This window comes from Streptomyces sp. NPDC089799 (assembly GCF_040684755.1).
Lineage (GTDB): Bacteria > Actinomycetota > Actinomycetes > Streptomycetales > Streptomycetaceae > Streptomyces.
This window is the reverse complement of the sequence record NZ_JBFBGR010000002.1, coordinates 113,680-339,181: the sequence shown is the minus strand read 5'-3', so window position 1 is coordinate 339,181 and position 225,502 is coordinate 113,680. Positions and strand designations below refer to the sequence as shown.

Here is a 225,502-nt window from a genome sequence, read left to right as displayed (position 1 = left end):
CGGCCGGAGTTGTCGCGGGTGAAGTGGCGGGCTCCGGCGCCTTCGGAGATCGAGGCGAGGAGGCCTGCCCGGTCGTAGGTCCGGGTCTCGCTCGTGGCCGGGGTGGTGGGCAGGGTGGTGGTGAGGAGGTTGCCCGCCTGGTCGTACGTGTAGTTGGTGTTCCTGTTGTTCTGTGTCTGGCGGGTCATCCGGCCGTCGGCGTCGTACGTGTACGACGTCGCCTTGCCGTCCGGGTAGGTGCGGCTGCTGATCGAGCCGTCGGGCCGGTAGGTGTACTTGAACGGGTTGCCCGAGTCGGGCACCCAGATCTTCACGGGCCTGCCGGCCGGGTCGTATTCGATGCCCTTGAAGCCGGTGCCGTCGGTGACCGATGCGAGGCGCCCGGCGTCGTCGTAGGTGTAGGAGACCTCGGGGGTGTCGTCGGAGTAGCTGGTCGAGGTCAGCAGGCCACGTGCGTCATGGGCGCTGGTGAGGGTCTGCCCCCGGGCGTTGACGATCTTGGTCTGGTTGCCGTCGGGGTCGTACGCGTAGGTGACGGTGCGGTCGAGCGGGTCGGTGACCTTGGTGCGGCGTCCGGCCTTGTCGTACTCGTACGTCGTGACGCGGTCGTTGGCGTCGGTGCGTGAGATGACGTTGCCGGCGGTGTCGAAGGACGCTTTGGTCACGCCTCCGTCGGGGGAGGTCGTCTGGATCAGACGGTTCAGGTCGTCGTAGGCGTAGCTGGTCTGCTTGCCGTTCGGGTCCGTGCTCGTGATCAGGTTGTCGAGCGCGTCATACGACTTGGTGATCTTCTTGCCGAACGGGTCGATCTCGGCGCTGACACGGCCAGCATCGTCGTACTCCGTGCGCCAGGTGAAGTCCTCCGGGGTGGCTCCGGCCACGTTGCCGCGGGGCTCGGTACGGGAGGTCTGGCGTCCCGCGGCGTCATAGGCGTAGGTGGTCTTGAAGCCGAGGGGCGAGGTCTCGGAGAGCCTGTTTCCGTCGGCGTCGTAGGTGTAGGAAAGGGTGTTGCCGTTGGGGTCCTTGACCGATGTCAGCCGGTTCACGGCGTCAAAGGTGAACGAGGTCGACTTCCCCAACCCGTCGGTGGTCCCGACGACGTTCCCGGTCTTGTCGTAGGTCGTCTTGGTGACGTTCCCGAGCGGATCGGTGACCGAGACCGGGCGTGAGCCCGTGTCGTAGTCCGTCTTCGTCGTCCGGCCTGCGGGATCGGTGACCGTGGTCTGGTTCCCGGCCTTGTCGTAGCCGTACGTCCAGGTGTACTCGGCCGGATCCGCGCCTTCCGCGTTACCGCGCGGGGTCGTCATCGAGACCATCCGGCCGGCCACGTCGTGCGTGTACGTGGTCTTCGCGCCCGCGGGATCGGTACGGGCCACGACGCGGCCCATGTTGTCGTAGCCGGTGGTGGTCTTCGCGCCGCCGGGGGCTGTCGTGGAGGTCAGACGGTTCGCGCTGTCGTAGGTGAAGGTGGTCACGCGGCCGGCGGCGTCCGTGGACTTCGTGAGGTTCCCGGCGCTGTCGTAGGTGTTGGTGACCGTCTTGCCGTTGGGGGCCCTGACCGACGTCAGACGGTCTTTCCCGTCGTAGGTGTAGGTCGTCGTGAAATCGGCGGGGTTGGCGCCGGCCACGTTGCCGCGCGGCTCGGTGACCGTCAGCGGCTTGCCCGAGGCGTTGTAGGTGAAGGTGCTCTTGCCACCCAGCGGCGTGGTGACCGAAAGCCGGTTGCCGGCACCGTCATAGGTGTACGAGGTGGTCCTGCCCAGCGGCGTCGTCTCGGACTGCAACTCGCCGGCCGCCGTGTAACTGAAGGTCGAGGTGTTCCCGAGCCCGTCCTTGGCCGAGATCACACGCCCTTTGTCGTCATAGCCGTACGTCGGCGGCTTGCTGCCACCGGTGTATTCGAGGGTGGCGATGCCTGTTCTGGACCAATGGACCTTCGTGGTTCCGGATGCATCGGTTATTTCCTCCAGCGGCCTGCTCATCCACCACTTGTATGACGTGACGTTGCCTGCGTCATCGGTGACGCGGGTGACATCGGAATTCGTGTTGTACGTGTATTCGGTCCGGTTGCCGAAGGGGTCGTACTGGAAGATGAGGTGGTTGCTGTTGTAGATGTCGGTCCACACACCTCCGTCCGGCATGGTGGTGTCGGTCTCACCGCCGTTGTAGGCGAAGGACGTGACAGCACCGGTCGGGCCGGTCTGACCGGTTACCCGGCCCTGACCGTCGTACGTGTTGCGGATCTGCTCCTGACCGCTGCCGTCCTTCACCGAGTTCAGGCGCGACGAAGCGTCATACCCGTAGGAGACCGTGCTGCCGCCACTGGTCACCGAGGTCAGGAGACCGTCCGTATAGGCGTAATCCACCTTGCTGCCGTCATACCGCTCGATCTGAGTGAGCCGGTCCCCGGTGTACCTCAGCGTGGCGATCCTGCCGGTGAGAACACCGCCTTGAGGCCAGCCGGACCAGCCTTCGATCGACGAGACACGGCCGTCAGGCCAGTAGGTGTACGTCTCCCCGTTGCCTGATGCCACGTCCAAGTTGTGGGTAAGACGGCCCGACAGGTCGTAGAACAGACGTCTCTTGTCGAACGGCGTAGTGATGTAGTACCCGATTTCGGTGGGGTAGGGGTAGTAGTTGTACAAGTAGGACATGACCGAGCGACTCGTGGTCGGCGCCATGCAACACGATCCTCCCCCGGTGAGATAGTAGGGGTAGGTGTGGATGGAACCCGTAGGTGAGGTGTAGGTCGCTTGCCTGGCCACCCTGTCGTGCTGGAACTTGCTCTCCCACGGGAGGCTCCAGCCCCGCCCCAAGGAGCCGACGGCCGAGGATCCGCTTGCTCCCTTGTGGGATGCGTAGTGGCGGGCCGCAGTCCAACCGCCGCCGGCTGTGGCCTGGGACAGGTCACCGGAACTGAGTGAGAACGCTCCCGTTGCGGTGTTCACCGTGCCGTTCCGCACCGTCTGGGGCTGCGTGAAGCCGGTCAGGGAGCAGTCCGTCAGACAACCGTCGGTCTCGGTATCGGGGATCGGCCGGGCGAACGCGAGGGGCAGCGTCGCTTTTCCGGTCCGGTCACCCGGCTCGGGGTTGGAGTCGTCCAGCACTTCCCCGATGGCCGTGACGGTGAAGCCAGTCACCCAGTAGCCATTACCTGCATACGAATTGGGGCACAGCTCCGGGGTGATCGTCACTTGTGTGCTGGCGTACGGAACCGGGGTGGTCTTGTTGCCCCAGTAGTACGTGCGGGAGGGTGCCGTGACGATCTGACCCTTGTCGATCGTGGTGTCCTTGCCGCACGAAATCTTCCAGGTCACCTTGACCTGATGCGGCGCATCCACGTACTTGCCGCCGACGTACTTCGATTCGGAATTGAACATTCCAGTGGACAGGGTGACGGTTTCCCCCATGAACACCTGTCCGGTGAAGAATTGACTGGCCCCAATCCACGACCGACCAATGCCCCGCAGGGAACCTTCGGGACCCAGAACGCGGAAGTCGTCCGGTTCTGCCTTCACGATCGGAGCAGTCGCCGCCGCAACGGCGCCGGTGCTTGCCTGCGCCTGCTTCGCGGTCTTGGGCGCGGGCGCGCTTGCGACCGGCTTGTGCTCGCTCTTCCCCGCAGTGCCGCCCACATCACGCCGTGCGGCCTTGGACTTGTCCTCCCGTACCTGCTTCCGGCGCTCGGCGAGCGACATCGGCTTCTGCGCAGGTGCGGGTTCTGGAGCACCCTTGGCACGCGCCGAACCCGAACCGGAAGAGGGCTTTTTGCCCTGCGGAAGCGAAAGGGCCGGCGTCGCGCCCGACAGCAACAGCGCCCACGCCGTCAGTAAGCCCAACAACAATCTCGTCCGTCTGTGGAACCGTTGTGGCGTCATTACACCTCTCCAGAGAAGCGACAGAGAACGTGATTGAGGGGCGCTTCAGGCTAGAGAGGCGTCTGATACCAGTGGTGCCCGTGGGGTGCGGTGCGTCTGATTCCGGGCGGGAGAAAGTCCGAAATCGCTGTTGCGTCCCAAAGGGCGAGATGAACCCGATCGCTCGGCAGGAATTACCCTTACTCGTGCATGCATCACGTACGAGCAGCGGAGCCGCGTGAGGTTGCTTCGGTTTGCCGGACATCCGAGATCCGGGCTCGCGCCCGGAGCGGCCGCCACCCCCGGCGGCGGCCGCTGACCGCGGGAACGGGGGCCGGGCTCAGACCGGCTCCGCCGCTGTCGGGGTGTCGTCGAGGAAGCCGCCGGACTGGTGCTGCCACAGCTTGGCGTAGGCGCCTTCGGAGGCCAGCAGTTCCTGGTGCGTGCCCTGTTCGACGATCCGGCCGCGGTCGAGCACCACGAGCCGGTCCATGCCGGCGACCGTGCTCAGCCGGTGCGCCACCACGAGCGCCGTACGTCCCTCCATGAGCCGCCACAGCGCCTCCTGGACGAGGAGCTCGCTCTCCGAGTCCAGGGCGCTGGTCGCCTCGTCGAGCAGCAGGATCGGCGCGTCGCGCAAGATGGCGCGGGCGAGGGCCACCCGCTGGCGCTGGCCGCCGGACAGCTTCACCCCGCGCTCCCCCACCATCGTGTCGAAGCCGTCCGGGAGGGCGTCGGCGAACTCCGTGACGTGCGCCGCCTCGGCGGCCCGGCGGACCTCGGCGTCGGTGGCGTCCGGACGGGCGAACGCGATGTTCTCCCGCAGCGTGCGGTGGAACATCGCCGGGTCCTGCGGCACGTAGGCGATCTGGCTGCGCAGGTCGGCCTGCGACAGCCGGCTGATGTCCTGGCCGCCGATCAGGATGCGGCCGGCCTCCACGTCGGTCATCCGCAGCAGCAGCCGGGTCAGCGTGGTCTTCCCCCCGCCGGACCTGCCGACCAGGCCCAGCTTCGAACCGCTGGGCACGTGCAGGTCGAGCCCCTCGAAGAGCGGCCTCCCCCCGCCGTGGGTGAAGTCCACCCGCTCGAAGCGCACATCGGCGGCCCGGGGCCGCAGCGGTTCGGGGCGCTCGGGGTCGAGCACGGTGGCCGGGGTCAGCAGCAGTTCGGTGAACTGGGCGGCCTCCGTCATCGAGCTCTCCAGACGGCGGTAGATCTGGTTGAACTCGAACATGATCCGGGTCGCGCTCGCGTAGTAGGTGAAGGCGACGATGACCGCCTCCACACCGTGCTCCCCCGCCCCGAGGGAGAGCGCCACGACCAGCCCGAGGACGTTGGTGAGCACCGACATCGGCGCGACCACCGTGTCGATGCGCAGGTTGCCGTAGTCCCAGGAGCGCAGCGTCAGCCGGCGTGACTCCGCGACCCGGGACCGGTGTTCGGCCGCCTCGCGCTCCTCGGCGGCGAACGCGCGCACCGTGTCCATGTTCATCAGGCTGTCGGCGACATGTCCGGAGACCCGGGCGATGGCCTCCTCGCGCCGGGCGACGAGCCGCTGGCGGCGCCGGATCAGCGGGGCCACGCACAGCGCCGTCAGTACGATCATCAGCAGCAACCCGGCCACCAGCAGCGGCTCGTACTGCCACAGGACCACCGAGGCGAACAGCAGCGGCACGAAGCTGCCCATGACCGAGAAGGTGAGCGTGTCGACGACCTCCTCGAAGCGGGAGGCGAAGCTCAGGACGCGCTTGGTGAGGGAGCCGGCGAAGTTGTCGTGGAAGAACGCGGCGTCCTTGGCGAAGAGTTCGTCCATGCCGATGACGTAGAGCTGTTCGATGCCGCGCGCGTCGAGGCGGTTGAGGCAGTGCAGCCCGAGGCGCCACAGCGTCTCGCCGAGCAGCAGGACGCCCGCGAAGGAGAGGACGTAGGGGAGCATCGCGTCGATGCCGGTGCCGGCACCCCCGGCGATGCGGCCGACGAGCTTGGCGACGATCAGCGGAGTGATGTAGTTGATGGCGATGTTGCCCAGCGCCGGGAGCAGCATCGCGGGCACGGTCAGCCGGCGCAGCCTGGCCAACTCCCGTCCGTAGTAGCGGAGTGCGAGGAGCACCGGACCCCGGCCCGGCGAACCTTTGCTCGAATCAGGCGAATCCATTCCAACCCTGCCTTGTCGGACCACCAGGGACAAGATTCGCAGTGTCCCGTGACGGCCCGCGGGGCGTCCACGCGTTTTTTCGCCGTACGGAGGACGGTCAGGCGCCCTGCCCGTCCGGCCCGTCCGGCCCGTCCGGCCCGTCCAGCGTGGCCGGGGTCGGACCGTCGGGGCGGACGGTGATGCTGTACACCGCCCCGGCCGGGGTGGAGAGGAAGCGCGGGGCGCGGCCGGGCAGGAGGTGTTCGAGCAGGACGGCCGTCTCCCGGAGGGCGAACTGCAGGCCCAGGCAGGCCCGGGGGCCGACGCCGAAGGGGAAGTAGCTCCCCGGGCGGTCCGGGCGCCGGCCCGGGGTGGTGAAGCGGTCCGGGTCGAACCGTTCGGGGTCCTCCCACAGCCCGGGGTCCCGGTGGGTGAGGTAGGGGCAGACCAGGACGTCGGTCCCGGCCTCGATCGCGTATCCGGCGAGGACGTCGTCCTGCGCCGCGCAGCGCGGCAGGATCCAGGCCGAGGGGTAGAGGCGCAGCGTTTCGTGGACGAGCGCCCGGACGGCCTGCCGCCGTTCGGGGGAGCCCTCGGGGCCGGCGGCCAGGGCCCGCTCACGCGCCTGCGGGTGCCGGTCCAGCAGGAGGTGGAGCCAGGTCAGGGTGGTGGCGGTGGTCTCGTGGCCGGCGACCAGCAGGGTGACCAGCTCGTCGCGGATCAGCCGGTCCGTGTACTCGGGCCGGGTGCCGGACGCGTCGAGGAGGACGTGCAGCAGCCCGGGCCCGTCGGGACCGGCCCCGCCGTCGCGGGCGGCGGCGATGACCCGGTGCGCGACGGCGTCGATCCTGGCCAGGTCGGCCGCGACGGCCCCCTGCGCGGCACCGGCGTCGGCGGGCAGGCTGGGCAGGGCGGCCACCACAGCCGGTACGGCGGCCAGTTCGCCCTCCGTCGCGGGGTCGAGGGGGTGTCCCGTCAGGGCCCGCCAGATGGTGTCCAGGGCGAAGCGCCGCATCTCCTCGCCCACGTCGAACCCCTCGCCGGTGCGGGCGTACGCGGCCCAGCGCGCGGCGGCGGTCCGGGCGGCCCCGTCGATGCGCTGCTCGTAGCGCTGCATCCCGCGGCCGGTGAACTGGGACTGCAGCAGCCGCCGTTGGCGCTGCCACGCGTCGCCCGTCGCGGCCAGCAGTCCGTCGCCGATCAGCAGCCGGGCGCGGTGCGAACGCTTGACGTAGCGGTCGGGGCGGAGGGCCAGGACGTGCTGCACGGCCTCGGGGGCGGTGACCAGCACGGTCGGCAGTGGGCCGCCGAGCCCGAACGCCGCCATGCCGCCCAGGCGTTGCCGCGCCAGGGTGAAGAGGTCGACGGGTTCGCCTCCCTGGGCCCGCCACTGGTCGACGAGGGCGGGATCCAGCTCGGGGACCGGGCGGCCCGCCGGGGACGGGTCCGGGAGGGAGCCGGCGGCGGGACGGGCGTGGGTGGCCACGGATCTGCTCCTGTTCGGCTGGGGTGGGGCTGTTCGGCTCGGGTACGGCTCAGGCTCGGGTACGGCTCTTCGGCTCGGGTACGGCTCTTCGGCAGGCGCGGGCACGCGTCCGGGCATCACGCACTGTAGGGGAGCGGGCGCGCGGGGCGACAGTGCGCCCTCCGGGGCTGTGCCGACCCTGCGGGCTTCCTTAAGGGACCTTGAAGAACGCCTCGTTGGGCCCTTTTTCACTGGTCAGCGTCCTAGGCTCGGTTTCCGAGATCCCCCCTCCCCCGCCCTTGTGAGGTGTCACCGGCATGAGCCGCAGCCGTACTCCCGAAACGCCGTCCCGCACCGAGGTCCGCCGGAAGAAGGCGGTGCGCACGCGCATCGTGCTGTCCGTCACGGCGGCGGCCGCGGCGGTGGCGGTCGGGGTCGCGGTGGCCGACTCCGACGGCGACGGCCACGACCGGCGCGCCGAAGCCTCGACCGGAGCGAAGTCCGCCGGTGCGGGCGCCGGTGACCCGACCGGGACCGCGGCCCCCGCCCCGTCCGACCCGCTGCTCACCGCCGACGCCTCGGCCTCGGCGAGCGCGCTCCCGTCGGGCACGCCCGGTGCCGGCGCCGCCGCCACCGGGTCCGCCGCTCCGGCGAAGCCGACCGCGGCGAAGACCACCGGCACCCCGGCCAAGCCGGCGGCCCCGACGTCGAAGCCGACCCGCAAGGCCACCCCGACCAAGGGCAGCGGATCCGGCGGAACCGGCGGCGGTTCCGGGTCCGGCGGCGGCACGGTCAACACCAGCGCCGAGTCCGCGGTCCTCGCCCTGGTCAACAAGGAACGGGCGAAGGCCGGGTGCGGCGCCCTGACCTCGAACGCCAAGCTGAGCAACGCCGCCCGCTCCTACAGCGACACCATGGCCCGCGTCGGCGTCATGTCCCACACCGGCCCCGACGGATCGACCATGACCAGCCGCGTGGAGGCCGCCGGCTACAAGTGGTCCACCCTGGGCGAGAACATAGCCCGCGGCCAGGCCGACGCGGACGCGGTGATGAAGGCGTGGATGAACAGCCCCGGCCACCGGGCCAACATCCTCAACTGCTCCTTCAAGGAGATCGGCATAGGCGTGCACAAGGGCGACGGCGGCCCGTGGTGGACGCAGGACTTCGGCGCCTCGCGGTGAACCGCGGCCGCTGAGGCATACGGACCAAACCGGTAACACCCCCCACAGGAGACGTCCTCCGTGCCCGCATGCGGGCACGGAGGACGTCGGCGTTCCCGTGCGCCCACGGCACTTCGGGATGCTCCGGACGGTTCGGGCGCTGCGGGCTGTTCGGATGCTCCGGACGGTTCGGGCGCTGCGGGCTGTTCGGATGCTCCGGACGGTTCGGACGCTCGGGGGAGCCGGTCACGGGCCGGCCCGCGCGTCGGCCACTATATGGCGGTGCCCCGACTTCCGCGTTACCTGCTCATATGGCTGTCGTGCACGGCCGCCAGCGTCACGGCCGTGCTCGCCACGGTCCAGTTCGTCGTCGGCACGACCCGGCACACGCCCCCGGTCGCCCGGTCCGCACCGACGGTCATCGAGACGCCGCCGGCCTGGCAGGCGGGGAGTCCGGCACCGGGTTCCCCGTCCCCGAGCGCGTCCGCCTCCGCCTCCACGAGCGCCTCCCCGTCGGCGACGCAGCGCCCGTCGCCCACGGCCACCACCCCCACGCCTTCCAAGACCTCCACGGGCACCCCGCGGACCACACCGCCGAAGAGCACCGTCGACTGCAAGGAGGGCGGGGCGGGCCTGCACACCGTCCCCTCCCAGGGCGGAAAGGCCACGGTCCGCTACGGCAGCCGGGGCGTGTGCCTGATCTCCGCGATCCCCAGCCGGGGCTTCAAGGCCACCACCTCGCAGACCTCGGACACCACCCTCACGGTCACGTTCACCGCCTCGGACCACAAGTCGGTCATCACGGCGACGGTCGACTCGGGCGCGCGGGCCAGCGTCCGCGAGTCCTCCTTCTGACGCAGCGACTGCGCGGGCCGTTCCCGACGATCCGTCGCGCTCGTCCCGTCCGGTCCGTTCTGCCGCGTTCACCGGGCTGTGTGCGCTCATGGACGGAGTTCCGGCGAAGCGGAAGGTGAGCTCTTCCTTAGGGCTTCCTCAAGATCACCCCGATCCGGTTCCGGCGGCCCCGAGCGGTCCTATGCTCACGTCATCCGAACGGCCGCCGGCGCCGGGGCGTGACTCCCCGGCGAACGGCCGGGCCTCCGGCTTCCGCCGGGCGGGCGCGTTCCGCCGCCCCGCCGTCCCTCAGTCCTCACCGTCCCTTGGGGTGCCTTCGCCATGACTTCCCGCATGCTCCGACCCGTCCGCACCGACCGCCGTACGACCCCCGCCCGCCCGGCCGCACCCCTGGCGAGGCGGCTGCCGCTGGTGGCAGCGGCCGTGGTCGCGGCGGGGCTCACCGCCGCCTGCGGGCCCACCTCCTCGCAGTCCGCCGGGTCGGCGGCCGCGTCCGTGGCCGGCCGGTCCTCGGAGGCGTCCCCCTCCTCCACGGAGTCCACGGCGACGGAGTCCCCCGCCCAAGACCCCTCCGCCTCCGCCCCCGCCTCGCCGTCCGCGTCGGCATCCGCCTCGGCCCCCGCCTCCTCCGCGGCCTCCGCACCCGGCTCCGCCACGAGCCCCGCGCGCGGCACGTCCGGATCCGCCGCTCCCGCCCGTACGGCCGCCAAGCCGGCCCGTACGTCCACCGCGCCCAAGCCGCCCGCCAAGGTCCCCGGTCCGGGCTACCCGACGGCCGACGCGGGCAAGGCGATCGACGCGGCGCTGCGCGCGGCCAAGGCCGACGGACGCGCGGTGCTGCTCGACTTCGGCGCGAACTGGTGCGGCAACTGCAAGGCCGCGGACAAGGTGTTCGCCCAGGCGAAGACCTCGGAGGTCCTCGGGTCCTCCTACCACCTGGTCAAGATCGACATCGGTGGCAACAGCTCCGCCAACTCCGCGCTGCTGCGCAAGTACAGCCCCGGGGGCGGCACGTACAAGATGCCCGTCCTGGTCGTGGTCTCGCCGTCCGGCAGCGTGCGTACGGACACCCACGTCACCGGCAACCCGTCCCTGACCGCCGACGGCCTCAACTCCTTCCTGCGCAAGTGGGCGTCGTGAGCGTGCCGGCGCGGGGGCGCCGGCTGTCCGTCCTGCTGGCCGGGGCCGGCCTGGTGGTGGCGGCGGCCGGCTGCGTCCTCGCCGCCGGCGGTACGGGCACCGGCGCCGCCGGACCGGCGGGCGGAGGGATGGGCGCAGGGACGGGCGCCGTCACGGCCGCGGCCCGGGCGGCCGTACTGGACCCCGCCGCCCGGCGGGAGGCCCCCGAGCTGGCCGGCGAGGACCTCGACGGGCAGCCGGTCAGCCTGGCCGGCTTCCGCGGGAACGTGGTCGTCCTCAACCTGTGGGGCTCCTGGTGCGGCCCCTGCCGGGCGGAAGCCGACGGCCTGGAGCGGCTGAACCGGCAGACCCGCGCCGAGGGGGTCCGGTTCCTGGGGATCAACACCAGGGACCGGGACCGGGCGGCCGCCCGCTCCTTCGTGCGCACGCACGGCCTGGGCTTCCCCAGCCTCCACGACCCCGCGGGCGAACTCCTGCTCCGCTTCCCGCCCGAGCTGCTCAACCCGCAGGCGATCCCCTCGACGCTGGTGATCGACCGCCGGGGACGCGTCGCCGTCGCCATCGGCGGCGCCGTCACCGAGGACCAGCTGCGCCCCCTGCTCACCCGCGTGGTGGAGGAGGCGCCGGCATCATGACACCGGTCACGCACCTCGCCGCGGACACCTCCTCCCTGATCACCGGCACGATCGTGATCGCGGCCCCCGTGGCGTTCGCCGCGGGTCTGGTGTCCTTCCTCTCCCCCTGTGTACTGCCCCTCGTGCCGGGCTACCTCAGCTACGTGACCAGCCTGTCGGTCGCCGACCTGGCGGACGCCCGCGGCGGGCGGCGCAGCCGAATGGCGGCCGGGGCACTGCTGTTCGTCCTGGGCTTCACCGCGGTCCTGGTGTCCGGGGGCGCCCTGTTCGGCTACTTCGGCCGCACGCTCCTGGCCCACCAGGAGGCGGTCAACCAGGTGCTCGGGGTCCTCACCGTGCTCATGGGTCTGTCCTTCATGGGCTTCCTGCCGGGCTTCACCCAGCGGGAGTTCCGCAGCCACCGGCGCCCCGCGCTCGGACTGGCCGGAGCCCCTCTGCTGGGCGCGGTGTTCGCGGTCGGCTGGACCCCGTGCATCGGCCCGACGCTGGCCGCCGTCCAGGCCCTCGCGTGGACCGAGGCGAGCGCGGCCCGCGGCGCCCTGCTGATGGCCGCCTACTGCCTGGGGCTGGGCCTGCCGTTCGTCCTGGCCGCACTGGCCTTCCGCCAAGCCCTGGACGCCTTCGGCCTGGTCAAGCGCCACTACCCGTGGGTGCTGCGGATCGGCGGGGGCCTGCTCGTGGTGGTCGGCGTCCTGCTGGCCACGGGCGTGTGGAACGACCTGGTGTACCGCCTGCAGTTGTGGAGCGCGGGCTTCGACACGGTGCTGTAGCAGCGCCGTTCGGGCCACCCTCCACCACGTTCCACCACCTCCAGCCCCTCCTCGCCCTCCCTCCCCCGTTTCCCTCCCCGCTTCCCTCCCCCGCTTCCCTCCCCTCCGCCTGGATCCCGGACCGGCCCGGTCCCCGCACACCCGAGGCACCCATGAACGCTTCCACCTCCCCGCGGCACCTCCGGAAGGCACGCGCCGCGGCCGCCCTCCTCTCCCTGGCCGCCCTCTCCGCGTGCGGCGAGCAGACCGTCGGCGGCGCCGACACGTCCGCGCCCACGGCCTCCACGGCCTCCACGGCCTCCACGACAGCCACGGCGCCCGGGGCGGCCGCGGCACCCGGTGCGGCGGCCACGACCCGCTTCACCGAGAACGGGGTCACCGTCACGGTGTCGCTGTCCGGCTGGAAGGCGTCGAAGGGAACCCTCACCGCGGTCTTCACCCCCGAGGAGAAGGGGTTCCACCTCTACAGCACCGACCTGCCCCCCACCGGCGTCGAGGGTGTGGGCCGGCCGACCGTGATGGCGGTCACCGGCGCCCTCACCGCGGAGGGCAGGCTCGCCGCCTCCGCCCCGGTGCAGAAGATCCGCGTGCCGGGTGTCGGGGCGCCCGTCCCCGTCTACCCGGACGGGCCGGTCACCGCCACGCTGCCGGTCCGCGCGGACCGGAACGGAGACGCCACGGTGCTGTTCGGCTACGCCAGCTGCAGTTCGCAGGAGGGCTGCACCATTCCGGTCGCCGACCGTCCCGTGCACCTGCACGTGACAAACGACGGCCCGGCGTTCACCACCCACTAGGCGGTCCACTGCGGACCGGGACCCTCCCGTACGGATGCTCCCGCACGAACCTCCCCCGCGGACGGTCCCGGTCTCCGCTCCGCCCTGCCGAGCGAGGGGACGGCAGGGTGGAGCGGCACCCCCCTGGGACGGAACAGGACGTTCCGGAACCTCCGCCACCTGTCCGTGGAACACCGCCGCCGAGCCCCTAAGGTGTCCACATGCCGAGCGTCCTGGTCGTGGAAGACGACCCCAGCATCCGCCAGTCACTCATCGAGGTCCTGACGGAACACGGGTACGCCGTGCGCAGCGCGGCCGACGGTTTCGGCGGGCTGCGCGAGGTCACCCAGGCGCCCGTCGACGCGGTGGTCCTGGACCTGGGGCTGCCCGATCTGGACGGAGGCGACGCACTGCGGATGATCCGGGGCATATCCTCCGTTCCCGTGCTGGTCTCCACCGCCCGGGACGACGAGACGGAGATCATCAAGATCCTCAACGCGGGCGCCGACGACTACCTGGTCAAGCCCTTCTCCGGGGGCCAGCTCATCGCCCGGCTGTCCGCCGTCCTGCGCCGCACCGGCCACGTTCCCGCCGCCGGAACCCCGGCGGGCGCCCCCGGTGTGCAGGGTTCGGCGGCGGCACCTGCGGCCGAGCCGCTGCGCCCGGTCGCCGTGGGCGAACTCGCGGTGGACCCCGGGGCCCGGACCGCGTACCTGGCCGGCCGTGAACTCCGCCTCACCCGACGGGAGTTCGACCTGCTGGCCTTCCTCGCCCGGCACGCCGGCCAGGTGGTCTCCAAACGCCTTCTGCTGACCGAGGTCTGGCGCGAGCCGTACGTGGACGACCAGACCGTCGACGTGCACCTGTCCTCGCTGCGCCGCAAACTCGGCGAACGCGCGGCGGCCCCGCGCTATCTGCTGACCGTCCGTGGTGTGGGCATCAAGCTGGTGGCACCGCGTTGAGACGCTCCCTGGCCGGAGTGGCGCTCGCCGTGACCTCCATGGTCGCGCTCTCCTTCCTCATACCGCTGGCCGCGCTGGTGCTGTCGCTGGTCAAGGAGCAGGGCGTCACCGCGGCCGAGCAGCAGGCCGCCGCCCTGGCGCCCGTACTCACCCTGACCACGGACCCGGCCGCCCTCCAGGAGTCCGCGGCGAGCCTGGACTCGGCCGAGCACCTGGTGGTCCATCTGCCGGACTCCGGCCCCCTCGGCAGCTCCAAGGCCCCGCCGGCCCTGCTCGAACGGGCGCAGCAGGGCCGGGAGTCCATCTCACGGGAGATCCCGGACGGCTGGATCTGCCTGCAGCCGGTGGTGCTCCCCGGCGACCGGGTCGCCGTCATCGAGAACTTCGTCCCGGAGGCGGAACTGACCCGCGGCGTCCGGGAGTCCTGGGCGGTGATGACCTTCCTCGCCGTGGGCCTGGTCTGCGGTTCCGTGCTGGTCGCCGACCGGCTCGGAGCCAAGGTGGTCAGGTCCTCCAAGCGGCTGGCGCAGGCCTCGCACGCACTCGGCCGCGGGGATCTGGACACGCGCGTGGACCCCATGGGGCCGCGGGAACTGCGGGACGCCGGTCTGGCCTTCAACGCGATGGCCCAGCGGATGACCGAACTGCTGGCCGTCGAGCGGGAACTGGTCGCCGACCTGTCCCACCGGCTGCGCACCCCGCTGACCGCCCTGCACCTGGCCTCCGAACGCATGGCCGGTACGCCGGAGTCGGCGCGGGTGGAGGCGGCCGTCGGCGAACTGGAGACGGAACTCCAGGCCATCATCGCCGCGGCGCGCACCCCGCTGGCCGTGGGCCCGATGGGCCAGGGCCTGCTGGGCCCGGAGTCGTCCGGCGGCCGGCCGGCCGGCGGTACGGCGGCGGAGCCGGGGCCGCGCTGCGAGGCGGCGGAGGTCGTCCGCCGCCGCACCGCCTTCTGGTCGGTGCTGGCCGAGCAGCAGAACCGGTCCTGCTGTCTGGACCTCACCCAGGAGCCCACGGCCGTCGGCCTCTCCGACGACGACGTCGCCGCCGTGGTCGACGCCCTCATCGGCAACGTCTTCCGGCACACCGCCTCCGGGACCCCGTTCGGCGTCCGCGTCGTGCGCACCGCGCAGGCGGTGGAACTGGTCGTGGAGGACGGCGGACCGGGCATCCCCGATCCGGACCGTGCCCTGTCCCGGGGCAGCAGCACCGGCTCCACCGGGCTCGGGCTGGACATCGCGCACCGGGCGGCGAACGCCACGGGCGGCTCGGTGCACATCACCCGCGGGCCGCTGGGCGGCGCGCACATCACCGTGACGTTCGCCCTGGCCGCTCCGGCCCTGTCCGGACGCCGCCCGCGCATCTCCCGCCGCCGTACGGCCCGGACGCGCAAGGCGCAGCCGGGGCCGTAGGTCCGTACGGCCCCGGGCCACAGGCCGTACGGCCCCGGCTCCCGCGCCCGCGCCCGCACCCGCACCGCTCAGTCGGCGTCGACGAGGACGCCCGGGTTGAGGATCCCCTTGGGGTCGAGCGCCCCCTTCGCCGCGCGCAGGGCGAGGGCGAAGGGGTCGGGGCGCTGGCGGTCGTACTCGCGACGGTGGTCCCGGCCGACGGCGTGGTGGTGGGTGATGGTGGCGCGGTGCCGGTGCAGGACCTCGCTCGCGACGGCCTTCAGGTCGTCCCAGACGGCGACCTCGTCGCCGGGACGGCCGGCGGCTAGCACCGTGAAGTACGGGGCGGCCCCGTCGGGGTAGACGTGGGTGAGGCGGCAGTTGACGGTGGCGGGGTAGCCCGTCGCCTTGAGCGCCTGCGCGCCCACCTCGGTGCGCACGTCCTCGATCAGGGCGGGGATCCGGTCCCAGGTGGCGGCGGTCTCGAAGGTCTCCGCGATGGCACCCATCCTGGCGAGGCCGTCGCGGAGGTAGGGCATCCGCAGGAAGGCCGAACGCCACGCGGACACGGCGGCGTCCGCCGGGGCCACGTCCGCGCCGTCCGCGCCGGCGGTGCCGTCGCGCCGGCCGCCGTACCCCAGGGCCAGGCCCACGGCCCGTTCGAGCCGGTCGCCGACCGGCGCGTCCGCCGACTCGAACCCCAGCACGAGCACGGCGGACCCGTCCTGCGCCGCCCCGGCGAGCCCGGCCTCCCCGGCGTCCAGCAGACGGCAGTTGGCCGGTGCCAGGTCGGACTGCGCGACGGCCCGGACCGTGCGCAGCGCGTCGTCGAAGCCGGTGAAGGCCACCGCGGCCGACGCCTTGTGGACGGGCCGTTCCCGGAGGCGGACCCACGCTTCGGTGATGACGCCGAGCGCCCCTTCGGAGCCGAGGAACAACCGGTCCGGCGAGGGGCCCGCGCCGGAGGCAGGCAGGCGCCAGGAGTCGCCGGTGCCGGCCGGGGTGACGACGCGCAGGGACTCGACGAAGTCGTCGATGTGGGTGTGGCCGGTCGCGTAGTGGCCGCCGGCCCGGGTCGCGAGCCAGCCGCCCAGCGAGGAGAACTCGAAGCTCTGCGGGAAGTGGCGCAGGGTGAGGCCGTGGGGCCGCAACTGGTCCTCCAGGGCCGGACCCAGCGTCCCGGCCTGGATGCGGGCGGCCCGGCTCCCGGTGTCGACCTCCAGGACCCGGTCCATGGCGCTCAGGTCGAGGGAGAGGACGGCGCGGTGGGCGTCGCCCCGGTACTCGACGCCGCCGGTGACGGAGGACCCTCCGCCGTAGGGGACGACGGCGACCCGCCGGTCACCGGCCCAGTCCAGCAGGTCGGCCACCTCGCGGTCGTCCGTCGGGCGGGCGACGAGGTCGGGGATCCGTCCGGGCCGCCCGCGCAGGGCGCGCATCACGTCGCGGTACGCCTTCCCCATCGCGTGGGCGGCGCGGTCGGCGGGGTCGTCGGTGACCAGGTGCGCCAGGCTCGCCGGGGGCTCCGCGGCGGGGCCGCCGATGTGCAGGTCACGGACGTGCGGGACGGGGAGCGGGCGGGCGAGGGTGCCGGGCAGCAGGGCGCCCATCGCGGCGCATTCACCGTCGTCGGGGTGCTCGTCGGCCCAGCCCCACCCCCACCAGGAGCGGGTGCGGGACATCGGCTGCGGAGTGGTGCCGGTCATGGTGCGCTCCGTAGGTCGCAGTAATTTACCCAGGGGTAAATTACTTACGGATAATATCCCTCCATGGCAACCCCCCAACCGAAGACGGGCCCGACCGGTACGGCCGGCACGGCCCCGACCACCGGCACGACCCCGACCACCGGGACGACCGGCAAGGCCGGCACCAAGGGCGTCCCCCGGGAGCAGCGCCGCCGGCAGATCCTTGCCGCCGCCACGGAGGAGTTCGGCACCCACGGCTACGCGGGCGCCTCGCTCGCCTCGATCGCCGCCCGCGTCGGCGTCACCAAGACGCTGCTGCACCAGTACTTCGGCACCAAGGAGGACCTGTACGTCGCCTGCCTGGTCCCCGTCGGCGACCGCCTGCTGGGCGCGATCCGGGAGGCGATGGGCCGGGACGGGACCACTCCGGACACCCCGCTCCGGGTGCTGCACGGCATCTTCACGGCGCTGGAGGGGCAGCGGGAGGCGTGGTTCGTCCTCTACGACACCACCCTGCCGCCCGGCGGCGCGGCGGCCGCGCGCGCCGCCGGCTACCGGTCGGCCGTGGACCGGCTCGCCGCGGACGGCACGGCCGACCTGCTGCGTGCCACCGGGTCCACCGACCCGCTGGACGCCGACGCCCTGACGTACGTCTGGCGCGACCTCGTCGCCACGCTGGTCCGCTGGTGGGTCAAGCACCCCGAGCAGTCGCCGGCGGCGATGACGGAGCGCTGCGCCCGCCTCTTCGCGGCGGCCGCAGCCCTCACCCCTGGGCACCCGTCCTGACCGGGCACCCGTCCTGGCCCGGCGGCTCGTCCTGGCCCGGCCGCTCATCCCCGCTCGGGCCCTTCGGCCCGGCCCGGCCGTTCCGCGACCCGGCACCGGCCGGTCACCGCGTGGCCGGGCCCCCCGTCCGTACGCTCCACCGGCCGTCGGCCCGGGACAGCACCAGGGGATGGTCGAAGCAGGCACCGACCCGGTCGCCGGTCAGGACCTCCTCGGCACGGCCGGCGGCGAGGCTGCGTCCCCCGCGCAGCAGCATGGCGTGCGTCGTCCCGGCCGGCAGCTCCTCCAGGTGGTGGGTGACCAGCACCGAGGCGAGCCCGGGGAAGCCGCGCCGCAGTGCGTCCAGCCGGTCGAGCAGCTGTTCCCGCCCGGACACGTCCAGCCCCGTCGCCGGCTCGTCCAGCAGCAGCAGCCGGGGGCTGGGCATCAGCGCCCGGGCGATCAGCACCCGGGTCCGCTGCCCCTGGGAGAGCACCGGCCAGCGGGCCTCGCGGCGGTCGCCGACTCCGAGCAGGCTCATGAGCTCCTCCGCCCTGGCGGACTCCTCGGAGGTGGGTGACCAGCGCGGCACCCGCTCGACGGAGTTGGTCAGTCCGGTCAGCACCACGTCCCGCACCGTCAGGGCCGAGCGCAGGGGGTGCCGGGGGTCGACGTGTCCGACCCGGGCGCGCAGCGAGCGCATGTCCACCCGGCCCAGCTCGTGGCCGAGGACCTCGACCGTGCCGCGCGTGGGGTGCGCGAGTGCGCCGAGGAGTGCGAGCAGGGTGCTCTTGCCCGCACCGTTGGGACCGAGCAGGGCCCAGTGCTCGCCGGACCGCACGGTCAGGGACACCTCTTCGAGGATCGGTTTGCCGTCCCGGACGAAGTCCACGCCGTCGACGCGGAGTACGGGGCTCCCGGACACGGGGGCCGGGGGCGGTCCGGTACGGGGGTCGGCTGCCCGGGCCACGGCGGCCTCGGGCTCGGCGGCCCGGGGCTCGGCGGCCCGGGGTTCGGCGGCCCGGGGTACGGCCGTCCGCTGCGCCGCGGTCCCGGCACCGTCCGCCGGGGACACGGCGTCCTCCCCGCCGCTCAGCCCCCGGTTGACGGCGGCGAGTACGGCGTGGACCGAGGCGGTCAGTACGGAGGTGTCCCTTCCCGCGCCCCAGCAGGTGGTGCCGTCGACCCGGCACTCGGCGTAGGCGACGGCGGGGCTGCCGGGACCGGCGGCGGTGGCGTGTTCGGAGTAGTCGAGGATGTCGACGGTGATGCCGGCCACGGCGAGCGCGTGGACGAAGGCGGACAGCGGCCCGTTCCCGGTGCCCACCAGCCGCTGCTCTCGCTCCTCGCCCTTCTCGCCCTTCTCGCCCTTCCCACCCACCAGCGTGCAGGTGAACTCGTGCACGCCCGCCGCGGTCCGGCGGGTCTCCCAGGGCCCGAGGACGACCGGCCCGTCCTGCGCGGGCGCGACGTACGTACGGTGGAACAGCTCCCACAGCTCCTCGTGGCGGAGCTCCCGCCCCTCGGCGTCGGTGACCCGCTGCACCGTGCGGGAGAAGTCCGGGCGCATCGGCTTGGGGAGGTCCAGTCCGTGGTGCCGTCGCAGCAGGTGCGCGATGCCCCCCTTGCCCGACTGCGAGTTGATGCGGATGACCCCTTCGTAGGTGCGGCCGATGTCACCCGGGTCGATGGGCAGGTACGGCACGTCCCAGGGCGCGCGTCCGGCGGGTACGCCCGACTCCCGGGCGCGTTCGGCGTGCCGGTCCATGCCCTTGGAGATGGCGTCCTGGTGGGTGCCGGAGAAGGCGGTGTGGACGAGTTCGCCGCCGTAGGGGTGGCGGGGGTGCACGGGGAGCCGGGTGCAGTCCTCCACCACCTCGCGGACGGCGTCGATGTCGGAGAAGTCGACCATGGGGTCGACGCCCTGCGCGTAGAGGTTGAGCGCCAGGGTGACCAGGTCGACGTTGCCGGTGCGTTCGCCGTTGCCGAACAGGCAGCCCTCCACCCGCTGAGCGCCGGCCAGGACCGCCAGTTCGGCGCAGGCGACGCCGGTGCCGCGGTCGTTGTGCGGGTGCACGGACAGGATGACGGCGTCGCGGCGGGCCAGGTGCCGGTCCATGTACTCGATCTGGTCGGCGTACACGTTCGGCGTCGCGACCTCCACGGTCGCCGGCAGGTTGTGCACGACGGGACGGTCGGGGCTCGCCTCCCACAGGTCCGTCAGGCCGTTGCACACCTCCAGGACGAAGTCCGGCTCGGTGAGGTTGAAGACCTCGGGGGAGAACTCGAACCGGATGTCCGCTCCCGGCCGCTCCTCCGCCCGCCGCATCAGGTACGTCGCGGCCTCGCGGATCAGCGCGTGCACCTCGTCCCGGGTGCGGCCGAGGACGACGTCGCGCCAGGTGGGGGCGGTGGCCGTGTAGAGGTGGACGAGCGTGCGGGGCAGGCCCTCGACGGAGGCGAGGGTCCGGTCGACGAGGTCGTGCCGGGCCGCGGTGAACACCGAGACCGTCACGTCCTCGGGCACCGCGCCGGTCTCCGCGAGATGGCGTACGAAGTCGAAGTCGGTCCGGCTGGCGGAGGGGTAGCCGACTTCGATCTCCTTGAAGCCCATGGCGCACAGCAGGTCGAACATCCGGCGCTTGCGCGTGATGTCCATGGGCTCGGCCAGGGCCTGGTTCCCGTCGCGCAGGTCGACCGGCACCCACAGGGGGGCCTGCGTGAGCCGCCGGGACGGCCAGGTCCGGTCCTGCAGGGGCAGCGGCACGCGCTCGTGGACGGGCCGGTAGCGGTCGTGGGGCATCGCGCTCGGCCGCTGCGGGTTCCAGGGCGGTGCACCGGCCGGGACGGCACCCGAGGGCGTGCGCAGGGTGGGAAATTCGGTGGGGCGCGGGGATGGCATGACGGGCGGACTTCCTTCGGTGAACGGTCGGTTGACCGGCATGCCCGGGCCCCGCTGCGGGGTGCCGGTCAGGTCAGGCCCCGCAGCGGCAGCCGAGGAGGAGACCGCGCAGCATCATGATCGCTACACTAATCACACCTCAGCTCCTCAGACAACCTGATTGGTGAAAGCCATGGCTCTCGGCGCCCTCCGTCCCAGTCCCCTCGTGGAGCAGGCCGCGCAGCACCTGCGGGACCAGATCACGGGAGGCCACTGGCCGGTCGGCACCAGGCTCCCCGCCGAGACCTCGCTGGCGAAGACGCTCGGCGTCGGCCGCTCCACCGTGCGGGAAGCCCTGCGCGCGCTGGCGGGGGCCGGACTGGTGCAGTCCCGGCAGGGCGCGGGCGTGTTCGTCATCGCCACGACGCCGGCCGAGGACTGGCCCGCCCGGCTGCGCCGGGCCGCCATCACCGACGTCTACGAGGTCCGCGTGCTCATCGAGGTGGAGGCGGCGCAACTGGCCGCACGGCGCCGCACGGACGAGGACCTCGCGGTGATCGGCGCGGCCCTGGACCGCCGGGGCGAGGCCGCGGCCGGCGACACCGCAGGCTTCGTCGACGCGGACATCGCCCTGCACGCGGCCGTGGTGGCGGCGGCGCACAACCCCGTCCTGACGGACCTGTTCACCGAGTTCGCGCCCACCCTGCGCGAGGCGCTGATCGATCTGGTCGACCTCCTGGACCTGCGCTCCGGCGCCCCGGACCACGGCGCCGCCGGCCATGCGGCCCTGGTGGACGCCATCGCCACCGCGGATGCCGGAACGGCGGGCGAGGTCCTGCGGGACGAGCTGCTCGGGACGCTGGCCCAGCTCCGGAGCGTGTGACCGGGCCGGACCGGCATCGGCACCCGCACTGGTACCGGCACCCGCACCGTACCGAGACGGCCGGACAGGGGTCACCCGGGCCGCGGTGTCACGCCCGTTCGGGCTCCGGTACCGGCTCCGGCGCGGGCCGGGATCCGCCCCGCTGGGCGGGCAGGTGCACGTCCTGCACCGTCGCGTCCGCCGCCGCTTCCCGCTCCCACCGCACGGTGGTGCGTACGTAGGCCACGATGACCGAGCCGGTCACCGACACGAGCAGGGGCCCGGCCACCCACGGGTGAGCGGCCGACTCCCCCGCCAGGTAGCGGTAGGCGAGCAGGAGCGCGGCGAAGACCGCGGCGCCGTAACCGGCCGTCCGGACGCCCTCCCGGTACCGGCCGCCGGCCTGTGCGCGCAGCGCCGTCTCGATGGTGAGCGTGAAGACCACGCCGGCCAGGATGTCCGCGCCGTAGTGGTAGCCGAACCCCAGCGTCGCGCCGAGCGTGGCGATCAGCCAGAAGGTGCCCGCCCACCGCAGCAGCCTCGGCCCCTTGCGGGAATGGATGAAGATCGCGGTGGCCCAGGCGGTGTGCAGGCTGGGCATGCAGTTGCGCGGGGTCTTGCCGTCGAAGAGCATCGCCTGCGGCGTGCCGACCGGCGGGGGTGTGTCCGGCCAGAGGTGGGCCACCGCCCACTGTCCGCCGTCGGCGCCATAGGCGAAGATCGGTCCGACCACCGGGAAGAGCATGTAGATGCCGGGGCCGAGGAGGCCGATCACCAGAAAGGTGCGCACCAGGTGGTGGCGCGGGAAGCGGCGCTCGGCCGCCACGTTGCGCAGCTGGTACAGCGCGACGACGACCGCCATCACGGGAAGCTGGATGTAGACCCACTCCAGGACGTGGAAGCCGACCGTGCCGGTGGCTTCGACGATCCGGCCGGCCACCCAGGAAGGGTCGCCCAGCGCCCGGTCGACGGCCGCCACGTACGGGTCGAGCACCGTCGGGCGGGTCCTCGACGTGAGCATCAGCCAGGTGTAACCGGTCTTGCGGCCGGCCACCAGCAGCAGCGCCAGCCCGACGCCCTTCAGCAGCAGGAGGCGCTCCCGGCCGGTACGGCGGGTGAGGGCGATGACGGCGCAGCCGAGGGTCACCCACAGTGCGCCGCTGCCGAACATCGACTCGGCCCCGGCCGCGTGCCGCATCCCCCAGAAGACCAGGTCGATGGCGATCGCCGCGGCGGCCGCGACGAACCGCTGCCGCCAGGTGAGCACCACCATCAGCAGCGCCAGCCCGGCGTACAGCACGGTGCCGGACTGCGGGGCGAAGATCACCTCCCGCGTCTGGATGGTGATCGGGCCGGGCACGCCGTAGCGGTGCGCGGCGATCTCCAGCGCGACGAGGAATCCGAGGCCCACCGCACCCGCGGCCGACCAGAGCGCGACCCGAGGCCGGCACGGCGGTGCGGGGGATTCGGGGCCGCCGCTTGTTCGCGAAGAAGCTCGCGATATCCCAGATATCACTGTGTCAGCCGATGTTCATGTGTCCACGGGTCGCTGTTGGCCCGAACATGTTATCGGAGCGGTCGCGCACCCTCGGGTGTCCGGCGTGCCCGCCCGTCCGGCACCCCCGGCCCAACGGCGTGCCGGGCACACCGCGTGGGGCACGGAGCGGCGGAAGCGGCGTTCCGCACCCGTGGGATGATCAACGTCGTCCACGCGGTGTGGGCGGAAGGACGCGGGGGGCTGGCCAGGGTGTGGAACCGGCTGCGGTATTGGTTCGACGCCACGATGGACCGCGGGGTGTCCGCCCTGATGGCCTGGCTCGCGCTCGCGTCGGTCCTCCTGGTGACGGTGGTCACCACGCTGGTGGTCCTGCTCACCGAGGAGGACACCGAGGCCAACGGCGGCTGGCCGGGCGTGGCCTGGATGAGCCTGCTGCGCACGCTGGACCCCGGCACGATGGGCGGCGACACCGGCGGCCCGGTGTTCCTCGGCCTGATGCTCGCCGTGACCCTGGGCGGGATCTTCATCGTCAGTGCGCTGATCGGTGTGCTGACGACGGGGCTCAACGTACGGCTGGAGAGGCTGCGCAAGGGCCGCTCGCGCATCATCGAGCAGGGTCACACCATCCTGCTGGGCTGGTCCGAGCAGGTGTTCACGGTGGTGGCGGAGCTGGTCGAGGCCAACCAGAGCGAGCGCAGGTCCTGCGTGGTCGTCCTCGCCGACCGGGACAAGGTCGACATGGAGGACCAGATCCGCACGCGGGTGCCCGACACCGGCGCCACGCGGGTCATCTGCCGGTCGGGCAACCCGCTCAAGCGCGAGGACCTGGAGCTGGTCAGCCCGGACACGGCGAAGTCCGTCATGGTGCTGCCGCCGGCCGGCGACGACCGCGACACCAACGTCATCAAGACCCTGCTCCTGCTGAACAACCGGGCCTGGAGCGGCGACCGGCCGCACATCGTCGCCGCCGTGCAGGAATCGGACAACCTCGCGGTCGCCCGCCTCGCGGCCGGCGAGAGCGCCCTGGTGATCGACGCCGACGACTTCGCCGTCCGCCTGGTGGTGCAGTCCCACCGGCAGACCGGGCTGTCCACCGTCTGCGACGAACTCCTCAGCTTCTTCGGCAACGAGATCTACCTGCGGCCCGAACCCGCACTCGCCGGCACCACCTACGGCGACGCCCTGAGCCGGTACGAACTGGGCGCCCCCATCGGCATCCGCGGACCGGACGGGACCACCCTGGTGAACCCGCCGATGGACACCGTGATCGGCGACCGGGACAGCATGATCGTCATCGCTGAGGACGATCTCCTGATCAGGCTCACCGACGAACCGGCCCCGGTCCACGACACCGCCGTGGTCTCCTCGCCCCCACGGCCGGCGACGCCCGACCGGACGCTGATGATCGGCTGGAACTCCCGCGCACAGAAGATCATCCAGCTGCTGGACCAGCTCGTGCGGCCGGGTTCGGTGATCGACATCGCCGCGCCCGAACGTCCGGCCATGGCCCTGGAGACCCGGCGCGACCACCTGACCGTCGGCTACAAGCCCTGCCATCCGACCGTCCGGCGCTCCCTGGAAGCCCTCGACCTCGGCGGCTACCAGCACATCATCGTCCTCTCGGACGAGAGCGTGGACGCCGGACTCGCCGACGACCGGACCCTGGTCACCCTGCTCCACCTGCGCGACATCGAGGAGCGCCTGGGCGACCCGTACTCGATCGTCACGGAGATGAACGACGACAGCAACCGCGAGGTCGCCCAGGTCACCAAGGCCGACGACTTCATCGTCAGCACCAAGCTCATCTGCCTGCTGCTCACCCAGCTCGCCGAGAACGGCGCCCTGCACTCCGTCCTGGCCGACCTGTTCGACCCGGCGGGGTCGGAGATCTACCTCAAGCCCGCCGGCGACTACCTGCGCCCGGGCGCCGAGGCGAACTTCGCCACGGTCGTCGAGGCCGCCCGCCTGCGCAACGAGACGGCGATCGGCTACCGCATCGCCGGCCGGAACGACCGCGCCCCGCGCTACGGCGTCCACCTCAACCCGTCCAGGACGGCCCCGCTGGCGCTGTGCGAGGGCGACCACATCGTCGTACTGGCCGAGAGCTGACCGGGGGGATCAGCCGAGGGCGCGGTCGAGGTTGAAGGCGGCGCTGATCAGCGAGAGGTGGGTGAACGCCTGGGGGAAGTTGCCGAGTTGTTCGCCGCTCCGGCCGATCTCCTCGGCGTAGAGGCCGACATGGTTGGCGTAGGTCAGCATCTTCTCGAAGGCCAGCCGGGCTTCCTCCAGGCGTCCGGCCCGGGTGAGCGCCTCGACGTACCAGAAGGAGCAGATCGAGAACGTGCCCTCGGAGCCCCGCAGGCCGTCGGGGCTGGCCTCCGGGTCGTACCGGTAGACCAGCGAGTCGGAGACCAGCTCCTCCGTGAGCGCGTCCAGGGTGGAGAGCCACTTGGGGTCGGTGGGCGAGATGAACTTGGCCATCGGCATCATCAGCACGGACGCGTCGAGCACGTCGTCCCCCAGGCCCTGGACGAAGGCGCCGCGGTCGGCCGACCAGCCCTCCCGCATGATCTGCCGGTAGATCGCGTCGCGGCTCTGCTGCCAGCGGAGGAGATCGGCCGGCAGGCCGCGCCGGTTGGCCATGCGGACGGCCCGTTCGATCGCCACCCAGCACATCAGCCGCGAGTAGACGAAGTTCCTGCGGCCGCCCCGGGTCTCCCAGACGCCCTCGTCGGGCTGGTCCCAGTGGTCGCAGAGCCAGTCCACCACGGCACCGACCTCGTCCCAGTGGGCGCTGCTGATGGGCTTCCCCCACTTGTCGTACAGGTAGACGGAGTCGATCATGGCGCCGTAGATGTCCAGTTGGAGCTGACCGGTGGCGGCGTTCCCCACCCGCACCGGCGCCGATCCCAGGTGGCCCTCCAGGTGGAGCAGCTCGGATTCGGGCAGGTCGGTGCGGCCGTCGATGCCGTACATGATCTGCAGGGGTCCGGTGGGTCCGGCGCTCGGCTCGATGCACCGCTCGGACAGGAAGCCCATGAACGCCTCGGCCTCCGAGGTGAAGCCCAGGCGGAGCATGGCGTAGACGCAGAAGGCGGCATCGCGGACCCACACGTAGCGGTAGTCCCAGTTGCGCTCGCCACCGACCCGCTCGGGCAGGCTCGTCGTGGGCGCGGCGACGATCGCACCCGTGGGCACGTAGGTGAGCAGCTTCAGGGTCAGCGCGGAACGGTTCACCATCTCCCGCCAGCGGCCGCGGTAGCGGGAGCGGCTCACCCAGTTGCGCCAGAACCGGACCGTCGCCTCGAACTGCTCCTCGGCCTCGGCGCGCGGACATGCCTGCGGGCGGAGGTCATCGGTGATCCGGTCGAGGGCGAACACCGCGGACTCGCCTTCGAGGAGTTTGAAGTGCGACGAAACGTCCGTACCGTCGGCTTCCAGCGGTGCGGTGGAGGACAGCGCCAGCATCAGGGACGGGGATTCGAAGACGGCCTCGTGGGCCTGCGCGCGTACGGTGTGCGGTTCGGCGCCGTAGCCGAAGCGGGGCGCGACCCGGGTCCGGAACGGCAGGGTGCCGCGGACGCAGATCACCCGCCGGATCAGCCGGTGCCGGGACTCCTCGCGGGACTCGTCGACGACCGGCATGAAGTCCTGGATCTCCGCCACCCCGTCGGCCGCGTAGAACCGCGTGATCAGCACGTTGGTGTCGGGGAAGTAGAACTGCCGGGTCCGCGTCGGCACGTCGGCGGCCAGCTCCCACGACCCGCCCCGCTCGGCGTCGAGGATCGACGCGAACACGCTCGGCGCGTCGAAGCGCGGGCAGCAGTACCAGTCGATCGTGCCGTCGGTCCCGACGAGCGCGGCGGTACGGAGATCCCCGATCAGACCGTGCTCGGAAATCGGCAGATAGCGTGAGCCGTCCACTCCCCCGGGTCCGATGCCGATGCCGATGCCGAAGTCCATGCCGGCCTCCCTACCGTTTGGCCACGGGCAGGTGCGGGACTCGAAGAGACCTGGTCCTCCATGGTAGATCGCCCGCGGGTTCGTGCGCGGTGGACGGGGACGACCGATACGAACGTTCGTTCGCATCCGGGCTGCACACCGCGCTCCGCCCTCATCCGCGCCGGCTTCGACGCCGCCCGCGCCCTGGGCGACCGCACCGTCACCGTCCTCGGGCACCCGACGTACTACCCGCGGTTCGGCTTCGAACGCGCCGACGCCCACGGGGTGACCTGCACCCTCAGCGCCGGCCCCGACGAGGGCAAGATGGTCGTCTCCCTCGACGGCAGCCCGATCCCGTCCGGTGACATGGCCTTCGGCAAGCCCATGGCCGACGCCATCAGCGCCTACCGGCCCGAATAGCCGCAACCGCGCCGCCCGGATCCTACAACCCGGGCGGCGCACCGGCGCCTGCGAGAAGCGGACCGGCTCCGGTACGGCGTCGCCGCTCCCGGACGCTCCACGCGCGCCCTGCCCGGAACCGCTCTGCGGCTGGTCTGCTGGAGCCGTGTCCCAGCATGAGCGCCGCCACCGTGCGCAGGGCGGACCGCACGAGGGTGACGGCCGGTCGGGCTTCCGGTTTCCCGACCTCGCGATGCCCTACCAGGCTTCCTGCAGCCGGTTCATCGACGACGTGCGGCTCGGCTCGCTGCTTCAGGCTCAGCAGTACGCGATCGCCACCGACGAGGTCGACGTACGCCGCCTCCGCAGGGCCGACTACGGACTGCTGTGCTCGATGTTCTTCAGCGAGGCACCGCTGGAGGTTCTGGCCCTGGCCACGGACTGGCTGACGTGGACCTTCGTCCTCGACGACATGGTCAGCGACCGTCACCAAGGCGATCCGTCAGCGCTCACGGAGGTGTCCGGGCTGGTCACAGGGTTGACCGGCGTGATCGACGACACCGGGTGCGCTCGGGCGGACCGGCCCATGGAGCAGGCCCTGGCCGACCTGCTGCGCCGGGCCTCGGAGGGTGCCGATGCCCGGTGGCTGGACAGGTTCGCCGGTGACGTGCGCGCGTTCGTCGAGGGGTACGCGTGGGAGGCCGAGAACCTGGCGCTGCAGCGGATCCCGGACCTCGTCGACCACATCCAGACCCGCCGTCAGGTCAGCGGGGCGGTCCTCACACTGGATCTGGTGGAGCTGTCGCTCGGATTCTCGATCCCCGACGCCCTGTACGCGATGCGGCCGGTGCGGGTGCTGATGGAGTCGACAGCCGATCAGATCATGCACGTCAACGACGTCTTCTCCCTGCAGAAGGAGATCGCCCACCTGGACTGGCACAACAACGTCCACATCGTGACCAGCACGCTCGGCCTCGGCCTCCAGGACGCCGTCGATGCCGTCAGCCGGTTGGCGGCCTCGCAGATCGCCCTCCACGAGCACGTGAAGGCCGTCGAGCTGCCCCGGGCGCTGGACCGGTTCGCCGCCGACGCCCGACTGCGCCAGGACATGGCGCGGTGGACCCTCCAGCTGGAGCGGAGCATGGCCGGCAGCCTGCTCTGGCACCGGGAGACACACCGCTACCACGATGTCGATCTGTGGCGTCCGGCGTGAAGCCCATCCGCACGCGGATCCCACCCGGAGGGCGGGAACGGCCGGTGGAACCGGCCCGTCACATGGGCGTCATCGAGCTCTGCAGGCCCGGCAGCAGCCAGTCCTGGAAGGGCGCCAGCACGGCCAGCGCCAGGAAGACGGCGCCGGCCACCCGGGCCAGCTGCGCCCCCCGGTACCAGAGCTTCTCCAGGAAGATCAGCACCGCCACCCCGGCCATCGCCGCGACGTTCATGACACCCAGCGGGACCAGCACGACCATCAGCGCCCAGCAGCAGCCGACGCAGTACGCGCCGTGGTGCAGCCCCACCCGCAGGTCGCGCATCCGCGGCCGGTACGAGGCGTACCGCATCAGCTGCGCCATGGGGCTGCGGCAGTGCCGCAGGCAGATGTCCTTGAGCGGGCCCAGCTGGTACAGCCCGGCCAGCGCGAAGGCGGCCGCCCCGATCCACTTCCCGATGTCCGGGTCCCGCTCGACCAGGGCACCGGTGAGCGCCAGCCCGCCGTACGCGAGGAGGCCGAACGCCGTCCACGCCGCCAGGTAGCCGAAGACGAACGCGGTGGTACGCAGCGCCCGTACGGCACCGCCGGACTGGCGGGCGATCCCCCTGGCCCAGGTCACCGCGACGGGGGCGACGGAGGGCAGCATCATCGCCGCCATCATCGCCGACCACAGCACCAGGAACAGCGGCAGCGCCATCCCCATCGTGCCGGGCCCGACCCCCATGCCCCGGGCCTGGCCCACGGTGAGCACCCAGGCCAGGGCCGCGATCACGACGATCAGCGCCCAGGCAGCGGCGAGCTCCCGGACCGGCAGCAGCACTCCCGTCCGCAAGGGACGGTCCTTCGTGACCGGCGACCGGTGAACCGTACGCATGAGGCACTCCCATCGGACCCTTCCAGCACAGCACGGATCCCGGGGACGGCAACCCCCTCGGCACTGGCCACCCCGGCAGCCCGGGCGCACGATGGAGGTGAGGAAAGGAATCCACCCGTTCCGGCCGCCGGGAACGGCCGCACGAACGCGGATCCGGGTCCGGTCCGGCCCCTCGGCTCCCCTCCCGCGACCCGCGCACACGGCTGTGTGAGGAGTGAGAGCGATGACGCAGGCGGCAGAGACCGTGCCGGATTGGCGCCTGGCGGGCGACTGGTTCGACGTCTGCAAGTGCAGCATTCCGTGCCCGTGCTCGTTCGGCCAGTTGCCGACCACCGGCGACTGCGAGGGCATCCTGGTGTGGCACATCCGCGAGGGCACCTACGGTGACGTCCGGCTGGACGGCCTGAACATGGTGATGCTCGGCTCCTTCGTCGGCAACATCTGGGCGGAGCACTCGGACTCGTACGCCGCGTTCCTCTTCGACGAGCGGGCCGACGACGGACAGCGCCAAGCCCTGCAGATGATCTTCAGCGGGCAGGCCGGCAGCTGGCCCGCGCAACTGGTGACCATGGGCGCCTTCGAGGTCCGCGGCATGGACTTCGCCCCCATCGAGGTGGAGATCGCCGACGACCTGGCCACCTGGCGGGCGAGCGTCCCCGGGCTGCTGGAGGCCCGCGCCGAGGCACTGACCGGCCCGACCACCCCGGAGGGCGCCCGCGTCCAGTCGACCAACCTCCCCGGCTGCGAGACCGGCCCCGGCCAGCTGGCCACCTGGGGCCGCGCCACGACCGACCGGGCCGACGCCTTCGGCTTCACCTGGAACCGCACCGGCAAGTCCAGCAAGACCATCACCTTCGACTGGTCCGGTCCCGCCTGAACGGACGGGCGGCGATCGGCAGCCGCCTCCTCAGGGCCCGACACGTGAGGGGCCGTCGGCCAAGGCAGCGAGGGCGAATGGCCGAAAGCAGTGCTGCGCGCGTTCGGGGTGGCCTGAAAGGGTTCTCGACGTCGACCCGAAGGAGAGTCTTGGCCGTTGGTGTTCCAACCAGCATCGGAAATGCCGGTTCTGCTCAGTTCTGGGGGATCGACCACTGAGGGAGGCCATCTTGACGGTGTTACGTTCGGTCATGCCTCGGGACGAGGCAGATGACCGCACCGCCTGCCGCGCCCACCCGCGCAAGGCCGACCGTCCGCAGGCCGGTCGCCAGTCGCGGTGGCAGCACGAAGGGGAGAACGCGCGGTGACGGTACGCGACCGGATGGACGAGGGCCTGCGGGCGCTGCGGCTGGTTGAGGCCGAGCGGATGGCGCGCTCCGTGTTCACCCATGCCGAGCAGAGCGGTGTGATTGCCGCGGGCTGGTACGAGTCCGAGGTGGACGCCGCGGTCCGGCGGATCGCCACCCGGGTGGCGGGCCCGCTCCTGACCGGGCCGGGGCGGCTGGTCCGGTCCGGCCCGCACACGCTGCTGCCGCCCGGCCAGGAGGTGCCGGACCGGTTGCTCGGGGTGGACGACGTCGTGGTGGTGGACCTGAGCCCGCTGCTGACCGGTCACGAGACGGGCTTCGCCCAGACGGTGGTCGTGGGTGAAGACCCCGGAAGGCACCGGCTCGTCGAGGACCTGCGTGGGGTGTTCGACGACGTCCGGGAGGTGTTCCGGCGTCACGACGACCTCACGGGCAGGCAGGTGCACGCCGAGGTCCACGCACTGTCCCACAAGGCCGGCTGGTGCCTGGGCTCGTGGCACGCGGGCCGGATGGCGGGCACCTCGTTCACGGATCCGCCCGAGGCGGCGTGGGAGGAAGAGCTCATCGCCTTCGACAACGGCAAGCCCCTGCGCCGCAGGGACCTCTGGGGGTTCTCCGCCCACTGGGTGCTGGAGATCCACCTCGTCGACGAGTCCCGCGGCTACGGCGGCGTACTCAAGCAGCTCCTCGACCTCGGCTGAGCCCGGGGGGAGGTCAGTTCGGTCTCATTCGCCAACCACATGGCCGCAGCCTCTCGGCGGATTCGAGCGGGGGCCGAAGACCCCCGCCCTCCCGAGACCGGCAAGCCCTCTGACCTGCCTGTTCAACCCTGATCACGCCCATCGTGCACACGCCGCGCACGACCGTCCCGCGTGTGCAGATGCGGCGACACCCGTGATTGAGTGGCAGCAAATCCACAATCGCCATGCGCTTCCACACGGCATGTGCGTGGACGCCACAATCCGACGCGGGGAAGATTTTTCGCCATGGACGCCCAGCTCACCACGCACCGACGCCGGGCCATCGCCGGCCTGATCGGCGCGGTCCTCCTCGCCCCGGCCCTCGCCGCCTGCGGAGGCAGCGAGACCGGCACCTCCTCTGCCACGGCGACCGCGTCCGGGACGGCCGGCGTGCCGCCGGCGAACCTGACCGTGCTCGCCGCCGCCTCCCTCACCGACGTCTTCAAGACCGCGGGCGCCGCGTACGAGAAGGACCACCCCGGGACGAAGGTGACCTTCTCCTTCGCCGGATCGCAGGAACTCGCCGCCCAGGTCCGCCAGGGCGCCCCGGCCGACGCGCTGGTGACGGCGGACACCAAGACGATGGACGGCCTCAAGGGCGAGACGAACGCTCCGGTGGTGATCGCGAAGAACCGGCTCGTGATCGCCACCGCCCCCGGCAACCCCCAAAAGATCGATTCTCTCGAGGACCTGGCCGACCCGAAGCTGAAGGTCGTGCTCGCGGCCCCGGAGGTGCCGGTGGGGCGGTACAGCCAGGAAGCCCTGGACAAGGCGGGCGTCACCGTCAAACCCGTCTCGCAGGAGCCGAACGTACGGGCCGTGCTGTCCAAGGTCGAGCTGGGCGAGGCCGATGCGGGGATGGTCTACAAGACCGACACCACGGCTGCCGGGGACAAGGTGGCCGCGGTCCAGATCCCCGACGACCAGAACGTCATCGCCTCCTACCCCGCCGCCACGCTCAAGGACAGCCCCAGCCCGGCCGCCGCAGCCGGCTTCGTCACCTGGCTGTCCTCTCCCCAGGCTCAGCAGATGCTCCGGCAGGCAGGCTTCGAGAAGCCCTGACGAAGACCGGAGGATGATGACCCGCCACCGCACCGCCCGGGCCCGCCCGCCCCTCGCCCTCGCCGTGCCCGCGCTGCTCGGCGTGGCGTTCCTGATGATCCCGTTGATCGGGATCCTGGTCCGCACCCAGTGGAGCGAGCTCGGCACCCACCTGACCACCCCCGGCTCCGTCGAGGCCCTCAAGCTCTCCCTGATCGTCTCGTGCTGGGCGCTGGGGATCTCGCTCGTGCTGGGGGTGCCGCTGGCGTGGCTGCTGGCACGGGTCGAGTTCCGCGGCAAGGCCCTCGTACGGTCGCTGGTCCTGCTGCCGATGGTGCTGCCGCCGACCGTCGGCGGTGTCGCGCTGCTGCTGGGTTTCGGCAGGCGCGGGCTGCTGGGGCCCTTCCTGGACGACGTCTTCGGGATCACGCTGCCGTTCCACACGTCGGGGGCGGTGGTGGCGGCGACGTTCGTGGCGATGCCGTTCCTCGTCATCAGCCTCGAAGGAGCCCTCGGCGGACTCCGCCCCGGCTACGAGGAGACCGCCGCTTCGCTGGGGGCCTCCCCGCTGCGCGTGTTCTTCACGGTGACCGTGCCCATGGTCGCGCCCGGCCTGATCGCGGGCGCGGCCCTCACCTGGGCGCGGGCCCTGGGCGAGTTCGGGGCGACGATCACCTTCGCCGGAAACCTGCCCGGGGTGACGCAGACCCTGCCGCTCCAGGTGTACCTGCTGCTGCAGGACTCCCCCGAGGCGGCCACCTCTCTGTCGTTGCTACTGCTGGTCATCGCCATGTGCGTGCTGATCGCGCTGCGCGGGCGGTGGACCTCCGGCAACGCCGTACGGGAGGACCACCACGCCGTGCAGACCGACGACCCCGTCGCCGAAGCCCCCGAACCCGAGACCGGCGGCCTGGTGCCCGCCGGCGGCCGATGGTCACTGCACGCCGACATCACCGGCTTCAACCAGCTCACCCTCGACGCCGAACCGGGCACGACGATCGCCGTGGTCGGGGAGAACGGGGCCGGCAAGACCACCCTCCTACGGGCCCTGCTCGGCCTGACCCCCCGCGCCCACGCCGGACTCCGCCTCGGCGACGACGACGTCACCGCCCTTCCCCCGCACCGGCGGGGGGTGGCCTGGGTCCCGCAGGACGGCGCGCTCTTCCCCCACCTGACCGCGCTCGCCAACACCGCCTACGGACTGCGCGCCCAGCGCATCGACCGCGAACAGGCGCGGGCGCGGGCGCGGGTGTGGCTCGACCGGCTCGGCGTCGGACACCTGGCCGAACGCAAGCCCGCGCAACTGTCCGGCGGGCAGGCGCAGCGGGTCGCGCTGGCCCGGGCGCTGGCCGCCGAACCACGCCTCCTGCTCCTGGACGAGCCGCTGGCCGCGCTCGACCAGACCACCCGGGCACGCGTACGGCACGCGCTGCGCACCCACCTGGCCTCCTTCGGCGGGGTCTGCCTGATCGTCACCCACGATCCCGTCGAAGCCGTCTCCCTGGCCGACCGCGTCCTCGTCCTCGCCTACGGACGCGCCCTCCAGGACGCGCCCCCGGCGGAAGTAGCGCGCAATCCCCGCTCCCCCTGGGTCGCCCGGATGCTCGGCCGCAATGCCTGGCCCGGCACCACCACCACCGACGGCCTCAAACTCGCCGCGGGCGGGACCGTGACCGTCGCCGACCCGGTGCCCGAGGGCTCCCAGGCCCTTGCCATCGTCGCCCCCGAAGCGGTCTCCCTCCACCGGGCACGGCCGACGGGCAGCCCCCGCAACGTCTGGCCCGGCACCGTCCGCGAGATCACCGCCTCCGGCAGCCGCCTCCGCATCCTCATCACCTCCACCGACGTCGCCGACGTCGTCGCGGAGATCACCCCTCAGGCGGCCGCGGAACTCTTCCTCGCCGAGGGCACCGAGGTGTGGTGCAGCGTCAAAGCCACCGAGATCACGCTCGTCACCGTCTGAACCCGGCCCGGCTCGGCCCGACCCGGCCCGAGCCCATCGCTCAAGGACGCTGCCGGGTTCAGCCGCGGCCATGGCGCATCTCCCTCTCGTAGGGGCCCTCCCGCAGGCAGGAGGGAGATACGCCATAAGCGGCCATGCGCGGCGGAAGGGCATCCGTACCGCGCATGACCGCTTCGGCTGTTGCTACTTCGGCGACGGCTTGACCGGCTCGCTGATCGGTGCGCCGTCCAAGTCGGTCCTGAAGTCGCGGTGGACCGGCTTCTTGTCCTTCGGCTTGGGGAGGTCCGGGCATGCGATGCCGTCGCCGTCCCGGTCGAGTTCGTTCGGGTCGAGCGCGTCCGCCCGCAGCACGGCTTGCGCGTCGGCCTGCGCCTTGAACGCGTTGCAGTCGACCACGTGCCCCTTGTTCACATAGGGAGCGACGTCGAACTTGCGCTCTGGGGCTTCGTTGCCGGCGCACGCGGTCAGCATGATCGCCGCGATCACCCCGACCGCCCCGATGGAGATACGACGCGCCGTGCGTAGCCGGTGATCCCGACCAGTGTGGATACTGCGTGACTGCTTTGGCATGGTTCTAAGCCGATCCTGTCCGGAACACCTCGACCCTGTTGTTCTTCAAATTCACCGCGTACACCTTCGCCGTGCTGTTGTTCACGGCCAGCGAGACGAACTCGCTGGGCGTGCCGAGCGGAGCTTGCGTCAGCAGCGTGGTGCCGTCGGCCACCCCGAGGCCGCCAGGCGAGCCAGGGATGTTTTCCTCGGCTTCAATCCTTCGTTGCGCGACGAAGACCCTGTTGAAGCTGTTCAGCAATACGACCTTGTGGGCCTGGTTCCCTGTGCTCGCCGACGACAATGAGCAGACTGGTGCCTGCCGCGTGACCTTCGCCTCGCGGATTTGGCTGATACGGCCCGCGGAAAGGCCGCATTGCTCGTTACCTGAAGTGGCGGTAAAGAGGTAAACCGATCCTGCCGCAGCGCTGTAGACCGCGGAGGTGGGAGCGGAACTCACTCCCACCGCGTCGTCGATCGCCCTTGAAGTACCGTCGCTGGGATTGATGACGATCGTTGTCCCGATCTGGTCCGGTGTCGGCCTCACCGGGTCCTGAGTGCACTTCTTGGCAAGCAGGTAGACGAGGCTGCGGTTCGGATCGACGGCGGTGCTGCCACGAGCGGACCCGACCATGAGGTGCCCGTAGCCGCTGCTGGCGCTGCAGCCTGATTTCGTCGGGAAGTCCGCAACCAGCCTGACCTGGTGGGTCTGCGACGAGATGGCGAAGAGGCCGATGTTGGGGCTCGCGCCGCTGCCGGGGCCCAGCTTGGTGAAGTACACCTCGTGGCGCTTGGCGTCAAACGAGAAGTCCATACCGGCGGATGCGCCCACGACTCGTCCGCCGGCGGGCAGCGGGATCGTCGTCGCCTTCGAGTCGCCGGCCGCGATGTAGGCGACATCCGAGGCTCCGCCCCCGATGTAGACGTCGCCGTTCTCAGGCGAGACAGCGAGGCCGCTGACCTTCGTGTTGAAGTTTTCGACGCGGGTGACTTGATTGCCGTTGGCCGTGTCGATGATCGCAACGCCGCCCGTACCACCGACGTACACCTGCCCCGTGCCGGGGTTGACCGCGATCCGGTCCGGGACCGACACAGCGCTGGAGACGTTGATCGGAGTACCGATCACTTTGTCGGTCTTGCCGTCGATCACGGTCACGCTGTTGGTGCCCATGGAAGCGACGTACACCCGATTCGCCTTCTCATCGACCACTACGTCGGTCGCACCCGCGACCTGGATCGCGTCCGCCGCGCTCTCCGACGGTGAAGTGTCATACAGCGTGTACGACGAATTCGGGCCCCGACCGCACTTGTTCTCCTCGCCGACCGCCACCATGTTGTGTTCCGGTTCGCCGGCCAGGAACCCGTGTTTGATCAGCTCCTCGATCGTTCCGTAGTGTCCGTACTTCGCACAGAAGGACTCTTCCGCTGTCCGCAGGGTAGCCGCGTCTGCGGCGACCGCCTCCTTGCGGCCCTTGTCGCCAATGCCCTTGACGGAGAACACCACGATGGCGGAGAGGACGCCCAGGATCACGATGACCACGAGCAACTCGATGAGCGTGAAGCCGTCCTGGCGTCTGACGTGCAAGGGGAACAGGCGAGGGTGCGGTGTCATGGCAGTCGGAGCTTCCTTCGATCGATGGTTCACGTCCAGCCCGAGCGCACGCGCGAGCCGTTGCCGCGTCACAGCGTTCCCCGCCGCACGGGCTTGACGTCCTTGGGCCCTCGCAGATCCGGGCATGCGACGCCCTTCCCATCGGCGTCAAGGTGATTCGGGTCGGCTGGCGCGAAGCGCAGGACGGCCTGCGCGTCCGCTTGGCTGGCGAAGTCCGCGCAGTCGTAGGCGTCATTGCCGTAGCGCACGAAGTAGCGCGCATCGAAGGCTCGATCCGGCTGCGGGCAGAGCGCGCTGCGGGTGTTGCCGGGAGTGCACTTGAACTGCTGTGCGATCTGGGGGACCGGTTTGGTGTCGCGCGGTTCCGGCAATCCGCGACACGCGACGCCGCCTCCGTCATCAAGGTGATTCGGATCGCTGGGATTGGCCCGCAGCACTGCCTGGGCATCAGCCTGACTGGCGAAGACCCTGCACTCGAAGGCATCGCCGTGAGTGGCGTATTCCTTGGCTTCGAACGCCTTGTTGTTCGGGCAGAGCGCAGAGCGCGGGGTTCCCGGCGTGCACCACTCGCGTTCCGGCCGCTTGGCTTGGGTGGCCGTATCCGACCCGCCGCGCACGAACACCACAACGCCCAGTGCCACCGCAACCAGCACGAGCACCAACACACCCCGCCTGATCGCGCGCGAGCCCGACAGGCTGCTCAACACTGCCATATCACGCCTCTGCCCATCGTGCCGCCAGCCCCTTCTCTGCTTCTCGCAGCGGGCCGACGACACTCGCCCACCAGGCCCGTTGCAGTCTGGATACATGCATTACATCCACAGGACGCAAGGTTGTCAACGATTGACTACTGGGTTCCCAGTGAGCACCATCTAGGCGTGTGCGGCGCAGTCACGCCGGGAGCCTGGCAGATGCCCAGGAGTTTCCGGCATTTGCCTGATCCCACCAGCGGGGTGCCCGTCCGGCAGCCGCCGCCGATCAGATTGACTAGGAGTAGCAGATGCAAATGAAGTCCAGCCGCGCACAGAGCGGTTCGCACTCCGGCCGCACCGCGATGCGCCGGGTACGGAACGTGTTCGCGGTGGGTGCCCTCGCCACGGCGCTGATCACCGCCACGGCGCCGACAGCGTTCGCGACGACGGATTCGCAGGTCGGTGTCGCGAACAACATGTATCCCGCCCTGAAGGACATGAAGGGCACGATCGCGTCGAGCGGGGGTTTCACGGCGTTCACGGCGAACGCCGCATCGCAGATCGGCGGGTACTGGAACAAGCCGGCGATCGACACATCGACGATGCGAGGGATCACGTCGGGTAGCCTGCGTCAGCAGCTGAAGAGCGCCGGCCCGTACACCACGTGCAATCCCTCTTCGTCGAACAACTGCGTCGACGGGCCGTTGCACATCGACGCGTTCCTGTCGGCGGACGAATCCAACGTGAACGCGGTCATCCCGACCGTGGATGGCGGCACGTGCACGGCGAGCGGAAGCGTCGAATGCAACGGCGATGTCGCAAGCAAGCACCTGGTTGCAGTCGGGCGGCTGGCGATCTACAGCTGTAACGGCAGCTGGGCGGGCTCGACCAAGGGCGACGACCCGTCCAACGCCGGAAGCCCGCCGCTGGCCCTCGGCGCGGACGCCAACGGCAGCGGCAACGGCAAGGCGCAGTCGCCTCGCTGTGACGCGTCTCCGATCTCCGGCGGCGCACCCACGACGATCTCGGGTGTGGTGACCTGGCTCGGGACGAGCGGGAACCGGATCGCGGTCGCCGACCCGGCTTCCGCGCCGTTCGGTGCGGCGTCCAAGCAGGCGCTGGTCCAGAACGGGTTCACGTGGACCGACAGCGGCCCAGGCCAGAACGTGTTCCGGGGAAGCGCGTGCGACAGCGCCGGCACGGCATGCAAGGTCCGCCTGGAATCGGGCATCAGCCAGGTGCGTGGCGCGGTGACGGCGAACGCCGGCGGTAACACCCAGCTGGGTCTCGTCGCGAAGTCGAACGTCATGAACGTGAGCTGGACGTCGAGCTCGCTGAACGGCACCACGACCAATGACCCCAACACGTGGACCGATGTCAATCCGAGCGCGTACTCCGGCTACGGTGACATCGAGCAGTACGGCGTCGCCCTGACCGGCGGCAACCCCGGCGCAGCGGCTGCCTGGAGCGACCTGTTCAACAACGACTGGGACGTCAACAACAACATCCAGTCGACCCTCTCCGCCTACGGCTACTAGGCGCTGCTGAGGACGGGACAACGGGCCGTCGGCCAGGCACGAACATCGTCCGCTGGCGGTCCCGGCTCCGGGAGCCTCGTCGGCGGTCCGACTGCCCATCGACGGCAGCACCGCCGGAACACCCGTCCCAGCAAGCTGCATGACGCGCATCGCGCACGCCGCCCAAGTTGTCAATGGCTGACTAGTGGAGTCGATCACCGGCGTCATCCCGCCATGGCATCCCACCGGATCAGCAACGGTCGCGACCGTATTCGGCCAGTCGGCGGCCGTCATGCCGAAGCGCGTCACCCATTCCTATTCATCAGGCCCTGAGGAGGGGCCTCACCCATGAACAGATCAGCTCGTAGGCACCTGACGCCGGATGGCCGCGCAGGCACGGTCACGCGGATGCGGTCACACCGAATTCCTGCGGTCGTCTTCGCGGTTGCCACCGTCATGGTGGCCACCGCACCGGCCGTGGCTACCGGTGTCAACACGACCGGTTTCGCTGCCGCGGTGAACCTCGACGACAACGGCCGCGGCAGCTCCGCCGTCGCGATCGGCGATCTCAACAACGACGGAAAGCCGGACCTCGTGACGGCGATCCGCACCGAGGGCCTCGGTGTGTTCCTCGGCTCGGGCGGCGGCAGCTTCGGCACCGTGACGAAGTACGCGGCGCCGGAGACCATGACGAACCGCTTCATCGTCTCGGCAGTGATCCAGGACATCAACGGCGACGGCAACAAGGACGTCATCAGCCAGGACGCGCGCGGCAACACCGCTCTGGTCTGGCTCGGCGACGGCTCCGGCGCTCTCGGCACCGGTGCGGCGGTGGAAATCAACCCGACGCCCGGGTGCGACACCACGGGCGACAACCCGTGTGTCGCGCGCTTCCCGGTCGGCGTCGCCGTGGGCGACTTCGACGAGGACGGCAAGCCCGACCTCGCCACGTCCAACGCGAACACGAACAATGTCGCGGTGGTCATCGGCAACGGCGACGGCACCTTCAGTGCGGCGACCCGCTTCGGGCTGAACGGCGGCACCGGCCCGCAGGGCATCGGCGCCTCCGATCTCAACGGCGACGGTCACCTGGATCTCGTCACGTCCAACAATTCGAGCGGCACGCTCTCCGTGCTGCTGGGCGACGGAGACGGCGGCTTCGGCACGGCTTCGAGCGTTTCGGCCGGCATGACGTTTCCGACCAAGCTCAAGCTCGCCGACGTGAACGAGGACGGCAAGCAGGACGCCGTCATCGTGGCGCCCGGCACGCCGGGGCGCATCGCCGTCCTCCTCGGCGACGGCGCGGGCGGCTTCGGCACCGCGAACCTCCTGTCCGCGGGGTCGAACCTCACCTCCGCGTCGGTGTCCGACATGAACGGCGACGGCCACGTCGACCTGGTCGTCACCAGCGCCGGCTCGCACCAGATCTTCGTGCTCGAAGGCGACGGCGCGGGTGCGTTCGGCAGCCCGCTCGCATACGGGCTGAACGGCGGCTTCAACCCGCAGTCCGCCGCGGTGGCCGACCTCGACGGCGACGGGCGTCCCGATGTCGTCACGGCCAACGCCAACAGCTCGGCGACCTTCGTCAACGACGCGTCGGTGCTGCTCAACGCGACGAACCGGACGCCCACGGCCGCGAACGACTCGTACAACCACGTCGGGGCGGACACCCCGCTCGTCGTCGGCGCTCCCGGTGTCCTCGGCAACGACACGGATCCTGACGGCTCCACACTGACGGCGTCGCTCGTGACCGGGCCGGCGCACGGCACCCTGACGCTCAACGCCAACGGCTCGTTCAGCTACCAGCCCGGCAGCGGCTACGTCGGAAGCGACAGCTTCACGTACAAGGCGACGGACGGCACGGTCGACTCGAACATCGCGACGGTGACCATCAACGTCTCGGCCGGCTGCAACGGTCTCGCCGCCACGATCACCGGCAACGGGATCGTGAACGGCACCAGCGGCTCCGACGTGATCGTCACCGGCAGCGGCAACGACGCCGTCAGCGGCAACGGTGGCAACGACACCATCTGCACCTTCGGCGGCAGCGACGCCGTGTCGGGCGGCAGCGGCAACGACTACATCGACGGCGGTGACGGCAACGACGCCGTCAGCGGTGGCGACGGCACCGACGTCATCAAGGGCGGGGCCGGCAACGACGGGCTCTCCGGTGGCAACGGTGGCGACACCGTGGTCGGTGGCGCCGACAGCGACACCCTCGCCGGTGGTAGCGGCGCGGACCTCTGCGCCGGCGACAACAACGGCGGTCCGACTCTCGCGGGCACGGACTCGATCGCGAACGGCGGCTCCTGCGAGACCGTCGTCGAGGTGCCGTAGGCAACGAGCCGCTTCCTGCGGCTGCCCATGACACTCTGACGTAGAAGACGGGCCCGGCGATTGCGAAGATGCGATCGCCGGGCCCGTCTCGTTGGCGCACGCGTGGGCACGCGCGTGACGTCAGCCGGCCTTGGCGGCCGGCCGCATCGAGTCGGCTGCGGCATCGGCGTCAACGGCGTCGAGGAACCGGCCCGCGGCGCGTACGTGTTCCAGCCGCCAGGCGTAGATCGCGCGCGTCAGGTGGTCACCCGTGTGCTCCTTGGCACGCAGCGACTCCTCGATCTCGTCGATGACGACCCGCTGGCGCTCGACCAGGCGCGCCGGGCTGTCGTCGCGACGCTGGAGCAGCAGAAGCTTGCACGTGAGCTCGGCGCGGACGTCGAACAGCTGGGACACGGGTTCGCTGAGCCATCGGCTGACCGTCGCCTTGGCCGAGCGGGTGGCGCCGTAGATCATGCGCTGCGGTCCGCGATTGCCTTCCTCGGCGCCGACCGGCGTGATCAGTCCGCGCTCGACCAGCCGCGTGATCGACCGGTAGACCATGGGGCGCGAGACGTACCAGAACTCACCGATTTCCGCGCCCTCCGCGGTGAGGGCTGCGATGGCGAAGCCGTGGCTGGGTCGTTCGGCAATGAGCGCGAGCACGATCCACTCGGCCAGCGGCAGGTCAGGTTGCTTCATGCTAGCCAGGTTAAGGATCGTCGGTGTTGTTTGCGATCTCTGCCAAGGCCAGAGCCGAAAAGGCCGAAACAGGCCAGATCTTCCCGGCAGCCGGCCCGCGGCCGACGTCCGGCCCGGGCGGTCAAGACCGGTCGCGGACCGTGGTGAGCGGAGCACTCGTCGCGTACGGGTCACTCACGGTCTCGTACCAGTGGATGACAGGAGCGCCGATCAGGAGGGCGGCAATGGCGCCGGCGGCAAGAAACACGCCGAAGGGGAGGCGGGTCTGGCGGGTCGCTCGCCCCGCCGCCATGAGCGCGAGGCCCAGGACCAGCCCGGCTGCGCTGCCGGCCAGCAGCGCGAAGACGAGGTACGACGGACCGAACCAGCCCAGCCCGGTGCCGAGCAGGCCGGCCAGGCGTACGTCGCCGAATCCGAGCCAGGCCGGGCGGACCCAGAACAGGGCGAAGAAGACGGCGAACCCGCCGACTCCGCAGACCGCGGTCACGCCCAGCCGGTGCCACTGTCCGGTGGCCGCCGCGGCGGCGAGCAGACAGGCGGCGGTGAGCCCCAGAGTCGGGTAGATGAGCCGCTTGGGGAGCAGGAAGTGTTCGGCGTCGCAGGCGGCCAGGGCCAGCAGCCCCGCGGTGAAGACCAGTACGGCCGGCAGGACTTCCGACCGGCCGAAGCGCAGTGCCATGGCGACGAACAGGAGCGCGGTGAGCCCTTCGATGAGCGGATAGCGCGCGGGTATGGGAACCCGGCAGGCGCGGCAGCGCCGGCCCAGCAGGAGCCAGGACACGACGGGGATGTTGTCGCGGGCCGCGATCGGCGTGGCGCATCCCGGACAGGCGGAGCGTGGCCGTACGACCGAGAGGCCGGCCGGCACCCGGGAGACGGCGACGTTGAGGAACGACCCCACCGCGAGCCCCAGCAGACCGATGATCAAGACAAGTGTGGGTGGCATGCGCGCAATGGTGCCGTACGGACCGTAACAGTCGCTACCGGCTCAAAACTATGGATCCGGCGATGCCGCAAGGCCGCCGAACGCCGCTCGCCAGGCGGCGTTCCCGATGCCACCTGGCGAACTGGACCGGTCTCGACCGTCGGCCGACGGTCGTCCGGTGAGGACTGCCCCGTATCAGGCAGTGCAGGGGGCCACCGGGTCGACGGTGTACTGCGCGTCCGGAGTGAGAGTGACCTTGTGCAAGGTGGGAACCGTGGACAGGAACCCTTCCTCGTGCAGTTTGTCCACGGTGTCGTACTTCTTGAAACGAGAGAAGTACGCCTCCTCCGCGGTCTCAATCGTGGCCTTGTCCATCTTGCAGGCCGAGTCCTGGCCCTTGTCGTTGATGCCGCGGACGGAGAAGACGACGATGGCGGACAGGATGCCGAGGATCACGATGACCACGAGGAGCTCGATCAACGTGAAGCCGGCTTCCGTGGTCTCGCGCTGTGCGCGCATTCGCCCGCGCATCTTGCCTTGCAGGTAAGTGAACATTTCTCTCCATCTACGCGACCGCTGCCAAATCAGGTGATAGTGACAGCGTGATTAATCAGCCGCAGACTACCGAGCAGGAGTGGGGCTCACAAGGGGCGGCGCAAGGGAAAACGGCCGATCAAGGTGGCAGATGCCAGTCTTGTGGCGTGCTGTAGCATGCAGCTGATTACTCAGCGGCTGACAGTTCTGCGGACGTGTTCCGGGACGAATGATCGGCCACTGTTCTGGATGCGCGATAGGGGTGGGTTCCTTGGCGAATCGCCGGCTTTTCCGGGGCCGCTCGGCGGCGACAGACCCTGCGGGCGAGGACGGCACCCAGCCCGGCGGAGCGCGGGGCGCGGCACCTTCTCCCGTCCCGGCAGGCGAACCGGTCCGCGACGCGGAGTCCGACACCGCCCACTCGTCCCCCGCAGCGCACCAGGGCCCCCGCATCGGCGAACTCCTCGTACAGCGCGGGCACCTCACCCCCGCCCAGGTGGACGAAGCGCTCCTGCAGCAGTCGGCGTCCGGCAAGCGGCTCGGCGCCCTGCTGCTCGAACTCGGCATGGTCGACGAGCGGTCGCTGATCGAGGCCCTGGCGGTCCAGTTCGACGTCCCGGTCGTCGACCTGCGCCAGAGCGCACCCCATCCGGAGGCGGCCGCCCGCGTGCCGGAGGCGCTGGCCCGCTCGCTGGGCGTCGTCGCGGTGCGGCGGGACGAGGGCACGCTGCTGGTCGCGGCGGGCGACCCGACCGACCCGCGCGTCCTCGACGAGGTCACCCGGGCCGTCGCGCCGGACCGGGTGCAGCTGGCGATCGCGGCTCCCGCGGACATCCGGCGCTCGATCGGCACCGCCTACCGGGCGTTGACCGGCGTCAGCAGCCTGGTCGAGGCCTTCGCGGCGACCGAGACCGGCCGCACCGCCACCGCCGGGGCCAGGGTGGTGAGCGAGGACGCGCCGGTCGTGCACCTGGTCAACCTCATGCTGACCCAGGGCCTGCGCGACCGGGCCTCGGACATCCACATCGAACCGCACGGCGACCGGGTCCGGGTCCGGTACCGCATCGACGGCGCGCTGCACGACGTGCTGAGCCTGCCGGAGAACATGGGCCCGTCCGTGGTCAGCCGGATCAAGATCATGGCCAACATGAACATCGTCGACAAGCGGCGCCCGCAAGACGGGCAGATCGCCACCGAGATCGACGGCAGGTCGGTCGACATCCGGGTCGCGACCACCCCCACCATCTGGGGCGAGAAGGCGGTGCTGCGACTGCTCGACAGCAACCGCAGCCTGCTGCGGCTGGCCGAGCTCGGCATGCCCACCGCGACGTACGAGCGGTTCTCGTCCCTGTTGCGCTCCCCCTACGGCATGGTCGCCTGCGGCGGACCGACCGGCAGCGGCAAGACGACCACCCTGTACGCCACGCTCGGTGAGCTGAACCAGAGCGAGCGCAACATCACCACCATCGAGGACCCGGTGGAGTACGTGGTCCCGTCGGTCAACCAGATCCAGATCAACGAACAGGCGGGCGTCACGTTCGCGACCGGGCTGCGCTCGATCCTCCGGCAGGACCCCGACGTGATCCTGATCGGCGAGATCCGGGACGGCGAGACGGCGCGGATCGCGGTCGAGTCCGCTCTCACCGGCCACTTCGTACTGTCGTCCATCCACGCCGCCGACGCCTGCTCCGCGCTGCACCGGTTCACCGACATGGGCATCGAGCCGTTCCTGATCACCTCCACGGTCTCCGGGGTGGTCAGCCAGCGACTGGTGCGACGGATCTGCGACCAGTGCCGCGAGCCCTACAAGCCGGGCGTGGACGAACTGGCCTTCTTCGCGAAGGCCGGCGGGTCGACCGACATCGAGTTCTGGCAGGGCCGGGGCTGCAGCTTCTGCTCCCGGACCGGCTACCAGGAGCGCATCGGCGTCTTCGAACTGCTCGTGATGAGCGACACGGTCAAGCGACTGCTCGTCGAGAAGGCGCCGATCGGCACCCTGCGCAAGACCGCCCGCGAGGAGCACATGGAAAGCCTCCTGGACGGAGGCGTCCGTCTGGTGGAGGAGGGGACGACGACCATCGCCGAGATCATGTCCAGCGTGTACGTGGTCTAGCCGGACGCCCCCGACACCGAGACGCGAACCTCTGACACCGAAGACCAGGAGTGCACCGGCATGGCCACCTTCAAGTACGTCGCGGTCGGCCCGGACGGGAAACAGACCACCGGCGTGCTCACGGGCTCCAGTGTCGACGGCGTGACCGACAGCCTGACCCGGCAGGGCTACGACGTGCAGTCGGTCAAGGCCGCGGGCCGCAACCTGCTGCAGCTCGAACTCACCGCGGAAAAGGTGGACCTGGTCGAGCTGAGCAACTTCTCCCGCCAGATGGCCGCCTTCATCAAGGCCGGAGTGCCCATCCTGGACGCCCTGGAGATCATCCGCGCCGAGACCAAGGACAAGAAGCTCGGCAAGGTGCTCGTCGACGTCATGGACTCGCTGCGATTCGGCGAGAGCTTCGCCGGCGCGATGGCCGTCCACACCAAGGCGCTCCCGCCGTTCTACATCTCCGTCCTCCGCTCGGCGGAGGCCACCGGTGAACTCGACGTGGTGATGGCCCAGTTGGGCCGCTACATCGAGCGCGACGTCGAGAGTCGGCGCACCGTCCGCTCCTCCCTGACCTATCCCAGCCTGGTGATGGTCCTGGCCGTCGCCGTCGTCCTCGTCCTCGTCATCTTCGTCCTGCCCCGGTTCAAGGTGTTCTTCGAGTCCTTCAACGCGGAACTGCCGTTGCCGACCCGGATCCTGCTGGGCTTCACCGACTTCGTCACGGCCTGGTACCCGGTCATCCTCGGCGTGCTCGCCGCGCTCGTCGTGGCCGTGGTCGCCGGTCTGCGGACCGAGCGGGGACGGCTGCTGCGCGACCGCTTCCTGCTGGTGATGCCGGTGGTCGGCGACGTGGTCCGCTACATGGTCATCGAACGGTTCTGCCGCATCCTGACCTCGATGATCAAGGCAGGAGTGCCCATTCCGGAAGCGCTCACCCTGGCCGGCGCCGGCGCCGACAACCTGGTGTACGAACGGGCCATCGGGAAGGCCCGGGTGGAGATGCTCGAAGGCGGCGGCATCTCCGGGCCGATCGCCCGCACCAAGCTGTTCCCCGGGGCGGTCACCCAGATGATGCGCGTGGGGGAAGAGACCGGAACCCTCGACGACCAGCTCGAGAACGTCTCGGAGTTCTACGAGAAGGAACTCCAGCACAAACTCAAGCGGCTGACCAGCCTGTTCGAGCCGGCCATCGTGATCGTGGTCGGGGTCGTCGTGGGGTTCGTGGCCGTCGCCCTCCTCTCCGCGATCTACGGCGTCTACAACCAGGTCGAGGTCCAGTGACCGGCCCGGCCCGCCGCCCGGTACACCGCCCTCGGCGCCGCCGCGGCGAAGAGGGCGAGACCTTGATCGAGGTCCTCGTCGCCGTGGTGCTCATCGGCGTCGCCTTCGTGGCCGTTCTCGGAGGCATGGGCACCGCGATCATCAGCTCGGTCACCCAGCAGAAGGTGACCAGCGCCGACTCGGTCATCCGCAGCACCGCCGAGAAGGTCGTCAGCGAGCCGTACGTGTCCTGCGCCAGTGGCTACGAGACCGCCGCTCCGCCGGCCGGTTACACCGTGACCCTCAAGATCGAGTACTGGGACGGGGTGGGCGCGTTCGGCCCGACCTGCCCGACGGCCGACACCGGAGTGCAGAAGGTGACGCTCACCGTGCGCTCGACCGGCCCACGGCCCGTCAAGGACGCGACCCTAGAGGTGATCAAGCGGGAGTCGATGCTGTCATGACGACACAACGGCCCACCGGGCGCTCGGAGTCGGGGTTCACCCTGACCGAGCTGCTGGTCACGATCGTCATCGTGGGCATCATCGCGGTACTGCTGCCCCAGGCGATCGTCCTCGGACTGCGGTTCATGACGGACACCGAGAAGCGGGTGTCCACCACCAGCGCGGTGGGCACGCTCAACCGCTACTTCTACGGCGACGTGAACAGTGCGGACAGAGTAACGACCGACCCCGCGTGCGGCGTTGCCGCAGTGATCGTCCACCTGAGCCGGCCCGGCACCGACGTCGTCTACGCCTACGACCAGCCGACCGGCGCCCTGAACCGGGTGCAGTGCACCGACCGGGGCGTCGTCACCACGTTGCTGGGCCGGTTCGACCCCACCACAACGCCCCATCCCGTAACCCTGAGCTGCGGTGCCGAGACTCCGTGCACCTCGCCCACGGAGGTAACGCTGACCGTGCAGAGCGACCCCGCCGCGCCCCCGACGGCCCTCACCGCCATCCGACGATCGAGCGCGTCATGACCGGCCGCCCGACGAATCCGCGCCGCCTGCCCTCGCTCCCCCGGACTCCGCTCCCCCGGACTCCGCGCCGCCGGCGCGACGACGAACAGGGCGCGACACTGATCCTCGCGCTGGCCTTCGTCGTCGTCTTCACCCTGGTCACCGTGTCGGTCCTGTCCTTCGCCGGCACGGGACTGAAGGCCGCAAGCGTGTACGTCGACCAGGGCAAGCAGGCCTACAGCGCGGACGGTGCGACGCAGCTCGCGATCAAGAACTTCTCGCAGGGCAACCCCTGCGCCGACTACACCGCCCCGCCGATCAACAGCCGGCAGATGATCGTCCACTGCGACCCCCTCAACTCGTCACCCGCGACCACGCGCGCGACCCAGCCGCAGGACGCGCTGCTGAGTCTGGGCCAGGCGGCGGAGGACGGCATCAACGTGTCCACGCGCGGCCTGCGCGTGCAGGGCAGCGTGTTCTCGCACTCGAACATCACCGCCGGCGCCGGCACCTCGATGGTGGTGTCGGGCGATGTGTCCGCCGTCGGCAACTGCTCCGGTGCCGTGTCACAGACCAAGCTGCCGCCGACCCAGGCTCCGTACGCCCACGACTGCGCCAGCGACACCCCGTCGGCCCCCGCCGACAAGGTCGTGGGCGCCGACCCGGACCACGCCCCGCCCGCCACGGCCGTCCCGGTCCGGCGGACGGTGCCCGCCTGCCCCGCCGCCGGTTCCTGGCTGGTGCGGCTGCAGCCCGGCTACTACGACGACGCCCCCGCCCTCACCCGCCTCACCGGCGGCGACTGCCCGGGCGTCGTCGTATGGCTGCAGCCGGGTGTCCACTACTTCGACTTCACCTTCACCGGCGGCACCGCGGTATGGACGGTCTCCGACCCCACGGTCAGTGTGGTCGGCGGCACCCAGGCGGGCTGGGACCCCGGCGCCCCCACCCGCCCGGCCGTCCCCAACCCGGGCGGCTGCGACAGGACGCGGCCCGAAGGCGTCCAGGTCATGATGGGCGGCGGCAGCCGGTTCCAGGTCGACCGGGGACACGTCGAACTGTGCGCGCCGGTCACCCCGGGCGCGCAGCAGGTGGCGGTGTACGGCGTCCAGCCGCCCAAGCCGTCACACACGCTGAAGCCGACGGCGGTGGTCACGAACACCGGCTTCACCAACCCGGTCCATGCCCTGACCAGTGGCGAAAGGGCGGCCCTGCCCGGGTGTCCGCAGCCGACGGGCACCGCGGACTGCACCGCCGACGCCGTCCTCGACCCGGCGAAGCGCCAGTCGGTCTCGATGCAGCTGTCCGGCTTCACCCCGCAGGTGCCGCCCGGCTCGGTCATCACCGCCGCGACGCTGCACGTCAGGCACGAGGACGACGGCGACCTCACCGCCCCCGGCGCGGTGAAGGTCACCACCGCCGTCGGCGGAGACACCTGCCGCACCGACGACCTGCCCCGGCACCCGGCGCTCGCCACGGATCCCGCGATCGACCTGCTGGGTGCGTGCGGGCTCACCGACCCGGCCCGGTTCACCGGCCTGACGGTGACCTACGCCGCCGCCCTGGACACCGGCGGCACCACCGCCACGGAACGCCTGGACGGCATCTGGCTGGAGGTCGCCTACCGCACGCCGACCACGTTCAAGCCGACCGCCGTGACCGCATCGACCGGTTTCACCGCCGCGGGCACCGGTCCCGACAACGCCCTGGAGATAGGCGAACAGCCGGCGCCGTCGGTGGCCGGCGCCGATCTGACCACGGTGGCCCCGTCCGCGTCGATCACCGTGGCCGGGTTCGGCCGGCCGCCGCTGCCGCCGGGGTCGACGATCCGCTCCGCCGTGCTGCGGGTGGCCCATCAGGAGACCGGCGACGCGGCGGCGCCCCGAATAGACGTCACCCCCGGGGGCGGCGCCGGCAGTTGTACCGACCTGCCGCTCACCGCCCGGGCCGGGCTGGGCGACGACCGCGTCGACCTGAAGGCGTGCGGCATCACCGACCCCGCCCAGCTGACCGGTCTGACCGCGACGTACGCCGCCGGGCTGAAGGAGGGCGGCACCGCGGGCGCCTCTTCCCTGGACGGCGTATGGCTCGAGGTCGTCCACGACCCGCCGGCGCCCCGGCCGGCGACGAGCGCGAAGTCGACGACGTTCACCGCCGCGGCCGACGCCCGGGCGATCGACGGCGCCGACACGGCCCGCGCCGCCCTCGACCCGGCCGAGCCGGCCGCCGCCATCGAACTCGGCGGTTACGACACCCCTGCGGTGGTGCCCGGCTCTGTGTTGGACGGGGCCCTGCTGCACGTCGCGCACCGCGACGATCCCGGGGCGGCCGGAGGACCGCCACCGGCGGTCTCGGTCACCCTGTCCGGGCCCGGCGTACCCCGCTCCTGCACCACCCCGCAGAAGCTCACCGCGCGCCCGGGCGCCCTGGCCACCGACACCCTGGACCTGGTCGCCGTCTGCGGGCTGACCGATCCCGCCCAGCTGACGGGCCTGGTCGTGACCTACAGCGCCGCCCTCGGCGCCGGCAGCACCGCGGCCACCGACCAGCTCGACGGCGTCACCCTGGAACTGGCCCACCGGCCCCCGATCGCGGTACGGCCCACCCAGGCGACCAGCACCGCGACGCCCACCACCGCGGCGTTCCTCGACCCCGGAAACGCGCAGACGATCGACACCACGGCCTCGACCGCGACGCTCTCCGCGGCGACCCCGTCGGCGTCGGTCCGGCTCGGCGGGTTCGCGATGCTGCCCCTGCCCGCGGGTTCGGTGATCGACAAGGTCGTGCTGCGCGTGGCGCACCAGGACGACGACACCACCCCGGCGCCGGCCCCGCCGACCGGGCCACCCGCGGCGACGGAGCCGCCCTCGCCGACGGAGCCTCCGGCAACGGCACCGGCAGCACCGGCAGCACCGGCAGCACCTGCGGCAGCGCCCACGACCACCCTGACCGTTTCCGGTACCGGTACGGCCTGCGACGCGAACCACGCCCTGACCGCCCGTGAAGGGGCACTCGGTGTGGACGTGGTCGACCTCGGCGCCTGCGGGGTCACGAAGGAAGACCAGTTGTCCGAGCTCGCCGTCGACTATGCGGCGAAGTTGGGCACGGGCAGCACCGGCGCCACCGACCGGCTCGACGGCGTCCAGCTCGACATCGTGTTCCGGGCCCCGTCCATCAGGGCCCTGTCCGGCTGCCTCACCGCGGGCAACCGGTGCCCGGTCCTGAAGTCGACCGACGACGCCGACAAGGCCACCGAGCACAGCCGTCTGGTGATCAACGGCACCGTCTACGCGCCGACCGCCGCCGTCGACCTGTCGATGAGCCGGGTCAGCTCGCAGGTCGTCACCCGCGGCATCATCGCCCGGACCATCGCCCTCGGCATCAGCCCGGCCGCCGGATACCTCCGGCCGGTGATCGGAATCCCGCCGGAGCCGGTGCTGTTCACGACCTATCCGGCCGTGATCGCGAAACCGGCGTCGGTCACCGCGGTCAACGGGTTCACGACCCCGGCTCCCGGCGCACCCGTCGACGTCACGGACGCCACCGTCCCCGGCGGTGGCCAGGCGTCCCTCACGCTCGGCGGCTACGACCGGCCGGCGCCGGCCGGGACCGGACCGCTCGACCACGTCGTCCTGCAGGTGGCGCACCACGAGGAAGGCGACGTGAAGTCGGTGAAGATGGCGGTGGACTTCCCCGGCAGCACCTGCACCGGCGCCGACGGCTCACTGGACGTGCCGGTCCGCATCGGCTCCGGCGGCCCGGTGACCGACCAGGTCGACCTGGCACCGTGCGGCCTGACCCAAGCCTCCCGGCTCGCCGGGCTGACCCTGACCTACACCGTCGTCGCCGGGAGCGGCGGCGCGACCGAGCACCTCGGCGGCACCCGGATCGACCTGCTGTCCGGCCCGCTCGTCAAGGCCGCCGTGTCCTTCGACGGCCACGCGAGCACCGTCAAGCAGTGGACGGTCCTGCCATGAGCAAGCACACCCCCTTGGAGACCACCATGCCCGGGCCCAGCGCCGCGATCATCGACCACCTGCTCGACGAGCTGTGGCAGCGGGGCGGCAGCGACCTGCTGCTCACCTCCGGATCGGCGCCGTTCCTCCGCGTCGACGGAGCCCTGCGTCCGGTCGAGGGGGCCGCGCTCACCGAGCCGGAGGTCGACCGCCTGGTGACCGGGGTGCTCGGCACGGAACTCACCGAACGGTTCCGCCGGGAGAAGCAGGTCGACTTCGCGTTCACCTGGGGGGAGAAGGCCAGGCTGCGCGGCAACGCGTTCGTGCAGCGCGGCGCGTCGGCGCTGGCGCTGCGGATCATCCCGTTCAGCGTGCCGTCGTCCGAGCAGCTGGGGCTCCCCCCGGTCGTCACCGGATGGGCGGGCATGCCGCGCGGGTTCGTCCTGGTCACCGGACCGACCGGGTCGGGGAAGTCGACGAGCCTGGCCGCACTCGTCGACCACGTCAACACGCACCGGCCGGTGCACATCCTCACCATCGAGGACCCGATCGAGTACCTGCACCACCACAAGCGCGCGGCGGTCAACCAGCGCGAGGTCGGAACCGACACCGAGTCGTTCCCCGCCGCGCTGCGCGCGGCCCTGCGCGAGGATCCCGACGTCCTGCTGCTCGGCGAGATGCGCGACCCGGAGAGCATCTCCGCGGCCCTGACCATCGCCGAGACCGGGCACCTGGTGTTCGCCACCCTGCACACCAACGACACGTCGCAGACGCTGGACCGCATCGTCGACGTGTTCCCGGCCGAGCAACAGCCGCAGGTCCGGCTGCAACTGGCACACACCCTGGTCGGCATCCTCAACCAGACGCTCATCCCCCGGACCGGCGGGGGCCGGGTGGCCGCCTTCGAGGTGCTGGTGGGCACGTCGGCGATCCGCAACCTGATCCGCGAGGGCAAGACCCGCCAGATCCGCAACATGATCGCGACCGGCCACCGCGACGGCATGCAGACCCTCGAAGCCGGCATCAACGCCCTCGTCAAGGCAGGCGTCATCACCCACGAGGAGGCCGTCCGGCACACGGCCTACCCGGAGGACATCCAGCGCCCCCACACCCCACCCGCCCACACCTGACCGTCCCCTGGGTGAAGCGGACCGGGGCCTGGAAACGGGCCTTGCGGGCGGCGCGGCGGAAGACGGTCAGGACGGCCGGACCGGCCAGGCAGATGCAGACGAGGTTGGTGACGGCACGGCCGGTGTCCCAGCCGAGGGAGGTCGCCAGGTCGAAGGCGAGGTAGCGCTGGAACTGCTCGGTGAAGGGCAGGCCTGGCAGGTACGCGATGGAGCTGTCGGGGTCGAGGGAGAAGGGCCAGAAGGAGAGGTTGAGGAGGAACCCGAAGAGGTACCCGGAGAGCGAGCCGTAGGCGGCGAGCATGAGGACCTCCCGGCGGCCGGTGGCCTTGGGCAGGAGGCCCGCGAGCATGCCCACGAAGGCGCAGCCGAACATCTGGTACGGCATCCAGGGCCCGACCCCGCCGGTGATCAGCGCGGAGGCGAAGAGCGAGGTACAGCCCAGGGTGAAGCCGAAGCCCGGGCCGAAGACACGGCCGGCGAGGACGAGGACGAAGAAGACGGTCTCGATGCCCGCGGTGCCGGCGCCCAGGGGGCGGATGGCGGCGTTGACGGCGGACAGCACGCCGAGCATGGCGAGGGCCTTGGAGTTGATGCCGCCCTCGGCGATCTCCGAGATCACCACGCAGAGGACGATCACCAGCAGCACGCCGAAGATCAGCGGCGGGGCGTAGTTCGAGCCGAACTTTCCGGGGGCGACGAGGAACGGCCAGAAGAAGGCCACGATTCCGAGGAAGGCGGCCAGGGCGATCACCAGGGCGGCCCGCGGACCGATGCGGATGGCGGGGCTGAGCGCGGTCATGGGGCCGTGTCCGTTCCGTCGTTGTCGCCGATGGCTTCGACCGCCTGGCCGACGGTGAGGTACGGGAGCGGTGCGAGGATCTTCGCGGTCTGCGGGGCGAAGACCGGCGAGGCGACGATGACTTCGGTGGTCGGGCCGTCGGCCACGATGTCCCCTTCGGCCATGACCACGACGCGGTCGGCGGCTCGGGCGACGAATTCGACGTCGTGGGTGGAGATGACGACGGCCCGGCCTCCGGCGGCCAGGTCGTCGACGATCCGGATCAGCTGCTCCTTGGCCCGGTAGTCCAGTCCTCGGGTCGGCTCGTCGAGGAGCAGGACATCCGGTGCCGCGGCCAGTTGGACGGCGAGGACCAGGGCGAGTTTCTGTCCTTCGGAGAGGTCGCGCGGATGACTGGTGTCGGGTATGCCGGGCGACAGGCGGTCCAGGAGCGGGCGGGCCGGGGCTCCGTTCGCGGTCACTCCCGACTCGGCGTCCGCCTGTTCGAGTTCCTGCTTCACCGTCTCCAGGTACAGCAGGTCGGTGGGCGTTTGTGGTACCAGACCCACGAGCTTGCGCGCCTCGGCGGCGGGAAGCTTGCGAGGATCGGCGGACTTTCCCGGGCCCGACGGTATGCCCACCGAGCCCGCGGTGCGGGGGCCCGACCCCTGGAGGGCCCACAGCAGGGAGGACTTGCCGGAGCCGTTGCGGCCCATGAGCGCGGTCACCTCACCGCCGTGCAGGGTCAGGTCCACTTGGCGGACGGCCGGTACGCCGTGGTAGCTCACGGTCACGCCGCGGGCGGTCAGGAGGGTGGACCGGTCCGACGCGGTCGGGGGGCGGGCCGGCCCGGGGACCGTGCCGGCCAGGCGGGTGCGTACGGGCGCGGCGGCGCGGCGGGCGTCGCGGATCGACAGGGGCAGCGGGTCCCAGCCCGCGGCACGGCCGAGCTCCACGATCGGCGGCGCGATGGACGTCGTACGGAAGACCTCCGCGGGCGGGCCCGAGACGACCCGGCCGTCGCCGGGGAGGTGGATGACGCGGTCGGCGTACTGGACGACGCGCTCCAGGCGGTGTTCGGCGAGGAGGACGGTGACGCCGAGGTCGTGGACGAGGCGGGTGACGGCGGCCAGGACCTCCTCGGCGGCGGTCGGGTCGAGGGCGGAGGTGGGTTCGTCCAGGACGAGGATCCGGGGGTGGGCGGTGAGGACGGAACCGATGGCGACGCGCTGCTGCTGCCCGCCGGAGAGTTCGTGGAGGGCGCGGTGGCGCAGGTCGGCCAGGCCGAGGAGGTCGAGGGTTTCCTCGACGCGTTTGCGCATGGTAGCGGGCGGCACCGCCAACTGCTCCATGGTGTAGGCGAGTTCCTCCTCGACGGTGTCGGTGACGAAGCCGTCGAGGGGGTCCTGGCCGACGACGCCCACGACGTCGGCGAGTTCGCGGGGCGGGTGGTCGGCGGTGTTGCGGCCGTCGACGAAGACGCGGCCGTACAGGGTGCCGCCGGTGAAGTGCGGGACGAGGCCGTTGACGGCGCCGAGGAGGGTGGACTTGCCGACGCCGGTGTGGCCGACGACGAGGCAGAGTTCGCCTTCCTCGACGGTCAGGTCCACGTCCCTGATCACGGGTTCGGCGGTGTCGTCGTACCGGACGGAGACCTGGTCGAAGGTGATCACGTGGCTGCCTCGGTGCGCGGTGCGGGGACGGGGGGTGGGGGTGGGGGTGGGGGTGGGGGTGGGGCTGTGGCTGGTGGGCCGGATGTCGGGGGTGGCGCCAGGAAACCGGCGGCGCCCGCGAGGAGGATGGCGGCGGCGGGGACGAGCGGGAGCGTGGGCCAGCTCAGGGGGTGGATCGACGGGTTCAGTTCGGCCGGGTCGAACCCGGCGTTGCCGAAGAGCAGAACGGCGGAGAGGACGCCGCAGCCGGCGACCGCCCACTCGGGGAAGAGCCAGGGGTCGGGCCGGTAGGTGGTGCGGGTGATGCGCCGGCCGCCGAGGCGCAGTCCGGCCACGCAGAGCAGCGCCCCGACGGCCATGGCGGGCAGACCGAGGAGCTTCGGTGCGGTGGCGTCCAGGAGGCCGTACGCGCCGGCGCACATCCCGCACATGCCCAGCAGCATCAGCACGCCGGTGATCCGGCGGGAGCGGCGGGTGGCGGTGCCGGCCCGGCCGTAGCCGCGCGAGTCCATGGCGGCGGCCAGCCGCAGGGACCGTTCGAGGGCGTCTTCCAGGACGGGGACGACGATCCCGCGCAGCGCCCGCAGCCCCTTGGTGCGGCCGGCCCGCAGCCGCCGTGCCCGGTGGACGCGCTGGACGCTCTGGACGAGCTGGGGGGCGACACTGATCGACACGGTGACGGCGACGCCGAGTTCGTACAGGGCGCCGGGCAGGACGCGCAGGGCCCGTTTGGGATTGGCCAGGGTGTTGGCGGCGCCGATGCAGCACAGCATGCAGGCCAGGCGCAGGCCGTCGGTCGCGGCGGAGAGCAGCGCCTCCAGCGACACCGGGCCGCCGAGCTGGATGCCGGCGTACCAGTCGGGGGTGGGGATGTGCGGGAGGGAGAAGAGGAAGTGGTCGTGCGGGGTGATGCCGGTGGCGAAGACCGCCCGGAAGGCGACGCGGATCATGACGACGGTCAGCGCCAGGTAGAGGTAGTACTTGAAGCCTCTGGCCCAGGGGGCTTCGGTGCGGCGCACGGTGATGACGTAGCCGAGGACGGCCAGGACCAGGAACAGCAGGAGCGGGTTGTTGGTACGGCTTACGGCGGTGGCCAGGGCGACGGCCCAGATCCACCAGGCCACCGGGTGCAGGGTGCGGGGCAGACGGCGGCCGACCGGGTCCGGCGCGGGACCGGACACGGGCGGCGTGGCCGCGGCCGACGGGATCGTGCGTGCCATGCGGGCTACTCGGTACGGCGGCGGCGCTTGGCCGCGTAGGCGGCTGCCCCGCCGATCAGCAGGACCAGGGCGCCGGTGGCGACGGCGGGCAGGTACGAGCCGGCGTCGTGGCCGGCGTCCGCGGCGGGGGCCGCGTCGACGACCTCGGGGCCGTTGCCCGGCGCTGCCGCAGCGGCGGCGCCGGACGGAGGGGAGGAGGCGGAGGTGTCGGCGGACGGGGTGGCCGAAGCGCTGGGGCTGGGGCTGGGGCTGGGGCTGGAGCCGGAGCCGGGGGCCGAGATCGACGGCGACGGGGCCGTCGTGGGCTGCCCGGGCGCCGGAGCCGGCTGTTCGGGCTTCGGCCCGGTGTTGGTGCCGGGCGGGACCGGCGTGGCGGTCCGGGTGTCCTTGGGCTGGGGCTCGCTGCCGCCGGTGGGCCTGGTGTTGTGGGCGCGCAGCTGGTCGGGGGTGACGGTGGGCTTGCCCTCCGTGCCCTCGATGTTCGTGCCGCCGAAGATCCACAGGTCCACGCTGCCCGGCTTGGGCTTGTGGAGCATGGCGCCGAGCCGGCTGTAGGTCCAGGAGTTCTGCCCGGGATCGGCGTGCCAGTACGACCAGTACGCCGAGGCCGGCGGAGTGAGGACGCAGTCGTCCTGCGCCGGGGTCGGGTACTGCCTGCCGCCTTGGTGGCCGCTGTAGCCGATGCGGCAGATGAAGGCGGGGCCGTCGTGGCCGGTGCCGGTGGTGGCCCACCCGCCCTGGTTGAGGAGCTCGTGGCCGGTGGTGGGCGTCGTACCGCAGGAACGGTAGACGGGCCCGCCCCAGTGGCTGAAGTCGACCGCGAGGACCACGCCCGCCGAGGTGGTGCACCGGCCCATGGGCTGCGGTGCTGCTGCGGCCTGCGAGGTGGCGGCTGTCAACGAGGCCATGGCCAATCCGACGGCCGCCGCGAGGTTGCCGACGACGCGTGCGAGGCGGCCGGTCACCGGTGAACCCCCTTGGCCGTGCGGCGGGTACGGGCAGCGCGTACGAAGCCGTAGCCGAGGAGCGTGAGGAGTACGGCCGCCCCGGCGATGCCGATCACCTGCGTACCGGTGTGGGCGAGCCCCCCGCCCCCTCCGCCACTGCCGCCGGATCCGCCGCCGTTCTCACCGGGGGTGACGATCCTCGGGGTGGTGGGCGTGCCGGAGGGCTGGGCCGACCCGGTGGGAGTGGGCTGTGGGGTGGTGCCGTCGAGGCTGCGGGTGAGGGTGCCGAAGGAGATGCCGGTGGCGCCTCCGACGGCCTGGGTGGAGGCGCGCAGGTCGGAGCCGGGCTGGGCGTCCTTGGCGATGTCGAAGCCGCCGTCGCCGTTCTGCTGGGAGGTGAGGAAGGCCAGGGCCTTGGTGATCTGCGCCTTGTACGTGGTGCTGTCGAGGGAGAGGCCCTGGACGGCCAGTGCGGCGGAGTTGACCGAGTTGCCGGAGGCTCCGGGGAAGCCGCCGTCGGGCTTCTGCTGGGCCGCGAGCCAGGCGAGGGCCTTGTCGACGGCCGCCTGGGACTGCTGGTCGGGCAGGAGGTCGAGGGCCATCGCGGCGATGGCGGTGGAGTCCACCTCCTCACCGCTCGGCTCGCCGACGAGGCTGACCCAGGCACCCGACGGCTTCTGGAAGCTCTTGAGGTACGCGACGGGCTCGGCCGCGGCGGCGGTCTCCCCCGCCCTGATCTGGGCAATGACGCCCAGGGACTGGGAGAAGACGGAGGTGGCGTTCGTGTAGGCACCCTTGTCGGCGCAGGAGCGGTCGGGCGCCGGGGACTTGGCCGGGCAGACGGCCTTGGCGAGCGCGGCGATCAGGTCCTGGCCGCCGAAGGTGCGGGGGTCGCGGCCGACGGCCTCTGCCAGCAGTGCCGCCTTGCCGAGGGAGCCGCCGCCCGCGTACTTGGTGCCGATGTTGGTCCACGAGGCGAGGGTGCGGCCGGTGCCGTCCTTGCCGCCGTGGTCGAGGAAGTCGACGATGCCGCGCAGGGCCGCGTTGTCGGCGCCGGTGGCGGCCAGGGCGTACGCGCCGTCGATGGTCAGGCCGAAGTCGGCGAAGCCGGTGCCGGCGGTGCTCTCGTAGTAGTGGCCCTGGAGGAGCCGTGTCCGGTCGGTGAGGTAGGCCGAACCCTTCCTGAGGTCCGGGCCGCCCTCCGGACGGGGCGTCGGCCCGGTGGTCGGCCCGGTGGTGGGACCGGTGGTGGGACCGGTCGGGGAGGGCGAGGGCTGGGGCTTCCCGGTGGTCAGGGTGACCAGGTCGCTCTTGGCCCCGGCGATGACGGCGGGGACGGTGGCGAACAGCAGCGGGTCGGCGCCTCCGGCCTCGAAGGCGAAGGCACCGCTGGGCAGTTGCTGCTTGGACAGCCAGGAGACGGCCGCGTCCGCCCGGCCGGTCTCGCCCAGGTGGCGCAGGGCCTGGGCGGCGAAGCCGGTGGCGTAGGCGCTGCCCACCGTGCCGTACGCGGCGGCGGGCAGGCCACCGTCCGCGAGCTGGGCCTTCTTCAGGAAGTCGCGGGCCTTGGTCACCTCCGCCTCGTGGGCGCCGGCCCGCTGGAGGGCGAGGGCGGCGAGGCCGGTGGCTCCGGGCTCGCTGTCGCAGCCGTCGCCGCGGCGGATGAGCACGCTGGTGAAGCCGCCGTCCTGGCACTGCATGTCGGTGAGGCGGGCCACGGCGTCGGCGGGCGGGCGGAGGTCGCCGCCGAGCAGGGCGATCACGGCCAGGGCCTGTCCCTCGGCCTGACCCGAGGTGGTGGGGAAGTCGCCCTTGACGGTGCAGCCGGGTACGGGCGCGGGGGCGTCCGATCCGCTGGTGCAGACGTACTTGGCGAGGTCGCCGAGCAGGTCGTGGCCGCCGACGGTGCGGGGGTTGCCGCCCGTGGCCTCGGCCACGAGGGCGAGCCGGGCCGCGGCCGCCGCCTCCGGTGCCCGGTCCCTGCCGGACGGGTAGGCGTACGCGTCGGTGTGCTCGGGCCGGGCCAGGAAGGCGGCTGCCTTCGCGGCTGCCGGGCTCTTCGGGTCGGCGGCGGCCAGGGCGAGGGCGGTCTCGGCGGTCAGGGTGTGGTTGGGGGTTTCGGAGCCTTCGTCGACGACGCGTTCGCCGTCGTCGAGCCGTCCGGTGAGCCAGCGGGTGGCCGCGGGGACGTCGACCGCGCCGGGCGGGAGGACGGGCCCGCCCGTGTCGGTGGGCTTGGGCGAGGGTCCGCCGCCGGCGCGGACGTCGTCCGGGGAGAAGGTCGGCTTGCCGGTGCTGCCGCCGACGTCCGTGCCGCCGAAGACCCAGGCGTCGACGTCACCGGGCTCGGGGGTACGAGCCATGGCGCCAAGCGGGCTGTAGGTCCAGGCCGTCTGGCCGGGAGAAGCGGTCCAGTAGGACCAGTAGGCGGATGCCTGCGGGGTGAGCCGGCAGGGCTCCTTGTCCGGCGTCGGGTACTGCGTACCGGAGTCGAATGAGCCGTAGCCGATCCGGCAGATGAAGGCGGGGCCGTCGTGGACCGTGCCGGTGGTGGTGAACCCGGCTTCGTGGAGCAGGTCGTAGCCGGTCGTCGGCGTCGTGTCGCAGCCGCGCTCGACCTTGCCGCCGAACGGGCCGAAGTCGACGGCCACGATCGCGCCGACCGTGGCCGTGCATTCCTTCACCGGATCGGCCGTCGCCGTCGTGGACGGTGCGAGGAAGGCGACGGTCACACCGCAGACGAGCAGCACCGCCGCCGTCATGGACAGCAGCCGCTGTCCGGCGGTCGTTGGCCGGCCTGCCTGCTGTTCGGTTTCCACCCGCGGCCCCCTCGTCGGTGCCGGGCGGACGGGGTACGTGGCGAGACGCCCCGTGCGCGACGTCCGCAGGGGCGTTGACGACCACGCCGTAGTCCGCGACGGCGCTCTTCGTTCCATGACACGGCCACAGGCAATCCGGCTCGCCCGGGACGGTGCCGGGCCTACGGTTGCGGGTCAGCGCCGGAATTCGACCGGCTTCCCCTGGGGCTGAGTACTTGTCAGCCGTCATGGAACACGGCGGCGAGTAGGCCGTCAAGGTGGGATGCGTCTCATCCGGCCGCCGGGGCGGGGCACTTGCCGTCACGCTGGCGGACCCTTGATCACTGGGGTAGCGTCCTGGGCGCCACACGGGGGAATCCGGTGAGAATCCGGGGCTGACGCGCAGCGGTGTGGCACGGCGGACGCCGTGCCGAGCCCGAATGCCCGTGCGGTGACGAAGCATCAGGAAGCCGTACCACGCGTCCCGGACGGCGGCCCCTTCCCCAGGTCGTGCCGCGGTCCGCGCACGGTCCCCTGGCGAGGTCGGCCGGCGTCCGCCGATCTCAGGAGCAGGTCATGAACCGTTCCCTCACCTCCCGCCGCCTCGCGCTCGCGGCGCCGGCCGCACTGGGCGCGTTCGCCCTCACCGTCCTGCCCGCCGCGGCCACGTCGACGCCCGCCCAGATCGCCACGTCGAAGACGAACGGTGTGGCGTACCTCAAGTCCCTTCAGGCCGCTGACGGTTCCTATGCCGGTTCCGGACTGTCCAACGAGTGGGCCTTGAGCGCTTTCGCCGCGGCGGGTACCGCAGTCGTGGACGTCGCCCCGGGCGGGGACACCACGAAGAACGCACGGACCGTCTACCGGAACCTGCTGTCCACGTCCGGCTGGCCCTCGGCCTCCCCGGTCGTCACCGACTACGAGCGCGGCACCCTGAACGCGTACGCGGCCGGCATCGATCCGGCCCGGGTCTCCGCCTCCCGCAACCTGATCGCGAACACCTACTCCTACTGGCAGACCGCCGAGCCCGGCTACTTCGGCCCCTCGGCCAACTTCAACGGCACCGTCTTCGCCGCCCTCGCCCTCGGCGGCGCCAAGACCCAGTCCGGTGGCCCCCGCATACCGCAGGCCCTCACCGACGCACTCACCGCCCGTATCCGAGCCAACCAGCACAACGACGGCGGCTGGCAGTACGGCAAGGCCGAGGGCAACCCGACCGCCCTGGCCGCCCCCGGCGACATCGACATGACCGGCGCCGCGATGGCCGCCCTGTGCACCTCCGGCGTCCCGAACACCGACACCGACGTCGTCCAGGCGAAGAACTTCCTCAAGAGCAAGCTCGTCACCACCTCGGGCGCCTTCAACTCGATGTACGGCGTCAACACCAGCTCCAACGGCTGGGCCGTCGCCGGGCTCAACGCCTGCGGCATCAACCCCCAGACCGGCGATTTCCTCACCACCGCCGGCAAAACCCCGATCGACTTCCTCATCGCCAACCAGTACAACCCCGGCGGCGGCTTCAAGTACAAGCCGGCCGACACCGGCCCCACTGCCTACGCCTCGATCGACTCGCTGCGCGCGGTCGCCGGCGGCGGCTTCACCTCCGCCCCGCCCGCCCCGGTCACCCCGGGCGCACCGAAGTGGGCGGCCCAGTCGACGTTCACCTCGGGCACGGCCACCAAGCTGGCCCTCACCGTCGACGACGGTGCCGGCAGCCTGAAGGTCTGCTCGGTCTCCTTCACCCCGACCGGCACGACCACCACCCTCGGCGACGTCCTGAACGCGGCGGCCACGGCGGCCACACCGGGCGGCTGTGTCACCGGCGTGACGCCGTCCTCCGGCACCGGCACCGTCACCGCCGTCAACGGCAAGGCCAACAGCGGCTCGAACACCTGGAAGGTGAGCGTGGACGGCTCCGCCTTCGCAGGCGCCGCCCGCGGCAAGGTGATCAACGTGGGCGACACCATCGCGCTGCGCTGGGGTCTCTGAGGCGTGTGACGGGCGGGGGTGCGCATCGCGCCCCCGCCCGCAGTACACCGGATCGGATCGGATCAGAAGGACGTCCAGACGAACGACACCTGGTCGCCCGCGTTCAGCTTGAACTGGCAGCCGCCCACCGGGGTGGGCGTGCCGTTGACGGATATGTTCCAGTAGGCCGAGCCGCCGCCGCTGACACCCTTGATGGTGTCGACGGAGAAGTCGTCGAACGAGGCGTACCAGGTGCCGTCCCAGGCGAAGTAGTTCAGCCGGGCGGCGTCGTCCAGGGCGGCGGTCGGGGTGGGGACCTTGCTCGGGTTGGCGCCGCCGTTGGTGCCGTCGCACTTGTGGGTGCCGCCGGTGCCGGTGGTCACGTCGTGGCCCTTGGTGGTGATCTTCCCCTTGAACAGCTGCCCGTCGGGGCCCTGCACGGTGAGGTTGACCTTGACCGGGGCATTGGTGTTGACCGGCTTGGCGTGGGCGACGGCCGGGACGGCGGTGAGGCCGGTGAGGGCGAGTCCCAGGGCGGCCGTGGTGACGGCGGCGCGGCGGGCGGGGCTCAGGCGCATGGGGTGGCCTTTCTGACCGGTCCGGTCGGCCGATGCGGCTCCCGCGACCGGCGCGACCCACCGGCGGCAGGCGTACGAGCGACGCGCTGACGTGGTGTTCCGGCGGTACCGGGCTTCGCTCTGCAGACCGTGACAGTGGAAGCGGATGCTGCCGCGCGGCGGGCATCCCGACTCGCGGCGCAGGTCAGCGCACCGCACACGGTTGCAGGTCAGCGCCGGATTCCCACCGGCTTCCCCCGATCGCACAGCCATTCGGTTGTGGCCGGCCGCAGCCGGGCAGTGGCATCGTACGGTGCGCCCCCTCCGCGGCCAAGTGCCTTACGCGGCAGGGGAGCTGTGCGACTCGGCCGCACCAAGGCGGATGGTGACCGAGATGCGCGCAAACCCCGACGCGCTCCCGGTCGGCATCGCCGACGCAGAGCCGCATTTCCGACTCGCGCCCCAACGGCCGGAATTTCCGGCGGTGCGTACTAGGATCCGCCGCTAGCATCACTCGACCGACCGCTGCTCACCCAATCGATTGGAAGCCCGATGATCGGCGTGCTCGTGACTTTCACACAGACCGACAAGTTCGATCGTTCAACCCTGGCAAAGATTGCCGACGAACTCCGCGGACCGTTCGAAGGCATGGCCGGCCTGCGCCTCAAGAGCTTCATGCTCGACGAAGACGGCGTTCGGGCGAGGAACTTCTACGTGTGGGATGACGAGGAGAAAGCCCGCTCTTTCTTCACGGAGGAGATCACCGAAAAGGTGACAGGAATCTATGGCGTCCCGCCCACAATCGAATTCCTCGACATCGTGGGTCTCGTCGACAACTCCGGCACCTGAGCCTCAAGGCGGCTGCACAAATCTTCGGGACCATCCGGGCATGCCGGGAAAGGGGCGCGGCGGACACCACTCCGCCGCGCCCCCTTCCACCACACGCCGCCGGGACCCTCGGCCCGGCCGCGGCACCGGGCCCTCAGCAGTCCCGGTCGTAGGTGGGGAACCCCCGGCCCGTCTTGCGGCCCGGCAGCCGATGAAGTCGAGGGCCCGCCGTGAGGATCTCGTCGTGGCGGTCGCCGGGTGCCGCAAGGAGCCGGACCCGGTGCGTGGTTGCGGTGGTGGTCATGCGGTGTCCTGACGAGGGGACAGGGGGTGGGGCGTCCTAGTGGAACTGCTCTTCCTCGGTGGAGCCGGTGAGGGCGGTGGTGGAGGAGGCGGGGTTGACTGCGGTGGAGACCAGGTCGAAGTAGCCGGTGCCGACCTCGCGCTGGTGCTTGACGGCGGTGAACCCGTGCCGCTGGGCGGCGAACTCGCGTTCCTGGAGGTCGACGTAGGCAGTCATGCCGTGTTCGGCGTAGCCGCGGGCGAGGTCGAACATGCCGTGGTTGAGGGAGTGGAAGCCGGCCAGCGTGATGAACTGGAACTTGTACCCCATGGCACCCAGCTCCTTCTGGAACGTGGCGATCCGGTCGTCGTCCAGGGCCGCCTTCCAGTTGAAGGACGGCGAGCAGTTGTAGGCGAGCATCTGATCCGGGTACTGCGCGTGGATCGCCTCGGCGAACTCGCGGGCCTGGGAGAGGTCCGGGGTGCCGGTCTCGACCCAGATGAGATCGGCGTACGGGGCGTAGGCGAGGCCGCGGGCGATGACGGGTGCCATGCCGTTCCGGACGCGGTGGAACCCCTCTGCGGTCCGCTCGCCGGTGACGAACTGCGCGTCGCGCTCGTCGACGTCGCTGGTCAGCAGGTTCGCGGCGAGGGCGTCGGTACGGGCGATGATCAGGGTGGGGGTGTCCGCGATGTCGGCGGCGAGGCGGGCCGCGTTCAGGGTGCGGATGTGCTGGGAGGTGGGGACGAGGACCTTGCCGCCGAGGTGGCCACACTTCTTCTCGGAGGCGAGCTGGTCCTCGTAGTGGATACCGGCTGCTCCCGCCGCGATCATCGCCTTCGTCAGCTCGAAGGCGTTCAGCGGACCGCCGAAGCCGGCCTCGGCGTCCGCGACGATCGGCGCGAGCCAGTCCGTCGGGTCCGAGCCGCCCTCGGCCGTGGCGATCTGATCGGCGCGCAGCAGGGCGTTGTTGATCCGGCGCACCACCTGCGGCACCGAGTTGACCGGGTACAGGGACTGGTCGGGGTAGGTGTGTCCGGCCTGGTTGGCGTCGGCGGCGACCTGCCAGCCGGACAGGTAGATCGCCTGGAGGCCGGCGCGGACCTGCTGGACGGCCTGGCCGCCGGTCAGCGCGCCCAGGGCGTGGACGTAGTCGAGGTCGTGGAGCTGCCGCCACAACCGCTCGGCGCCGCGACGGGCGAGGGTGTGCTCCTCACGGACGCTGCCGGAGAGCCGGACGACATCCTCGGCGGTGTGGGTGCGCTCGACACCCGCCCATCGCGGGTCGTCGGCCCACCGCTGCTTGAGCCGCCCGGCCGCCGCCTTCGTCGTGTGGGTGTCTGCCATGACCGTCACCGTCTCCATGGGTTCGCGTGGTCTGCCAACCTCCCGACGCTTGCGACAGGATGCTGGCACTGCGTGCCTTGATCTAAGGTTGCGGGCCGCCGGCCCCACCTGGGGTGGAGCTGAGCAATGCTGCAGGTCAGCCTCGCTGGACTAGCCGGATTCCCAACGTCAGGGCGCGAGTCGGTCCCAGCCTGTCTGCCTGGCCGTCAGGGACCGGCGGGCCGCACAACAGACTTTGACAGCGGCACGCAGTGCCAGCAATGAGGTACGTCTGCCAACTTCTGCGAATCTTCTGCGGCGTATTTGCCAAGCTTGCGAAGGGTTCACAGCGACAGGACCATGCGTAATCTGAGGCCGGATGGGGCCCAAGGAGGCCCAAGGAGGCCGAAGGAGGCCGAAGGAGGCCGAAGGAGGCCCGGTGGGCAAGACGTACGCAGGTGCACGGCTGCGGCGGCTGCGCGAGGAGCGCCGGATGAGCCAGGCCGAACTGGCCCGCGTCCTGGCCATCTCCCCCAGCTACCTGAATCAGATGGAGCACGACTCCCGGCCCCTCACCGTGCCGGTCCTGCTGCGGCTGACCGAGGCGTTCGGCGTGGACCCCGGCTTCTTCTCGGAACGTGACACCAGCCGTCTTGTCGCGGACCTGCGCGAGGCTCTGGCGAACGAGGTCGCCGAGGCCCGGGTCTCTCCCTCGGACCTGGCCGAGCTCGCCACCCGGATGCCTGCGGTGGCCTCCGTCCTGCTGGACCTGGGCCGGCGCAGCCAACTCCTGGCGGAGCGGCTGGCGGACACCGCGGACGGCAGGGACGGGGGCACGGCCGCGCCCCGTTCACCGCACGAGGAGATCCGCGAGTTCTTCCACCGGCGCCAGAACTACCTCCACGACACCGACCTCGCCGCCGAAACCCTCGCCCGGGACCTCGGCGTCCGCCCGGGAGAGGTCGTCCGGGTGCTGTCGAACCGTCTCACCGGGCACCACGGGATCCGGCTCGCCCCGGACTCCGACCGGCTGCACCACTACGACGAAGGGACACGGGTCCTGCACCTGTCCGGCCGGCTCCGCCCCGGCCAGCAGGCGTTCCGCATGGCCACCCAGCTCGCCCTGCTCGAGTACGGCGACGAGCTGGACCGGCTCGCCACCGAGGACTTCCAGGCCGGCTCCCCCGCGCACGGCCTGGCCCGCATCGGCATCGCCAACTACTTCGCCGCCGCGCTGATCCTCCCGTACGGCGCCTTCCACACGGCGGCCGAGGAGTTCCGCTACGACATCGAACGCCTCACCGACCACTTCGGCCTCGGCTACGAGACCGTCTGCCACCGCCTGAGCACCCTGCAACGCCCCAGGCTGCGCGGGGTCCCGTTCTCCTTCGTCCGGGTCGACCGGGCCGGGAACATGTCGAAGCGGCAGTCCGCCACCGGGTTCCACTTCTCCCGCGCGGGCGGCACCTGCCCGCTGTGGAACGTCTACGAGGCCTTCGCCGCGCCGAGCCGGATCCATGTCCAGGTCGCCGCCATGCCCGACGGGCAGCGGTACCTGTGGACAGCGCGCGCCGTCACCCGTCACCGCGGCGGCTGGGGCGAACCCGGCAAGACCTTCGCCATCGGGCTCGGCTGCGAGCTCCGGCACGCGCACCGGCTCGTCTACTCCGACGGCCTCGACCTCGACAACACCTCCGCCGCCACCCCCATCGGCATGGGGTGCCGGCTCTGCGAACGCCTCGACTGCCCCCAGCGCGCCGTCCCGCCCCTGGGCCGGGCCCTGACCGTCGACGAGAACAGCAGCACGTTCATCCCCTACCCCGTGGCTCGGGGCCGCGACTGAGGATCCGGCTCAGCCCAGCCGCCGGGCCTCCGCCTCGGTCACCGGGTCTCCCGCCCGCACTCCGTGGAGCACGTGGGCGAGCACCTCGGCGCCGCGGACCACGCGGGGACCCGGTCGGTTGAAGTACGCCGGGCCGTCCAGCACCCACACCTCACCGGCCCTCACGGCGGGCAGCTCCTGCCAGCCCGGCAGGGCAGTGAGCAGGTCGATCTCCGCCATGGTCCGTTCGGGCGGGAACCCGCAGGGCAGGACGAGCACCACGTCCGGGCGGGCCTCACGGACCGCCTCCCAGGTCATCGGCCTGGTGTGCTCGCCGGGCTCGGCCAGCAGCGGTTCCCCGCCGGCCGCGCCGATCTGTTCCGGTACCCAGTGGCCGGCCGGCCACAGCGGGTCGAGCCACTCGATGGCGACGACCCGGGGCCTGGCCCTGCCCCGGGTGAGCCGGCGGACCTCGTCGAGCCGGCCGCGCAGTTCGGTGCGCCGCTGCTCGGCCCGCCCCCGCACCCCGAGCAGGTCCCCTACGGTGACCAGGCAGTCGAGCACGTCGTCGAGGGTCTTGGGCTCCAGGCTGAGGACCCGGGGACCGGTGTCCATGACGCGCACCGCGCGGGAGACGCCTTCGTAGGACACCGCGCAGACGTCGCACAGGTCCTGGGTGAGCAGGACGTCCGGTGCGAGCGCGGCGAGCGCCTCCGTGTCCAGGGTGTAGAGCGAGGAGCCGGAGTGGGCGGCCCCGCCGACCGCCTCGGAGATCTCCCGGCTGCTGAGGTCGTCCGCGGCGAATTCGGCGCGGGTCACGACGGGCACGGAGGCGACGGCGGCGGGCGGCCAGTCGCATTCGTGGGTGCGTCCGACCAGGTCGGCGGCCAGTCCGAGGTCCGCCACGATGTCCGTGGCCGCCGGAAGCAGGGAGACGATGCGCATGCTCCGACTGTAGGCGCGCGGCCGAAGGCTCCGGACCTGCCGAGGACGTCCACCGCGACATCGCTCGGGGAGTGCGCCCGCCGGACCCGGATCGCATCCTGCGGATGGATCGTCATGCCCGATCGTCATGTCCGATCGTCATGCCCGTGGGCGTGACAGCAGGACGACTCCCGGTCAGCCGCACGGCCTGAAGCGAGCGAAGGGCGGACCGTCGTGGATGGTCATCCGGTGACGGGGATCCCGAGTTCGTCGAGCAGTGCGCGGACCCGCCGCTCGATCCGGTCGCGGATGGGCCGGACGGCGGCGACGCCCTGTCCGGCGGGGTCTTCGAGGGTCCAGTCGAGGTAGCGCTTGCCGGGGAAGTACGGGCAGGCATCGCCGCAGCCCATGGTGATCACCACGTCGGACGCCTGGACGGCCTCCACGGTCAGCACCTTCGGTGTCTCGGCGGAGATGTCGATGCCGACCTCCGCCATGGCCTCGACCACGGCCGGGTTGACGGCGTCGGCCGGGGCGGAACCGGCGGAGCGGACCTCGACGCGGCCCCGGCCGAGGTGGGTGAGGAAGGCGGCGCCCATCTGTGAGCGGCCTGCGTTGTGGACGCAGACGAACAGCACGGACGGGCGGGAGGCGGACGGGTTCACAGCAGGAGACTCCAGTGGCTCCCCGCTCACGCCTCCACCTCCTCGGCGGCCTGCGGTGCCTTCAAGACAGCGGCGAGGCGTTCCAGGGCTGCGGGCAGCACCCAGTAGTAGACCCAGGTGCCACGGCGTTCGCAGTCGACCAGCCCGGCCTGCCGCAGCAGCTTGAGGTGATGGGAGATCGTCGGCTGGGACAGCTCGAAGGCCGGCGTCAGCTCGCACACGCAGACCTCGCCCCCGTCCCGGGAGGCGATCATCGACAGGAGCCGCAGCCGGACCGGGTCACCCAGGGCCTTGAACACCTTCGCCAGGTCGGCGGCCTGGTCCTCGTCCAGCGGGGCGGCAGCGAGCCGGCCGCAGCAGGCTTGGGCCTCCTGACCGAGGACCACGAGCTCTTGTTTCGGCATGTCTCTATATTGACGCCCTTCGATCCAAGACGCAATGTTGAATCGAAGAACATCGAAGCAGCCTGTTCCTGCCCTCGCCGGGCAGGGCATTTTGCCCGTTGGGAGCCATCGTCATGAGCGGGCAATCCACCGACCTGCGCGAAACCGTCCGCCGCCGCTACGCCGCGGCAGCCCGCCAGGTCACCGAGGGCGGCACCGCCTGCTGCGGGCCGGAGGCCATCGAGATCGACGAGAACTTCGGCTCCACCCTCTACGCCGCCGGTGAGTGCGAGGCACTGCCCGCCGAGGCCGTCGCAGCCTCCCTCGGCTACGGCAACCCCACCGCCGTCGCGGACCTGCGCGAAGGCGAGCGGGTCCTGGACCTGGGCTCGGGCGGCGGCATCGACGTCCTCCTCTCTGCCCGCCGCGCGAGACCTTCCGCGTCCTCAAGCCCGGCGGCCGCCTCGGCATCTCCGACGTCGTCGCCGACGACACCCTCACCCCCGAGCAACGGGCCGGGCGCGGGGACCACGTCGGCTGCATCGCCGGCGCCCTCTCCTTCGCCGAGTACCGCCACGGGCTGGAGGCCGCCGGGTTCGCGAACGTCGAGATCACCCCGACGCACGCCGTCGCCGACGGCATGCACTCCGCCATCGTCCGCGCCACCAAGCCCACCACTGCGCCCTCCCCGGCCGAAGAGGCCGCCGGGCCCCGAACACCAACGGCGCCGGAGCGCCCTCTTCCAGCCCCTGGATTCCGTACGCCGTCAACGCCGCCGGGGGCGAGTGGCGTTGGTGGCCACGCTCCACCCATGCGCGCGAGCGGGAGGCCGGCTGACGGACAACGAGCGGCGCGTCATCGCAGCAGAACTCCGCTGCCCACCCCCTCCCGAGGCAACGCCGGGGCGGCGAAAACACTGGCGCGCGGAGCCTGCGGAACCGGGTAACGTCTTTGTCATGTTCTTCCAGACCACCGATGACGAGTGAGAGCGTGACGGGCCCCCGCTGACGTCCCTCCACGTCGCCGCGCCCGTCCCCCACCGATGAATCCGTAGATCACTTCACATCACCACCGGGAGAACCCGTGACCGACAGCAAGAACATCAACAACCCCGTGGGCCAGGGCGGCGGCCAGCGCAAGAGGCAGTCCCGCGCCGAACGGCAGAACAACGGTCCGCACCGCAACCTCGACCGCCAGGGCGCCGCCGACAGGAAGGCGGAGCTGGTGCGCAAGATGCGCGAGAAGACGGCCGCAGCCGAGGCCGCCGGCCAGGCGAGCGACGGCACCGCACAGAACTGACGCACCGCCGCAGAGCGGCACCCCACGGAGCAGGGCCCGGACCACGGCGCAGGGTCCGGGCCCTGCCTCCGTACCAGGGCTCCCCCACCGCACCGGGCGACGCGGCACATGAGCCGCAGGGCCACCACTGCTCACGACCACCGCGAAATGGCCCCGGACGCACGAAAGGCCGCCCTCCCACGGATGAGAGAACGGCCTCCGACCTGCGTTTCCGCATGGTCGGGACGACAGGATTTGAACCTGCGACCCCTTGACCCCCAGTCAAGTGCGCTACCAAGCTGCGCCACGTCCCGATGCTCCTGTCACCCGGTGTGATCCCCGGGTGGCGGTGCAGGAAGAACATTACCCCACGCCGAAGGGTGCTCACGCACCGGTCACCGGCGCGCGAGGATGGGGGTGTGAGCGACAGGGACAGGGACGGTGCCGGGCGGGCGCGGAACGCGCGGCCGCGGGACGGGCTGGGGCGGCCGTTGCCCTACGGGGAGACCGGGGTCGAGCGGCAGCCCGAGGGGGTGGTGCGGGGTCCGGAGGAGACCGTGCGGGAGGCGCAGCGGCTGCTGGACGCCGGGATGCCGTTCCACGCGCACGAGGTGTTCGAGGACGCCTGGAAGACCGGGCCGGCGGAGGAGGCCGGGCTGTGGCGGGCGCTGGCGCAGCTGGCGGTCGGGCTGACGCACGCCGCGCGCGGGAACGCCGTGGGCGGGGCCCGGCTGCTGCGCCGCGGTGCCGCAGGGCTCGGAGGCGGCGGGGTGGCGTACGGGATGGACCTGGGCGCCCTGGTCCGGTGGGCCGACGGGCTGGCCCACCGGGTGGAGCGCGGGGAGCGGATCGACGCCGCGCGGGAGGCGCCGCGGCTGACCGGCGGATAGGGGCCGGTCGGGCCTCTGGGGCCTGTCCGGCGGATGCACCGCAGCGGACGCCGCGACCTACCGGTCCCGATCCGCCGGACAGGTCCTAGCCAACCGGCTGGAGGAGGTCCCAGCGGTTGCCGTAGAGGTCCTCGAAGACCACGACCGAGCCGTACGCCTCGTGCCTCGGCTCCTCCAGGAAGCGGACGCCCTCGGCCGCCATGCGGGCGTGGTCGCGGGCGAAGTCGTCGGTGTGGAGGAAGAAGCCGACCCGGCCTCCGGTCTGGTCGCCGACGCGGGCGCGCTGGGCGTCGTTCTTGGCGCGGGCCAGCAGCAGGGCGGACTCCTTGGCGCCGGGCGGCCGGACCACCACCCAGCGGGAGCCGTCGGGACGTGCGGTGTCCTCGGCGAGCTCGAAGCCGAGCGCACGGGTGTAGAAGTCGATGGCCTCGTCGTAGTCGGCGACGACGAGGGCGGTCAGGGCGATGTGGGAGGGCATCCGCTCATTGTGCCGGGCCGTCGGGGCGGTCCAGGCGGCCGGAGTCGTCGAGGAGTACGACGTCCAGGGTGCGCGGGCCGTGGACGCCCTCGACCCGGTCCAGCTCGATGTCGCTGGTGGCCGAGGGGCCGGAGATCCAGGTCAGCGGGCGGGTGGGGTCGAGGAGCGGCAGCGCCTGCGGGACGGAGTCGACCACCTGGCCGGGGGCCCGCACCACGCAGATGTGGTGGTCGGGGACCAGGGTGATGCGACGGCGGCCCTGGTCCGGGCCGGCGTCCAGGACGATGGTGCCGGTCTCGGCGATGGCCAGGGCACAGCCCGTCACCACACTGTCCACCGCGTCGAGTTCGGCGGTGGTCTGCCCCGCCCGGTCCGCCACCTGCGTCACCCCTGCCGTGGCGAGCCAGTGCGCGGGGAGCGCGGGCGGCACCAGGACGGTGCGCGCCTCGCGTTCGGCAAGGAGGCGCATCAGGAGCGGCGCGACGCCGTTCCCGTCGGTGCGGTGGACGCGGGCGCGGTACTCGGCCAGGTTGGCGGCCAGGAGGTCCACCCGCTGCTCGGGGGTGCGGTCCGCGTGGGTGGTCAGGTAGTCCCGCCGGACGGCCGCCGCGAGCGTGTCCGCCGGGTCTTCCGGGGCACCGACCGCCCGCCGGATGCGGGCGAGGATCTGGTCCCTGCTGCTCACTTCGGCGTGTTCCCTTCTTTCGCCCGTTCGCGTGCCGCCCACCAGTCCCGGAACGACTGCGCCGGGGGCACCGGCAGCTCCCGGGTGTCGGTCCAGGCCCGGCCCGAGCGGCCGGGCAGCCGGTGCGGGCGGAATCGGCGGGTGCGGGCGAGCACGCGCTCGGCGGCACGCAGCGCGCCCGGGTGGTCCAGGAGCAGCCGGGCCCCGCGCATCGCGGCGCGTTCCGCCGCGTGCCCCTTGGCCGGGCGGAGCCGGACCCGTACGCCCTGCCGGGTCACCGGGCCGCCCTGCGCGACCCGCTCGCGCAGGTGCACCAGGACCTCGGGGATGTCGATGGCCACCGGGCAGACCTCGTAGCAGGCGCCGCACAGGGTGGAGGCGTACGGCAGGGAGGCGTCGATCTCGGAGGCGGTGCCGCGCAGCTGGGGACTGAGGATGGCGCCGATCGGGCCGGGGTAGACCGAGCCGTAGGCGTGGCCGCCGGCCCGTTCGTAGACCGGGCAGACGTTGAGGCAGGCGGAGCAGCGGATGCAGCGCAGGGCCTGCCGGCCCACCTCGTCGGCGAGGGTGTCGGTGCGGCCGTTGTCGAGCAGGACCAGGTGGAAGGCGGACGGGCCGTCGCCGTCGGCCCCCTTCGACGGGCCCAGCCCGGTCCACATGGTGGTGTACGGGTTCATCCGTTCGGCCGTGGAGGAGCGCGGCAGGGTCTGGAGGAAGATCTCCAGGTCGCGGAAGGTGGGGACCACCTTCTCGATGCCGACGACGGAGATGAGCGTCTCGGGCAGGGTCAGGCACATGCGGCCGTTGCCCTCCGATTCCAGGACCACCATGGTGCCGGTCTCGGCGACCATGAAGTTGGCCCCGGAGACGCCCACCTTGGCCCGGAGGAACTTCTCCCGCAGGTGCAGCCGGGCCGCCTCGGCGAGCGCCGCCGGGGTGTCGTCCATCCCCTCCGGTGCGGGCCGTCCCCACTCCCCCATCTCGCGGGCGAAGATGTCGCGGATCTCGCCGCGGTTGCGGTGGATGGCCGGGACCAGGATGTGCGAGGGCCGGTCGTGGCCGAGCTGCACGATGAGCTCGGCGAGGTCGGTCTCGTACGCGGCGATGCCGGCGGCTTCCAGGGCCTCGTTGAGACCGGTCTCCTGGGTGGCCATCGACTTGACCTTGACGACCTCGCGTTCGCCGGTGGCGCGGACCAGTTCGGTGACGATCCGGTTGGCCTCGTCGGCGTCGGCGGCCCAGTGGACGGTGCCGCCGGCCGCCGTGACCGCTTCCTCCAGCTGGAGCAGGTAGTGGTCGAGCCGGCGGAGGGTGTGGTCCTTGACGGCCCGTCCGGCTTCGCGCAGCCGGTCCCAGTCGGCGAGTTCGGCGACGGCGCGGGCCCGCTTGTCGCGGATGGTGTGGGTGGCGTGCCGCAGGTTGGCGCGCAGGGTGTCGTCGTGTACGGCCTCCCGCGCGGCGGCGGGGAAGGCGGGCATGCCGACGAACGTGTGCGTGCCCGCACGCGTACCTGTTCCCGTACCGGTTCCTGTTCCCGTTCCCGTGCCCATGCCTGTTCCCGACCCCGACCCCGACCCCGACCCCGACCCCGTTCCGGTCCCGTTCACAGCAGCGGCTCCGCTTCGGTGGCGGCCAGGATCTCGGCGAGGTGCAGGGTGCGCAGCGGGGAACCGGCCCGGCGCAGGGTGCCGCCGAGGTGGGCCAGGCAGGAGTTGTCCGCGCCGCACAGGACGGACGCGCCGGTGGCGGTGGCGTGGCGCAGCTTGTCGGCGGCCATCGCGGCGGACACGTCCGGGTTCTTCACGGCGAAGGTGCCGCCGAATCCGCAGCACTCCTCGGCGGCGGGGAGTTCGACCAGCTCCAGCCCCTTCACCGCGGCCAGCAGCCGTCGCGGCCGGTCGCCGAGGCCCAGTCCGCGCAGTCCGTGGCAGGAGGGGTGGTAGGTGACGGTGTGCGGGAAGTACGCGCCCACGTCGGTCACTCCGAGGACGTCGACCAGGAACTCGGTGAGCTCGTACACGCGCGGGGCGAGGTCCGCGGCGAGGGCGGCCAGGGCCCCGCCCCGCCCCTCCGCGGCGGCCTTCGCGCCGATCCGCGGATAGTGCTCGCGGATCATCGCCGCGCAGGAGCCGGACGGGGTGACCACGTGGCTGTACTCGGCGAAGGCGGCGGCGGTACGGCGCAGGAGCGGCTCGGTCTCGTACCGGTAGCCGGTGTTGTACTGGGGCTGGCCGCAGCAGCTCTGGGCCGCCGGGAAGTCGGCCTCCACCCCCAGCCGCTCCAGCAGCCGGACCACGGCGATGCCGGTGCCCGGGTACAGCGCGTCGTTGACGCAGGTGACGAACAGGGCGACGCGCATGACGGGCAGAATAGCCGGGTGAAGAAGTTCTCAGTGATCGGTATAGGCGCGGGCGACCCGGACCACCTCACCCTGCAGGCGGTCAAGGCGATCGGCGCGGCGGACGCCTTCCTCATCCTGGAGAAGGGCGAGGAGAAGGCGGACCTGACCGGGCTGCGGCGCGCGATGCTCGACGAGCACGCCCGCCCCGGCCACAGGCTGGTGGAGGGCCGCGACCCGGACCGCGACCGCACCCCGGCCGACTACGCGCCCACGGTCGACGGCTGGCGCAGCGCACGGGCGGGGATCTTCGAGCGGTTCATCGCGGAGGACCTCGCCGACGGCGAGACCGGAGCGTTCCTGGTGTGGGGTGACCCGTCCCTGTACGACTCCACGCTGGCGATCCTGGAGGAGGTCACCGAGCACGGGCGGGTGGAGTTCGCCTACGAGGTGGTGCCGGGCGTCAGCAGCATCTCGGCGCTGCTGGCCAGGCACCGCACGAACCTGAACCGGGTGGGCCGCCCGGTCCAGATCACCACCGGCCGGCGGCTGGCCGAGGGCTGGCCGGCCGACGCGGACGACGTGGTGGTGATGCTGGACGCGCGGCACGCGTTCACCCGGTACCTGGACCAGGACCTGTACATCTACTGGGGTGCGTACGTCGGCACCCCGGACGAGATCCTGGTGCAGGGGAAGCTGGCCGAGGTGTCCGGGCGGATCGAGGAGCTGCGGACCGAGGCGCGGACCCGCAAGGGCTGGATCATGGACACCTACCTGCTGCGGCGGGGCTGATCCCCGGGCTCGGCAGGTCCCCGGGCGCGGCTGATCCCGGGCCGGGCCGCCGGACCCGGCTCCGGGCCCGGCTCGGGCGCGGCTCCGGCCCCGCCCGGTTGGGCCCGGCTCCGGCTCAGGCCCGGCTCAGGTAGGCCGGCAGCACCGCCGCCAGGCGTTCGTACTCCTCGGGGCGGTTGTAGATCTGGCCGCAGACCCGGATGCCGCCGCCGCCCGGCCAGGGCCAGATCAGCGTCCGGATGCGGTGCCGGGCCGCGATGTCCTCGCGGAGCGCGGCGGCCTCGTCCCGGGTCTCGGCGATGCCGGGCGGCAGCCGGAGGGCGCGCATGGCCAGGCCCTCGGAGTACGGGAGCGGCCGCAGGCCGGGGAGTTCGGCGAGGACCTCCGCCCCGTACGCGGCGAGGGCGCTGTTGTGGGAGCGCACCTTGGCCGCGTCGAGCCGGTCGAGCAGGTCGAGGCCCTCGGGGGCGGCCAGCCAGCTGGTGTAGTCGACGGTGGCCCGGTATTCGACCGACCGGGGGAAGCCGTGGTGGTCCTCCCAGGAGGGCACCAGCGCGCGGACCCGGGCACGGTGGTCCGGGGCGACGGCGAGTACGGCGCTCCCGGGCGGGGCGTAACCCCATTTGTGGAGGTTGCCGAACCAGAAGTCGGGTCGGCCGGCGAGGGGGTCGGGGATCATGCCGAGGGCGTGGGCGCCGTCGACGACGGTGGTGACGCCCCGCTCGCGGAGCTCGGCGAGGAGCCGCGGGCCAGCGATGATCCGGGCGGTGGGCGAGCTGATGTGGTCGAGTACGGCGACCGTGGTGCGCGGGGTGAGGGCGGCGAGGACCGCCTCGCACACGGCGTCCTCGTCGGGCAGGTCGGGGCCCAGTGGCACGGTGGTGACGGGGGCGAAGCGGGCGGCGGCCGCGACGACGGTGCCGTAGCCGTGGTCGGTGACGAGGATCTCGTCACCGGGCCGGAAGGGGATCGCGGTGAGGGCGAGGTTGGCGCCCTCGGTGGCGTTCGACACGAAGGCGAGGCCGGCCGGGTCGGCGCCGACGGCCTCTCCCACGGTCTCTCGCCCGGCCTCTCCCCCTGTCGCGCCCGCTCCCAGGTGCCGGGCGATCCGCCCACGGGCCTCCTCCACGCGGTCGGCGGCGCCGATGAAGAAGGCGTCGGGATCGGTGTGGAGTTCCCGCTGGAGGGCGGTCTGCGCGTCCTGGACGGGTATGGGGACGGCGCCGAAGGAACCGTGGTTGAGGTGGGCGACGTCGGGCGACAGCCGGAACAGCTGCCGCCCGCCGGGGAACTCTGCGACGGTGGTCACGGTGCGGGGCTCCAGGGTGTGGGGCGACGGGTGCGGTGCGCGCGGGGCGGTGGCCCTGCGCCGGTCTCCCCCATCCTGCCCTCCCCACACTCCGTGCGGGGGTGCGGTGTCAGCAGCAGGTCGGGGTGTCGCGGGCGCTCGTCGCCGCGTAGTACTGGAGGTCCTGGACGTCCACCGAACGGGTGACCGGGTAGGGCAGTTCGACCTCGGCGCCCTTCACGGCGCGCCCTGCGCGCACCACTTCCGCCGCGCTGGTGCCCGTACGCAGCGGCAGCAGCTTCGCGTGCAGCCCGGCCGGGGCGTCGTACGAGGTCTTGGCCGAGCCCACCGTCGTACGGACGGACGCCGGCGCGGTCAGGAAGCTGAGCACCTCGACCGAGTCGCGCGGTGCCGCGCTGCCCCGGCGCAGGTTCATCAGCAGCGACTGGTCCCCGGTGGGGTCGGCCGAGGCGAACTGGGTGCGGGAGCTGAGGTACAGGGTGTCCCGGACGATCTTCGGCCAGGAGCCGGTCTTGAACCGGCTCAGGTAGTACGAGCTGAGGTCGAGGTAGGTGTGGCCGTTGTGCAGCGAGGGCGCGAACTGGCTGCCTTCGGAGTAGTCGTTCCAGGTGGTGAGCTGCACCCAGTCGGCGCCGTCCTCGATGGCCCGGGTCCAGGTGGCGCGCAGGGTGGCGGTGTTGCCCGCCTCGTCGTAGATCCCCTGGTTGGGGCGGGCGTCCTGGACGGAGACGGGCTGCATCCAGATCTTGCCGGCCGCGTGGGCGCTCCGTACGTCGCGGGTGGAGCTCTCCTGGCCGGTGTAGGACCGGCTGCCCCACTCGGAGAAGCCGTGGCTGATCGGGGTGAAGGCGGCGTGGTGCGCGCCGAAGTCGAGGAACAGCGGTACGAAGGCGGTGCGGATGCCGTGCTTGGTCTTCAGGGTGTCGAGCACCCGGGTCCACCAGGCCACGCTCTTCTGTTCGGCCTTGAACGGGGAGACGACGAGCCGGCCGTCGGGGAGGCGGTGCGCGGCGGGTGACTTGGCGAGCTGGGCGAGGGAGTCGGCGAGGACGGCCGGGTCGTCCGTCCGGAGCGAGGTCATGTCCGGCATCAGCATGATCCTGAAGCCGGGGTCGGTCGTGTGCGCGGCCTCCATGAGCGCCTTGGACCAGTCCCAGTTCCGGCCGGAGAGGGAGAGCAGGTCGAGGGTGAAGCCGTCCAGGCCGGCCGCGCGGGCGGTGCGCACCTCCTGCTTGAGGTTGGCGAGCACCCAGTTGCCGTCCTTGGGCTGGACGGGCAGCGGCCGGTCGCGGAGCAGTCCTCCGTAGGCGCCGTGTTTGCCGCCCTCGCCGTCCGGGTTGAGGTAGTTGCGGGTGTAGTAGTCCCGGTCGGCGCTGAGGTTGTCGAGGGACAGCGGGTAGGGGGTGAAGTAGTGGGCGAAGACGAGCTTCCTGCTCTTCTTCAGGGTCGCGGACGGCGGGAGGTCGAAGGGCAGGACGCCCGCCGGGCGGGTCGTGGCCGGCCCGTCCTGGCCGCCCCCGCCGCCCTTGCTCGGGCCGGCCGTCGGCATCTGCCCGGCGGGGAGGGGTGCTTCGCCGCTGCCCGGGGCGGGCGGTGTGGGGCTCGCGGCGGCTCCGCCCGGGGCTGCCGCGCCCTTCCCGGCCGGGCGGGAGGCCGTGCCCGTGGTTCCGGCACCGGCCCGGAAGGGGTCCCAGACGATGCCGGCCAGGACGCAGCCCGTCACCAGCAGGCAGGCGACGACCAGGAAGGACACCGCCGGCCGTCGCCGGCGGACCGGCCGTCTCTTCCGGTGATGCACAGTCATGCCCCGGTCCCTCCCTGGAATATGCCCCGTCCTGGGACTGGACAGCAGTAGAGCGGATTCCCGTCCGGCGGACAACCGTTCACGGGTCGTACGGGCATGGCACGTACGTCACAGGCACCACGGGAACTACGCAGCCGGGTTCACCGTCCACCCCCCGCCCGCGCCGCCCGGGTCCGGCCCTCACCGGCGCCGTACGCGGCCCCGCGCCGCGCTCCCGCATCCGTCTACCGGAGCCGTCGACGGGCCGGGGGACCGGCCTGGGGGCGGGCCTCTGGGGCCGGGCTCGGGGGCCGGGCTCGGGGGCGGCGGGCCCGGCCCCGTACGCGCGCACCGGCGCCCCGTTCAGAGGGAAGGGGCCACCGGATAGCGGGCGTTTTGGCGGAATATGCCGTTCCCCTGGCCATCCCGCACAACTGGCGCATACTCGTCGTTGATACGGCTTGAAATCACCAGCCGTCGCTCGGGACACGTATGCATGGGACACGTATGCATGGGGGCATCGTGCCGATGAAGACCCTGCCGACCACGGCGGACGAACTGTCCAGACTGCTCACCGCCGTTCGGCGCGGGCGGGTGGTGACGGTCACCGGGCACTCCCGGGAGCCGCGCAGCCTGCTCGTCCGCGAGATCGCGCAACGGCTCGCCTCGAACTTCCTCGACGGCACGGCGGTGGTCACCGTGCGCCACGGCTTCGGCGTACGGCGGCTCTCCGCCGCGCTGGACTGCGCGCCGGATACGCCGTTCCCGCCGCGCGGCACCGCCGGCGCTGCCTCCTACCTCGCCGAGCGGGACATGCTGCTCGTGCTCGACGACGCCGACCGGCTCACCCTGGAGGCCCTCGACTGGCTGCGCGGGCTGCCGGCCGTCGCTCCCGGGCTGCGGATCCTGGCCGCCGGGCGGTTCCCGCTGGGACTGGAGCAGGAACGCGTGCACCGGCTCTGACCCACGGTTCCGTCCGGCGTGCCCGCGCCCTTGCCCGCTGTCGTGCCTGCCGGCGTGCGCACCGACACGCCCGTCACCCCGACGGCTGACGTGCCGCCGGCGTGCCCGCTGCCGTGCCCATCGGCCTGCCCGCTGACCTGCCCGTTCACATGCCACACCGCTGCCACGGCACTGACATACGGCTGCCACAGCGCCGCCGCACGCCGCCCCTAGGGTCTTGCTGCGTACGTCACACGTCCCCGCACGTACAGGAGACCATCGTGAGCGAGCACCCCCGGAAGAGCTCCGTCGGCAGACGCGGATTCCTGGCCGGAGCCGCGGCCGCGGCCGCCGCGGCCGCCACCCCGGGCCTGGCCCGGGCGGCCGGCCCGGCGGCCACCGCGTCCGCGTCCGCGTCCCGCCCGAACATCCTGCTGATCGTCACCGACGACCAGCCCAAGCAGACGCACTGGGCCACCCCGAAACTGATCGACTGGCTGGGCGGACAGGGCGTCACCTTCACCCACGGGCACGCGGCCACGCCGCTGTGCTCCCCCTCCCGGTCCTCCGTGTTCTCCGGCCGTCACGCCCACAACCACGGCGTCCGCAACAACGCGGCCTCGTACAGTCTGAACCAGGCCACCACCGTCCAGCGCTACCTCAAGCAGGCCGGCTACCGCACCGGCCTGTTCGGCAAGTACCTCAACTCCTGGACGCTCGCCGACAATCCACCGCACTTCGAGGAATGGGCGCTCCTCCAGCCGGGCTTCAACAACGCCAACTGGAACATCAACGGCACGGTGCAGCAGCTCGCGGGCTACACCACCAACATCATCAAGAACCGCACCCTGGCCTTCCTCGACGCAGCGGCCACCGACACCCGCCCGTGGTTCGCGTACGTCACCCCCTACGCCTCGCACGAGCCCAACACCCCCGCCGCGAAGTACGCCGACACCCCCGTGCCGGTCTGGAACGGCCGCCCCTCCGTCCCGGAGGACGACCGCGGCGACAAGCCCAACTACATCAAGAACGCCACCGCCACCCTCGCCGACGCCCGGGCGCTGCGGCAGCGGCAGCTGCGCGCCCTGCTCTCCGTGGACGACGCGGTGGACGCGATCCGCGAGAAGCTCGCGGCGCTCGGCCAGCTGGACAACACCCTGGTCATCTACACCGCCGACAACGGCTACACCTGGGCCGACCACGGCTGGCTGAAGAAGTCGGTGCCCTACTCCCCCTCCCACGAAGTCCCCTTCCACCTTTCCTGGCCGGCCGCCGGACTCGGCGCGGGCACCACCGACAACCGGATCGTCGCCAACATCGACATCGCGCCGACGATCCTGGACGCGGCCGGGATCACCCCGACGCACAGCCAGGACGGGCACTCCCTGCTGGGCTCCGCCTCCCGGGACCACCTCCTGGTGGAGTGGTGGAAGCAGGGCACCGGCGGCACCGGTCCGAAGACCTGGGCGTCGTACGTGGCAAAGGACCGGCAGTACACCGAGTACTACGACCTGCACACGGACGCCACCGGCGCGGTCTCGGGCACGGGCGCGGTGGCCTTCCGCGAGTACTACGACCTGGCGAGCGACCCGTACCAGCTGACGAACCTGCTCCACGGGGCGACCCCGCAGCAGGAGCAGGCGCTCGGCATACCCGCGCTCGCGGCCGCCCTGGCCGCCGACCGCACCAGCTAGCACCACAGGAGGGGAAACGAACATGTCGCCGAAGTCCTGCTGCACCCCCGGACGGGAGCACGCGCACGCGGAACCCGGCGCGGCCGGGGCCGTACTGCTCGGCCTCTCCCCCACCGTCCGGCGCGGGGACCCGGCGGCGCGACGGGCCGCCCGTGATCTGGTCGACATCGCGGGCGGCCGGTTCCTGATGGGCACCGACGATCCGGACGGGTTCCCGGAGGACGGCGAGGGCCCGGTGCGGGAGGCCGAGGTGGCCGGGTTCCGGATCGCGCCGACCACGGTCACCAACGCGCAGTTCGCCTCCTTCGTCAAGGCCACCGGCCATGTGACGGAGGCGGAGTCCTTCGGCTTCAGCTTCGTCTTCGCCGGGTTCCTCGCCGAGGCCGTGGCGGCCGTTTCGCCCGCCGTCGCGGGCACGCCCTGGTGGCGGGCGGTGTCCGGGGCGAGCTGGCGGTCCCCCGAGGGCCCCGGCTCCTCCTTCGCCGACCGGCAGAACCATCCGGTGGTGCACGTCTCGTGGAACGACGCCCGGGCGTACTGCGCCTGGTCGGGCACCCGGCTGCCGACGGAGACGGAGTGGGAGTACGCGGCCCGGGGCGGACTGGAGCAGGCCCGCTACCCGTGGGGGGACGAGCTCCGGCCGGGCGGGCGGTTCCTGTGCAACATATGGAACGGCGATTTCCCCGTGCACAACACCCGGGCCGACGGCTACGCGGGCACGGCACCGGCGAAGTCCTTCCGGCCCAACGGCCACGGCCTCTACAACACGGTGGGCAACGTGTGGGAGTGGTGCGCGGACCGGTTCCGGCCGCAGGGCGGGGAGGAGCGGGCGATGCGCGGCGGCTCCCACATGTGCCACGACTCGTACTGCAACCGCTACCGGGTGGCGGCCCGTACCCGGAACACACCGGACAGCTCGGCCGGCAACATCGGCTTCCGGGTCGCCGCCGACCCCAGCTGACGGCCGGCGCAGGGGTACGGGAACGCCCCGGCCGGGCGGATGCCGGCCGGGGCGTTGCACGCTCGCGCTTGGGGGCAGGTGTCAGCCCAGCAGGCCCAGCGACTGGTTGAAGGTCGCGGACGGGCGCATCACCGACGCTGCCTTGGCCGGGTCGGGCTGGTAGTAGCCGCCGATGTCGGCCGGCTTGCCCTGGACGGCGATCAGCTCGTCGACGATCGTCTGCTCCTGCTCGCCGAGGGTCTTGGCGAGCGGGGCGAACGCGGTGGCGAGCTCGGCGTCGTCGGTCTGCCTGGCCAGCTCCTGCGCCCAGTACAGGGCGAGGTAGAAGTGGCTGCCGCGGTTGTCGATGCCACCGACGCGACGGGTCGGCGACTTGTCCTCGTTGAGGAAGGTGCCGGTGGCGCGGTCGAGGGTGTCGGCCAGCACCTGGGCGCGGCCGTTGCCGGTGGTGGTGGCGAGGTGCTCGAAGCTGGCGGCCAGGGCGAAGAACTCGCCGAGGCTGTCCCAGCGCAGGTAGTCCTCCTTGACCAGCTGCTGGACGTGCTTCGGGGCGGAGCCGCCGGCGCCCGTCTCGAAGAGGCCGCCGCCGGCCATCAGCGGGACGACCGAGAGCATCTTGGCGCTGGTGCCCAGCTCCAGGATCGGGAAGAGGTCGGTCAGGTAGTCGCGCAGGACGTTGCCGGTGACGGAGATGGTGTCCTCGCCGCGGCGGATCCGCTCCAGGGAGAAGGCGGTGGCCTCGACCGGGGACAGGATCTCGATGGTCAGGCCCTCGGTGTCGTGCTCGGCGAGGTACGTGTTGACCTTGGCGATCAGCTGCGCGTCGTGGGCGCGGGTCTCGTCGAGCCAGAAGACGGCCGGGGAGCCGGTGGCGCGGGCGCGGGTGACGGCCAGCTTGACCCAGTCCTGGATCGGCAGGTCCTTGGTCTGGCAGGCGCGGAAGATGTCGCCCTCGGACACCTCCTGCTCCAGGACGGTGTTGCCCGCGGCGTCGACGAGGCGGACGGTGCCGGCCGCGGCGATCTCGAACGTCTTGTCGTGGGAGCCGTACTCCTCGGCCTTCTGGGCCATCAGACCGACGTTCGGGACGGAGCCCATGGTGGCCGGGTCGAAGGCGCCGTGGGCCCGGCAGTCCTCGACGACGGCCTGGTAGACACCGGAGTAGCTGCTGTCCGGGAGGACGGCGAGGGTGTCGGCCTCCTGGCCGTCCGGGCCCCACATGTGGCCGGAGGTGCGGATCATGGCCGGCATCGAGGCGTCGACGATCACGTCGGACGGCACGTGCAGGTTGGTGATGCCCTTGTCGGAGTCGACCATCGCCAGGGCCGGGCCCTCGGCGATCTCGGCGTCGAAGGAGGCCTTGATCGCGTCGCCCTCGGGCAGCGCGGCCAGACCGTTCAGGATGGTGCCGAGGCCGTCGTTCGGGGACAGGCCGGCGGCCGCGAGGGTCTCGCCGTACGCCGCGAAGGTCTTCGGGAAGAAGGCGCGGACCACGTGGCCGAAGACGATCGGGTCGGAGACCTTCATCATCGTGGCCTTGAGGTGCACGGAGAACAGGACGTCCTCGGCCTTGGCGCGGGCGACCTGCTCGGAGAGGAAGGTGCGCAGGGCGGCGACGCGCATCACGGAGGCGTCGACGACCTCGCCGGCCAGGACCGGGACGGACTCGCGCAGCACGGTGACGGCGCCGTCGGCGGCCACGTGCTCGATGCGGAGGGTACCGGCCTCGGCGACGGTCGCGGACTTCTCGGTGGAGCGGAAGTCGTTCTCGCCCATGGTGGCCACGTTGGTCTTGGACTCGGAGGTCCAGGCACCCATGCGGTGCGGGTGCGCCTTGGCGTAGTTCTTCACCGAGCCGGGGGCGCGGCGGTCGGAGTTGCCCTCGCGCAGGACCGGGTTCACGGCGGAACCCTTGACCTTGTCGTAGCGGGCGCGGATGTCGCGCTCCTCGTCGGTCTTCGGGTCGTCCGGGTAGTCCGGCAGCGCGTAGCCCTGGCCCTGGAGCTCGGCCACGGCGGCCTTGAGCTGCGGGATCGAGGCCGAGATGTTCGGCAGCTTGATGATGTTGGCGGCGGGGGTCTTGGCCAGCTCGCCGAGCTCGGCGAGGGCGTCGGCGATGCGCTGCCCCTCCTGCAGGTACTCGGGGAAGCTGGCGATGATACGGCCGGCCAGGGAGATGTCGCGGGTCTCGACGGTCACACCGGCGGTCGACGCGTACGCCTGGATCACAGGCAGGAAGGAATACGTCGCGAGGGCCGGGGCCTCGTCAGTGTGGGTGTAGATGATGGTCGAGTCAGTCACCGGATGCTCTCCGCTCCACGTATGCGTCTCTACGTCTGCAACATTGCTCGACATCAAGATATCTCAGCCGGCGGACCACGAAAGCGCCGGTCCCGGCGGCATCCGTCGGGACCGGCGTTCGGACCGTGCCGTGGCGGCGGTCAGTAGGCCGTGGCGGCCTTGGGGTTCGGGCCGTACGCGTTGGGCTGCGCCTCGCCCTCGGTGGCCATGAAGATCAGCATGATGATGCCGCCGACGAACGGGATGAGGCCGAGCAGGATGAACCAGCCCGACTTGCCGGTGTCGTGGAGGCGGCGCACCGAGACCCCGAGGGAGGGCAGCAGGGTGGCCAGGATGTAGAGGGCGGTGAGGAGCGGGTAGATGCCGAGGGCGAAGTCGATGACCATGAGGATCACCGAGGCGATGGTGCTGAACAGCGTGAAGATCCAGTACTCCTGGCGACGCGCCCGGCCGGTGAAGAGGACGTACTTCTTCAGCACGTCGAGGTAGATGTTCACGGGTCCCCCTGAGGATGGTCCGGCGTCCCGTCCGTGCGGAACGGACGCGGCAGAACTTATGCCGCCTTTACCGGCCGGTCAAGGTAATTCACAAGCCCTGCGAAGAACTTGCTTGTCCCGCCAAAACACCTTATGACAGCAGGATTTGCCGCGCCGCTGTTGGGCCGAAGGGGGGAACGCCCAGGGCGGCTCCGGTGCGGGGGCGGGCCCGGCGGCGAAGACTGGGCGCATGCGCCTGATCATCACTCTCTGTGCGGCCGCGGCCGCGCTCTCCACCGCCGTACTGCCCTCGGCGGCACCGCCCGGCGCCGGAGGCGCCGGGGTCCCGGCCGCGCCCGGCTGGAACGCCCGGGCGGCCGCCGCCTTCTGGACCCCGGAGCGGATGGCCTCGGCCCGTCCGGTGCCCACCGCGCCCGGCCGCGACGAGGACCCCGCCGGGCGGGCCGGGCCCGGCCCCGGGGACTGGACCGGGGCCGGGGACTGGACCGGGGCCGCGGGCTGGGCGGGGGGCTGGGACGGGAGCGGGGGCCCACCCGCCGACGGCACGGACACCGGTGCCGGCACCGGTGCCGACGCGGCCACCGGCGGCCTGGCCGGGCCGGAGCTGCGGGCCGTGGTGGCACCGGGGGTCGGGCAGGACTTCGACGGGCTGCCCGTCGTGGGCCGCATGTTCGCGGTGAAGAACGGCGGCGCCTACTTCTGCACCGCGAGCGCGGTGGCCTCGCCCCGCCGCGACCTGGTGCTCACCGCCGCCCACTGCATGCTCGGCGGGGAGGCCCGGCAGCTCGCGTTCGTCCCCCGCTACACCGCCGCGCGCCCCCAGCCGTACGGGATGTTCCCGGTGAGCCGGATCTGGATCGACCCGCGCTACCGCCGCCAGGGCACCGTCCGGGCGGCCGCGCTCGACGTCGCCTTCGTGCAGGTCGGCCCGCGCAAGGACGGCCGCAGGCTGCAGGACGTGACCGGCGCCGCCCGGCTCCGTACCGGTGCCGGGTACGAGCTGCCGACCGTACGCCTCGTCGGCCATCCCGCAGGGCGCGCCCGGCCGCGCCTGTGCGTCAACCGCACCACCCGCTTCAACAGCCCCGACGCCAAGTCCCCCGGCTCCTTCCTGCGGATCCGCTGCACCGGCTACCCCGGCGGCACCAGCGGCGGCCCCTTCCTCACCCCCTCCGGCGAGGTGGTCGGCGTCATCGGCGGCTACCAGACCGGCGGCAACCACCCCGACACCTCCTACAGCCCGGCCTTCGGCGCGGACGTGCGCACGCTCTACGAGCAGGCGACCGGGACGCGCAAGCGGTCCGCCGGGGCCGCCTCCGCGACGTGACCGTGTCCTGATCTCCGCCAGAGCTTGACCTTCCGCCTTCCGTTGTCCTTTCGAGACGCGTTCGCAACACCCCGGCCGGTTCCAACTCCCTTTCCCGGACGTCACATTCGCAGACACCGACCGTGGGGATGACCGTCCGGAGGGGACACCATGACGTTGCGCACGCCCGACCGCCACCGCGGCCGCGACCGCAGTCGCACGCTCGACCGCAGTCGCACGCTCGACCGCGATCGCCACCCGCGGAGACGGCCGGCCCTGCTCGCCGCGCTCGCCGCCGCGGCCGTCCTGCTCTCCGGGTGCAGTGCGGCCGACGGCGGCCACGACCGCAGCGGCGGCACCGCGTCCGAGTCCCGCAGGCGCAGCGACGGCGGCAACCCCGCCCCGGCGGCGCCCGGCGGCACGGACCGCTCCACGGACAAGGGCGAGCACCGGGGTGAGGGTGAGGAGGACGGCCGCCGCGACGACGCGCCGCCCGCCGACTACCTCTCCACCTTCGCCCTCGACGTGGACACCGCGAGCTACGGCTACGCGCGCCGGACCCTCGCCGACGGCTCCCTGCCCGACCCCGCGACCGTCCGTCCCGAGGAGTTCGTCAACAGCTTCCGCCAGGACTACCGGCAGCCCGACGGCAACGGTTTCTCCGTCACCGTGGACGGCGCCCGCACCGGCTCCGCGGACTGGTCGCTGATGCGCGTCGGGCTGGCCACCCGGTCGGGCCGCGGTCCCTCCGAACGCCAACCGGCCGCCCTGACCTTCGTCGTCGACATCTCCGGCTCGATGGCCGAGCCCGGCCGCCTCGACCTGGTGCGCAGGTCCCTGGACCTGATGACCGACCGGCTGCGCGGCGACGACTCGGTCGCCGTCGTCGCGTTCAGCGACAAGGCCGAGACCCGGCTGCCGATGACCCGGCTGGACGGCAACCGCGGCCGGGTGCACCGGGTCGTCGCCGGCCTGCGCCCCACCGACTCCACCAACGTGGAGGCCGGCATCACCCGCGGCTACGACACCGCCGTCGAAGGGCTCCGGACGGGCGCCACCAACCGCGTGGTCCTGCTCTCCGACGCCCTCGCCAACACCGGTGCCACCTCCGCCGACACCCTGCTGGCACGGATCGACGGCGCCCGCCGCGACCACGGCATCACCCTCTTCGGGGTCGGCGTGGGCAGCGACTACGGCGATGCCTTCATGGAGCGGCTGGTCGACAAGGGCGACGGGCACACCGTGTACGTCTCGGACGAGGAGGAGGCCCGCCGGGTGTTCTGCGACGAACTGCCCGCACAGGTCGAGCTGCGCGCCCGCGACGCCAAGGCCCAGGTGTCCTTCGACCCCCGCAACGTCGAGCGGTTCCGGCTGATCGGCTACGACGACCGGCGCGTCGCCGACGACTCCTTCCGCGACGACTCCGTGGACGGCGGCGAGGTCGGCCCGGGCCACACGGTGACCGCGCTGTACGCGGTGCGGCTGCGGCCGGGAGCGGCCGGGCACGTGGCCACCGCGACCGTCCGGTGGCTCGACCCCGGCAGCCGGGCCCCGCACGAGGAGTCCGGCCGGGTGGAGGCGGCGGCGCTGACGGGCGGCGGCTGGGAGCAGGCGGCACCCCGGTTCCAGGTCACGGCCGCGGCGGCGTACCTGGCCTCGGAGCTGCGCGAGCGCAGCGGCGGCTGGGAACCGGTGCCGGGCGCGGTCGGTCTGGACCGGCTGTCGGAGATCACCGGGCGGCTGGCCGCCCGGACCGAGGACCCGGAGGTCCGGCAGCTGTCGGAGGCCGTACGGCAGGCGGACCGGCTGCTGGGCTGACGCGCGGGCGGTGGCCGGGGGTACGCGGCCGGGGCGTTGTCAGTGGCCCTTCCTATGCTGATCACCACTGATCATGAAGGAGACCGGAGACCGGGAACCCGGGGCGGGGACGAGCGGGAGGCGGACATGGGGGCACGGATCGAGCGGCACCGGGTCGGCGCGGCGGCGCTGTCCGCGGCCCAGCGCGACTTCGCGGGCCGTCTCGCCGGCGAGGTGTACCGCATGCGGCACGACGCCTGTCCGTCGTACGGCTGGCAGATGATCTCCGACGAGCTGCTGGACTACGTCGCGGCCCGCTCGGTCGCCGATCCGGGACTGGGCGGGAACGACATCCGGGTGGCCGTCGAGTCGGCGACGGCCGCCGCCGCCGGCTCGGTGGCGCTGGCCGCCGGGCAGCGGCCGGACGTCTTCATCCCCTATGTCGGGGAGGGCGTCCGCTATGCCGGCGGGCACGGTGGCGGGGGTGCCGGCGGTCCGGCCCCGGCCCGCGGTGCGGTCGTGCCCGCGGAGTGGCTGGAGGTGCTGTGGCTCGCCGTGGTCACCGCCCGCTCCGACCACTACGGCGAACTGCTGGTGCACCTGGCCGGACCGTTGCGCGGCAACGAACGGCAGCCCGGACCGGCGCTGGTGCACGCGCTGATGGCGTACGTGTACGGCTCCCAGGAGAACCGGGACGCGCCCGATCCGGTGGAGGCGGCCGGACGGCTCGCGGTCATCGACTCGATCGTCGACGGCCTGGGCGAAGGCGACACGGGGCTCGCCGAGCGGGCCGCTCTGGCGGCGCTGCGCGCGCTGGCCGCGGAGGAAGAGGAGACGTTCGGCCGGGCCCTGGCCCGGCAGCTGGAGATACACCGGGGCCGGTTCGGGGACTCCGCGGTGGCCATGCGCAACCCGCCGCCGCGGACCCTGCTGCCGCTGTCCGCGATCGCACTGGCGGCGATGGCGCACCGCTGGCTGGGCTGGCGGATCGCGGTGGACTCCGACTACCTGCCGGACGCGCTGGTCACCGGGTTCGCGACGGCGGGGCCGCGGGTGCGCGCGTACGGGCGGGACAAACGGCCGGACGCGGTGGCCGCACTGGCGGCCGGCCCGCTGACCGTCGGCCGCCCGGCACCCTTCGGGCCCCCGCGCGCGACAGCCGAGCGCGCCGGTCTCACCACTCCGGCCGGTCTGACCACTCCGGCCGGTCTCGCCACGGCCGCCGAGGCCGCGGAGGTCACCGGGGCCACCGATCCCGTCGATCCGGCCGGGGCCTGGCTGGCCCGGTTCCGGGACCCGGGCAGCGACCCGGCGGACCTGGCCGTGGGGATCACCGGTCTGCTGCGCGGACTGCGGCTGCGCGCCCTGTCCAGGGCGGCGGAGTCCCCCGGCGACCCCCGGCTGCACGAGGACCTGCGGCTCGGCGCGGAGGCGGGCGGGGCGGTGTTCCGGCTGGCCCGTACCGCCCCGGGCGGGGCGGCGGAGGTCGGCATCGGCGGCACCCGCCGGATCCTGCCGGCCTGGCGGGGCGCGTACGAGCCGGGGCCCGCGCACTGGCGTGACGCGGTGGCCTGCGCACTCGTCGTGGGGGCGCGCGGCCCGCTGGCCGACTGCGTGCTGATGCCGCCGGAGTTCTTCGAGCAGGGCCCGTACGCGTCGCCGGGCGGGGCCTACTGCGCCGCGCTGCACGACTACCTGCGCGGTGCCGACCCGGAACCGGCCCTGGACCGGGCGCTGCGGACGGCCGGCCGGCTGGCCGGGGACGGCTTCCTCGGCCCTCCGGTGGTGCTGCTGTCCCAGTTGGTCGAGGGCGACCGCGAGGGCTTCGCGCTGGCGCTGGCGGACGCACTGGAGGCGCACCGGGAGCACTACGCGCCGGCGGCGCGCGGCCTGGTGCCGGAGGCCGCCCTGGACCTGGACGTGCTCGCCCTGGCCTGCCATGCCCGCCGTATCGGCTGGCCGGTGCCGGTGCGCTCGCCCTACCTGCCGGAACCGCCGCCGTCCCGGTGACGGCGACCGGCCCCGGGCCACGCGGACCGGCCGCGGCGGCACGCAGAGGGACCCACGGGTCCCTACGGGTGGTTACGGGTGGCTCAGGAGGGGTGGATCAGGACGGGTGGATCACGTCGGTGGGGTCCGGCGGATGGGGCCGGCGGCGGATCCGGGCGGCCAGTACGGCCACGTCGTCCTCGGCGTGCCGGGCGTCCAGGGCCGCCACCACCGCGTCGACCAGTTCCTGCACCTCCGTGCCCGGCGGCAGGTGCAGTCCGGCGAGCCGGGCCAGGGAGGTGTCGATGTCCTCGTCGCGCCGCTCGACCAGCCCGTCCGTGAACAGCAGCAGGGTGTCGTCCGGGGTCACGGTGCGGGTGCCGGCCTCGTAGCCGCCGATCCCGGTGCCCAGCGGCGGCCCGACCGGGACGTCCAGCAGGACGGCCCGGCCGTCGGCCGAGAAGACCGCGGGCGGCAGGTGTCCGGCGCTGGCGAACATCGCCACCTCCCGGGCCGGGTCCAGCCGTACCAGCAGGCAGGTCGCCGGGCGGCGACCGTCGTCCTCGGCGACGAGCTGGTCCAGCTGCCGCAGCACCCGGTGCGGGGCCAGGTCCGTGGCGGCGACCTCGCGCAGGGTGGACCGGTAGAGGTTCATGTCCACCGCCGCGTCCAGCCCGTGGCCCATGACGTCGCCGACCACCAGCAGGGTCCGCCCGAAGTGCAGCCGGACCGTCTCGAACCAGTCCCCGCCGACCAGGGCCCTGGCCCCCACCGGCAGGTAGCGGCTGGCGATCTCCAGGTTGGGGTGCGGGCGGCCGGGCTCGGCGACCAGCGCCCGCTGCAGGTTGAGCGCGGTCTGCTCGGTGGCGGCCAGCTGCCGTGCGTGCCGGAGGTGCAGCGCGGCCAGCCGGGCCGCGAACCCGACGGTCGCCGTGTCGTGGCCGGTGAACGCGCGGCCGGCGGCGCGTACCGCCAGCAGGGACCCGTAGCTCTCGTCCCCGGTCTCCAACGGCACCGAGAGCACGTGCGGCCGCCCGCCGTCACGGTCCGCCGTACGGCCGTCCCCGCTCCGCGGCGCGCCGCCGTCACGGTCCGCCGCCGGGCCGCCGCCGTCCGCGGTGGCACCGGCCGCCTCCAGCAGCACCGGGGGGCCGGCCGCCGCGGCCCGCTGCGGAGGGCCGCCGGGGCCCTCGGGCCGCAGGTCCACGGCGGCCGCGTCGCACAGGTTCCGGAACAGGAATCCGACCAGCTCCTGACAGGTGGCCCGCTCGTCCAGGGTGGTCCCGATCCGCTCGGCGGCGTCCTCCATGGCCCGCAGCCTGGCGCGGAGCTCCGCGCGCTCGCGGAAGGGGGACTGCGGGTACTCCTGGTCCGCCACCACACCTCCATTCCACCAGGAGACCCGCCACCCGCGCGCCGGGGCCGCCGCCGGGGCGGCTAGCGTGAGCGGCGGAACCCGCACGGACGGGCACCACACCATGCGCACCGCCACGCGCACCGCGCAGGCACCGCACAGGCACCACGCACAGGCACCTCGCACAGGCACGCACCGCGCGCAGGCACGCACCACGCACAGGCCCGAAGAGGAACGATGTCCGCACCGCAGCCCCGCCTCCTGTACGTCACCGACCTGGCCTATCCCGCGCGCGGCCGGCGCTACTGCGACGAGGACATCTTCCTGACATCGCGGCTGCGCGAGGGCGTGCCGGGCGGTCCCGGCGGGTTCGACATCGCGCTCTGCCACCCGCTGGACGCGGCGTCGCTGATGGACTCCTTCGACGCGGTGGTGGTCCGCAACAGCGGCCCGGTCCTGCGGTACCAGGACCGGTACGACGCGTTCCGCGAGCTGGCCGTCCGGCGCGGCACCCGCGTCTACAACGAGCTCACCGGCCGCGCGGACATGGCGGGCAAGCAGTACCTCCCGGACCTCACCGCGGCGGGCATGCCGGTGATCCCGACCGTGGACCGCGCGGCGGACCTGGACCGCCTGCCGGGCCCGGACGCGTACGCCGAGTACGTGGTGAAGCCCAAGCTCGGCGCGGACTCGATCGGCCTGCGCTTCCTGCCCCACGAGGGCCTCGGGGACGCGCTGCGCGCCGCCGCCCCGGGCACGCTGCTGGTCCAGCCGCGCATCCCGTTCCGCTACGAGGTGTCCTTCTACTTCGTCGACGCGGCCTTCCAGTACGCCCTGTACGCGCCCCGGCCGGAGGAGCGCTGGGTGCTGGAGCCGTACCTGCCGACCGCCGCCGACCTGGAGTTCGCGCAGCGGTTCGTCGACTGGAACACCATCGGCCACGGCATCCAGCGGGTCGACGCGTGCCGGGCCCCGGACGGGGAGCTGCTGCTGGTCGAGCTGGAGGACCTCAACCCCTACCTCTCGCTGGACCTGCTCGACGAGCCGGCCCGCGAGTCCTTCGTCTCCGCCTTCGCCACGGCCCTGCACCGCCTGCTGGACAGCTGACGGCAGCGGGCGGCGGGCGGGCACGCGACCGGCAACCGCCCGCAACCGCCCGCAGCCGTCGGCGGACGGGTCAGCCGACGGGGCGGCGGGCGTAGCAGAAGAGGTGGTCCTCCGGCCCGGCGAGCTCGCTCTCGGGCTGGAAGGTGGAGGTCGAGTGGTGGAGGACCTCCAGTCCGCAGTCCTCACGGAGCCTGCGCAGGTACTCGGCGGTGGAGTAGCTGGAGACCCGGACCCGCCGGCCCATCCATTCCACCTCCACGTCCGCGATGTCGGCGGGCACGGTGGCCATCACGAAGTAGCCTCCGGGCACCAGCCAGTCGGCGATCCGCAGCAGGGATTCCCCGACCTCGTCGCGGCCCATCACCAGCAGCGGGAAGAAGGCGGTCACCGCGTCGAAGCCGCCGGCCGGCGGCCGGTAGTCGCGTACGTCGTGCTGCTCGAACCGGGCTCCGGGCACCTGGGACCGGGCGAGCTCGACCATCGCGGCGGACACGTCGATGCCGGTCACGTCGTACCCGGCGCGGACCAGGGACTCGGCGACGGGCCGGCCGGTGCCGCTGCCGACGTCCAGCACCCGGGCTCCGGCGGGCAGTCTGGCGGCCAGCCAGTCGAGGGCGGCGAGCTGGGCGGGAAGCTTCCCGAAGGCCCGCTCGTACTCGGCCCCCATCCCGTCGAACAGTTCCGCCGCCGTCTCCACCGCACGATCGTCCACCGCAGCCTCCTCAGGGTCCGGTGTCACCGGGATCCGGAGACCAGGCTAGACGCGGTCGATGAAGACGCTGGTGGATTTCACCCGTGCGGTGGCCCGGGCGCCGACCTCCAGGCCGAGTTCCTCGACTGCCTCGCGGGTCAGCAGGGACACGATCCGGTGCGGCCCGGCCTGGATCTCGACCTGGGCGTCGACGGTGCCGAGCAGGACCCGGGTGACGATGCCGGGGAACGCGTTCCGGGCCGAGGTGTACGGCGGCTCGTCGGCCTCCGCCGTCTCCTGGGCGACGGCCACGCAGAAGGCCGCGAGGTCCGGTCCTGCGACGATCCGCCGGTTTCCCTCGCGGCGGGTGGGGAAGCGGTCCGCGTCCGCCCAGCGGCGCGCCGTGTCGACGCTGACGCCGAGCAGCCTGGCCGCCTGACCGATGGTGTACGACTCCATACCCGCCACCTTATGGCCCGGCCCTGTGTGCTGCTGCGCCGCCACCTCCCCCGCGGGCCCGAGCCCTCGGTGCAGGGCGGTCGTGGCGGTCGCGAGCGCCCCGGAACCGGCGTACGGGTGCCACGGCCCGGGGAATGGTCCGGGAATGGAAGACGAACCGCTGGACGGGGTGTGGGTGGCCGGCCTGGACGTAGGCGGGACCGGGCTGCGGCTGGCGCTCGCCCGCCTCGACGGGCACGGCGGGGCGCGGACCGCGGCCTCCGTGGCGATCGGCGCCGCCACCCGGACGGGTCCGCACGGCATCGATGCCGGGACGCTGCTGGGCCTGGTCCTGCCGGCCCTGGACGGGCTGCTGGCGGAGGCGGGCGCCGACGCGGTGGAGGTGGTCGCCGTCGGGGCCACCGGCATGGCCTCGCTCGGCGAGGACCTGGCCGCCCGGCTCCCGGGGCCGCTCGCCGAACGGGCCGGGGCCCGCCGGCTGGTGCTGGCCGCGGACGCGGTCGCCGCGTACGCGGGCGCCCTCGGTGTCCGGCCGGGCGTGGTCGTGGCAGCCGGGACGGGCATGATCGCCCTGGCCACCGGTCCGGCCGGGGGCTGGCGGCGCGCCGACGGCTGGGGGCACCTGTTCGGGGACGGCGGGGGCGGTGCCTGGATCGGGCGCGCGGCGGTCGACGCGGCCCTGCGCGCCTACGACGGCCGGAGCGGCGGGTCCGTCCTGCTCCTGGACCGGGTGGTGGAGCTCTACGGTGCGGTGGCCGGGCTGCCGGCCGTGTTCCAGCGGCGCCCGGACCGGGCCGGGCTGCTGGCGGCCCTGGCGCCCGCGGTGGCGGGGGCCGCGGCCGCCGGGGACGGGGTCGCGGCGGGGATCCTCGCCCGGGCCGCCGAGGAGATCGCGGACACGGCGGCCGCGGCGGCGGTCGGCCTGACGGCGCCGCGGATCTCGCTTACGGGGCGGCTGTTCGACCTCGCCGGGCTGCGGGCGGCCGTGTCGGCGCGGCTGGCGGAGCGGGTGCCCGGCGTACGTCCGCACGTCCCCGACGGCGACCCGCTCCAGGGCACCCTCCGGCTGGCCGCGGCTGCCGTGGCCGGCCCCATGCCCTGGCCGGAGGGGGCGCCCCTGCTGCGGGTCCTGACGGTGCGGTAGCGCGGGGTCAGCGGTCGGTGCGGCGGCCTTCGACGATCGCCGCGAACTCCCCGAGGGTGGTGTCGCGGAGCTCGTCCTCCTCGACCTTGACGCCCAGGGTCTCCTGCACCGTGATGGCCATCTCGACGACCATCAGGGAATCGACGAGCAGGTCGCGCATGGCGGCGTCGGGGCGCACCTCGCCGGCGGGCACTTCGAAGCGCTGGACGAGCAGCTCGCCGATCAGGTCCGGGGCGGGCCTCGCGGGCGTGGCGGGAGTGTTCTGGGAGGTCATCGTGGCTTCGGCCTTCATGGGAACGCGCGCACGCGGCGCGGGGAATGAAGAGGGGAACGGAGAACCGATTTCCGAAATGCGGCCGGTTCTCGTGCTCAAACAACTACCACGGGCGTTGGTCTTCACAAAGTCCGTTCGCATGGTGCGAGTTGGGTGACCCCAAAAGCAGGAAAGAGGACCGTTCGTGTCGGAAAGCATGTCGGACGTGATCGAGATGGCGGGTGCCGAATTCCGCCACATGGGCCGGATGCTCGGTGACGTCGGGGTGCAGGCATGGGACCGGTTGCTCGACTGGTTCATCGACGACTGGTTCCGGGTGGACGTGCTCGGCCTGGAGAACATCCCGTCCGAGGGGCCGGCCGTGCTCGTCGCCAACCACTCGGGCGCCTGGGGCCTGGACGCGTTCGTGCTGCTCAAGGCACTGGCCCGGTCGGTGCCCCGACGGCCCAAGGTCCTCGCGGACCCGCTGCTGTTCCGGTTCCCGGTGATCGGCCCGCACGCCGCGAAACTGGGCGGCGTGCCGATCGACCCGAGGGTGGGACTGGAACACCTGCGCGCAGGCGAGCTCGTCGGGGTGTTCCCCGAGGGAATGTCGGGGCTCGAAAAGCCGTTCCGCGAGCGCTACCGGCTCCGGCCCTTCAGCCCGGGATTCGCGGTGGCCGCCCTGCACTCGGGAACTCCGGTGGTGCCGATCTCGGTGATCGGAGCCGAGGAGTCGGTCCCGAAACTGGGCGAAGTACCGGCCCTGGCACGCCTTTTCGGATTGCCGTATTTCCCCGTCACCCCCGCCTTTCCCCTTCCCGGGAAGTGGCGGATCACGGTCGGCGAGCCGATCCCCGCACCCGAACGGCCCGCGGGGTACGGCGCCCGATCGGCGGCGGCCCGCCGGTTCTGCGCCGACGTACAGGCCGCCGTACAGGACATGGTGGACCGGGAGCTGCTGCTGCGGGACGGCCGGTACGGCGCGTGAGCACGCACCCGGAAACGGCTCCCGTGGCGGGCCCCCTCAGTGGTCGTCCGTGAGCGCCCGTACGTCGGGCCAGACCAGTGTGGTGGAGCCCCAGGCCAGGCCGGCGCCGAACGCGGTGAGGGCCACCCGCTGCCCCGGGCGGAGCGTTCCGGCGGCAGCGGCCTGGGCCAGCATGACGGGCACAGAGGCCGACGCCGTGTTCCCGTAGTGCTCGATGTGTGACAGCACGCGCTCGGGCGGCAGGCCCAGTTCGGCCGCCAGGCCGTCCAGGATGCGCTGGTTGGCCTGGTGGGCGACCAGTGCGTCCAGGTCGGGCAGCGCCCACCCGGCGGCGTCCAGGGCCCGCGTCACCGAATCGCTCATCCCGACCACCGCCTGCTTGCGGACGGCCGGACCGTCCATGCGGAAGTACGGGGAGTCCGCACCGCCCGCACCGCCCGCACCGCCCGCACCGAAGGGTCCGGCGCCTCCGTCTCCTCCGTCACGTTCGGCCCCGGGAGGACGCTTGCGGGAGCGGGCGCCGCCACCGGGGATCTCCAGCAGGTCGGCCTGCCCGCCGTCACTGCCGAGGTCGAACGGTCCGATCACGCCCGGTTCTCCGGGCGTTCCGGCCCGCAGCACCACCGCTCCCGCACCGTCGCCGAAGATGGCCCGCATCAGCCAGTCGGCCGGGTCCATGAAGGCGCTGAACACGTCGGAGGCCACGAGCAGGACACGGCCAGCCGTGCCGGAGGTCACCATCGAGGCGGACACGGCGAGGCCGTAGAGGAACCCGCTGCAGCCGGCGGCCAGGTCGAAGGCCGGGACGTTGCCCAGGCCCAGGCGGTACGCGACCTCGGGCGCGGCCGCCGGGCAGAGCCGCTCGGGGGCGGTGCTGACCACGACCACCGCGTCCGCCGCGGGCGTGCCGGCGGCCGCGAGCGCGCGCCGGCCGGCCCGGACGGCCAGGTCGGCGACCGCCTCACCGTCGGCGATGCGGCGGCTCCCGGCGCCGATGCGGGCACGGATCCACTCGTCGCCCACGGGCCGGCCGCCGCACAGCTCGGCGTTGTCGAGCGCACGGGGCGGCAGATGGGCCCCGAGCCCGGCGAGCACGGCGGCCCTGCCGCCCGGGCGGGGGGCCGGGAACCCCGGCGCCGCCCGGTTGCCCGCGTTCACCGGATTCACCGGATTCACCGGATGCTCCGGATTCGGCGATGTCACCGGGTGGTTCGGCATGTGCATGGGGTCCGGTCTCCTTCGGTTCCGCCAGTTCCGCTCTGTGTGGTCGCCGGCCCGGCAGGGGGGACGCGTCGGTGTGCCCGTTCGACGCGTTCCGCCCGCCTCAGTCCGCGAGTGCCCGGGCCGCGCCGCGTACGTCGGCGGCCGCCTTCGCGCACCGGTCGGCGTGCGCCAGCAGGACCAGCCGGAAGCGCTCGCCCGCCTCTCCGCCGTTCCAGCCGGTGTGCGCGGCGCATGCCGCGAGGCTCTCCGCCTGCCGGTCCAGCCGGTCGGCGCTGGTCCGGGCGAGGGCGCCGTACGAGGCCGGGCTGTAGCCGTGGGCCGACCGCGGAACGGCGGCCGACGTGCCGACGGCGACCCGGCCGTCGGACGGGGCCGCCCCGGTGCGTCCGGTCGGGTCGGCGGGGGTGAGGGCCACCAGCACGGTGTCCGGGGCGAGTTCGTACGGAAGGCGGTCCGGGGTGAGCTGCGGGGAGATCAGCACGGGGTGGGCGACGGCCCTGATGCCCCGCACGATCTCGCCCGCGACCAGGGCGGCGAACCCGCCGGCCGTGCACCCGGCGGGGGCGCCGCACAGCGGCGACGGCTGCCCGTCGGCCGGTCCGCCGGCCTCCTGTCGGCCGTCGTCCGCCGGGTCGGGGGCGTTCAGCCGGGCGGGCGCGGCCAGGATCTCGGTGCCCTCGGCGACGGCCAGGCCCTCCCAGGTGAAGGCGGCCCGGACCGGGTGCACGGCCGCGGCCACCGGCGGGTAGTGGTCGAGTGCCCGCCGCACGGCCGCCGCGGCGGCGTCCGCGACATCCGGGTGGGCGGCATCCGGGCGGGCGGCACCCGGATCCGCGGCGTCCGGACCTGCGGCGTACAGCGCGAGGGCCTGGAGGGCGGTGGTGACTGCGGCCTCGGAGACCACGGCGAGGGTGTGCGCGAGGGCGGGTACGGCCTCGTCCGGGTCGTGGCCGGCGGCCGCGAGCCGGCCGGCGGGGGTGTCCGGGTCCGGGTCGGCTGCCAGGTAGGGGGCGAGCCTGCGGTGCAGGGCCGCGTTCCGGCTCTCGTACGTACGGCTGCCCGCGGCGGCCGCGGTTGCCGTCAGCACCTCGCTGAGCAGGGAGTCCCGGTCCGCGTCGGCACCCACCACCACGCGGCGGGCCAGGCGCAGCATGGCGGAGCGCCAGCGCTCCGGGTCCAGGGTGCCGTCCCCTCGGCGGGCGGCGACCACTCCGTCGAGGTCCTCCGCGATCCGGGCCGCCAGTCCGTCGGAGGGCGGTACGGCCTCCGGGGGGAGCGGGGTGTGGGGGTGCAGGCCGTGCCGCCGGCCGCCCGCCGTGAATCCGGCGGCCGGTCCGAGCGCGCCCTTCCTCCCGGCGGCGGCGAGGAGTCCGGCGGTGTCGGCCCGGGTGAGCGGGACGAGGAAGGAGCCGAAGGGGGTGCTCAGCCGCACCGGGCGGCCCGACCGGGTGCGGTGCAGATGGGCGAGGAGGTGACGGACGGCTCCTTCCCGGGTGAGCGCGTGCAGGCCGAGGGCGCGGGCGGGGGCGTCCGTCCAGGGCAGCCGGTGGGCGAGCAGGGCCGCGCTGAACACGGCGTTCTCCAGCGGCCAGGCGCCGGCGGCGGGGCGGGTGTCTGCGGTGGTCATGGGGCGGGTGTCTTCCTCACGTCACTTGTCGCGCAGCATGTAGGGCTGGTTGCCGACGATGTCGCCGTCGTACGCCGTGATCAGCTCGTTGACCCGCTCGCGGTGGTGGGCCGTCTCGCCGCGCAGGGCGTCGGAGTACGCCTGCGGGGCGTGCGAGAGCGGGTAGTCGTACGTCTCGTCGAGCCAGGCGAGCTCGGTCCAGGTGTCGGGGACGTCGTGGGGCGAGGCCGGGCCGCGTCCGTCGAGGCCCGGGATCACGTCGTGCTCGTTGACCAGGCTGATGACCCGGGTGGTGTGGTCGGCGGGGCGCTTGCTGTCGATCGGGGAGCCGACGGCGATCACATGGGTGATCCGGTACTCGGCGGCGACCTCGGGGTCGGCGGCCAGGTTCATGGCGGTCATGCCGCCCAGGCTGTGGCCGACCAGCATGAGCTCGGAGCCGGCCGGAACTCCGGCGCGCAGCAGCAGTTTCCGGGCGGCCCGGGTGTAGGTGGTGTCGGTGCGGAGCAGGCCGTCGAAGGCGCCGACCAGGTCCTGCGGGGTGCTGTTGCTGAGGAGTCCGAAGCTGGTTCCGGGCAGCAGCAGGACGTGGCGTTCGGCGCCGTCGGTGCACGCGACCCGGCGGAGCAGCACCAGGCCGTGGTTGCCGAGGGCCCCGATGTCGTTCACGTAGCTGACGATGTCGTTGCGGGAGGTGGTGAGGACCTTGGCCAGGATCGGGTCGGGATCGGTGCGTTCGGCGCGGCCCGGGCCGGGGTTGAGCCACTTGAGCACGGAGCTGGGCAGGCCGAGGAAGGGGTCGGTGGTGGGGACGCCGCCGGCCAGGGTCACCCAGGAGAAGCTGTCGTTGACCGGGTTCTCGTCGAGCATGCCGGCCAGCGCGCACAGCTCCATGATCACCGGGCTGACGGTGGTCAGGGCCCGGGTGACTCCGAGTCGTTCGACCAGGGCGCGCAGCGCCCGCAGGGCCTCCAGCCGGTCGCCCGCCACCATCGCGTCGGTGAGGCGCCTGGCCTGCGGGGAGTCGAGGTTGGGGTGGGTGACCGCGGCCGCTTCGATGCGCATGGCGAACGAGTCCACCGCCATGGCCACCGCGGCGGGCCGCCGGCGGGTCAGGTTCCCGGCGATCCTGGCGAGTTCACCGGGGATGCCGCCGTTGGCCCCGAAGGACAGGCCGGCGGGGCCGGTCAGGGCCCGGGCGCAGGACACCGCCGCGCCGAGGGCCCAGGCGGGGCGGCGGAATGCCTCGACGCCGAACCGCCAGCTGCCGAGCGCGCCGGAGAGTTCCGCACCGGCCTGCTTGGCGGTGAGTGCGGCGTCCGCCAGCAACACCGAGGCGGCGATCAGGAGTTCGGCGTCGACGCCGGTCGGGGGCGTGCCGCCGGGAAGGGCCGCGGCGGTCGGCGCGGCCGTGGGGACGGCCGTCGGGACGGCCGGTTTCCGTACGGCCGCTTCCGCCCTCGACTTCACCCCCGTTCGCGTCTCCGGCTGTGCCTGCGTCTGCGTCTGCGTCTGCGGATTGCCAGCCGCGTGTCCGACCGCCTGAGGCGTCACGTCCCTGCCCTTCGTCGCTGCGCGACGGCTTCACCTCACCCGCCGCGTGAGCCGCTGTCCGCTGGGCATGCTGACACCCCGTGGGGGCGGGACGGCGCGCCCGGACGCCCGGGCTCGCCCGTTCGCCGGCGGCGGTCCGTCTCCGGTCCCGTCGGGAGCGGGTCCTCGGGCCCGTGATTCCGGGGCGGGACCGGGCCCGCGGCGGGGGCCGGAAGGGCCGCCCGGATCCGCGGGCCCGGAAGGATGAAGAAGCTGGGTCGGCGTTGACACCGCCCTGAAGTGCGGAAATGGAACGTCTGACAGGTCCGCCGACGAGGTCTGGCCATGATGACCCGGCACCGGCGACTAGTAGTAGTGCTTGCGGCCGCCGACGGCGTGCCCCACGGCCCCGAGGACCCACAGGATCAGGCCGATGACGACCAGGATGATGCCGATCGTCCAGAAGATCGACAGGCCGAGCAACCAGCCCACGATCAGCAGGATGACGCCGAGAATGATCATGGCGTACTCCGATCTCCGGGAATCCGGGAGCGGGAGAGGGAGAGGCGCCGAAGCTCCGAACGGCCTGACGCCGATTGTCTGATAAGTCGCTGCTACCCGCTTATGCGTCCGGAAACCACCCGCGGTGGACCGAGTTGCGTCGGCGGCGCATGGTACGGCCCGTCTCGGGCAGGCGCGCCCCGGACCGAAAGGGGCAGGGGCATGCCGCGTACCGTGCCGCACATCACACCTCCCGGCCCGGCCGAACGGAGCCGGGCCACCCGCCGCGCCGTGACGGTGGCCGCGCGCTGCGGCCTGGCCACGCGCGGCGTGCTGTACCTGCTCGTGGGGCTGCTGGCCCTGCGGATCGCCTTCGGGGACACCGGCGAGCAGGCCGACCGCACCGGGGCCGTGGCCCAGCTCGCCCGGCAGCCGTTCGGGGCGGTCCTGGTGTGGGCCGTCGGCATCGGCCTGGTGGCCATGGCGCTGTGGAGGCTGTCGGAGGCCGTCTTCGGTGCCGCCCGCCCGGACGGCACCAAGCCGGCCATGCGCGCCCTCGCGGCGGCCCGCGCGGTGGTCTACGCAGTGGGCGCCCTCTCCGTGCTGGCCTTCGCGGCGGGCCTCGGCGGCACCCGCTCCGGGGACGAGGAGTCACGGGACGCGACGGCGACCCTGCTCGGCTGGGCCGGCGGCTGGCTGGTGGCCCTGGTGGGGATCGGCTTCGCGATCGGCGGCGTGGTGATCGCCGTCGCCGCGGCCCGGCGCACCTTCCACGACGAGATGGACACCGACGGCCTGCCGGACGGGGTCCGCACGGCCGTGGACGTGCTCGGCGTGGCCGGCGGGATCGCCCGCGGGGTGGTGTTCACGGCGGTCGGCGGCTTCCTGGTGTACGCGGCCGTGTCCTACGACCCGGGCAAGGCCAAAGGGATCGACGACACGCTGCGCGCCTTCGCCACGACCCCGGCCGGCCCCGGGCTGCTGGTGGCCCTGGCGATCGGGCTGATGCTGTTCGGCGTCTTCTCCTGGGCGGAGGCGGCCCGGGTCCGCACCTGAGCCGCGTCGGCACACGGCCGCCTTGGGTGCGGGTCCGCCGCGCGCACGCGGAAGGCCGCCCTCCCCCGGAGGGGAGGACGGCCTTCACGGCTCCGTGCTCACACGGTCGCCATCACACGGTCACGCGGTCACGCGGTCACGCGGTGGGACGCCGTGCTCAGACGAGGTCGAAGCGGTCCAGCTCCATGACCTTGGTCCACGCCGCGACGAAGTCCGCCACGAACTTCTCCTTCGCGTCGTCGCCGGCGTAGACCTCCGCCAGCGCCCGCAGCTCGGAGTTGGAGCCGAAGACCAGGTCGGCGCGGGTACCGGTCCACTTGAGCTCACCGGTGGCCGCGTCCCGGCCCTCGAAGGTGGTCTGGTCCTCGGAGGTGGACTTCCACGTGGTGCCCAGGTCGAGCAGGTTGACGAAGAAGTCGTTCGTCAGCTGACCGGGGGTCTCGGTGAAGACGCCGAGCGAGGACTGCGCCTGGGTCACGCCCAGGGCGCGCAGACCGCCGACCAGGACGGTGGTCTCCGGCGCGGACAGGGTGAGCAGGTTGGCCTTGTCGACGAGCAGGAACTCGGCCGGCAGGCGGTTGCCCTTGCCCAGGTAGTTGCGGAAGCCGTCCGCAGCCGGCTCCAGCGCGGCGAAGGACTCGGCGTCCGTCTGCTCGGCGGAGGCGTCCACGCGGCCCGGGGTGAAGGGGACCTCGACGTCGTGGCCGGCGTCCTTGGCCGCCTTCTCGACGGCCGCGGTGCCCGCGAGGACCACCAGGTCGGCGAGGGAGACCTGCTTGCCACCGGATGCGGCGGCGTTGAAGGACTCCTGGATGCCCTCCAGGGCGCGCAGCACCTGGGCGAGGTCGTCCGGGTTGTTGACCTCCCAGTTGCGCTGCGGCTCCAGGCGGATGCGGGCGCCGTTGGCGCCACCGCGCTTGTCGCTGCCGCGGAAGGAGGCGGCGGCGGCCCAGGAGGCGTTGACCAGCTGGGTGACGGTGAGGCCGGTGCCGAGGATCTGCTCCTTGAGGGAGGCGATGTCGGCGGCGTCGACCGGCTCGCCGGAGCGGGCCGGCAGCGGGTCCTGCCAGATGAGCTCCTCGGAGGGGACCTCCGGGCCGAGGTAGCGCACGAGCGGGCCCATGTCACGGTGGGTCAGCTTGAACCAGGCGCGGGCGAAGGCGTCCGCGAACTGGTCCGGGTTCTCGTAGAAGCGGCGCGAGATCTCGCCGTAGACCGGGTCGAAACGGAGCGACAGGTCGGTGGTGAGCATCGTCGGGAGGTGCTTCTTCTCCGCGTCGAACGCGTCGGGGATGATCGCCTCGGCGTCCTTGGCCACCCACTGGTGGGCGCCGGCCGGGCTGGAGGTGAGCTCGTACTCGTACTCGAACAGGTTCTTGAAGAACCCGTTGCCCCACTGGGTGGGCGTGGTGGTCCAGGTGACCTCCAGGCCGGACGTGATGGTGTCCGCGCCCTTGCCGCTGCCGTACGTGCTCTGCCAGCCGAAGCCCTGGGCCTCGATGGACGCGCCCTCGGGCTCGACGCCGACGTGGTCCGCGGAGCCGGCGCCGTGCGCCTTGCCGAAGGTGTGGCCACCGGCGATGAGGGCGACGGTCTCCTCGTCGTTCATCGCCATCCGGCCGAAGGTGTCGCGGATGTCGCGGGCCGCGGCGATCGGGTCCGGGTTGCCGTTGGGGCCCTCGGGGTTGACGTAGATGAGGCCCATCTGGACGGCGCCGAGCGAGGACTCCAGCTCGCGGTCGCCGGTGTAGCGCTCGTCACCGAGCCAGGTCTTCTCCGGGCCCCAGTAGACGTCCTCGTCCGCCTCCCAGACGTCGGCGCGGCCGCCGGCGAAGCCGAAGGTTTCGAAGCCCATCGACTCCAGGGCGACGTTGCCCGCGAGGATCATGAGGTCGGCCCAGGAGATGGCCTGGCCGTACTTCTTCTTGACCGGCCACAGCAGACGGCGGGCCTTGTCCAGGTTGGCGTTGTCCGGCCAGCTGTTCAGCGGGGCGAAACGCTGCTGGCCGGCGCCGGCGCCGCCGCGGCCGTCGCTGATCCGGTAGGTGCCGGCGCTGTGCCAGGCCATGCGGATGATCAGGGGGCCGTAGTGGCCGAAGTCGGCGGGCCACCAGTCCTGCGAGGTGGTGAGCACCTCGGCGATGTCCTGCTTCACGGCCGGCAGGTCGAGGCCCTTGAACGCCTCGGCGTAGTCGAAGTCCTCGCCGAGCGGGTTCGCCACGGCGGGGTTCGTGGCAAGGATCTTCAGGTTGAGGCGCTCGGGCCACCACTGGCGGTTGCCGCCGCCCTGCGTCGGGTGCGCGGCCCGCCCGTGCGCCACGGGGCAGCCTCCGCTGCCCTCCGGCTTCGGGGTGCTCTCGTTTGCATCAATGTTCTCGGGCATGGGAATCCTTCCGGATCAGGCGGATCGCACTTTGCTCAGGAACCGAGGACGCGGAACAGGAGAACGGAGCGCTGATGGTGGGTGGCGTGATGATCACTCCACTCAGCGTCACAGCTTTTTCCCTGCTGTCGTCCTGTCCCTTGGTTGTCGCCGGAATAGATCCTACGATGGACTTAGTCCAAGTCAATGCGAGAACCAGAACCGTACGGATCCATTCTGTAGACGATGCACAAGTAAGGCTGGGTGGGGCAGTGAGCGACTTGCTGGAAAGGCTTCGCGGACGCGGCTGGCGGATGACCGCCCAGCGCCGGGTGGTCGCGGAGGTACTCGACGGCGAGCACGTCCACCTCACGGCGGACGAGGTGCTCGCGCGGGCGACCGCGCGGCTGCCGGAGGTCTCCCGCGCGACGGTGTACAACACGCTCAGTGAGCTGGTGTCACTGGGCGAGGTCACGGAGGTGACCACCGACGGCCGGGCCAAGCGCTACGACCCGAACGCACACCGCCCGCACCAGCACCTGGTCTGCTCGGGCTGCGGCACGATCCGGGACGTCCACCCCGGCGGCGACCCGCTGGGCGACCTGCCCTCCTCCGAACGGTTCGGCTTCGCCCTCTCGGGGGTCGAGATGACCTACCGGGGGCTGTGCCCGGACTGCGCGGTCGCCCGCGCCTGAGCCCAGGCCGCCGGGCCGTGTGCCACGGCCGGGTCCCCGTCCCCCGCGGTCGCGCGCTCCGGTTCCCGGACGCGCCGGAGGCCGCCCTCCCGGAACGGGGCGGCCTCGGTACGTCGCGCGGCGTACGGCCTGCCTCGCGCGGCGTAGGCGTACGGATCGGATCGGATCGGATCGGATCGGATCGGATCAGGGTGCCGTGCGGGCCCCGGCCGCCGTGCCGCGCACCGCGGGCTGCCGCGCGGCCCCGTCGGCGTCGCGGCGGAAGACCACCTCGGCCATCCGCCGCTCCGGTCCGCGGCGGCGCAGGAGGCGGTAGCCGACGTAGGCCGCCGGCCCGAAGAACACCTGGGCGGGTATCAGGGCCGGCTCGTCGCCGGTGACCGCGGCGACCAGGTGCTGCGCGGCCACGGGTGCCAGGGCGCCGAAGAGGACGACCAGGACGGTCCCGGTCCGCAGGCCCGGCTTCCCGTACGCCTTGAAGGCGGTGGTGGTGAAGAGCGCGTAGGCCAGCAGGTCGCCCATGCCGACCACCCCGCCGAGGTCCTCGCCGATGCGCAGGCCGGCGGCGGGGGCGTACGGGTAGCCCTGGACGGCGTCGGCGAGTTCCTGCGTCAGCGGTACGACCCAGGCGAAGAAGGCGTCGTACGCGGCGAGCGCGAGCAGGAAGCGGGCGACGTTCCGCAGCCGGATGCCGCCCTGGACGTTGAGGTTGGTGGCGGAGATCACGACCAGGCAGACGACGACGCTGTTCGCCACCCAGTAGGGCGGCGCGGTCTCGCCGAAGGCCAGGTGGGAGACGAGGACGCTCGCGATCAGCGCGAGGATCAGCGCCCAGCGCAGCCGGCCGTTCGCGATCAGCGGCTGGTAGCCGACGGACAGTCCGCCGGCGAAGACCAGGGCGAGCACGACCGGGAGGACTGCACCGGGCAGCGCGAGGTAAACGTACGGCAGGGCCAGGACGAAGCCCATCATCAGGACGATGTCGGCGCCGTTGAACACGCCGACGGGCGGTCTGGGGGTGCGTACGGCGCGGAAGTACGCGACCGCGCCGGCGACCACCGCCAGGGCCAGCGCGGTGGTGACCGCGAGCTGGAAGAAGACGCTCATGCGTGGCTCCGGGTGAAGGTGTGCTCCAACAGGTCGCAGCGCAGGGGGAAGCGGCGTGCCGCCTCCGTGTCGTCCAGCGGCAGGACCCGGGCGTCCGCGTCGATGCCCCGGGCCCGGAGGCGGTCGGTCACCTCGGCCGCGGTGAGCTCGCGGGTGGCGACCTCCACCCCGAGCCGGCCGTCCTCGCCGACCCGGGCGGCGTGGCGCAGCGGGAACGGCAGTCCGGGGGTGCCGTCGAGCGCCTCCACGATGTCGCGCGGGGTGACCACGCCGTCGGCGGTGCGGTGCAGCCGGCCCGCCTTGCCGAGGATCTGGGAGACGGCGGGCACGGCGGCGAGTTCGCAGTCCGGTTCGCCGTCGAGGGTGCGGACCACGTCGCCGGTGTTGTAGCGCAGGACGGGCATGCACTCGCGGTAGGGGAAGTACGGAGTGACGGTGAGCTCGCCGAGGCGGCCCGGACCGGCGGGTTCCCCGGTCTCCAGGTCGAGCACCTCCGTGTACCCCATGTTGGGGTCGATGTGGAGGTGGCGGTGGGTGCAGGTGCGGCCGCCGACCGGGAGCAGCTCGGTCATGCCGAAGTTGTCGCCGACGGTGCGCGCGCCGAAGGTGTCGCGGAGGGCGTCGGTGAGGGCCCGGGACATGATCTCGCCGCCGGCGTAGATCGAGCGGAGTCCGAACTCGTCCGGTTTGCAGCCGAGTTCACGGGCCGCGGTGACCATCCTGGCCAGGTAGCTGGGGTTTCCGGTGAGCAGGGTGGGCAGGGTGTCGGCGTTCCGGCCGAGCAGGTGCTCGACGGATTCCTCCGGCGGGACCTGGCCGACGATGTGGCAGGAGGCGTTGACGAGCCGGCACACCTCTACGTCCTCCTGGACGGCGGCCGTGGCCCGGGAGCTGAGGTTGATCTGCATCCGGTCGCCGGGCCCGATGTCGCCGCGCAGCACCACGGACAGTGCGATCAGCGCGGGCCAGAGCTCCATCTCGTAGCGGGAGAGCCAGATCTGGACGGGACGGCCGGTGGTGCCGGTGGTCTGGGTCACCAGGTAGGGCCTGCCGCACAGGAAGTCGGCGGGGCGCTCGACCAGGTCGGCCTTGCGGGTCACCGGGATCCGGGTGAGGGTCTCGGTGGTCAGCCCGTCGAGGTCGGTGCCCGCGAGCCGCTCCCGGTAGAAGGGGGAGCGCTTGGCGAGGCGGCGTACGGTCCGCTGGAGGGCCCGGTTCTGCAGGTCCCGGCGCTCCTCCGGGTCGGCGAACGGCCCCTCGGCCAGTTCGTCCACGTCGTCCCCGAGCGAGCCGAACTCCTCCAGCGTGGCGAGGGCGTCGGCGACCAGTCGCTCCACGTTCCGTACGTTCAGCCGCCGGCCGAACACCATGGACGTGGCCACCCGCACCTGCCGGACACCGGTCTCCAGCACTCGTGCCTCCCTCTCACGTGCGTGCTCCGTTGCGTGACGAAGGGGTGGGGGCGGCAGGCCGCCCCCACCCCCGGTGTGCGTGTCAGCTGGCAGAACAAGAAGCGAAGAACACCGCCGTCATGGCGGACATGACGTACTTGAACTGCTTGGCGCTGGTCTTGATGGCGCTCATCGGTTCCTCCTCGGTTCGTTGCTGGCAGACGCCGTCCGGGCCTCCCCGGAGGGGACGGACGCCGCGTCCTCGGTCGACAACACACTGGCGCTCCCGGGACGCACGGGCAATGATCGGGTCCGTTCAACGGACCGGCGAAAGCGGAGGAAGGCAAACCCTTTTTCCCTGATCAGCCGGTGCGAACGGGGAATCGCGGATCCGTCCGACCGATGGGATCCGGTGGAGAGGGGGACCGCTCATGGCCAGATCCGGCACCGAGGGGCGGGGCGTTCTGGAGGGCGCGTTCGCGCTGATGGAAGTGCTGGCACACGCCGACGAGCTGGGCCTGACCCGGCTGGCGGCCGATGCCGAACTGCCGAAGGCCACCGCGCACCGGCTGCTGGGACAGCTGGTCGCGCTGGGTGCGGTGCAGAGCAGTGCGGGCCGCTACCGGCTCGGCCCGCGGACCTTCCGGCTGGGGGTGGGCTGGCACCCCGCGCGGGAGCTGCGTACGGCGGCGGCCCGGCCGCTGCGCGAACTGTCCTCCGCGAGCGGCGGTCTGAGCCTCAGTCTGGCGGTGCCCGAGGCCGGGCACACGATCGTCGTCGGGGGTCTGCGCGGGGAGGTGGACGAGGTCTTCCCGCTGCACCCCGGCGTGGTCCTGCCGCCGGGGAGCGCCGCCGAGCTGGTCCTCACGGCGCACGGGGCGGAGGCGCACGGGGCGGAGGCGCACGCGCCCGCGGGCTGGTCGGAGGCGGCGTGGTCCGAGGAGGCCGCGCGGATCCGGGAACGGGGGCTGGCCTTCGAGTACGGGCGCTGTGTGCGTGCGCTCTCGTGCGTGGCGGCGCCGGTGTTCTCCGCGTGCGGCAGCGTGGTCGCCGCAGTGGCGGCGACCGGTCCGGATTCCCGTCGGATCACCGCGCTCGGGGAGGCCGTGGGGCGTGCGGCGGCCGCGATCAGCGCCAACCTGTCCCGTCTGCCGACGGTGTCGGGGAAGCTGCCGGCGGTGTCGGGGAAACTCCCGGCTGTGTCGGGGAAGCTCCCGGCGGTGACGGGGAAGCTCCCGGCGGTGACGGGGAAACTCCGGCGCGAACCGTCCGCGGTCCGCGGGGGATGACCGCGGCGGTTGCCGCGGGTGTCGCGGGTGTAGCAGGTGTCGCGGGTGTGCCGGATGTGGCGAGTGCGCCGAGGACGGTGGTCATCTTCACCGCCGTCTCGGCGTGCTCGGCGTGCGGGTCGGAGCCGGGGACGATGCCGGCGCCAGCCCAGGCCGTCAGGCCGTCGGCGGACAGTTCGGCGCAGCGGAGGGCGAGGATCCAGCTGCCGTCGCCGTGGGTGTCCGTCCAGCCGAGGATGCCGGTGAAGTAGCCCCGCGGGGACGGCTCCAGTTCGCCGATGAGGCGGCGGGCCGCTTCCCGGGGCAGCCCGCACACCGCGGGCGTCGGGTGGAGCGCGGCGGCGATGCGCAGCGCGCTGGGGACGGGCCGGCGCAGGGTGGCCCGGATGAGGGTCGAGAGGTGCCAGAGCTGTGGAGTGGCCTTGAGCGCGGGGGCGGCGGGGACGTCGAGGCGTTCGCAGGAGGGCCGCAGCCGGCGGGTGATCTCGTCGACGAGCAGGGCGTGTTCCCGGCGGTCCTTCACGGAGGCGAGCAGGCTCCGGCCGGCCTGCGCGTCGGCGGCGGGCGTGGCACCCCGCGGGGCACTGCCGGCCAGCGGGTTGAGCAGGAGCCGGTCGCCGGACTTGCGCAGCAGCAGCTCGGGCGAGGCGCCGACCAGGACGCGCGGCCGCCCGTCGGCGTCCGGGGGCAGCTCCGCCCGGAACACGTAGGCGGTGGGGTGCCGGTGCAGCAGGCGGCGCCACAGGGCGGTGGCGTCGGCCGGGCCCGGACCGCCGGGCAGGTGGCAGCCGCGGGCGAGGACGACCTTGTCGAGGGCGCCCGTGCGGATGCGGTCGACGGCGGTGGAGACGGCGGCGAGGTAGCCGGGATCGTCCGGCACGTGCGTGCGGTACGGCACCGGCGGGACGGCCCCCGCGAACGCCCCGCCGAACGCCCCGGCGGATGCCGTCGCGGACGCCCCGGGCAGCGGCCGGGCCGCGGGTCCCGGCAGCGGCCGCCGGCCTAACCGCAGGGGCGCCAGGGTCAGCACGGCGGGCAGCGCGTCCTCGAACGGGAGCACGCCCACCACCGCCGTGCCGGGCCCGGCCGTCGCCAGGGCCCGTTCGGCCACGGCGGCCGCCTCCGCCCCCTGACCGGCCCCGGGCCCGACCCGCAGGGCCACCCCCGGGCCCGTACCGGCCAGGGAACCGGGTCCGGCGAGGACCCAGTGACCGGCCGGCACCGGCGGGCGGGCGTCCGCCCCGCGCGCATGAGTGCCCACTCCGTGCCTCCTGTCGCATGTCCGGGTCATCGGGGTCATCGGGGTCGTCCGGGCCGTCCGGGCCGTCCTGCCATTCGATCGGTCGTTCGCGGTCGATCGGTCGTTCCGTACGCCGTCGGATCCGCGCCCGGTCCGTCAGCCGCGCAGGGCTGCTCCGCCGTCGACGTACAGGCTGTGCAGGGTGATGTGCCGCGCCTGGTCGGAGAGCAGGAAGAGCACGGCGTCGGCGACGTCCCCGGGCTCGGCGACCCGGCCGGCGGGGATGCCGGTGCGGTACGCCGCCGGGTCGCCCCGGACGGCGGCGGCCGCGGCGTCCGGGCCGAGGCGCCCCAGCATGGGGGTGTCGGTGGTCCCCGGGCAGACCACGTTGGCGCGGATCCCGAGCGGGGCGGTCTCCAGCCCGAGGCTGAGGGTGTACGCGGCCGCGGCCGCCTTGGAGGCGGCGTAGGCGGCCATGCCGGCCCGCGGGATCCCGGCCGCGTTCGAGGCCACGGTGACGATGCCGCCCCGGCCGTGACGGGCCATCAGCGCCGCCGCGGCCTTCGACCACAGGAAGACGGCGGTGGCGTTGACGGCCATCACGGCCGCCCAGTCGGCGGGCGTGCAGGCCAGGGCGGGCCCGCAGCGCAGCACCCCGGCCACGTTGACCAGTGCCGCCACCGGCCCGAGGTCCTCCTCCACGCGCGGCAGCGTCTCCTCCGCGGCGTCGGCGGCGGTGACGTCACAGGCGTAGGAGCGCACCGGTACGCACGTCCCGTCGGTGGCCGCCGCGGCCGCCTCCAGCCGCGCGAGCCCCGCCCCGTCCCGGTCGACGGCCGCGACGCGCGCTCCGCAGCCGGCCAGTGCCCGGCACACGGCCGAGCCGATGCCGCCCGCCGCCCCGGTGACCACCACGACCCGATCCGCCAGTCCCGACAGGTGCACCGCACACCTCCGCACACCTCCGCGAGCTTCCGCGCCGCCGACAGCGCACAGTGGAGCACCCGCCGCGGGCCGCCCGACAGGGCGCACGGACGGGTCCGCCGATGCCCCGCGTGCGCCCCCGCACACACCTGGCCCCCGGCGTCGTACTCCGGTCACGGTCGGACGCGCGGGGCTGCCCGGAACCGCCGGACACCCCGCCGGCCACCCCCGCCGGCCACCTCTCCGTACACACCCCCCGTAGGGCACCCGCCCCGAGCACCCGCCGTACGCATGCAGCCGGGCGCAGGTGGCCGGACACACTCAGCCGACCCGAGGAGACCCCCCGCCCATGGCCCTGCCCCCGATCGAGCCGTACGCCCTGCCCACGGCGACGGCAACAGTCACCGGCCCCGCCCCCACCGCCACCGCCACCGGTCTGCCCGACTCGCCACTCCGGCACTGGCGGCCCGAACCGGAGCGGGCGGCCCTGCTCGTCCACGACATGCAGCGCTACTTCCTGCGCCCCTACGCAGACCGGGAACCGCTCCCCCAGGTCACCGCCAACATCGCCGCGCTCGCGGCGCACGCCCGTGCCGGCGGGATCCCCGTCGTCTACACCCGCCAGCCTCCCCGTCAGCCGACCGCGCGGCGCGGCCTGCTCGCCGATCTGTGGGGCCCGGGACCGGGCGCCCTGCCCGACGACGCCGACATCCCCGACCCGCTGCGGCCTCGGCCGGGCGACACGGTCCTCACCAAGCACCGCTACAGCGCCTTCCACGGCACCCCCCTGCTCGACCTGCTCCGGCGGGCCGGCCGTGACCAGCTGCTGGTCACCGGGGTCTACGCGCACCTCGGCTGCCTGCTGACCTGCGCCGACGCCTTCATGAACGACATCAGGCCGTTCCTCCTCGCGGACGCCACCGCCGACTTCGACCCCGGCCTGCACCGGATGGCCCTCGATTACGCCGCCGCACGCTGCGCGAAACCCACGACGACCGCACTCGCCCTCGCCGACCTCGCACCCGCTCCTCCCGGGAAGTGACGCGTAGGCGGGAGTTCCGGCACGCCCCACACCATGGGGTGGTGCCGCCCGGGAGGGCGCGCGCCGCGGCCCCGCCACGGCCTCTGGTCGGCTGGCTTCGCGGACGCTTTCGGCGCTGACAGCGGGTCGGCGTCCACAGCGGTTCACGCTCACGGCGGTTCACGCCTGCGGCGGTTCACGCTCACAGCGGTTTCCGGAGCTCCAGGAAGGAACACGGCCATGGTCGATACGGCTCTGCGGGAGAAGTACGCGCACCGTTTCCGCGTCCACGACGCGGACGGGGACGGATTCATCGGTGAGGACGACGTGGTGCGGCGCGCCGAACGCCTGGTGGCGGCCGTCGGCAACGGTTCGGCCGGCCGGCACGGCGAGGACCTGGTGGCCGCGGCACGGACCTTCCGGCGGGAACCGGCCGGCCACGCCGGTGCCGACCCTGCGGGCCGGATGGACGAGACGGCTTACGTCGGCGCACTGGAGCGGGCCCGCCGGGCGGGCACGATCGGCGAGGTGGTCGGACCGTCGGTCCGGGCCCATGTCGCCCTGGTCGACCGGGACGGCGACGGCAGGGTCGACCTGGCGGAGTTCGTCTCCGCCCAGCGCGCGGTCGGCCAGGATCCGGCCACCGCACGGGCGGCCTTCGCCGCCCTGGACCGGGACGGGGACGGGGTGGTGACCGTGGAGGAGTGGTGGCGCGGTGGAGGAGTACTACACGACCGCCGACCCGGCGGCGCCGGGCAACCCGGTCCTCGGACTCCCTGACTGAGCGTGGCGCGACGGGGGTCGGCAGGTCCGCACCCGGCCGCGCGCGTGCCGCGCGCCGATGCGCCCCTGCCACCCCCCTTGGACCACCGCCCCCGGTCGGAACACAGTGCTCGCGTCCATCGATCCGGCTCCGATCCGATCCGACTCCGATCCGATCCTCCTCCGATCCGATCCGGCCCCGGCTTCGATCCGGCCCCGGCTTCGATCCGACTCCGACCACGAGGGACAACCGTGATCCACATCAGTGAAACCCTGGTTCTGCAGACCGTCGAAGAGTTCCTGACCGACGACGACCTCGCGCGACTGCTCAAGATCATGGACACCGAGCAGGCCGCCACCGGCTGGCGGCCCCGCTTCCAGGCGGAGGTGATCCCCGCTCCGGACGCCGCCCGGGAGATCCTGCAGGCCGCGACCGTTCGCGCGCTGCCGGCGATCCGGCGGTCCATTCCCTCCGCTGCCGGGGCCGTCAAGTGGGCGTACACCGAACTCGGCCCGGGTGACCGGATCGAGACCCACCTCGACGGCATACCGCACCCCGCGCGGCCCCCGCGCCGCATCGGCCGGATCGGCGTCGTCGTCCAGGCGGCCGAGGCGGGCGGCGAGTTCTACGTCGAGACCACCTCCAGCCCCGGCGTGTGGAGCGGCCGGGAGGTCGGCGAGGGCGAGGGCTACCTCGCCGGAACCCCGCTGACCCACGTGCTGGAACACGCACCGGACCGTGCCGACCTGCACGAGACCACCCCCGAGTGGCTGGCCGGCGCCGCCCGCAGCCGCTGGACCAGCCACGCCGGGCCCGGTGTGGCCGTCGCCTACGGCGCCCAGGTCATCCACGGGGTGACACCCGTCCGTTCCGGTCGGCTCCGGAAGTTCGTCGCCAACCTCTGCGACACCCCGTAGCGGCGGCCACGCAGCGGCCACCCGGCGGCACCGCACGGGGGCGTACCCGGCCGGCCCGTCCAGGGGCGGGCCGGGTACGCCCTTTCGGTGGAACCGGAACGCCGGGCGGCAACGCGCCACCGCACCGGACGGGTCCGCACGGCGCGGGCGGCGGCCGAACCCTGGAATGCGCGCCGGTGGCGCCGTGGCGGGGCCCGGCCGCGGGCGTCAGCGTTGCGTATGGACTCGGCCGTCCCGCGTCAAGGTCCCGTCAGCGCCGGTACCGGGCGGCGCCCCCGCGGGGATAGCTTCGGTGATCCGCCCCGGTCCGCCTCCCCGCGCCCGGGGCTCCCCACACCGTGCACGGCTCCCCAGGAGGGCCCCATGTGTCTGTTCCGGTACGACGACGACCCCGAACCCGAGGAACGGGTCCCGGCCGGACTCCTGTACGTCCCGGTCCGGCCGGGAACAGCGGAGACGGTGGTGCGCATGTTCCGCACCCCGCTGGGCGCTCGCACCGCGGTCGGCTTCACCTGCCCGGACCGGCTGGCGGCCGTGCTCGGCGCGGAGCAGCCGTGGATCCGGCTCTCCGAGGCCGCGCTCCGGGCGATGACGGAGCCGCTCGGGGCGGCGCTGCTGACCGTCGACCCGACGTTCACCGCCCCCGCGGTCGCCGGGCCCGTGGCGGAACCGGCCGTCCCGGATCCCGCCCGGACCGCCGCCGTAGGGACCGGATCCGCGCGGGCCGGGGCCGAACGGGACGGCACGGTACAGGCCGGCACCGCACAGACCGGCGCCGTACAGACCGGCACCGCACAGACCGGCACCGCACGGGCGGGCACCGTACGCACCTCCGGCCCGACCAGGGCCGTCTGAGGGAGAGGGGACCACACGATGACCACCATGGTCCTGTCCGAAGCGGCGTCCGCCGCCGACGACCTCTCCGTCTGGCCCGCCTCCACCTCACGCCTCCCCCACGGCGGTCTGGCCGTCGGCGGCGTGGACCTCGCCGACCTGGCGGAGCGGTTCGACACCCCGCTCTACGTCCTGGACGAGGCCGAGGTGCGCGGGCGCTGCCGCGCGTACCGGGAGGCCTTCCCCGGGGCGGAGGTCCTGTACGCGGCGAAGGCGTTCCTCTCCCGGGCGATGGTCCGCTGGGTCCGGGAGGAGGAACTGGGCCTGGACGTCTGCTCGGCCGGGGAGCTGGAGCTGGCCGTCACGGCCGGGTTCCCGGCGGAACGGATCGTGCTGCACGGCAACGCCAAATCGCCCCGGGACCTCGGCAGCGCGCTGCGGCTGGGGGTCGGGCGGATCGTCATCGACAGCACGTCGGAGATCTCGCGGATCGCCGCCGCCGTCGGGCCGGACGGACGCCAGAAGGTGATGGTGCGGGTGGTGCCGGGCGTCTCGGCCGGCGGCCACGACAAGATCCGTACGGGGACCGAGGGCCAGAAGTTCGGCCTCTCCCTCGTGGACGGGTCCGCGCTGCACGCCGTGGCCCGGGTGCTCGCCCAGCCGCAGCTGGAGCTGACGGGGCTGCACTGCCACATCGGCTCCCAGATCACGAGCCCGAAGCCCTACCTCACGGCGCTCCGCCGGATGGTGGGGCTGATGGCCCGCATCCGCGACACCTGCGGGGTCGTGCTGCCCGAACTCGACCTGGGCGGCGGCCACGGCATCGCCTACCGGCCGGGCGAACCCGCCCTCGACCCGGCCGGGCTCGCCCGGAAGCTGCGGAGCGAGCTGGCCCGCAGCTGTGCGGCCGCCGGGATGCCGGTACCGCGGCTGGTCATCGAGCCGGGCCGCGCCGTCGTCGGGCCGGCCGGGGTCGTGGTGTACCGGGTGCTCGCCGTCAAGCAGTCCGGCGAGACGCTGTTCGTCGCCGTGGACGGTGGCATGAGCGACAACCCGCGGCCCGCCCTGTACGGCGTGCGGTACGCGCCCAGGCTGATCGGCCGGCGCCCGGCGGCCGAGCCGCGCACCTCCTTGCCCCGGACCTCCGAACACCGGCCCTCCGAACACCGGCCCTCCGATCACCGGCCCTCCGATTCCCGGCCGTCCGATCCCCGGATCTCCGCACCCCGTACCCCTGCGCCCCGTACGGCCGCCCTCCGTACGGCCACGGTCGTCGGGCGGCACTGCGAGGCGGGGGACGTGCTCGCGGCCGGGGTGGAGCTGCCCGGTGACGTCCGGCCCGGCGACCTGATCGCCGTACCGGTCGCGGGGGCGTACCAGCTGTCCATGGCCTCGGGCTACAACCTGGTGGGCCGGCCCCCGGTGGTCGCGGTCCACGAGGGCACGGCCCGGCTCCTCGTCCGGCGGGAAACCCTGGAGGACCTGCGCCACCGCGACATCGGCGGCTGACGCCTGTCCGGCCACGGTGGGCAGCCGTTGCCGCCCCGCGCGTCTCCGCCGTGCGCGGCATCGGTGATCACCGTGCGACGGCCCCTCCTCCCCCGGCCCGATCTGTGCCAGGCTCTGCCGTGTGCGGTGGCGCGCTCCCGTCGGAGGCGCAGCGCGGCGCGATCGGCGCCCGGGGGATGCGGAGGACGCGGGGAATGGAGACACGGGGGATGAAAACGCCGGGGATGGAGCTGACCGTCGGGGTGGCGGATCCCGAGGAGACCGCAGCCTTACGGGACTTCTTCCGCTGGCTGCGCAACGAGGACGAGCCGCCCGGCGAGATCGCCCTCTCCTCGGCTCCCGTACCGGGTTCCATGAGCGGCGGCCTGGACGTGATCAACGTCGTCCTCACCCATGCGGTCGGCCTGGCCAACCTGGCGCTCGTGTACGCCGGATGGCGCAGGGCGCGCCGCAGCCGGGCCGTGCTCACCTTCACCCGGGCGTCCGACGGGCTCTCCGTCACGGTGGAGGACGGCTCGGAGGAATCGGTGCAGCGGCTCCTGCGGGCCCTGTCCCCCGAGCCGGCCGCGGTGCCTCAGCCCGCCCGGCCCTCGACACCGGCACCGGCACCGGCACCGCCCGCACCCGACGGGACGACACCGGGAGCCGCGTAGCCGTGGAACTGGCCGATCCCCGAGGGTCGTACGCCGTCCTCATCGGCTCGTCGCGGTTCGACGATCCGGACCTGGAGGACCTGCCCGGCGTGGCGGGGAACCTCCGCGATCTGGGACGGTTGCTGGAGGACCCGACCGTCTGGGGCCTTCCCGCGGAACACTGCGTCCGGATCGCGGACCCGTCCTCACACGAGGTCGTCCTCGACGCGGTGCACGAGGCAGCCCGCCGGGCGACCGACTCCCTCCTCGTCTACTACGCCGGACACGGTCTGCCCGGTCCCGACGGCGACGGCCTGCTGCTGGCCCTGCGCGCCTCCGACCCCGAACGCCCTTACTCCTGGCTGGACTACCGGGGCGTGCGCCGCGAGGTGCTGGGCGCGGGACGGAAGGTCAACCGGGCGGTGATCCTGGACTGCTGCTACAGCGGGCAGGCACTGGAGGGCGGGATGAGCGGTCCCGTGACACTGGCGGAGCAGGCGCGCATCTCCGGCACGTACCTGCTCACCTCGACCTCGGCCAACGGCATGGCGCTGGCCCCACCGGGCGAGCCCCACACCGCCTTCACGGGCAGACTGATCCGCCTGCTCGACCGGGGACTTCCCGGTGCCGGACCGCTGCTCTCCGGTCCGGACCTCTACGACCACCTGCTCGGCGAGCTGCGCTCCGGCCTCCTGCCGATCCCCCAGCAGCGGCTGAGCAACACCGGGCGCACCTTCGCCTTCGCCCGCAACCGCCACGGAATGCGCAGCCCGCTCGCCCGGACCGCCCCCGCCTCCCCCGTGCGCGCCGTCCCGGAAGGGCTGCGGGAGATGCTGCGGGCACAGCCGCGGCGGATCGCGGAGCAGGCGGCGCGGTTGCGGGACGAGGCCCCCGCGACGGCCGGGGAGTTGCTGATGCTGGCCGCCGCGACGCGCCCGGCGCAGGAGGCGGCGGCGCTCGTGTGCCTGCTGCGCGGGCAGGGACGTTCCGACGAGGCGTCCTCCGTGCTGGCCACCGTAGGGGCCGGACGGTCGCCCGTCGACCTCGCCGCGTGCGTCCAGGCCCTGCACGCGATGGATGCCGACGACGATGCCGACCGGCTGCTGCGGACGATCGCGGAACGGCGCCTGCCCGAGGACATCGCGGGAACGATCGGGTGCCTGCGCGCGGACGGAGGCGGTGCGGCCGCGGGCACCGGTGTCGGGCCCGGTTCTGGTTCTGGTGCCGGTGCCGGTGCCGGTGCGGACGCCGGTCTGCTCCTGGAGTCGGTCATCCGCCGGCTCCGGACCACCGAGGAGGTCCTGGAGCTGGCCGACGCGCTCTGGTCGGCGCAGCTGGACGACGATGCCCGGCAGGTCCTGCGGGCCCCGTCGGTCTCCTCGCCCCGGGAGACGGTCCGGCTCGCGGAGGCACTCCATGCGTGCGGGCGCGTCGAGGAGGCACTGGCCCTGTACGTCCGGGTGTTCACGGTCTCCTCCCCGGAGCCCTCCGTCCTGGTCGGCATTCTGCGCGTCGCGGAGGAAGCGGGCCGTGCGGCGGAGGCCGACCGGGTCCTGGAGACCGTGGCGCAGGCGACCCCGTCGGTCCAGGGCATCGCCGACGCGTGCGATGCGTTGTGGGCCGCGGGGATGGCGGACCGGGCCGGGCGGACGCTGGCCCTGTCCGTCGGTCGTCTGACCACCGCCGATCTGATGGTGCTCGCGGACCTGCTGCACGCGGGAAGTCACACCGAGGCCGTACTGCAGCTGTTCGGACACGCGGCACCGGACAGGCCCGTTGCGGACACCGCCGTCCTGGTCGCGGCCCTGCGGACGATGGGCCGCCCACTGGACGCGAACCGGCTGTTGCAGGAGGCCGCCGCGCGACCGGCCGAGGACGTGGCCGAACTGCTGGGGAGCCTGGGCGGTGCGGGCTCGGCACGTGACCGGGAGCGCGTGTGGAACGCCGTGCCGGACGCCGTCGTGGACCGCCTGCGGCTGCTGTGCCTCCTGCGCACCGCGCGGCTGCCGTACGAAGACCTGCTGGACTCGATGGTCCGGGTGCTTCCGGAAGCCGAGTACGCCGGGGAGTTGAGCACTCTGCGCGGGCTGAGCGAGGACGAGGCGGCCGACCTGCTCCTGCACGGTCTGGTGCGAACCGCCCCGGAACGGGTGGCGAGGCTGCTGCGGCGCGCTGACGGAGGAGGGCTCGACCTGCTCGACCGGACCGTCCTGCGGGCCCTGCTCGAGGAGACCGGTGATCCGGCAGGAGACTCGGTGGCGGGGGTTGCGGACGGGGTGATCGAGCTGCTCGTGACCGGGAAGGGCCTGACCGTCGACGAGCGGGGCACCGCGATCGCCGCACTGTGCCTGGCGGGGCTGGCGCCACGGGTGGAAGAGTGGCTCGCACAGGCCACCCTGCACATACCGAGAGCGGACACCGTACAGCTGCTGGACCGTTTGCAGGAACGGGGCCTCGCCGCCGCGGCACAGACCGTCGTCCGTGGTGCCGCCTGGATGTACCCCGAGCTGTACCGGGACTTCGTCCTGGCCATCGTGCACGCAGGTCTGCGGGACCTGGCGGTGTACGCCCTGGAGTGCTATCCGCGTCAGTTCGGCCCTGCCGACCGGCAGCTGCTCGCGGAGCGAGTGGGTGTCCCGGTTCCCGGTCCGGCCGACGGTCCGGTTGCCGGGCCGCCACGGCCGGCCCGGTTCCGTGACCGTCTCCGTCGCCGGTGAGGCCGCCCTCCGCCGCGGGCAGGCTTCCGGCGGAGGGTTGAGCGTGGTGCCTCAGGTCGGTGCCTCAGCCGGGTGGTTCAGCCAGGTGGTTCAGCCGGCGTGGACGTGCGGGCGGCGGGACCGGTCGGGTTCGGCCTCGCGGATCACCTCGCGGGTGACGGGGGCGACCTCGCCCTGTCCGAAGAGGAAGAAGCGCAGGAAGTTGGCCATCGGATTCCCCTCGGTCCACTCGAAGTAGATGTGCGGGCGCTGTCCGGTCTCGTCACGGACGTGGAGCATCAGGGCCGCGAGCGCGTTGGGTATGGAGGAGGACTCCAGGGTGAGCACCCGGTACCGGTCGTGCATGACCTCGCCCCTGACCCTCAGGGCGGCTTCGAATTCCGACGGGTCCAGGACGGTGACCTCGACGAACACGAAGTCGTCGCCCGGCGGGACGTCGTTGTCGGCCCGGATCTGGTCGGTCTTCTCCCGGTACTCGGCCCGGTCGCGCTTGTCCGGCTCGTTGGCTATGAAGCGGATGGTCCGGGTGGCGGTGTCCCGGACGAACCGCTCGGCCATGTCGTCGAGTTCGACATGGGTGACGCGCAGTTCGAAGACGCGGGCGAGTCGCGAAAGCAGGGACAGGGCCATGATCCCGGCGATGAAGCAGGCACCGATCTTGACGCCGTCGGGGCGCTCGATCACGTTCACGCCCGTGGTGTAGATGAAGACGGCCGAGATGACACCGAAGGCGACGGTCCAGCCGCGCTCCCGGGCGCGGCGGGCCGCGATGGTCACGGCGACGGCCGCCGAGGTGATCAGGACGAGGACGCCGGTGGCGTACGCGCCGCCCTGCGCGTCGACGTCGGCGTTGAAGATCCAGGTCACCAGGAACGCGATCAGGGTGAACACGATCACCATGGGCCGCAGGGCGCGGGCCCAGTGCGGGGCCATGCCGTAGCGGGGCAGGTAGCGCGGCATCAGGTTGAGCAGGCCGGCCATGGCCGAGGAACCCGCGAACCAGAGGATGAGGATGGTGGAGGCGTCGTAGACGGTGCCGAAGGCGGAGCCGAGGTACTCGTGGGCGAGGTAGGCCAGGGCCCTGCCGTTCGCTTCGCCGCCCGTCTTGAACGCGTCGGCCGGGATCAGCAGGGTGGTGATGAAGCTGGAGCAGATCAGGAACACGCTCATGATCACCGCGGCGGTGGTGAGCAGCTTCTTCGTTCCCCTGATCCGGCCGGCCGGCTCGGCGGGGTCTTCGCCCCGTTCGCCCTGTACGTGGGGCATCACGGCCACGCCGGTCTCGAAGCCGGACAGGCCCAGGGCCAGTTTGGGGAAGACCACCAGGGCGATGGCGATCATCATGAAGGGGTTGCCGTGCTCGGTGGTCAGCGCGGCGGTCCAGTCGGTGACCACGTGCGGTGCGGTGGCCACCTGCCACAGTCCGACCGCGACCACGATCGCGTTCAGGAGGAGGTACGAGGCGACCAGGACCACCGCCAGGCCGATGGCCTCGCCGAACCCCTTGAGGAACACCGCGCCGAGCAGCGCGATCAGGATCAGGGTGATCAGCACCTCGTGCCCGTGCAGGGTGCCGGTCAGGTGGGGGTTCTCCACCAGGTGCGCGGTGGCGTCGGCGGCGGACAGGGTGATGGTGATCAGGAAGTCGGTGGCGGCGAACCCCAGCAGGGTCAGCACGAAGAGCTTGCCCTTCCAGAACGACAGCAGCCGCTCCAGCATGGCGATCGAACCCTCGCCGTGCGGGCTCTCCTGCGCCACCCTCCGGTAGACCGGCAGCGCGCCGAAGAGGGTCAGCAGCACCAGCACGATCGTCGCCACGGGTGACAGCAGCCCGGCCGCGAGAGCCGCGATGCCGGGCTGGTAGCCGAGGGTGGAGAAGTAGTCGAGGCCGGTCAGGCACATCACCCGGTACCAGGGCTGGCCCTGGTGTGCGGTCTCGGGCTGGTGCTGCTGTTTGTGACGGCGGTCGGTCAAGCCTTCCAGCATCCACGCGCGCAGGCGTGGGCTGCGGGCAGGGGTGGCCATCGTGGCGCTCCTGTCGTATGGCACGGATCGGGCCATCGACGTCGACGGCTGAGCCAGGTTACGCAGCCGGAAGGCATGCAATACGCCCATATGGTCGTCCGGCGAAATCCTGACGCGCCCTTAACGCCTCGCCCCGCCCGTGCCCCGCCGGCGCCCCACCAGCGCCCTGCCGGGTGTCGCCGGGCGGCTCAGCCGCCGTCGGTCTCGGAGGCCAGCGGGACCTCTCCCGCGGTCTTGCTGAAGCCGAGGGCCTCGGTGATGCGGCCGTCCGAGACCCGCATGACGTTGACTCCGCTGACCCACTGGTCGGGGCCGTCACCGAAGCGGTAGGTCCACATGATCGTGGCGCGGTCGCCCGCCACGATCACCTCGTGGGGCGTGAACTGCGTGGTGCGGTCCTCGGCGAGCGCACCCCACCACGCCTCACACGCCTCGCGCCCGACGACGCGCTCACCGCGCGGTGCGGGCTGGACGCTCTCCATGACGCAGTCCTCGGCGATCAGATCGGTCAGGAATCCGGCCTCGTGGTCGATGAACGCGCGGTTGAACAGGTCCATGACTTCAGTGGTGGTGCGTACCGACATGACGCCTCCTTGGAAGGGATAGACCGTTCGGTCTACATCTCAATAGATAGACCGGTTGATCTACCGTGTCAAGGGCTGGCACAATCTCGCCATGACCGCATCCGCCAAGCCGGGCCCCCGCGAACGGCTCGTGCTCGCCGCCCAGGAGCTGACGTACGCGCAGGGCGTCGGCGTCGGCGTGGACGCCCTGCTCAAGTCGGCCGGAGTCGCCCGCCGTTCGCTGTACGAGCACTTCGGCGGCAAGGACGGCCTCATCGCCGAGGTACTGCGCCGCAGCACCGCCGAGGACGTGGAGCAGTACCGCGTGACCATGGCCGCCGCCGGGGACGACCCCCGCGACCGGCTCCTCGCGGTCTTCGACCGCCTCGGCACGATCGCCACCGCGCCCGACTTCCACGGCTGCCGCTACCTCGCCGCCGACCTCGCCCTGACGGACCCCTCCCACCCCGGCCACGAGGTCACCCGTGCGTACCGGGACGCCGTCCACGGGCTCTTCGCCGATGAACTCACCGCCTTCGGCCACGCCCGGCCCGCGTTCGCCGCCGACCAGCTGCTCCTCGTCGTCGACGGCCTCCTCGCCGCCGGCGCGACCCGCCCCGGCAGCCGGCCCGGCGCCGCGTCCCGGGAACTGGCCGAGCACATCATCGACTCCGGGCTCGGCCGTCCGCCCGAGTGACACCCTCCCCGGTCGTCCCGGCGAGCGCCTCCGCGAAGGCCGACGCCTGCGCCGAGGACCCCGGGCGGTGCCGGATCAGCCCCAGTGCGGAGTCGGGCAGACCCCGTACCGGGACGAAGGCCAGGGAATCGCGGCCCCGGTGGTACTCGGCCGTGGACCGGCAGAGCAACATGGCGCCCCGGTTCGCCGCGACCAGGCTCAGCCCCTCCTGGAGCGTGTTGACGCCGGGCCCGGCCGGCACCGGCAGACCGCCCGGGGTCAGGCCCGGCGCCTGGGCGCGCCGCCAGTAGTCCGGGGCGGCCCCGCCGATGCCGATGAGCCGGCAGCCGGCGAGCTCCTCGGCGGACAGCGACTCCCGGGCGGCGAACGGGTGCCGCACCGACACGGCGAGGGTCTGCGGCTGCCGCGAGAACACCGGGCCGAGGACGAGGTCGTCCTCGGCCACGGGCAGCAGGACCACCGCGCAGTCCACCTCCTGGCGGCGCAGCGGCCCGAAGGGGTCGGACAGCGGGATCTCCACGATGTCGACGGCGCACTCGGGGTAGCGGTCCCCGAAGCGGGCGATGGCCCGGCCGAGATGGTCGTCCACGGTTCCCTGGAAGCCGATGCGCAGCACCCCGCCCGTGCCGCGGGCGGCGGACCTCGCCTCGTCGACGGTGGCGCACAGGGCGTCGTACGCGGGCCGCAGACCGGCGAGGAAGCTCTCGCCGAGCGGCGTCAGGGCCACGCGGCGGCTGGTGCGTTCGACGAGCGGGGCGCCGATGCGGTGCTCCAGCGACTTCAGCAGCTGGCTCACCCGGCTCTGCGAGACGTACAGCCGCTCCCCCGCCCGGCCGAAGTGCAACTCCCGGGCCAGTACCAGGAACGCCTCCAGTTCGCGTATCTCCAGACCCATGCCGTCCCCTCCGCGCGATCGAGTATCCGAATAACCGAGTGAATCGAGTGATCGAGTGATCGAGTAGCCCAGCTCATCGAAGGATGAGGGATCGGCCGTTGTTCCCGCAGGTCGGGGCGGGTTGGCTGAGGACATGGCACAGATCGAGGAGATTTCGGACACCACCGGCACACCCGGGCAGCAGCCGACGGCGCACGGATGGCCGGCCGTCGCGGCGGTCGCGAGCGCGACGTTCACCGTGGTGACGTCGGAGATGCTGCCGGTGGGCCTGCTGACGCCCATCGGCGACGCGTTGGACGTGACCGGGGGCACCGCCGGACTGACCCTGACCGTCACGGGGCTGGTGGGAGCGGTGTCGGCACCGCTGCTGACCCCGCTGCTCGGGCGGTTCGACCGGCGGACGGTGCTGTGCGCGCTGATGGCGGTGCAGGCCGTGGGCAACCTGCTCGCCGCGTGGTCGGCGGACTTCGCGGTGATGACGGCCGCCCGTGTGCTCGTCGGCATCGGCATGGGCGGTGTCTGGGCGATCGCGGCGGGGCTGGCGGTGCGGCTCGTGCCGCCGGAGTCGGTCGGGCCGGCGACCTCCCTCGTCTTCGGCGGGATCGCGGTGGCATCGGTGCTCGGCGTACCCGCGGGCACGTACGTCGGCGAACTACTCGGCTGGCGGGCGGCGTTCGTCACCGTGGGGGCGCTGGCGCTGCTGGTGCTGATCGCGCTGGCGGTGCTGCTGCCACGGCTCCCCGCCGAGCAGGAGGTACGCCTGGGTGGTGTGCTGCGGCTGTCCGGCAACCCGCGGGTGCGCAGAGGGCTGGCCGTGGTGGCCCTGCTGGTCACCGGCCACTTCGCCGCGTACACCTACGTGCGGCCCGTGCTGGAGGAGGTCTCCGGGGCGAGCGCCGGCATGATCGGCGTCCTGCTGCTGGTGTACGGACTCGCCGGTGTCGCGGGGAACTTCGCCTCCGGCGCGGGCGCCGCCCGTTCGCCGCGCGCCACCCTGCTGCTGATCAGCGCCGTCCTGGCGGTGACGGTCGCACTGGTCCCGCTGCTCGGCGGCTCCGTACCGGCCGCCGGAGTGCTGCTCGCGGTGTGGGGACTGTCGTACGGCGGTGTGTCGGTCAGCACCCAGACCTGGCTGCTGACCTCGGCGCCCGGGGCGCGGGAGGGCGTGTCCGCCCTGTTCGTCGGCGTCTTCAACGGGGCCATCGCCCTGGGATCGCTGCTGGGCGGTCTGGCGGCCGACGGCATCGGCACCACCGCCGCGCTGTGGCTGGGCGCCGGCCTGGCGGCGGCAGCCCTCACGGCGGCCGCGTCCGGCACCTCCCCGGACCGGACCCGGGCGGCCGGCACCCCGGGTGACTGACCGTCACGACCGTTCCGCAGGGCCTGGATCAGCCACGGACGTGAACGACACTCCCAGCTCGTGGCAGTATCGGCTCACGTCGGTACCTGTCGGATTCCAAGAGCATTACTCCCGCCGGGCATTGTCCAGTTCAATCGCCAGTACGGCCATCTCATACAAGTACGTGAAGTATTTTGTTGCATACGCGTCATCACCGATGAGGGGAAGGATTTCCCCCAAGAGTGGAGTGCGCACCTGCAGGACCTGCCGTCGCCAGTCATCCAGCGGCCCCGCCATGGCTGTCGATATGCACCCGGAGAGCATTGAATCCATCATCGCCATGCAATGACCATCGGGCTCACGTCGAGTAAATCCCGGCGGGAACGGCAAGGGTTCGTACTCGGCATACAGCCGTGCCAGCCGGTCCCGTTTCGTTTCCAACATGCCCTCCATTCCGCCCAACGGCTCCGGCATCGAGTGTGCCAGTGACCCAGAGCGCCCCTGCCGCTGTCGGAGCCGGCAGGGACGCCGGTCATGACGCATGGAAACCAGCTCACACCATGACCCGTAACATGCTACTTATACCAGAAGGTCAGGACTTTCCCGTCGGGGCTCAGCCAACCGCCCGGACCGCCGCCCTCAGCCGTACTCGTGTATTTCACGGCAAACCGACCGTCATCCCAACGCTCACCAACCTGGGTATACCCCCGGCCCCCAGGTTTCGACGCGGCCCATTCCCGCGCATCCCGCATGTATTCCTCGGGTGTTTTTCCGTAGGGAACCCCATGCTTTTTATAGTGCACCTCGAAGGTCTCCGCAGTGGTGGAACGAGTTCCACGATCCCAGACTTCGTCAAGCTCCTTGGGGCAGATGTCATTGTGAACCAGTACTGCCGCACGGCCCGCCAGGACGAAGTACGTGTGCAGGTCCGCAACCGTCAGGTTGTACGCCGGCTGGAGCTTCTCCCAATGTGTGACCTGGGCGATCTCCACAGATGAGCCGTCTGCGGTCCGGAGGGCGTCGCCTGCCTCGAGCTTTCCCGCATCGGTCCAGCTCTGCGTCCGGGGAGTCCAGAACGGGTGGTGGTCCGTGGCCGCCAGCGTGCCTCGGCCACTCGGCCCGTCGAGCGTGATCCCCGTGAATTCCCGGTCGTCCGGCGTATAGATCGTCGCATCCACACGACGCGGACCGGAAATACCGGAGAGGGGATCAGCGGCCTGAACCAGGTCGCCGGTCTTCACCTTCTCGATGGGGCGTTTGGATCCGTCTCCCATGAGCACCTGGGTGCCGGCCGGGAAGCTGTGTTTGGGGCTACAGGGGCTCCGCTTGAAGATCTTCCCGATCGCCTCGAACATCGGCTCAAACTTCACGCCGAACTTGTTCGCCCACCTCGCGCTCTTGAAGGGAACCGCGAGCCAGCCGACCACCGGAAGCATCGAGGCACAGGAGAGCAATGCATCCTTCCATACATCCTTCTCACCGATGCCATATTTGCTCGCGAGATTGGACTCGACACCGTAAGCGATGCAGTTGATCGCGTCAGCAGGCTCTCCGAACACGGGAATCAGACCGAGTTCATCCAGCTTGAGGTGAATCCAGTCCTTCTTGCTCATGCCCGGAGGAATCTCATCGCCCGCGAGCGCCTCGAGCCAGAAGAGGATCTTCTCCGATTCCGTTGAGGTGCCGTCGGCCTTGAGTGATTCTTCCTGTGCCGATGTCTGCTGATCCAGACGGTCTTGCAGTTCCTTGGTGTAACGCTCCGTCTGGTAGCGCACCACGGTGCTGCGGTGTACCACGTACGCCTCGAGTGCGCTCTTGCCCGCGTTGACGGCGGACTGACGCGCCTGTTCCGCGGCCTGGAACGCACTCGCGGCGTAGCCCTGGGCCGCGATGTAGCCGGCCTGGGCCGCCGTCGCAGAGTTCGCGGCGTTCCGGGCGCTGTTCTCGGCCTGGGCCGCGGCCTTGCGTGCGGTGGCCGCGGAGGCGACCGCGGCCTTGGCCGAGGTGTTCGCGCGGTCGGCTGCTTCCTTCGCCTTCGCCGCGTGGCCGGCTGCCTGGTTGGCGTAGTCGGCAGCAGTCCGAGCGTGGTCGGCGGCCTGGTCGGAATACCCTTGGGCAGCCGCTGCGGCTTGGGCCGCTCCGTAGGCGGCCTCGTAGGCGCGGGCGGCCGTGGAACCGGCCGTGGCGATGATGCTCTGGATCTGGTCGACATGGGCAGCGTTCAGCTGGTCGCGGCGCTTCGCCTTGTACTGACCCGATTCGATGAAGCCGACCAGGTGGGTGTCGGCGCTGGCGAGGGCCGCTTCGGCCGCTGCCTTGACTTCCGGTCCGCCGCCCTGCGCCTGCTTCGCACCTTCGACGCGGTAGTCCTCGATCCGCGCCTGGTACTGGGTCTTGGTGAGGAAGCGATCGAGGGCCTTGGGGTCGGGGTCGTCGAGCGCCTTCTTCGCAGCTTCCTTGACTCCGTTTCCGCCGGCCTCGCTGATGCGGGCGACCTCGATGCGGTTGTCGGGGGCCGCCACCTGATACTGGCCACTGGTCAGGAAGGCATGGATGTCGACCGTGCTGCCCTTGAGCGCGTTGGCCGCCGCCGTGCGGACGGCCTCGTGGGGAGACTGCTTCGCGATGACGTTGACGGTCTCGCGTTCGTCTTCCTCCCCGGCCTGCTTCCAGCCGGTGCGGGCATAGGCGATGACGGCCTCGTCCTTGCCGCCGAGTGCCACTTCGGCTGCGGCCCGGCTCCAGGGACCGCGGATCTGCAGGGCCGTCAGAGCCATCCTCCGGCCGGCGGCGGCAATCTGCGCGGGCTGCGTTTCGGGCTTGGTGGCCTCGGCCGCGAGCGCGTCGAAGTCCACCTGCAGCTTGGCCGCGTCCTTGTTCAGGCGCTCGATCTCCGCCTTGGCCGCGTCGGCGACGTCCTTCGCATCCCTGGCCTCGTTGACCATCAGGGCCGTACGCGTGGCGATCTCGTCCGCCTCGCCCTTGCGGGTCGTCGTCTGGATGGTCTGGGCCTTCTCGACCGCCGCGCCGGCCGCCTGGGCGGCTTTGAGCGCTTCGTCCGCGTTGATCTTCGCCTGGTGGGCCGCGGCCTGTGCGTCGCCGGCGTGATCGGCAGCCTTACGCGCCGCTTCTGCCGCTCTGCGGGCGTGAGAAGCAGCCGAGCGGGCGGCATCTCGCGCCTCGGTCGCTGCCTGCACGGCGTCCGTCGCGTGGGCCTGCGCCGCCAAGGCGGCACGTTTGGCCTCGTCCGCGTGACGACGCGCCGCAGCAGCCGCAGCCCTGGCCTGCGCGGCGCTCGCACCGGCCTGGGTCATCGCACCGGCGGCTTCGTCCGCGCTCTTCGCTGCGGACTTCATGTCCTCGATCGCGCCCAGGGCGGCGGACAGCGATTTACTGGCCGCGATCGCCGTCTTCACCATCGCGTCAAGCGTGTTGGCGATCTTCTCTGCGTTCTCGGCGGCCTCCAGCGCAGCGGCTGCCGCCTTCTCGTTGACCTTGCCGGAGGCTGCGGCCTTCCACGCATCGCTCGCCTTCTCGGACGCGAGCAGTGCCGCGGCAGAGGCGTTGGCAGCGGCGGTCGCCGCTGTCTGAGCCGCCGCGTTGGCCGCACGGGCGGCGGCGATGGCGGTCCTGGCCGCCGAAGCGGCCCGGCGGCTGGATTCTGCCGCTCGACGGGCCGCGTCCTGCGCCCTGGCCGCGTCGTCCTTCGCGGCCAGCGTTTCGGCAGCGGCCGTTGCGGCCTCCTTCTTCGCCAGCTCGGCCGCGTCCTTGGCCTTCTTGGCGTTCTCCTCGGCACTCTGCCGTGCCTTGTCGGCGGCGGCAGCCGCGTCGGTGGTCTGCTTCGCGAGGTCACTGACGCCGGCGAACTCCTGGTCCTGGGCACGGGCGATGTGCTGCCCGTAGGCGAGGAAATCGCGCACCTCGTCGATGCCCGCGTTCAGGGCAGCGGTCGCGGCCCGCTTGGTGGCGGGGCCCCCTGCTGCCTCGAGCTGCGCGACGCGCACGCGGGCGTCTTCGTCGCGCTGCTTGTACTGGCCCTCGCCGAGGAAGGCCCGGACGTCCTCGATGCTTCCGTTCATCGCGGAGTCGCCGGCCTCGCGCACACCCGCGCCACCGGCTTCGGTGGCACGCGCGGCGGCAACACGCTGGTCGTCCTCCAGTGGCCGCTTCCAGCCGTCCTTCATGAACGCCGCGAGCTGCTCCGGCGTACCCCGCAGGGCCGCGGCCGCGGCTTCACTCACGCCCGGCCCGGCTTCCGTGACGAGCGTGAGCGCGGCTTGGCGCAGGTCCAGTTCCTCCGCCGCCTGCCGGCCTGCGGCCAGGTACTGGCGGATCTGCTCGTCCGTACCGACCAGAGCGGTTCCGGCAGCGGCCCTGACCGCCGGGCCCCCCGACTGCCACTGCTGCAGTACCTGTTGACGGTCCGAGACCGGGGGCACGGGCGGGTCTTCGGCAGCAGCCGGCGCCGCCGATATGAGGGTGGCGAGCAGGGCCATGGGGAGCACACCGCGGGCCGGTCTGCCGGCCACCCGGATTCCCCTTCCCCGGGCCCAACGGCCGTAATGTGGACGCACGAAATCTTTCCCCTCCGTCTGCCGGTACCCGCCGGGGACCGGCCTGGGTGAATCCGGTTGAACCGGCCGTGATTCCGAGTGCCTGCCGGCCGGATCGGTTGATGACCGCGCAGGAACCGTGCCGTTCCCGCGCGGAGCCGCGTAGGACGTGCAGGCACTGCCAGGGCGGTCCTCTGGCACAGCTCCCTCCCCGTCCGAGAGGACCGTACGGGGTAACTTCCGCGAATACAACTGGCATTGATTCTTCAGCAACTGTGGTTGATACGCGGGCCGTCGGCGGTTACCGTCTCCTCGCGGAAGGACACACGAGCGCCGGCATCGAGGGAGGGGCCCACGTGAGTGCAGCGCCGTTCCCGGAGCCGGTCGACCCGGCCTTGCGCACCCCTTTGTCCGGACCGGGCGGGCAGGGCTTGAGAAGGTCATGCGGAGCGAAGTCGAGGGCAGCCTCGCCTTCGTCTCCGTCCTCGGCACAGCCGAGGCGGAAGCATCGCTTCGCGGGGATCCACTGCCGCGCGGTCCGGACTCGCCCGCACATCCCTGGACAGGCCGCGCAAGGCCCCCGAACCGCCGGAAGGCACGGCGACGCGGTCCGCCCGACCCTTCGTACCCACACTCGTGTCCCTGTTCCCCCGGGTTTCCGGCACGGGCTGAAAGTCCCCGCCTCACCCATCTCATGTGGGTGACAAGACGAAAGCGACTCCATGGCATTGCGCACACGCTGGTGGCTGCCCACGGCCACCGCGACCGCGGCGGTCCTCCTCGGTACCGTGACCCCACTGGCCTCGGCCGTCGGCGAGCCTCCTGCCAACGCCGGCGCCCCCTACACCGTCGAGGACGGCGCCTACCCCTACCGCGGTGATGTCCTCGGAGCCACCGGCGCCGACCTGATCGCGGGTGACGGCAACATCACCTTCGCCCCGTGTAGCGGTCCGTACCAGATCAAGGTGTGGGCCCGGAACCTCAACACCAATGAATCCAGAATCTGCTTCAAGGCCAACAACACGGGCTACCTCTCCGTCAACATCCCGCGTGCATACCGGGTCGAGACCATCGACCGGGACATCAAGGCCAGCATCACCATCGACAACGCCACGCAGACCCTCGATGTCCCCGAGGACACCGCGAGAGGGTTCGGCGAGGCCGACCCCGTCAACCCCAGGCAAGCCGTCCTGCTCGAGATGCGCATCACCGGCTCCTCCGGCCCGCGCCAGGCGGGCCAACCCGTCGATGACACTCTGCTCAAGTTCAACGCGAAGCTGAACATCGGCGACGGGAAGCGTTCCTGCTCCGGCGCGCTGGTGGACCCCCACTGGATCCTCACGGCCAAGAGCTGCTTCGCCGACGACCCCGCCCAGAGCAACACGGTCGAGGCAGGAGCCCCCAAGACCAAGACCACGGCGTCGGTGGGCAAGTTCTGGGTCAACTCGGGAAGCGGCTTCCACGCCGACATCACCGAGCTGATGCCCCACTCGGACCGCGACCTGGTCATGGCCCGACTGTCACAGCCCGCCACCGACATCACTCCCGTTGCCGTCGCCTCGGCCGCCCCCGCCTCGGGTCAGGAACTGAACGTCGTCGGCTACGGGCGCACCAAGGACGACTGGGGTCCCGTCGACCGCCACAGCGCCGCCTTCAGCATCGGCACCGCCACCACGACCGGCTTCGACCTCGAAGCCAAGAGCCCCGCCGACGCCACCGTCTGCAAGGGCGATGCCGGCGCTCCGGCGCTGCGGATGGTGAACGGCAAGCCGGAACTGGTGGGCCTGGTGAGCCGCGCGTTCCAGGGCGGCTGCTACGGGACGCCGTCCACGGAGACCCGCACCGGCGCGTTCGGCACGCGGGTCGACGACCTCACCGACTGGGTGCAGCGCGTGCGTGCCCTGTCCCCGGGCTGGCGGACCCAGGCCCTGATCCAGTCGGGCAGCAGCCTCTACCAGGGCATCCGTCTGGCCGACGGTTCCTGGACCGGTTTCAACGACATCCAGGCCGAGGCGGCCGCCGGCAGCATCGGCGGCATCCGCAACTCGGCCGTCGTCGGCATGAACGGCGACAGCCACGTCCTGGCCGTCAGCAACAGCGGCGGACTGTTCCACACCATCCGCAAGCAGGACGGCACCTGGCTCAAGTTCGGTGACGTCTTCGGCGTGGCCGGCACCCTGGGCAACCTGTCCGGCGTCACCGCCACCAATATCGGCTACGACCTGCACGTCGTCGCCGTCGCCGACGGCAAGGCGCTCCACACCGTCCGCAACGCCGCCGGCCAGTGGACGCCGTTCAAGGACATCACCTCCGGCAAGGTCGCCAACGTGACCGCCGCGGCCACCGCCGTCGTCCGCGGCGAGCTGCAGGTCACCACCGTCAGCGGCGGCAAGGCCTACCACACCATCCGCCAGGGCAACGGCAACTGGCTGGCCTGGGGCGACGTCGCCGGAGCCGCCGGAGCCACCGGCCCCATCTCCTCCATCAGCACCACCGGCGCCGGCGACGAGACCCACATCGTCATCGCCACCGACAACGGCACCCGCCAGTACCACGCCGTCCGCAACTTCAACGGCAACTGGACCCCGCTGACCGAGATCAAGAGCATCGTCGGCACCGTCACCGCCAAGTCCGTGGCCACCGCCAACGTCAACGGCGAAGTCCAGGTGGCCCTCACCACCACCGACGGCAAACTCCTCCACACCACCCGCCACACCGACCGCACCTGGACCGCCACCACGACCGTCCCGGTCCAGGGTCTGCCCGCGGCCCCCGGCCACCTCGCCCTCACCGGCACCTGGAACGGCTGACCCCCATCCCGCAAGGGTGCCGGGAGTACGACGGGTGATACCGACTACTCCCTGACTCGAGTGGCGCCGGTCTCCGGGACTCAGCTCCTGGAGACCGGCGCGCTGCCGTCCCGGCACGCAGGCGGCCCCAAGGTGCGCGACCACATTGCACCCCCATGATTCCGGGCATGCGAAAGGCCGCCCTCCCACGGATGAGAGAACGGCCTCCGACCTGCGTTTCCGCATGGTCGGGACGACAGGATTTGAACCTGCGACCCCTTGACCCCCAGTCAAGTGCGCTACCAAGCTGCGCCACGTCCCGATGCCCGCTGACCTGGGGTTTCCCCTGGGTGAACGTGCACCAGAACAATACCGCACTTCGCGGAGTGGTCGCGCGCACGTTTTCCCGGCGGCCGTGGCCGGGCGGGAGGACCGGCGGGTGGCCGGGTGGGGTGGCCGGGCGGGGAGGCCCGGCCGGGCGTGACGCGGGAGGGGCATGCCATCACGTTCCGTGACGTCGGCGGAGGGGTGGTGCGTGTCCCGCCGGGAGCGGGGGGCTTCACCAGGTGCCCCAGTCCTCCCGGCCGTGGATGCGGTCCACCAGTTCCGCCGCGAGTGCCTTGATCGTGGTCAGGCCGCCGGTGCCCCAGCGCCTCGGGACGCCGTCCGCCGCGCACACCGTTCCCAGGACGATCCCCCGCCGGTCGGTCAGCGGTGCGCCGAGGTAGGAGCGGACCCCGTTCTCGTCGACCACCGCGTTCCCCGCGAACCGCGCGAAGTCCCGTACGTCCTCCAGGACCAGCGCGCGCCGCCGCACGACCACGTACGGGCAGTAGCCGTGGTCCCGCGCCAGCACCCGGGCCGGGTACCCGCGCGCCGCGGGCGTCCCCGGGCCGTCCGGGCCGCCGCCGTGGTGCAGGCCGGCGAAGAACTGGCGGTCCTCGCCGAGGAAGTTGACCCCGGCGTGCGGGGCCCCGACGGCGTCCGCGATCCGCCGCGCGAACGCGTCGAGTTCCGGGTCCACCCGCTCCCCCAGCCCCAGTTCTCGCAGCCGCGGGACCCGTGTCCCGGCGTCCCGGTCCACCGGGGTGAGCAGCAGGTGTCCGGTCGACTCGTAATACGTCATATGCCCTGTTCCCCCTGGACGTCGGACAGCAGATGGCCGACGAGGGCCGCCAGGGCCCCCGTGCCGGAGACGGCGAGCCGGGCGTCGCAGCGTACGACCGGCACGCCGGGTGCGAGGCCGACCGCTTCGCGTACCTCCTCGGAGGTGTAGCGGTGGCCGCCCTCGAACTCGTTCACGGCGACGACGAAGGCGATGCCGTGCCGCTCGAAGAAGTCGACCGCCGGGAAGCAGTCGGCCAGGCGCCGGGTGTCGGCGAGCACGACCGCGCCGAGCGCGCCCGCGCACAGCTCTTCCCACAGGAACCAGAAGCGCTCCTGGCCTGGCGTGCCGAACAGGTACAGGACGTGCGGCGGCCGGGTGTCGAGGGTGATCCTGCCGAAGTCCAGCGCCACCGTGGTCGTGGCTTTCGTCTCGACCCCGTCGAGGAAGTCGGTGTGCGCGCCGAGGTCGCTGAGCAGTTCCTCCGTGGACAGCGGCTCGATCTCGCTGACCGCGCCGACGAAGGTGGTCTTGCCCGCCCCGAACCCGCCCGCGACCAGGATCTTCAGGGTCGCCGGGAGGCCGGTGCGGTCCTCACAGCCTTCTGCGCAGACCATCGAGCACCGCCCGCAGGAGGGACTGGTCGTCGGCCGGACTGTTCAGGAACTGCGGCGCCTGCGCCGTCACCGCGCCGGCCTGCACCAGATCGGACAGCAGGACCTTGGCGATCACCGCGGGCAGGCGCAGCTGGGCCGCCACCTCCGCGACCGAGACCGAGGCCGCCCCGGCTCCCGCGCAGAAGCGCAGTGCGAGGGTGTGCTCGGGGCCGAGCGGCGGCCGCGGCCGTACGCCGGTCGCGGTGACCACGGAGAGCAGGTCGAGCGCCACGGCCGGACGGGTGCGGCCGCCGCAGGCCGTGTACGGGCGCATGACCCGGCCCGCCGTGTCGTCGAGCCACGGAGTGTCGCGGCGGGCGGCGCCGGGTGCGTACGCCCTCATCGGCCGGACCGGTCGGGTGTGGTCGGAGCGGGTACGGTCGCGGACGTGACGGACGTCGCCGACGTGGCGGAGGTGCCGACGGGGGCCGGGGCCGGGCGTCGGGGAGCGGCCGCCAGGTAGGGGCGCACGCTCTTGACCAGCATGGCCATCTCGTAGCCGAGTACGCCGGCGTCGGCCTCGCGGTCGGCGAGCACCGCCAGGCAGGTGCCGGCTCCGGCGGCCGAGACGAACACCAGGGCGGAGTCGAGCTCGACCACGACCTGCCGGACCTCGGCGCCGTCGGCGAACCGGGCGCCGGCGCTGCGGCCCAGCGAGTAGAGGCCGGAGGCCAGGGCGGCCATGTGGTCGGCGCTGTCGGCGTCCAGGCCGTGCACGCAGGTGACGAGGCCGTCCGCGGTGAGCAGCACTGCGCTGCGCGTGTACGGCACCCGTTGCACGAGCCCGCTCAGCAGCCAGTCCAGGTCGGACATTCGGCCCGTGGTGGTCGTCGCTTCGCCGGCCATGGGGTGCGCTCCTCGATCGGGGGTGGGTCATGCGGGTCGGGTCAGGGGGTCGGGTCAAGGGTTCTCGGACTGGGCGCGTCCGAAGCCGCGCCGGAACGCGGCCATCAGGTTCGGGTCGTGGACGGGCACCTCGGCCGACGGGGCGGCGTACGCCGCCCGGGGCGGTGGCGCGTCGCGGAGCTGCGGGGCGAGGTGCGCCTGGGCCCGCCGCCGGGGCAGCGGGGGCCGCCCGCCGTCCGGCGGCCCCGCCACCTGTCCCGGCCCCGGCCCGCCCTCTGTCCCCCGCTCCTCGGTGGACGCGGACGCGGCCGCGACCGGGTTCGGCGGGTCGCCGGGCGACCGGCCCTCGGCGGCAGGTGCCTCTGCCCGGGGTGCCTCTGGCTGAGGTGTCTCGGCCGCCCGCTCCCCGGCTGTCCGACCGTCCTCGTACTGCCCGCCACCGGTCCGGACGCCGAGGCCCCGGCCACCGGCGGGCCGGTCGTCCGCTGCCCGGACGTCTGCCGGCCAGGCGTCGGCGGACCGGGCAGCGGCCGACCGGCCGTGCGCAGACCGTGGGCTATCGGAAGGAGCATCCGCAGGCCACGTGTCCGCCGACCATGCCGCTGCGGGCGCGGCGTTGGCCGAACGGGCAGTCGGGGACCGGCCGGCAGAACGGGCATCCCCGGGGCAGCCTCCGGTGGTGGAGCGGATGGTGACGGGCGTGTCGTGCGTCAGGGCGTCCGTCAGCGCGTCCGTCAGGGGGTCGATCGCGGTGCGGGAGGGGGATCCGGATGCGGGGTCCCCGGGCCGGTCCTCCGGGAGCCGTTCATGTGTGGGCCTGGGCGCCGGCACGGCTGCCGGTACGGCGGGGGCGCGGGTGCCCGTCGCAGCCACAGGAGCCACCGGCTCCGGCGGAGTCACGACATCCGCACGAGCCACGGGCACCGCAGGAGCCACGGATACCCCAGGAGCCACCGGCATGGCAGGGGCTGCAGGAGCCACGGGAGCCGCAGGTGCCATCGGCTCCGGCGATGCCATCGGCGGGGCCGGTGGGGGTGTCGCCCGGGTGTGGTCCCGGGGGATGCCTGCGGGGCGCGGCCCCGAGAGCCGTACGGGCTCCAGCGGGGGCAGCGGGTCGCGGGTCAGGCGGGAGCCGTCCGCCGCGGTGTCGGCGGACTCCGCGCCCAGCAGTTCCCGGGGCAGCACCAGGACCGCCAGCACCCCGCCGTAGATGTTGGACTTCAGCTCGACCGCGATGCCGTGCCGCCGGGCCAGGGAGGAGACCACGAACAGCCCGATCCGGCCGTCCGCGAGCAGGTGGCGGACGCTGATCTGGTCGGGGTCGCCGAGCAGCTCGTTCATCCGGTGCTGCTCCTCCGGCGGCATGCCGAGCCCCCGATCCTCCACCTCGACCGCGATGCCCGACGTGACCCGTTCCGCGCGCAGCACCACGTCCGTGTCCGGCGCGGAGAACACCGTCGCGTTCTCGACGAGTTCGGCCAGCAGGTGCACCACGTCCGCGACGGCGTGGCCGCGTACGGTGCCGCCCGCCGGGGGCACCACCTTCACCCGGGTGTACTGCTCCACCTCCGCGACCGCCGAGCGGAGCACCTCGCTCAGGTCGATCGGCCGGGTCCACTGGCGCCGGGAGGCGGCCCCGCCGAGCACCGCCAGGTTCTCGGCGTGCCGCCGGATCCGGGTGGCCAGGTGGTCGACGTGGAACAGCTCCTTGAGCAGGTCGGGGTCCTCGACGGTGTCCTCCAGGCCGTCGAGCAGCGAGATCTCCCGGTGCACCAGCGACTGGAGCCGCCGGGCGAGGTTGACGAAGACCTCCACCTTCTGCTCGCTGTCCGTTCGGTTCTCCGGTCCGGCCAGCCGCAGCAGCACGGCCTGCGCGTGGTCCCGGGCGCCGCGCAACTCCTGTGCCAGCAGCCAGAATTCGTCGGCGCCCGCGGGCGCCTTCCCGGTCGTCGCGGCCTGCGCGGCGCCGGTCCGTACCGGCCGGGCCGGGGCCTCGCCGCGTTCCAGCCGTTCGGCCGTGGTGCGGAGCTCCTGGCGGCCGCGCGTACTGGACCGGCGCAGCACCTCGCAGCGGTCGCGTACGGTCCTGGCCGCGCGCTGGGCCCCGAGCAGCGCGGCCGCGAGCGCGCCGGCCACCAGCAGCCCGCAGCCGGCCAGCACCGGCCACAGCCGGGCGTCCCGGTGGCCGGAACCGCCGCCCAGTTGCAGGGTGAAGATCACCGCGGCGGCACCGCTGAGTCCGGCGGCCAGGGTGGGCAGGACAGCGGCACGGAGCAGCTGGGGCCGTATCTGCCGCCCGGATCCGGTGGCGGCGTGCCTCGACGGGGTGTGGCGTGCGGTGGCTCGGGTTCCGGACATCGTGGTCCTCGGTACGTGGGGCCGGATCCCCGGAGCTGCCCGGGACCCGGTGTTGATCACCGAGTACCCACGCTAGACCGCACGATCCCGCCCCCGACGGTCAGTCGGGGAACTTCACCGGGGTGCTTCCCGCTCCCGAAGGAGCGCTCGTACGGCCGCCCGATTGCGCCGGGAGCGCACGCTCCGGGGCGCCGGACCGGCCTCCCGGCGCCCGGCGCGCACCTGTCCATCGCGGTGTCCCGGACGCCCCCCTTTTCGACACCCCGGCCACTGCCCGGACCCGTCGCGTTCCCGGATGATCGGCTTCCGGTGCGGCCGTTCCATCCCGTACGGGCCGCATCCCGGCGGGCACCCTTCGCCCTTCCTTCGAGTCGGAGTAGACGACCCATGTCCCAGATCCAGGTCCGTGCCGCACGCCCCGAGGACTTCGCGCAGTGGCGCGCCCTCTACCGCGGTTACGCCGACTTCTACGCCGTGGAGCAGAGCGAGGAGGCGGCCGCGCTGGTCTGGTCGTGGGTGCTGGACCCCGGTCACGAGGTCGGCGCCCTGGTCGCCGAGGACGCGGACGGGCGGCTCGTCGGGCTGGCGCACTACCGGCCGTTCGCACGCCCGCTGTCGGCGACGGTCGGCTGTTTCCTCGACGACCTGTTCGTGGCCCCCGACCGCCGCGGTTCGGGCGCCGCCGACCTGCTGCTCGCCGCCCTGCGCGGGATCGCGGCCGAGCGCGGCTGGAGCGTGGTGCGCTGGATCACCGCCGACGACAACCACCGGGCGCGGGCGAAGTACGACCAGGTGGCCACCCGCACGATGTGGGTCACGTACGACATGGCTCCCGGCCTCTGACACGGTACTGATGCACCGCGGTCCGGCGGGCTACACTGCCGGGCGGCGCGACCGGCAGGGGGTGCCCGCACCCGCTGTCGGTGCTGTTGAACGGGGGGTGCACGTACATGAAGCCGCTGGAACCGGGGGATCCCGCCTCGGTGGGCAACGGCCGCTACCACCTGACGCACCGGCTCGGCCAGGGCGGCATGGGCGTGGTGTACCTGGGCCGGTCGCCGTCCGGGCGGGCCGTGGCGGTGAAGGTCGTACGCCCCGAGCTGAGCACCGAACCGGGCTTCCGGCGCCGTTTCGCCGACGAGGTGGCCGCGGCCCGGCTGGTCGGCGGCTTCCACACCGCCCCGGTCGTCGACGCCGACCCCGACGCGGATCCGGCCTGGCTGGTGACGGCCTACGTGCCCGGACCGACGCTGGCCACCGTGCTGGCCCGGGTCCGGGCCCTGCCGGTGGACACGCTGACGGTGCTGGCCGCGGGTCTCGCGGAGGCGCTGGAGGCCATCCACCGGGCCGGCGTGATCCACCGCGACTTCAAACCCGCGAACATCATCATCGCGGAGGACGGGCCGAGGGTCATCGACTTCGGCATCGCGCGGGCGCTGGACGGTACGGCGCTCACGCAGACCGGCTACCAGGTGGGCACCCCGGGCTTCCTCGCCCCCGAGCAGCTCACCGGGGGCACGATCACGCCCGCGGTGGACATGTTCGCCCTCGGGGTGGTGCTCGTCCAGGCGGCGGGCGGTTCGCCCTTCGGGGACGGGCCTTCGGCAGCACGGCACTTCAAGGTGGTCTACGAGGCGGCGGACCTGTCCGCGGTCCCGGGCGAACTGCGCGCGCTCGTCACCGAGTGCCTGTCCAAGGACCCGGCGGGCCGTCCCGGCCCCGGTGACTTCCTGCGCAGGCTGACGGTCCGCCACCCGGAGGGTGACGGCTGGCTGCCGGACGCGGCGACGGAGCTGCTGCCGCGGCACGGCCTCGTACCGGGGCTCGCCCCGGCCACGTCGGCCGGTCCGGCGGCGGGCGCGGCGCCCGGGGCCGGGGCCGGTCCGGCCATCGGTCTGACGGTCGGTCCGGAGGCGGAGCCGGAGGCCGGCGGGGACCCCGCGGCGGCCGCCGCCGGTGCTTCCGAGGGCGGCACCACCCCCATCACCGCGGTCGACCCGGCCCGGTCCGCGGCTCCCGGCGGCCCGGTGGCCGAACCGGCCCCGGCGGCGGAAGCCGCTCCCGTGGCGGGACCGGCCCCGGTGTCGGGACCAGCCCCAGTGGGTGGATCGGTCCCAGTGGGTGGATCTGCCCCAGTGGCGGGATCGGCCCCAGTGGCGGGATCGACCCCGGCGGCGGCCGGCCTTGCCCCGACGCCGCCGGTCGGTTCGGTCCCGGGGGCCGGCTCCGGGTCGGCGCAGGTGACCGAAGCCGGCCGGGCGTCCACGCCCGCCCCTTCGCCGTTGCCGGTGTCCGGGTCCGCCGCCGCGCCGGCCCACCCCGTGCCCGGCCACGACACTCCCGGCCACGACACACCGGGCCAAGACGCCCCCGGCCACCGCACACCCGGATCCGGTGCCGCGACGGCGGACACCCCAGGCCCGTCGGCCACGCCCGTGCTCCCCGTCCCCGTCCGGCCGGGGGCCGAGGGCTCCTCGGGCACGCCCACCGTGACCTCACCGCCCACGCCGGGCACTCCCCTGCCGACCATGCCCCACCCGGGCACCCCACTGCCGACCCTGCCCCTCCCCGGTACGCCGCTCCCCGGGACCGCCGAGAGCCCCGGGCCGGCGGATGAGCGCGCCCGCCGCCGCTCGCGCCGCGCCCTGGTAGTGGGTGCGGTGGCACTCGCGGCGGTGGCGGCCATCGGCATCGCGCTGTGGCAGATCGGTACCCCCGACGGCAAGGACGGCAAGAACGGCAAGGCGAGCGGCAGCGCCGGCCCGGCGCCCTTCCCCACCCAGCCGATGCTGATCCGGCAGGACACCGGCCCCGGCTGGCCGCAGGACTGCAAGGGGGACATAGCTCTGCGCAGCCCGGCGGACGCGGTTCCGATCACGCTGATCAGCGGGAGCACCTGCGACATGCTCCCCCAGTGGTCCCCGGACCGGCGCTCTTTCGCGTTCACCCGCAGCGGCAAGGACGGCTCGTCCGTGTGGATCGCCGATGCCAACGGCACGAAGGCGCGGGAGGTGAACTTCACGTCCGGCGCGGCCGGGCGCGTGGCCTGGTCCCCCGACGGCAAGCGGCTCGCCGTGCTGCGCAAGGCGGGGAACGGCACCCAGCAGCTGTTCCGGGTGGAGGTCGACGGCACCAAGTCGGTGCAGCTGACCACCGGGACCCGCCAGGTCGAGGACCCCGCGTGGTCCCCCGACGGCACGAGGATCGCCGTCTCGGTGGACCTCGGGGACGGCAACTTCCAGATCCACCTGGTGGATCCGTCCCGACCGGGCACACCGCAGCAGGTCACCCGGCTGCCGTACCCCGCCCTCGACGCGGTGTGGTCACCGGACGGCCGTACGTTCGCCTACACCGCCGGCACCTACGGCCAGGGCCTGGACGGCCAGGGGAGCCAGGGCGACATCCGCCTGGTCGGCGCCGACGGCACGGGCGACCGGCCGCTGGTGGCGACCCGCGAGCACGAGATGGACCCGGCCTGGTCGCCGGACGGCCAGTGGCTGGCCTTCGTTCGCGGTCCCTACGAGAAGCCGGTGGTCTGGGCGGTGCGCGCCGACGGCGCGGACGCCCGCGCCCTCACCGCCGAGGGGTCCTCGGAGGGCCACCCGGCCTGGCGCTGAGCGGGTCCCCGGAGCCGCTCGTGCCCGCGGCCACATCGCCGCGGGCACGAGCGGGACGACCGCGGTCCGCCGCGGTCACGACGTCGGTGCGTCACCGCATCGGGACACGAGCGCGCCACCGCGGCGCAACGCGGGCGCGTCACCGCTCCGGCGGACGCTCCTGCCCCGGCTCGGTTCCCAGCTGCCGCTTGAGCTGGTCCTGGGCCGTGTCGACCTGGCTGCTGTACTTGCCCTGGGTCTTCCCGTCCACGAAGTCGCCGGCCTTGTCGATGCCCTGGCTCGCCTGTTCCTCGTGGCCCTTCAGCATCTGCTTGAGCTTGTCCAGCACAGACATCTCTGTCCTCTTTGGTGCCGGGTCGGAGTTCGCTCCCAGGATCGCGGCCCGCCCCGCTTCCCGCATCCGCGGAGCCTTGACCAGCAGGTTCGCAGCTGCAGCGGTGTTGGCGGCGCGTCACCACTCCGGCGCGCCAACAGCCCGCCCACAGCCCGATTTTCGGCCAGATCCGGCCACCCCGGCAGAGCAGCACGGCAGAAGGTCGCGCTCAGCCCCTTGACGCTGATCACCAGCCCTCACATACTGACGGCCAAATCGATTTGGCCAAATCGATTTGGCTCCCCGTCCAGAGCCTGATCGTGGCCGAAACACGAAGGTGCCTACGCCGAACGGAGCTTCCGCGTGTTCACTCAGCGTCAGACCCTTGCCGGTACCGAGCCGACCGACCCCGCACCGGCGGACGAACCCACCCACCCCGTCGACGAGTCCCGGCCGCGCGGCCGGATCCTCCTCTTCGGCATCCAGCACGTCCTCGTCATGGCCGCCACCCCCATCTCGGCGATCTTCCTGATGAGCGCCACCCTCCGCCTCGACCCCGCCCTGACGGTCAAGCTGCTCTCCGCGGCCTTCGTACTGTCCGGCATCGGGTCCCTCATCCAGTCGCTCGGGCCCTGGAAGTTCGGCCCCCGTCTCCCCTTCGTGATGCTCCCGGGCGGCGCCCCGCTCATCCTCTTCATCGCCATCGCCGAGCAGCACGGGCTGCGCACGGCCACCGGAGCGGTGATCCTCACCGCCGCCTTCTACTTCGTCGTCCTGCCGGTCTTCTCGCGGCTGCTCGCCTTCTTCCCGTCCCTCGTCATCGGAACGATGATCGTCATCGTCGGCGTCAACCTGGTGAAGGTCGGGGCCGTCCTCGTCACCGGGCGCCCGGGCCAGCCGGGCTTCGCCGACCCGACGAACCTCATGCTCGGCATGGCCACCATCGGCTTCACGGTGGTCTTCTACCTGCTCTTCACGGGTGTCCTGCGGCAGCTCGCCGTCATGCTCGGACTGCTCGCGGGCACCGCCCTGGCGGCGGTCCTCGGCAGCATCCACACGGCCGGCATCACCGAGGGCGGCCTGCTGAACGTGCCCCAGCCGATGCCCTTCGGCTCCCCCCAGTTCAACCTCCTCGCCGCCGTACCGCTGATGCTCTACAGCCTCGCCTCCATGGCCGAGGCCACCGGCCAGACCGTCATCAACGCCCAGGCCGTGGGCAAGACGATCGACCAGCGCACCGACGTCCCCAAGACCATCCGGGGCGATGCGCTCACCTCCCTCGCAGGCGGCTTCTTCGGACTGCCGCTGATGGTGACGAGCGGCGAGAACATCGGGATCGTCCGCGTCACCGGCGTCCGCAGCCGGTTCGTCACCGCCGCGGCCGGAGTCGTCCTCATCGTCATCGGCTTCCTCGCCCCCGTGGCCCGTGCGATCAGCGTGATCCCGTCCGCGGTCATCGGAGGCACCGCCATGGTCGTCTTCGCCGTGATCACGGTGCTCGGGGTGCAGATGCTCGGCCGGTCGGACCTCGACAAGCACACCAACACGTTCATCAGCGCCGTCGCCCTGGCGCTCGGCCTGCTGCCCATCCTCATCCCCGGCGTGTACGCCGGCTTCTCGCCGAACCTCCGCATCCTCCTCGAAAGCGGCGTCGCCGTGGGCGCGTTCGTCGCGGCGGTGCTCAACATCCTCTTCCACCACGTCAGGCCGGGGATCGCCGCCCGCTTCGCGGCCGGCCCCCGGACGGAAAGCAGCCGATGAACCAGCTCACCCCCGACCTCGTGACCGGTCCCGCCCCCGTGACCGGCCCCGGCCCCGCCGGCGGCTCCGATCCCATGACCGGCCCCGACCCCGTGAGCGGTCCCGGCCGCCTGACCGGCCCCGGCCCGATCCTCCTCGTCCCGGACGCCGTCCTGCTGCCCGAAGGACCCGCCGACGGGTACGCCGTGGTCGTCTCCGACGGCACGTTCGGCTCCGTGGGCCCCGCCGAGGCCATCGCCCGCGCCCATCCCGGCCTCGACGCGGTACGGCTCCCCGGCCACCTCCTGATGCCCGGCTTCGTCGACACCCACCACCACCTGACGCAGAGCTTCGGCGCCGCGCTCGCCTTCGGCGAGCCGTCGGAGATCTTCCGCCGGGTGTGGGAGCCGCTGGAGGGCGCGCTGGACGAGGAATCGGCCTACGTCGCCGCCAAGTTGGCGGCGCTCGAATCCCTGCGGGGAGGGTTCACCACCGTGGCCGACGCCGGCACCCGCGCGCACGTGGACGTCGACCTCGTCGCCTCCGCCGCCCGCGACGCCGGGATCCGCTGCGTCCTCGGCCGGGTCTGCGCCGACGCCGGGAACGAGGACGAGGGGCCCGCCGCCCTCACCGCCGCGGAGCAGCACCTCGCCCGGTACGAGGGCGACCCGCTCGTCCATCCCTCCCTCGCCGTCCCGACGCCCGAATCGGCCACCGCCCACACCCTGGCGCACACCGCCCGGCTCGCGGCCGAGGCCGGGGCCACCGTACAGATCCACGTCAACGAACACCTGGCCGGAGTCGAACGCTCCCTGCTGCGGCACGGCCTGCGCCCGCTCGAATACCTGCACCACGTCGGCGCCCTCGGCCCCCAGCTGGTCGCCGCCCACGCCACCCTGCTCACCCCCCGCGAGCTCACCCTGCTCGCCGACACCGGGACCGCGGTCGGCTACAACCCCGTCGCCAGCGCCTGGAAGGGCAACGCCGTCGCCCCCGCCGCCACCATGGCCGAGCGCGGCATCCGCTTCGGACTCGGCACCGACGGCACCCGCGGCGACGGCTTCCGGCTCGCCGACGCCGCCGAGTTCGCCCAGCGGCTCGCGTACGGCCTGGCCAGCGGCGACTCCTCCTGCGGCGCCGGGTGGACCTGGCTGGGCCGCGCCACCCGGGGCGGCGCCGAGGCCCTCGGGCTCGGCACCCTGACCGGAGCCGTCGCCGAGGGCCTGGCCGCCGATTTCCTCCTGGTCGACGTGTCCGGCCCGGAACTCGCGCTCTCCTGGGACCTGCCGTGGGAGCTGGTACGGCGCGGCAACCGCGACCAGATCACCGCCGTGTTCACCGCCGGCCGGCTCCGCCTGTGGCGGGGCCTCCCCACGGACTGGGACGGCCCGGCGCTGGTCCGGCGGGCGGCCGGCCTGGCCCGCGCCACCGTGGCCAGGGCGGGGGTCACCCGCGTGCACCCCACCTCCACCGCGGCGCGTGAGCGGAGCGCGGCGCGATGACCACCGAGACCCTGGCCGTGCTCGCCGTCACGGTCACCGCCGCCGCGTTCGTCCAGGGCAGCAGTGGGCTCGGCTTCGCGCTGATCGTCGCCCCCGTGGCCGGGATCCTCGATCCCGGCCTGCTCCCGGTGTTCGTGCTCGCCTCGATGATCCCCCTCAACGTGTACGTGGCCTGGCGCGAACGCGCCTCGCTCGACCTGCGGGGAGCCTCCTGGATCACCGGCGCGCGGCTCGCGGCCACCCCCGGCGGCCTGGCACTGCTCCTGCTGATCCCCGACCGTGCGATCGGCCTGTTCACCGGCGCCGCCACCGTCCTCGCGGCGGTCGTGAGCCTGGCCGCGCCGGCGTTCGCCCCCGGACGGGCCGCCTATCTCGGAGCGGGCGCGGTCACCGGACTGACGGAGACCGCGACCGGCGTCGGCGGCCCGCCGCTCGCCCTGGTGTACCAGCACCGGCCGCCCGCCGAACTGCGCGCGACCGTGGCCGTCTGCTTCCTCATCGGCGAAATCGCCTCGCTGGGGCTGCTGTTCGCGACGGGCGAGGGCCGGGCGGAGGACCTGGGGTGGGCCGCCCTGCTGGTGCCGGCCATCGCCGCCGGCGCCTGGGCCAGCCGTCTGGTGCACCACCGGATCGACGCGCGCCGGATGCGGCTGTTCGTGCTCGGCTTCGCGCTGGTCTCCGGGCTGGGACTCATCCTGGGGATGTGACCCGCACCGAGGAGGCGCGCACGACCAGCCTCGGTTCGGGCGGCGTGGCCACCGCCGCCGTGTCCACGTCCCCGCGCAGCCGTCCCAGCAGCAGCTCCACCGCGTCGGCGGCCGCCCGGTCGAGGTGGAGGTCGACGGCGGTGAGCGGCGGCTCGCAGGTCCGGGCCCGCAGCCCGTCGTAGCGGGTGGCGACCAGCACGTCGTCCGGTACCGTCCGCCCGCTGTCCCGGATCGCGGCCACGGCGCCCACCGCGAACGTGTCCACCAGGGCGCACACGGCGTCGACACCGGGGTGTGCGGCGAGCAGGGCGGCGCAGCACTCGTACCCGGCCTGTTCGCCCCCTGCCTCGGGGGCCGTGGCCACGACCGGCTCCCAGCCGTGCTCCGCGGCGAGGCGTTCGTAGGCGGCGCGCGCGTCGACCGACGAGTGCCGTGCGCCGGATCCGATGATCAGCGCGGGTCGCCGCGCGCCCTGTTCGAGCAGGTGGCGCAGGAGGAGTTCGGCGACGGGTCCGCCCCGCAGGTCGACGTACGGGGCTTCCTCGTCGGGCGAGACGGGCCGGCCGAGGGCCACGTAGGGCAGTCCGCGCTCCCTGAGGTCGGCCGCTGCCGCGTCGGCCACGTCCGGTTCGACGACGATCGCCCCGTCGATGTCCACGGAGTGCAGCCCCGAACCGGACTTCACGGGCGGGACGAGCACGAGGGCGTATTCGTGGAGCAGGGCGCTCTCGGCGGCAGCGGCGGCGATCTCCATGTAGAACCCGAGCCGGGACGCGCCTCCGGCCACCGCGAAGGGCATGGAGGAGGCCAGCGCGATGGCCTTGGCCTGGCCGCGCCGCAGCCGCTGCGCGCGCAGGTTGGGCCGGTAACCGAGTTCGGCCGCCACCTGCTTGATGCGCTCGCGCGTCCGGGGGTCGACCTTGCCCAGTCCGTTGAGGGCGTGCGAGACGGTCGTGCGCGACACGCCGGCGGCTTGGGCGACGTCGGCGATCGTCGGCGGCTTGGGGCCGGGACCGGAAGCGGGCATCGGCGCGGCTGCTCCTCACGGGTGGGGGGACGGGATCGTCCGTCCTCATCTTCGCGGTGACCCCCTCATCTTCGCCGATCACGGCGCGTGGGTGACCGGCGGTCGGCGATCTGCGGTCGGTGACCGGCGGTTGGTGACCGGCGGCCGGCGATCGCCGGCCGAACACAGGGCGATGCCCGGGGAGCCGCCCTCCCCTCGCGGGGCGGCTTCCCGGGCAGGCACCGCGGCGGCGCGGACCGGCGCCGTTCGACCGCTGTGGAACGAGACGGGCCCGCGATGAACGTGGAGACCCCGCGACCCCGGCCGACGGGCTCGGGGAGCCGACCCCGCGGTCGCTGGACTGAAGTTATCCTTAATTCGGCGACCCTTCAAGTCGCTCGATTCAGGGTGACCCTAAGTTCATCGTCCGCCAGCACAGGAGATGCCCCCATGTCGCACCGCCGCTTCGACGGAGGTCTCGTACGTCGGGCCAGGAGGATCGCGGACCTCACCCAGGCGGAGCTGGCGGCACGGCTGGGGGTCTCGGAAGCGGCCGCCGCCAACTGGGAGGCGGCGCGTTCCCGGCCCGGGCCGGAGAAGCTCCCGGCGATCGCCCGGGAACTCGGCGTGGACCTGGACGAGTTGTTCCCCCGCGACGGCCTGCGGGACCTGGGCGACGTGCGCTGCGATGCCGGGCTCTCCCAGAAGGAGGCCGCGAAGGCGCTGGGCACCAGGAGCGAGAGCGCCGTGCGCAAGGCGGAGAGCGGCAAGCGGCGGCTGGCCGATGCGTACGTACCCGGGCTGGCCGAGGTGTACGGGGTCACCGTCGCGGCACTCCTCGCCGCCCAGGAGCGGTCGTTCGGGCACGCGGTGGCCGAACCGGGCGCCCCCCGGTCCGAGCCGGCCCCGACCCCGACCCCGCCCGAGGGCGGGCGGCCGGCCGGCACCGCGATGGGCATCGCCGAGCGGATCGCCTTCCTCATCGAACGGAGCGACCCGGGCCGTGACACCTCGGACGCGGCCCTGGCCCTGCGCGGGAACACACGGATCGGGCGCCCGGTGCTGACGGCCGGGCTGGTCGCCGAGCTCCGCTCGGGGGCGCGGACCGGCGCTTCGGAGGAGGAGTTCGAGGCCCTGACCCTGGCCCTGGACGCGCCCCCGCTGTTCCTCTCCGGCGAGGACGAGGAAGTCGACCGGATCGTCAGCGCGGCCCGGCTGCTGACGAGCGGCTTCACCGGCATGGCGGCGCGCGGGGACGGCGGGCGGCTGACCCCCCAACTGCTCGACTTCATCAACGAGACGGTGGCCAGGATCCAGTCCGGCCTGCCCACGGGGCAGGAGAACGGCACACGGCCCGAACGGGACCGGTGACCGGGCTTCGCGAGACCGGCACAGGATCCGAACCGGACCGGCGACCCGGCTTCGCGAGACCGGTACGGGGTCCGGGCGGGACCGGCGACCCGGCTTCGCAGGACCGGTACGGGGTCCGGACGGGACCGGCGACCCGGCTTCGCAAGACCGGTACAGGGTCCGGGCGGGACCGGTGACAGGTCCGGGCTCGACCGGGCACGGCTTCCGGCCGGAGGGTGAGCGGCGGCGCACACCGCCCGCCGCGGCCGGACCGGCAGCCGGCTCCCCCGCCCGTCAGGCCGGTTGGCTCTCCTCCGCGAGCAGGGTGACCACCTCGTAGTGGGTGACCTCGGCGTACGCGGCGGCGATGCGCAGCAGCCAGGCGCCCTCGTCCGCCAGGCTCTGGCCCCTGCCCGCCGGGAATTCGGCGGGCGGGCCGGCGGGGCCGCCCGCGGCGGTCAGCGCGGCCCGGATCCACAGCGCCTGCGCGCGGGCCTCCGTGCCGTGCACGTCCCGCCCCTCCCGCCCTTCCCCCGCATCCAGCCGCCCCTGCTGCCCCTCCTGCTCCTCCCGCCCCGGTCCGCCCTCGCGGCCGGCCATTGCCAGGGCCCGCGCGTAAAGGCCCTCGGGGGCGCGGCGGCGCAGCTCCAGGATCGCGTCCCTGATCTCCGTGATGTAGCGGCCCAGGCGGAACTCGGGGGTCATCGTCCGGGAGAGGACGTCGCGAGCCGTGTTCAGGGGTACGGCGGCACGGCTGCCGGGAAGGAGGCGGCTGGGCGGTACGGCGACCAGGTCCGGGGCGGCCAGCGCCAGGTCGCGCCACATCCGGTGGAGCTTCACGGTCTTGCGGAGGGTGCGGTAGCGGTTGCCCGCCGCCTGCGTCACGGGCAGGACCACGCCGGTCCCCCAGAGGAGGAAGCAGCAGTCGAGGACGACCTCGGTGAAGGCCTCCTGCGCCGCCGCATGGCCGGCGGAGACGGGGTGGAGACCGGCGAGCACGCTGTAGACCAGGCGGATCGCGGCGTAGAGGGCACCGAGGACCATGCCGGCCGTCATCATCCACAGGCCGCCTCGCAGGGCGGGGCCACGGGCCTCCCGGGCCTTGCTGCCCCACTGGTAGGCGCACAGGGCTATGAGCGAACCCGAGAAGAGGTAGAAGAGGCCCATGTAGAGGGCCACGGCGGGTTCGCCGGTGTGGCGGTCCAGGAACTCGGGTGCCGTCGGCTCGGCGGTCCGTCTCAGTCCGAGGAGGAAGACGGCGGCCATGACGGCCGAGGTGACCGCGCTGATGGCGATGATGTGGCGGTGTGCGGCCGCAGTGACGCGGATGCGCCGGCCGGCGGGGGCGCCCGAACGGAGGGCGGCCGCGTCGATCGCCGTGACGTAGCGCAGCAGCGCGGTCATGGCGGCGATGACGAGGACGTGCTTGAGCAGGGTGGCGAGGTCGTGTACGCCGACCCGCTCCACCAGCTGCCGTCCGGGGTCGGTGCGCAGCAGCCAGGCCAGGGACATGGCGGTGAGCGTGCCCCACAGGGACCGTTCCCGGGTCCGGCCCCGGAGGGCGGCCGGGGCGCGCCACAGCGCCTGAAGCATCAGCAGGGCGACGATGACGTAGGTGAGGGCGTGGGTCACGGGCTGGTCCGGTTGGGGTAGGTGAGGGAATCGGAGAGGGCCAGCAGCACGGCGTCGCCGGACTCCTGGGCGCTGTGGGTGTAGGCGCGCTGCTGGATGACGTCGGCCACGGTCTCGGCCCGGGCTTCGGTGTGGGTTCCGTAGCGGCGGCGGGCCGCGGCCTGCCCGCGGCTGACGAGCCGTCCGATCAGGGCCGCGGGGAAGTCGCCCAGGAGTTCCGCCATTTCCTCCCGGGTGACGCCGTCCGCGTCGTCGCACCACAGGTGGGCCAGCTCGTGCAGGATGATCTTCTCCTGGTGCCACTTGCTGGTGCTGTGCGGGTAGAAGATCAGGTCGAGCCGGAGCTCCTCCTGTTTGAGCCACAGGCCGCACGGGGACGACCCGCCGAGCAGCTGGTCGGGCAGGGGGACGAGGTGGATCTGCCGGTCCCGCTCGGCGGCCACGTTGTCGATCAGCCCGCCGAGGCTGAAGGGGTGCGGCAGCGGCATGCCGGAGACGATCCGCTGCGCTTCCCGGCGTACCGCTCGATGGCCCGGAACGGCGCGGTCACTCCTGCGGAGTCTCCATCGCATCTTCTGTCGCGCCCCTCGGGATTGCTGCCGGCCGTGACGGATCTCCGTGGCGGGGCCTCCGTGACGGGGCCTCCTGGCGGGGCCTTCGTGACGGGACCGCCGGTGCCGCGGCCGGCCGGGACAGCGGTCACGCGCCCCCAAGGCCGGAACCGCCCTCCGCACCCGCCGGTTCGCGGGCACCGGTCGGCCGATCGGCCGGTCGGCCGCCCCCGGCAGTCGTACAAGATCCTTACCCGGACGCAGCATAACGGCCCGGCTACCACCGGAGGCCCCGGAGGCCGCCGGGCGCCGCTGCCGGCCGACGGTCACCGGCGGCCGCCCCGGGCCGCGGACTGGGGCAGGTGGCGGGTGAATCTTCGCCTAGGATTCATGCAAGCCGCGGGGTTGCGGCTCGTCGCCGTGCGCGGCGGCCCGGCGGCCGGTCACACCGGCCGGGCGGGGAGAGTGCCCCGCGTCAGGTCCTCTCTCCTGATGGGGACCGCATGACGCCGATCACGAAAGATCCCGGGGAATCGCGAGACCGCCGGCGTGCGTCTCGGTGGTACGGGGCGCCCGGACCAGCCGCCCACGAACAGAACGCCCCCGGGGAGAAGTGAGGTATGTCAGTGATCTGCGTCGGTGGCATGATCGGGATCGGCAAGACCAGCGTGGCCGAACTGCTCGCCAAGGAGCTGGGCAGCCAGGTCTTCTACGAGAGCGTGGAGGACAACCCGATCCTTCCGCTCTTCTACACGGCGAGCCCCGAAGAGATCCAGGCGAAGCGCTACCCCTTCCTGCTCCAGCTGTACTTCCTGCAGACGCGGTTCGCCGCGATCAAGGAGGCGTACAAGCAGGACGACAACGTCCTCGACCGGTCCATATACGAGGACTGGTACTTCGCCAAGGTCAACCACGACCTGGGCCGGATCAGCTCCCTCGAGATGCAGGTGTACGACGGCCTGCTGAACGAGATGATGCGCGAGATCGACGGCCTGCCGTACCGCAAGGCCCCCGATCTCATGGTCTACCTCAAGGCGGACTTCGAGACGGTGCTGCACCGCATCGGGCTGCGGGGACGCGGATTCGAGCAGGACGAGAGCCTCGTCGACTACTACCGGACGCTGTGGTCCGGCTACGACGACTGGGTGCACAAGCACTACTCGGCCAGCGATGTCCTCGTGATCGACATGAGCAGCACGGACGTGGTGAACGACCCCGAGGACGCCGCCCGCGTGGTCCGCGAGGTCAGGGAAGCCCTGTCCCAGGTCACCCGCCGGGCCTGACCCTCCCCCTGGGGGCCCGGCCCACGGCCGGACCCTGCGAGCCCGGTACCGACGCTTTCAGGGCTACGGCTCGATCAGGCCGACGCGGATGGCGTAGCGGGTGAGTTCGAGGCGGTCGCGCAGTCCGAGCTTCTGGAGCAGGTTGGCGCGGTGGCGCTCGACGGTCTTGGGGCTGATGACGAGGAGGTCGCCGATCTCCTTGGAGCTGTGGCCCTCGGCGACGAGTTTGAGGATCTCCTCTTCCCGTTCCGTGATGGGGCGCTCCGGGAGCGGGCCGCCGGTGCGGGCGCGGTCGAGGTAGGTGCGGATGAGGGCGGTCTCCGCGCCGGGGTAGATGAAGGGTTCGTCGCGCAGGGCGGCCCGGCAGGCTTCGACGAGGTCGCGGTCGGCGACGGACTTCAGGACGTACCCGCAGGCTCCGGCGCGCAGGGCTTCGAAGAAGTACTGCTCGTTGTCGTACATGGTGAGCATCAGGATCCGCAGGCCGGGACGGAGGCGGGTCAGTTCGCGGGCGGCCTGCAGCCCGGTCCGGCGGGGCATGGCGATGTCGAGGACGGCGAGGTCGATGTCGAGGGAGCGGGCCCGGCTGACGGCTTCGGCTCCGTCGGCGGCCTCGGCGACCACGGTCAGGTCGGGTTCGGCGTCGAGGATGAGGCGTACGCCGCGGCGGACGAGGGTGTGGTCGTCGGCGAGCAGAATGCGGGCGGGCCCGGCCTGCGGCTGGGTCATCGGGTGGCCTTTGCGGTGTCGGTGATGTCGAGTCGTACCTGGGTGCCGCCGTGCGGGCCGGCGTCGACGAGGAGTTCGGCACCGATGAGCAGCGCCCGCTCGCGCATGCCCCGGATGCCCGCGCCCTCGGGTGCGTCCCCGATGCCGTGCCCGTTGTCGCGGACCAGCAGCCCGACACCGCCGCGGGGCAGGGGGCGCAGGTGGACCTCGACGCGGGTGGCGCCCGAGTGACGGGCGGCATTGGTCAGTCCCTCCTGCGCGACGCGGTAGAGCACGAGTTCGGCGGCCGGGTCCAGGTGGGGCAGGCCGGGAGTGATGTGGGCGGTGACGCCGAGGCGCGGGGTGGTGAACTCGCCGGCCAGGGAACGCAGTGCGCTGTGCAGGCCGAGTTCCTCCAGGACGCCGGGGCGCAGGCGGCGGGCGATGCGGCGGATCTCGTCCAGGCTGGCGCGGGTGGTCTCCTGGGCCTGGTGCAGGTCGGTGCGGACCGGTTCGGGGGCGCGGTCGGCGGCGTGCTTGAGCTGGAGCAGGACGGCCGTGAGGGTCTGGCCGATCTCGTCGTGGAGCTCTTGGGCGATGCGCTTGCGCTCGGCCTCCAGCGCGGTGAGGACCCGGCCGCTGCTGGTGGCCCGCTCGGCTTCGAGCCGGTCCAGCATGGCGTTGAAGGTCCGGGTGAGTGCGGCGACTTCCCCGTCCCCGGTGACGGCCGGGCGGGTGCCCGGTTTGAGGAGGTCGGCCGTGGCCATGGCCCGGTTCAGCCGGGCGAGCGGGGCCAGGCCGACCCTGAGCAGGACCGCGTTGACGACCAGCATCGCGGCCAGCCCCCCGAGCAGCACGAGCGCCTCCCCGAACAGGACCGGCGTGGACACGGTCACCGGGCCCAGCAGCAGGGCCACCGCGAGGACCAGGACGCCTGCGTTCAGGAGGAAGATCCGCCAGTACAACGACATGGCCACGCGCCTTTCCGGCCGGTCCCCCCGGCATCCGCCACGGCCGCCCGGCCTCCTTGCCTCCAGGTGCTGTGACCTGCAGCGGAACCCACTTCCCCGCCCCATCCTCACGCCGGTGAGGGCCGCTGTCCATCCGTGCCGGCACCCATATTGCGGACCTGCGGAAAGTGGCACGATGGCCCCGCCGAGCGGCCGTCTCCTGCCCGGGACCGCATGCGCGCCGCGAGGGCACCACGTACGAACGAACACGAGGGGGGACAGCTGTGCCTGCTCCACGGATGAGCACGACACCACTGCCCGGCATCGGGGTCCGGTACGACCTCACCACCCGCGAACGCCGGCACCTGTCCGTGATCGCACACCGGGACGGAACGCGGACGGTGAACGTCTACCGGGGCGACGACCCCGACGCCTGCGCCCAGTCGCTGCACCTGACCGGAGCGGAGACCACCTCCCTGATCGACGCGCTGATGCCCGCCCACCACAGCCCGAACCTCCTGCACACCACCGATCTGGGACTGGTGGCCGAGCGGATCGAGCTGTCCGCCCACGCGTACTGGAACGGCCGGGTGCTGGGCGAGACGCGGATGCGGACCGAGACCGGCGTGTCGATCGTGGCCGTGCTGCGCCGCTCGGAGGCCCGTCCGGCCCCCGGGCCGGAGTTCCGGCTCGCCGGCGGGGACACCCTCATCGTGATCGGCACCCGTGAGGGCGTCGACGCCGCCGCCGCGATACTCGGACGGGAGTGACCCGCCTGTGCACTCCGCCCTCTTCCTGATCGAGTTCGGTGCGATCATCCTCGGCCTGGGTCTGCTGGGCCGGGTCGCCGGACGCCTGAAGTTCTCCCCCATCCCCCTCTACCTCCTGGCCGGTCTCGCCTTCGGCACGGGCGGACTCCTTCCGCTGCCCGCGAGTGAGGAGTTCGTCGCGATCGGCGCCGAGATCGGCGTCATCCTCCTGCTGCTGATGCTCGGCCTGGAGTACACGGCCAGCGACCTGGTCTCCAACCTGAAGACCCAGTACCCGGCCGGGCTGGTCGACTTCACCCTGAACGCCGTACCCGGCGCCGCGGCCGCGTTCCTGATGGGCTGGGGGCCGGTCGCCGCCGTGGTCCTGGCAGGGGTCACCTGGATCTCGTCCTCCGGCGTCATCGCCAAGGTCATGGGCGACCTCGGCCGGGTCGGGAACCGCGAGACCCCGGTCATCCTGTCCATCCTGGTCCTCGAAGACCTCGCCATGGCGGTCTATCTGCCGATCATCACCGCCCTCCTGGCCGGCGTCGGCCTCGCCGCCGGCAGCGCGACCCTGGCCATCGCCCTCGGCGTCGCCGGAGCGGTCCTGTTCGTCGCGGTCCGCTACGGCCGTCACATCTCCCGCTTCGTCTCCAGCGACGACCCCGAGAAGCTCCTCCTCGTGGTCCTCGGGCTGACCCTGCTGGTCGCGGGCATCGCCCAGCAGCTCCAGGTCTCCGCCGCGGTCGGTGCCTTCCTCGTCGGCATCGCCCTCTCCGGCGAGGTCGCCGAGGGCACGCACACCCTGCTCAGCCCGCTGCGGGACCTGTTCGCCGCCGTGTTCTTCGTCTTCTTCGGCCTGCACACCGACCCCGCGAGCATCCCGCCCGTCCTGCTGCCCGCACTCGCGCTCGCCGTGGTCACGGCGGGTACGAAGATCGCCACCGGGTACTGGGCCGCGAAACGGGCCGGGATCGGGGTCAAGGGGCGCTGGCGTGCCGGTGGCACGCTGGTGGCCCGCGGTGAGTTCTCCATCGTCATCGCCGGTCTCGCCGTCACCGCCGGCATCGAGCCCGCCATGGGCCCGCTCGCCACCGCGTACGTGCTGATCCTCGTGGTGATCGGGCCGCTCACGGCCCGCTACACCGAGCCCGTGGCCGCCTGGGTCGGCAGCCGCCGCGTCGCCCGTTCGGCGCCGCTCCCGCCCGCGGAGCCGGCCCGGCCCGGCTCCCCGGAGGACCTGAGCGACCAGGACCGGGATCCGGCCGGCCGCGCGTGACGCCCGGGACCTGCGTCGGCGCAGGCGGCGCCGGCGGGTGGTGTCGAAGAGGTTCACCGCGAGCGCGGCCGTGATCAGGCCGCTCGCCAGCAGGAGCCCGTGGGGCAGCACCACCCCGCCGACCACCGCGGTCAGAGCCAGGGTCATGGCCAGCCAGGCCCGGCCGCGACGGTGCTCGCGGAGCCGGCGGGGGCCGCGCGGTCGGCGGGATCGGCCGGGTCGGACCTCGCTCCGGCCGCGGGCGGGGCGGGGTCCGCCGTGCCATGGCGCGGCCCCGCGGCCGGCGATCCGCCCGTCGTCGGATTCCGTCATGGGCCTTCCCTCCTTTCGCCGGTCAGGCGAGTGCGAAGTAGCGCAGCCACACGTACGCCCCGGCCAGCACGGTGGTGACGGCGGTGACGATCAGCCCGTAGCGGCTGAACTGCCAGAAGGAGATGTGGTGTCCGGCCCGGTCGGCGATGCCGACGGCGACGACGTTCGCGGAGGAGGCGATGACCGTGGCGTTGCCGGCCAGGTCCGCGCCCAGCGCGAAGGACCACCACAGCACCCGGGTCTGCTCGCCCCCTCCGGAGGCGGCGACGATCTCGGAGACGACCGGACCGGTCGAGGCGACGAAGGGGATGTTGTCGATGACCGCGGACGGCACGATCGATCCGAACAGCAGGGCCATGGAGGCGGCGAAGAGGTTGCCGTCCAGCACCCGGGCGGCCGCCTGGCCGAGGTCGGTGAGGATCCCCGTCCGGACCATGGCGCCGACCATCACGAACAGGCCCGCGAAGAACGCCAGCGTCTCCCACTCGACGTCGGCCGCGACCTTGCGCGCGCCCAGCCGGGACGCGGCGAGCAGGACGAGGCCGCCGGAGACCGCCACGACCGACGGCTCCAGGTGCAGGGTCGTGTGCAGGACGAAGCAGGCCATCACGATCACGACGACGATGCCGCTGACGGCCAGCAGTCGGGCATCGGTGATCGCGTCCCGCTCGCGCATGGCCATGACGTGCTCGGCGCGCTCGGGGTCGCAGGAGAACGCACCGCGGAACAGCCGGCGGGCCAGCACCGCGAACACCACGATCAGTGCCGTGGTGATGGGTGCCATGTGGAGCAGGAAGTCGTTGAAGGACAGTCCGGCGCGGGAGCCGATCATGATGTTCGGCGGGTCGCCGATCAGGGTCGCGGCGCCGCCGATGTTGCAGGCCATCACCTCGGCGATCAGGTACGGCACGACCGGGACGCCGAGCTTGGCGCAGACCGCGATGGTCACGGGGGCGATCAGCATCACGGTGGTGACGTTGTCCAGCCACGCGGACAGGAACGCGGTGGCGAAGATCAGCATCACCATCAGCCGGTACGGGCGTCCGTGCGACCGCTTGGCGGCCCAGATCGCGAAGAACTCGAACAGTCCGGTGCGCTTGAGGACGGCGACGATCAGCATCATGCCCAGGAGCAGGAAGATCACGTTCCAGTCGATGCCGGCCGCGTGGGAGAAGAAGGCGTCCTCCGCGCTCGTCGCCCCGATCAGCAGCATGACGACCGCGCCGCCCAGGGCGGCGGCGACCCGGTGGACCTTCTCCGTGGCGATCAGCACGTAGACGGTTCCGAACACCGCCACCGCCAGCCACGCGGTGGCACTCATGGCGGAGCCGCCCGGCCGTGGCCCGGGTTGCCGGGGCCCGGGCTGCCGGGGCTGCCGGGTCCGGGGTTACGGAGGGACGTGGGCGGGGTCGTCATCGGCGCGGCTCCGTTCACAGGTGCTGCCGCGAGCACCCGTGTCCCACGTGGGCCGCCCCGAACCAGGGGTGCTCCAGGCCCCCACCCTCACCCGGCACCCCGGCCCGGCGCATCGGGGCCGACACCCATCTTCCATCCCCTCGGGGCCGGCCGGCCCCCCGTGTGGGTGGCCACCCGCCGGGCACTGCGGGTCGCCCGCTCCCCGGCCGGCGACCGGGTCCCGGGCGACAGCCGGGTCAGCTGCACCTGCCGCTGCCGCTGTAGCAGGGCACGTACTCGGGGCCCGGCCGCGACGGCGGTTCCGGGTGGGCGCGGTCCCAGTCGTGCTGCGCGAGCACGAGCAGCGCGGTCACGCCCAGTGCGGCCAGCAGCTGGAGCACCACCGACCAGCGCGCGCGGAACAGTGCCGCGACCCCGGCCAGGCCGAGGACGACGACCAGGTGGTACGAGAGCCAGCCGAGCTCCGCGAGCTCCGCCGCCTCGATCCGGTCCGCCTGCCCCTGTGCGGCCCAGATGTCCATGCCGGTGCCGAAGCCGTGGAGCACGGCCACGGCGACCTCGACGAGCAGGAGGAGGATGCCGAAGGCGACGTCCGCGCCCGTGGACTTCCGCCGGGACCACGGCCGCCAGGGCGGCCGTGGCGGTGCGAGCGGTGCAGGTGATGCGTCGGTCATGACCCCACCCTGACGGTCCCTCACCGGTGCCGCATGAGTACGCGTACTCAGCCCCTGCCGGACGGGGCGCGCCGGAACCGCTGCGGAGCCGAGCCCTTCCGCCGGCCGATTCGTCCCCCCAGGACCCCGATGGGCCGCACCGCGCGGCGCTGCTCGGCCCGGGCCGGCCGTTCGGGGTCCGCCGGGTCGGGCCCCTCGCCCATGGCGGAAAGGTGCACCGCGGGAACGGGGCGCGCAGGGGTGATCGGTAAGGTGTGGGCTCCTGGCTCCCGGCACACCCGGTGCGAGGGTCAACCGAGTGCGGTGGAGGGGTCCTTGAGCACGTCACGAGCCGGTGTCGTTCCCGTCGCGGCGGAGGTGTGCGTGATCGGCGCGGGGCTGTCCGGCCTGGCCGCCGCGCACGCCCTGGCGGCCCGCGGGATCGGCTTCGTCTGTCTGGAGCGGTCGGCGGACGTCGGCGGCATCTGGCGGCAGCCGGGGGCCGGCGAGCCGGGTCCGGCGTACCTGTCGCTGCACCTCAACAGCGCCCGGCAGCTGACCGGTTACGAGGACTTCCCCATGCCGGACGACCTGCCCCTGTACCCCGGGCACCGCGATGTCGCCGCGTACCTGCGGTCGTTCGCGGAGCGGACGGGGTTGCTGGCGCACGTCGAGCCGGGCACCGAGGTGCTCTCCGTACGGCGGGAGGCCGACGGCTCATGGGCGGTCACCAGCCGGGACGCCCGGGGTGGGGTGTCCGAGCGGCGCTTCGGGCACGTCGTGGTCGCCTCGGGGCACCACACGGAGCCGGCGATGCCCGCCGAACTCCCGCCGGGCGCGGACTCCTTCGCCGGAACGATCCTTCACTCGGTGGACTACCGCGACGGCAGCGATTTCGCCGGCCGGCGCGTGGTCGTCGTGGGCATGGGGGCCTCCGGCGTGGACATCGCCACGGACCTGTCGCGGCACGCCGCGCGGACCGTGCTCTCCGTCCGCCGGGCGCTGCACATCGTGCCCAAGCAGCTGTTCGGCATGTCCGTGGACCTGATCGCCGACGCGCCGTGGTTCCACGCGATGTCCCTCGCCGAGCGGCGGACGTTCATCGAGCAGGCGCTGTACGTGGCACGCGGGAGGCAGTCCGACTACGGGCTGCCCGAGCCCGACCACCCCGTCTTCTCCTCGGCCGTGACCATCTCCGACGAGATCCTCAGCCGGATCCGGCACGGCGCGGTGCTCCCGAAGCCCGTGATCGCCTCGCTGGACGGCAACCTGGTGCGCTTCGCGGACGGGACCTCCACGGAGGCGGACGCGATCGTCTACTGCACCGGGTTCCGCATGGCCTTCCCCTTCCTGCCCGCCGGAGTCCCGACGGCAGGACGCGAGGAGGCGGTCGAGCTGTACCGGCGCGTGGTGGCTCCGGGCCTGCCCGGCCTGTACTTCGTGGGGCTGATCCGGCCCGCCGGCTCGATCACCCGCCTGGTGGAGGCCCAGTCCCGGTGGGTGGCACGGCTCGTCGACGGTCACGCGGCCCTGCCCGCCGCGGACGTCATGCGCAAGGAGATCGAGGTGTACCTGAGCGGGATCGAGGAGCGCTACGGCCTGGCCACCGGAACGTCCGTCCGGGTGGACGTCGGCTCCTACCTGCGGGAACTGGCCGAGCTGTAGGGCCCGTCGGCCGGCGGCCTGACCGCGTACGCCTCCGAGGAGAGGTACGCGGTCACCCGGGGCGGCCGGTCCTGCTGGTGGGCCAGCCCGAGGTAGGCGATGAGCCCGACGCCGTCCTCCGGCCGCCGGGAGGTGAGGGCGGCCACCGACCGCACGAGCGGGGCCGGGTCCATGCCGTGGCGGGCGAGCACGGCCGTGGCGCGGTCCAGGGCCTCGCCGTCGTGCCGGGCGTAGTCACGGACCGGGACGTAGAGCGTGAAGCCGCTGGGCCGGTCGGCGGCGGTGTCGGTGAACGCGTGGCAGGACTGCACGGGGCGGCGGCACAGCCGGGCCTCCGGTCCGTCCTCCGCGTCACCCCGGGTCTGCCCGGCCGCTGCCCGGAAGAAGTCCCTGATCGCCTTGCGGCCGGGGCCGCCGTCCGCGCGGGAAAGCCGGGCCGCCTCCTTGGCCGAGAGGTCGTGGTGGGCGAGGTAGACCTTGGCCCGGGGCCGCTCCCAGTCGCCGAGGTCCAGGGCGAAGAAGAGGGGGCGGTCGCCCTCGGGAAGCACGTCTAAGGCCTTGCGGTGGCCGAGCCGGCTCAGGGCGGTCCGTACGGTGGCGGCAGCGTGCTCGGGGCCGGAGGCCGCGGGGTTCAGGTACACCTTGACACGGGGGACCCCGCCGGGCACCAGCTCCAGCGCGCACCACAGGGCGAGCGGGCCCTGCGGGGAGTCCGGGAAGAACAGGTCCTCCAGCTCGTCCAGGCGCCGGGTGCCGAACCCGTGGCGGCGGGCCAGTGCCCGGACGGACGCCAGCCCGGCGCGGCCGTTGGCGGCGAGGCTCCCGGCGCCGAACCCGGGTTCCAGGAGCACCCGCAGGGTGGGATCGGCTCCGGGGACGAACGCGAGGGAGAACTCCACCGGCGTGTGGTCGTCGGAGAGGAAGGAGGGCTCCGGGGGCGGTAGGTGGAGGGACCGGCCGGCAGCGGGCCCGAGTACGGCGAGCAGGGTCCGCGCGTACTCGGCCGAGTCGGCGCCGGAGAGTCCCGCGGCCTCGCACAGCCGCAGCGCCTGCCGTGCCGCGTGGTCGCCGAGGGTGGTGCCGTCGGCCCGCCGCGGGGGGCCGGTGAGGGAGGCGGCCGCCGTGCCGCCCGGCCCGGGGCGGGCGGCCCGCGTCGACACCCGCCTCGCGGGGCGGGCGTCGACGCGTCTCGGCTCGCCGGGGTACTTCAGAACTGTGGCGTCGGCGGATATGTGGTCCACGACACCTCCTTCATCTGCTCAGCTTCACGGGTAACGCGAGGCTGAATACCCCAAGGGCGAAACGTTCATGCGGCGGTTCCGCTTCCGGCTCGTGCGGGACCCGTCAGCCGGTGAGCCAGTTGAGGAACTGGCTCCACCTGCCGACGCGTTCGCGCTTGCCCGCCGGGTCGGCCGGACCGCCGGCCGCCGGGCTCCCGGGATTCCCCTGCGGGGCGGGGTGGAGGCCCTTGCGGAGGGGGGTGAACCGGGCCGGCAGGGTGGCCAGGCCCCGGTTGAAGGGGCCGGGACGCCAGATGAGGCTGTCCTCGGGCACGGCGAGTTCGACGTCGGGGAGCCGGTTGAAGAGGCTCTCGATCGCCGTCAGGCTGATCTGCCGGGCGGGCTCCTTGGACGGACAGGCGTGCGGGCCGGCGCTCCAGGCCAGGTGGGCCCGGCTGCTGCCGGCCTCGCGGGCGGCCGTGAGGTCCGGCCCGGTGTTGGCGGCCGCGAAGCTGACCAGCACGAGTTCCCCGGCACGCAGCACCTGTCCGCCGAACTCCGTGTCGGCGGCCGGGTAGTGGGGCGCCAGGTTCTGCATCGGCGGGTTCTCCCACAGCGTGTCGTCGAGGGCCTCGTCGATCAGGCCGCCCTTGTGGGCGTACGCGTCGTGGGTCAGCAGCCGGTGCAGGGTGTTGCCGATGAGGTTGCGCAGCGGCTCGTTGCCGGCCACCAGCAGCAGCGCGAGCTGGTGGACCATCTCCTCGTCGTTGAGGGCGGCCTGGTGCTGCATCAGCCAGGAGGCGACGTCGTCGCCCGGCCGTGCGCGCTTGAGCGCCACCAGTTCACCTACGGCCCCGAACAGCACCTCGACCGCGCGCTCGGCGTTGATGCCGTCGAACATGCCGGAGATGCCGAACAGCACGCGGTCGCCGATGTCGGCGGGGCAGCCGAACAGCTCGTTGAACACGAACAGCGGCAGCTGCTTGGCGTAGTCGCCCAGCAGGTCGGCCGAACCCCGCGGACCGAACTGGGAGATGAGGTATTCGGAGGCCCGCCCGGTGATCCGGGTCAGCCGGCGCTGGTCCACCCGCGCCATGCTGTCGGTGACCGCCTGGCGCAGCCGCAGGTGCTCGGCGCCGTCGCTGAACATGCAGTTGGGCCGGTAGGCCAGCACAGGCACGACCGGGTTGTCCGGGCTGATCCGGCCCTCGTTCAGGTCCCGCCAGCGTCGCGCGTCCTTGCGGAAGGTGCCGGAGTCCTGGAGCAGGTGGAGCGCGGCCGAGTAGTCGGTGACCAGGGTGGCCTCCACCCCCGGCGCGAGCTCCACGGGTGCGGTGGGGCCGTAGTGGCGCAGGTAGGCGTAGTACGCCTGCGGGTCGGCCGCGAACCCCGGTCCGTGCAGCGGTACCCGGCCGCCGGACTCGTGTGCGGGGCAGCCCGGTGGGGGCACGGGGGCGGTGGGTCGAGTGTCCATGTCTTTCCTAGTGAGCGCGGTCCAGCAAGTAGCGGACGAGGGTGATCAGTGCCGCTGCGGACGACCCCTGGTCGCGCGCGTCGCAGGCGACGACGGGGGTGTCGTCGAGCAGGTCGAGCGCCTCGCGCAGCGCCCGCACCTCCCGGTCCTGCGAGCCGTCGAAGTGGTTGACGGCGATCGCGTAGTCCAGGCCGTACTGCTCGATCAGGTCGATCACCGCGAAGGAGTCCGCCAGCCGTTCGGGGTCCACCAGCACCAGCGCGCCGAGCGCGCCGCGCGCCATGTCCTCCCACATCTGGACGAAGCGCTGCTGGCCGGGGGTGCCGAAGAGGTACAGCACCAGGCGGTCGCTGAGGGTCAGCCGGCCGAAGTCCATGGCCACCGTGGTGGTGGTCTTGGTGCGGACGCCCTTGAGGTCGTCGAAGGACTCGCCGGCGCGGGTCATCGTCTCCTCGGTGGACAGCGGAGGGATCTCCGAGATCGCACCGATGAAGGTGGTCTTGCCCACGGCGAAGTGACCGACGACGAGGATCTTCACGGCGGTCTGCGTCGCCCCGCCGCGGACGTACGCGCGTTCATCCAAACTTGGCGCGGAGCCCATCCAGTACCTCCTCGAGCAGGTGTCGGTCCGTGAGCGGGGCACGCTGCACGGGCGGTCGGGTGATCAGGTAGCCGCGCTCGGTGAGGGCGGACAGCAGGATCCGCACCACGCCCATGGGCAGACGGGTGTGCCCCGCGATCTCGGCCACCGAGAGGAATCCCGCGGTGCACAGGTCGAGCAGGTTCTGTTCCTCGGGCGACAGCTGGGTCGGCCGCTGCTGCTCGTCCCCGGTCGCGGTGACCAGGGTGATCAGGGAGAGCTGTGCCTCGTCGGGCAGGCCCCGGCCCTTGGTGATGACGTACGGGCGCACTAAATCCGCGGCGGCGGGCCCGAATTCGTCGAAGCCGGTCATGATCCGGCGCCCGCGTTCTCGCGCGGCGGTGACATCAGGGCCTTGCCGAGCTGCCCGACGAGCTGCTGCATCCGGAAGGTGATGTCCTGCATGTCCACGTCCGGGGAGGCGGAGACGCCGAGGTAGGCGCCCTCGCCGGCGGAGATCAGGAAGACCCAGCCGCCGTCGAACTCGACCAGTGTCTGCCGCCATTGCAGCGGGCCCTCGTCGATGAAGAACCCGAGCGTGCGGCTGAGCGACTGGACCCCGCTCATCGCCGCGGCCACCGTGTCGGCGCTGTCCTTGCCGAAGTCCTTCGTCCGGGCCATCAGCAGTCCGTCGGCGGAGACCAGGACCGCGTGCAACGCCCCGGGAATCTCCAGGGCGCTGTCAAGCATCCATGACAGATCGTTGTTCACGAGACCTCATGTCCTTCGTTGCTCGCATCACGTGTGCCGCCCGCACGGTCCCCCGGGTCCGGGAGTGCGGTGCGGCCGGACAGCGTCCCCCGCTGGAACGCCCCCATGATCGCCGCGGTGTCCCGGCCGGACCGTGCGGCGGCGGGCGCGGCCGGCGCGTTACCGGGCACGATGGCGATCGGCCGCTTGCGGGTGCGCTTGGGCAGTCCGTCGATGGTGGTGGCGGTGGTCACGGCGGGTACGGGCCCCCGGGGGTCGGCCGGGGCGACGGCCACGGGACCGACGGCGTCCGGGACCGGCTTCTCCGGCATGGCGGTGAGCAGGTCGTGGGGCAGCAGGACGACGGCGCGCACGCCTCCGTACGGCGAGCTGGAGTCCACGGACACCTCGAAGCCGAAGCGCTCGCAGAGCACGCCGATCACCGCGAAGCCGAACTGCGGGGGGCTGCCCAGTCCGGAGACCCCGGTGACCCGCTCGGTCGACAGGAGCTTCTCGGCCTTGGCCCGCTCCTCGTCGTTCATGCCGACGCCTGCGTCGTCGACGACGATGCAGATGCCCTTGGGCACCGTACGGATGTTGATCTCGACGACGGTGCTGGGGCTGGAGTAGCTCGTGGCGTTGTCCAGCAGCTCGGCCAGGGCCAGCGCCAGGGGTTCGACGGCCCGGCTGGTGATGCCGAAGTCGACCTGGGAGAGGATCTCCACCCGCCGGTAGTGGCGGATCCGGCCCTGCGCGCTGCGGACCACGTCGTAGACGGACGCGACGTCGCGCTGCCGGCCCAGCCAGCCGTCGCACAGCACGGCGATGGACTGGGCGCGCCGCCCGAACTGGGAGTTGGTGTGGTCGATCTCCAGGAGGTCCTGGAGGATTACCGACTCGCCGTACTTGTCCTGGAGTTTGGAGATGACCGACTGCTGCTCGGCGGCCAGGCCCTGGAGTGTCCGCATGGCGGACTTCAGCACCGATTTCGTTGCGTCCTGGGCCTGTTCCTTCTCGGATTCGACGGACGCGGCGAAGCCGTTTTCCAACACGGCGTAATGCGTTTTGATTTCGTCGATTTCGGCGCGCAGCGACCGCGCGCCCCTGCGCTGGCGGACGATCACGGTACCCGCGCCGAGAACTGCGGCCACGAGGGCCCAGAGCACCGGGTTCTGCATGTACTGCGTCATAAGACTCTCTTCAGACGACCGAATCCACCGCACCGCAAGTGCGATGATCGTATCACTAAGCGTGATAGTCGAACGACCGTCAACATCCCGCCGGGCAACGGAGATTGACTGGATTTCGCTGTTTGATGGAGAGTCAGAAAAGCACCTGAAAGCCTCTCATATCAGGGTTCGCATACGACATGACGAGGTGTCCGATTGAGGCCGTCTACGGCTTTGGTCAGCCGTCAGGCCGATACGTGCGCGCCGGTGCCGGTCCGTGCCGTTCGCCGGGACGGACACCGGATGTGCCTCGCGCCGTCCCCGGGCCCGGCCGTCCGGCGACCCGGGTCCACGGCCGGGGCGGGGGGTGCGCCGGGGAAAGGCGGCAGGCCCACCGGCCGGGGGCGGCCGCAGCCCGGCGCGGAGCGGTGGCGGTCCCCTGCGGTGCGGGGCATCGCCCCGGGCACCGGATGGGCGTCGGCCTTGCGCTCAAAGCACCGCCGGTCACCTCGGGCGTTCATCTCCGGGACACCGGCTCGCCACGGTCCGCGAGGCGGCCGAAGGCCCCGTGGCGGAGTTCCCGGGCCGCGGCGGGGGCGAGGCCTCCGCAGCCACGGTTGGCGGAGTCACGACGTACCGCACCGCCCCGCCACGGGCGGGACCGGCTGTCGTACCGGGACGGCGGAAGCCGGGCCGGCCCCCCGCCGGATCGGTGGTCACCGGCCCCGCGGGGGCCGCGCGCCGAGCGCCCGGGCGCGGGCCCCCGGGCGAGCGGCCGCCGGCTCCGCCTGCGCGGCCCGTGTCAGCGCTCTCCCGCGAGGTCCAGGTCGCCGGCTCGGGGCCCGCTCGGCGCGGCGCCTTCGGCGTCCTGCCCGGTCGCGGTCCGCCAGGGGCGGGCGATCTGCCGGGACACCGGGCGCCACCAGCGGTCCGTCGGGAGCTCGCCGGCCGGCTCGAAGGGCCGGCCGGGCTGCGGGAGCGCGACCCGCTGACCGGCCGCCTCGGCCGCGTCCGCGGTCCACTCGCCCGGTTCCGCCCAGGGGTGGAAGGCCAGGTTGAAGGTGCCCCAGTGGATCGGCAGCAGGACCCCGTGCGGGGTGCCGCCCTGGAGGTCGAGGTGGGCCCGGACGCCTTCCTCCGGGGTCATGTGGATGTCCGGCCAGTACTCGCTGTACGCGCCGATCTGGATCATGGTGGCGTCGAACGGGCCGTGTTCGGCCCCGATGTCCTCGAAGCCGGGGAAGTAGCCGGTGTCCCCGCTGTGGTAGATGCGGTGCTCGTCGCCCGCGACCACCCAGGAGGCCCACAGGGTGTGCTGCTGGTTGCGCAGGCCGCGGCCGCAGAAGTGGCGGGCCGGGGTCGCGGTGAGCGCCAGCCCGGCGATCTTGGTGGTCTCGTTCCAGTCGAGCTCGCGGATCCGGTCGGCGGACACGCCCCAGTGCTCCAGGTGGGCGCCGACCCCGAGCGGGGCGGCGAAGACCGTGTCCGTGCCGGCCAGAGCCTTGATCGTCGGCAGGTCCAGGTGGTCGTAGTGGTCGTGGGAGATCACCACGGCGTCCACCGGGCCCAGCGCGGCCAGCGGGACCGGCACCGGATGCAGTCGTTTCGGCCCGGCGAAGGGGAAGGGCGAGCACCGCTCCCCCCAGACCGGGTCGAACAGCACCCGCCGGCCGTCGATCTCGGCGAGCACGCCGGAGTGCCCCATCCAGGTCAGCCGCAGGCCGGTGGCCGGCGGCTTCGCCAGGTCGGCCAGGGTGGTCGGGTGGACCGGGATGCTCTCACGGGGAGCCCGCCGGATCCGGCTCTCCCTCTGGAAATAGACCCTGGCGAATTCCAGCATGGAGCCGGAGGGCCGGGTCCGGGCCCCGACCGGGTTCTGAAAGACGCCGTCGGCGAAGTTCGGGGAGCGGCGGATCCGCTCCAGCCGTGCGCCGGACGGATCCGCGCCGAAGGCTTCGGGCCGCATGTCACGAAGCCGCGGACGCGGGGGACGGGAGCCGGTCAAGGCGCCTCCTGGGACGGTGGGCAGGTGGGGCGGTCGGGCCGTACGTTCCTTCCGTACGTCCCCGACGTTCAACGTACGCACTGCGCGTTCGACGTACGTACTCTGCCCTTCCCAACGCACACCCACCCCGGAGGATTCCGCCGGCGGCCCCCGTGCCCCAGGTCACAGGGGCAGCAGGTCGGGCCGCTTGGGTTCCACGTGGTCCCCGGAGGATTCGCCGCGCAGCCGGCGCCCGATCCAGGGCACCAGGTGCTCGCGCGCCCAGTGGATGTTGTCGCGGGTGACCTCCGCCGAGCCGCGCGGCGCCGTGGGCGGCCACGGCTGGTCGGGGTCGGCCGGGACCTCCAGGCCGAGCACCTGGGCGGCGCGCAGGGCGACCCGGGTGTGGCCCTCGGGGGAAAGGTGCAGCCGGTCCTCGTCCCAGGCGCGGCGGTCCTGGACGGACTTCAGCGACCAGAGGTCGAGCACCGGGCAGCCGTAGCGGTCCGCGATGGAGCGGACGTGCGCGGTGTACGTCGCCACCTTGCCGCGCAGGTGCCGGAGCACGGGCATCTCGCGGGTGTCGAAACCGGTGGTGATCATGACCAGGCCGACGGAGGAGGTGAGGTCGGCCACGGCCGCCTCGAACCGCTCGGCCACGTCGTCCGGGTCGCTGCCCGGCCGGATGATGTCGTTGCCGCCGGCACAGAAGCTGACCAGGTCGGGCGCGAGCTCCTTGGCCCGCGGCACCTGCTCCGCCACGATCTGGTCCAGCAGCCGCCCCCGTACGGCGAGGTTGGCGTAGCGGAAGTCGTGCTCGTCGCGTCGGTCGGCCAGGAGTACGGCGAGCCGGTCGGCCCAGCCGACGAAGGTGTCCCCCGGTCCGGGGTCCCCCACACCCTCCGTGAAGCTGTCCCCGAGCGCCGCGTACGAGCCAATGGTCTGAAATGTCGAGTTCGTCGAATCGTCGCCTGCCACGCCGACTTATTTTTCCCCGACACCTGTGACCTACGCGACCGTAGCCAGGGGTTGACGGGCCGTGATCTTTGCCACCCGAACCGGTGGAATACGTTCCGGCGCGTGACCGGGGCCGGGAATCCCCCTCGGAATCCCGGCCCGGGTCATCGGCGACTTCCGGCCGTCGGCGGCTTCCGTCAGACGGAGACGCCCTTGGAGCGGAGGTAGGCCAGCGGGTCGATGTCCGAGCCGTAGTTCGGCGTGGTGCGGATCTCGAAGTGCAGGTGCGGGCCGGTGGAGTTGCCGGTGGACCCGACCTTGCCGACCTCCTGGCCCGCGGTGACGGTCTGGCCGGCCGAGACGGACAGCTGGGACATGTGGCCGTACTGCGAGTAGTGCCCGTCGGCGTGCCGGATGATGACCTCGTTGCCGTACGAGCCGGCCCAGCCGGCCGAGACCACGGTGCCCGGGCCGACCGCCTTGACGCTGGTGCCGAAGGTCGCGCCGAAGTCGACACCGGTGTGGGTACCGCTGGCCCACATGCTGCCGCTCGCCTTGTAGGGGGTGTTGATGCCGGCGATGACCGGGGCCACGAAGCCGGCGGCGCTCGCCGGGGCGGCGGCCTGCGGAGCGGGAGCGGCCTGCAGGGCCGGCCCGGACGCCTCCTGTGCGGACGCCGCCTGCGGGGCTTCCGCCTGCGGGACCGGGGCGGCCTCCTCGGAAAGGTCCTGCTCGGGGGCGGCCTCCTCTGCAGGGGCTTCCGCCGGGGCCTCCGCCGGGGCCTCGGCCTGCCCGGCGCCGGCGTCGCCCAGGGCGAGCCGCAGGCCGGGGTGGATCAGCGACGGGTTGGAGCCGACGGCCTCGCGGTTGTCTGCGTAGAGCCGGTGCCATCCGCCCGGGATGTCCCGGTCCTGGGCGATCTGCGACAGGCAGTCGCCGGGCTCGACGGTGTAGACGGAGGGCGCCTGCCGGAGCGAGGCCGGCACCGCCGCGACGGCCGCGGCCGGGGCCTGCGCGGGGAGTTCCGCGGTGGTCCGTGCGGCGGGGAGCTCGACCGCGTTCGCGGCCGCGGCACCCAGCAGCGGGAGCGCGAGGGCCGCACCGCCCGTGCCGGCGGCGACGAAACCGCGCGATATCCGACGGGACTTGGGACGGCGGTGCTTACCCTTTCCGGGCATGGCGCATTCCTCTCCGTTGCCTGCGAGGTGAGCTGTCGGGTTCGGACTGGAGATGTCCGGCCGTGGATCACGGCTTAACCCCGAGCCGTCCGGGATCGAAGATCCGGGAACGGCGGCAAACCTGGTTCCCCCGCTCCTGCCTTACGCGTGAATGGTCGGGTGCGGATTACCGGGCGGCGGCAGGATTAGGCGGTCCACCCGGATCGGGGCCGACCGTAATGCAGTTCGGGCACACGGAACAAGCCAAGGAATTCCCTCAATGAATCACCGCGGTAATTGATCAGCGGAATTCCGGTCACCCTGCGTCCGTTCGGGAGTCACAACACCCTTGCGGAGTGGGGAATTGGAGTTCCGCGGGCAGGCACTCAACGTCACCGTATGATCCTGCTCACGAGGCACCACCTACGCGGAGGAGTTCGTGTGACCCAGCAGATACCCGACACTTCGTCCACTGAGCCCGAACTGTCCGGAGTGCGTAACTTCCGTGACGTGGGCGGCCTGTCGACCTCCGACGGACGGAAGGTCAGATCGGGAGTTCTGTTCCGAAGCGGACATCTTGCGCATGCCACCGAAACCGATACAGAGTTTCTCGGCTCGCTCGAACTCCACACGATCTTCGACTTCCGCAACGCAGCGGACCGCGCGCTGGAGGGCCCCGACGTCGAACTGCCGGGTGTCCGCAACGTCAACATTCCCCTTTCCGACCCGGCGGACGGCAAGGAGTTCTGGAAGATGGTCCGCGACGGCGACCTCGCCCAGCTCCGCGCCCTGCTGGGCGAGGGCCGGGCCGCCGAACGCATGGCCCGCTCGTACCGGCAGTCGGTCCTGGCCAGGACCGCCGAGCACAGCCGGGTGGTGCACGCCCTGGCCTCGGACAGCGTGTCGGCGCTGCTGCACTGCGCGGCCGGGAAGGACCGGGCGGGGGTGTCCATCGCCGTGATCCTGCTCGCGCTGGGCGTCGGGCGCGAGGCGATCCTGGCGGACTACCTGGAGTCCAACGCCCCGCACCGCCGCTACCGGATCCGGCGCAGCGGCGACACCCCGGAGACCCGCCCGCCCGAGGTGACGGAGCTCCTCGCCCCGCTGTTCGACGCCCGCGCCGAGTACCTCACGGCCGCCTTCGACACCATCGACGGGACCTGGGGCGGCGTGGACGGCTACCTCGCCGAGGGCCTCGGGCTGACGCCCTCGACCCTCGACACCCTGCGGACCCGGCTGCTCGTCTGACGCACCCGCCCGGCAGCACCGAACGGTACCGCCGTCCGGCGCCGCAGCCCGGCAGCACCGTCCGGCACGCCGGAGCAGGCCGCCGTCACCGGTTGGCGACGGCCTGCTTCACCAGCGTCCGGCCGAACTCCCACATCAGCCCGCCGCCCCCGTGCGCCTCGTCCATGACGTCGCGGAACGCCGTGACGAACCGGTCCACGTCCCGCTCGTCCACGATCAGCGGCGGAATGAGCTTGATGACCTCCAGGTGGTCCCCGGAGACCTGGGTGAGGATCCGGTGCTTCCGCAGCAGCGGAACCACCACCATCTGGGCGAACAGCCCCTTCCGGGCGGCCTGCAGCATCGTCCACCGGCTGCGCAGCCCGAGCGAGGACGGACGCCCGAACTCGATGCCGATCATCAGGCCGCGCCCGCGGACCTCGTGCAGCAGCTCGTACTCGTCCACCATCGCGGCGAGCCGGCCGCGCAGCAGGTCGCCCGTCCTGCGGGCGTGCTCCACGATCCCCTCGTCCTCCATGACCGAGAGCACCGCGAGGCCCGCCGCCATCGCCTGCGCGTTGGACCCGAAGCTGGCCGAGTGGACGAGTACCCGGTCCATGGACGAGTAGACCTTCCGGAAGATCCACTCCCGGCCGAGGGTGGCGCCGACCGGCACGTAGCCACCCGAGAGCGCCTTGGCCACGCACACCAGATCCGGCTCCACGCCCTTTTCGTTCTGGTACGCGTAGAAATCGCCGGTACGTCCGAGCCCGGTCTGCACCTCGTCCGCGATGAGCAGGGCCTTGTGCCGGTGCAGCAGTTCCTGGGCCGCGAGCAGGAAGCCGGGCGGTGCCGCGTGCACCCCCTTGCCCTGGACCGGCTCCACCACGAAGGCCGCCACGTCGCCCTTGCGCAGCTCGCGCTCCAGCGCGGCCAGGTCCCCCAGGGTGATCCTCGTGTCGGGCAGCAGCGGGGCGAAACCGTCCCGGAAGCCGCTCTCCCCGTTGACCGAGAGCGAGCCGGCGGTCAGCCCGTGGAAGGCGTGGTCGCAGTAGAGCACCCTGGGCCGGCCGGTGGCGTACCGGGCGAACTTCAGTGCCGTCTCCACCGCCTCCGTCCCGCTGTTCCCGAAGAACACCCGCTCCAGGTGCGGGCTGTGGGAGAGCAGCTTCTCGGCGAGCAGCCCGGGCAGCGGCTGGCAGTCGAAGCGGGTGAGGTCGGCGAGCTGGGCGTCGAGTACGTCGTGCAGGGCGCGCCGGACCACCGGGTGGTGCCGGCCCAGACCCATCACCCCGAACCCGGCCAGCATGTCCAGGTAGTCGTTCCCCTCCTCGTCCCAGAAGTGGGCGCCCTCGGCCCGTACGTAGACCTTGTCGAAGCCGATGGTCCGGAGCATCCGGGGCAGTTGGTGGTTCAGGTGCCTGTCGTGCAGTTCGTACCGTTCCGCACCCCGTTCGGCCAGCAGGGCGCGGAGGTCGAACCCCGGCCCACCGGTCACCGCTTCTCCCGGTTCCCCGCGACGCTCTCACGGGCGGCGCGCAGGGATTCCTTCAGGGATCCCATGGTGGCGAGGACCGCGGTCGGCTCGTACCCGCAGTGCGCCATGCAATTCGCGCAGCGCGGGTCCTTTCCGCGGCCGTACGCCTCCCAGTCGGTGTCCTCGACGAGTTCCCGGTACGTCGGCACATAGCCGTCGCTCATCAGATAGCAGGGGCGCTGCCAGCCGAAGAGGGAGTAATTCGGGATGGCCCAGGCCGTGCACGGGAAATCGGCCTTGCCCTCCAGGAAGTCCAGGAACAGCGGGGAGTGGTTGAGGCGCCAGCGGCGCCGGTTGCCGCCCGCGAATGCCTTGCGGAACAGGTCGCGGGTCTGTTCGACACCGAGGAAGTGTTCCTGGTCGGGGGCCTTTTCGTAGGCATAGGCGGGCGAGATCATCATTTCGTCGACCCGGAGGTCGTCATTGAGGTAGTTGAGGACCTCGATGACCGTCTGGGGGGTGTCGGTGTTGAAGAAGGTCGAGTTGGTGGTGACGCGGAACCCGCGCCGCTTGGCCTCCTTGATGGCCGCCACCGCCTCGTCGAAGACGCCCTCCTTGGCGACCGACTCGTCGTGCCGCTCGCGCAGGCCGTCGATGTGCACGGCGAAGGCGAAATAGGGCGAGGGGGTGAAGTCCCCGAGCTTCTTGCGCAGCAGCAGGGCGTTGGTGCACAGGAAGACGTACTTCCGGCGGGCCACCAACTGGCGCACGATCTCGTGGATCTGCGGGTGCATCAGCGGCTCGCCGCCGGCGATGGACACCATCGGCGCGCCGGACTCCAGGACTGCGCCGACCGCCTGGGCGACCGGCATGCGCTGCTTGAGCACCCCGGCGGGGTGCTGGATCTTGCCGCATCCCTCGCACTTCAGGTTGCAGGCGTAGAGCGGCTCCAGTTCGACGATCAGAGGGAACTTGTCGCGCTTGCGGAGCTTCTGTTCGAAGAGATAGGTCCCGACCCTGATGGACTGTCGCAGCGGCATGGCCATCTGGCTCACCTCCTGGGGAGCAGCAACGAACGGTGCCAGTCGAAAAAAGCGGGCAGTACGGCACGGAGAACACGGAAGGCCGATATTCCACCGCGCACCGTGCCGATTCGGACGAGTTCGTGCTCGGGGGCGTCCACGATCACCCGGACGGCCGCGACGACCTGCCTCCCGGCGGGGCCGGCCGTCCGGTCTGCCGGGCCGTGCACCGCCGTCCAGAGGGTGGCCGCGGACTCCATGTCCACGGCGACGGCGCCGGTGGCCCGGAGCTCCGCGCGTTCGTGGCCGCGTACGACGTGGTCGGAACCGGTGAGCACCCCCGTGTGCACGGTCCGGCCCGGAACCGCCCGGGCCAGTGCGTCGGCGAGCAGCGCCGTGCCGTCGCAGCGCACGGTGCCGCGCGGGTCGCGGGTCTCCTCGGCGACCACCAGGTCGCCCGGGTGCATTCCGGGGGCGAGCCCGGCGCAGAAACCGGTGGCGACCACGAACGCCCCGGCCATGCCCGGCTCGGCCAGGGCCCGGGTGACGGCCTGTTCGGCGGCACGCGGCCCCATCCCGGTGCGCAGGACCCGCACCGGACCGGAGGCACCGGCCCGGTCGGCGCGTCCCAGCGCCAGGCGCTCGATGCCGAGCGCGCAGGCGACGAGCAGGGGTGCGGCGGCCGGGTCCGGGGGCCCGTCGCCCGCCGGCCCGTCGCCGGTCGGGCCGTCGCCGGTCGGCCCGTCGCCGGTCGGGCCTTCACCCGCCGGCCCCTGCCCCTGGTCCGTGTGCCCGGTCACCGCGGCCGCCGCACCGGCTCTGCCGGAGGCCCCGGCGGCCCGGCCGGCCGCGCCGCGGGCGTCCCACAGGGGGGCCATCACGCCTCCCCCGCGGGGCCGAAGGGTTCACCGTGCAGGTAGCGGCCCAGCGCGGTGAGCGGGAACACCTGCCGGTAGAGGTGGTAGTTGATGGAGAAGTCCCAGGGGAAGCCGGTGCCGGTGAAGTGCGGCTCGTCCCAGGAGCCGTCCTCCTGCTGGGTGTCGACCAGGTACCCGATGCCGCGTTCCACGGCCTTGCCGTCCCGTTCCCCCGCCGCCAGCAGGGCGAGCAGCGCCCACGCGGTCTGCGAGGGCGTGGAGTCGCCGCGCCCGGCCCACCGCTCCGGGTCCCGGTAGGACCGCTGGTCCTCGCCCCAGCCGCCGTCGTCGTTCTGTACGGACTCCAGCCAGGCCACGGCGTGCCGTACCGCCGGGTGCGAGCCGGGGATCCCCGCCGCGGTCAGGGCCGGCACCACCGACCCGGTGCCGTACACGTAGTTGGTGCCCCAGCGCCCGAACCAGGCGCCGCCCGGCTCCTGTTCGGCGAGCAGCCACTCGATGCCGCGCCAGGTGCGCGAGTCGCCCGCCCGGCCCTCCACCGCGAGCATCTCCACCACGTGTGCGGTGACGTCCGCCGACGGGGGGTCGATGACCTCGCCGAAGTCGCAGAACGGAAGCCGGTTGGGGAGCGGACTGGTGTTGTCCGCGTCGAAGGCGCCCCAGGCGCCGTTGCCCGACTGCATGCCCAGGCTCCAGGAGACGCCCCGGGCGATCGCGGCCTCCATCCTGACCGGGTCCGGGTGCTTGACCCGGCGCAGGGCGAGCACGACCTCGGCGGTGTCGTCGATGTCCGGGTAGTTGTCGTTGTGGAACTCGAAGGCCCAGCCACCGGGAGCGAGCCGCGGCCGGCGCACCGCCCAGTCACCGGTCCTGGTGATCTCCTCGCCGAGCATCCAGTCCGCGGCCCGGACCAGGGCGGGGTGGTCGGCGGGCAGACCCGCGTCGGCGAGCGCGATCGCGGCCAGGCAGGTGTCCCACACCGGGGACTGGCACGCTTCGATCATCCGGGCGCCGTCCTCGCGCCAGACCGCGAACCGGTCGAGGGACTCCAGGCCGGCCCGCATGACCGGGTGCCGCAGGTCGTAGCCGAGGAGGCTCAGGGCGATCACCGAGTACACGGCGGGCGGCTGGATGCCGCCCCAGCAGCCGTCGTTCTCCTGCCGCTCGATGATCCAGCGGGCGGCGGAGCGCATGGCCGCCCCGCGCAGCCGGCGCGGGGCCACCTTGCGGTAGAGGTGCAGCGCCTTGTCCATCCGCTGGAACACGCCGTCCCAGCTGGCGGCGGGGGCCAGGGGCCGGGCCGGGTACGGGTCGCGCGCGTCGGTGTGCAGCTCGTCGAGGGCGAAGGGGGCGGGGCGGACCGGCCGGTGGGCGGAGACGATGGTCAGGGGCACGATGGTCTGCCGCGCCCAGCAGCCGAAGTCGTAGATGTTCAGTGGCGCCCAGCGCGGCAGGAACACCAGCTCGGGCGGGAGTTCGGGCAGGTGGTCCCAGCTCCACCAGCCGAAGAGGGCGAGCCAGATCCGGGTGAAGACCCGGGCGGAGGCGATGCCGCCGCGGGCCCGGATCCAGGCCGACGCGCGGACCATGTGCGGGGCGTCGGGCGGGTCCCCGGCCAGGCGCAGCGCGACGTACGCCTCGATGGTGGCGTTGAGGTCGGACGGTCCGCCGTGGAAGGTGGCCCAGGTGCCGTCCTCGCCCTGCTCGCCCCGGATGAACAGGGCGGCGGCCCGGGTGGTCGGCTCGTCCCGGATGCCGAGGAACTGCCGCAGCAGGAGGTCCTCGGCGTCCATGGTGACGTTGGTCTGCAGGTCGCCCTTCCACCATCCTGCCGGGTCCTGGCGGGCGAGGAGGTGCGCCGTGGCCCGGCCGACGGCGGCGTCCACGGGGCTCCGGTCGGCGGCCCGGCCGCTGTCCGGCCCTCCGGGTCCGGGCCCGGCCACGGAGCCGGGCCCCGGGCCGCCGCCGCCGGGCGGGACGGGCCGGGGCCGGCCGGACCCGGCCGTGGCGTTCCCGGCCGTGGCCTTCCCGCCCGTGGCCTTCCCGCCCGTGGCGTTTCCGGCAGTGGTGTGTCCGGCCGTGGTGTTTCCGCTGGTCGGATCCCCGCCGGGGTTGGCGGGGCCGTCCGTCGTCGCTGTCATGGCTTCCCCTTCGTGCAGTGTCCTCTGCTGTGCTGGGGTATGCCGTCGGCCGGCGCGCTACGGGCTGCCGGCGCCGGCCGGCGACTCGCGGGTCATATGCCCGTACGGGTGGTGCTCACTTCTTGCGGACGACCACGAAGTCGGCCAGCTCCACGAGCTGTTCGCGGACCTGCTGCGGCATGTCCACTTCCTCCAGGGCCCGGACGGCCACGGCGTGCTGGCGGCGTGCCTCGTCGGCGGTCCAGCTGCGGCCGCCGGCCTGCTCGATCAGGGCGGCGCGGTGGGCGAACTCGGCCTCCGAGAAGTTCTCGAAGTCGCTGCTCTTGGCGTCCTCGGCGAGCAGCCGCGCGAGCTCCTCCGATGCCTCGCCGCCGGCCGCGAGGGCGGCGACCACCGGCAGGGACTTCTTCCGCTGGCGCAGGTCGCTCCAGGTCTGCTTGCCGGTGGACTCCGGGTCGCCCCAGATGCCGAGCAGGTCGTCGACGGCCTGGAAGGCGAGGCCGAGGTGGTAGCCGTACTCCTCCAGCTTGTCGGCCGTACGGTCGTCGGCGCCGCCGAGGACCGCGCCGATGGAGACCGCGCAGGCGAGCAGCGCGCCGGTCTTGTTGCCCTCCATCTCCAGGCATTCCTCGACGCTGACGCGCTCGCGGTGCTCGTAGGAGATGTCCTGGGCCTGGCCGTCGATGAGCTTGCGGCTGGCGATGGTCAGCCGGTGGGCGGCGCGGGCGCCCTCGGTGGTGCCGAGCTCCAGCAGCACCTCGTTGGCCAGGGCGAACAGGGCGTCGCCGACCAGGATGGCCTGGGCGGGGCCGTGCACCTTCCAGACGGTGTCGCGGTGCCGGCGCTGCTCGTCGCCGTCCATCAGGTCGTCGTGCAGCAGCGAGAAGTTGTGCACGAGCTCGACGGCGACGGCGCCGGGGACGCCGGTCTCGGGCGAGGCGCCCGCGGCCTCCGCGGAGAGCAGGGCGAGCGCGGGCCGGACGGCCTTGCCGCCGTCCCCGTCGGCGGGGTTGCCCTGGGCGTCGATCCACCCGAAGTGGTAGGCGGCGACGGTGTTCATGGGCGGTGCGAGCCGGTCGACGACCGCGCGGAGCACCGGGGTGGAGAGCGCACGTCCGCGCTCCAGCAGCGCGAGCGTGTCCGCCTTCTCGACGTTGCCCGTGTGGTTCCCCGGGTTCACTGGCTCTCCTCTTGTTGCTGTTGGTGCTGTGGTGGTGCCGGTCGCGCCGTTGCTTCCGTTGCTTCTGCTGGTACCGGTGGTACCGGTGAGGGTCATGCCGCCTCCTGGAGTCGGTTCACACGGGGGCGGCCGAGCACGGCGAGAGCGGCATGCGCCGCGCCGAGACCGCTCCGGACGGCGCTCTCCATGGTCGCGGGCCAGCCGGTCGCCGTCCACGATCCCGCGAGGTAGAGGCCGGGCGCGTCGGTGCGGGCCGCGGGCCGCAGCCGGCCGACGCCGGGAGTCGGGGCGAACGTCGCCGTCCGCTCCCGGGTGACGAAGAAATCGCGGACCTTGGCGCCGCGCGCGGCCGGGAGCAGCCGCTCCAGTTCGGGCAGGTACTTGCGGCGCAGCAGCTGGACGGGCTCGTCGATGTCGGCCTGAGCGGCGGACTGGGACAGCGCGAGGTACTGGCCGCCGTCGGTGAGGCCGGAGGCGTCGGTGCGGTCGAAGACCCACTGCACCGGGGAGCCGAGCGCCGCGAAGAAGGGCTGCCGGAGGACCTTGCGGTCGTATACGACGTGCACGTTGAGGATGGGCGCGGTGCCGATGTCGAGCAGCTTGTCCCGGTCTTCGAGGGCGCCGTGCGGCAGCAGGCCGTGTGCCTCGCGCTGCGGCACGGCCAGGACCACGGTCCCGGCGGTCAGGCTCTCGTCCTCCGTGCCGACCTGCCAGTTCCCGTCCTCGGTGCGGGTGAGGCCGGTGACCCGGGCGCGCAGTTCGGTGCGGACGCCGGCCGCGTCCAGGGCCTTGCGTGCCAGGGTGTCGTGAAGGTCGCCGAGCGGGACGGTGGCCCAGCCGAGGTCGGCCGCGCCGGGCTCGGACAGCAGGCCGGTCTTGAACACCATGGCGGCCAGCCCGAGCGAGGAGTCCCCGGCGGGGGCGTTGAGGGTGGCGATGCCGACGAGGTCCCACAGGGCCTCGACGGTACGCGCCGACTGGCCGTGGCGGCCGAGCCAGGTCGCGAAGTCCACGCCGTCCAGGGCCGGGTCGGCGGGGTCGAGGCGGCGCAGGGCGAGCGCGGCCCGGCCGACGGACGCGCGCTCGGCGAGGGACAGGTGGGGGTAGCGGGCCAGGGAGCCCGCCAGGTGCAGCGGCACCGGCAGTGCGGCGCGGCGCAGCCGGCCCAGCCGGGGCCCTCCGGGACGTGCCACGTCCAGGACGGGCACGTCGAGGCGGTCCTGCAGCGGTGCGAGGGCGGTGCCCCCGATCCGGTCCAGGAACCAGCGGTAGGCGGTGCAGCAGCGCATGTAGACGTGCTGTCCGTTGTCGACGGTCAGGTCGCCGCGTTTGAAGGAGAAGGCGAGGCCGCCCAGCCGCGGGCGTCCTTCGAGCAGGGTGACGCGCAGCCCGGCACCGGCGAGTTCGAGCGCCGCGGTGACCCCGGCGAGGCCGCCGCCGACGACGACGGCGCGGTCGTCGTTCACGCGGCCTCCCCGTCCTGGTGGTGTGCGGTGGTCACAGCGGCCGCCTCCTGGCGCTCTGGCGGGAGACGGTGCGCGCGTCGAGGCCGGACAGGCCGCGCACGGCGACGTAGGCCTTCTCCCGGACCGGGAGCGAGACGCGGCCGCGCAGGACGGCGTACGGTTCGCGCTCGATGCGGTCGAGGAGCCGGCGGTAGATGCCGGCCATCGCGGCCACGCAGGCGCCGCTGCGCCGGTCGAGCATGGGCAGCAGCCGGTAGCCCTCGGTGAACAGGGCCCGGGCGCGCCGCACTTCGTGGTGGACCAGGCCGGGGAAGTCCGAACCGGCCGGGGCGCGGCCGGAGTCGAAGCCCTCGGCGCAGCCGAACTTGTCGAGGTCCTCGGCGGGCAGGTAGGTGCGGCCGTTGCCGGCGTCCTCGCGGACGTCCCGCAGGATGTTGGTGAGCTGCAGGGCCAGGCCGAGGGTGTCGGCGTACTCGGAGGCGCGGGCGGCGTCGCGCGCGCCGGGCGCGGTGCCGAAGACGCCGAGCGAGAGCCGGCCGATGGCGCCGGCCACGCAGCGGCAGTAGACCTTGAGCTCGTCCCAGGTCTCGTAGTGGGTGCCGCGCACGTCCATGAGGACGCCGTCGATCAGTTCGTCGAGGCCGCCGAGGGGGATGGGGAAGCGCCCGGCGGCGTGCGCGAGGGCGACCGCGACGGGGTCGGTGTCGTCCTCCTCGACGAGGCCGTCGCGGATCCGCCCGAGCAGGGCGCGGGTGTCCTCCAGCCGGGCCAGCTTCGCCTCGGCCGGCAGCGTGCCGTCGCCGATGTCGTCGACGCGCCGGGAGAAGGCGTACAGCGCCGACATCGCCTGCCGCTTGTCGGCCGGCAGCAGCCGGATGCCGTACGCGAAGTTGCGTGCCTGGGAGCCGGTGACGGCCTCGCAGTAGCTGTAGGCGGCGGCTACCGGTGCGGACGGGTGCGTGCCCTCCACGGTGGGGGTCACCTCTTTCTCGGCGCTGGGCGCAGTACGGCGGCCACCTCGCGGAGCAGGCCGGTCTTGGTGGGCTTGGGCGGGCCGGGGAGGACGTCGAACCCGGCGTCGGAGATCGCGCGGAGTGCGGCGCGCCCGCCCCCGGCGAAGCCCGCGAGGAGCAGCCGGAGCCTGCCGTGCACGCTGGCCACGAGGGGGACGCCGGCGTCCAGCAGGTGCCGGGCGCGTTCGGCCTCGTAGGCGATCAGGGAGCGGACGGAGGCGCCGGCGGTGGGGGCCGCCAGGTCGGCCTCGGAGACGCGGAAGCGCCGCATGTCCTCGGCGGGCAGATAGATGCGGTCGCGGCCGAGGTCTTCGGCGACGTCCTGGAGGTGTTCGACGATCTGCAGGGCGGTGCAGATCTCGTCGGAGCGGCGGATCCGCTCGGGGGTGGCCGTCCCGGTGACGGAGAGCACCAGGCGGCCGACCGGGTTGGCGGACAGCTCGCAGTACGCGGCGAGCTCGTCGTACGTCGTGTAGCGCGTCACCCGCTGGTCCTGCCGGTTGGCTTCGATCAGGCGGAGGAACGGTTCGGGGGTGAGGCGGTGGGTGCGGACGACGGGCTGCAGGGCGGCCAGCAGGGGGTGGCCCGGGGTGCCGTCGAAGACGCGCCGGAGGTCGGCCTCGAAGGCGTCGAGCATCGCGAGCCGGTCCCCGTCCGCGGCCGGGTCCAGGCCGAGGAGGGCGGCGTCCGCCCCGCCGGGGGCGAGGTCGCCGTCGCCGATGTCGTCGACCAGGCGGGCGAAGCCGTAGACGGCCATGAGGCTGGTCCGCCAGGCGCGCGGGAGGAAGGCGGGGGCGACGGGGAAGTTCTCGGCCGCGGCCTTGTCGAGGGTGGCGTGCGCGACGTGTGCGACGTGTCCGGTGCGGCCGGCGGGCACGGTGGGTGCCGCGGGCTCGGTCGCCGGTGTGGCGTGCGGGGTGGCGTCGGGCCGGATGCCGGGCCCCGGGGTCACCGCCCGCCGCCCGGGGCGGGGACGGCCGGTCCGCCCGGTGTCCGGAGGTCTCCCGTAGCCATTGCCGTCACATCTCCCGTTCTACACGCCATCCCAATACATCCCATTTCGGACACGCCGCCCGCAATCCAGGACCGGTCCAGCTTACGTTGTACAACGCCGGGCCGAGCTCCCGGGGGCTCGCGTCGTCTCGGGATGTCGCACCCGTCGCCCGCCGCGCACGCCCGCGCACCGCGGCCCGCCACGCGCCGCCCGCCGTCCGCACCCGCCGCGCACCGTCCGCCTTCCGCTCCCCACCGCACGACGAGGCCCCCGACGCACACGGTGCGTCGGGGGCCCGCCGTGAGAGCCAGGCCGGGGTGCCGTCCCCTAGCGGCCGGTCTCCTTCTCGTAGGCGCGCACGACCTCTTCGGTCGGGCCGTCCATCAGGAGCTCGCCCTTCTCCAGCCACAGCACGCGGTCGCAGGTGTCGCGGATCGACTTGTTGCTGTGGCTGACCAGGAACACGGTGCCGGCTTCCTTGCGCAGTTCGCGGATCCGCTCCTCGGAGCGGATCTGGAACTTGCGGTCACCGGTGGCCAGCGCCTCGTCGATCATCAGCACGTCGTGGTTCTTGGCGGCCGCGATGGAGAACCTCAGGCGCGCCGCCATGCCGGAGGAGTAGGTGCGCATCGGGAGGGAGATGAAGTCGCCCTTCTCGTTGATGCCCGAGAAGTCGACGATCTCCTGGTACCGGCCGCGGACCTCCTCGCGGGACATGCCCATGGCCAGGCCGCCGAGCATCACGTTGCGCTCACCGGTGAGGTCGTTCATCAGCGCGGCGTTCACACCGAGCAGCGAGGGCTGCCCGTCGGTGTAGACACTGCCCGACTCGGTCGGCAGCAGGCCGGCGATGGCCCGCAGCAGGGTCGACTTGCCGGAGCCGTTGCTGCCGATGAGGCCGATGGCCTCGCCCCGGTAGGCGGTGAAGGTGACGCCGCGGACGGCGTGCACCCGGCGCACACCGGGCTGCTCGCCCTTGCGCCGGAGTATCCGGCTCATCGCCGACGTGGCACTGCCCTTGCCACCGCCACCGGCGTTGACCCGGTAGACGATGTGCACGTCGTCGGCGATGACCGTGGGGATGAGTCCCTGGGAAATGTCAGCCACGGCCGTACCGCTCCTCTGCCTTCCAGAAGTAGATGAATCCGCCGATGCCGATCACCACGGCCCAGCCGACGGCGAAGGCCCAGACGTGCGGCGGCAGGTTGTTCGCGCCGTAGTCGTCGATCAGCGAGAACCGGATGAGGTCCATGTAGATCGACGCCGGGTTCCAGAGCAGCACGTCGCTGATCCAGGCCGGCTTGTCCTTGAGGTACGCCGCGATCGGGAACATCACGCCGGAGGCGTACATCCAGGTGCGCGTGATGAACGGCATCAGCTGCGCCAGGTCGGGGGTCTTCGCGCCCATCCGCGCGAAGACCATCGCCAGGCCGGTGTTGAAGACGAACTGCAGGGCCAGCGTCGGGACCACCAGCAGCCAGGACGCCTTCGGGTAGTTGCCGAAGGCGATCGCGATGACGAACACGACGACCATCGAGTACATCAGCTGCTGGAGCTGCTGCAGCGAGAACGAGATGGGCAGGGTGGCCCGGGGGAAGTGCAGGGCCCGGACCAGGCCCAGGTTGCCGGAGATCGCCCGGACACCGGCCATCAGCGAGCTCTGGGTGAAGGTGAAGACGAAGATGCCCATCATCAGGAACGGGATGTACGTGTCCTTGGGCATCTCCTTGCCCGCGCCGAGGATCACGCCGAAGATCAGCCAGTACACGACCGCGTTCAGCAGCGGCGTCGCCACCTGCCAGACCTGGCCGAGCTTGGCCTGGCTGTACTGGGCCATCAGCTTGGCCCGCGAGAAGGCCAGGATGAAGTGGCGCCGGCCCCAGATCTGCCGCACGTACTCGGCAAGCCCGGGCCGGGCCCCGCTCACCGAGAGCCCGTACTTGGCAGCGAGCTGCGAGGGGGTCAGCCCCGCATCGGCGGACGGCGGCGTGCTCGTGGCGAGGGCGCCGTCGTGGGTTGTGTCACTCACAAGTTGAAACTTTCGTCTTCAAGATGCGGCAGGTGTGGGCGTCGGGCTCAGGGCACCGGGTTCCGGGTACGACGTGCCATGGTCCCGGAGTGACCATGGTCGCAGAGCCGCCCCGCGTCAGACGACGGGCGGTCGTCCCAGCCGGGTCAGCAGCCATACGGTGCGCCACCTGATCGGCTTCCGGGGCCCCGAGGGAGTCTGCCACCCCTCCTTGAATCCCGCGAACCACGCGGACAGGGCGGGCTTGGACGGACGGCGGGCCAGGGTGAGCAGCACCCACACCCCGAGGTAGACGGGGACCAGCGCCAGGGGCAGGTTCCGCCGGGCCAGCCACACCCGGTTCCGGGCCACCAGCCGGTGGTACTGGGCGTGCCGGGAGGGCGACGTGGCCGGGTGCAGCAGCACCATGTCGGCCCGGTAGTCCACCATCCAGCCCGCGTCCAGGGCCCGCCAGGCCAGGTCCGTCTCCTCGTGGGCGTAGAAGAAGTCGTCGGGCAGGCCGCCGATCTCCTGGAACACCTTGGTGCGGACGATGTTGGCGCCGCCCAGGAAGGTGGTCACCCGCGAGGAGCGCATCGGGTCGGAGGAGCCCAGCCGCGGCACGTGCCGGCGCTGGGTGGTGCCGGTCTCCGGATCGGCGATCCGGAAGCTGATGATCCCGAGCCGCGGGTCCTCGGTGAGCGCCTGCCGGCACAGCTCCGCGGTGTCGGTGCGCTCCAGCAGGCCGTCGTCGTCGAGGAACATCAGGGCGTCCACGTCGCGGCCGCCGGGGCCGAACGCCTCGATGCCCTTGTTGCGGCCGCCGGGGATGCCGAGGTTCTCGGGGAGCTCGACGGTGCGGACCCCGTCCGGCAGCCCCTCCACCTTCACGCCCTGGCAGACCACGACCACCTCGACGGGGTCGCCGTCCTGCCGGGCCACCGAGTCCAGGAGTGCCTTGAGCTCGTCGGGCCGGGTCCCCATGGTGATGATCACCGCGCCGATGCGCAGCGGGGCGGTCACCGCAGCCTGCTGGAGGCGAGGACGGACACCAGGTGCAGCACGGTCTGCAGCATCGCGATGGCGGCCAGCACGGCGACGCCGAGCCGGGACCAGTAGAGGTCGCCCTGGACCTGGTCCAGCACGGCCAGCACCACGATCAGCAGGGACGCCTCGATGCCGAGGATCAGCCGGTGGAACTTGAGCGCGGCGGCGGCCCTGCGGGCGAGCGCCACACCGGAGGAGCGGGGCTCGGCGGCGGCCTCCTGGACCGGGGCCATCCCGGCCTGGTGGCGGGCGACGCCGACCAGGTCGGTCTCGGCCTTGATCAGGATCGCGCCGAGGGCGGCCAGGGTGCCCAGGAAGGCCCACAGCCAGTCGATCCGGCCGCCGCCCCACAGGTCCGCGGCGCGCAGGCCGAAGCCGACCAGGACGGCCGCGTCGCACAGGTAGGCGCCGACCCGGTCCAGGTAGACCCCGGACAGCGAGTACTGCTTCTTCCAGCGGGCGAGCTCACCGTCGACGCAGTCGAGCAGCAGGTAGAGCTGGACGAAGACGACGCCCAGGACGGCGCCCCAGATCCCGGGGATCAGCAGGGCCGGGGCGGCCAGCACGCCGCACAGCGTCATCAGGTACGTCAGCTGGTTCGGCGTGACCGAGGTGTTCGCCAGCAGTCGGGTGATGCGCAGGGAGACCTCGCGCATGTACAGGCGGCCGCCCCAGTGCTCTCCGCTGCGCCGGTCCTTCACGCCCGCCGGATGGACGACCGGGCGGAGCTCAGCTACGGATGGTTTTGGCATAGTCGGCGTACGCGTCCCTGATGTCGGCTTCGGACAGGTTGAGGTGCTCCAGGACGGTGAACCGTCCCGGGCGGGTCTGCGGGGCGTATTCGACGGCCGCGACGAACTCGTCCACGCTGAACCCGATCTCCTCGGGCAGCACGGGCAGTCCGTGCCGGCGCAGCACCTCCACGAAGAGCCCGGACTGGTCCCGGGCCCCGCGCAGGTGCATCGCGAAGGCGGCGCCGAGGCCCACCTGCTCGCCGTGGAGCGCGGAGCGTCCCGGGTAGAGCAGGTCGAAGGCGTGGCTGATCTCGTGGCAGGCGCCGGACGAGGGCCGGGTGTCCCCGCTGATCGACATGGCGATGCCGGAGAGGACCAGGGCTTCGGAGAGCACCGTGAGGAACTCGTCGTCGCCGCAGCCGCCGGGGTGGCGCAGCACGGACTCGCCGGCGCTGCGGGCCATGGCGGCGGCCAGGCCGTCCACGGCCTCGCCGGTGATCTTGTGGGAGAGCTCCCAGTCGGCGATCGCCGAGATGTTGGAGATCGCGTCCCCGATGCCGGCCCGGATGAAGCGGGAGGGGGCCTCCCGGATCACGTCGAGGTCGATCACCATGGCGATCGGGGTGGGGACTCCGTAGGAACCGCGCCCGTTGTCGTTGTCCAGGATGGACACCGGGGAGCAGATCCCGTCGTGCGAGAGGTTGGTGGCGATCGCCACCATCGGCAGCCCGACCCGCGCCGCGGCGTACTTCGCCACGTCGATGATCTTGCCGCCGCCCAGACCCACCACGGCGTCGTAGCGGCGGCCCTTTATGTCGTCGGCGAGCTTGACCGCCGAGTCGATGGTGCCGTCGGCGACCGGGAACCAGTCGGCGTACGGCAGGGCCGGGGCCAGCCGGGCGCGGAGCGCCCGGCCGGAACCGCCGCTGATCGCGATCGCCAGCTTGCCGGAGGCGGAGATCCGCTGGTCGGCGAGGATGCCGTCCAGCTTCTCCATCGCCCCGTTGCTGATGTCGACGACGACCGGGGAGGGAATGAGCCTCGTCAGTACTGGCATGCGATCGTCCGGCCCTTGGCGAGGTCGTCGTGGTTGTCGATCTCGACCCACTTGACGTCGCCGATGGGGGCCACGTCGACGGTGAAGCCGCGGTTGACCAGCTCCTGGTACCCGTCCTCGTAGTAGAGGTCGGGGTCGCGCTCGAAGGTCGCCTTCAGGGCGTCCGCCAGCTCCTCGGCGGCCTCCGGCTCGATCAGGGTGACGCCGATGTACTCGCCGGTCGCGTCGGCCGGGTCCATGAGCTTGGTGATCCGGCGCACGCCGGCCTCGGAACCGCTGCCGTCGGCCGTGATGACCTTCATCTCCTCGTCGGCCAGCTGCTTGACCGTGTCGAGGGCGAGGATGATCTTCTGGCCGTTGCCGCGGGCGGCGAGCAGCGTCTTCTCGACGGAGACCGGGTGGACGGTGTCGCCGTTGGCGAGGATCACACCCTGCTTGAGCACCTCACGGGCGCACCACAGGGAGTAGGCGTTGTTCCACTCCTCGGCCTTGTCGTTGTCGATCAGCGTGAGCTTGAGGCCGTACTTGGCCTCCAGCGCGGCCTTGCGCTCGTACACGGCCTCCTTGCGGTAGCCGACGACGATCGCGGCCTCGGTGAGACCGACCTCGGCGAAGTTGCCCAGGGTGAGGTCGAGGACCGTGAGGCTCTCCTCGTCCCCTTCGGGGCCGACGGGCACGAGGGCCTTGGGCAGGGTGTCGGTGTACGGACGCAGACGGCGTCCGGCACCGGCAGCGAGGACAAGGCCGATCATGCTGGTTCTCCTTCGTCATGTACGGCGGGTGCTCCGGAGGACACCCAGAAGCGGATGCTCTCCACGAGCACCACGAGGGCCACGAACACGGCGAGGGCCGTGAGCGCGACCGGGAAGTCCGCGCGCGCCAGGACGACGGACAGGACCACGGCCACCAGGACCCGGCCTTCGTGACCGCCGGTGATCCGCACCAGCCAGTGCGGGGGCGCGCCGGTGCCGCCGCGGATGCGGTACACCGTGTCGTAGTGATGGTAGGCGACGGCCGCCACCAGCCCGAAAGCCGCCGGAAGGGCTCCGTTCACGTCCGCCTTGACCGCCAGGACCAGCATCGTGGTGTATTCGGCGGCCCGGAACAGCGGCGGGATCAGCCAGTCGAGGGCGCCCTTGAGGGGGCGGGCCACGGCCTCTCCGGCCGCGACGGCGTAGAGCACGGCGACGGCGATCAGCACCGGGTCGCCGAAGGGCCGGGACAGGGCCAGGCCGATCATGGCGACGGCGGCGACACCGGCGACGAGCACCGAGGTCGCGGCGGGCTTGCGGGCCTTCAGCAGACGCCGCGGGAGCTCGGCCAGCGGGCCGGAGTCGGTGAGGTCGTAGAGGGCCTGAGCGGCCCGGTCGGTGCGCCGCGCCTTGCGGGTCAGCGAGCGGAGCACGCGCCCGGCGGTGGTGTAGAGCGCGCCGAAGGCGCAGCCGACCAGCAGGGCGTAGAAGACGATCCGCGGGGTGGTCGCCGCGGTGAGCACCGCGATCATGGCCCAGCGCTCGCCGATCGGCAGGATGATCATGCGGCGGGCCCAGACCGTCCAGCCGACGCTGTCGAGGCGGTCGGAGAGGGCCGCGGTGGGGCTCGTGTTGGCGGTGGCGTCGTGGTTGGCCTCGTTGAAGGCGAAGTCCACCACGTGCCGGCAGGTCATCAGGATCATTGCGCCGAGCGCGAGCGCCCAGACGTCGTCGCCGTTGCGGGCGGCGCCCAGCGCCAGACCGGCGTAGAAGGAGTACTCCTTGGCCCGGTCGAAGGTGGCGTCCAGCCAGGCGCCCAGCGTCGAGTACTGCAGGGAGTAGCGGGCGAGCTGCCCGTCGGTGCAGTCCAGGACGAAGGAGACGAGCAGCAGCAGGCCGGCCGCCACGTAGCCCCAGCGGTCGCCGGTGGCCGCGCAGCCCGCCGCGATCAGCGCGGTGAGCAGCGAGGCGGTGGTGACCTGGTTGGGGGTCAGGCCGCGGCGCGCGCACCAGCGGGCGATGTAGCGCGAGTACGGGCTGATGAAGAAGGTGGTGAAGAACCCGTCGCGGGACTTCACGGCGGAGCGCAGCCGGACCGCCTCGTCGTCCACCGCGGCGACCGCCGCGGCGGCGTCGGCGCGCTCGGCCGGGGTCGCGGGCACGGTGGCGACCAGGCTGCCGAGCTCGGGCCGCTGCACCGCGGTGCCGTCCGCCTCCAGGACGTCGGCCAGCCGGCCGGCGTACGGGCCGTCCTCGGCGGGGGCGGCGGCGGGGACGGTGACACGGCTCACGGCCCGGGTGAGGGCGGCGCGGGCGGCGGGCTGCACGGAGAGCGCGCCGGGGACGGCGCAGGCGTCGAAGCGCGGGTCGGTGAGGGCCAGCCGCAGCGCGTGCAGGTGTCCGACGAAGGCGCTGTCCACCACGGCCACCCGCCGGCCGGCGGGTACGGCGGCCAGGGCGGCGGCGGCTTCGGCCGGGTCGGCGACCGCGACCGTCTCGAAGCCGAGGGTGCGGAGGTCGCCTTCGAGCGGTGATCCGGGGACCGGGGGACCGGTGAGGATGGCGGTCGGCGACGAACTCACTCCTTGGAACGGGCGCCTCCTGGGGCGCAGCACGTCGGCAGAGGCTATCGGATGAATGGAAGCCGGGGTTCACCCCCTGTTCACACCCCAACCGTCCGCCGCTTGATCATCATTGATGATCCGGGCTCCGGGCCACAAACCGGCCGAATGTTAGGGTGGGCGCAGACGCGTACGAGCCACGTAAACGCGTCCAAGGCCGACACGGGCGCGCGAGCGTGCCCGAACGATCCGGAAAAGAGGTGGGGTTGATGACCGTCGCAGTGATCGCTGCCGTGTGCGGCGAGATCCGGCACATCCCCGACTTCCTCCGGGCGTCCGGCCGGGCCTGACCGGGAACGGTTCCCCACCGCCCCTCCCGCATCCGCCCCGTCGGCCGGAGCCCCCGTTCAAGGGTTCACGTTGACCGACCACAACTCTCTTCAGGATCTTCACGATCCGCACGCCTCCCGTGAGGCGTTCTTCACGCTGCACCGCGACCTGCCCCGGCAGGGCCCCGGTTCCGACACGACCACCCGCGCTCTGCTCTCCCTGGCCGGGCCGCTCCCGGAGCGGCCCCGGATCCTGGACCTCGGCTGCGGCCCCGGCCGCAGCGCCCTGCTGCTCGCCGCCGAGGCGGGCGGCGCCGGCCTCGCCGAGGTGACCGCCGTCGACCCGGACGCGGGGTTCCTCGACGAGCTCCGGACAACCGCCGAATCCCGCGGCCTGGCCGACCGGGTCCGTCCCGTCCGCGCCGGCCTGGGGGCGCCCCCCTTCCCCGACGGGTCCTTCGACCTGGTCTGGGCGGAGGGCTCCGCCTCCGCGATCGGCTTCGACACCGCGCTGGCCGCATGGCGGCGGCTGCTCGCCCCCGGCGGCACCCTGGTGCTGACCGCGTGCGAGTGGACCGTGGCCACGCCCTCCGCCGCCGTCCGCGCGCTCCGGGACCGGCACCACTCCCTGCGCACCGGCGCCGGGAACCTGGCTGCCGCCCAGGCGGCCGGGTACCGGGTGCTCGGGGTGGTCCCCCAGCCCGCCTCCGACCGGGACGAGTACCACCGCCCGCCGGCCGCCCGCGCCGCCGCGGCGGGCCCCGGTGCTCCCGGGACGGCGGCCGCTCTGTCCGCCACCCGCGAGGAGATCGCCGTACCGGAGCGGCACGGCCACGAGTACGGGTACACCGGCTACGTGCTGCGCCCCGCCACCGCCGGGACGGGTGCGGCGGCCCGGTCCTGGCCGGCCCGGCCGGAGACCCCGGCCGACACCGGCGCCGTACGGGCGGTCAACCTGGCCGCCTTCGGCTCGCCGCTGGAGGCGGACCTGGTGGACGCGCTGCGCGCCGACCCGTCCTGGCTGCCCGGGCTGTCGTTCGTGGCCGAGGGCCCGGACGGCACGGTCGCGGCGCACGCCCTGCTGACCCGCTGCACGGTCGACGGGGTGCCGGCGCTGGCGCTGGCCCCGGTGGCCGCCGACCCGGCGGTGCAGCGCTCGGGGGCGGGCAGTTCCGTCGTACGGGCGCTGCTGGAGGCGGCGCGGGAACGCGGCGAGGGGCTGGTGCTGGTGCTCGGCCACCCGGAGTACTACCCGAGGTTCGGTTTCGTGCCGGCCTCGCGGTACGGGATCCGGGCGCCCTTCGAGGTGCCGGACGAGGCGCTGATGGCGCTGGTCCTGGACGGCTCCGCGGCCGTCCCGGCGGGCACGATCGCGTATCCGGCGCCGTTCGGCGTCTGATCCCGGCCTGATCCGCAAGGCCCCGTCGGCCGCCCGTCCGCCGCCCGTCCGTGCCGCATAGCATGCGGCGGGCGGCGGACATGCGCGGATGGACGAAGTGCGGACAAGCCCCTTTTGTGCGGCAGACTGAAGGCCGTATTCCGAAGCGAAGGATGGTTATGCCGATCACACCAGCCACCGCCGCGCATCCCGCGTCCAACGGCACCGCCCCGCAGGAACCGATCATGCTCGAACTGGTCGACGAGGCAGGCAACACCATCGGCACCGCGGAGAAGCTCGCCGCACACCAGGCTCCCGGGCAGCTGCACCGCGCCTTCTCGGTCTTCCTCTTCGACGAGCAGGGGCGGCTGCTGCTCCAGCAGCGCGCCCTGGGGAAGTACCACTCCCCCGGCGTCTGGTCGAACACCTGCTGCGGGCACCCCTACCCCGGGGAGTCCCCGTTCGCCGCCGCGGCCCGGCGGACGTACGAGGAGCTGGGGCTGTCGCCCTCGCTGCTGGCGGAGGCGGGCACGGTCCGCTACAACCACCCGGACCCGGCGTCGGGCCTGGTGGAGCAGGAGTTCAACCACCTTTTCGTGGGACTCGCGCAGGCCGTGGTGCGGCCCGACCCGGAGGAAGTCGGCGACACCGTCTTCGTCACGGCGGACGAGCTCGCCAAGCGGCACGCGGAGCAGCCGTTCTCGGCCTGGTTCATGACCGTGCTGGACGCGGCCCGGCCGGCGATCCGTGAGCTGACCGGGGACGCCGCGGGCTGGTAGGACGCGGGCCGGCAGCGGTTCGCCGTGAGCCGGACGCCGGGTGCGGACGGGGCCGGACACCGGGTGCGGACGGGGCCGTGGCCGTACGCCGGTCAGCGCGGGGCGGGGACCAGCGGCAGGGCCGCCCAGATCACCTTGCCGCCGCCGGCCGTGTGCTCGACGTCGCAGACCCCGCCGGCCTCCCGGGTGGTCTCCCGCACCAGCAGCAGGCCCCGGCCGCCGGTCTGGCCGAAATCCGCCTCCAGGGCCTTGGGCCGGTACGGGTGGTTGTCCTCGACGGCCACCCGTACCCATTCCCGGCCGATGGCCACCTCGACCGCGACCTCGGGCGAGAGCAGGGCCGCGTGCCGCACCGAGTTGGTGACCAGCTCGGAGACGATCAGCAGCAGGGTGTAGACCAGGTCCCGGTCGGCCGGGACGCCCTGCCGGCCCAACAGGTCGCGGACGGCCCGACGGGCCTGCGGAACGGATTCTTCAACCGCTGGGGCGGTGAACCTCCACACGCCTTCGTACCGGGCCGGCGGCGCCGAACCGCTGACGTCCGCGTCCATCTTCCGGCCCCCGTCTTCGCGCTCGATCGTCTCCACGCGTCAAGGGTGGGGAATGCGCTGGTCCGGACCGGACCGCTGACCACAACTCGGCGTCATTCGGGCACTTTCTGACCGCTGGTTTATGACAGCGTCAGTTGTTGGACCGATCCTGATCTTCCGTCGGACGCATTCCGGCCCCGGCCGCGGTGGCCCGCCCATCGCCCGCGGACCCCGCGGGGGCCGTCTCCGCCTCGCTGACCAGGCCCAGGATGCGCCGCGCCCCGATGCCCAGGGTGACGAGGGCCAGTCCGTCGAAGAGCAGGGCGAGCGAGAAGAACGCGCCGACCACGTAGAGGCTGCTGCCGGGCCACTCCCACAGGATCAGGAGGCCGAGCAGCACACCGAAGGCGCCCTGCGCCAGCGTCAGCCCGAGATCGGGGCCCCGCACGACCACGGCGCCGGCCAGCCGGAACAGCCCGCCGATCAGGAAGAACAGCGCGGCGAACATGGTGAGCGCCTCGGCGCTCGCCTCGGGGCGGGCCAGGATCACCAGACCGGCCGCGATGTTGATCGCGGCGATGATGACGGCGAGCCAGAAGGAGTTGGTCCTGCGGGACTGGAACGCCTGCAGCAGCCCGACCGCACCACCGATCAGCAGCAGCCAGCCGAAGAGGAACATGGTGGTCAGGGTGGCGAGGCCGACGTAGACGAGGCCGACCAGACCGGCCAGCACGAGGACCACGCCGAGCACGGCCAGCCATCCGTACCGGCGGCTGAGCTTGTCCCTGCCCTGCTTCCCGGGCCCGCCGTTTCCGCCGGTCGGCTCCGTTCCACCGGTCCGGTCTGCGCTCATGGGCGTGCACCTCCAGCACCCCCACCGGCATCCCCCGGACGATCCCTTTGATCATAGGATTCGCGGCATGGACGCGCAGCTGCTGACCTCCGTCGCCGACGGGGTCGCCACGGTCACCATCTCCCACCCGGCCCGGCGCAACGCCATGACCGCGGCCATGTGGCGGGCGCTGCCGGAGGTGCTGGACGGGTTCGCCGGTGACCCGGCCGTCCGGGTGGTGGTGCTGACCGGGGCCGGGGGCACCTTCTGCGCGGGGGCCGACATCACCTCGCTGACCGGCGACGAGGACCCCAAGCCGCTGGCGCTCGCCGCGGAGGAGGCCCTGGCGGCGTTCCCCAAGCCGACGCTGGCCGCCGTACGCGGGCACTGCGTGGGCGGCGGCACCCAGCTGGCCGCGGCCTGCGACCTGCGGTTCGCGGCGGAGGGGGCGCTGTTCGGGGTGACCCCGGCCCGGCTCGGCATCGTCTACCCGTCGGCCTCGACCCGGCGGCTGGCCCGGCTGGTGGGCCCGGCCGCCGCCAAGTACCTGCTGTTCTCGGCGGAACTGATCGACGCGGAGCGGGCGCTGCGGACCGGCCTGGTGGACGAGGTGCACCCCGCCGACGGACTGGACGGGCGGGTCGCGGAGTTCGCCGCGGTGCTGGCCTCGCGCTCGCTGCTCACCCAGGCGGCGGCGAAGGAGTTCGCGGACGGCCGCACGGACCGGGACGCGTACTGGGCGGCGCAGATGGAGGGGAGCGGCGACCACGCCGAGGGGGTCGCCGCGTTCCTGGAGCGCCGGGCCCCGGTCTTCACCTGGGCCGGGGACACGGCACCCGGTCCGGGGCCTACTCGAGGATGAAACGGCTCTTGGCCCGCCACTCCTCCACGAGGTCGGCCGGGGCCTTCTGCGGCGAGCCCGCGTCGTAGGGCGGCTGCGGGTCGTACTCGGTGAGCAGCTGCACGCTCTGGGCGGCGCGTTCCCCGGCGATCCGCCCGACCAGGGTGAGCCCCATGTCGATGCCGGAGGAGACGCCGGCGGCGGTGACGTACTTGCCGTCGGTCACGACCCGCTCCCCCGTCGGCTCGGCCCCGTACTTCCGCAGCTGCTCCAGGGCCAGCCAGTGGCTGGTCGCCCGGCGGCCCTCCAGGAGCCCGGCCGCGGCCAGCAGCAGGGAGCCGGTGCAGACGGATGTGGTCCAGGTGGAGGTCACGTCCACCGTGCGCAGCCAGTCCAACAGGACGGCGTTCCCCATGAGGTCGCTCTGCCCGGGGCCTCCGGGCACGACGAGGACGTCGGGGCGGGTGACCTCGTCCAGCCCCTTGTCGGCGACCATCGCGAGCGCACCGGAGTCGTTGCGCACGGGCCCGGGGCGCTCGGCGACGAACACGGTCTCGGCGCCGGGGATGCGACCGAGGGTGTCGAAGGGGCCGATGGCGTCGAGCGAGGTGAAGCGGTCGTAGAGCAGGATGGCGATCTGCATGGTCTCCTCCAGGGTTGTGGGCTTGTGCTCGGTGAGTGGGACGGGTGCCCGGTGGGCAGGGCGGTGCCCGGTGAGCGGGACGGTGGCGCGTGCCGGTGAGTGACGTGTACTCGGTGGGTGGCGCTTACCCGGTGGCCCGGGTCAGGTGCTTTCCGGGCCGAACCTGCGGCGGTACTCGGCCGGGGGCTGGCCCAGGGTGCGGACGAAGGCCCGTCGCAGCGCCTCGGGGGTGCCGTAGCCGGAGGTCCGCGCGACCTGCGCCACGCCCTCCCGGGTCTCCTCCAGCAGCCGGCGCGCGTGCTCGACCCGCACCCGCTCGACGTACCGGCCCGGGGTGACTCCGGTCTCCTCCTGGAAGGCTCGGGCGAAGTGGCGCGGCGAGAGCCGTGCCCTGGCGGCCAGCGCCTCCACGCTGAGGTCCGCCCCGGGGTGCTCGGCTATCCACTGCTGGACGTCCCGCAGCGGTTCGCGGCGTGCGGTCTGCGCCGACAGCTGGGCGCTGAACTGCGCCTGGTTGCCCGGCCGGCGCAGGAACACCACCAGGTGCCGGGCGATGGTCAGGGCGACGTCCCGGCCGAAGTCCTCCTCCACCAGGGCGAGCGCCAGGTCGATGCCGGCCGTGACCCCGGCGCTGGTGCACACCTTGCCGTCCCGGACGAAGATGGGGTCCGGCTCGACCGTGACCGCGGGGTGGTCCCGGGCCATCCGCTCGCACGCGGCCCAGTGGGTGGTGGCCCGGTGGCCGTCGAGCAGCCCGGCCTCGGCGAGCAGCATCCCGCCGGTGCAGACGGACACGAGCCGGCCCGCACGACCCCCGTGCGTGCGGAGCCAGCCGGTCAGCGCGGGTGCGCCGTCGCCCGTGCACTCCCCTCCGGGCACCAGCAGGACGGTGCCCTCCCCCACCTCCCCTGCCGGTACGTCCTCCAGGGCGCCGTCCGGGACGAGGCACAGCCCGCTGTTGGTGCGGACCGGTCCGCCGCCCGGCGAGACCGTACGGATGCGGTAGCCGCCGTCCGTCTGCGGGAACCGGGCGACCCCCGCGAAGACCTCCACCGGTCCGGTGACGTCCAGGCTCTGCACCCCGTCGTAGAGGAGGACCAGCACGTTTCGCAGCGACATGACTCCATCCTGTGGGGCCCTCCCGGTGTCTGCAATGACGGGCATCCCACCTTTCCTGCCATACGCGGCCCGGCCGGGGTGCCGGAACCGCCTAGGATCGTCAGATCATGACTGCAACCCTCGTCGCCAAGGACCTCGCCGCCGGTCACGGTGAGCGCTCCCTCTTCTCCGGGCTCGACCTCGTCGTCGCCCCCGGGGACGTCATCGGCCTGGTCGGCGTCAACGGCGCCGGGAAGTCCACCCTGCTCCGGCTGCTGGCCGGCCTGGACACCCCCGAGCAGGGGGAGCTCCGGCTGTCCCCGCCGACCGCCGCCGTCGGCCACCTGCCGCAGGAGCCGGAGCGCCGTCCCGGCGAGACGGTCCGCGAGTTCCTGGCCCGGCGGACCGGTGTCTCGGCCGCCCAGGCGGACCTGGACTCGGCCACGCAGGGCCTGGTGGACGGGGTGGCGGGGGCCGACGACGCGTACGCGGTGGCGCTCGACCGCTGGCTGAACCTGGGCGGCGCGGACCTGGACGACCGGGCGCAGGAGACCGCCGACGAGCTCGGCCTCGCCGTGAGCCTCGACCTGCCGATGACCGCGCTCTCCGGCGGGCAGGCCGCCCGCGCCGGACTCGCCTCCCTGCTCCTCTCCCGGTACGACGTCTTCCTGCTCGACGAGCCCACCAACGACCTGGACCTGGACGGCCTGGACCGGCTGGAGCGGTTCGTGAAGGGGCTTCGCGCGGGCACCGTGGTCATCAGCCACGACCGCGAGTTCCTCGCCCGCACGGTCACCAAGGTCCTCGAACTCGACCTGGCCCAGCAGCAGGTGAACCTCTTCGGCGGCGGCTACGAGTCGTACCTGGAGGAGCGGGCGACCGCGCGCCGGCACGCCCGTGAGGAGTACGAGGAGTACGCCGACAAGCGCTCGGCCCTGGAAGGCCGCGCCCAGATGCAGCGGAACTGGATGGACAAGGGCGTCCGCAACGCCCGCCGCAAGAGCACCGACAACGACAAGATCGGCCGGAAGCTCCGCTCGGAGGCGAGCGAGAAGCAGGCCGCCAAGGCGCGGCAGACCCAGCGGGCCATCGAACGCCTGGAAGTGGTCGACGAGCCCCGCAAGGAGTGGGAGCTGCGCATGGAGATCGCTGCGGCGCCGCGCTCCGGCTCGGTGGTGGCCACCCTGCGGGATGCCGAAGTGCTGCGCGGGGGCTTCCGGTTCGGCCCGGTGAGCCTGCAGATCGACTGGGCGGACCGGGTCGCGATCACCGGGGCCAACGGCTCGGGCAAGTCCACCCTGCTGGCCGCCCTGCTGGGCCGGCTCGAACTGGACTCCGGGTCGGCCGTCCTCGGCTCGGGCGTGCTGGTGGGCGAAGTCGACCAGGCCCGCGGCCTGTTCCTCGGCGAGGAATCCCTCCTGGACGCGTTCTGCGCGGCCGTCCCGGACACCGAGCCGGCCGATGTCCGCACCCTGCTGGCCAAGTTCGGCCTGAAGGCCGCGCACGTCCTCCGTCCGGCCGCCACCCTCTCCCCGGGCGAACGCACCCGCGCCGCCCTGGCCCTGCTCCAGGGCCGCGGCGTGAACCTGCTGGTCCTCGACGAGCCCACCAACCACCTCGACCTGCCGGCGATCGAGCAGCTGGAATCGGCCCTGGAGTCCTACGAGGGCACCCTGCTGCTGGTCACCCACGACCGCCGCATGCTCGACACCCTCCACACCACCCGCCGCCTGGCCGTCGCGGACGGCAAGGTCACCGAGCTGTAGCGGGTTGCCACCCATTGCTCCGCCTGTATGACGAATGACGTGTTCGAGCTGCGCGTCCCTGCCTGCGGCTGGCTGCCGGGCCACACTCCCCTCGGGTTCGCCCCGGCCGATCGGGGCGAGGAGTGAGGAGCAGACATGAGTCCTGAGTCCGGGCAGAGATCACGGCTGGGCCCGCTGCCGCGTCGCGGCAGATGGATGGCCGGGGGAGCGATCACCTCGCTGGCGCTGGTCCTGGCGAGCGCCGTGGCCGGTCCTGCCGTGGCGGTCGGGGCCGGCACGCACGGCCGGACGGCCGTGGCGGCCCCCTTGGAGGGCGGCGGCGACCGGTGCGAGGACGGGCGGGGCAAAAGGCCCCAGTCCCCCCGGGAGGGCGTGCGGGGCGGCGGCGACAAGGACAAGTGCCGGGTGGGACCGGCGGGTCCGACCGGACCTACCGGCCCTGCCGGGACGGCGGGACCCACCGGACCCACGGGGCCGACCGGGGCCGCAGGGCCCACGGGACCCGAGGGGCAGGCCGGACCCACAGGAGCCACCGGACAGGCCGGACCCACAGGAGCCACGGGACAGGCCGGACCGACAGGAGCCACGGGGCCCGCGGGATCCGGGGGTCAGCCAGGACCCACGGGCCCTACCGGTCCGGCAGGTCAGCCCGGCTCCACGGGGCCGACAGGTCCGGCCGGGGACTCGGTGCACGTCGGCGCGTCCGTCTTCTCCTCCACGGACCAGGTGATCCCGAGCGGCGTCGAGACCCAGGTCCTGTTCGACACCGCCCAGTACGACACCGACGCGATCTTCGATCCCACGACATCGAGCCTGGTCATCAAGACTCCCGGGCGCTACCTCCTCCAGGGGAGGCTGTTCTGGGCCTTCGATCCCGCCGAGGGGAGTGCCTTCACTCTCAACCTCAAGCGCGGCACCGGCTACCTCGCCTTTGACAATCAGCACCCGAGCGCAAGCGGGTTCTCGCAGGACGTATCCCTGATCGTCCGGCTGAGCGCGGGCGACGTCATCACCCTCACGGCGTCCCAGAACACCGGAACGGACGCCGCCTCGTTCGCGCTCGCGGGAGTGCCGTTCCTCCAGGCCGAGTTGCTCGCCCCTTGACCTCTGCTCCTCCCGTCCCCGGACCGCTCCGGGGGCGGGGCCGCATCAGTCCGCCACGTCCTGCGCCCGGTGCGCCGGGGCCGACGCCGGCGGACGGCGGTCGCGGGCCATCCTGCGGGCGACGAAGCCGCGCGGGAGGTGGCGGGCGGCCAGGGCGTACGCCTTGTAGCGCCTGCCGGTGATGCTCAGCGGGCGGCGCAGGGCCAGGTCCTTCAGGGCGCGGGCGACCACCGCGTCGGCGTCCAGCCAGACGGAGTCGGGGAGCGCGCTGACGTCCATGCCGGCGCGCTCCTGGAACTCGGTCCGGGTGAAGCCCGGAACGACGGCCAGGACCCGGACGCCGTACGGGGCCAGGTCGACGCGGAGGGATTCGCTGAAGGCCGTGATCCACGCCTTGGCCGCGCCGTAGGTGCCGGTGGGGAGGAGGCCGGCGACCGAGGAGACGTTCAGGACGGCGCCCCGGCGGCGCTCGCGCAGGCCGGGGACGAGCGTGTGGGTGAGCTTCAGCGGGACCTTGACCAGCAGGTCGAGCATCCGCTCCTCGTCCTCGACCGGGCTGTACGGGAACGGGGCGGGGAGCCCGAAGCCGGCGTTGTTGACCAGGACGTCGACCGGGCGGTCCGGGTCGGCGAGGCGGGCGGCGACCGTGGCGCACTGTGCGGGGTCGAGCAGGTCGGCGGTCAGGACCTCGGAGGCGGTGCCGTGGGCGGCGGCCAGTTCCCCGGCGAGGTCCTCCAGCCGGCCGGTGTCCCGGGCGACCAGGATCAGGTCGCATCCCTTCGCGGCGAAGCCGCGGGCGAAGGCGGCACCGAGTCCGGCGCTGGCGCCGGTGATCAGAACGGTGGTCAAGGCAGCGTCACTTCCTGGCGTGGGCCCGTCCGCCGGACGGCGGACGGGCATACGCCATGACTACCGATCTTGGTCCCCCGGAGCAAAGGAGTTCCGGGGGCGGGGGCCCGATCCGGCCATCCGTCAGCCGCGCTTGCGGTCCCCGCCGCCGGTCAGACCGGCCCGCCGGAGGGCGTCGGCCATCGCGCTGTTCACCGGGGCCGGGGCGGTGTCCCGGGACCGGCCGCCGCCGTTGCCGCCGCCGTTCCCCTTGCCGCCGCTGCCGCCGCCGTTGCCGCGCTGCTGCGGCGGGCGGCCGCCGCCACCGCGACGGGCCTGGCCCTGGCCTTGGCCCTGCCCCTGGCCCTCGGGGCGCGACTGCCGGTCCTGGCGGTCCTGGCGCGGCTTCTGCCCGCCGCCGGTGCCCGTGCCGTCCGCCTCGTCGTCCAGCCGGAGCGTGAGCGAGATCCGCTTGCGCGGGATGTCGACGTCCATCACCTTCACCCGGACGATGTCGCCGGGCTTGACCACGTCCCGCGGGTCCTTGACGAAGGTCTTCGACATGGCCGACACGTGCACCAGGCCGTCCTGGTGGACGCCGATGTCGACGAAGGCGCCGAACGCGGCCACGTTGGTGACCACGCCCTCCAGGATCATCCCGGCGGCCAGGTCGCCGATCTTCTCCACGCCCTCCTTGAAGGTGGCCGTCTTGAACGCGGGGCGCGGGTCGCGGCCCGGCTTCTCCAGCTCGCGCAGGATGTCGCTGACGGTCGGCAGACCGAAGGAGTCCGTGACGAAGTCCTCGGGGCGCAGCGAGCGCAGCACCGCCGTGTTGCCGATCAGCGCGGCGACCTCGCCGCCCGACTTCTTCCCCATGGCCCGGACCAGCGGGTACGCCTCCGGGTGCACGCTGGATCCGTCCAGCGGGTCGTCGCCGCCGCGGATCCGGAGGAAGCCGGCGCACTGCTCGTACGCCTTGGGGCCGAGCCGGGCCACGTCCTTGAGGGACTTGCGGCTGCGGAACGGGCCGTTGGTGTCGCGGTGCGCCACGATGTTCTCGGCGAGTCCGCCGCTGATGCCGGAGACGCGCGCGAGCAGCGGCGCGGAGGCGGTGTTGACGTCGACGCCCACGCCGTTGACGCAGTCCTCGACCACGGCGTCGAGGGAGCGGGACAGCTTCACCTCGGACAGGTCGTGCTGGTACTGGCCGACACCGATCGACTTGGGGTCGATCTTGACCAGTTCGGCGAGCGGGTCCTGGAGCCGGCGGGCGATGGAGACGGCGCCGCGCAGGGACACGTCCAGTCCGGGGAGTTCCTGGGAGGCGAAGGCGGAGGCCGAGTACACGGAGGCGCCGGCCTCCGAGACCATCACCTTGGTGAGCCCCAGCTCCGGGTGCCGGGCGATCAGGTCGGCGGCCAGCTTGTCGGTCTCGCGGGAGGCCGTGCCGTTGCCGATCGCCACCAGCTCCACGGCGTGCTCCTTGGCGAGCCGGGCGAGGGTGGCCAGGGACGCGTCCCACTTGTTGGCGGGCACGTGCGGGTAGATCGTGTCGGTGGCCACCACCTTGCCGGTGGCGTCGACCACGGCGACCTTGACGCCGGTACGGAAGCCGGGGTCGAGGCCGAGGGTGGCGCGGGTGCCGGCGGGGGCGGCCAGCAGCAGGTCGCGCAGGTTGGCGGCGAAGACCCGGACCGCTTCGTCCTCGGCGGCCTGGCGGAGCCGCATCCGCAGGTCGATGCCCAGGTGCACCTGGATCTTCGTGCGCCAGGCCCAGCGGACCGTGTCGGCGAGCCACTTGTCGCCGGGCCGGCCTCGCCCGGCGACGCCGAAGCGGTGGGCGATCATGCCCTCGTAGCCGGACGGGCCGGGGACGGCTGCCGCTTCGGGCTCCTCCGGCTCCAGCGTCAGGTCGAGCACGTCCTCCTTCTCGCCGCGCAGCATGGCGAGCACCCGGTGCGAGGGGAGGGCGGTGAAGGGCTCGGCGAAGTCGAAGTAGTCGGCGAACTTGGCGCCGGCCTCCTCCTTGCCCTCGCGGACCTTCGCGGCGAGCCGGCCGCGGCCCCACATGCGTTCGCGGAGCTCGCCGATCAGGTCGGCGTCCTCGCCGAACCGCTCGGTGAGGATGGCGCGGGCGCCTTCGAGGGCGGCGGCCGGGTCGGCGACCCCCTTGTCGGCGTCGACGAACGCGGCCGCCGCGGCCACCGGCTCCACGGACGGGTCGGCGAGCAGTCCGTCGGCGAGCGGCTCCAGGCCGGCCTCGCGGGCGATCTGCGCCTTGGTGCGCCGCTTGGGCTTGAAGGGGAGGTAGATGTCCTCCAGCCGCGCCTTGGTGTCGGCCGCGTTGATCCGGGCCTCCAGCTCGGCGTCGAGCTTGCCCTGCTCCCGTACGGAGTCCAGGATCGACGCGCGCCGGTCCTCCAGCTCGCGCAGGTAACGCAGCCGCTCCTCGAGGGTGCGCAGCTGGGCGTCGTCGAGCATCTCGGTCGCTTCCTTGCGGTAGCGCGCGATGAACGGAACGGTGGAGCCGCCGTCGAGCAGCTCGACGGCGGCCTTGACCTGCCGCTCCCGTACGCCGAGTTCCTCGGCGATCCTGCCTTCGATGGACGTGGTCACGTCTCGGTCCCGCCTTCGTCTGTGCCTGAGGCCGTCAATTGTGGCAGGTGGCACCGACGGACGGGGGACGCCCCGCCCCCGGGTGGGTCGGGCCCGGTCAGACCCTGCCGGACGGGGGTCGGGGCTTGGCGGTCGGGGGCCGGGCCCAGCCGGACGGGTGCCGGGCCTTGCCGGACGGGGGCCGGACCTAGCCGAACAGGTCGGCGGGGTAGGCGCCGGCGGTGAACGCGGCCATCACGAAGGCGCCGCCGAGTTCGCCCAGGCGTTCCAGGCCGGCCGCGCCGAGGTGCGCGTACGGGGCGGCGTCGAGCCGGTCGGTCTGCACCTCCAGCTCCTCGCGGAGCTCCTTGCCGGCCACGGTCAGTCCGCCGGACTCGTCGAGGACGCCGCGCTCGCGCAGCCGGCCGACCGCGGCCTCGATGTCCTCCTGCTCCCAGCCCCGGGTGGCCTTGACCCACTTGAGGGAGAAGCCCTTGCCGGTGGCGCTGTGGCTGACCAGGGCCTCCAGCGGGTCGAGCCCGACGGTGAGCAGGGCGGTGAGGTGGCCGTCGCCGCGGTGCTCGCGGAGCAGGGTGGTGGCGTGCCAGAGCCTCAGGTGGGCTTCCTCGGGCACGGGCAGGTCGGCGTGGGCGGAGTAGAGGACGCGGCCGTGCCGGGTGCAGCCCTCGGCGGCCCGCAGGGCGAGTTCGGCGGCCTCGGCCATCTCGGCGGAGGCGAGGGCCTCGGGGCCGAGCAGCCGCCGCAGGGTGGCGTCGGCCGCGCTCAGGCGGGCGGCGAGGACCTGTGCGGGAGTGGCGGTGTCCCAGACGGCCGGAAGGTGCTGGGCCATGAGGTCGTAGCGGTAGTTGTAGAAGGCCGCGGCGACGGTGCCGGCGCCGACCGCGCCCATGGCCGCGGAGCGGGAGGCCAGGTTCTGCGCGAGGCGGTCGGTGATGCCGAGGTCGCCGAACGCGGTGACGGCGTCCGGCGAGAAGTAGACGGTGGAGTGCATCGGGTTGATGGCACCGTGCCAGACACGGCGGGCGGCTCGCGGATCAACAGTCATGGGCGCAGGTTACCGACTGCTTAGTCGGCCGTGAAGCCCCGCCCGACACAAGCGGGTTGAAGCGTCCCGGCAGCGCGGGACGCACCACGCGCCCGGGTGTCACTCCCCCCAGTCCCAGCAGTCGAAGTAGGCGGTGCTCCCGTCCCTCCTGGCCTGCATCACGGCCTCCAGCCGGGCGAAGTCGCGCGGGGGCATCAGCGGGCTCCAGTCCTCCTGCGGCAGCGCCCGCACCTCGTCGTGTTCCTCCGGGTTCAGCACGATGCCCCGCAGCTGCCTGCCGGTGAGCCGGCCGCCGTCGAACACGAACCCGACGGTGCTCAGCGGCCAGGTCTTCCCCGGCAGGCCGAACACCGCGGCCAGCAGCCGCCGCGGCCCCTCGTACACGATGCCGGTCTCCTCGCGGCACTCGCGCAATGCGGTCTCCCAGGGCCGCTCCCCCGGGTCCATGCAGCCGCCCGGCCGCTGCCAGGGATGGGTCTCCGAGTACACCGCCCTGAGCTGGACCGGCCGTTCGTACTCGTCGGTGAAGAACATGCACCCGAAGGCGGACGCCTTCGGCAGCGTCTCGGCGAACTCCTCCGGCGGCAGCCAGGTTCCGGCCGTCCCGCCCGGCGGCTTCTTGATCGTCATGCCCGGACCAACGAGCACCACCGGCTCGGGACACCCCACCGGGCCGCGGAACGACCCTGCGGAGATGCCCGGAAGGACCTGTGTGCCCACTGGGACGGGTGTTCAATCACGACCGCAGCATCCCGGACATTTCTGGCGCGTGGCAGTCGTGTGACAGCTGCGGCCATGGACATGACCTGGGGCGCGGGCGGTGAATACGGTCGAACGGAACAGCGCCCCCTACCCCTTGGAGCTCTTCGTGCACCGCAAAGTCATCGCCCCGAGCGTGCTCGCCGCCTCCCTTCTGCTGGTGATCCCGGCGTCGGCGGCGAGTGCCGGTCCGGGCGCGCCGGGACTCGGCGACACCTACTACCCGGCCAGCGGCAACGGCGGATACGACGTGTCGCACTACGACCTCCGGCTGAAGTACGAGCCGAAGACGGACCTGTTGGAGGGGACCGCCACCCTGCTGGCCACCGCCAAGCAGGACCTGTCCCGCTTCAACCTGGACTTCGGGCTCAAGGTGAGCGAGGTCCGGGTCAACGGCGCCAAGGCGAAGTTCGCCGCCTCCGGGTCGCACGAGCTGGAGGTGACCCCGGCGACACCGCTCGCCAAGGACAGGCCGGTGACGGTCGTGGTGAAGTACGCCGGGAAGCCCTCGGAGCTGAAGGTGGACGGCTGGACCGCCTGGCACCGCACGCCGGACGGCGGGGTGGCCGCGCAGGAGCCGGATTCCGCCGTCTGGTGGTTCCCCAGCAACGACCACCCGCTCGACAAGGCCACCTTCGACGTCTCGGTCAGCGTCCCGGACGGCACCCAGGCGATCAGCAACGGTGTGCTGCAGTCGCAGAGTTCGAAGCTGGGCTGGACCCGCTACAACTGGCGGTCCAACAAGCCCCAGGCCACGTACCTGGCCACGCTCGCCATCGGCAAGTTCGACATCACCACCGACAAGACGGCGAACGGCCTGCCGATCCTCAACGCCTACAGCAAGGACCTGGGCGACAACGACGGCGCGGCGCGCGCCAGCATCGAGCGGACCGGTGAGGTCGCGGAGTGGCTGGAGGGCGTGTTCGGGCCGTACCCGTTCAACGCGCTGGGCGGCTACGTACCCAACGTGACCAGCGGCTACGCGCTGGAGACGCAGACCCGGCCGTTCTACAGCCCGCGCCAGTTCGCGAACGGTGCGAACGTGTCGGTGGTCGTCCACGAGCTCGCCCACCAGTGGTACGGCGACAGCGTGTCGGTGGACAACTGGAAGGACATCTGGGTCAACGAGGGCTTCGCCCGCTACAGCCAGTGGCTGTGGTCGGAGAAGGAGGGCGAGGGCACCGCGCAGGAGCTCGCCGACTGGGTGTACGCCAGCCGCCCGGCCGAGGACCCGTTCTGGCAGGTCAAGCCGGGTGACCCGGGGGCGGACAAGCAGTTCGACCTGGCCGTGTACGACCGGGGCGCGGTCGCCCTGCAGGCGCTGCGGAACGAGGTCGGGGACCAGAAGTTCTTCGCGATCCTCAAGGGCTGGCCGACCGAGCGGAAGTACGGGAACGCCAAGGTGGCCGACTTCGTGCGGTACGCGGAGTCGATCTCCGGCAAGAAGCTCGGCGCGCTGTTCGACACCTGGCTGTACACCGCGGGCAAGCCGGCCGCCGGCCCGGTCGCGAAGGGCGCCAAGACGCCGAAGGCCGCCGGGACGCCCGCGGGGCGCTCGAACGCGGCCCTGGCCCGGCCCGCCGCCGAGCCCAAGTCGTGGAAGAAGATCGCCGCGACGAACACCGTGCACGACCACGACGGCCACGCCGGCCCGGCCGGCCGTGACGGGCACGGCCACTGACCGTACGGGCAGGTACGGAGGTGGTGCGCCGCCACCCGCCCCTCAGCGGGCGGTGGCGGCGCGCCACCGCGCACGGGCCTCGCGGGCGAGCGGCAGGTACCGCCACCGTTCCGGCAGCAGCGGTACGAGGTGCCGTACGGCGAAGCTGAACCGGCGGAGCCGGCGCTCCTGGGCGTCCGTCCATTCCAGGCCGATGGCGGCCCGTGCCTCGGGCGGCATGTAGCCGACGGTGACGAAGGCGCGGAAGCGCAGGAACAGTGCGCGCAGCAGGGGCCAGGCCAGGCGGGTCAGCACCCGCAGCGGCAGCGGCCCGCCCGTGGGGCGCGGCAGGGGGACGTCGGTGGCGAGGAGTTCCCGCGCCACCTTGGTGTTCTCGATCTCCTCCGCGAGCATCCGCCGGTAGTAGGGCCCGAACTCCTCGATGGTCTGCGGCATGTCCCGGTCGCGGATGCCGAGGATGCGGCCGACCTGGAGCCATTCGCGGTAGAGCTGCCGTTCCTGGGCCGGGGTGAAGGGGCGGTAGAGGTAGCGGGCGGCGTGCGCGTACACGGGGTAGCCGGTGGCGTGCACCCAGGAGTAGCAGGCCGGGTCGAGCGAGTGGTAGCGGCGGCCGCGGGTGTCGGTGCCCTGGATGTCCTTGTGCAGCCGGCGGACCCGGCGGCCCTCCTCGGCCGCCCCCTCGCCGCCGTACACCCAGAGCTGGACGGACCGGATCGAGCGTTCCCCGCGCCCCCACGGGTCGGTGCGGAAGACCGAGTACTCGTCGACCCCGGCGCCGATCGCCGGGTGCGCCACCTGCATGGTGAAGGCCGCGGGGAGCATGAGCAGCTGCCGGACGTCACCGGAGAGCGTCCAGAGCACGCCGCCCGGCGGTGGCGGCTCGGGGTCCTTCCGGCCGGGTCCGGGATTCCCCTCGCGACCGTCTCCCATGCGTGCCCTCCCCCGTTCGATCTTCACTCCTCCAGTATGGCCATGGCGCGTCAAGATTCCCGGTGCACGGGTGTTACCCGGAGGTAACTGCGGCTGCTTTGATGGCGCGGTCGATCTTCCCCACAGGAATGATGGAGACCGCATGCCGCTCACCGAGCAGTTCCGCAACCGGGCCGCCGCCACGGCCGTCGCGGCCGTCGCCACCGCCGCCCTGGCCGCCGGCACCACCCCGGCCGCCGCAGAGCCCGCCGCGACCCCGGACCTCAGCGTCCTCACGTACAACGTCTTCCTGATGAGCAAGAACCTGTACCCGAACTGGGGCCAGGACCACCGGGCCGCGGAGATACCGAAGACCTCCTTCTACCAGGGCCACGACGTGGTCGTCCTCCAGGAGGCGTTCGACAACTCCGCCTCCGACGCGCTGAAGGCGAACTCGGCCGCGCAGTACCCGTACCAGACGCCGGTGGTCGGCCGGAGCAAGAACGGCTGGGACGCCACCGGGGGCGCGTACTCCGCCACCACCCCCGAGGACGGCGGGGTGACGATCCTCAGCAAGTGGCCGATCGTCCGCAAGGAGCAGTACGTCTACAAGGACGCGTGCGGCGCGGACTGGTGGTCCAACAAGGGCTTCGCGTACGTGGTGCTGAACGTCAACGGCGCCAGGGTCCACGTGGTCGGCACCCACGCCCAGTCCACCGACCCGGGCTGCGGCGCCGGCGAGGCGGCCCAGATGCGCAGCCGCCAGTTCAAGAACATCGACGCCTTCCTCGACGCCAAGAACATCCCGGCGAACGAGCAGGTCATCGTCGCGGGCGACATGAACGTCGACTCCCGCACACCGGAGTACGGCACCATGCTCGCGGACGCGGGCCTGGCCGCCGCGGACTCCCGCACCGGCCACACCTACTCGTTCGACACCGCGGACAACTCCATCGCGAAGGACCGCTACCCCACGGACCCCCGCGAGGACCTGGACTACGTGCTGCACCGCGCCGGCCACGCCCGCCCGGCCGGCTGGGAGAACACCGTGGTCAAGGAGCAGTCGGCCCCCTGGACGGTCTCCAGCTGGGGCAAGTCCTACACGTACTCGAACCTCAGCGACCACTACCCGGTGATCGGCCGCTGATCCGACGCCGCCGTGCGCGGGCCCGTCGCGCGGGCACCCGGGGGGCGGGTGCCCGCGCGGTGGTGGAGGAGGGCCGCGGTGGCTGCGTCGGCGGGCAGGAAGGCCTCCAGGTGGAGTTCGGCCAGGGTGACGTCGACGGCCGTGGCGAAGGAGGTCAGGGTGGTGAGCAGCCGCAGTTCGCCGTCCCCGGTGCGCAGCCGCAGGGGTGCGGCGAAGCCCACGTGGTCCGGGCCGGTCGGGGGTTCGGGCGGCAGGTAGCCGGTCAATTCGGCGATGAGCGAGTCGAGTTCGGGGTCGGGGTGGGCGGCGGCGCGGGTGCGCAGGTTGGCCGTGATGTGCCGTCCCCACACCGCCAGGTTCGCCACCCGCGGTGCCATGCCCTGCGGGTGCAGGGCGAGCCGCAGCACGTTCACCGGAGGCTCCAGGAGGTGCGCGGCCGCACCCTCGGTGAGCAGACCGAACGCGTCGTTGGCGAGCACCAGGTTCCCGTGCCGGCCGACGGCCACCGCCGGATAGGGCAGGTGTCCGGTGAGGATGGAGCACAGGGCCGTCATGACCGGTTCGACGGCCTCGGCGTCCGGCGCGGACTCGGCGTACGCGGGTGCGTAACCGGCCGACAGAAGAAGGGAGTTGCGTTCCCGCAGGCTCAGGCCGAGGGATTCGGCCAGCCGGACCACCATGGCCCGGCCGGGGACGGAGCGGCCGCTCTCGATGAAGCTGACGTGCCGCTGGGTGGTGCCGGCGCCGGTGGCGAGCTCCAGCTGGCTCATCCGCCGCAGGGTCCGTCGGCGGCGCATCTCCCGGGCGAACGGCGAGGGTGTGGTCGTGGCCATGGCCCCTTTCTAACGGCCGCCGGGCGGACCCCGCGATTCCCCGCAGGGAATTGCCGGGCGCACACCGGGACCCGAGCATCGGTGGCACCGCAGAAAACCACCTGGAGGCCGTGATGCGTGCGTACCGTCTGGAATCGTTCGGCGACATCGAGGGGATCGTGCTCGGTGACCGCGGGCCGCGGGTGCCCGAGCCCGCCGGGCCCACCGGCATCGTGGTCGCCGTACGGGCCGCTTCCCTCAACCGGCGTGACCTGATGATCCTGGACCGGTCCTACCCGCTGCCCGGCGTGCCGGGGGTGGTCGCCCTCAGCGACGGTGCCGGGGAGGTCGTCGCCGTCGGGGACGCGGTGACCCGCTTCGCGGTGGGCGACCGGGTGGCCTGCGCCTACTTCCCGCGCTGGCGCACCGGCCCGATCACCCCGGAGGCCGTCGACCAGCCCGGCTGCACGCTGGACGGGATGCTCGCCGAGTACGCCGTACTGGACGAGGAATGGGCGGTGGCCGTCCCCGCCCACCTGTCCTGGGAGGAGGCTGCCACCCTGCCCTGCGCGGCGGTGACCGCGTGGAGCGCGCTGACCGGCGGTGCTCCGCTGCTGCCGGGGCAGACGGTGCTCACCCTGGGCACCGGCCCGGTGGCCCTGTTCGCGGTGCAGTTCGCCACCATGCTCGGCTGCCGGGTCGTGGCGACCACCTCGGGCGGCGCGGACAAGGCCGAGCGGCTCAAGCAGCTGGGCGCCGAGAGCGTCGTCGACTACGTGCGCGAGCCCGAATGGGGCGCGCGGGTGAAGGAACTGACGGACGGCCGGGGCGCCGACCTGGTGGTGGAGACCGGCGGCCCGGCGACCATCGAGCAGTCGGTGCGGGCGAGCGCCCTGTACGGCCAGATCGCCCTGCTGATCACCGCCGGGGGCGGCCGGTCGGGCATCGAGATCTCGAACGAGGCGTACGCGAACAGCCTGGCCACGATCCGCCGCGAGTTCGTCGGCAGCCGTGACCGCTTCGAGGCGATGAACCGGGCGATCACCACGCACGGCCTCCGTCCGGTGATCGGCCGCGTGCACTCCTTCGACGAAGCCCACGCGGCCTACCGCGGCTATGCCTCGGACGCCCCCTTCGGCAAGGTCGTCATCCGGATCGGCGACTGAGCCCGAGGATGAACCCGGGGCCGGCCCGGGGCCGGGCGCGGTCACCGGCGGAGGTCAGGAAGCGGGTGCGTCCTGGTCGTACATGCCGTCGATGAGATCGGCGTGGCGGGCGCGGACCACCCGTCGGCGGAGTTTGAGGGAGGGGGTCAGTTCGCCGGTCTCCGGACCCCATTCCCCGGTGAGCACGCGGTACTTCTTGATCTGCTCGGTGCGGTTCAGGCGGGCGTTCGCGGCCGCGACGGCGCGGGCGATCTCCTCCCGCACCAGGGGGTGCCCGGCCAGGGCCTCGAGTGCGGTGTCCTCGATGCCGTGGGCGGCCGCCCAGGCGGGGGCCAGCTCCGGGTCCAGGACGAGGAGCGCGACCAGGTAGGAGCGGCCGTCGCCGTGCACGAGGGCCTGGCCGATCAGGGGGTGTTCCTTGACGGTGTTCTCCACCAGGGCCGGCGCCACGTTCTTGCCGGTGGAGGTGATGATGAGTTCCTTCTTGCGGTCGGTCAGCCAGAGGAATCCGTCCTCGTCCAGCCGTCCGATGTCCCCGGTGGGGAACCAGCCCTCGGCGTCGCCCGCGCTCACCACCGAGCCGTCCGGCTGGAGGTAGCCGTCGAAGACGGTGGCGCCCCGGGTGAAGATCTCCCCGTCTTCGGCGATCCGCAGCTCCAGGCCCTCGATGGGGCGGCCCACCGAGCCGAGCCGGAAGGCGCCCGGACTGTTGACGGTGCAGACGCCGGAGGTCTCGGTGAGCCCCCACGCGTCCATGATGGTGATGCCCCAGCCGGCCCAGAAGCGGGTCACGTCGATCGGCATCGGCGCGGTGGCACTGGCCGTCCAGAGCAGCCGGTCCAGCCCGGCCAGGGTCAGCAGCGGGTCGAGCACGCGCTCCTTGGCCCGGGCGTAGGCGGCGGCCGTCGCCTCCGGGACCTCCTCGCCGCGCTCGTGGTGGGCGGCCCGGGTGCGGGCCAGGTCGTTGGCGGCGCCGATGGCGGCCCGCTGGTCCTCGGGGAGTTTCGCCAGGACGGCCCGTACCGAGGCCGCGAGCTTCTCCCAGACCCTGGGCACGCCGAAGAACTGGACGGGCCGCAGCTCGCGTACGGCCGCGGCGACGGCGGTGGGGTCGGCGCACAACCGGACGTGCGCGGCGCGCAGCAGCGGGAGGTAGACGCCGAGGATGCGTTCGGCGATGTGGGCCAGCGGCAGGTAGCTGATGTGCTCGGCGTGCTCGGGCAGGTCGGTGTTCCGGTCCAGCCGGACGGCCTGGAGCACGATGTTCCGGTGGGTGAGCCGTACGCCCTTGGGGTCGCCGGTGGTGCCGGAGGTGTAGACGACGGTGAGCGCGTCCTCCGGCCGGGCCTCCTGCCAGGACTTCTCGAAGGCGTCCGGGCTGTGCAGCCGGACCCCGCTCGCGTACAGGGAGGCGTACGTGCCGTGGCCGCCGGCTTCCTCGGCCTCGACCACCACCAGCCGCTCCAGCCGTGCGCCGGAGTCGGCCAGCAGCGGTTCCCAGCGGGGCAGTTCGCGGGCGCCCTCGACGACGGCGAGGCGGGCCCGGCTGTGCCGGGCGATGTGGGCGATCTGCTCGGGGGCGGAGGTGCCGTAGACGGTGACGGGGACGGCGCCCAGGTGGACCAGGGCGAGGTCGGTGAGCCAGTGCTCGGGCCGGTTGCCCATCATCATGAGCACGTGCTCGCCGCGTTCCACGCCCAGGGCGGCGTATCCGGCGGCGAGGACGGCGACCTTCCGGCGGACCTCGGACCAGGTGAGGGTCTCCCACCCGCCGTCGGCGCCGCTACGCCAGGACAGGGCGGGCAGTTCGGGGTGTTCGGCGGCGTTCCGGGCGAGCAGGGCGGGCAGGGTGAGCGCGTCGGCGGGGGCGGGCAGTCGCAGGTTCGTCGTCATGGGCAGCTCCTGGCCGTTTCACATCGTTGGTGCGACAGCAATACTGTTGAACCTGAGGCGCAGATCAGAGAGCGAGAGCGAGGCACAGCCGATGAGCAGCCAGGCGCAGGAGCCGACGCCCACGTCGCTCACGCTGACCGTGGACGAACTCGCCGCGCGAGCCGGTGTCACCGTCCGTACCGTACGGTTCTACAGCACGCGCGGGCTTTTGCCCCCTCCCGTGATCGGACCTCGTCGGGTGGGCCACTACGGGCCGGAGCACCTGTCGCGGCTGGCCCTGATCGAGGAGCTCCAGCTGCAGGGCATGACCCTGTCGGCGATCGAGCGCTACCTGGACGCCCTGCCGGACGATCTGAGCGCCCACGACCTGGCCATTCACCGGGCGCTGGTGGCGAGCTGGGCGCCCGACCCGGAGCAGGAGACCTCGCGGGCGGAGCTGGAGGGACGGGCCGGCCGGTCCCTGTCGGACGCCGATGTGCGCCGGCTGACGGCGATGAACGTGATCGGCCCGGCCGGCGACGGCTTCCGGGTGGATCCGGCGCTGCTGCGGCTGGGGGTGGCCCTGCTGGACGTGCCGATCGCGCACGAGACGATCCTGGCCGCGCGGAAGGTCCTGATGGAGCACGCGCGGGCGACGGCGCACGAGCTGACGGCACTGTTCCGGGACGAGGTGTGGGGGCCGTTCACCCGCGACGAGGACGACCCGGAGCGGGTGGAGTCCATGAAGGCGCTGTCCGCGCACATGCAGCCGCTGGTGGTGCAGGCGCTCGTGACCTCTTTCCAGCGGTCGCTGCGCGACGAACTGCGGGCGGCGTTCTCCCCGGAGACCGGGTGAACGCCGCCCGCGGGAAATGGAGTTACCGGCTCACACGCCACCTTCAATGATCGTCCAGCCCGGGGAGACGTCGCTCAGCGGGCCGACGTTGCGGTAGGTGCCGTTGTTGAGGGTCGAGGTCCAGGCCGTGCCGTCGGTCTTGTAGAAGAACAGGCTGTCCGCCGTCCGGCCCACCGTGTTCCACACGCCCGACGTGCCGATGTCCTCGAACTGGCCGACGTCGCCTTCCGCCGCCGTGGTGACCTTGTACGTGAGTTGTGTGCTGCTGGTCTTGGCCAGGCCCATGACGGAGTTCCGGGTGGCGATCAAGGTGCCCAGGAACACGTCCCCGTCCCTGTTGCCCGTGTTCCGGTAGACACCGCCCCGGAGCGTTCCGAACCCGACGTTGCTCTCGGGGAATTCGGTCGAACCCCTCCTGGCCGTCGTGGCCACGAGCGTGTCGCAGGAAGCGGCCATGGAGGCCCATCCGGTGCTGAAGTTGTCGTACGCACGGACCTCTCGGTACCTGCCGTTCTTCAGCGTTCCCGATCCTCCGCGGCCGTTGCCGGAGTTGTAGGCCAGCACCGAGTCCCCGGACGCCTCCAACTGGGTCCATCCGGTTGCGAAGTTGTCGTAGGTCTGGACGCGCTGGTACCGGCCTCCCGTGAACGTTCCGCTCTCCCCTTCGCCGGTGTTCGCGTTGTACAGCAGCAGGGAGTCGCGGCTCGCGGCGGCGTGCGTGTACCCGGCGGGGAGGCTCAGTGAGCCCCGGTAGCGCCAGCGGCCCGCCGACAGCGTGCCCGTTCCCGCCTCGCCCGTGCTCTTCTTGTAGAAGAAGAGCGAGGTGTTCGGGGTGGTCTGGTCGCAGAACGCCGAGGCGGAAGCGGGAGTCGCCGGCGCCGTCAGCACTGCGGCCAGCGTGGCCGTGGCAAGGGTGGCCACCAGGGATTTCCTCATGATTCTCCCCGTTCTTGGTACATGAACAGGTACTCCCCCAAGCCGTGCACCGCCACGAAAAGGACGCGTGCCAGTCCATCGTGCGCCGGGTACGGCGGCCCCGCATCCCGGGCTCCTGCCGGTAGGTTTGCGCCCATGGCAGTCATCCACAGGACCACGATGGAACCCGGAAAGCTGGAGCTCATCGCCGCATGGCTCCCCTCGCAGCCGTGGTACGGCGGCGCGGCGGGGGTCGTGCCGGACCCGGCCAAGGCCGGCGGCTTCCGGCTGGAGGACCCGGAGGGCGAGGTGGGCATCGAGTTCATGGTGGTCACCGACGCCTCCGGTACGGCACCGGAGGCGTACCTGGTCCCGCTGACGTACCGGGCCGCGCCTCTGGAGGGGGCCGAGGAGGGCCTCGTGGGCACGTCGGAGCACGGCGTGCTGGGGCTCCGCTGGATCTACGACGGCACCCACGACCCGGTGCTGGTCGCGCAGCTGCTCGCACTGCTCCAGGGGAAGGCCGAGGCGCAGCACCAGAACGAGTCCGACACCCCCGACCCCACGGTCACCCCGTCGTACGCGGGACCGGGTCTCACGGCCGGCCCCGGCGCGGCGCCGGCCGTGTCGCACACGGCCGGCGGGACCGCGATCGCGGTGGCGGCGGACGGGGACGGCGGCCCGCTGACCCTGGAGGTGACCCGCCGGCTGCGCCCCGGTGCGGGCGGGGACGCGGCGGCGGACGTACGGGGCCACGTCACCGCGGGCTGGACCGCGCCCGACGGCAGCACGGTGCGCGGGGTGTTCGCGGCCCTGCGCGGCACGGCGGGTGACGCGCAGGGCCGCTGACGCACAGGGCCGTCGGCCCTCAGTCGGTGAAGGTCTCGCCCCGCTCGGCCTTCTGCAGCAGCAGGGCCGGCGGGGTGAACCGCTCGCCGTAGGTGGCGGCGAGGTCGCGGGCGCGGGCCACGAAGCCGGGCAGGCCGCCCTCGTAGCCGTTGATGTACTGGAGCACGCCGCCGGTCCAGGCCGGGAAGCCGATGCCCATGATGGAGCCGATGTTGGCGTCGGCGACCGAGGTGAGCACCCCTTCCTCCAGGCACCGGACGGTGTCCAGGGCCTCCGCGAAGAGCATCCGCTCCTTCATGTCCTCGAACGGGATCTCGTAGCCGGGCTTGGTGAAGTGCTCCCGCAGCCCCGGCCAGATCCGGTCCCGCTTGCCGTCCGTGTACGCGTAGAAGCCGGCGCCGCCGCTGCGGCCCGGGCGCTCGAACTCGTCGACCATGCGGTCGATGACCACGTCCGCCGGGTGCTCGGTCCAGGTGCGGCCCTCCGCCTCGGCGGCCTTGCGGGTCTCGTTGCGGATCTTCCGCGGCAGGGTGAGGGTCAGCTCGTCCATCAGGGAGAGCACCTTCGCCGGGTAGCCGGCCTGTGCGGCCGCCTGCTCCACGGAGGCGGGCTCGATGCCCTCGCCGACCATCGCCACGCCCTCGTTGATGAACTGGCCGATGACCCGGGAGGTGAAGAAGCCGCGCGAGTCGTTGACCACGATGGGGGTCTTGGCGATCTGCCGGACCAGGTCGAAGGCGCGGGCGACGGCTTCGTCGCCGGTCCCCTCGCCCCTGATGATCTCCACCAGCGGCATCTTGTCGACCGGCGAGAAGAAGTGCAGGCCGATGAAGTCGGCGGGCCGGGAGACGCCTTCGGCCAGGCCCGTGATGGGCAGGGTGGAGGTGTTGGAGCAGAGCAGCGCGTCGGGCGCCACGACGTCCTGGATCTCCTGGAACACCCGGTGCTTGAGCGCGGTGTCCTCGAACACGGCCTCGATGACGGCGTCGCAGCCCGCCAGGTCGGCGGCGTCCCCGGTCGGGGTGATCCGGGCCAGCAGCTCCGCCCGCCCGGCCTCGGTCGTACGACCCCTGGCCAGCGCCTTGTCGAGCAGCCTCGCGGAGTACGCCTTGCCCTTCGCGGCGGCCTCGGCGGTGACGTCCTTGAGGACGACCTCGATGCCCGCCTTGGCGCAGGAGTACGCAATGCCGGCGCCCATCATGCCCGCGCCGAGCACGGCGACCTTGGTGACCTTGCGCGGCTCGACGCCCTGCGGGCGGCTGCGGCCGGCGTTGACGGCCTGGAGGTCGAAGAAGAACGCCTGGATCATGTTCTTCGCGGTCTGGCCGGTGACCAGCTCGGTGAAGTAACGGGCCTCGATGGTCTGGGCGGTCTCGAAGTCGACCTGGGAGCCCTCGACGGCACAGGCGAGGATGTTGCGCGGGGCCGGGTAGGGGGCGCCGTTCAGCTGCTTCTTCAGGTTGGCCGGGAAGGCCGGCAGGTTGGCGGCGAACTTCGGGTTGGCCGGGGTGCCGCCGGGGATCCGGTAGCCGGGCACGTCCCAGGGCTGCTTCGACTCGGGGTTCGCGTCGATGAAGGCGCGGGCCTTGGCGAGCATCTCCTCCGGGGTGGCGGCCAGTTCGTGGACCAGACCGTTGTCCAGCGCACGCCGCGGGTTGTACTGGGTGCCCTGGAGCAGCACCTTCAGCAGGGCGTCGGCGATGCCCATCAGGCGGACCGTACGGGTGACGCCGCCGCCGGCCGGCAGCAGGCCGAGGGTGACCTCGGGCAGCCCGATCTTCGAACCGGGGACGTCCAGCGCGATCCGGTGGTGCGAGGCCAGGCAGATCTCGTAACCGCCGCCGAGGGCGGAGCCGTTGATCGCGGCGACCACCGGCTTGCCGAGGGTCTCGATGCGGCGCAGCGACGCCTTGATGGCGTTGCCGGTGTCGAAGGCGAGCTGCGCGTCCTCGGGACGCAGCCGGACCATGTCCTTGAGGTCCCCGCCGGCGAAGAAGGTCTTCTTGGCGGAGGTGAAGACGATGCCGCGGATGGAGTCCTTCTCGGCCTCGGCTCGTTCGGCGACGGCGGCGATGGAGTCCTTGAACGCCTGGTTCATGGTGTTCGCGGACTGGTTGGGGTCGTCCAGGACGAGGGTGACGACGCCGGTCTCGTCCTGCTCCCAGCGGATGGTGCTGTTGCTGCTCATTCGGGTCTTCTCCGTGAGTGTTCGCGGGCGGGCGGGGCGGGACCGGTCAGATGCGCTCGACGACGGTGGCGATGCCCATGCCGCCGCCGACGCAGAGGGTGGCGAGCCCGTACCGCTTGTCCTGGCGCTCCAGCTCGTCGACGAGGGTGCCCAGGATCATCGCGCCGGTCGCGCCGAGCGGGTGGCCCAGGGCGATGGCACCGCCGTTGACGTTGATCTTGTCCAGGCCGATGCCCATGTCCGCGGCGAACCGCAGCACGACTCCGGCGAACGCCTCGTTGATCTCGACCAGGTCGATGTCGTCGATGGTCAGCCCGGCCTTGGCGAGCGCCTTGCGGGTGGCCGGGGCGGGGCCGGTGAGCATGATGGTGGGCTCGGAGCCGGAGACCGCGGCCGCGACGATCCGGGCGCGCGGGGTGAGGCCGTTGCGCTCGCCCGCCTCGCGGGAGCCGATCGCGACGAGCGAGGCGCCGTCGACGATGCCGGAGGAGTTGCCGGCGTGGTGCACGTGGTCGATCTTCTCGACCCAGTGGTACTTCTGCAGGGCCACCGCGTCGAAGCCGCCGAGGTCGCCGATGTCCGCGAACGACGGCTTCAGCCGGGCCAGCGAGTCGGCGGTGGTGCCGGGGCGCATGTGCTCGTCGTGGTCGAGGACCACCAGGCCGTTGCGGTCCAGGACCGGGACGACGGACTTGGCGAACCGGCCGTCCTTCCAGGCGTTGGCGGCCCGCTCCTGGGACAGGGCGGCGTACTCGTCCACGTCGCGGCGGGAGAAGCCGCCGATGGTGGCGATCAGGTCGGCGCCGATGCCCTGCGGCACGAAGTTGACGACGTGGTTGGTCATCGGGTCGGCGAACCAGGCGCCGCCGTCGGAGGCCATCGGCACCCGGGACATCGACTCCACGCCGCCGGCCAGGACCAGGTCCTCCCAGCCGGAGCGGACCTTGGCCGCGGCCAGGTTGACGGCCTCCAGGCCGGAGGCACAGAAGCGGTTCTCCTGCACGCCCGCCACGGTGTCCGGCAGCCCGGCGGCGATGGCCGCGATCCGGGCGATGTCCGAGCCCTGGTCCCCGACCGGGCCGACCACGCCGAGCACGATGTCGTCGATGGTGCCCGGGTCCAGTCCGGGGTTCCGCTCGCGCAGCGCCTGGATGAGCCCGACGACCAGGTCGATCGGCTTGGTGCCGTGCAGGGCGCCGTTGGCCTTGCCGCGGCCCCGCGGGGTGCGGATCGCGTCGTATACGTAAGCTTCGCTGCTCACTGTCAAGCCTTTCGGAGGGGTTAGCCGAGCAGGGAACGGCCGATGATCTCCTTCATGATCTCGGTCGTCCCGCCGTAGATGGTCTGGATGCGGCCGTCGGTGAAGGCCCGCGCGACCCGGTATTCGGTCATGTAGCCGTAGCCGCCGTGGAGCTGGAGGCAGCGGTCCGCGACGCGTTTCTGCAGTTCGGTGGCCCACCACTTGGCCATCGAGGCGTGTACGTGGTCCAGTTCCCCGTTGGAGTGGTCGACGATGCACCGGTCGAGGAAGGTACGGGTGACGGCGCACTCGGTGGCCATCTCCGCGATCTCGAAGCGGATGTGCTGCAGCTTGGACAGCGGCCGCCCGAACGCCTCCCGCTCCTTGACGTACGCGGTGGTGATCTCCAGCAGGTGCTCGGCAGCCGCGATCCCGGCCATCGCGATGCCCATCCGCTCCTGCGGGAGATTGCCCATCAGGTGCAGGAAGGCTCCGTTGAGCTCGCCCAGCAGGTTCTCCTTGGGCACGCGGACGTCGTTGAAGAACAGTTCGGCGGTGTCCTGCGCCTTCTGGCCGATCTTGTCGAGGTTGCGGCCCCGCTCGAAGCCCTCGGCTCCGCGCTCGACGACCAGGAGGGACAGTCCCTTCGCCCCGCCCTCGGGGGTGGTCCGAGCGACCACGATGACCAGGTCGGCCAGGATCCCGTTGGAGATGAAGGTCTTGGACCCGTTGAGCAGCCAGTGGTCGCCCCGGTCCTCGGCCGTCGTACGGATGCCCTGGAGGTCCGATCCGGCACCCGGCTCGGTCATGGCGATGGCGGTGATCGTCTCGCCGGAGCAGAAGCCGGGCAGCCAGCGGCGCTTCTGCTCCTCCGTCGACAGCGTGGTCAGGTAGGGGCCGATGATGTCGTTGTGCAGGCCGATGGCCAGCCCGGCGGCACCGGCCCGGGTGAACTCCTCGGCGATCACGGCCGCGTACCGGAAGTCGGGATTGCCGCCGCCCCCGTACTCCTCCGGCACGGCCAGACCGAGCAGCCCCTGCCGGCCGGCCGCGAGCCAGGCCTCCCGGCTGACGATGCCGTCCTTCTCCCACTGCTCGTAGTGCGGCAGCACCTCCTTGGCGATGAAGGTGCGCACGGTGGCGCGGAACGCCTCGTGCCCGTCCTCGAAGATCCGGCGCTTCATGTGTCCCCTGCCCCCTAGAGCCAGTTCTTGACGGTCTCGATGGTCCGGGCCGGATCCGGCCCGACGGGCGTGACGTTGAGCATGGTGACCCCCGCTTCCCGGAACGCCTCGATGCGCTCGCGCACGTACCCCTCCGGCCCGCAGAGGGTCATCAGCTCGCAGAACTCGTCGGGGACGGCGGCCGCCGCGTCCCGCTTGCGCCCGGAGAGGTACAGCTCCTGGATGGTCCGGGCTTCCTTGCCGTAGCCGTAGGCGACGGCGAGGTCGTTGTAGAAGTTCTTGCCCACCGCGCCCATGCCGCCCACGTACAGCGCGATCTGCGGGCGGGCCAGATCCCGGGCGGCGGCCGCGTCCTCGCCGATGGCGAGCAGTCCGCCGGCCACCGTCTGCAGCGGCCCGAGGGCCGGGTCGCGCTTCGCGGTCCCCTCGGCGAGGGGCGCGCCCCAGACCTCCCGGGCCTTCTCGGGCAGGAAGAGGGTGGGGAGCCAGCCGTCGGCGATCTCGGCGGTGAGCGCCACGTTGGCCGGGCCGAGCGAGGCGACGTAGACGGGGATGGCGTCCCGGACCGGCCGGGTGAGGATCCGCAGCGGCTTGCCGTGCCGGCCGCCCTTCTCCGGCGGCAGCGGCATGTCGGTGATGCCGTGGTGGTCGATGGTCTCGCGGCGCCAGATCCGGCGGCACAGCCCGACGGTCTCGCGGGTCCGGCCGAGCGGGCGGTCGTACGGCTTCCCGTGCCAGCCCTCGACCACCTGCGGGCCGGACGCGCCGAGGCCGAGCAGGGCACGGCCGCCGGAGAGCGCGTCGAGTCCGGCGGCGGTCTGCGCGATGAGGGCGGGCGTGCGGGAGTAGACGTTGACGATCGCCGAGCCGATCTTCATCCGCTCGGTGCGGGCGGCGAGGTAGCCCATGATCGTCGGGGAGTCGAAGCCCCATGCCTCGGCGACCCAGACGGCGTCCAGGCCGGCCGCTTCCAGGGCGGCGGCCTCGTCGGCGGCGCGGCGCGGATCGCCGGCGTAGTCGAGCAGCATGGACAGTTCCATCAGGCGTCCTTCCCGGGCTGCGCTCCGGCGGCGGGCCGGGCTGCGGGGGCGGGCCGGCCTCGGCTGCCGGGCTCGGCCTCGACGGCGGGCCGGCTTTCGGTGCCGGGCCCGGCCCCGGCGGCGCGCTCTGCCCCGTCGCCGGTCCCGGCCAGGGCCGGTACGTCCCAGTCTCGCGCGACCGCCTCGGTGTCGGCGCCGGGCAGCGCCGGGCCGCCGGGGACCGCGGCCGGGGTGGCGGAGAACCTCGGCGCGGGCGCGGGCTGCACGATGCCCGCGGCCTCGGTGAAGGTGCCGCGGGCCGCGAGGTGCGGGTGCGCGGGGGCCTCGCGGAGCGAGAGCACCGGCGCCACACAGGCGTCCGTCCCCTCGAACACCGCCGTCCACTCGTCCCGCGTACGGGTCCTGAAGCGGGCGGCGACGGCCTCCCGCAGCTCGCCCCAGCGGGCCAGGTCCTTGCGGGCCGGGGCCTGGTCGGCGATGCCGAGCAGCTCGGTGAACGTGTCGTAGAACTGCTGCTCCAGCGCACCGACCGCCATGTGGCCGCCGTCGGAGGTCTCGTAGGTGCCGTAGAAGGGGCAGCCGCCGTCGAGCAGGTTGGCCCCGCGCCGGTCCTGCCAGCCGCCGGCCGCCATCATCCCGTGGATCATGGCGGTGAGGTGCGCGGTGCCGTCGACGATCGCGGCGTCGACGACCTGGCCGGTGCCGCCGGGGGTACGGGCGTGCTGGAGGGCGGCGAGGACGCCGACGACCAGGTAGAGCGAGCCGCCGGCGTAGTCGCCGACCAGGTTGGCGGGGACGGCCGGGGGCTCGCCCGGGTTGCCGATCATGCCGAGCGCGCCGGTGACCGCGATGTAGGCGATGTCGTGCCCGGCGCTGTGGGCGAGCGGGCCCTCCTGGCCCCAGCCGGTCATCCGCCCGTACACCAGTCGGGGGTTGCGCGCGTGGCACTCGGCGGGGCCGACCCCGAGGCGCTCGGCGACGCCGGGACGGAAGCCCTCGATCAGGATGTCCGCGCGCTCCACCAGGTCGAGCACCCGGGCCGGCCCGTCGGCGGACTTGAGGTCGAGCAGTACGGAGCGCTTGCCGCGGTTGGTGACGTCGTACGCGGGGTTGACCGCGAGCCCGCCGCCGCCTGGGCGGTCCACGCGGACCACGTCGGCACCCAGGTCGGCGAGGAGCATGGCGGCGAACGGACCGGGGCCGATTCCGGCGAGCTCCAGGACGCGGACGCCGGCCAGGGGGCCGCCCGGCTGCGGGCCGGGTGCCGTGCCGTTGCCTGTCCGGTTCGCTGCGCCGTTCGCTGCGCCGTTCCCTGTCACTGCCATCGGGCCCCCAGGTAGCCGCGTATGTGACACAACTGATGTAACACCAGTGATGCTAGGAACACGTTCCACTCAGCACAAGCCCTCGACGCGAGTCGCGGGTCCTACCGGCCGGACGAACCGGAACCCCCGCGGCCCGGGGCGGCGCGCTCGTCCAGTTCCCTGATGTGGCGCTTGAGGGCCACCGCCCGGTAGCTCTCCTCCACCCACTCGCACAGCACCTCGGCGCCGGGTGCGCCCTCCTCCCCCAGCGGCACGGTCACCCAGCCGGCCCTACCGAGCCCGTAGCCGGTCGGCTCGGCCCCGGGAGCGGCCATGGCGTGCCCGTGCAGCGTCTCGTCCTTCAGCTTCACGGACACGCCCGGCGCTCCGGGGCCGTCCGCGTCACCCAGGAAGACGAAGATCTTCTTGTTGACCTTGACCACGCAGTCCTCCGGGCCCCAGGGATACTCCTCCGCGGCCTCGGGCAGCCCGCGCGCAAACTCTCGGACCTTCTCCCACTTGCGCACCGCAGCCTTCACCGACACCTCCATTTACCGCAGGTCACACCTGCTCGCACGGACAGCCGGGGCTCACGCTAGCCTCAGCCACCGACACCAGTTGGGAGGAGCGGGGATGAACAGGCAGGACGCGCCACAACGCGCTTACGACGTGGTGCTCTTCGGGGCGACCGGGTTCGTGGGCGCACTGACCGCCGAGTACCTCGCGGAGCACGCCCCGGCCGGCTGCCGGTGGGCGATCGCGGGCCGCGACACGCGCAAGCTGGAACGCCTCCGCGACCGGCTCGCCGCACTGAACCCCGACTGCGCGAAGCTGCCGCTGCTGCGCGCGGACGCGACCGACCCGGAAGCCGTACGGGAACTGGCCTCCGCCACCCGGGTGCTGGCCACCACCGTGGGCCCGTACGTCTGGTACGGCAACGAACTCGTCGCCGCCTGCGCCGAGGCGGGCACCGATTACGTCGACCTCACCGGCGAACCGGAGTTCGTCGACCGGACCTACGTCGACCACGACGCGCGGGCCCGCGAGACCGGCGCCCGGATCGTGCACGCCTGCGGCTTCGACTCCGTACCCGCCGACCTGGGCGCGTACTTCACCGTCCGACAGCTGCCCGAGGGCGTTCCGCTGACCGTCGACGGATTCATGAGCGGCGGGGGCCTGTTCTCGGGCGGCACCCTCGCCTCGGCGCTCACCGCCCTCGGCCGCGGCCCGCAGACCCTGTCCGCGGCCCGGGACCGGCGGCTGCACGAGCCGCGGCTGCTGGGCCGCCGCGCCCGGGGGCCGGTCGGCGCCCCGCGGTTCAGCCGGGAGACCGGCACCTGGGCCCTGCCACTGCCCACCCTCGACCCGCGGATCGTGACCCGGTCGGCGGCCGCGCTGGAGCGCTACGGGCCGGACTTCCGGTACCGGCACTACGCCTCGGTGGCCCACCTTCCCGTGGCCCTGGGCGGCGTGGCCGCGGTCGGCACGGTGGCGGCACTGGCCCAGGTGCCGCCGGCCCGGCGCTGGCTGATGAGCCGCTGGGAGCCGGGCCAGGGCCCGGACGCGGAGCGCCGGGCGCGCAGCTGGTTCCGCGTCCGCTTCGTCGGCGAGGGCGGCGGCCGCCGGGTGTTCACCGAGGTCTCGGGCGGCGACCCGGGCTACGGGGAGACCGCGAAGATGCTGGCCGAGTCCGTACTCTGCCTCGCCCACGACGACCTGCCCACCACCGCCGGCCAACTGACCACGGCGGTCGCGATGGGCGACGCCCTGCTGGACCGGCTCCAGCGGGCGGGCATCCGGTTCCGGGTGGCGGACGTACGGGAGGGGCGGGGGTGACGGGGTGGTCGGGCCTGCCGGGCCTGTCGGGCCGACGGTGGTGATTTCGGGCTGACCATGCTGCTGTCGGGCTGACCGGACCGATCTGCTCAGCCGGCGTCCCGGAGGGCCCTCCGGCAGAGTGAGTCGGCCAGCCGGGTGGTTTCGGGGATCCGGTAGCGGGGGCTCAGCGCAAGGGCGTGCGCACAGGCGTTGTCGAGCGAGATGCGATGTCCGACGGACACGTAGACCGGCTTGATGCCGTCCTGGGTGCGCACCGCCCGGCCCACCTCGGCGCCGTCGGGGGCGAGGAGGGGGGAGACGCTGCCGCGCTGCGCGCCCGGCTCCTCGTAGGTGAAGGTGAAGGGGTTCTTCGCCACGCCCATGGCGGGCAGCCCGGTCACCACCCCGAGGTGGCAGGCCAGTCCGAAGCGGCGCGGGTGCGCGAGACCGTAGCCGTCGCAAACGACGAGGTCGGGGGCGGCGGTGAGCGCGTCGAGCGCGGCGAGGACGGTGGGCAGCTCGCGGAAGGCGAGCAGGCCGGGGACGTAGGGGAAGCTGACGTGCCCGACGGCCGTCGCCTCCTCGACGACGTCCAGCGTGGCGGCGTCGAGGACCACTGCGGCCGCCGCGACGAGGTCCCGCTCGTCGTCGTACGCGACGTCCACACCGGCGACGAGCCCCTGGCCGACGGCCGGCCCGTCCTCGCCGAATATCACGAGACTACGCAGTTCGTCTTGTATCGCCCGGGCCTCGGCCTCGTCGGCGGGGGTTTTCACGCTCGTCATGATGCGACGAGAGTAGCCTGACGATCATGTTCGTAATGGAGTTGACCTACACGGCCCCCATCGAATCCGTCGAGGAGGAGATGGACGCCCACACGGCGTGGCTCGACGACCAGTACGCGGCGGGCATCTTCCTGGCCTCGGGCCGCAAGGTACCGAGGGACGGCGGCGTCATCCTGGCAGGCGGCGTCTCGCGCACCGAGATCGAGAAGATCGCGGCGGAGGACCCCTTCGTGGTCGCGAACGTCTGCACATACCGCATCACGGAATTCATCGCGACGAGGACGTCCTCGGACCTGTCGACGGTGAAGGAAATCCCGACGGTCTGAGGCGGCCGGGAAGAGGCGACCAACCGACCGACCGGAGACGATCGGAGCCGATTGGTTGGCGGGTGGGGTCGGGCGTGTGCTGGTGCTTCGCCTGGGCGGAATCAGGTGGTGCCCGGGGGTGGCCCGTCAGTCCCAGTGTCATTACGGGTCCGTCAGTCCTGTCAAGGGCGCTCCTTCGTCGCGTCGCCCGGAGGGCGATGGCCCGTTGGGCCACCCTTGACAGGCCTGCCGGCCCCGCAACGACAAGGACTGTCGGGCCGCCCCCGGAGGACGGCACGGGGGGACCCAAGGCCAGTCGTCATCGGCTCCGGAGGGCACGGGCAGCAGCTCCGCTCGGCCGGCCGCCCTCCGGGCGGGAAGCCGAATCCCAGTCGACGGGATCACTGCACGAAAGGGCGGCCAGGGCGCCCCAAATCGCTACATGCGCATTCGGGGAATGGCGGCTGACGGGCCGTCCGTGCTCGGGCCGATCAGAGAGGCGGCCAGAGCCGCCGTCGATCGCTACATACTCCTGCCGTCTCGGCGGCCGATGGGCCGCCTTGGGTCAGGACCACAGGCAGCCGCCCATGGCGCCACGACGACCTGCAGATGCCGACCGCCGGGGCCTGCGGCCACAGGGCGGCGATAACGTGCACCCATGAGGTGGCGGGGACCTACATATCGGCTGGTCGACGGGGAGAGAGTCGACGGCGAGTGGTGTCACGTGTGGCGTCGCGGGTGGGGCAGTGCGTATCAGGTGGAAGACCTGTTCGCCTTCGCCGACGGCGCCCTCCGCTGTGACGGGCTCACCGACGTGTCCGGCCTGAAACGGCTCATGCTCTCCGGCCGCATCTCACCAACCGATCCGGCCCACCGCAACCTGCCGCCCGAGCCGTCGAGATGGCGGTCCCGCCGTCCCGCGCCGGTCACTCCGGATGGATTCATCCTGGAGGTCACGGACCGCATCGACGCTCTCAACAGCCGTCCGACGAGCACGGACCGCTGCTGGGACGCGATCCACCGCTACCGCGACGAACCCACGGAACCCAACCGCCTCGCGCTGCGCGCGGCCTACCTGAAGGTCCCCCCACACCTCCGGATCCACGTACTCGGTGACATAGACCGTCAGGACCGCCCTCTCCGCATCCTCACCACCGACACGGGGCAAGCCGTCGATGGCGACGGCCCGGTGGTCACCGCCTTCATGCACCAGCAGACCCTCGACTACTTCATCCGTGCGGAAGACGCCCGCCCCACGCCGGCACCCCACACCGTCGCCCTCCCCGACCTCGACATCACGGACCTGCTGACCGCCGCCCAGGACCACTCCCCCGGCACCCGGCTATCCGTGCTGGCCGGACTCCTCCGTACGAAAATCTCCCAACACCCCGACCTCGCCGAAGCGCTCCTCTCCACCGGCGACGCCCCCCTCCACTACGCCCACCCGGCCTCCCCCTACTGGAAAGCGCGCCTCCCCCACCTCCTCGAACTGATCCGCTCCGAACTGAGCCTGTCCGCCGCCGACTGAGCAGCACCACGTAACGATCGATGACGGATCACCCCCATCTGGTCGGTCCGAAGAGCGACGGCCCATCAGCCGCCATTCCCCCATGCGCACGTAGCGATCGACGGCGGCTTATGTCCGGCCCCTGACGGGCCGAATCCGCTGATCAGCAGGAGCACGTAGCGATCTGGGGCGCCCTGGACGCGCTGGCGTGCAGTCATCCTGACGACAGAGATTCTGCTTCCGCCCGGAGGGCGGCTGGCCGAGCGGCAGCCGCTGCTCGTACCCGCCAACGCCAGAGCAGGATGGCCTTGGGTCCCCCCGTGCCGTCCCCCGGGGGCGGCCCGACAGTCCTTGTCGTTGCGGGGCCGGCAGGCCTGTCACGGGTGGCCCAACGGGCCATCGCCCTCCGGGCGACGCGACGAAGGAGCGCCCTTGACAGGACTGACGGACCCGTAATGACACTGGGACTGACGGGCCACCCCCGGGCACCACCTGATTCCGCCCCAGCGGAGCACCGGCACACACCCGACCCCACCAGGCGCGATGATCCCGCCCAGCCGAAGTCCGGTCGCCCCGACCCCGCCAGGCGTGATGGTCCCGCCAGCCGGAGTCCGGTCGCCCTGACCCCGCCCGACCCCCGTCCTTCCTCAGCGCACCTCCAGCCTCCCCACCCTCCCCTTCTCGCCCGCCGCCCAGCACGCGGTATCCGTGCAGTCCACCGTGTCGAACGAACCCTCGTCGCCCAGCGGCCACCAGGTCCTGCCGCCGTCCAGCGTGATGTCCGTGCCCGTCGGACCCACCGTCAGTGCGGCCGGCGGCAGGAACGGGAGCCAGGCGACGCCCGAGCGGTACGCCGCGGGCGGTGCCGACGACGGCCGCCAGGTCCGGCCCGTGTCGGCCGTCGTCGCCGCAGCCTGCGGCGACGGTTGGCCCGTACGGTAGTCACCGCCGACCGCCAGTCCCCGGCCACCGCGGAAGGCCAGTCCGAAGACCCCCTTCGCCGGATCGCCGCCCGGCACAGGCGCGTCCGTGACCGTCCACGTGAGCCCCCGGTCACCGGAGTGCATGACGCGCGCGACCGCGCCACCGCCCGTGGCCAGCCACACGTCCCGCGGTCCCGAGCTCACCAGACACTGCCCGCTCGCCGCGAAGCCCGCCTCGCCCGCCAGGGCGGTCGGCATGCCGTCGTTCGGGAGGACGTTCCAGCTGCGCCCGCCGTCTCGCGTCGACAGGATGCGGAACCTGCCGTCCACGGGATCGCTCATGGCCAGGCCGTGCCGGGCGTCGAAGAACGTCAGGCAGTCGTAGAAGGCCCGCGGGTCAGGGTTACGGAAGCTCTCCGTCCACGTCGCGCCCGCGTCCTCCGTGCGGAAGATGCGCGAGTCCTCGCCCTCACCGATGGACAGCGCGACGGCGCGGCGTGCGTCGAACGCCTCGATGTCGCGCAGTTCAAGGCCCTGGGCACCCGGCGGTGACACGTTCTGCCAGCTCCGCCCGCCGTCCGCCGTGCGCAGCACGGTGCCCTTGGAACCCGACACCCAGGCCGTGGACCGGTTCACCGCGGCGAGCCCGCGGAAGCGGGCGTCCGTCCCCGTCGCCTTCACCGCCCATCCGACGCCCCCGGCCCGGCTCCCGGCAGCCAATCCGTCCGCCAGGTCAACAGCACTGCGCCCCAGGCCCTGCCCCAGGCCGTGCCCCTGGCCCGGGCTCTGCCCCTGGCTCGCGCCCCGGCTCCCTCCCCGCGCCCCTTCGTCAGCCCGTGCCGCAGGCACGGTGAGCAGCCCCACGGCCAGCATTGCCGCGCACATGCCAACCCCAACTCCCGAAAGTCTCATGGCGCCGGAAGCTAACGCACCCCGGAGATCCACGTCCAGGGTGCCTCCGGCCACCGCTTTGGGCCTGTGGAGTGATCGCGAATCGGCCGTAATTCAGCACCTCGCCCCCGCCCCTCACCGGGCGCCGGGGCCCAACCCGGCCACCCGCCGATTACTCTGTGCGATCGCACGGGCCACATCCGGCCATTCGGTGACGCAGGTCACGCACCCCTCGCATGCACGGATCCGGCAGATCCAGCGTCTAACCGGATGCCGGGCCTCACCCCACGCCCGGAGCCGATCCGCTGCAAGGGAGCGAGCCATGATCACTGTCATCGAGCAGGCCGTGGAGGCCCGACTGGTCGCCACCGCGCCGAAGGTCGAGACCGTTCCCGTCACTCTCCGCTACGACCGCTCGGACCCCTTCGCGCTCCACATGGCTTTCCCCGCCCCCGCGACCCTCGAAGGGATCGAGGTGTCCTGGACGTTCGCTCGCGACCTGCTGACCACCGGTCTCGACCGCCCGGCCGGCCACGGCGACGTCCGGGTGCGGCCGTACGGCGGAGGCCGGACGGTGGTGGAGTTCCACGCTCCCGAAGGCGTGGCGATCGTGCTCATGGACACCGTCGCGCTGCGACGTTTCCTCGACCGCTCGTGCACGGTGGTCCCCCCGGGCATGGAGCACCTCTACCTGGACATGGACCACAGCCTGGCCGAGCTGATGCGCGGCACCTGCTGACCCACGGCCCCTGCCCCACGGCCACTCACCCACGGCCTCTCACCCACGGCCTCTGCCGCACGGCCGCTCACCCACGGCCGCTCACCCGCCCGCCCTGCGCTCCCGCACCCACCCGCTCCCCTCCCCGTAAATCGTTTGCGGGCGGTCGCAAGCCGCCCGTAAGTTCACAAGAGCCACCACCTCCCCTTCGAATGGAGTAGGACGTTGCTCTTCTGAGGTTCGAGACACCTCCCTTCCCGCCGGTGTCTCCCCACGTTGCAGTTCACCCTTCACGCAACCTGGAGACCTCCATGAGTCACGCCCACACCAACGGCAACAGCAACAGCAACAGCAACAGCGGCGGAAACGGCAACAGCCACGCCAAGGCCCATGCCAAGGCCCCCGCCAACGCCACCTTCATCACCTGCTCCTCCCTCTCCTTCGAGTG

The 225,502-nt window shown here is 72.6% G+C and carries 185 protein-coding genes, 2 tRNA genes, 4 pseudogenes and 4 riboswitches (1 of these 195 cut by a window edge); of the genes and pseudogenes, 80 read left to right on the top strand and 111 right to left on the bottom strand.

Going from position 1 to position 225,502, the window contains the following annotated elements:
* From AB0O36_RS03160 to AB0O36_RS03150, 3 genes are all read right to left on the bottom strand, one after another.
* A partial coding sequence (locus tag AB0O36_RS03160; RefSeq protein WP_365103247.1) for a DUF6531 domain-containing protein occupies positions 1-3,839 on the bottom strand: 3,839 nt, incomplete at its 3' end.
* Between the two features lie 358 nt (positions 3,840-4,197).
* Positions 4,198-6,012, bottom strand: coding sequence for an ABC transporter ATP-binding protein (locus AB0O36_RS03155; protein WP_365103244.1), 1,815 nt, complete (start codon positions 6,010-6,012; stop codon positions 4,198-4,200).
* Between the two features lie 97 nt (positions 6,013-6,109).
* Entirely contained in the window at positions 6,110-7,477 is a 1,368-nt protein-coding gene (locus AB0O36_RS03150; RefSeq protein ID WP_365103242.1) for a cytochrome P450, read from the bottom strand.
* A gap of 296 nt (positions 7,478-7,773) precedes the next feature.
* On the opposite strand from AB0O36_RS03150, the gene AB0O36_RS03145 reads away from it, so the two are divergent.
* The 8 genes from AB0O36_RS03145 (at position 7,774) to AB0O36_RS03110 (ending at position 15,166) form a co-directional block, all read left to right on the top strand.
* Positions 7,774-8,637 (top strand): CAP domain-containing protein, encoded by an 864-nt coding sequence (locus AB0O36_RS03145; protein ID WP_365103240.1) that lies wholly within the window; start codon positions 7,774-7,776, stop codon positions 8,635-8,637.
* Between the two features lie 261 nt (positions 8,638-8,898).
* Complete coding sequence (locus AB0O36_RS03140; protein WP_365103238.1) at positions 8,899-9,471, top strand: hypothetical protein; 573 nt, start codon at positions 8,899-8,901, stop codon at positions 9,469-9,471.
* A gap of 333 nt (positions 9,472-9,804) precedes the next feature.
* Positions 9,805-10,611, top strand: a complete 807-nt coding sequence (locus tag AB0O36_RS03135) for a thioredoxin family protein (protein ID WP_365103236.1) — start codon at positions 9,805-9,807, stop codon at positions 10,609-10,611.
* Entirely contained in the window at positions 10,608-11,246 is a 639-nt protein-coding gene (locus AB0O36_RS03130; RefSeq protein WP_365103233.1) for a TlpA disulfide reductase family protein, read from the top strand. Before AB0O36_RS03135 ends, AB0O36_RS03130 begins: the two co-directional genes overlap by 4 nt.
* Positions 11,243-12,016 carry a cytochrome c biogenesis protein CcdA gene (locus tag AB0O36_RS03125; protein ID WP_365103230.1) on the top strand — a complete coding sequence of 258 codons (774 nt, stop codon included), beginning with the start codon at positions 11,243-11,245 and terminating at the stop codon, positions 12,014-12,016. The genes AB0O36_RS03130 and AB0O36_RS03125 overlap by 4 nt, the downstream gene beginning before the upstream one ends.
* Before the next feature lie 152 nt (positions 12,017-12,168).
* Positions 12,169-12,810 (top strand): hypothetical protein, encoded by a 642-nt coding sequence (locus AB0O36_RS03120; protein WP_365103228.1) that lies wholly within the window; start codon positions 12,169-12,171, stop codon positions 12,808-12,810.
* Between the two features lie 200 nt (positions 12,811-13,010).
* The gene (locus tag AB0O36_RS03115; protein WP_365103225.1) at positions 13,011-13,751 is read left to right on the top strand and encodes a response regulator transcription factor; all 741 of its coding nucleotides are present in this window, start codon (positions 13,011-13,013) and stop codon (positions 13,749-13,751) included.
* Positions 13,748-15,166 (top strand): HAMP domain-containing sensor histidine kinase, encoded by a 1,419-nt coding sequence (locus AB0O36_RS03110; RefSeq protein WP_365103223.1) that lies wholly within the window; start codon positions 13,748-13,750, stop codon positions 15,164-15,166. The genes AB0O36_RS03115 and AB0O36_RS03110 overlap by 4 nt, the downstream gene beginning before the upstream one ends.
* Positions 15,167-15,234: 68 nt before the next feature.
* Here AB0O36_RS03110 and AB0O36_RS03105 read toward each other — a convergent pair whose 3' ends face one another.
* On the bottom strand, positions 15,235-16,851 hold the full coding sequence (locus AB0O36_RS03105; protein ID WP_365103220.1) for an FAD-binding oxidoreductase: 1,617 nt from the start codon (positions 16,849-16,851) through the stop codon (positions 15,235-15,237).
* Positions 16,852-16,914: 63 nt separating this feature from the next.
* On the opposite strand from AB0O36_RS03105, the gene AB0O36_RS03100 reads away from it, so the two are divergent.
* The gene (locus tag AB0O36_RS03100; RefSeq protein WP_365103217.1) at positions 16,915-17,616 is read left to right on the top strand and encodes a TetR/AcrR family transcriptional regulator; all 702 of its coding nucleotides are present in this window, start codon (positions 16,915-16,917) and stop codon (positions 17,614-17,616) included.
* Positions 17,617-17,719: 103 nt separating this feature from the next.
* Here AB0O36_RS03100 and AB0O36_RS03095 read toward each other — a convergent pair whose 3' ends face one another.
* Together AB0O36_RS03095 and leuA are read right to left on the bottom strand one after the other, a co-directional pair.
* Entirely contained in the window at positions 17,720-18,448 is a 729-nt protein-coding gene (locus AB0O36_RS03095; protein WP_365103283.1) for an ATP-binding cassette domain-containing protein, read from the bottom strand.
* Between the two features lie 246 nt (positions 18,449-18,694).
* Positions 18,695-20,497 (bottom strand): annotated as a pseudogene (leuA, locus tag AB0O36_RS03090) (2-isopropylmalate synthase); the annotation flags it as partial.
* Positions 20,498-20,669: 172 nt separating this feature from the next.
* Between leuA and AB0O36_RS03085 the strand changes: the two are divergent.
* Positions 20,670-21,359 carry an FCD domain-containing protein gene (locus AB0O36_RS03085; protein WP_365103215.1) on the top strand — a complete coding sequence of 230 codons (690 nt, stop codon included), beginning with the start codon at positions 20,670-20,672 and terminating at the stop codon, positions 21,357-21,359.
* 88 nt (positions 21,360-21,447) lie between these two features.
* Here AB0O36_RS03085 and AB0O36_RS03080 read toward each other — a convergent pair whose 3' ends face one another.
* Positions 21,448-22,842, bottom strand: coding sequence for a phosphatase PAP2 family protein (locus tag AB0O36_RS03080; RefSeq protein ID WP_365103281.1), 1,395 nt, complete (start codon positions 22,840-22,842; stop codon positions 21,448-21,450).
* Positions 22,843-23,031: 189 nt separating this feature from the next.
* Here AB0O36_RS03080 and AB0O36_RS03075 point away from each other — a divergent pair, with 189 nt between their 5' ends.
* Positions 23,032-24,945 (top strand): potassium transporter TrkA, encoded by a 1,914-nt coding sequence (locus tag AB0O36_RS03075; RefSeq protein WP_365103212.1) that lies wholly within the window; start codon positions 23,032-23,034, stop codon positions 24,943-24,945.
* A gap of 9 nt (positions 24,946-24,954) precedes the next feature.
* Here AB0O36_RS03075 and AB0O36_RS03070 read toward each other — a convergent pair whose 3' ends face one another.
* On the bottom strand, positions 24,955-26,799 hold the full coding sequence (locus AB0O36_RS03070) for a glycoside hydrolase family 15 protein (RefSeq protein ID WP_365103209.1): 1,845 nt from the start codon (positions 26,797-26,799) through the stop codon (positions 24,955-24,957).
* 60 nt (positions 26,800-26,859) lie between these two features.
* Between AB0O36_RS03070 and AB0O36_RS03065 the strand changes: the two genes are divergently transcribed.
* Together AB0O36_RS03065 and AB0O36_RS03060 are read left to right on the top strand one after the other, a co-directional pair.
* The gene (locus tag AB0O36_RS03065) at positions 26,860-27,198 is read left to right on the top strand and encodes a hypothetical protein (RefSeq protein WP_365103206.1); all 339 of its coding nucleotides are present in this window, start codon (positions 26,860-26,862) and stop codon (positions 27,196-27,198) included.
* Positions 27,199-27,343: 145 nt separating this feature from the next.
* Positions 27,344-28,390 (top strand): hypothetical protein, encoded by a 1,047-nt coding sequence (locus tag AB0O36_RS03060; RefSeq protein ID WP_365103203.1) that lies wholly within the window; start codon positions 27,344-27,346, stop codon positions 28,388-28,390.
* Positions 28,391-28,448: 58 nt separating this feature from the next.
* Here the strand turns inward: AB0O36_RS03060 and AB0O36_RS03055 are convergent, their stop codons facing one another.
* On the bottom strand, positions 28,449-29,264 hold the full coding sequence (locus AB0O36_RS03055; RefSeq protein ID WP_365103201.1) for a DUF2182 domain-containing protein: 816 nt from the start codon (positions 29,262-29,264) through the stop codon (positions 28,449-28,451).
* Between the two features lie 223 nt (positions 29,265-29,487).
* On the opposite strand from AB0O36_RS03055, the gene AB0O36_RS03050 reads away from it, so the two are divergent.
* From AB0O36_RS03050 to AB0O36_RS03035, 4 genes are all read left to right on the top strand, one after another.
* Positions 29,488-30,141, top strand: coding sequence for a DUF1326 domain-containing protein (locus AB0O36_RS03050; RefSeq protein WP_365103199.1), 654 nt, complete (start codon positions 29,488-29,490; stop codon positions 30,139-30,141).
* A gap of 363 nt (positions 30,142-30,504) precedes the next feature.
* A complete protein-coding gene (locus AB0O36_RS03045) occupies positions 30,505-31,209 on the top strand; it encodes a M24 family metallopeptidase (protein WP_365103196.1) in 705 nt (234 codons plus the stop codon).
* 285 nt (positions 31,210-31,494) lie between these two features.
* A complete protein-coding gene (gene modA / locus AB0O36_RS03040; protein WP_365103194.1) occupies positions 31,495-32,310 on the top strand; it encodes a molybdate ABC transporter substrate-binding protein in 816 nt (271 codons plus the stop codon).
* A 16-nt stretch (positions 32,311-32,326) separates the two neighbouring features.
* Complete coding sequence (locus tag AB0O36_RS03035; protein WP_365103279.1) at positions 32,327-34,252, top strand: ABC transporter permease; 1,926 nt, start codon at positions 32,327-32,329, stop codon at positions 34,250-34,252.
* Between the two features lie 183 nt (positions 34,253-34,435).
* On the opposite strand, the gene AB0O36_RS03030 is transcribed toward AB0O36_RS03035, so the two are convergent.
* From AB0O36_RS03030 to AB0O36_RS03020, 3 genes are all read right to left on the bottom strand, one after another.
* Positions 34,436-34,738 carry an excalibur calcium-binding domain-containing protein gene (locus tag AB0O36_RS03030; RefSeq protein ID WP_365103191.1) on the bottom strand — a complete coding sequence of 101 codons (303 nt, stop codon included), beginning with the start codon at positions 34,736-34,738 and terminating at the stop codon, positions 34,436-34,438.
* 88 nt (positions 34,739-34,826) lie between these two features.
* Positions 34,827-36,413, bottom strand: a complete 1,587-nt coding sequence (locus AB0O36_RS03025) for a prepilin-type N-terminal cleavage/methylation domain-containing protein (protein WP_365103188.1) — start codon at positions 36,411-36,413, stop codon at positions 34,827-34,829.
* Between the two features lie 68 nt (positions 36,414-36,481).
* Complete coding sequence (locus tag AB0O36_RS03020) at positions 36,482-37,126, bottom strand: hypothetical protein (protein WP_365103185.1); 645 nt, start codon at positions 37,124-37,126, stop codon at positions 36,482-36,484.
* A 293-nt stretch (positions 37,127-37,419) separates the two neighbouring features.
* On the opposite strand from AB0O36_RS03020, the gene AB0O36_RS03015 reads away from it, so the two are divergent.
* Both AB0O36_RS03015 and AB0O36_RS03010 read left to right on the top strand, forming a co-directional pair.
* A complete protein-coding gene (locus AB0O36_RS03015) occupies positions 37,420-38,643 on the top strand; it encodes a hypothetical protein (protein WP_365103182.1) in 1,224 nt (407 codons plus the stop codon).
* A 387-nt stretch (positions 38,644-39,030) separates the two neighbouring features.
* Positions 39,031-40,959 (top strand): FG-GAP-like repeat-containing protein, encoded by a 1,929-nt coding sequence (locus tag AB0O36_RS03010; protein WP_365103180.1) that lies wholly within the window; start codon positions 39,031-39,033, stop codon positions 40,957-40,959.
* 120 nt (positions 40,960-41,079) lie between these two features.
* Here AB0O36_RS03010 and AB0O36_RS03005 read toward each other — a convergent pair whose 3' ends face one another.
* The 3 genes from AB0O36_RS03005 to AB0O36_RS02995 all read right to left on the bottom strand — a co-directional run bounded on the left by AB0O36_RS03005 (position 41,080) and on the right by AB0O36_RS02995 (position 43,084).
* Positions 41,080-41,640 carry a PadR family transcriptional regulator gene (locus tag AB0O36_RS03005; RefSeq protein ID WP_365103177.1) on the bottom strand — a complete coding sequence of 187 codons (561 nt, stop codon included), beginning with the start codon at positions 41,638-41,640 and terminating at the stop codon, positions 41,080-41,082.
* Between the two features lie 121 nt (positions 41,641-41,761).
* Positions 41,762-42,586 (bottom strand): prepilin peptidase, encoded by an 825-nt coding sequence (locus AB0O36_RS03000; protein ID WP_365103174.1) that lies wholly within the window; start codon positions 42,584-42,586, stop codon positions 41,762-41,764.
* Between the two features lie 174 nt (positions 42,587-42,760).
* Positions 42,761-43,084, bottom strand: coding sequence for a type II secretion system protein (locus tag AB0O36_RS02995; protein ID WP_365103172.1), 324 nt, complete (start codon positions 43,082-43,084; stop codon positions 42,761-42,763).
* Between the two features lie 286 nt (positions 43,085-43,370).
* On the opposite strand from AB0O36_RS02995, the gene AB0O36_RS02990 reads away from it, so the two are divergent.
* Genes AB0O36_RS02990 through AB0O36_RS02965 form a run of 6 tightly spaced genes read left to right on the top strand, consistent with a single transcriptional unit; the run spans position 43,371 to position 52,513 of the window.
* The gene (locus AB0O36_RS02990; protein ID WP_365103170.1) at positions 43,371-45,212 is read left to right on the top strand and encodes a GspE/PulE family protein; all 1,842 of its coding nucleotides are present in this window, start codon (positions 43,371-43,373) and stop codon (positions 45,210-45,212) included.
* Between the two features lie 60 nt (positions 45,213-45,272).
* Positions 45,273-46,484, top strand: a complete 1,212-nt coding sequence (locus tag AB0O36_RS02985) for a type II secretion system F family protein (protein WP_365103168.1) — start codon at positions 45,273-45,275, stop codon at positions 46,482-46,484.
* On the top strand, positions 46,481-46,927 hold the full coding sequence (locus AB0O36_RS02980) for a type II secretion system protein (protein WP_365103165.1): 447 nt from the start codon (positions 46,481-46,483) through the stop codon (positions 46,925-46,927). The genes AB0O36_RS02985 and AB0O36_RS02980 overlap by 4 nt, the downstream gene beginning before the upstream one ends.
* A complete protein-coding gene (locus tag AB0O36_RS02975) occupies positions 46,924-47,448 on the top strand; it encodes a type II secretion system protein (protein ID WP_365103163.1) in 525 nt (174 codons plus the stop codon). Before AB0O36_RS02980 ends, AB0O36_RS02975 begins: the two co-directional genes overlap by 4 nt.
* A complete protein-coding gene (locus AB0O36_RS02970) occupies positions 47,445-51,404 on the top strand; it encodes a hypothetical protein (protein ID WP_365103161.1) in 3,960 nt (1,319 codons plus the stop codon). The genes AB0O36_RS02975 and AB0O36_RS02970 overlap by 4 nt, the downstream gene beginning before the upstream one ends.
* Positions 51,401-52,513, top strand: coding sequence for a type IV pilus twitching motility protein PilT (locus AB0O36_RS02965; protein ID WP_365103159.1), 1,113 nt, complete (start codon positions 51,401-51,403; stop codon positions 52,511-52,513). Before AB0O36_RS02970 ends, AB0O36_RS02965 begins: the two co-directional genes overlap by 4 nt.
* Here the strand turns inward: AB0O36_RS02965 and AB0O36_RS02960 are convergent.
* Genes AB0O36_RS02960 through AB0O36_RS02940 form a run of 5 tightly spaced genes read right to left on the bottom strand, consistent with a single transcriptional unit; the run spans position 52,434 to position 59,893 of the window.
* Complete coding sequence (locus tag AB0O36_RS02960; RefSeq protein ID WP_365103156.1) at positions 52,434-53,312, bottom strand: ECF transporter S component; 879 nt, start codon at positions 53,310-53,312, stop codon at positions 52,434-52,436. The genes AB0O36_RS02965 and AB0O36_RS02960 overlap by 80 nt on opposite strands.
* Positions 53,309-54,964 (bottom strand): ATP-binding cassette domain-containing protein, encoded by a 1,656-nt coding sequence (locus AB0O36_RS02955; RefSeq protein WP_365103154.1) that lies wholly within the window; start codon positions 54,962-54,964, stop codon positions 53,309-53,311. Before AB0O36_RS02955 ends, AB0O36_RS02960 begins: the two co-directional genes overlap by 4 nt.
* A complete protein-coding gene (locus AB0O36_RS02950; RefSeq protein WP_365103151.1) occupies positions 54,961-56,184 on the bottom strand; it encodes an energy-coupling factor transporter transmembrane component T in 1,224 nt (407 codons plus the stop codon). Before AB0O36_RS02950 ends, AB0O36_RS02955 begins: the two co-directional genes overlap by 4 nt.
* A gap of 5 nt (positions 56,185-56,189) precedes the next feature.
* Entirely contained in the window at positions 56,190-57,092 is a 903-nt protein-coding gene (locus tag AB0O36_RS02945; RefSeq protein ID WP_365103276.1) for a hypothetical protein, read from the bottom strand.
* 53 nt (positions 57,093-57,145) lie between these two features.
* Positions 57,146-59,893, bottom strand: a complete 2,748-nt coding sequence (locus tag AB0O36_RS02940; protein ID WP_365103274.1) for a prenyltransferase/squalene oxidase repeat-containing protein — start codon at positions 59,891-59,893, stop codon at positions 57,146-57,148.
* A gap of 168 nt (positions 59,894-60,061) precedes the next feature.
* A riboswitch (cobalamin riboswitch) is annotated at positions 60,062-60,184 on the bottom strand.
* A 116-nt stretch (positions 60,185-60,300) separates the two neighbouring features.
* Positions 60,301-60,375: riboswitch (cobalamin riboswitch) on the top strand.
* Between the two features lie 130 nt (positions 60,376-60,505).
* Here AB0O36_RS02940 and AB0O36_RS02935 point away from each other — a divergent pair.
* On the top strand, positions 60,506-61,918 hold the full coding sequence (locus AB0O36_RS02935; protein WP_365103148.1) for a prenyltransferase/squalene oxidase repeat-containing protein: 1,413 nt from the start codon (positions 60,506-60,508) through the stop codon (positions 61,916-61,918).
* 62 nt (positions 61,919-61,980) lie between these two features.
* On the opposite strand, the gene AB0O36_RS02930 is transcribed toward AB0O36_RS02935, so the two are convergent.
* Complete coding sequence (locus AB0O36_RS02930; protein ID WP_365103145.1) at positions 61,981-62,475, bottom strand: DUF4430 domain-containing protein; 495 nt, start codon at positions 62,473-62,475, stop codon at positions 61,981-61,983.
* A gap of 139 nt (positions 62,476-62,614) precedes the next feature.
* Positions 62,615-62,761, bottom strand: a riboswitch (cobalamin riboswitch).
* A 245-nt stretch (positions 62,762-63,006) separates the two neighbouring features.
* On the opposite strand from AB0O36_RS02930, the gene AB0O36_RS02925 reads away from it, so the two are divergent.
* Positions 63,007-63,303, top strand: a complete 297-nt coding sequence (locus AB0O36_RS02925; RefSeq protein WP_365103142.1) for a hypothetical protein — start codon at positions 63,007-63,009, stop codon at positions 63,301-63,303.
* A gap of 133 nt (positions 63,304-63,436) precedes the next feature.
* Here the strand turns inward: AB0O36_RS02925 and AB0O36_RS02920 are convergent, their stop codons facing one another.
* A complete protein-coding gene (locus tag AB0O36_RS02920) occupies positions 63,437-63,586 on the bottom strand; it encodes a hypothetical protein (protein WP_365103140.1) in 150 nt (49 codons plus the stop codon).
* Between the two features lie 36 nt (positions 63,587-63,622).
* A complete protein-coding gene (gene aceA, locus AB0O36_RS02915; RefSeq protein WP_365103137.1) occupies positions 63,623-64,912 on the bottom strand; it encodes an isocitrate lyase in 1,290 nt (429 codons plus the stop codon).
* A 418-nt stretch (positions 64,913-65,330) separates the two neighbouring features.
* Here aceA and AB0O36_RS02910 point away from each other — a divergent pair, with 418 nt between their 5' ends.
* Positions 65,331-66,734 carry a short-chain fatty acyl-CoA regulator family protein gene (locus AB0O36_RS02910; protein ID WP_365103134.1) on the top strand — a complete coding sequence of 468 codons (1,404 nt, stop codon included), beginning with the start codon at positions 65,331-65,333 and terminating at the stop codon, positions 66,732-66,734.
* Between the two features lie 9 nt (positions 66,735-66,743).
* Here the strand turns inward: AB0O36_RS02910 and AB0O36_RS02905 are convergent, their stop codons facing one another.
* The 3 genes from AB0O36_RS02905 to AB0O36_RS02895 form a co-directional block, all read right to left on the bottom strand.
* Positions 66,744-67,658 (bottom strand): cobalamin-binding protein, encoded by a 915-nt coding sequence (locus AB0O36_RS02905; protein ID WP_365103132.1) that lies wholly within the window; start codon positions 67,656-67,658, stop codon positions 66,744-66,746.
* 221 nt (positions 67,659-67,879) lie between these two features.
* Positions 67,880-68,332: an arsenate reductase ArsC gene (locus AB0O36_RS02900; RefSeq protein WP_365103129.1), complete on the bottom strand. Its 453-nt coding sequence runs from the start codon at positions 68,330-68,332 to the stop codon at positions 67,880-67,882.
* Positions 68,329-68,706, bottom strand: a complete 378-nt coding sequence (locus AB0O36_RS02895) for a metalloregulator ArsR/SmtB family transcription factor (protein ID WP_365103127.1) — start codon at positions 68,704-68,706, stop codon at positions 68,329-68,331. Before AB0O36_RS02895 ends, AB0O36_RS02900 begins: the two co-directional genes overlap by 4 nt.
* A 113-nt stretch (positions 68,707-68,819) precedes the next feature.
* Here AB0O36_RS02895 and AB0O36_RS02890 point away from each other — a divergent pair.
* Positions 68,820-69,358 (top strand): annotated as a pseudogene (locus AB0O36_RS02890) (arsenite S-adenosylmethyltransferase); the annotation flags it as partial.
* A gap of 410 nt (positions 69,359-69,768) precedes the next feature.
* Positions 69,769-69,984: a DUF6243 family protein gene (locus AB0O36_RS02885; protein ID WP_365103125.1), complete on the top strand. Its 216-nt coding sequence runs from the start codon at positions 69,769-69,771 to the stop codon at positions 69,982-69,984.
* A gap of 216 nt (positions 69,985-70,200) precedes the next feature.
* Here AB0O36_RS02885 and AB0O36_RS02880 read toward each other — a convergent pair.
* Positions 70,201-70,277, bottom strand: a tRNA-Pro gene (locus AB0O36_RS02880).
* Between the two features lie 105 nt (positions 70,278-70,382).
* Between AB0O36_RS02880 and AB0O36_RS02875 the strand changes: the two genes are divergently transcribed.
* Positions 70,383-70,853, top strand: coding sequence for a DUF309 domain-containing protein (locus AB0O36_RS02875; RefSeq protein WP_365103123.1), 471 nt, complete (start codon positions 70,383-70,385; stop codon positions 70,851-70,853).
* Between the two features lie 85 nt (positions 70,854-70,938).
* On the opposite strand, the gene AB0O36_RS02870 is transcribed toward AB0O36_RS02875, so the two are convergent.
* The 4 genes from AB0O36_RS02870 to AB0O36_RS02855 form a co-directional block, all read right to left on the bottom strand.
* A complete protein-coding gene (locus AB0O36_RS02870) occupies positions 70,939-71,331 on the bottom strand; it encodes a VOC family protein (RefSeq protein ID WP_365103122.1) in 393 nt (130 codons plus the stop codon).
* Positions 71,332-71,335: 4 nt separating this feature from the next.
* Positions 71,336-72,016 (bottom strand): LUD domain-containing protein, encoded by a 681-nt coding sequence (locus AB0O36_RS02865; RefSeq protein WP_365103120.1) that lies wholly within the window; start codon positions 72,014-72,016, stop codon positions 71,336-71,338.
* A complete protein-coding gene (locus AB0O36_RS02860; protein ID WP_365103117.1) occupies positions 72,013-73,494 on the bottom strand; it encodes a lactate utilization protein B in 1,482 nt (493 codons plus the stop codon). The genes AB0O36_RS02865 and AB0O36_RS02860 overlap by 4 nt, the downstream gene beginning before the upstream one ends.
* 125 nt (positions 73,495-73,619) lie before the next feature.
* Positions 73,620-74,375, bottom strand: coding sequence for a (Fe-S)-binding protein (locus AB0O36_RS02855; RefSeq protein WP_365103115.1), 756 nt, complete (start codon positions 74,373-74,375; stop codon positions 73,620-73,622).
* Between the two features lie 18 nt (positions 74,376-74,393).
* Here AB0O36_RS02855 and cobF point away from each other — a divergent pair, with 18 nt between their 5' ends.
* Positions 74,394-75,146, top strand: a complete 753-nt coding sequence (gene cobF, locus AB0O36_RS02850; RefSeq protein WP_365103112.1) for a precorrin-6A synthase (deacetylating) — start codon at positions 74,394-74,396, stop codon at positions 75,144-75,146.
* A 115-nt stretch (positions 75,147-75,261) separates the two neighbouring features.
* Here cobF and AB0O36_RS02845 read toward each other — a convergent pair whose 3' ends face one another.
* Entirely contained in the window at positions 75,262-76,455 is a 1,194-nt protein-coding gene (locus tag AB0O36_RS02845) for an aminotransferase class V-fold PLP-dependent enzyme (protein ID WP_365103110.1), read from the bottom strand.
* Positions 76,456-76,564: 109 nt separating this feature from the next.
* The gene (locus AB0O36_RS02840) at positions 76,565-78,259 is read right to left on the bottom strand and encodes a glycoside hydrolase family 71 protein (RefSeq protein ID WP_365103108.1); all 1,695 of its coding nucleotides are present in this window, start codon (positions 78,257-78,259) and stop codon (positions 76,565-76,567) included.
* A 501-nt stretch (positions 78,260-78,760) separates the two neighbouring features.
* On the opposite strand from AB0O36_RS02840, the gene AB0O36_RS02835 reads away from it, so the two are divergent.
* From AB0O36_RS02835 to AB0O36_RS02825, 3 genes are all read left to right on the top strand, one after another.
* A complete protein-coding gene (locus tag AB0O36_RS02835; protein WP_365103106.1) occupies positions 78,761-79,201 on the top strand; it encodes a hypothetical protein in 441 nt (146 codons plus the stop codon).
* 260 nt (positions 79,202-79,461) lie between these two features.
* Positions 79,462-80,874: a sulfatase gene (locus AB0O36_RS02830; RefSeq protein WP_365103103.1), complete on the top strand. Its 1,413-nt coding sequence runs from the start codon at positions 79,462-79,464 to the stop codon at positions 80,872-80,874.
* 22 nt (positions 80,875-80,896) lie between these two features.
* Positions 80,897-81,835: a formylglycine-generating enzyme family protein gene (locus AB0O36_RS02825; RefSeq protein ID WP_365103101.1), complete on the top strand. Its 939-nt coding sequence runs from the start codon at positions 80,897-80,899 to the stop codon at positions 81,833-81,835.
* 81 nt (positions 81,836-81,916) lie between these two features.
* Here AB0O36_RS02825 and AB0O36_RS02820 read toward each other — a convergent pair whose 3' ends face one another.
* Positions 81,917-84,136 carry an NADP-dependent isocitrate dehydrogenase gene (locus tag AB0O36_RS02820; RefSeq protein ID WP_365103098.1) on the bottom strand — a complete coding sequence of 740 codons (2,220 nt, stop codon included), beginning with the start codon at positions 84,134-84,136 and terminating at the stop codon, positions 81,917-81,919.
* A gap of 140 nt (positions 84,137-84,276) precedes the next feature.
* Positions 84,277-84,633 carry a DUF805 domain-containing protein gene (locus AB0O36_RS02815; RefSeq protein WP_365103096.1) on the bottom strand — a complete coding sequence of 119 codons (357 nt, stop codon included), beginning with the start codon at positions 84,631-84,633 and terminating at the stop codon, positions 84,277-84,279.
* Positions 84,634-84,862: 229 nt separating this feature from the next.
* On the opposite strand from AB0O36_RS02815, the gene AB0O36_RS02810 reads away from it, so the two are divergent.
* The 3 genes from AB0O36_RS02810 (at position 84,863) to AB0O36_RS02800 (ending at position 89,746) form a co-directional block, all read left to right on the top strand.
* On the top strand, positions 84,863-85,960 hold the full coding sequence (locus AB0O36_RS02810) for a serine protease (protein ID WP_365103093.1): 1,098 nt from the start codon (positions 84,863-84,865) through the stop codon (positions 85,958-85,960).
* Positions 85,961-86,110: 150 nt separating this feature from the next.
* Positions 86,111-87,757, top strand: a complete 1,647-nt coding sequence (locus tag AB0O36_RS02805; protein WP_365103090.1) for a von Willebrand factor type A domain-containing protein — start codon at positions 86,111-86,113, stop codon at positions 87,755-87,757.
* Positions 87,758-87,883: 126 nt separating this feature from the next.
* A complete protein-coding gene (locus AB0O36_RS02800) occupies positions 87,884-89,746 on the top strand; it encodes an Imm49 family immunity protein (protein ID WP_365103087.1) in 1,863 nt (620 codons plus the stop codon).
* A gap of 97 nt (positions 89,747-89,843) precedes the next feature.
* On the opposite strand, the gene AB0O36_RS02795 is transcribed toward AB0O36_RS02800, so the two are convergent.
* Positions 89,844-91,103 carry a PP2C family protein-serine/threonine phosphatase gene (locus AB0O36_RS02795; RefSeq protein ID WP_365103084.1) on the bottom strand — a complete coding sequence of 420 codons (1,260 nt, stop codon included), beginning with the start codon at positions 91,101-91,103 and terminating at the stop codon, positions 89,844-89,846.
* Between the two features lie 213 nt (positions 91,104-91,316).
* Here AB0O36_RS02795 and AB0O36_RS02790 point away from each other — a divergent pair, with 213 nt between their 5' ends.
* The gene (locus tag AB0O36_RS02790) at positions 91,317-92,186 is read left to right on the top strand and encodes a hypothetical protein (RefSeq protein WP_365103082.1); all 870 of its coding nucleotides are present in this window, start codon (positions 91,317-91,319) and stop codon (positions 92,184-92,186) included.
* 70 nt (positions 92,187-92,256) lie between these two features.
* On the opposite strand, the gene AB0O36_RS02785 is transcribed toward AB0O36_RS02790, so the two are convergent.
* Positions 92,257-92,898, bottom strand: a complete 642-nt coding sequence (locus tag AB0O36_RS02785) for a class I SAM-dependent methyltransferase (RefSeq protein ID WP_365103079.1) — start codon at positions 92,896-92,898, stop codon at positions 92,257-92,259.
* Positions 92,899-92,943: 45 nt separating this feature from the next.
* Entirely contained in the window at positions 92,944-93,336 is a 393-nt protein-coding gene (locus AB0O36_RS02780; protein WP_365103076.1) for a TOBE domain-containing protein, read from the bottom strand.
* A gap of 145 nt (positions 93,337-93,481) precedes the next feature.
* On the opposite strand from AB0O36_RS02780, the gene AB0O36_RS02775 reads away from it, so the two are divergent.
* Complete coding sequence (locus AB0O36_RS02775) at positions 93,482-94,480, top strand: BadF/BadG/BcrA/BcrD ATPase family protein (protein WP_365103074.1); 999 nt, start codon at positions 93,482-93,484, stop codon at positions 94,478-94,480.
* A gap of 7 nt (positions 94,481-94,487) precedes the next feature.
* On the opposite strand, the gene AB0O36_RS02770 is transcribed toward AB0O36_RS02775, so the two are convergent.
* Entirely contained in the window at positions 94,488-94,754 is a 267-nt protein-coding gene (locus tag AB0O36_RS02770; protein WP_365103071.1) for an acyl carrier protein, read from the bottom strand.
* 184 nt (positions 94,755-94,938) lie between these two features.
* Here AB0O36_RS02770 and AB0O36_RS02765 point away from each other — a divergent pair, with 184 nt between their 5' ends.
* Complete coding sequence (locus tag AB0O36_RS02765; RefSeq protein WP_365103068.1) at positions 94,939-95,724, top strand: lysophospholipid acyltransferase family protein; 786 nt, start codon at positions 94,939-94,941, stop codon at positions 95,722-95,724.
* Between the two features lie 36 nt (positions 95,725-95,760).
* On the opposite strand, the gene AB0O36_RS02760 is transcribed toward AB0O36_RS02765, so the two are convergent.
* The 4 genes from AB0O36_RS02760 to AB0O36_RS02745 all read right to left on the bottom strand — a co-directional run bounded on the left by AB0O36_RS02760 (position 95,761) and on the right by AB0O36_RS02745 (position 100,630).
* Positions 95,761-96,882 (bottom strand): beta-ketoacyl-ACP synthase 3, encoded by a 1,122-nt coding sequence (locus AB0O36_RS02760; protein ID WP_365103066.1) that lies wholly within the window; start codon positions 96,880-96,882, stop codon positions 95,761-95,763.
* 166 nt (positions 96,883-97,048) lie between these two features.
* Entirely contained in the window at positions 97,049-98,575 is a 1,527-nt protein-coding gene (locus tag AB0O36_RS02755) for a hypothetical protein (protein WP_365103063.1), read from the bottom strand.
* Between the two features lie 21 nt (positions 98,576-98,596).
* Positions 98,597-100,045, bottom strand: a complete 1,449-nt coding sequence (locus AB0O36_RS02750; protein ID WP_365103061.1) for a hypothetical protein — start codon at positions 100,043-100,045, stop codon at positions 98,597-98,599.
* 429 nt (positions 100,046-100,474) lie between these two features.
* Positions 100,475-100,630: a DUF6131 family protein gene (locus AB0O36_RS02745; protein ID WP_365103058.1), complete on the bottom strand. Its 156-nt coding sequence runs from the start codon at positions 100,628-100,630 to the stop codon at positions 100,475-100,477.
* 201 nt (positions 100,631-100,831) lie between these two features.
* Here AB0O36_RS02745 and AB0O36_RS02740 point away from each other — a divergent pair, with 201 nt between their 5' ends.
* Entirely contained in the window at positions 100,832-101,665 is an 834-nt protein-coding gene (locus AB0O36_RS02740; protein ID WP_365103056.1) for a DUF1206 domain-containing protein, read from the top strand.
* A 157-nt stretch (positions 101,666-101,822) separates the two neighbouring features.
* On the opposite strand, the gene katG is transcribed toward AB0O36_RS02740, so the two are convergent.
* Entirely contained in the window at positions 101,823-104,048 is a 2,226-nt protein-coding gene (gene katG, locus AB0O36_RS02735; RefSeq protein WP_365103054.1) for a catalase/peroxidase HPI, read from the bottom strand.
* A 251-nt stretch (positions 104,049-104,299) separates the two neighbouring features.
* Between katG and AB0O36_RS02730 the strand changes: the two genes are divergently transcribed.
* Entirely contained in the window at positions 104,300-104,722 is a 423-nt protein-coding gene (locus AB0O36_RS02730) for a Fur family transcriptional regulator (protein ID WP_365103051.1), read from the top strand.
* Positions 104,723-104,908: 186 nt separating this feature from the next.
* Here AB0O36_RS02730 and AB0O36_RS02725 read toward each other — a convergent pair whose 3' ends face one another.
* Together AB0O36_RS02725 and AB0O36_RS02720 are read right to left on the bottom strand one after the other, a co-directional pair.
* The gene (locus AB0O36_RS02725; protein WP_365103048.1) at positions 104,909-105,829 is read right to left on the bottom strand and encodes a hypothetical protein; all 921 of its coding nucleotides are present in this window, start codon (positions 105,827-105,829) and stop codon (positions 104,909-104,911) included.
* Complete coding sequence (locus tag AB0O36_RS02720) at positions 105,826-107,241, bottom strand: AMP-binding protein (protein ID WP_365103045.1); 1,416 nt, start codon at positions 107,239-107,241, stop codon at positions 105,826-105,828. Before AB0O36_RS02720 ends, AB0O36_RS02725 begins: the two co-directional genes overlap by 4 nt.
* 410 nt (positions 107,242-107,651) lie before the next feature.
* On the opposite strand from AB0O36_RS02720, the gene AB0O36_RS02715 reads away from it, so the two are divergent.
* The gene (locus AB0O36_RS02715; RefSeq protein WP_365103042.1) at positions 107,652-108,509 is read left to right on the top strand and encodes a helix-turn-helix domain-containing protein; all 858 of its coding nucleotides are present in this window, start codon (positions 107,652-107,654) and stop codon (positions 108,507-108,509) included.
* Between the two features lie 76 nt (positions 108,510-108,585).
* On the opposite strand, the pseudogene AB0O36_RS02710 reads toward AB0O36_RS02715, so the two are convergent.
* A pseudogene (locus AB0O36_RS02710) lies at positions 108,586-109,800 on the bottom strand (isochorismate synthase); the annotation flags it as partial.
* 105 nt (positions 109,801-109,905) lie between these two features.
* A complete protein-coding gene (locus tag AB0O36_RS02705) occupies positions 109,906-110,694 on the bottom strand; it encodes an SDR family oxidoreductase (RefSeq protein WP_365103039.1) in 789 nt (262 codons plus the stop codon).
* 328 nt (positions 110,695-111,022) lie between these two features.
* On the opposite strand from AB0O36_RS02705, the gene AB0O36_RS02700 reads away from it, so the two are divergent.
* The 7 genes from AB0O36_RS02700 (at position 111,023) to AB0O36_RS02670 (ending at position 119,066) form a co-directional block, all read left to right on the top strand.
* The gene (locus AB0O36_RS02700; protein ID WP_365103036.1) at positions 111,023-111,715 is read left to right on the top strand and encodes an isochorismatase family protein; all 693 of its coding nucleotides are present in this window, start codon (positions 111,023-111,025) and stop codon (positions 111,713-111,715) included.
* 219 nt (positions 111,716-111,934) lie between these two features.
* Positions 111,935-112,474 carry an EF-hand domain-containing protein gene (locus tag AB0O36_RS02695; protein ID WP_365103033.1) on the top strand — a complete coding sequence of 180 codons (540 nt, stop codon included), beginning with the start codon at positions 111,935-111,937 and terminating at the stop codon, positions 112,472-112,474.
* Between the two features lie 234 nt (positions 112,475-112,708).
* Positions 112,709-113,374, top strand: coding sequence for a hypothetical protein (locus AB0O36_RS02690; RefSeq protein ID WP_365103030.1), 666 nt, complete (start codon positions 112,709-112,711; stop codon positions 113,372-113,374).
* Positions 113,375-113,737: 363 nt separating this feature from the next.
* The gene (locus AB0O36_RS02685; RefSeq protein WP_365103027.1) at positions 113,738-114,229 is read left to right on the top strand and encodes an SAV_915 family protein; all 492 of its coding nucleotides are present in this window, start codon (positions 113,738-113,740) and stop codon (positions 114,227-114,229) included.
* Between the two features lie 18 nt (positions 114,230-114,247).
* A complete protein-coding gene (lysA, locus tag AB0O36_RS02680) occupies positions 114,248-115,717 on the top strand; it encodes a diaminopimelate decarboxylase (RefSeq protein ID WP_365103025.1) in 1,470 nt (489 codons plus the stop codon).
* Positions 115,718-115,926: 209 nt separating this feature from the next.
* Complete coding sequence (locus AB0O36_RS02675; protein WP_365103023.1) at positions 115,927-116,370, top strand: hypothetical protein; 444 nt, start codon at positions 115,927-115,929, stop codon at positions 116,368-116,370.
* A 2-nt stretch (positions 116,371-116,372) separates the two neighbouring features.
* Complete coding sequence (locus AB0O36_RS02670) at positions 116,373-119,066, top strand: caspase family protein (RefSeq protein WP_365103020.1); 2,694 nt, start codon at positions 116,373-116,375, stop codon at positions 119,064-119,066.
* 90 nt (positions 119,067-119,156) lie between these two features.
* Here the strand turns inward: AB0O36_RS02670 and AB0O36_RS02665 are convergent, their stop codons facing one another.
* Both AB0O36_RS02665 and AB0O36_RS02660 read right to left on the bottom strand, forming a co-directional pair.
* Positions 119,157-121,091: an amino acid transporter gene (locus tag AB0O36_RS02665; RefSeq protein ID WP_365103017.1), complete on the bottom strand. Its 1,935-nt coding sequence runs from the start codon at positions 121,089-121,091 to the stop codon at positions 119,157-119,159.
* A 188-nt stretch (positions 121,092-121,279) separates the two neighbouring features.
* Entirely contained in the window at positions 121,280-121,675 is a 396-nt protein-coding gene (locus AB0O36_RS02660; protein WP_365103014.1) for a nuclear transport factor 2 family protein, read from the bottom strand.
* A 91-nt stretch (positions 121,676-121,766) separates the two neighbouring features.
* Here AB0O36_RS02660 and AB0O36_RS02655 point away from each other — a divergent pair, with 91 nt between their 5' ends.
* Positions 121,767-122,351 (top strand): TetR/AcrR family transcriptional regulator, encoded by a 585-nt coding sequence (locus tag AB0O36_RS02655; RefSeq protein ID WP_365103012.1) that lies wholly within the window; start codon positions 121,767-121,769, stop codon positions 122,349-122,351.
* Here AB0O36_RS02655 and AB0O36_RS02650 read toward each other — a convergent pair.
* A complete protein-coding gene (locus AB0O36_RS02650) occupies positions 122,317-123,246 on the bottom strand; it encodes a LysR family transcriptional regulator (RefSeq protein ID WP_365103009.1) in 930 nt (309 codons plus the stop codon). The genes AB0O36_RS02655 and AB0O36_RS02650 overlap by 35 nt on opposite strands.
* 133 nt (positions 123,247-123,379) lie before the next feature.
* On the opposite strand from AB0O36_RS02650, the gene AB0O36_RS02645 reads away from it, so the two are divergent.
* A complete protein-coding gene (locus tag AB0O36_RS02645) occupies positions 123,380-124,606 on the top strand; it encodes an MFS transporter (RefSeq protein WP_365103006.1) in 1,227 nt (408 codons plus the stop codon).
* Between the two features lie 105 nt (positions 124,607-124,711).
* Here AB0O36_RS02645 and AB0O36_RS02640 read toward each other — a convergent pair whose 3' ends face one another.
* Together AB0O36_RS02640 and AB0O36_RS02635 are read right to left on the bottom strand one after the other, a co-directional pair.
* On the bottom strand, positions 124,712-125,029 hold the full coding sequence (locus AB0O36_RS02640) for a hypothetical protein (RefSeq protein WP_365103003.1): 318 nt from the start codon (positions 125,027-125,029) through the stop codon (positions 124,712-124,714).
* A gap of 131 nt (positions 125,030-125,160) precedes the next feature.
* Positions 125,161-129,081 (bottom strand): polymorphic toxin-type HINT domain-containing protein, encoded by a 3,921-nt coding sequence (locus AB0O36_RS02635; RefSeq protein WP_365103000.1) that lies wholly within the window; start codon positions 129,079-129,081, stop codon positions 125,161-125,163.
* Positions 129,082-129,860: 779 nt separating this feature from the next.
* Here AB0O36_RS02635 and AB0O36_RS02630 point away from each other — a divergent pair.
* Positions 129,861-131,948: a S1 family peptidase gene (locus AB0O36_RS02630; protein ID WP_365102998.1), complete on the top strand. Its 2,088-nt coding sequence runs from the start codon at positions 129,861-129,863 to the stop codon at positions 131,946-131,948.
* A 224-nt stretch (positions 131,949-132,172) separates the two neighbouring features.
* On the opposite strand, the gene AB0O36_RS02625 is transcribed toward AB0O36_RS02630, so the two are convergent.
* The 6 genes and pseudogenes from AB0O36_RS02625 to AB0O36_RS02600 form a co-directional block, all read right to left on the bottom strand.
* Positions 132,173-132,249 (bottom strand) — tRNA-Pro (locus AB0O36_RS02625).
* A gap of 237 nt (positions 132,250-132,486) precedes the next feature.
* A complete protein-coding gene (locus AB0O36_RS02620) occupies positions 132,487-133,053 on the bottom strand; it encodes a GAF domain-containing protein (protein ID WP_365102995.1) in 567 nt (188 codons plus the stop codon).
* On the bottom strand, positions 133,050-133,649 hold the full coding sequence (locus AB0O36_RS02615) for an ATP/GTP-binding protein (RefSeq protein WP_365102992.1): 600 nt from the start codon (positions 133,647-133,649) through the stop codon (positions 133,050-133,052). Before AB0O36_RS02615 ends, AB0O36_RS02620 begins: the two co-directional genes overlap by 4 nt.
* Positions 133,627-134,031 (bottom strand): DUF742 domain-containing protein, encoded by a 405-nt coding sequence (locus AB0O36_RS02610; protein WP_365102990.1) that lies wholly within the window; start codon positions 134,029-134,031, stop codon positions 133,627-133,629. The genes AB0O36_RS02615 and AB0O36_RS02610 overlap by 23 nt, the downstream gene beginning before the upstream one ends.
* Positions 134,032-134,111: 80 nt before the next feature.
* Positions 134,112-134,534, bottom strand: a pseudogene (locus AB0O36_RS02605) (roadblock/LC7 domain-containing protein); the annotation flags it as partial.
* A 54-nt stretch (positions 134,535-134,588) separates the two neighbouring features.
* The gene (locus AB0O36_RS02600; RefSeq protein WP_365102987.1) at positions 134,589-136,892 is read right to left on the bottom strand and encodes a sensor histidine kinase; all 2,304 of its coding nucleotides are present in this window, start codon (positions 136,890-136,892) and stop codon (positions 134,589-134,591) included.
* Positions 136,893-137,279: 387 nt separating this feature from the next.
* Here AB0O36_RS02600 and AB0O36_RS02595 point away from each other — a divergent pair, with 387 nt between their 5' ends.
* Both AB0O36_RS02595 and AB0O36_RS02590 read left to right on the top strand, forming a co-directional pair.
* Positions 137,280-137,735 carry a GNAT family N-acetyltransferase gene (locus tag AB0O36_RS02595; RefSeq protein ID WP_365102984.1) on the top strand — a complete coding sequence of 152 codons (456 nt, stop codon included), beginning with the start codon at positions 137,280-137,282 and terminating at the stop codon, positions 137,733-137,735.
* 107 nt (positions 137,736-137,842) lie between these two features.
* Entirely contained in the window at positions 137,843-140,509 is a 2,667-nt protein-coding gene (locus tag AB0O36_RS02590; RefSeq protein WP_365102981.1) for a protein kinase, read from the top strand.
* 139 nt (positions 140,510-140,648) lie between these two features.
* Here AB0O36_RS02590 and AB0O36_RS02585 read toward each other — a convergent pair whose 3' ends face one another.
* On the bottom strand, positions 140,649-140,843 hold the full coding sequence (locus AB0O36_RS02585; protein WP_365102978.1) for an antitoxin: 195 nt from the start codon (positions 140,841-140,843) through the stop codon (positions 140,649-140,651).
* A 342-nt stretch (positions 140,844-141,185) separates the two neighbouring features.
* Between AB0O36_RS02585 and AB0O36_RS02580 the strand changes: the two genes are divergently transcribed.
* The 3 genes from AB0O36_RS02580 to AB0O36_RS02570 all read left to right on the top strand — a co-directional run bounded on the left by AB0O36_RS02580 (position 141,186) and on the right by AB0O36_RS02570 (position 144,771).
* The gene (locus tag AB0O36_RS02580) at positions 141,186-142,583 is read left to right on the top strand and encodes a uracil-xanthine permease family protein (protein ID WP_365102975.1); all 1,398 of its coding nucleotides are present in this window, start codon (positions 141,186-141,188) and stop codon (positions 142,581-142,583) included.
* Positions 142,584-142,657: 74 nt separating this feature from the next.
* Entirely contained in the window at positions 142,658-144,064 is a 1,407-nt protein-coding gene (locus AB0O36_RS02575; RefSeq protein ID WP_365103272.1) for an amidohydrolase family protein, read from the top strand.
* Entirely contained in the window at positions 144,061-144,771 is a 711-nt protein-coding gene (locus AB0O36_RS02570) for a sulfite exporter TauE/SafE family protein (protein WP_365102973.1), read from the top strand. Before AB0O36_RS02575 ends, AB0O36_RS02570 begins: the two co-directional genes overlap by 4 nt.
* Here the strand turns inward: AB0O36_RS02570 and AB0O36_RS02565 are convergent.
* Positions 144,755-145,798 carry a LacI family DNA-binding transcriptional regulator gene (locus AB0O36_RS02565; RefSeq protein ID WP_365102971.1) on the bottom strand — a complete coding sequence of 348 codons (1,044 nt, stop codon included), beginning with the start codon at positions 145,796-145,798 and terminating at the stop codon, positions 144,755-144,757. The genes AB0O36_RS02570 and AB0O36_RS02565 overlap by 17 nt on opposite strands.
* A 429-nt stretch (positions 145,799-146,227) precedes the next feature.
* Between AB0O36_RS02565 and AB0O36_RS02560 the strand changes: the two genes are divergently transcribed.
* Positions 146,228-147,148, top strand: coding sequence for a helix-turn-helix transcriptional regulator (locus AB0O36_RS02560; protein WP_365102969.1), 921 nt, complete (start codon positions 146,228-146,230; stop codon positions 147,146-147,148).
* A 273-nt stretch (positions 147,149-147,421) separates the two neighbouring features.
* Here AB0O36_RS02560 and AB0O36_RS02555 read toward each other — a convergent pair whose 3' ends face one another.
* Positions 147,422-148,759, bottom strand: coding sequence for an MAB_1171c family putative transporter (locus AB0O36_RS02555; protein ID WP_365102968.1), 1,338 nt, complete (start codon positions 148,757-148,759; stop codon positions 147,422-147,424).
* A complete protein-coding gene (locus AB0O36_RS02550; RefSeq protein ID WP_365102966.1) occupies positions 148,756-149,247 on the bottom strand; it encodes a hypothetical protein in 492 nt (163 codons plus the stop codon). Before AB0O36_RS02550 ends, AB0O36_RS02555 begins: the two co-directional genes overlap by 4 nt.
* A 683-nt stretch (positions 149,248-149,930) precedes the next feature.
* Between AB0O36_RS02550 and AB0O36_RS02545 the strand changes: the two genes are divergently transcribed.
* Positions 149,931-150,593 carry a deoxynucleoside kinase gene (locus tag AB0O36_RS02545; RefSeq protein WP_365102963.1) on the top strand — a complete coding sequence of 221 codons (663 nt, stop codon included), beginning with the start codon at positions 149,931-149,933 and terminating at the stop codon, positions 150,591-150,593.
* Positions 150,594-150,656: 63 nt separating this feature from the next.
* On the opposite strand, the gene AB0O36_RS02540 is transcribed toward AB0O36_RS02545, so the two are convergent.
* Positions 150,657-151,322, bottom strand: coding sequence for a response regulator transcription factor (locus AB0O36_RS02540; RefSeq protein ID WP_365102960.1), 666 nt, complete (start codon positions 151,320-151,322; stop codon positions 150,657-150,659).
* Positions 151,319-152,272 (bottom strand): HAMP domain-containing sensor histidine kinase, encoded by a 954-nt coding sequence (locus tag AB0O36_RS02535; RefSeq protein ID WP_365102957.1) that lies wholly within the window; start codon positions 152,270-152,272, stop codon positions 151,319-151,321. The genes AB0O36_RS02540 and AB0O36_RS02535 overlap by 4 nt, the downstream gene beginning before the upstream one ends.
* A gap of 278 nt (positions 152,273-152,550) precedes the next feature.
* Here AB0O36_RS02535 and AB0O36_RS02530 point away from each other — a divergent pair, with 278 nt between their 5' ends.
* A complete protein-coding gene (locus AB0O36_RS02530; RefSeq protein ID WP_365102954.1) occupies positions 152,551-153,021 on the top strand; it encodes a TrkA C-terminal domain-containing protein in 471 nt (156 codons plus the stop codon).
* A gap of 7 nt (positions 153,022-153,028) precedes the next feature.
* Entirely contained in the window at positions 153,029-154,282 is a 1,254-nt protein-coding gene (locus AB0O36_RS02525; RefSeq protein WP_365102951.1) for a cation:proton antiporter, read from the top strand.
* 334 nt (positions 154,283-154,616) lie between these two features.
* On the opposite strand, the gene AB0O36_RS02520 is transcribed toward AB0O36_RS02525, so the two are convergent.
* Positions 154,617-155,915 (bottom strand): ArsB/NhaD family transporter, encoded by a 1,299-nt coding sequence (locus AB0O36_RS02520; RefSeq protein WP_365102948.1) that lies wholly within the window; start codon positions 155,913-155,915, stop codon positions 154,617-154,619.
* A 331-nt stretch (positions 155,916-156,246) separates the two neighbouring features.
* A complete protein-coding gene (locus tag AB0O36_RS02515) occupies positions 156,247-156,684 on the bottom strand; it encodes a DUF6234 family protein (RefSeq protein WP_365102945.1) in 438 nt (145 codons plus the stop codon).
* A gap of 315 nt (positions 156,685-156,999) precedes the next feature.
* Here AB0O36_RS02515 and AB0O36_RS02510 point away from each other — a divergent pair, with 315 nt between their 5' ends.
* Entirely contained in the window at positions 157,000-158,328 is a 1,329-nt protein-coding gene (locus AB0O36_RS02510; RefSeq protein ID WP_365102942.1) for an NAD(P)-binding domain-containing protein, read from the top strand.
* On the opposite strand, the gene AB0O36_RS02505 is transcribed toward AB0O36_RS02510, so the two are convergent.
* From AB0O36_RS02505 to AB0O36_RS02465, 9 genes are all read right to left on the bottom strand, one after another.
* Complete coding sequence (locus AB0O36_RS02505) at positions 158,301-159,569, bottom strand: tryptophan dimethylallyltransferase family protein (RefSeq protein WP_365102939.1); 1,269 nt, start codon at positions 159,567-159,569, stop codon at positions 158,301-158,303. The two genes, AB0O36_RS02510 and AB0O36_RS02505, sit on opposite strands and share 28 nt — an antisense overlap.
* Positions 159,570-159,672: 103 nt before the next feature.
* Positions 159,673-161,022, bottom strand: coding sequence for a cytochrome P450 (locus AB0O36_RS02500; protein ID WP_365102936.1), 1,350 nt, complete (start codon positions 161,020-161,022; stop codon positions 159,673-159,675).
* 7 nt (positions 161,023-161,029) lie between these two features.
* Positions 161,030-161,623, bottom strand: coding sequence for an ATP/GTP-binding protein (locus AB0O36_RS02495; protein ID WP_365102934.1), 594 nt, complete (start codon positions 161,621-161,623; stop codon positions 161,030-161,032).
* Entirely contained in the window at positions 161,598-161,975 is a 378-nt protein-coding gene (locus AB0O36_RS02490; RefSeq protein ID WP_365102931.1) for a DUF742 domain-containing protein, read from the bottom strand. The genes AB0O36_RS02495 and AB0O36_RS02490 overlap by 26 nt, the downstream gene beginning before the upstream one ends.
* Positions 161,972-162,373 carry a roadblock/LC7 domain-containing protein gene (locus tag AB0O36_RS02485; protein WP_365102929.1) on the bottom strand — a complete coding sequence of 134 codons (402 nt, stop codon included), beginning with the start codon at positions 162,371-162,373 and terminating at the stop codon, positions 161,972-161,974. The genes AB0O36_RS02490 and AB0O36_RS02485 overlap by 4 nt, the downstream gene beginning before the upstream one ends.
* Positions 162,370-163,542, bottom strand: coding sequence for an ATP-binding protein (locus AB0O36_RS02480; RefSeq protein ID WP_365102926.1), 1,173 nt, complete (start codon positions 163,540-163,542; stop codon positions 162,370-162,372). The genes AB0O36_RS02485 and AB0O36_RS02480 overlap by 4 nt, the downstream gene beginning before the upstream one ends.
* Positions 163,543-164,323: 781 nt before the next feature.
* A complete protein-coding gene (locus tag AB0O36_RS02475; RefSeq protein WP_365102923.1) occupies positions 164,324-165,526 on the bottom strand; it encodes an MBL fold metallo-hydrolase in 1,203 nt (400 codons plus the stop codon).
* 162 nt (positions 165,527-165,688) lie between these two features.
* Positions 165,689-166,483, bottom strand: a complete 795-nt coding sequence (locus tag AB0O36_RS02470) for an SGNH/GDSL hydrolase family protein (protein WP_365102920.1) — start codon at positions 166,481-166,483, stop codon at positions 165,689-165,691.
* 176 nt (positions 166,484-166,659) lie between these two features.
* Positions 166,660-167,640, bottom strand: coding sequence for a LysM peptidoglycan-binding domain-containing M23 family metallopeptidase (locus tag AB0O36_RS02465; protein ID WP_365102917.1), 981 nt, complete (start codon positions 167,638-167,640; stop codon positions 166,660-166,662).
* Between the two features lie 4 nt (positions 167,641-167,644).
* Positions 167,645-167,808: riboswitch (cyclic di-AMP (ydaO/yuaA leader) on the bottom strand.
* Positions 167,809-168,060: 252 nt separating this feature from the next.
* On the opposite strand from AB0O36_RS02465, the gene AB0O36_RS02460 reads away from it, so the two are divergent.
* Positions 168,061-168,867 carry a tyrosine-protein phosphatase gene (locus AB0O36_RS02460; protein ID WP_365102914.1) on the top strand — a complete coding sequence of 269 codons (807 nt, stop codon included), beginning with the start codon at positions 168,061-168,063 and terminating at the stop codon, positions 168,865-168,867.
* An 85-nt stretch (positions 168,868-168,952) separates the two neighbouring features.
* Here the strand turns inward: AB0O36_RS02460 and AB0O36_RS02455 are convergent, their stop codons facing one another.
* From AB0O36_RS02455 to AB0O36_RS02385, 15 genes are all read right to left on the bottom strand, one after another.
* On the bottom strand, positions 168,953-170,344 hold the full coding sequence (locus tag AB0O36_RS02455) for an aspartate aminotransferase family protein (RefSeq protein WP_365102912.1): 1,392 nt from the start codon (positions 170,342-170,344) through the stop codon (positions 168,953-168,955).
* A complete protein-coding gene (gene hpnH / locus AB0O36_RS02450) occupies positions 170,341-171,369 on the bottom strand; it encodes an adenosyl-hopene transferase HpnH (protein WP_365102909.1) in 1,029 nt (342 codons plus the stop codon). Before hpnH ends, AB0O36_RS02455 begins: the two co-directional genes overlap by 4 nt.
* Positions 171,370-171,374: 5 nt before the next feature.
* Entirely contained in the window at positions 171,375-172,016 is a 642-nt protein-coding gene (locus AB0O36_RS02445; RefSeq protein WP_365103269.1) for a 1-hydroxy-2-methyl-2-butenyl 4-diphosphate reductase, read from the bottom strand.
* Between the two features lie 206 nt (positions 172,017-172,222).
* Positions 172,223-174,364 carry a squalene--hopene cyclase gene (gene shc, locus AB0O36_RS02440; protein WP_365102906.1) on the bottom strand — a complete coding sequence of 714 codons (2,142 nt, stop codon included), beginning with the start codon at positions 174,362-174,364 and terminating at the stop codon, positions 172,223-172,225.
* Positions 174,365-174,479: 115 nt separating this feature from the next.
* Positions 174,480-175,544, bottom strand: a complete 1,065-nt coding sequence (locus tag AB0O36_RS02435) for a polyprenyl synthetase family protein (protein ID WP_365102903.1) — start codon at positions 175,542-175,544, stop codon at positions 174,480-174,482.
* Between the two features lie 92 nt (positions 175,545-175,636).
* Positions 175,637-177,010: a hydroxysqualene dehydroxylase HpnE gene (gene hpnE / locus AB0O36_RS02430; RefSeq protein WP_365102900.1), complete on the bottom strand. Its 1,374-nt coding sequence runs from the start codon at positions 177,008-177,010 to the stop codon at positions 175,637-175,639.
* Positions 177,011-177,041: 31 nt separating this feature from the next.
* Positions 177,042-177,992: a presqualene diphosphate synthase HpnD gene (hpnD, locus tag AB0O36_RS02425; protein ID WP_365102897.1), complete on the bottom strand. Its 951-nt coding sequence runs from the start codon at positions 177,990-177,992 to the stop codon at positions 177,042-177,044.
* The gene (gene hpnC, locus AB0O36_RS02420; protein ID WP_365103267.1) at positions 177,989-178,900 is read right to left on the bottom strand and encodes a squalene synthase HpnC; all 912 of its coding nucleotides are present in this window, start codon (positions 178,898-178,900) and stop codon (positions 177,989-177,991) included. Before hpnC ends, hpnD begins: the two co-directional genes overlap by 4 nt.
* A 444-nt stretch (positions 178,901-179,344) precedes the next feature.
* Entirely contained in the window at positions 179,345-180,124 is a 780-nt protein-coding gene (locus AB0O36_RS02415; RefSeq protein ID WP_365102894.1) for an ABC transporter ATP-binding protein, read from the bottom strand.
* The gene (locus AB0O36_RS02410; protein WP_365102891.1) at positions 180,117-181,046 is read right to left on the bottom strand and encodes an ABC transporter permease; all 930 of its coding nucleotides are present in this window, start codon (positions 181,044-181,046) and stop codon (positions 180,117-180,119) included. The genes AB0O36_RS02415 and AB0O36_RS02410 overlap by 8 nt, the downstream gene beginning before the upstream one ends.
* 117 nt (positions 181,047-181,163) lie before the next feature.
* Entirely contained in the window at positions 181,164-182,048 is an 885-nt protein-coding gene (locus AB0O36_RS02405) for a glycosyltransferase (RefSeq protein WP_365102888.1), read from the bottom strand.
* Positions 182,045-182,824 carry a CDP-alcohol phosphatidyltransferase family protein gene (locus tag AB0O36_RS02400; RefSeq protein ID WP_365102886.1) on the bottom strand — a complete coding sequence of 260 codons (780 nt, stop codon included), beginning with the start codon at positions 182,822-182,824 and terminating at the stop codon, positions 182,045-182,047. The genes AB0O36_RS02405 and AB0O36_RS02400 overlap by 4 nt, the downstream gene beginning before the upstream one ends.
* Positions 182,802-183,863, bottom strand: a complete 1,062-nt coding sequence (locus tag AB0O36_RS02395) for an iron-containing alcohol dehydrogenase family protein (protein ID WP_365102884.1) — start codon at positions 183,861-183,863, stop codon at positions 182,802-182,804. Before AB0O36_RS02395 ends, AB0O36_RS02400 begins: the two co-directional genes overlap by 23 nt.
* On the bottom strand, positions 183,851-184,615 hold the full coding sequence (locus AB0O36_RS02390) for a phosphocholine cytidylyltransferase family protein (protein ID WP_365102881.1): 765 nt from the start codon (positions 184,613-184,615) through the stop codon (positions 183,851-183,853). The genes AB0O36_RS02395 and AB0O36_RS02390 overlap by 13 nt, the downstream gene beginning before the upstream one ends.
* A complete protein-coding gene (locus tag AB0O36_RS02385) occupies positions 184,612-186,417 on the bottom strand; it encodes a DUF5941 domain-containing protein (protein ID WP_365102878.1) in 1,806 nt (601 codons plus the stop codon). Before AB0O36_RS02385 ends, AB0O36_RS02390 begins: the two co-directional genes overlap by 4 nt.
* Positions 186,418-186,816: 399 nt before the next feature.
* Between AB0O36_RS02385 and AB0O36_RS02380 the strand changes: the two genes are divergently transcribed.
* Both AB0O36_RS02380 and idi read left to right on the top strand, forming a co-directional pair.
* Positions 186,817-188,124: a bifunctional class I SAM-dependent methyltransferase/N-acetyltransferase gene (locus tag AB0O36_RS02380; protein WP_365102875.1), complete on the top strand. Its 1,308-nt coding sequence runs from the start codon at positions 186,817-186,819 to the stop codon at positions 188,122-188,124.
* A gap of 158 nt (positions 188,125-188,282) precedes the next feature.
* Positions 188,283-188,882, top strand: a complete 600-nt coding sequence (idi, locus tag AB0O36_RS02375; protein WP_365102873.1) for an isopentenyl-diphosphate Delta-isomerase — start codon at positions 188,283-188,285, stop codon at positions 188,880-188,882.
* A gap of 92 nt (positions 188,883-188,974) precedes the next feature.
* Here idi and AB0O36_RS02370 read toward each other — a convergent pair whose 3' ends face one another.
* Both AB0O36_RS02370 and AB0O36_RS02365 read right to left on the bottom strand, forming a co-directional pair.
* Complete coding sequence (locus AB0O36_RS02370) at positions 188,975-189,469, bottom strand: ATP-binding protein (protein ID WP_365102870.1); 495 nt, start codon at positions 189,467-189,469, stop codon at positions 188,975-188,977.
* 94 nt (positions 189,470-189,563) lie between these two features.
* Positions 189,564-190,265: a DUF308 domain-containing protein gene (locus AB0O36_RS02365; RefSeq protein ID WP_365102867.1), complete on the bottom strand. Its 702-nt coding sequence runs from the start codon at positions 190,263-190,265 to the stop codon at positions 189,564-189,566.
* 67 nt (positions 190,266-190,332) lie between these two features.
* On the opposite strand from AB0O36_RS02365, the gene AB0O36_RS02360 reads away from it, so the two are divergent.
* A complete protein-coding gene (locus AB0O36_RS02360) occupies positions 190,333-191,106 on the top strand; it encodes an enoyl-CoA hydratase/isomerase family protein (RefSeq protein ID WP_365102865.1) in 774 nt (257 codons plus the stop codon).
* Here AB0O36_RS02360 and AB0O36_RS02355 read toward each other — a convergent pair.
* Both AB0O36_RS02355 and AB0O36_RS02350 read right to left on the bottom strand, forming a co-directional pair.
* Complete coding sequence (locus AB0O36_RS02355) at positions 191,093-191,728, bottom strand: DJ-1/PfpI family protein (protein ID WP_365102862.1); 636 nt, start codon at positions 191,726-191,728, stop codon at positions 191,093-191,095. The genes AB0O36_RS02360 and AB0O36_RS02355 overlap by 14 nt on opposite strands.
* Positions 191,729-191,869: 141 nt before the next feature.
* Positions 191,870-192,847, bottom strand: a complete 978-nt coding sequence (locus AB0O36_RS02350) for a GlxA family transcriptional regulator (RefSeq protein ID WP_365102859.1) — start codon at positions 192,845-192,847, stop codon at positions 191,870-191,872.
* Positions 192,848-192,954: 107 nt separating this feature from the next.
* Here AB0O36_RS02350 and AB0O36_RS02345 point away from each other — a divergent pair, with 107 nt between their 5' ends.
* The gene (locus AB0O36_RS02345; RefSeq protein ID WP_365102856.1) at positions 192,955-194,592 is read left to right on the top strand and encodes an ABC-F family ATP-binding cassette domain-containing protein; all 1,638 of its coding nucleotides are present in this window, start codon (positions 192,955-192,957) and stop codon (positions 194,590-194,592) included.
* Positions 194,593-195,279: 687 nt separating this feature from the next.
* The gene (locus tag AB0O36_RS02340; protein ID WP_365102853.1) at positions 195,280-195,696 is read left to right on the top strand and encodes a hypothetical protein; all 417 of its coding nucleotides are present in this window, start codon (positions 195,280-195,282) and stop codon (positions 195,694-195,696) included.
* 45 nt (positions 195,697-195,741) lie between these two features.
* Here AB0O36_RS02340 and AB0O36_RS02335 read toward each other — a convergent pair whose 3' ends face one another.
* The 4 genes from AB0O36_RS02335 to AB0O36_RS02320 all read right to left on the bottom strand — a co-directional run bounded on the left by AB0O36_RS02335 (position 195,742) and on the right by AB0O36_RS02320 (position 200,815).
* Entirely contained in the window at positions 195,742-196,545 is an 804-nt protein-coding gene (locus AB0O36_RS02335) for an SDR family NAD(P)-dependent oxidoreductase (RefSeq protein WP_365102850.1), read from the bottom strand.
* 123 nt (positions 196,546-196,668) lie between these two features.
* Complete coding sequence (locus tag AB0O36_RS02330; protein WP_365102847.1) at positions 196,669-199,140, bottom strand: Tex family protein; 2,472 nt, start codon at positions 199,138-199,140, stop codon at positions 196,669-196,671.
* Between the two features lie 187 nt (positions 199,141-199,327).
* Entirely contained in the window at positions 199,328-200,185 is an 858-nt protein-coding gene (locus tag AB0O36_RS02325; RefSeq protein ID WP_365102844.1) for a hypothetical protein, read from the bottom strand.
* 99 nt (positions 200,186-200,284) lie between these two features.
* On the bottom strand, positions 200,285-200,815 hold the full coding sequence (locus AB0O36_RS02320; RefSeq protein WP_365102841.1) for an NUDIX hydrolase: 531 nt from the start codon (positions 200,813-200,815) through the stop codon (positions 200,285-200,287).
* Positions 200,816-201,053: 238 nt separating this feature from the next.
* On the opposite strand from AB0O36_RS02320, the gene AB0O36_RS02315 reads away from it, so the two are divergent.
* On the top strand, positions 201,054-202,625 hold the full coding sequence (locus AB0O36_RS02315) for a M1 family metallopeptidase (protein WP_365103264.1): 1,572 nt from the start codon (positions 201,054-201,056) through the stop codon (positions 202,623-202,625).
* 42 nt (positions 202,626-202,667) lie between these two features.
* On the opposite strand, the gene AB0O36_RS02310 is transcribed toward AB0O36_RS02315, so the two are convergent.
* Positions 202,668-203,555 carry an oxygenase MpaB family protein gene (locus tag AB0O36_RS02310; protein WP_365102838.1) on the bottom strand — a complete coding sequence of 296 codons (888 nt, stop codon included), beginning with the start codon at positions 203,553-203,555 and terminating at the stop codon, positions 202,668-202,670.
* Positions 203,556-203,697: 142 nt separating this feature from the next.
* Between AB0O36_RS02310 and sph the strand changes: the two genes are divergently transcribed.
* Entirely contained in the window at positions 203,698-204,681 is a 984-nt protein-coding gene (sph, locus tag AB0O36_RS02305) for a sphingomyelin phosphodiesterase (RefSeq protein WP_365102835.1), read from the top strand.
* Here the strand turns inward: sph and AB0O36_RS02300 are convergent.
* Positions 204,660-205,514, bottom strand: coding sequence for a helix-turn-helix domain-containing protein (locus AB0O36_RS02300; RefSeq protein ID WP_365102832.1), 855 nt, complete (start codon positions 205,512-205,514; stop codon positions 204,660-204,662). The two genes, sph and AB0O36_RS02300, sit on opposite strands and share 22 nt — an antisense overlap.
* 113 nt (positions 205,515-205,627) lie before the next feature.
* Between AB0O36_RS02300 and AB0O36_RS02295 the strand changes: the two genes are divergently transcribed.
* Complete coding sequence (locus tag AB0O36_RS02295; RefSeq protein ID WP_365102830.1) at positions 205,628-206,659, top strand: NAD(P)-dependent alcohol dehydrogenase; 1,032 nt, start codon at positions 205,628-205,630, stop codon at positions 206,657-206,659.
* Between the two features lie 54 nt (positions 206,660-206,713).
* On the opposite strand, the gene AB0O36_RS02290 is transcribed toward AB0O36_RS02295, so the two are convergent.
* A complete protein-coding gene (locus AB0O36_RS02290; protein WP_365102827.1) occupies positions 206,714-208,552 on the bottom strand; it encodes an AMP-dependent synthetase/ligase in 1,839 nt (612 codons plus the stop codon).
* A 91-nt stretch (positions 208,553-208,643) separates the two neighbouring features.
* Here AB0O36_RS02290 and AB0O36_RS02285 point away from each other — a divergent pair, with 91 nt between their 5' ends.
* Complete coding sequence (locus AB0O36_RS02285; protein ID WP_365102824.1) at positions 208,644-209,387, top strand: MerR family transcriptional regulator; 744 nt, start codon at positions 208,644-208,646, stop codon at positions 209,385-209,387.
* 30 nt (positions 209,388-209,417) lie between these two features.
* On the opposite strand, the gene AB0O36_RS02280 is transcribed toward AB0O36_RS02285, so the two are convergent.
* A complete protein-coding gene (locus tag AB0O36_RS02280) occupies positions 209,418-210,308 on the bottom strand; it encodes a hypothetical protein (protein ID WP_365102822.1) in 891 nt (296 codons plus the stop codon).
* 150 nt (positions 210,309-210,458) lie between these two features.
* Between AB0O36_RS02280 and AB0O36_RS02275 the strand changes: the two genes are divergently transcribed.
* Positions 210,459-211,151 (top strand): 1,4-alpha-glucan branching protein, encoded by a 693-nt coding sequence (locus AB0O36_RS02275; RefSeq protein WP_365102819.1) that lies wholly within the window; start codon positions 210,459-210,461, stop codon positions 211,149-211,151.
* Positions 211,152-211,170: 19 nt separating this feature from the next.
* Here AB0O36_RS02275 and AB0O36_RS02270 read toward each other — a convergent pair whose 3' ends face one another.
* From AB0O36_RS02270 to AB0O36_RS02245, 6 genes are all read right to left on the bottom strand, one after another.
* Positions 211,171-213,339, bottom strand: coding sequence for a 3-hydroxyacyl-CoA dehydrogenase NAD-binding domain-containing protein (locus tag AB0O36_RS02270; protein ID WP_365102816.1), 2,169 nt, complete (start codon positions 213,337-213,339; stop codon positions 211,171-211,173).
* 46 nt (positions 213,340-213,385) lie between these two features.
* A complete protein-coding gene (locus AB0O36_RS02265) occupies positions 213,386-214,600 on the bottom strand; it encodes an acetyl-CoA C-acetyltransferase (protein WP_365102814.1) in 1,215 nt (404 codons plus the stop codon).
* Positions 214,601-214,620: 20 nt separating this feature from the next.
* Positions 214,621-215,763, bottom strand: a complete 1,143-nt coding sequence (locus tag AB0O36_RS02260) for an acyl-CoA dehydrogenase family protein (protein WP_365102811.1) — start codon at positions 215,761-215,763, stop codon at positions 214,621-214,623.
* A 14-nt stretch (positions 215,764-215,777) separates the two neighbouring features.
* Positions 215,778-216,803 (bottom strand): LLM class F420-dependent oxidoreductase, encoded by a 1,026-nt coding sequence (locus AB0O36_RS02255; RefSeq protein ID WP_365102808.1) that lies wholly within the window; start codon positions 216,801-216,803, stop codon positions 215,778-215,780.
* Entirely contained in the window at positions 216,803-218,128 is a 1,326-nt protein-coding gene (locus tag AB0O36_RS02250) for a CaiB/BaiF CoA-transferase family protein (RefSeq protein WP_365102806.1), read from the bottom strand. The genes AB0O36_RS02255 and AB0O36_RS02250 overlap by 1 nt, the downstream gene beginning before the upstream one ends.
* Positions 218,129-218,229: 101 nt before the next feature.
* Positions 218,230-218,658, bottom strand: coding sequence for an MmcQ/YjbR family DNA-binding protein (locus tag AB0O36_RS02245; RefSeq protein ID WP_365102804.1), 429 nt, complete (start codon positions 218,656-218,658; stop codon positions 218,230-218,232).
* An 82-nt stretch (positions 218,659-218,740) separates the two neighbouring features.
* On the opposite strand from AB0O36_RS02245, the gene AB0O36_RS02240 reads away from it, so the two are divergent.
* Positions 218,741-219,943 carry a saccharopine dehydrogenase NADP-binding domain-containing protein gene (locus tag AB0O36_RS02240; protein ID WP_365102801.1) on the top strand — a complete coding sequence of 401 codons (1,203 nt, stop codon included), beginning with the start codon at positions 218,741-218,743 and terminating at the stop codon, positions 219,941-219,943.
* An 89-nt stretch (positions 219,944-220,032) separates the two neighbouring features.
* On the opposite strand, the gene AB0O36_RS02235 is transcribed toward AB0O36_RS02240, so the two are convergent.
* Positions 220,033-220,710: an endonuclease V gene (locus AB0O36_RS02235; protein WP_365102798.1), complete on the bottom strand. Its 678-nt coding sequence runs from the start codon at positions 220,708-220,710 to the stop codon at positions 220,033-220,035.
* A 26-nt stretch (positions 220,711-220,736) separates the two neighbouring features.
* Between AB0O36_RS02235 and AB0O36_RS02230 the strand changes: the two genes are divergently transcribed.
* Together AB0O36_RS02230 and AB0O36_RS02225 are read left to right on the top strand one after the other, a co-directional pair.
* The gene (locus AB0O36_RS02230; protein ID WP_365102795.1) at positions 220,737-221,036 is read left to right on the top strand and encodes a YciI family protein; all 300 of its coding nucleotides are present in this window, start codon (positions 220,737-220,739) and stop codon (positions 221,034-221,036) included.
* 736 nt (positions 221,037-221,772) lie between these two features.
* A complete protein-coding gene (locus tag AB0O36_RS02225) occupies positions 221,773-222,543 on the top strand; it encodes a DUF1768 domain-containing protein (RefSeq protein ID WP_365102793.1) in 771 nt (256 codons plus the stop codon).
* 626 nt (positions 222,544-223,169) lie between these two features.
* Here the strand turns inward: AB0O36_RS02225 and AB0O36_RS02220 are convergent.
* On the bottom strand, positions 223,170-224,165 hold the full coding sequence (locus AB0O36_RS02220; RefSeq protein ID WP_365102791.1) for an oxidoreductase: 996 nt from the start codon (positions 224,163-224,165) through the stop codon (positions 223,170-223,172).
* 493 nt (positions 224,166-224,658) lie between these two features.
* Here AB0O36_RS02220 and AB0O36_RS02215 point away from each other — a divergent pair, with 493 nt between their 5' ends.
* Both AB0O36_RS02215 and AB0O36_RS02210 read left to right on the top strand, forming a co-directional pair.
* Entirely contained in the window at positions 224,659-225,075 is a 417-nt protein-coding gene (locus AB0O36_RS02215; RefSeq protein ID WP_365102788.1) for an SsgA family sporulation/cell division regulator, read from the top strand.
* A 398-nt stretch (positions 225,076-225,473) separates the two neighbouring features.
* Positions 225,474-225,502 carry the start of an ABC-F family ATP-binding cassette domain-containing protein gene (locus AB0O36_RS02210; protein WP_365103262.1) on the top strand. Its footprint extends 1,609 nt past the window's final position, so only the first 29 of its 1,638 coding nucleotides appear in the window; it begins with the start codon at positions 225,474-225,476; its stop codon lies off the right edge, out of view.

What these genes read in the sequence shown, in the direction of transcription:
- AB0O36_RS03155 (WP_365103244.1), bottom strand. Translation starts at nt 6,012, where the DNA reads ATGGATTCGCCTGATTCGAGCAAAGGTTCGCCGGGCCGGGGTCCGGTG.
- AB0O36_RS03145 (WP_365103240.1), top strand. Translation starts at nt 7,774, where the DNA reads ATGAGCCGCAGCCGTACTCCCGAAACGCCGTCCCGCACCGAGGTCCGC.
- AB0O36_RS03135 (WP_365103236.1), top strand. Translation starts at nt 9,805, where the DNA reads ATGCTCCGACCCGTCCGCACCGACCGCCGTACGACCCCCGCCCGCCCG.
- AB0O36_RS03125 (WP_365103230.1), top strand. Translation starts at nt 11,243, where the DNA reads ATGACACCGGTCACGCACCTCGCCGCGGACACCTCCTCCCTGATCACC.
- AB0O36_RS03120 (WP_365103228.1), top strand. Translation starts at nt 12,169, where the DNA reads ATGAACGCTTCCACCTCCCCGCGGCACCTCCGGAAGGCACGCGCCGCG.
- AB0O36_RS03115 (WP_365103225.1), top strand. Translation starts at nt 13,011, where the DNA reads ATGCCGAGCGTCCTGGTCGTGGAAGACGACCCCAGCATCCGCCAGTCA.
- AB0O36_RS03105 (WP_365103220.1), bottom strand. Translation starts at nt 16,851, where the DNA reads ATGACCGGCACCACTCCGCAGCCGATGTCCCGCACCCGCTCCTGGTGG.
- AB0O36_RS03100 (WP_365103217.1), top strand. Translation starts at nt 16,915, where the DNA reads ATGGCAACCCCCCAACCGAAGACGGGCCCGACCGGTACGGCCGGCACG.
- AB0O36_RS03085 (WP_365103215.1), top strand. Translation starts at nt 20,670, where the DNA reads ATGGCTCTCGGCGCCCTCCGTCCCAGTCCCCTCGTGGAGCAGGCCGCG.
- AB0O36_RS03075 (WP_365103212.1), top strand. Translation starts at nt 23,032, where the DNA reads ATGATCAACGTCGTCCACGCGGTGTGGGCGGAAGGACGCGGGGGGCTG.
- AB0O36_RS03070 (WP_365103209.1), bottom strand. Translation starts at nt 26,799, where the DNA reads ATGGACTTCGGCATCGGCATCGGCATCGGACCCGGGGGAGTGGACGGC.
- AB0O36_RS03065 (WP_365103206.1), top strand. Translation starts at nt 26,860, where the DNA reads ATGGTAGATCGCCCGCGGGTTCGTGCGCGGTGGACGGGGACGACCGAT.
- AB0O36_RS03055 (WP_365103201.1), bottom strand. Translation starts at nt 29,264, where the DNA reads ATGCGTACGGTTCACCGGTCGCCGGTCACGAAGGACCGTCCCTTGCGG.
- AB0O36_RS03050 (WP_365103199.1), top strand. Translation starts at nt 29,488, where the DNA reads ATGACGCAGGCGGCAGAGACCGTGCCGGATTGGCGCCTGGCGGGCGAC.
- modA (WP_365103194.1), top strand. Translation starts at nt 31,495, where the DNA reads ATGGACGCCCAGCTCACCACGCACCGACGCCGGGCCATCGCCGGCCTG.
- AB0O36_RS03035 (WP_365103279.1), top strand. Translation starts at nt 32,327, where the DNA reads ATGACCCGCCACCGCACCGCCCGGGCCCGCCCGCCCCTCGCCCTCGCC.
- AB0O36_RS03025 (WP_365103188.1), bottom strand. Translation starts at nt 36,413, where the DNA reads ATGACACCGCACCCTCGCCTGTTCCCCTTGCACGTCAGACGCCAGGAC.
- AB0O36_RS03020 (WP_365103185.1), bottom strand. Translation starts at nt 37,126, where the DNA reads ATGGCAGTGTTGAGCAGCCTGTCGGGCTCGCGCGCGATCAGGCGGGGT.
- AB0O36_RS03015 (WP_365103182.1), top strand. Translation starts at nt 37,420, where the DNA reads ATGAAGTCCAGCCGCGCACAGAGCGGTTCGCACTCCGGCCGCACCGCG.
- AB0O36_RS03010 (WP_365103180.1), top strand. Translation starts at nt 39,031, where the DNA reads ATGCGGTCACACCGAATTCCTGCGGTCGTCTTCGCGGTTGCCACCGTC.
- AB0O36_RS03005 (WP_365103177.1), bottom strand. Translation starts at nt 41,640, where the DNA reads ATGAAGCAACCTGACCTGCCGCTGGCCGAGTGGATCGTGCTCGCGCTC.
- AB0O36_RS03000 (WP_365103174.1), bottom strand. Translation starts at nt 42,586, where the DNA reads ATGCCACCCACACTTGTCTTGATCATCGGTCTGCTGGGGCTCGCGGTG.
- AB0O36_RS02995 (WP_365103172.1), bottom strand. Translation starts at nt 43,084, where the DNA reads ATGCGCGCACAGCGCGAGACCACGGAAGCCGGCTTCACGTTGATCGAG.
- AB0O36_RS02985 (WP_365103168.1), top strand. Translation starts at nt 45,273, where the DNA reads ATGGCCACCTTCAAGTACGTCGCGGTCGGCCCGGACGGGAAACAGACC.
- AB0O36_RS02975 (WP_365103163.1), top strand. Translation starts at nt 46,924, where the DNA reads ATGACGACACAACGGCCCACCGGGCGCTCGGAGTCGGGGTTCACCCTG.
- AB0O36_RS02970 (WP_365103161.1), top strand. Translation starts at nt 47,445, where the DNA reads ATGACCGGCCGCCCGACGAATCCGCGCCGCCTGCCCTCGCTCCCCCGG.
- AB0O36_RS02965 (WP_365103159.1), top strand. Translation starts at nt 51,401, where the DNA reads ATGAGCAAGCACACCCCCTTGGAGACCACCATGCCCGGGCCCAGCGCC.
- AB0O36_RS02960 (WP_365103156.1), bottom strand. Translation starts at nt 53,312, where the DNA reads ATGACCGCGCTCAGCCCCGCCATCCGCATCGGTCCGCGGGCCGCCCTG.
- AB0O36_RS02950 (WP_365103151.1), bottom strand. Translation starts at nt 56,184, where the DNA reads ATGGCACGCACGATCCCGTCGGCCGCGGCCACGCCGCCCGTGTCCGGT.
- AB0O36_RS02945 (WP_365103276.1), bottom strand. Translation starts at nt 57,092, where the DNA reads ATGGCCTCGTTGACAGCCGCCACCTCGCAGGCCGCAGCAGCACCGCAG.
- AB0O36_RS02940 (WP_365103274.1), bottom strand. Translation starts at nt 59,893, where the DNA reads ATGACGGCGGCGGTGCTGCTCGTCTGCGGTGTGACCGTCGCCTTCCTC.
- AB0O36_RS02935 (WP_365103148.1), top strand. Translation starts at nt 60,506, where the DNA reads ATGAACCGTTCCCTCACCTCCCGCCGCCTCGCGCTCGCGGCGCCGGCC.
- AB0O36_RS02930 (WP_365103145.1), bottom strand. Translation starts at nt 62,475, where the DNA reads ATGCGCCTGAGCCCCGCCCGCCGCGCCGCCGTCACCACGGCCGCCCTG.
- AB0O36_RS02925 (WP_365103142.1), top strand. Translation starts at nt 63,007, where the DNA reads ATGATCGGCGTGCTCGTGACTTTCACACAGACCGACAAGTTCGATCGT.
- AB0O36_RS02920 (WP_365103140.1), bottom strand. Translation starts at nt 63,586, where the DNA reads ATGACCACCACCGCAACCACGCACCGGGTCCGGCTCCTTGCGGCACCC.
- aceA (WP_365103137.1), bottom strand. Translation starts at nt 64,912, where the DNA reads ATGGCAGACACCCACACGACGAAGGCGGCGGCCGGGCGGCTCAAGCAG.
- AB0O36_RS02905 (WP_365103132.1), bottom strand. Translation starts at nt 67,658, where the DNA reads ATGCGCATCGTCTCCCTGCTTCCGGCGGCCACGGACATCGTGGCGGAC.
- AB0O36_RS02895 (WP_365103127.1), bottom strand. Translation starts at nt 68,706, where the DNA reads ATGCCGAAACAAGAGCTCGTGGTCCTCGGTCAGGAGGCCCAAGCCTGC.
- AB0O36_RS02870 (WP_365103122.1), bottom strand. Translation starts at nt 71,331, where the DNA reads ATGCCCTCCCACATCGCCCTGACCGCCCTCGTCGTCGCCGACTACGAC.
- AB0O36_RS02860 (WP_365103117.1), bottom strand. Translation starts at nt 73,494, where the DNA reads ATGCCCGCCTTCCCCGCCGCCGCGCGGGAGGCCGTACACGACGACACC.
- AB0O36_RS02855 (WP_365103115.1), bottom strand. Translation starts at nt 74,375, where the DNA reads ATGCGCGTCGCCCTGTTCGTCACCTGCGTCAACGACGCGCTGTACCCG.
- AB0O36_RS02840 (WP_365103108.1), bottom strand. Translation starts at nt 78,259, where the DNA reads ATGACTGTGCATCACCGGAAGAGACGGCCGGTCCGCCGGCGACGGCCG.
- AB0O36_RS02825 (WP_365103101.1), top strand. Translation starts at nt 80,897, where the DNA reads ATGTCGCCGAAGTCCTGCTGCACCCCCGGACGGGAGCACGCGCACGCG.
- AB0O36_RS02810 (WP_365103093.1), top strand. Translation starts at nt 84,863, where the DNA reads ATGCGCCTGATCATCACTCTCTGTGCGGCCGCGGCCGCGCTCTCCACC.
- AB0O36_RS02805 (WP_365103090.1), top strand. Translation starts at nt 86,111, where the DNA reads ATGACGTTGCGCACGCCCGACCGCCACCGCGGCCGCGACCGCAGTCGC.
- AB0O36_RS02800 (WP_365103087.1), top strand. Translation starts at nt 87,884, where the DNA reads ATGGGGGCACGGATCGAGCGGCACCGGGTCGGCGCGGCGGCGCTGTCC.
- AB0O36_RS02790 (WP_365103082.1), top strand. Translation starts at nt 91,317, where the DNA reads ATGTCCGCACCGCAGCCCCGCCTCCTGTACGTCACCGACCTGGCCTAT.
- AB0O36_RS02780 (WP_365103076.1), bottom strand. Translation starts at nt 93,336, where the DNA reads ATGGAGTCGTACACCATCGGTCAGGCGGCCAGGCTGCTCGGCGTCAGC.
- AB0O36_RS02775 (WP_365103074.1), top strand. Translation starts at nt 93,482, where the DNA reads ATGGAAGACGAACCGCTGGACGGGGTGTGGGTGGCCGGCCTGGACGTA.
- AB0O36_RS02770 (WP_365103071.1), bottom strand. Translation starts at nt 94,754, where the DNA reads ATGACCTCCCAGAACACTCCCGCCACGCCCGCGAGGCCCGCCCCGGAC.
- AB0O36_RS02755 (WP_365103063.1), bottom strand. Translation starts at nt 98,575, where the DNA reads ATGACCACCGCAGACACCCGCCCCGCCGCCGGCGCCTGGCCGCTGGAG.
- AB0O36_RS02745 (WP_365103058.1), bottom strand. Translation starts at nt 100,630, where the DNA reads ATGATCATTCTCGGCGTCATCCTGCTGATCGTGGGCTGGTTGCTCGGC.
- AB0O36_RS02740 (WP_365103056.1), top strand. Translation starts at nt 100,832, where the DNA reads ATGCCGCGTACCGTGCCGCACATCACACCTCCCGGCCCGGCCGAACGG.
- katG (WP_365103054.1), bottom strand. Translation starts at nt 104,048, where the DNA reads ATGCCCGAGAACATTGATGCAAACGAGAGCACCCCGAAGCCGGAGGGC.
- AB0O36_RS02725 (WP_365103048.1), bottom strand. Translation starts at nt 105,829, where the DNA reads ATGAGCGTCTTCTTCCAGCTCGCGGTCACCACCGCGCTGGCCCTGGCG.
- AB0O36_RS02715 (WP_365103042.1), top strand. Translation starts at nt 107,652, where the DNA reads ATGGCCAGATCCGGCACCGAGGGGCGGGGCGTTCTGGAGGGCGCGTTC.
- AB0O36_RS02700 (WP_365103036.1), top strand. Translation starts at nt 111,023, where the DNA reads ATGGCCCTGCCCCCGATCGAGCCGTACGCCCTGCCCACGGCGACGGCA.
- AB0O36_RS02695 (WP_365103033.1), top strand. Translation starts at nt 111,935, where the DNA reads ATGGTCGATACGGCTCTGCGGGAGAAGTACGCGCACCGTTTCCGCGTC.
- AB0O36_RS02685 (WP_365103027.1), top strand. Translation starts at nt 113,738, where the DNA reads ATGTGTCTGTTCCGGTACGACGACGACCCCGAACCCGAGGAACGGGTC.
- lysA (WP_365103025.1), top strand. Translation starts at nt 114,248, where the DNA reads ATGACCACCATGGTCCTGTCCGAAGCGGCGTCCGCCGCCGACGACCTC.
- AB0O36_RS02675 (WP_365103023.1), top strand. Translation starts at nt 115,927, where the DNA reads ATGAAAACGCCGGGGATGGAGCTGACCGTCGGGGTGGCGGATCCCGAG.
- AB0O36_RS02665 (WP_365103017.1), bottom strand. Translation starts at nt 121,091, where the DNA reads ATGGCCACCCCTGCCCGCAGCCCACGCCTGCGCGCGTGGATGCTGGAA.
- AB0O36_RS02660 (WP_365103014.1), bottom strand. Translation starts at nt 121,675, where the DNA reads ATGTCGGTACGCACCACCACTGAAGTCATGGACCTGTTCAACCGCGCG.
- AB0O36_RS02655 (WP_365103012.1), top strand. Translation starts at nt 121,767, where the DNA reads ATGACCGCATCCGCCAAGCCGGGCCCCCGCGAACGGCTCGTGCTCGCC.
- AB0O36_RS02650 (WP_365103009.1), bottom strand. Translation starts at nt 123,246, where the DNA reads ATGGGTCTGGAGATACGCGAACTGGAGGCGTTCCTGGTACTGGCCCGG.
- AB0O36_RS02645 (WP_365103006.1), top strand. Translation starts at nt 123,380, where the DNA reads ATGGCACAGATCGAGGAGATTTCGGACACCACCGGCACACCCGGGCAG.
- AB0O36_RS02640 (WP_365103003.1), bottom strand. Translation starts at nt 125,029, where the DNA reads ATGTTGGAAACGAAACGGGACCGGCTGGCACGGCTGTATGCCGAGTAC.
- AB0O36_RS02635 (WP_365103000.1), bottom strand. Translation starts at nt 129,081, where the DNA reads ATGGCCCTGCTCGCCACCCTCATATCGGCGGCGCCGGCTGCTGCCGAA.
- AB0O36_RS02630 (WP_365102998.1), top strand. Translation starts at nt 129,861, where the DNA reads ATGGCATTGCGCACACGCTGGTGGCTGCCCACGGCCACCGCGACCGCG.
- AB0O36_RS02620 (WP_365102995.1), bottom strand. Translation starts at nt 133,053, where the DNA reads ATGACGTATTACGAGTCGACCGGACACCTGCTGCTCACCCCGGTGGAC.
- AB0O36_RS02615 (WP_365102992.1), bottom strand. Translation starts at nt 133,649, where the DNA reads ATGGTCTGCGCAGAAGGCTGTGAGGACCGCACCGGCCTCCCGGCGACC.
- AB0O36_RS02610 (WP_365102990.1), bottom strand. Translation starts at nt 134,031, where the DNA reads ATGAGGGCGTACGCACCCGGCGCCGCCCGCCGCGACACTCCGTGGCTC.
- AB0O36_RS02600 (WP_365102987.1), bottom strand. Translation starts at nt 136,892, where the DNA reads ATGTCCGGAACCCGAGCCACCGCACGCCACACCCCGTCGAGGCACGCC.
- AB0O36_RS02595 (WP_365102984.1), top strand. Translation starts at nt 137,280, where the DNA reads ATGTCCCAGATCCAGGTCCGTGCCGCACGCCCCGAGGACTTCGCGCAG.
- AB0O36_RS02590 (WP_365102981.1), top strand. Translation starts at nt 137,843, where the DNA reads ATGAAGCCGCTGGAACCGGGGGATCCCGCCTCGGTGGGCAACGGCCGC.
- AB0O36_RS02585 (WP_365102978.1), bottom strand. Translation starts at nt 140,843, where the DNA reads ATGTCTGTGCTGGACAAGCTCAAGCAGATGCTGAAGGGCCACGAGGAA.
- AB0O36_RS02575 (WP_365103272.1), top strand. Translation starts at nt 142,658, where the DNA reads ATGACCGGCCCCGACCCCGTGAGCGGTCCCGGCCGCCTGACCGGCCCC.
- AB0O36_RS02570 (WP_365102973.1), top strand. Translation starts at nt 144,061, where the DNA reads ATGACCACCGAGACCCTGGCCGTGCTCGCCGTCACGGTCACCGCCGCC.
- AB0O36_RS02565 (WP_365102971.1), bottom strand. Translation starts at nt 145,798, where the DNA reads ATGCCCGCTTCCGGTCCCGGCCCCAAGCCGCCGACGATCGCCGACGTC.
- AB0O36_RS02560 (WP_365102969.1), top strand. Translation starts at nt 146,228, where the DNA reads ATGTCGCACCGCCGCTTCGACGGAGGTCTCGTACGTCGGGCCAGGAGG.
- AB0O36_RS02550 (WP_365102966.1), bottom strand. Translation starts at nt 149,247, where the DNA reads ATGCCGCTGCCGCACCCCTTCAGCCTCGGCGGGCTGATCGACAACGTG.
- AB0O36_RS02545 (WP_365102963.1), top strand. Translation starts at nt 149,931, where the DNA reads ATGTCAGTGATCTGCGTCGGTGGCATGATCGGGATCGGCAAGACCAGC.
- AB0O36_RS02540 (WP_365102960.1), bottom strand. Translation starts at nt 151,322, where the DNA reads ATGACCCAGCCGCAGGCCGGGCCCGCCCGCATTCTGCTCGCCGACGAC.
- AB0O36_RS02535 (WP_365102957.1), bottom strand. Translation starts at nt 152,272, where the DNA reads ATGTCGTTGTACTGGCGGATCTTCCTCCTGAACGCAGGCGTCCTGGTC.
- AB0O36_RS02530 (WP_365102954.1), top strand. Translation starts at nt 152,551, where the DNA reads ATGAGCACGACACCACTGCCCGGCATCGGGGTCCGGTACGACCTCACC.
- AB0O36_RS02520 (WP_365102948.1), bottom strand. Translation starts at nt 155,915, where the DNA reads ATGAGTGCCACCGCGTGGCTGGCGGTGGCGGTGTTCGGAACCGTCTAC.
- AB0O36_RS02515 (WP_365102945.1), bottom strand. Translation starts at nt 156,684, where the DNA reads ATGACCGACGCATCACCTGCACCGCTCGCACCGCCACGGCCGCCCTGG.
- AB0O36_RS02500 (WP_365102936.1), bottom strand. Translation starts at nt 161,022, where the DNA reads ATGGACACTCGACCCACCGCCCCCGTGCCCCCACCGGGCTGCCCCGCA.
- AB0O36_RS02495 (WP_365102934.1), bottom strand. Translation starts at nt 161,623, where the DNA reads ATGGGCTCCGCGCCAAGTTTGGATGAACGCGCGTACGTCCGCGGCGGG.
- AB0O36_RS02490 (WP_365102931.1), bottom strand. Translation starts at nt 161,975, where the DNA reads ATGACCGGCTTCGACGAATTCGGGCCCGCCGCCGCGGATTTAGTGCGC.
- AB0O36_RS02480 (WP_365102926.1), bottom strand. Translation starts at nt 163,542, where the DNA reads ATGACGCAGTACATGCAGAACCCGGTGCTCTGGGCCCTCGTGGCCGCA.
- AB0O36_RS02465 (WP_365102917.1), bottom strand. Translation starts at nt 167,640, where the DNA reads ATGCCCGGAAAGGGTAAGCACCGCCGTCCCAAGTCCCGTCGGATATCG.
- hpnH (WP_365102909.1), bottom strand. Translation starts at nt 171,369, where the DNA reads ATGGCCATGCCGCTGCGACAGTCCATCAGGGTCGGGACCTATCTCTTC.
- shc (WP_365102906.1), bottom strand. Translation starts at nt 174,364, where the DNA reads ATGACAGCGACGACGGACGGCCCCGCCAACCCCGGCGGGGATCCGACC.
- AB0O36_RS02400 (WP_365102886.1), bottom strand. Translation starts at nt 182,824, where the DNA reads ATGCCAAAACCATCCGTAGCTGAGCTCCGCCCGGTCGTCCATCCGGCG.
- AB0O36_RS02395 (WP_365102884.1), bottom strand. Translation starts at nt 183,863, where the DNA reads ATGCCAGTACTGACGAGGCTCATTCCCTCCCCGGTCGTCGTCGACATC.
- AB0O36_RS02390 (WP_365102881.1), bottom strand. Translation starts at nt 184,615, where the DNA reads ATGATCGGCCTTGTCCTCGCTGCCGGTGCCGGACGCCGTCTGCGTCCG.
- idi (WP_365102873.1), top strand. Translation starts at nt 188,283, where the DNA reads ATGCCGATCACACCAGCCACCGCCGCGCATCCCGCGTCCAACGGCACC.
- AB0O36_RS02365 (WP_365102867.1), bottom strand. Translation starts at nt 190,265, where the DNA reads ATGAGCGCAGACCGGACCGGTGGAACGGAGCCGACCGGCGGAAACGGC.
- AB0O36_RS02360 (WP_365102865.1), top strand. Translation starts at nt 190,333, where the DNA reads ATGGACGCGCAGCTGCTGACCTCCGTCGCCGACGGGGTCGCCACGGTC.
- AB0O36_RS02355 (WP_365102862.1), bottom strand. Translation starts at nt 191,728, where the DNA reads ATGCAGATCGCCATCCTGCTCTACGACCGCTTCACCTCGCTCGACGCC.
- AB0O36_RS02350 (WP_365102859.1), bottom strand. Translation starts at nt 192,847, where the DNA reads ATGTCGCTGCGAAACGTGCTGGTCCTCCTCTACGACGGGGTGCAGAGC.
- AB0O36_RS02345 (WP_365102856.1), top strand. Translation starts at nt 192,955, where the DNA reads ATGACTGCAACCCTCGTCGCCAAGGACCTCGCCGCCGGTCACGGTGAG.
- AB0O36_RS02325 (WP_365102844.1), bottom strand. Translation starts at nt 200,185, where the DNA reads ATGACTGTTGATCCGCGAGCCGCCCGCCGTGTCTGGCACGGTGCCATC.
- AB0O36_RS02320 (WP_365102841.1), bottom strand. Translation starts at nt 200,815, where the DNA reads ATGACGATCAAGAAGCCGCCGGGCGGGACGGCCGGAACCTGGCTGCCG.
- AB0O36_RS02310 (WP_365102838.1), bottom strand. Translation starts at nt 203,555, where the DNA reads ATGGGAGACGGTCGCGAGGGGAATCCCGGACCCGGCCGGAAGGACCCC.
- sph (WP_365102835.1), top strand. Translation starts at nt 203,698, where the DNA reads ATGCCGCTCACCGAGCAGTTCCGCAACCGGGCCGCCGCCACGGCCGTC.
- AB0O36_RS02300 (WP_365102832.1), bottom strand. Translation starts at nt 205,514, where the DNA reads ATGGCCACGACCACACCCTCGCCGTTCGCCCGGGAGATGCGCCGCCGA.
- AB0O36_RS02295 (WP_365102830.1), top strand. Translation starts at nt 205,628, where the DNA reads ATGCGTGCGTACCGTCTGGAATCGTTCGGCGACATCGAGGGGATCGTG.
- AB0O36_RS02290 (WP_365102827.1), bottom strand. Translation starts at nt 208,552, where the DNA reads ATGACGACGAACCTGCGACTGCCCGCCCCCGCCGACGCGCTCACCCTG.
- AB0O36_RS02285 (WP_365102824.1), top strand. Translation starts at nt 208,644, where the DNA reads ATGAGCAGCCAGGCGCAGGAGCCGACGCCCACGTCGCTCACGCTGACC.
- AB0O36_RS02275 (WP_365102819.1), top strand. Translation starts at nt 210,459, where the DNA reads ATGGCAGTCATCCACAGGACCACGATGGAACCCGGAAAGCTGGAGCTC.
- AB0O36_RS02270 (WP_365102816.1), bottom strand. Translation starts at nt 213,339, where the DNA reads ATGAGCAGCAACAGCACCATCCGCTGGGAGCAGGACGAGACCGGCGTC.
- AB0O36_RS02260 (WP_365102811.1), bottom strand. Translation starts at nt 215,763, where the DNA reads ATGAAGCGCCGGATCTTCGAGGACGGGCACGAGGCGTTCCGCGCCACC.
- AB0O36_RS02255 (WP_365102808.1), bottom strand. Translation starts at nt 216,803, where the DNA reads ATGGAACTGTCCATGCTGCTCGACTACGCCGGCGATCCGCGCCGCGCC.
- AB0O36_RS02250 (WP_365102806.1), bottom strand. Translation starts at nt 218,128, where the DNA reads ATGGCAGTGACAGGGAACGGCGCAGCGAACGGCGCAGCGAACCGGACA.
- AB0O36_RS02245 (WP_365102804.1), bottom strand. Translation starts at nt 218,658, where the DNA reads ATGGAGGTGTCGGTGAAGGCTGCGGTGCGCAAGTGGGAGAAGGTCCGA.
- AB0O36_RS02240 (WP_365102801.1), top strand. Translation starts at nt 218,741, where the DNA reads ATGAACAGGCAGGACGCGCCACAACGCGCTTACGACGTGGTGCTCTTC.
- AB0O36_RS02235 (WP_365102798.1), bottom strand. Translation starts at nt 220,710, where the DNA reads ATGACGAGCGTGAAAACCCCCGCCGACGAGGCCGAGGCCCGGGCGATA.
- AB0O36_RS02230 (WP_365102795.1), top strand. Translation starts at nt 220,737, where the DNA reads ATGTTCGTAATGGAGTTGACCTACACGGCCCCCATCGAATCCGTCGAG.
- AB0O36_RS02215 (WP_365102788.1), top strand. Translation starts at nt 224,659, where the DNA reads ATGATCACTGTCATCGAGCAGGCCGTGGAGGCCCGACTGGTCGCCACC.